216 protein-coding genes, 5 tRNA genes and 1 riboswitch (2 of these 222 cut by a window edge) are annotated in these 224633 nt (G+C 67.0%); of the genes, 91 read left to right on the top strand and 130 right to left on the bottom strand.

Features of this window, described 5'->3' with window-relative positions; translation table 11 throughout:
- The 8 genes from V5F68_RS05780 to ccmI form a co-directional block, all read right to left on the bottom strand.
- On the bottom strand, positions 1-2182 hold the 5' portion of the coding sequence (locus V5F68_RS05780; protein ID WP_394013680.1) for a bifunctional [glutamine synthetase] adenylyltransferase/[glutamine synthetase]-adenylyl-L-tyrosine phosphorylase. 791 nt of this gene lie to the left of the window's left edge; 2182 of the gene's 2973 nt are visible here — the first part of the coding sequence; it begins with the start codon at positions 2180-2182; its stop codon lies beyond the left edge, outside the window.
- A 43-nt stretch (positions 2183-2225) separates the two neighbouring features.
- Entirely contained in the window at positions 2226-3614 is a 1389-nt protein-coding gene (locus V5F68_RS05775) for an ATP-binding protein (protein WP_394013679.1), read from the bottom strand.
- 48 nt (positions 3615-3662) lie between these two features.
- The gene (locus V5F68_RS05770) at positions 3663-4379 is read right to left on the bottom strand and encodes a response regulator transcription factor (protein WP_348846118.1); all 717 of its coding nucleotides are present in this window, start codon (positions 4377-4379) and stop codon (positions 3663-3665) included.
- 199 nt (positions 4380-4578) lie between these two features.
- Positions 4579-6141 (bottom strand): Do family serine endopeptidase, encoded by a 1563-nt coding sequence (locus V5F68_RS05765; protein ID WP_394013678.1) that lies wholly within the window; start codon positions 6139-6141, stop codon positions 4579-4581.
- A gap of 166 nt (positions 6142-6307) precedes the next feature.
- Positions 6308-6802, bottom strand: coding sequence for a cytochrome c-type biogenesis protein (locus V5F68_RS05760; protein ID WP_394013991.1), 495 nt, complete (start codon positions 6800-6802; stop codon positions 6308-6310).
- A 7-nt stretch (positions 6803-6809) separates the two neighbouring features.
- Positions 6810-8801 carry a heme lyase CcmF/NrfE family subunit gene (locus V5F68_RS05755; protein ID WP_394013677.1) on the bottom strand — a complete coding sequence of 664 codons (1992 nt, stop codon included), beginning with the start codon at positions 8799-8801 and terminating at the stop codon, positions 6810-6812.
- Positions 8798-9277 carry a cytochrome c maturation protein CcmE gene (gene ccmE / locus V5F68_RS05750; RefSeq protein ID WP_394013676.1) on the bottom strand — a complete coding sequence of 160 codons (480 nt, stop codon included), beginning with the start codon at positions 9275-9277 and terminating at the stop codon, positions 8798-8800. The genes V5F68_RS05755 and ccmE overlap by 4 nt, the downstream gene beginning before the upstream one ends.
- 81 nt (positions 9278-9358) lie before the next feature.
- On the bottom strand, positions 9359-10573 hold the full coding sequence (gene ccmI, locus V5F68_RS05745) for a c-type cytochrome biogenesis protein CcmI (RefSeq protein WP_394100477.1): 1215 nt from the start codon (positions 10571-10573) through the stop codon (positions 9359-9361).
- 182 nt (positions 10574-10755) lie between these two features.
- Here ccmI and V5F68_RS05740 point away from each other — a divergent pair, with 182 nt between their 5' ends.
- The gene (locus V5F68_RS05740) at positions 10756-11154 is read left to right on the top strand and encodes a YidB family protein (RefSeq protein WP_509274669.1); all 399 of its coding nucleotides are present in this window, start codon (positions 10756-10758) and stop codon (positions 11152-11154) included.
- A 10-nt stretch (positions 11155-11164) separates the two neighbouring features.
- Here the strand turns inward: V5F68_RS05740 and V5F68_RS05735 are convergent, their stop codons facing one another.
- The 5 genes from V5F68_RS05735 to V5F68_RS05715 form a co-directional block, all read right to left on the bottom strand.
- Positions 11165-11617, bottom strand: coding sequence for a hypothetical protein (locus V5F68_RS05735; RefSeq protein WP_394013673.1), 453 nt, complete (start codon positions 11615-11617; stop codon positions 11165-11167).
- Positions 11618-11763: 146 nt separating this feature from the next.
- Positions 11764-13179, bottom strand: coding sequence for a sensor histidine kinase (locus tag V5F68_RS05730; RefSeq protein ID WP_394013672.1), 1416 nt, complete (start codon positions 13177-13179; stop codon positions 11764-11766).
- An 18-nt stretch (positions 13180-13197) separates the two neighbouring features.
- Entirely contained in the window at positions 13198-13869 is a 672-nt protein-coding gene (locus V5F68_RS05725; protein WP_394013990.1) for a response regulator transcription factor, read from the bottom strand.
- 191 nt (positions 13870-14060) lie between these two features.
- Positions 14061-14369, bottom strand: a complete 309-nt coding sequence (locus V5F68_RS05720) for a hypothetical protein (protein ID WP_394013671.1) — start codon at positions 14367-14369, stop codon at positions 14061-14063.
- Positions 14366-15247: a glycosyl hydrolase 108 family protein gene (locus V5F68_RS05715; protein ID WP_394013670.1), complete on the bottom strand. Its 882-nt coding sequence runs from the start codon at positions 15245-15247 to the stop codon at positions 14366-14368. Before V5F68_RS05715 ends, V5F68_RS05720 begins: the two co-directional genes overlap by 4 nt.
- A 98-nt stretch (positions 15248-15345) precedes the next feature.
- On the opposite strand from V5F68_RS05715, the gene V5F68_RS05710 reads away from it, so the two are divergent.
- Entirely contained in the window at positions 15346-15558 is a 213-nt protein-coding gene (locus tag V5F68_RS05710) for a hypothetical protein (RefSeq protein WP_394013669.1), read from the top strand.
- A gap of 4 nt (positions 15559-15562) precedes the next feature.
- Here the strand turns inward: V5F68_RS05710 and V5F68_RS05705 are convergent, their stop codons facing one another.
- The 8 genes from V5F68_RS05705 to V5F68_RS05670 form a co-directional block, all read right to left on the bottom strand.
- Positions 15563-15799, bottom strand: a complete 237-nt coding sequence (locus tag V5F68_RS05705; RefSeq protein WP_394013668.1) for a hypothetical protein — start codon at positions 15797-15799, stop codon at positions 15563-15565.
- Entirely contained in the window at positions 15796-17148 is a 1353-nt protein-coding gene (locus V5F68_RS05700; RefSeq protein WP_394013667.1) for a hypothetical protein, read from the bottom strand. The genes V5F68_RS05705 and V5F68_RS05700 overlap by 4 nt, the downstream gene beginning before the upstream one ends.
- On the bottom strand, positions 17148-17471 hold the full coding sequence (locus tag V5F68_RS05695; protein WP_394013666.1) for a spike base protein, RCAP_Rcc01079 family: 324 nt from the start codon (positions 17469-17471) through the stop codon (positions 17148-17150). The genes V5F68_RS05700 and V5F68_RS05695 overlap by 1 nt, the downstream gene beginning before the upstream one ends.
- A gap of 39 nt (positions 17472-17510) precedes the next feature.
- Positions 17511-18233 (bottom strand): DUF2793 domain-containing protein, encoded by a 723-nt coding sequence (locus V5F68_RS05690; RefSeq protein WP_394013665.1) that lies wholly within the window; start codon positions 18231-18233, stop codon positions 17511-17513.
- Between the two features lie 272 nt (positions 18234-18505).
- Positions 18506-22420, bottom strand: a complete 3915-nt coding sequence (locus V5F68_RS05685) for a baseplate multidomain protein megatron (RefSeq protein WP_394013664.1) — start codon at positions 22418-22420, stop codon at positions 18506-18508.
- A gap of 74 nt (positions 22421-22494) precedes the next feature.
- The gene (locus tag V5F68_RS05680; protein ID WP_394013663.1) at positions 22495-22938 is read right to left on the bottom strand and encodes an NlpC/P60 family protein; all 444 of its coding nucleotides are present in this window, start codon (positions 22936-22938) and stop codon (positions 22495-22497) included.
- On the bottom strand, positions 22935-23825 hold the full coding sequence (locus V5F68_RS05675) for a phage/gene transfer agent baseplate hub protein (protein WP_394013662.1): 891 nt from the start codon (positions 23823-23825) through the stop codon (positions 22935-22937). The genes V5F68_RS05680 and V5F68_RS05675 overlap by 4 nt, the downstream gene beginning before the upstream one ends.
- An 11-nt stretch (positions 23826-23836) precedes the next feature.
- Positions 23837-24475: a phage distal tail protein, Rcc01695 family gene (locus V5F68_RS05670; protein ID WP_394013661.1), complete on the bottom strand. Its 639-nt coding sequence runs from the start codon at positions 24473-24475 to the stop codon at positions 23837-23839.
- Positions 24476-24583: 108 nt separating this feature from the next.
- Here V5F68_RS05670 and V5F68_RS05665 point away from each other — a divergent pair, with 108 nt between their 5' ends.
- Both V5F68_RS05665 and V5F68_RS05660 read left to right on the top strand, forming a co-directional pair.
- A complete protein-coding gene (locus tag V5F68_RS05665) occupies positions 24584-25324 on the top strand; it encodes a hypothetical protein (RefSeq protein WP_394013660.1) in 741 nt (246 codons plus the stop codon).
- A gap of 497 nt (positions 25325-25821) precedes the next feature.
- The gene (locus V5F68_RS05660) at positions 25822-26163 is read left to right on the top strand and encodes a porin (protein ID WP_394013659.1); all 342 of its coding nucleotides are present in this window, start codon (positions 25822-25824) and stop codon (positions 26161-26163) included.
- Between the two features lie 28 nt (positions 26164-26191).
- On the opposite strand, the gene V5F68_RS05655 is transcribed toward V5F68_RS05660, so the two are convergent.
- Genes V5F68_RS05655 through V5F68_RS05620 form a run of 8 tightly spaced genes read right to left on the bottom strand, consistent with a single transcriptional unit; the run spans position 26192 to position 29367 of the window.
- Positions 26192-26767 (bottom strand): phage tail tape measure protein, encoded by a 576-nt coding sequence (locus tag V5F68_RS05655; protein WP_394013658.1) that lies wholly within the window; start codon positions 26765-26767, stop codon positions 26192-26194.
- Between the two features lie 13 nt (positions 26768-26780).
- Positions 26781-26945, bottom strand: coding sequence for a rcc01693 family protein (locus V5F68_RS05650; RefSeq protein ID WP_509274668.1), 165 nt, complete (start codon positions 26943-26945; stop codon positions 26781-26783).
- Positions 26946-26980: 35 nt separating this feature from the next.
- Positions 26981-27325 (bottom strand): gene transfer agent family protein, encoded by a 345-nt coding sequence (locus V5F68_RS05645; protein WP_394013657.1) that lies wholly within the window; start codon positions 27323-27325, stop codon positions 26981-26983.
- A 43-nt stretch (positions 27326-27368) separates the two neighbouring features.
- Complete coding sequence (locus V5F68_RS05640) at positions 27369-27776, bottom strand: phage major tail protein, TP901-1 family (RefSeq protein ID WP_394013656.1); 408 nt, start codon at positions 27774-27776, stop codon at positions 27369-27371.
- A gap of 10 nt (positions 27777-27786) precedes the next feature.
- Positions 27787-28206 (bottom strand): DUF3168 domain-containing protein, encoded by a 420-nt coding sequence (locus V5F68_RS05635; protein WP_394013655.1) that lies wholly within the window; start codon positions 28204-28206, stop codon positions 27787-27789.
- Positions 28203-28487 carry a hypothetical protein gene (locus V5F68_RS05630; protein WP_394013654.1) on the bottom strand — a complete coding sequence of 95 codons (285 nt, stop codon included), beginning with the start codon at positions 28485-28487 and terminating at the stop codon, positions 28203-28205. Before V5F68_RS05630 ends, V5F68_RS05635 begins: the two co-directional genes overlap by 4 nt.
- Entirely contained in the window at positions 28484-28807 is a 324-nt protein-coding gene (locus V5F68_RS05625) for a phage head closure protein (RefSeq protein ID WP_394013653.1), read from the bottom strand. The genes V5F68_RS05630 and V5F68_RS05625 overlap by 4 nt, the downstream gene beginning before the upstream one ends.
- A complete protein-coding gene (locus V5F68_RS05620) occupies positions 28804-29367 on the bottom strand; it encodes a head-tail connector protein (protein WP_394013652.1) in 564 nt (187 codons plus the stop codon). The genes V5F68_RS05625 and V5F68_RS05620 overlap by 4 nt, the downstream gene beginning before the upstream one ends.
- A 79-nt stretch (positions 29368-29446) precedes the next feature.
- On the opposite strand from V5F68_RS05620, the gene V5F68_RS05615 reads away from it, so the two are divergent.
- Both V5F68_RS05615 and V5F68_RS05610 read left to right on the top strand, forming a co-directional pair.
- Positions 29447-30244, top strand: a complete 798-nt coding sequence (locus V5F68_RS05615; RefSeq protein WP_394013651.1) for a S1 family peptidase — start codon at positions 29447-29449, stop codon at positions 30242-30244.
- 1 nt (position 30245) lies between these two features.
- On the top strand, positions 30246-31121 hold the full coding sequence (locus V5F68_RS05610; RefSeq protein ID WP_394013650.1) for a lytic transglycosylase domain-containing protein: 876 nt from the start codon (positions 30246-30248) through the stop codon (positions 31119-31121).
- A 347-nt stretch (positions 31122-31468) separates the two neighbouring features.
- Here the strand turns inward: V5F68_RS05610 and V5F68_RS05605 are convergent, their stop codons facing one another.
- From V5F68_RS05605 to V5F68_RS05585, 5 genes are all read right to left on the bottom strand, one after another.
- A complete protein-coding gene (locus V5F68_RS05605; RefSeq protein WP_394013649.1) occupies positions 31469-32716 on the bottom strand; it encodes a phage major capsid protein in 1248 nt (415 codons plus the stop codon).
- Positions 32717-32789: 73 nt separating this feature from the next.
- On the bottom strand, positions 32790-33299 hold the full coding sequence (locus V5F68_RS05600) for an HK97 family phage prohead protease (RefSeq protein ID WP_394013648.1): 510 nt from the start codon (positions 33297-33299) through the stop codon (positions 32790-32792).
- Positions 33296-33484 (bottom strand): hypothetical protein, encoded by a 189-nt coding sequence (locus V5F68_RS05595; protein WP_394013647.1) that lies wholly within the window; start codon positions 33482-33484, stop codon positions 33296-33298. Before V5F68_RS05595 ends, V5F68_RS05600 begins: the two co-directional genes overlap by 4 nt.
- A 223-nt stretch (positions 33485-33707) precedes the next feature.
- Positions 33708-33893, bottom strand: a complete 186-nt coding sequence (locus V5F68_RS05590) for a hypothetical protein (protein ID WP_394013646.1) — start codon at positions 33891-33893, stop codon at positions 33708-33710.
- 8 nt (positions 33894-33901) lie between these two features.
- Complete coding sequence (locus V5F68_RS05585; protein WP_394013645.1) at positions 33902-35077, bottom strand: phage portal protein; 1176 nt, start codon at positions 35075-35077, stop codon at positions 33902-33904.
- 190 nt (positions 35078-35267) lie between these two features.
- On the opposite strand from V5F68_RS05585, the gene V5F68_RS05580 reads away from it, so the two are divergent.
- Positions 35268-35894: a hypothetical protein gene (locus V5F68_RS05580; RefSeq protein ID WP_394013644.1), complete on the top strand. Its 627-nt coding sequence runs from the start codon at positions 35268-35270 to the stop codon at positions 35892-35894.
- A 265-nt stretch (positions 35895-36159) separates the two neighbouring features.
- Here V5F68_RS05580 and V5F68_RS05575 read toward each other — a convergent pair whose 3' ends face one another.
- The 3 genes from V5F68_RS05575 to V5F68_RS05565 form a co-directional block, all read right to left on the bottom strand.
- A complete protein-coding gene (locus V5F68_RS05575) occupies positions 36160-37389 on the bottom strand; it encodes a DNA-packaging protein (RefSeq protein ID WP_394013989.1) in 1230 nt (409 codons plus the stop codon).
- Between the two features lie 43 nt (positions 37390-37432).
- Positions 37433-37996, bottom strand: a complete 564-nt coding sequence (locus V5F68_RS05570; protein WP_394013643.1) for a helix-turn-helix domain-containing protein — start codon at positions 37994-37996, stop codon at positions 37433-37435.
- Positions 37997-38153: 157 nt separating this feature from the next.
- Positions 38154-38381: a hypothetical protein gene (locus V5F68_RS05565; RefSeq protein ID WP_394013642.1), complete on the bottom strand. Its 228-nt coding sequence runs from the start codon at positions 38379-38381 to the stop codon at positions 38154-38156.
- Between the two features lie 316 nt (positions 38382-38697).
- Between V5F68_RS05565 and V5F68_RS05560 the strand changes: the two genes are divergently transcribed.
- Complete coding sequence (locus V5F68_RS05560; RefSeq protein ID WP_394013641.1) at positions 38698-39414, top strand: MgtC/SapB family protein; 717 nt, start codon at positions 38698-38700, stop codon at positions 39412-39414.
- 34 nt (positions 39415-39448) lie between these two features.
- Here the strand turns inward: V5F68_RS05560 and V5F68_RS05555 are convergent, their stop codons facing one another.
- The 3 genes from V5F68_RS05555 to V5F68_RS05545 form a co-directional block, all read right to left on the bottom strand.
- Complete coding sequence (locus V5F68_RS05555) at positions 39449-39988, bottom strand: hypothetical protein (protein WP_394013640.1); 540 nt, start codon at positions 39986-39988, stop codon at positions 39449-39451.
- Positions 39989-40135: 147 nt separating this feature from the next.
- Entirely contained in the window at positions 40136-40564 is a 429-nt protein-coding gene (locus V5F68_RS05550) for a Rieske (2Fe-2S) protein (RefSeq protein ID WP_394013639.1), read from the bottom strand.
- A gap of 126 nt (positions 40565-40690) precedes the next feature.
- Positions 40691-41440, bottom strand: coding sequence for a hypothetical protein (locus V5F68_RS05545; protein WP_394013638.1), 750 nt, complete (start codon positions 41438-41440; stop codon positions 40691-40693).
- A 358-nt stretch (positions 41441-41798) separates the two neighbouring features.
- Between V5F68_RS05545 and V5F68_RS05540 the strand changes: the two genes are divergently transcribed.
- The 6 genes from V5F68_RS05540 to V5F68_RS05515 are packed head-to-tail and all read left to right on the top strand — an operon-like array spanning position 41799 to position 49224.
- Complete coding sequence (locus V5F68_RS05540) at positions 41799-42719, top strand: AAA family ATPase (protein WP_348846523.1); 921 nt, start codon at positions 41799-41801, stop codon at positions 42717-42719.
- A 19-nt stretch (positions 42720-42738) separates the two neighbouring features.
- The gene (locus V5F68_RS05535) at positions 42739-43734 is read left to right on the top strand and encodes a DUF58 domain-containing protein (protein WP_394013637.1); all 996 of its coding nucleotides are present in this window, start codon (positions 42739-42741) and stop codon (positions 43732-43734) included.
- A complete protein-coding gene (locus V5F68_RS05530) occupies positions 43731-44261 on the top strand; it encodes a DUF4381 domain-containing protein (RefSeq protein WP_394013636.1) in 531 nt (176 codons plus the stop codon). Before V5F68_RS05535 ends, V5F68_RS05530 begins: the two co-directional genes overlap by 4 nt.
- The gene (locus V5F68_RS05525) at positions 44258-45304 is read left to right on the top strand and encodes a vWA domain-containing protein (RefSeq protein ID WP_394013635.1); all 1047 of its coding nucleotides are present in this window, start codon (positions 44258-44260) and stop codon (positions 45302-45304) included. Before V5F68_RS05530 ends, V5F68_RS05525 begins: the two co-directional genes overlap by 4 nt.
- On the top strand, positions 45301-47403 hold the full coding sequence (locus V5F68_RS05520) for a VWA domain-containing protein (protein ID WP_394013634.1): 2103 nt from the start codon (positions 45301-45303) through the stop codon (positions 47401-47403). Before V5F68_RS05525 ends, V5F68_RS05520 begins: the two co-directional genes overlap by 4 nt.
- 3 nt (positions 47404-47406) lie before the next feature.
- Entirely contained in the window at positions 47407-49224 is a 1818-nt protein-coding gene (locus V5F68_RS05515; RefSeq protein ID WP_394013633.1) for a BatD family protein, read from the top strand.
- Positions 49225-49261: 37 nt separating this feature from the next.
- Here V5F68_RS05515 and ugpB read toward each other — a convergent pair whose 3' ends face one another.
- Both ugpB and V5F68_RS05505 read right to left on the bottom strand, forming a co-directional pair.
- Entirely contained in the window at positions 49262-50575 is a 1314-nt protein-coding gene (gene ugpB, locus V5F68_RS05510) for a sn-glycerol-3-phosphate ABC transporter substrate-binding protein UgpB (RefSeq protein ID WP_394013632.1), read from the bottom strand.
- Between the two features lie 112 nt (positions 50576-50687).
- Positions 50688-51764, bottom strand: a complete 1077-nt coding sequence (locus V5F68_RS05505) for a helix-turn-helix domain-containing protein (RefSeq protein WP_394013631.1) — start codon at positions 51762-51764, stop codon at positions 50688-50690.
- A 340-nt stretch (positions 51765-52104) separates the two neighbouring features.
- Between V5F68_RS05505 and V5F68_RS05500 the strand changes: the two genes are divergently transcribed.
- Complete coding sequence (locus tag V5F68_RS05500; protein WP_394013630.1) at positions 52105-52452, top strand: twin-arginine translocation signal domain-containing protein; 348 nt, start codon at positions 52105-52107, stop codon at positions 52450-52452.
- 222 nt (positions 52453-52674) lie between these two features.
- Here V5F68_RS05500 and V5F68_RS05495 read toward each other — a convergent pair whose 3' ends face one another.
- From V5F68_RS05495 to V5F68_RS05485, 3 genes are all read right to left on the bottom strand, one after another.
- Positions 52675-54345: an MFS transporter gene (locus V5F68_RS05495; protein ID WP_394013629.1), complete on the bottom strand. Its 1671-nt coding sequence runs from the start codon at positions 54343-54345 to the stop codon at positions 52675-52677.
- Positions 54346-54409: 64 nt separating this feature from the next.
- Positions 54410-55414 (bottom strand): glutaminase A, encoded by a 1005-nt coding sequence (gene glsA / locus V5F68_RS05490; RefSeq protein WP_394013628.1) that lies wholly within the window; start codon positions 55412-55414, stop codon positions 54410-54412.
- A gap of 81 nt (positions 55415-55495) precedes the next feature.
- On the bottom strand, positions 55496-56008 hold the full coding sequence (locus tag V5F68_RS05485) for a DUF1269 domain-containing protein (RefSeq protein ID WP_394013627.1): 513 nt from the start codon (positions 56006-56008) through the stop codon (positions 55496-55498).
- A gap of 618 nt (positions 56009-56626) precedes the next feature.
- Here V5F68_RS05485 and V5F68_RS05480 point away from each other — a divergent pair.
- The 11 genes from V5F68_RS05480 (at position 56627) to V5F68_RS05430 (ending at position 69200) form a co-directional block, all read left to right on the top strand.
- Entirely contained in the window at positions 56627-57178 is a 552-nt protein-coding gene (locus V5F68_RS05480) for a Na+/H+ antiporter subunit E (RefSeq protein ID WP_394013626.1), read from the top strand.
- On the top strand, positions 57171-57458 hold the full coding sequence (locus tag V5F68_RS05475; protein WP_394013625.1) for a monovalent cation/H+ antiporter complex subunit F: 288 nt from the start codon (positions 57171-57173) through the stop codon (positions 57456-57458). Before V5F68_RS05480 ends, V5F68_RS05475 begins: the two co-directional genes overlap by 8 nt.
- Entirely contained in the window at positions 57455-57799 is a 345-nt protein-coding gene (locus tag V5F68_RS05470; protein WP_394013624.1) for a cation:proton antiporter, read from the top strand. Before V5F68_RS05475 ends, V5F68_RS05470 begins: the two co-directional genes overlap by 4 nt.
- Positions 57796-58737 carry an MnhB domain-containing protein gene (locus V5F68_RS05465; protein ID WP_394013623.1) on the top strand — a complete coding sequence of 314 codons (942 nt, stop codon included), beginning with the start codon at positions 57796-57798 and terminating at the stop codon, positions 58735-58737. Before V5F68_RS05470 ends, V5F68_RS05465 begins: the two co-directional genes overlap by 4 nt.
- A complete protein-coding gene (locus tag V5F68_RS05460; protein WP_394013622.1) occupies positions 58734-59090 on the top strand; it encodes an NADH-quinone oxidoreductase subunit K in 357 nt (118 codons plus the stop codon). Before V5F68_RS05465 ends, V5F68_RS05460 begins: the two co-directional genes overlap by 4 nt.
- A complete protein-coding gene (locus tag V5F68_RS05455; protein ID WP_394013621.1) occupies positions 59087-60595 on the top strand; it encodes a complex I subunit 5 family protein in 1509 nt (502 codons plus the stop codon). Before V5F68_RS05460 ends, V5F68_RS05455 begins: the two co-directional genes overlap by 4 nt.
- Positions 60592-62229, top strand: coding sequence for a complex I subunit 5 family protein (locus V5F68_RS05450; protein WP_394013620.1), 1638 nt, complete (start codon positions 60592-60594; stop codon positions 62227-62229). The genes V5F68_RS05455 and V5F68_RS05450 overlap by 4 nt, the downstream gene beginning before the upstream one ends.
- Positions 62230-62448: 219 nt before the next feature.
- Positions 62449-63570: an efflux RND transporter periplasmic adaptor subunit gene (locus V5F68_RS05445; protein ID WP_394013619.1), complete on the top strand. Its 1122-nt coding sequence runs from the start codon at positions 62449-62451 to the stop codon at positions 63568-63570.
- Positions 63571-63626: 56 nt separating this feature from the next.
- On the top strand, positions 63627-66641 hold the full coding sequence (locus V5F68_RS05440; protein ID WP_509274703.1) for an efflux RND transporter permease subunit: 3015 nt from the start codon (positions 63627-63629) through the stop codon (positions 66639-66641).
- A gap of 67 nt (positions 66642-66708) precedes the next feature.
- Positions 66709-67746 (top strand): patatin-like phospholipase family protein, encoded by a 1038-nt coding sequence (locus V5F68_RS05435; RefSeq protein ID WP_394013617.1) that lies wholly within the window; start codon positions 66709-66711, stop codon positions 67744-67746.
- Between the two features lie 2 nt (positions 67747-67748).
- The gene (locus tag V5F68_RS05430; RefSeq protein ID WP_394013988.1) at positions 67749-69200 is read left to right on the top strand and encodes a GntP family permease; all 1452 of its coding nucleotides are present in this window, start codon (positions 67749-67751) and stop codon (positions 69198-69200) included.
- 54 nt (positions 69201-69254) lie between these two features.
- On the opposite strand, the gene V5F68_RS05425 is transcribed toward V5F68_RS05430, so the two are convergent.
- Positions 69255-70379, bottom strand: coding sequence for an alpha/beta hydrolase (locus V5F68_RS05425; RefSeq protein WP_394013616.1), 1125 nt, complete (start codon positions 70377-70379; stop codon positions 69255-69257).
- 312 nt (positions 70380-70691) lie between these two features.
- On the opposite strand from V5F68_RS05425, the gene V5F68_RS05420 reads away from it, so the two are divergent.
- The 4 genes from V5F68_RS05420 to budA all read left to right on the top strand — a co-directional run bounded on the left by V5F68_RS05420 (position 70692) and on the right by budA (position 75005).
- A complete protein-coding gene (locus V5F68_RS05420) occupies positions 70692-71255 on the top strand; it encodes a hypothetical protein (RefSeq protein ID WP_394013615.1) in 564 nt (187 codons plus the stop codon).
- Between the two features lie 76 nt (positions 71256-71331).
- On the top strand, positions 71332-72375 hold the full coding sequence (locus V5F68_RS05415; protein WP_394013614.1) for an AI-2E family transporter: 1044 nt from the start codon (positions 71332-71334) through the stop codon (positions 72373-72375).
- A gap of 112 nt (positions 72376-72487) precedes the next feature.
- Complete coding sequence (gene alsS / locus V5F68_RS05410) at positions 72488-74143, top strand: acetolactate synthase AlsS (protein ID WP_394013613.1); 1656 nt, start codon at positions 72488-72490, stop codon at positions 74141-74143.
- Between the two features lie 13 nt (positions 74144-74156).
- Entirely contained in the window at positions 74157-75005 is an 849-nt protein-coding gene (gene budA / locus V5F68_RS05405; protein WP_394013612.1) for an acetolactate decarboxylase, read from the top strand.
- A 28-nt stretch (positions 75006-75033) separates the two neighbouring features.
- Here the strand turns inward: budA and V5F68_RS05400 are convergent, their stop codons facing one another.
- Positions 75034-75420, bottom strand: a complete 387-nt coding sequence (locus V5F68_RS05400) for a DUF427 domain-containing protein (RefSeq protein ID WP_394013611.1) — start codon at positions 75418-75420, stop codon at positions 75034-75036.
- A gap of 136 nt (positions 75421-75556) precedes the next feature.
- On the opposite strand from V5F68_RS05400, the gene V5F68_RS05395 reads away from it, so the two are divergent.
- From V5F68_RS05395 to V5F68_RS05340, 12 genes are all read left to right on the top strand, one after another.
- Entirely contained in the window at positions 75557-75706 is a 150-nt protein-coding gene (locus V5F68_RS05395) for a hypothetical protein (RefSeq protein ID WP_394013610.1), read from the top strand.
- Positions 75707-75858: 152 nt separating this feature from the next.
- Positions 75859-77322 carry an alpha/beta hydrolase gene (locus V5F68_RS05390; protein WP_394013609.1) on the top strand — a complete coding sequence of 488 codons (1464 nt, stop codon included), beginning with the start codon at positions 75859-75861 and terminating at the stop codon, positions 77320-77322.
- Positions 77323-77487: 165 nt separating this feature from the next.
- Positions 77488-78636 carry a trans-sulfuration enzyme family protein gene (locus V5F68_RS05385; RefSeq protein WP_394013608.1) on the top strand — a complete coding sequence of 383 codons (1149 nt, stop codon included), beginning with the start codon at positions 77488-77490 and terminating at the stop codon, positions 78634-78636.
- A 1-nt stretch (position 78637) separates the two neighbouring features.
- Positions 78638-79372 (top strand): TIGR04282 family arsenosugar biosynthesis glycosyltransferase, encoded by a 735-nt coding sequence (locus V5F68_RS05380; protein ID WP_394013607.1) that lies wholly within the window; start codon positions 78638-78640, stop codon positions 79370-79372.
- Positions 79369-80127: a glycosyltransferase family 2 protein gene (locus V5F68_RS05375; RefSeq protein WP_394013606.1), complete on the top strand. Its 759-nt coding sequence runs from the start codon at positions 79369-79371 to the stop codon at positions 80125-80127. The genes V5F68_RS05380 and V5F68_RS05375 overlap by 4 nt, the downstream gene beginning before the upstream one ends.
- A 1-nt stretch (position 80128) precedes the next feature.
- Complete coding sequence (locus V5F68_RS05370) at positions 80129-81157, top strand: NAD-dependent epimerase/dehydratase family protein (RefSeq protein ID WP_394013605.1); 1029 nt, start codon at positions 80129-80131, stop codon at positions 81155-81157.
- 6 nt (positions 81158-81163) lie between these two features.
- Entirely contained in the window at positions 81164-81532 is a 369-nt protein-coding gene (locus V5F68_RS05365; protein ID WP_394013604.1) for an EamA family transporter, read from the top strand.
- 127 nt (positions 81533-81659) lie between these two features.
- The gene (mtnK, locus tag V5F68_RS05360; RefSeq protein ID WP_394013603.1) at positions 81660-82919 is read left to right on the top strand and encodes an S-methyl-5-thioribose kinase; all 1260 of its coding nucleotides are present in this window, start codon (positions 81660-81662) and stop codon (positions 82917-82919) included.
- 1 nt (position 82920) lies between these two features.
- Positions 82921-83388: a PRC-barrel domain-containing protein gene (locus V5F68_RS05355; protein ID WP_394013602.1), complete on the top strand. Its 468-nt coding sequence runs from the start codon at positions 82921-82923 to the stop codon at positions 83386-83388.
- A gap of 35 nt (positions 83389-83423) precedes the next feature.
- Complete coding sequence (locus tag V5F68_RS05350) at positions 83424-84050, top strand: cytochrome b/b6 domain-containing protein (RefSeq protein WP_394013601.1); 627 nt, start codon at positions 83424-83426, stop codon at positions 84048-84050.
- Positions 84051-84065: 15 nt separating this feature from the next.
- Positions 84066-84854, top strand: a complete 789-nt coding sequence (locus V5F68_RS05345; protein ID WP_394013600.1) for a molybdopterin-dependent oxidoreductase — start codon at positions 84066-84068, stop codon at positions 84852-84854.
- Positions 84855-84897: 43 nt separating this feature from the next.
- On the top strand, positions 84898-86901 hold the full coding sequence (locus V5F68_RS05340) for a hypothetical protein (RefSeq protein WP_394013599.1): 2004 nt from the start codon (positions 84898-84900) through the stop codon (positions 86899-86901).
- On the opposite strand, the gene V5F68_RS05335 is transcribed toward V5F68_RS05340, so the two are convergent.
- The 7 genes from V5F68_RS05335 to V5F68_RS05305 form a co-directional block, all read right to left on the bottom strand.
- Positions 86873-87508: an NrsF family protein gene (locus tag V5F68_RS05335; protein ID WP_394013598.1), complete on the bottom strand. Its 636-nt coding sequence runs from the start codon at positions 87506-87508 to the stop codon at positions 86873-86875. The genes V5F68_RS05340 and V5F68_RS05335 overlap by 29 nt on opposite strands.
- Positions 87505-88059 carry a sigma-70 family RNA polymerase sigma factor gene (locus V5F68_RS05330; RefSeq protein ID WP_394013597.1) on the bottom strand — a complete coding sequence of 185 codons (555 nt, stop codon included), beginning with the start codon at positions 88057-88059 and terminating at the stop codon, positions 87505-87507. Before V5F68_RS05330 ends, V5F68_RS05335 begins: the two co-directional genes overlap by 4 nt.
- Positions 88056-88580 (bottom strand): TetR family transcriptional regulator C-terminal domain-containing protein, encoded by a 525-nt coding sequence (locus V5F68_RS05325; protein WP_509274667.1) that lies wholly within the window; start codon positions 88578-88580, stop codon positions 88056-88058. Before V5F68_RS05325 ends, V5F68_RS05330 begins: the two co-directional genes overlap by 4 nt.
- A gap of 295 nt (positions 88581-88875) precedes the next feature.
- A complete protein-coding gene (locus V5F68_RS05320) occupies positions 88876-89598 on the bottom strand; it encodes an ABC transporter ATP-binding protein (RefSeq protein ID WP_348846034.1) in 723 nt (240 codons plus the stop codon).
- 7 nt (positions 89599-89605) lie between these two features.
- Positions 89606-91588, bottom strand: a complete 1983-nt coding sequence (locus V5F68_RS05315) for a branched-chain amino acid ABC transporter ATP-binding protein/permease (protein WP_394013595.1) — start codon at positions 91586-91588, stop codon at positions 89606-89608.
- 4 nt (positions 91589-91592) lie between these two features.
- The gene (locus V5F68_RS05310; RefSeq protein ID WP_348846032.1) at positions 91593-92492 is read right to left on the bottom strand and encodes a branched-chain amino acid ABC transporter permease; all 900 of its coding nucleotides are present in this window, start codon (positions 92490-92492) and stop codon (positions 91593-91595) included.
- A 67-nt stretch (positions 92493-92559) separates the two neighbouring features.
- Complete coding sequence (locus V5F68_RS05305) at positions 92560-93768, bottom strand: ABC transporter substrate-binding protein (protein ID WP_394013594.1); 1209 nt, start codon at positions 93766-93768, stop codon at positions 92560-92562.
- Between the two features lie 668 nt (positions 93769-94436).
- Between V5F68_RS05305 and V5F68_RS05300 the strand changes: the two genes are divergently transcribed.
- On the top strand, positions 94437-95147 hold the full coding sequence (locus V5F68_RS05300) for a L,D-transpeptidase family protein (protein ID WP_394013593.1): 711 nt from the start codon (positions 94437-94439) through the stop codon (positions 95145-95147).
- Positions 95148-95252: 105 nt separating this feature from the next.
- Here V5F68_RS05300 and V5F68_RS05295 read toward each other — a convergent pair whose 3' ends face one another.
- Both V5F68_RS05295 and V5F68_RS05290 read right to left on the bottom strand, forming a co-directional pair.
- Complete coding sequence (locus tag V5F68_RS05295) at positions 95253-96212, bottom strand: MDR family oxidoreductase (protein WP_394013987.1); 960 nt, start codon at positions 96210-96212, stop codon at positions 95253-95255.
- 114 nt (positions 96213-96326) lie between these two features.
- On the bottom strand, positions 96327-97067 hold the full coding sequence (locus V5F68_RS05290) for a FadR/GntR family transcriptional regulator (RefSeq protein WP_394013592.1): 741 nt from the start codon (positions 97065-97067) through the stop codon (positions 96327-96329).
- Positions 97068-97224: 157 nt separating this feature from the next.
- On the opposite strand from V5F68_RS05290, the gene V5F68_RS05285 reads away from it, so the two are divergent.
- The 4 genes from V5F68_RS05285 to V5F68_RS05270 are packed head-to-tail and all read left to right on the top strand — an operon-like array spanning position 97225 to position 101962.
- Complete coding sequence (locus V5F68_RS05285; RefSeq protein ID WP_394013591.1) at positions 97225-98436, top strand: ABC transporter substrate-binding protein; 1212 nt, start codon at positions 97225-97227, stop codon at positions 98434-98436.
- A gap of 1 nt (position 98437) precedes the next feature.
- On the top strand, positions 98438-99670 hold the full coding sequence (locus V5F68_RS05280; RefSeq protein WP_394013590.1) for an MFS transporter: 1233 nt from the start codon (positions 98438-98440) through the stop codon (positions 99668-99670).
- A 19-nt stretch (positions 99671-99689) separates the two neighbouring features.
- Entirely contained in the window at positions 99690-100529 is an 840-nt protein-coding gene (locus V5F68_RS05275) for an enoyl-CoA hydratase/isomerase family protein (protein WP_394013589.1), read from the top strand.
- Complete coding sequence (locus tag V5F68_RS05270; RefSeq protein ID WP_394013588.1) at positions 100526-101962, top strand: class I adenylate-forming enzyme family protein; 1437 nt, start codon at positions 100526-100528, stop codon at positions 101960-101962. Before V5F68_RS05275 ends, V5F68_RS05270 begins: the two co-directional genes overlap by 4 nt.
- Positions 101963-102049: 87 nt before the next feature.
- Here the strand turns inward: V5F68_RS05270 and V5F68_RS05265 are convergent, their stop codons facing one another.
- The 10 genes from V5F68_RS05265 to V5F68_RS05220 form a co-directional block, all read right to left on the bottom strand.
- Positions 102050-102889 (bottom strand): ABC transporter permease, encoded by an 840-nt coding sequence (locus V5F68_RS05265; RefSeq protein WP_394013587.1) that lies wholly within the window; start codon positions 102887-102889, stop codon positions 102050-102052.
- 193 nt (positions 102890-103082) lie between these two features.
- Positions 103083-104273, bottom strand: coding sequence for an ABC transporter substrate-binding protein (locus tag V5F68_RS05260; RefSeq protein WP_394013586.1), 1191 nt, complete (start codon positions 104271-104273; stop codon positions 103083-103085).
- On the bottom strand, positions 104260-105060 hold the full coding sequence (locus tag V5F68_RS05255) for an ABC transporter ATP-binding protein (protein ID WP_394013585.1): 801 nt from the start codon (positions 105058-105060) through the stop codon (positions 104260-104262). The genes V5F68_RS05260 and V5F68_RS05255 overlap by 14 nt, the downstream gene beginning before the upstream one ends.
- Positions 105057-106166: an acyl-CoA dehydrogenase family protein gene (locus tag V5F68_RS05250; protein WP_394013584.1), complete on the bottom strand. Its 1110-nt coding sequence runs from the start codon at positions 106164-106166 to the stop codon at positions 105057-105059. The genes V5F68_RS05255 and V5F68_RS05250 overlap by 4 nt, the downstream gene beginning before the upstream one ends.
- A 285-nt stretch (positions 106167-106451) precedes the next feature.
- Positions 106452-106733 (bottom strand): con-10 family general stress protein, encoded by a 282-nt coding sequence (locus tag V5F68_RS05245; protein ID WP_394013583.1) that lies wholly within the window; start codon positions 106731-106733, stop codon positions 106452-106454.
- A gap of 131 nt (positions 106734-106864) precedes the next feature.
- Positions 106865-108112: an FtsX-like permease family protein gene (locus V5F68_RS05240; RefSeq protein WP_394013582.1), complete on the bottom strand. Its 1248-nt coding sequence runs from the start codon at positions 108110-108112 to the stop codon at positions 106865-106867.
- The gene (locus tag V5F68_RS05235) at positions 108109-108819 is read right to left on the bottom strand and encodes an ABC transporter ATP-binding protein (RefSeq protein WP_394013581.1); all 711 of its coding nucleotides are present in this window, start codon (positions 108817-108819) and stop codon (positions 108109-108111) included. Before V5F68_RS05235 ends, V5F68_RS05240 begins: the two co-directional genes overlap by 4 nt.
- A gap of 2 nt (positions 108820-108821) precedes the next feature.
- Positions 108822-109217, bottom strand: coding sequence for a hypothetical protein (locus V5F68_RS05230; protein ID WP_394013986.1), 396 nt, complete (start codon positions 109215-109217; stop codon positions 108822-108824).
- 215 nt (positions 109218-109432) lie between these two features.
- Positions 109433-111259, bottom strand: coding sequence for an alkaline phosphatase (locus V5F68_RS05225; protein ID WP_394013580.1), 1827 nt, complete (start codon positions 111257-111259; stop codon positions 109433-109435).
- Between the two features lie 180 nt (positions 111260-111439).
- Positions 111440-112480 carry an AraC family transcriptional regulator gene (locus V5F68_RS05220; protein WP_394013579.1) on the bottom strand — a complete coding sequence of 347 codons (1041 nt, stop codon included), beginning with the start codon at positions 112478-112480 and terminating at the stop codon, positions 111440-111442.
- A 212-nt stretch (positions 112481-112692) separates the two neighbouring features.
- Between V5F68_RS05220 and V5F68_RS05215 the strand changes: the two genes are divergently transcribed.
- Positions 112693-113460 (top strand): 3-hydroxyacyl-CoA dehydrogenase, encoded by a 768-nt coding sequence (locus V5F68_RS05215; RefSeq protein WP_394013578.1) that lies wholly within the window; start codon positions 112693-112695, stop codon positions 113458-113460.
- Positions 113461-113474: 14 nt separating this feature from the next.
- Positions 113475-114665, top strand: a complete 1191-nt coding sequence (locus V5F68_RS05210; RefSeq protein ID WP_394013577.1) for an acetyl-CoA C-acetyltransferase — start codon at positions 113475-113477, stop codon at positions 114663-114665.
- Between the two features lie 312 nt (positions 114666-114977).
- Here the strand turns inward: V5F68_RS05210 and V5F68_RS05205 are convergent, their stop codons facing one another.
- The 4 genes from V5F68_RS05205 to V5F68_RS05190 all read right to left on the bottom strand — a co-directional run bounded on the left by V5F68_RS05205 (position 114978) and on the right by V5F68_RS05190 (position 118521).
- Positions 114978-115766, bottom strand: coding sequence for a DUF1217 domain-containing protein (locus tag V5F68_RS05205; protein ID WP_394013576.1), 789 nt, complete (start codon positions 115764-115766; stop codon positions 114978-114980).
- 50 nt (positions 115767-115816) lie between these two features.
- On the bottom strand, positions 115817-116098 hold the full coding sequence (locus V5F68_RS05200; protein WP_394013575.1) for a hypothetical protein: 282 nt from the start codon (positions 116096-116098) through the stop codon (positions 115817-115819).
- Between the two features lie 132 nt (positions 116099-116230).
- Entirely contained in the window at positions 116231-117523 is a 1293-nt protein-coding gene (locus V5F68_RS05195; protein WP_394013574.1) for an ATP-dependent DNA helicase, read from the bottom strand.
- Positions 117520-118521: an adenosine kinase gene (locus tag V5F68_RS05190; RefSeq protein ID WP_394013573.1), complete on the bottom strand. Its 1002-nt coding sequence runs from the start codon at positions 118519-118521 to the stop codon at positions 117520-117522. Before V5F68_RS05190 ends, V5F68_RS05195 begins: the two co-directional genes overlap by 4 nt.
- A gap of 301 nt (positions 118522-118822) precedes the next feature.
- On the opposite strand from V5F68_RS05190, the gene glmM reads away from it, so the two are divergent.
- Entirely contained in the window at positions 118823-120166 is a 1344-nt protein-coding gene (gene glmM / locus V5F68_RS05185; protein WP_394013572.1) for a phosphoglucosamine mutase, read from the top strand.
- Positions 120167-120302: 136 nt separating this feature from the next.
- Entirely contained in the window at positions 120303-121016 is a 714-nt protein-coding gene (locus V5F68_RS05180; protein ID WP_394013571.1) for an outer membrane protein, read from the top strand.
- A 43-nt stretch (positions 121017-121059) separates the two neighbouring features.
- Here the strand turns inward: V5F68_RS05180 and V5F68_RS05175 are convergent, their stop codons facing one another.
- From V5F68_RS05175 to V5F68_RS05110, 14 genes are all read right to left on the bottom strand, one after another.
- Positions 121060-121470, bottom strand: a complete 411-nt coding sequence (locus V5F68_RS05175; protein WP_348846005.1) for a response regulator — start codon at positions 121468-121470, stop codon at positions 121060-121062.
- Positions 121467-121838 (bottom strand): response regulator, encoded by a 372-nt coding sequence (locus V5F68_RS05170; RefSeq protein WP_394013985.1) that lies wholly within the window; start codon positions 121836-121838, stop codon positions 121467-121469. The genes V5F68_RS05175 and V5F68_RS05170 overlap by 4 nt, the downstream gene beginning before the upstream one ends.
- 133 nt (positions 121839-121971) lie before the next feature.
- The gene (locus V5F68_RS05165; RefSeq protein WP_394013570.1) at positions 121972-122346 is read right to left on the bottom strand and encodes a hypothetical protein; all 375 of its coding nucleotides are present in this window, start codon (positions 122344-122346) and stop codon (positions 121972-121974) included.
- Positions 122347-122425: 79 nt separating this feature from the next.
- Positions 122426-123265 (bottom strand): MipA/OmpV family protein, encoded by an 840-nt coding sequence (locus tag V5F68_RS05160; protein WP_394013569.1) that lies wholly within the window; start codon positions 123263-123265, stop codon positions 122426-122428.
- Positions 123243-124625 (bottom strand): sigma-54-dependent transcriptional regulator, encoded by a 1383-nt coding sequence (locus tag V5F68_RS05155; RefSeq protein WP_394013568.1) that lies wholly within the window; start codon positions 124623-124625, stop codon positions 123243-123245. Before V5F68_RS05155 ends, V5F68_RS05160 begins: the two co-directional genes overlap by 23 nt.
- A gap of 12 nt (positions 124626-124637) precedes the next feature.
- Positions 124638-126386: a sensor histidine kinase gene (locus V5F68_RS05150; RefSeq protein WP_394013567.1), complete on the bottom strand. Its 1749-nt coding sequence runs from the start codon at positions 126384-126386 to the stop codon at positions 124638-124640.
- 7 nt (positions 126387-126393) lie between these two features.
- A complete protein-coding gene (locus V5F68_RS05145) occupies positions 126394-126864 on the bottom strand; it encodes a DUF2147 domain-containing protein (protein ID WP_394013566.1) in 471 nt (156 codons plus the stop codon).
- Positions 126852-127289, bottom strand: coding sequence for a DMT family transporter (locus V5F68_RS05140; RefSeq protein WP_394013565.1), 438 nt, complete (start codon positions 127287-127289; stop codon positions 126852-126854). Before V5F68_RS05140 ends, V5F68_RS05145 begins: the two co-directional genes overlap by 13 nt.
- Positions 127286-128494, bottom strand: coding sequence for a GNAT family N-acetyltransferase (locus V5F68_RS05135; protein ID WP_394013564.1), 1209 nt, complete (start codon positions 128492-128494; stop codon positions 127286-127288). The genes V5F68_RS05140 and V5F68_RS05135 overlap by 4 nt, the downstream gene beginning before the upstream one ends.
- Complete coding sequence (locus tag V5F68_RS05130) at positions 128484-129368, bottom strand: alpha/beta hydrolase (RefSeq protein ID WP_394013563.1); 885 nt, start codon at positions 129366-129368, stop codon at positions 128484-128486. The genes V5F68_RS05135 and V5F68_RS05130 overlap by 11 nt, the downstream gene beginning before the upstream one ends.
- Positions 129369-129377: 9 nt before the next feature.
- Positions 129378-129746 (bottom strand): EamA family transporter, encoded by a 369-nt coding sequence (locus V5F68_RS05125; protein WP_394013562.1) that lies wholly within the window; start codon positions 129744-129746, stop codon positions 129378-129380.
- Complete coding sequence (locus V5F68_RS05120) at positions 129743-130666, bottom strand: arginase family protein (protein ID WP_394013561.1); 924 nt, start codon at positions 130664-130666, stop codon at positions 129743-129745. Before V5F68_RS05120 ends, V5F68_RS05125 begins: the two co-directional genes overlap by 4 nt.
- A 5-nt stretch (positions 130667-130671) precedes the next feature.
- Positions 130672-132087 (bottom strand): aspartate aminotransferase family protein, encoded by a 1416-nt coding sequence (locus V5F68_RS05115; protein WP_394013560.1) that lies wholly within the window; start codon positions 132085-132087, stop codon positions 130672-130674.
- Positions 132080-132763 carry an HAD-IB family phosphatase gene (locus V5F68_RS05110; protein ID WP_394013559.1) on the bottom strand — a complete coding sequence of 228 codons (684 nt, stop codon included), beginning with the start codon at positions 132761-132763 and terminating at the stop codon, positions 132080-132082. The genes V5F68_RS05115 and V5F68_RS05110 overlap by 8 nt, the downstream gene beginning before the upstream one ends.
- A 342-nt stretch (positions 132764-133105) precedes the next feature.
- Between V5F68_RS05110 and V5F68_RS05105 the strand changes: the two genes are divergently transcribed.
- On the top strand, positions 133106-133324 hold the full coding sequence (locus tag V5F68_RS05105) for a hypothetical protein (protein WP_348845992.1): 219 nt from the start codon (positions 133106-133108) through the stop codon (positions 133322-133324).
- Positions 133325-133341: 17 nt separating this feature from the next.
- Here the strand turns inward: V5F68_RS05105 and V5F68_RS05100 are convergent, their stop codons facing one another.
- The gene (locus V5F68_RS05100) at positions 133342-134130 is read right to left on the bottom strand and encodes an IclR family transcriptional regulator (RefSeq protein ID WP_394013558.1); all 789 of its coding nucleotides are present in this window, start codon (positions 134128-134130) and stop codon (positions 133342-133344) included.
- Between the two features lie 209 nt (positions 134131-134339).
- Here V5F68_RS05100 and V5F68_RS05095 point away from each other — a divergent pair, with 209 nt between their 5' ends.
- The 4 genes from V5F68_RS05095 to pta all read left to right on the top strand — a co-directional run bounded on the left by V5F68_RS05095 (position 134340) and on the right by pta (position 140473).
- Entirely contained in the window at positions 134340-136046 is a 1707-nt protein-coding gene (locus tag V5F68_RS05095) for a GMC family oxidoreductase (protein WP_394013557.1), read from the top strand.
- Positions 136010-137338 carry an MFS transporter gene (locus tag V5F68_RS05090; RefSeq protein WP_394013556.1) on the top strand — a complete coding sequence of 443 codons (1329 nt, stop codon included), beginning with the start codon at positions 136010-136012 and terminating at the stop codon, positions 137336-137338. Before V5F68_RS05095 ends, V5F68_RS05090 begins: the two co-directional genes overlap by 37 nt.
- Positions 137339-137419: 81 nt before the next feature.
- A complete protein-coding gene (xsc, locus tag V5F68_RS05085; protein WP_394013555.1) occupies positions 137420-139195 on the top strand; it encodes a sulfoacetaldehyde acetyltransferase in 1776 nt (591 codons plus the stop codon).
- Between the two features lie 207 nt (positions 139196-139402).
- The gene (pta, locus tag V5F68_RS05080) at positions 139403-140473 is read left to right on the top strand and encodes a phosphate acetyltransferase (protein WP_394013554.1); all 1071 of its coding nucleotides are present in this window, start codon (positions 139403-139405) and stop codon (positions 140471-140473) included.
- A 176-nt stretch (positions 140474-140649) separates the two neighbouring features.
- On the opposite strand, the gene V5F68_RS05075 is transcribed toward pta, so the two are convergent.
- Positions 140650-140723 (bottom strand) — tRNA-Gln (locus V5F68_RS05075).
- A gap of 249 nt (positions 140724-140972) precedes the next feature.
- Between V5F68_RS05075 and V5F68_RS05070 the strand changes: the two genes are divergently transcribed.
- Positions 140973-141179, top strand: a complete 207-nt coding sequence (locus V5F68_RS05070; protein ID WP_394013553.1) for a DUF1127 domain-containing protein — start codon at positions 140973-140975, stop codon at positions 141177-141179.
- A gap of 39 nt (positions 141180-141218) precedes the next feature.
- On the opposite strand, the gene V5F68_RS05065 is transcribed toward V5F68_RS05070, so the two are convergent.
- On the bottom strand, positions 141219-141824 hold the full coding sequence (locus V5F68_RS05065; protein ID WP_394013552.1) for a glycosyltransferase: 606 nt from the start codon (positions 141822-141824) through the stop codon (positions 141219-141221).
- A 263-nt stretch (positions 141825-142087) separates the two neighbouring features.
- On the opposite strand from V5F68_RS05065, the gene V5F68_RS05060 reads away from it, so the two are divergent.
- Both V5F68_RS05060 and V5F68_RS05055 read left to right on the top strand, forming a co-directional pair.
- The gene (locus tag V5F68_RS05060; RefSeq protein WP_348845983.1) at positions 142088-142333 is read left to right on the top strand and encodes a hypothetical protein; all 246 of its coding nucleotides are present in this window, start codon (positions 142088-142090) and stop codon (positions 142331-142333) included.
- 24 nt (positions 142334-142357) lie between these two features.
- Entirely contained in the window at positions 142358-142864 is a 507-nt protein-coding gene (locus V5F68_RS05055; protein ID WP_394013551.1) for a UCP034077 family protein, read from the top strand.
- A 6-nt stretch (positions 142865-142870) separates the two neighbouring features.
- Here the strand turns inward: V5F68_RS05055 and V5F68_RS05050 are convergent, their stop codons facing one another.
- Positions 142871-143128 (bottom strand): hypothetical protein, encoded by a 258-nt coding sequence (locus V5F68_RS05050; RefSeq protein WP_394013550.1) that lies wholly within the window; start codon positions 143126-143128, stop codon positions 142871-142873.
- Positions 143129-143359: 231 nt separating this feature from the next.
- On the opposite strand from V5F68_RS05050, the gene V5F68_RS05045 reads away from it, so the two are divergent.
- The 3 genes from V5F68_RS05045 (at position 143360) to V5F68_RS05035 (ending at position 145541) form a co-directional block, all read left to right on the top strand.
- Positions 143360-144520 carry a glycosyltransferase family protein gene (locus V5F68_RS05045; protein WP_394013549.1) on the top strand — a complete coding sequence of 387 codons (1161 nt, stop codon included), beginning with the start codon at positions 143360-143362 and terminating at the stop codon, positions 144518-144520.
- Between the two features lie 103 nt (positions 144521-144623).
- Positions 144624-145316 (top strand): nucleotide-binding protein, encoded by a 693-nt coding sequence (locus V5F68_RS05040; RefSeq protein ID WP_394013548.1) that lies wholly within the window; start codon positions 144624-144626, stop codon positions 145314-145316.
- 149 nt (positions 145317-145465) lie between these two features.
- Positions 145466-145541 (top strand) — tRNA-Ala (locus V5F68_RS05035).
- A 160-nt stretch (positions 145542-145701) separates the two neighbouring features.
- Here the strand turns inward: V5F68_RS05035 and V5F68_RS05030 are convergent.
- The 8 genes from V5F68_RS05030 to V5F68_RS04995 form a co-directional block, all read right to left on the bottom strand.
- Entirely contained in the window at positions 145702-147537 is a 1836-nt protein-coding gene (locus V5F68_RS05030; RefSeq protein ID WP_394013547.1) for a putative bifunctional diguanylate cyclase/phosphodiesterase, read from the bottom strand.
- A 432-nt stretch (positions 147538-147969) separates the two neighbouring features.
- Positions 147970-148677, bottom strand: a complete 708-nt coding sequence (cuyB, locus tag V5F68_RS05025; protein ID WP_394013546.1) for a cysteate racemase — start codon at positions 148675-148677, stop codon at positions 147970-147972.
- Positions 148678-148679: 2 nt separating this feature from the next.
- A complete protein-coding gene (gene cuyA, locus V5F68_RS05020; protein WP_394013545.1) occupies positions 148680-149702 on the bottom strand; it encodes a D-cysteate sulfo-lyase in 1023 nt (340 codons plus the stop codon).
- A gap of 86 nt (positions 149703-149788) precedes the next feature.
- Positions 149789-150562 (bottom strand): alpha/beta fold hydrolase, encoded by a 774-nt coding sequence (locus V5F68_RS05015; RefSeq protein ID WP_394013544.1) that lies wholly within the window; start codon positions 150560-150562, stop codon positions 149789-149791.
- Between the two features lie 32 nt (positions 150563-150594).
- Entirely contained in the window at positions 150595-151671 is a 1077-nt protein-coding gene (locus V5F68_RS05010; RefSeq protein WP_394013543.1) for an ABC transporter substrate-binding protein, read from the bottom strand.
- 20 nt (positions 151672-151691) lie between these two features.
- Complete coding sequence (locus tag V5F68_RS05005; protein ID WP_394013542.1) at positions 151692-152519, bottom strand: ABC transporter permease; 828 nt, start codon at positions 152517-152519, stop codon at positions 151692-151694.
- A 23-nt stretch (positions 152520-152542) separates the two neighbouring features.
- The gene (locus V5F68_RS05000; RefSeq protein WP_394013541.1) at positions 152543-153328 is read right to left on the bottom strand and encodes an ABC transporter ATP-binding protein; all 786 of its coding nucleotides are present in this window, start codon (positions 153326-153328) and stop codon (positions 152543-152545) included.
- A 23-nt stretch (positions 153329-153351) separates the two neighbouring features.
- Positions 153352-154542, bottom strand: coding sequence for a mandelate racemase/muconate lactonizing enzyme family protein (locus tag V5F68_RS04995; protein WP_394013540.1), 1191 nt, complete (start codon positions 154540-154542; stop codon positions 153352-153354).
- A gap of 154 nt (positions 154543-154696) precedes the next feature.
- On the opposite strand from V5F68_RS04995, the gene V5F68_RS04990 reads away from it, so the two are divergent.
- The 3 genes from V5F68_RS04990 (at position 154697) to V5F68_RS04980 (ending at position 156374) form a co-directional block, all read left to right on the top strand.
- A complete protein-coding gene (locus tag V5F68_RS04990; protein ID WP_394013539.1) occupies positions 154697-155413 on the top strand; it encodes a GntR family transcriptional regulator in 717 nt (238 codons plus the stop codon).
- Positions 155414-155802: 389 nt separating this feature from the next.
- Complete coding sequence (locus V5F68_RS04985) at positions 155803-156069, top strand: hypothetical protein (protein WP_394013538.1); 267 nt, start codon at positions 155803-155805, stop codon at positions 156067-156069.
- 41 nt (positions 156070-156110) lie between these two features.
- A complete protein-coding gene (locus V5F68_RS04980) occupies positions 156111-156374 on the top strand; it encodes a DUF1488 family protein (protein ID WP_394013537.1) in 264 nt (87 codons plus the stop codon).
- A 19-nt stretch (positions 156375-156393) separates the two neighbouring features.
- Here the strand turns inward: V5F68_RS04980 and V5F68_RS04975 are convergent, their stop codons facing one another.
- The 11 genes from V5F68_RS04975 to V5F68_RS04925 all read right to left on the bottom strand — a co-directional run bounded on the left by V5F68_RS04975 (position 156394) and on the right by V5F68_RS04925 (position 169951).
- On the bottom strand, positions 156394-157692 hold the full coding sequence (locus V5F68_RS04975; RefSeq protein WP_394013536.1) for a glycoside hydrolase family 130 protein: 1299 nt from the start codon (positions 157690-157692) through the stop codon (positions 156394-156396).
- A 37-nt stretch (positions 157693-157729) separates the two neighbouring features.
- Positions 157730-160015 (bottom strand): glycosyltransferase family 4 protein, encoded by a 2286-nt coding sequence (locus V5F68_RS04970; protein WP_394013535.1) that lies wholly within the window; start codon positions 160013-160015, stop codon positions 157730-157732.
- The gene (locus V5F68_RS04965) at positions 160012-160971 is read right to left on the bottom strand and encodes a class I mannose-6-phosphate isomerase (protein WP_394013534.1); all 960 of its coding nucleotides are present in this window, start codon (positions 160969-160971) and stop codon (positions 160012-160014) included. Before V5F68_RS04965 ends, V5F68_RS04970 begins: the two co-directional genes overlap by 4 nt.
- A gap of 88 nt (positions 160972-161059) precedes the next feature.
- The gene (locus tag V5F68_RS04960) at positions 161060-161365 is read right to left on the bottom strand and encodes a hypothetical protein (protein ID WP_394013533.1); all 306 of its coding nucleotides are present in this window, start codon (positions 161363-161365) and stop codon (positions 161060-161062) included.
- A 554-nt stretch (positions 161366-161919) separates the two neighbouring features.
- Positions 161920-162597: an energy-coupling factor ABC transporter permease gene (locus V5F68_RS04955; protein ID WP_394013532.1), complete on the bottom strand. Its 678-nt coding sequence runs from the start codon at positions 162595-162597 to the stop codon at positions 161920-161922.
- Positions 162598-162631: 34 nt separating this feature from the next.
- Positions 162632-162855, bottom strand: a riboswitch (cobalamin riboswitch).
- Between the two features lie 183 nt (positions 162856-163038).
- Positions 163039-163224: a hemin uptake protein HemP gene (locus V5F68_RS04950; protein ID WP_394013531.1), complete on the bottom strand. Its 186-nt coding sequence runs from the start codon at positions 163222-163224 to the stop codon at positions 163039-163041.
- A gap of 112 nt (positions 163225-163336) precedes the next feature.
- Entirely contained in the window at positions 163337-163906 is a 570-nt protein-coding gene (locus tag V5F68_RS04945) for a copper chaperone PCu(A)C (protein WP_394013530.1), read from the bottom strand.
- A 622-nt stretch (positions 163907-164528) separates the two neighbouring features.
- Positions 164529-166760, bottom strand: a complete 2232-nt coding sequence (locus tag V5F68_RS04940; RefSeq protein WP_394013529.1) for a TonB-dependent receptor — start codon at positions 166758-166760, stop codon at positions 164529-164531.
- Between the two features lie 125 nt (positions 166761-166885).
- On the bottom strand, positions 166886-167272 hold the full coding sequence (locus V5F68_RS04935; RefSeq protein ID WP_394013528.1) for a DUF2946 domain-containing protein: 387 nt from the start codon (positions 167270-167272) through the stop codon (positions 166886-166888).
- Positions 167273-167417: 145 nt separating this feature from the next.
- Positions 167418-168431 (bottom strand): GntR family transcriptional regulator, encoded by a 1014-nt coding sequence (locus tag V5F68_RS04930; protein ID WP_394013527.1) that lies wholly within the window; start codon positions 168429-168431, stop codon positions 167418-167420.
- The gene (locus V5F68_RS04925) at positions 168407-169951 is read right to left on the bottom strand and encodes a D-arabinonate dehydratase (protein ID WP_394013526.1); all 1545 of its coding nucleotides are present in this window, start codon (positions 169949-169951) and stop codon (positions 168407-168409) included. Before V5F68_RS04925 ends, V5F68_RS04930 begins: the two co-directional genes overlap by 25 nt.
- A gap of 237 nt (positions 169952-170188) precedes the next feature.
- On the opposite strand from V5F68_RS04925, the gene V5F68_RS04920 reads away from it, so the two are divergent.
- The 7 genes from V5F68_RS04920 to V5F68_RS04890 all read left to right on the top strand — a co-directional run bounded on the left by V5F68_RS04920 (position 170189) and on the right by V5F68_RS04890 (position 176647).
- Entirely contained in the window at positions 170189-170872 is a 684-nt protein-coding gene (locus tag V5F68_RS04920; RefSeq protein WP_394013525.1) for an amino acid ABC transporter permease, read from the top strand.
- Positions 170873-170879: 7 nt separating this feature from the next.
- A complete protein-coding gene (locus V5F68_RS04915; protein WP_394013524.1) occupies positions 170880-171524 on the top strand; it encodes an amino acid ABC transporter permease in 645 nt (214 codons plus the stop codon).
- A 66-nt stretch (positions 171525-171590) separates the two neighbouring features.
- The gene (locus V5F68_RS04910) at positions 171591-172331 is read left to right on the top strand and encodes an amino acid ABC transporter ATP-binding protein (RefSeq protein ID WP_348846889.1); all 741 of its coding nucleotides are present in this window, start codon (positions 171591-171593) and stop codon (positions 172329-172331) included.
- A 50-nt stretch (positions 172332-172381) separates the two neighbouring features.
- Positions 172382-173185: a transporter substrate-binding domain-containing protein gene (locus V5F68_RS04905; RefSeq protein WP_348846890.1), complete on the top strand. Its 804-nt coding sequence runs from the start codon at positions 172382-172384 to the stop codon at positions 173183-173185.
- Between the two features lie 73 nt (positions 173186-173258).
- On the top strand, positions 173259-174185 hold the full coding sequence (locus tag V5F68_RS04900) for a dihydrodipicolinate synthase family protein (RefSeq protein ID WP_394013523.1): 927 nt from the start codon (positions 173259-173261) through the stop codon (positions 174183-174185).
- Positions 174186-174269: 84 nt separating this feature from the next.
- Complete coding sequence (locus V5F68_RS04895; protein ID WP_394013522.1) at positions 174270-175844, top strand: aldehyde dehydrogenase (NADP(+)); 1575 nt, start codon at positions 174270-174272, stop codon at positions 175842-175844.
- Positions 175841-176647 (top strand): shikimate dehydrogenase family protein, encoded by an 807-nt coding sequence (locus tag V5F68_RS04890; protein ID WP_394013521.1) that lies wholly within the window; start codon positions 175841-175843, stop codon positions 176645-176647. The genes V5F68_RS04895 and V5F68_RS04890 overlap by 4 nt, the downstream gene beginning before the upstream one ends.
- A gap of 123 nt (positions 176648-176770) precedes the next feature.
- On the opposite strand, the gene V5F68_RS04885 is transcribed toward V5F68_RS04890, so the two are convergent.
- Positions 176771-177664, bottom strand: coding sequence for an amidohydrolase family protein (locus V5F68_RS04885; RefSeq protein WP_394013520.1), 894 nt, complete (start codon positions 177662-177664; stop codon positions 176771-176773).
- On the bottom strand, positions 177657-178949 hold the full coding sequence (locus tag V5F68_RS04880) for an MFS transporter (RefSeq protein ID WP_394013519.1): 1293 nt from the start codon (positions 178947-178949) through the stop codon (positions 177657-177659). The genes V5F68_RS04885 and V5F68_RS04880 overlap by 8 nt, the downstream gene beginning before the upstream one ends.
- Before the next feature lie 261 nt (positions 178950-179210).
- Here V5F68_RS04880 and V5F68_RS04875 point away from each other — a divergent pair, with 261 nt between their 5' ends.
- The 7 genes from V5F68_RS04875 to V5F68_RS04845 all read left to right on the top strand — a co-directional run bounded on the left by V5F68_RS04875 (position 179211) and on the right by V5F68_RS04845 (position 186921).
- Complete coding sequence (locus V5F68_RS04875; RefSeq protein WP_394013518.1) at positions 179211-179930, top strand: GntR family transcriptional regulator; 720 nt, start codon at positions 179211-179213, stop codon at positions 179928-179930.
- 17 nt (positions 179931-179947) lie between these two features.
- Positions 179948-181663 carry a dihydroxy-acid dehydratase gene (locus tag V5F68_RS04870; RefSeq protein WP_394013984.1) on the top strand — a complete coding sequence of 572 codons (1716 nt, stop codon included), beginning with the start codon at positions 179948-179950 and terminating at the stop codon, positions 181661-181663.
- 268 nt (positions 181664-181931) lie between these two features.
- On the top strand, positions 181932-182714 hold the full coding sequence (locus V5F68_RS04865) for a DeoR/GlpR family DNA-binding transcription regulator (RefSeq protein WP_394013517.1): 783 nt from the start codon (positions 181932-181934) through the stop codon (positions 182712-182714).
- The gene (locus V5F68_RS04860) at positions 182711-183784 is read left to right on the top strand and encodes an ABC transporter ATP-binding protein (RefSeq protein ID WP_394013516.1); all 1074 of its coding nucleotides are present in this window, start codon (positions 182711-182713) and stop codon (positions 183782-183784) included. The genes V5F68_RS04865 and V5F68_RS04860 overlap by 4 nt, the downstream gene beginning before the upstream one ends.
- A gap of 53 nt (positions 183785-183837) precedes the next feature.
- On the top strand, positions 183838-185106 hold the full coding sequence (locus V5F68_RS04855) for an ABC transporter substrate-binding protein (RefSeq protein WP_394013515.1): 1269 nt from the start codon (positions 183838-183840) through the stop codon (positions 185104-185106).
- Positions 185107-185167: 61 nt separating this feature from the next.
- Entirely contained in the window at positions 185168-186091 is a 924-nt protein-coding gene (locus V5F68_RS04850) for a carbohydrate ABC transporter permease (protein WP_394013514.1), read from the top strand.
- Positions 186088-186921, top strand: coding sequence for a carbohydrate ABC transporter permease (locus V5F68_RS04845; protein WP_394013513.1), 834 nt, complete (start codon positions 186088-186090; stop codon positions 186919-186921). Before V5F68_RS04850 ends, V5F68_RS04845 begins: the two co-directional genes overlap by 4 nt.
- A 28-nt stretch (positions 186922-186949) precedes the next feature.
- Here the strand turns inward: V5F68_RS04845 and V5F68_RS04840 are convergent, their stop codons facing one another.
- Both V5F68_RS04840 and V5F68_RS04835 read right to left on the bottom strand, forming a co-directional pair.
- Positions 186950-188737, bottom strand: coding sequence for a gamma-glutamyltransferase family protein (locus tag V5F68_RS04840; protein WP_394013512.1), 1788 nt, complete (start codon positions 188735-188737; stop codon positions 186950-186952).
- Between the two features lie 51 nt (positions 188738-188788).
- A complete protein-coding gene (locus tag V5F68_RS04835) occupies positions 188789-189655 on the bottom strand; it encodes an IclR family transcriptional regulator (protein ID WP_394013511.1) in 867 nt (288 codons plus the stop codon).
- Between the two features lie 288 nt (positions 189656-189943).
- Between V5F68_RS04835 and V5F68_RS04830 the strand changes: the two genes are divergently transcribed.
- The 4 genes from V5F68_RS04830 to V5F68_RS04815 are packed head-to-tail and all read left to right on the top strand — an operon-like array spanning position 189944 to position 193833.
- Positions 189944-191023: an ABC transporter substrate-binding protein gene (locus V5F68_RS04830; RefSeq protein ID WP_394013510.1), complete on the top strand. Its 1080-nt coding sequence runs from the start codon at positions 189944-189946 to the stop codon at positions 191021-191023.
- An 11-nt stretch (positions 191024-191034) separates the two neighbouring features.
- Positions 191035-192105, top strand: coding sequence for an ABC transporter ATP-binding protein (locus tag V5F68_RS04825; protein WP_394013509.1), 1071 nt, complete (start codon positions 191035-191037; stop codon positions 192103-192105).
- A complete protein-coding gene (locus V5F68_RS04820; RefSeq protein WP_394013508.1) occupies positions 192092-192997 on the top strand; it encodes an ABC transporter permease in 906 nt (301 codons plus the stop codon). The genes V5F68_RS04825 and V5F68_RS04820 overlap by 14 nt, the downstream gene beginning before the upstream one ends.
- Positions 192994-193833 (top strand): ABC transporter permease, encoded by an 840-nt coding sequence (locus tag V5F68_RS04815; RefSeq protein ID WP_394013507.1) that lies wholly within the window; start codon positions 192994-192996, stop codon positions 193831-193833. Before V5F68_RS04820 ends, V5F68_RS04815 begins: the two co-directional genes overlap by 4 nt.
- Before the next feature lie 83 nt (positions 193834-193916).
- On the opposite strand, the gene V5F68_RS04810 is transcribed toward V5F68_RS04815, so the two are convergent.
- Together V5F68_RS04810 and V5F68_RS04805 are read right to left on the bottom strand one after the other, a co-directional pair.
- Complete coding sequence (locus tag V5F68_RS04810) at positions 193917-195212, bottom strand: dicarboxylate/amino acid:cation symporter (protein WP_394013506.1); 1296 nt, start codon at positions 195210-195212, stop codon at positions 193917-193919.
- Between the two features lie 145 nt (positions 195213-195357).
- On the bottom strand, positions 195358-196248 hold the full coding sequence (locus tag V5F68_RS04805; RefSeq protein WP_348846912.1) for a branched-chain amino acid aminotransferase: 891 nt from the start codon (positions 196246-196248) through the stop codon (positions 195358-195360).
- Between the two features lie 213 nt (positions 196249-196461).
- Between V5F68_RS04805 and V5F68_RS04800 the strand changes: the two genes are divergently transcribed.
- The 4 genes from V5F68_RS04800 (at position 196462) to V5F68_RS04785 (ending at position 201430) form a co-directional block, all read left to right on the top strand.
- The gene (locus V5F68_RS04800) at positions 196462-197013 is read left to right on the top strand and encodes a MarR family winged helix-turn-helix transcriptional regulator (protein WP_394013505.1); all 552 of its coding nucleotides are present in this window, start codon (positions 196462-196464) and stop codon (positions 197011-197013) included.
- A gap of 11 nt (positions 197014-197024) precedes the next feature.
- Positions 197025-197747 carry a response regulator gene (locus tag V5F68_RS04795; protein WP_394013504.1) on the top strand — a complete coding sequence of 241 codons (723 nt, stop codon included), beginning with the start codon at positions 197025-197027 and terminating at the stop codon, positions 197745-197747.
- A 41-nt stretch (positions 197748-197788) separates the two neighbouring features.
- On the top strand, positions 197789-199168 hold the full coding sequence (locus tag V5F68_RS04790) for an ATP-binding protein (protein WP_394013983.1): 1380 nt from the start codon (positions 197789-197791) through the stop codon (positions 199166-199168).
- Positions 199169-199306: 138 nt separating this feature from the next.
- Positions 199307-201430: a DUF4114 domain-containing protein gene (locus V5F68_RS04785; RefSeq protein WP_394013503.1), complete on the top strand. Its 2124-nt coding sequence runs from the start codon at positions 199307-199309 to the stop codon at positions 201428-201430.
- A 234-nt stretch (positions 201431-201664) separates the two neighbouring features.
- Here the strand turns inward: V5F68_RS04785 and rpoC are convergent, their stop codons facing one another.
- The 12 genes from rpoC to V5F68_RS04725 form a co-directional block, all read right to left on the bottom strand.
- Positions 201665-205846, bottom strand: coding sequence for a DNA-directed RNA polymerase subunit beta' (rpoC, locus tag V5F68_RS04780; protein ID WP_394013502.1), 4182 nt, complete (start codon positions 205844-205846; stop codon positions 201665-201667).
- A 127-nt stretch (positions 205847-205973) separates the two neighbouring features.
- Complete coding sequence (gene rpoB, locus V5F68_RS04775) at positions 205974-210104, bottom strand: DNA-directed RNA polymerase subunit beta (RefSeq protein ID WP_394013501.1); 4131 nt, start codon at positions 210102-210104, stop codon at positions 205974-205976.
- 260 nt (positions 210105-210364) lie between these two features.
- Entirely contained in the window at positions 210365-210742 is a 378-nt protein-coding gene (gene rplL, locus V5F68_RS04770; RefSeq protein WP_394013500.1) for a 50S ribosomal protein L7/L12, read from the bottom strand.
- 54 nt (positions 210743-210796) lie between these two features.
- Positions 210797-211315, bottom strand: coding sequence for a 50S ribosomal protein L10 (gene rplJ / locus V5F68_RS04765; RefSeq protein WP_394013499.1), 519 nt, complete (start codon positions 211313-211315; stop codon positions 210797-210799).
- Between the two features lie 668 nt (positions 211316-211983).
- Positions 211984-212682 (bottom strand): 50S ribosomal protein L1, encoded by a 699-nt coding sequence (gene rplA / locus V5F68_RS04760; protein ID WP_394013498.1) that lies wholly within the window; start codon positions 212680-212682, stop codon positions 211984-211986.
- A 5-nt stretch (positions 212683-212687) separates the two neighbouring features.
- A complete protein-coding gene (gene rplK, locus V5F68_RS04755) occupies positions 212688-213137 on the bottom strand; it encodes a 50S ribosomal protein L11 (RefSeq protein ID WP_348846923.1) in 450 nt (149 codons plus the stop codon).
- Between the two features lie 243 nt (positions 213138-213380).
- A complete protein-coding gene (gene nusG, locus V5F68_RS04750; protein WP_348846924.1) occupies positions 213381-213911 on the bottom strand; it encodes a transcription termination/antitermination protein NusG in 531 nt (176 codons plus the stop codon).
- An 8-nt stretch (positions 213912-213919) separates the two neighbouring features.
- Positions 213920-214117 carry a preprotein translocase subunit SecE gene (gene secE, locus V5F68_RS04745; RefSeq protein ID WP_348846925.1) on the bottom strand — a complete coding sequence of 66 codons (198 nt, stop codon included), beginning with the start codon at positions 214115-214117 and terminating at the stop codon, positions 213920-213922.
- Positions 214118-214439: 322 nt separating this feature from the next.
- Positions 214440-214516 (bottom strand) — tRNA-Trp (locus V5F68_RS04740).
- 222 nt (positions 214517-214738) lie between these two features.
- Positions 214739-215929, bottom strand: a complete 1191-nt coding sequence (gene tuf, locus V5F68_RS04735; protein WP_509274666.1) for an elongation factor Tu — start codon at positions 215927-215929, stop codon at positions 214739-214741.
- Positions 215930-216198: 269 nt separating this feature from the next.
- Positions 216199-216272, bottom strand: a tRNA-Gly gene (locus V5F68_RS04730).
- A gap of 305 nt (positions 216273-216577) precedes the next feature.
- A tRNA-Tyr gene (locus tag V5F68_RS04725) sits at positions 216578-216662 on the bottom strand.
- A gap of 298 nt (positions 216663-216960) precedes the next feature.
- Between V5F68_RS04725 and V5F68_RS04720 the strand changes: the two genes are divergently transcribed.
- The 4 genes from V5F68_RS04720 (at position 216961) to V5F68_RS04705 (ending at position 222211) form a co-directional block, all read left to right on the top strand.
- Complete coding sequence (locus V5F68_RS04720) at positions 216961-217749, top strand: molybdate ABC transporter substrate-binding protein (protein ID WP_394016032.1); 789 nt, start codon at positions 216961-216963, stop codon at positions 217747-217749.
- An 89-nt stretch (positions 217750-217838) separates the two neighbouring features.
- Positions 217839-218687: a 23S rRNA (guanosine(2251)-2'-O)-methyltransferase RlmB gene (gene rlmB, locus V5F68_RS04715; RefSeq protein WP_394016033.1), complete on the top strand. Its 849-nt coding sequence runs from the start codon at positions 217839-217841 to the stop codon at positions 218685-218687.
- A 306-nt stretch (positions 218688-218993) separates the two neighbouring features.
- Complete coding sequence (locus tag V5F68_RS04710; protein WP_394016034.1) at positions 218994-220664, top strand: MFS transporter; 1671 nt, start codon at positions 218994-218996, stop codon at positions 220662-220664.
- An 809-nt stretch (positions 220665-221473) separates the two neighbouring features.
- Complete coding sequence (locus V5F68_RS04705) at positions 221474-222211, top strand: SOS response-associated peptidase (RefSeq protein ID WP_394016035.1); 738 nt, start codon at positions 221474-221476, stop codon at positions 222209-222211.
- Between the two features lie 224 nt (positions 222212-222435).
- On the opposite strand, the gene V5F68_RS04700 is transcribed toward V5F68_RS04705, so the two are convergent.
- The 5 genes from V5F68_RS04700 to V5F68_RS04680 all read right to left on the bottom strand — a co-directional run.
- Positions 222436-222819 carry a nucleoside/nucleotide kinase family protein gene (locus V5F68_RS04700; protein WP_394016036.1) on the bottom strand — a complete coding sequence of 128 codons (384 nt, stop codon included), beginning with the start codon at positions 222817-222819 and terminating at the stop codon, positions 222436-222438.
- A 314-nt stretch (positions 222820-223133) separates the two neighbouring features.
- Entirely contained in the window at positions 223134-223436 is a 303-nt protein-coding gene (locus V5F68_RS04695) for a DUF6378 domain-containing protein (RefSeq protein ID WP_394016037.1), read from the bottom strand.
- Positions 223433-223795 (bottom strand): DUF1937 family protein, encoded by a 363-nt coding sequence (locus V5F68_RS04690; protein WP_394016038.1) that lies wholly within the window; start codon positions 223793-223795, stop codon positions 223433-223435. Before V5F68_RS04690 ends, V5F68_RS04695 begins: the two co-directional genes overlap by 4 nt.
- The gene (locus V5F68_RS04685; RefSeq protein ID WP_394016039.1) at positions 223792-224007 is read right to left on the bottom strand and encodes a hypothetical protein; all 216 of its coding nucleotides are present in this window, start codon (positions 224005-224007) and stop codon (positions 223792-223794) included. The genes V5F68_RS04690 and V5F68_RS04685 overlap by 4 nt, the downstream gene beginning before the upstream one ends.
- A protein-coding gene (locus V5F68_RS04680) for a helix-turn-helix domain-containing protein (protein WP_394016040.1) crosses the window boundary here: on the bottom strand, positions 224004-224633 show its 3' portion. Its footprint extends 621 nt past the window's final position; 630 of the gene's 1251 nt are visible here — the last part of the coding sequence; the start codon falls outside the window, past its right edge — the gene reads right to left on this strand; the stop codon is at positions 224004-224006. The genes V5F68_RS04685 and V5F68_RS04680 overlap by 4 nt, the downstream gene beginning before the upstream one ends.

Below are 224633 nucleotides of genomic sequence, written 5' to 3'. Positions count from 1 at the left end.
AGAGCACGATGAGGTCGAGATCGGAGCCGGCGGTCATCTCCCGGCTGCCGAGCTTGCCCATGGAAAGCACAGCCGTCTCCGCCCCGGCGATGGTGCCGTGGGCCTCCTGGAACCGTGCCCAGACGCGCGCATGCAAGGCGCGGATGATGACTTCGGCAAGGCGCGCATAGGCCTCGCCCGCGCGCGCGGCCGGCAGCGTGCCGGAGGCGATGCGCACGCCGATGAGCACATGCTGTTCCTGGCGGAAACGGCGCGCGCGGTCGAGTTGCTCCTCGTCGCTGTGCGCCGTGTCGAGCAGGGTTTCCAGATGCTGCTCCAGGCTCGCTTGATCGGGCAGCTTGTTGAAGAAGGCCGGGTCCAGCAGAGCGTCGAGCAGCGAGGGCCGCCGCGCCAGCGTCTCGCCGAGGCGCGGCGCCACCGTGAGGATGGTGGCCAGCAGCCGCACCAGATCGGGATGGCGCTGCAAGGCGTGCATCAGGTGGCCGCCGGAGAGTTCGGCAAAGAAATTGTCGGCCGCGATCAGCGCCCCGTCGGGATCGCCGCCGCGCGACAATTGCTCCAGGAGCAGCGGCGCGATGCTGGCGAGCTGCCCGCGCGCCACGTCGGTGCGCAGCACGCGATGGCGCCCCGCCATCCAGCCGCGCACCACGGTGCTGGCGGCGGGCGGATCGCGGAAGCCGAGGCGGGCGAGCACCGCCAGGGTCTGGCGGTCGTCATGATCCACCGGGAACAGCAATTGCCCGTCCAGCACCGCCGGAGGCGGGCTGTCCTCGAACAATTGGGCGTAATGGTGCTGCACGCGCTTCAGGCGATCCACCAGTGCGGCGGCGAAGGCGTCGCGGGTCTGATAGCCCATGAAGCGCGCGAAGGCGCCGAGCGCATCGGTATGTTCCGGCAAGGTGTGTGTCTGGGCATCCGCCACCATCTGGATGCGGTGCTCCACCCGGCGCAGGAAGATGTAGGCCTCGGCCAGCTCGTCGCGCACGGCACCGGCGATCCAGAAATCGCGCACCAGCGCGTCGAGCGCCTCCAGCGTGCGGGAGGACCGCAGATTCGGATCGCGGCCGCCGGCGATGAGCTGCTGGGTCTGGACGAAGAATTCCACCTCGCGGATGCCACCGCGGCCGAGCTTCACATTGTGGCCTTCCACCGCCACCACGTCGTGCCCGCGAAACGCATGGATCTCGCGCTTCATGGCGTGCACGTCGGCGATGGCGCGATAGTCCAGCACGCGGCGCCAGACGAAGGGGGCAAGATCGGAGAGGAATTCGCGGCCCACCGCGAGGTCGCCCGCCACCGGGCGCGCCTTGATATAAGCGGCGCGCTCCCAGGTCGCGCCCTCGCGCTCGTAATAGGCGAGCGCGGCGGCGGTGGAGAGCGCCACCTGCGTGGAACCGGGGTCCGGCCGCAGGCGCAGGTCCACCCGCAGCACATAGCCGTCGCCGGTGCGCTCCTGGAGCATGCGCACCAGCGCGCGGGTGATTTTCACGAAGAAGGGGGAAGGCTCCACGCCCTCGGCGAGGGGCGCCACGTCGCGGTCGTAGACCACGATCAGGTCCACGTCGGAGGAATAGTTCAGCTCGCGTGCGCCGTGCTTGCCCATGGCGATCACGGCGAGGCCGCAGCCAATGGCCGGATGCGCAGGTTCGGGAGGCAGGAGCTTGCCGGCCGCAACCGCTTCCGCGAGCAGGAAATCCAGCGCCGCGCCGAGCGCCGTATCCGCCACGTCGGTGAGCGCACGCGTCACCTGCACCAGGTCCATGGCCCCGCCGATATCGGCCAAGGCGATGGTGAGCGCGGCTTCCGCCCGCATCTGGCGCAGCGCGGTCATCGCCTGCGCTTCGTCGGCGGCGTGCGTAACCGCCTGCCGGCAGGCTTCGGTCAGGGCGGCGATATGCGCGGCCGGCGCGCGCTCCAGCGCCCGCAGCAGCCGCCGGGGATCGGCGCGAATGAGGTCGTGCAGAAAGGGAGAGGATTCCGCGACGCCCAGCAGCACGTCACGCGCCCGCGGATAGTCCGCGAGGATCTGCGCGACCCGCGCGCGGCCGGCCGGGTCAAGGCCCTCCAGCGCATAGCCAAGCTTGATCTTTGCCGCCTCAGCATCGCAAAGCACAGGGCCTTCCCACATCGAGGCGGCAAGTGAGGCGGCGGCAATAGGGGGCGAAGCGGAGGAAGCGGACATTTGCCTCACTTAAAGGCATGAGGCTGTGCTTAAGCGCAAGCCCTTATGGCGTTTTCGCGGGCAAACGAAGCGTCGCGCGCAGCCCGGGTCCATTGTCGGAGAAGGCGAGACTGCCTCCATGCAGCCGCGCCACCGCCGAGACCAGGGAGAGGCCGAGACCGGAGCCGGGGCGCGAGCGGCTGGCATCCAACCGCACGAAACGCTCCACAACCCGTTCGCGATCCTGCGGCGCAATGCCCGGCCCGCGATCTCCAACCTCCAGCACCGCCTCTTCGCCCTCGCGCCGCAGGCTGACGCGGATTTCCCCCCGCGCACCGTCGGCGCCGCGGCCATATTTCAGCGCGTTGTCCACCAGATTGGCGAGCGCCTGGGCGAGCAGCTCGCGCATGCCGTGAACCTCCACCGGCTGCGCCTCCACCAGCAGGTCCATGCCCTGTTCGTCCGCCAGCGGCTCGTAAAGCTCGGCGACATTCTCGGCGATGGCGCCGAGGTCGAGGTCCACCATATTGTCCCGCGCCTGCCCGGCCTCGGCGCGCGCGATCATCAGCAGCGCGTCGAAGGTGCGCATGAGGGAATCGCTTTCCTCGATGGTGGCCTCAAGCGCCGCGCGCCATTCTTCTTCCGAATGGGCCCCGCGCAACGCCTCTTCCGCGCGGTTGCGCAAGCGCGTGAGCGGCGTCTTGAGATCGTGGGCGATGTTGTCGGAGACCTCCTTGAGGCCGACCATGAGCCCCTCGATGCGATCCAGCATGGTGTTGAGGCTCTGGGCGAGCCGGTCAAACTCGTCGCCGGTGCCGTCCACGGCCAGCCGGCCGGAAAGATCGCCGGCCATGATGGTCTCGGAGGTGGCGGTCATCGATTCGATGCGCTTGAGCACGCGCCGCGTCACGAAGATGCCGCCGGCAAGCCCCAGCACCAGGATCAGCACCAGCGCGCCCTGGGCCGGACGGACTACCAGCTGGCGCAGCGTGTCCCGCTCCTCGATGTCGCGTCCCACCAGCAGGCGGTAGCCGCCGGGCAGCTGGAACACCTGCACGAAGGCGAGAAATTCCTTCGCTCCCGGCTCATCGGAGCGGCGATAGGGCGTGATGCGCGTGCCCGGCTTGTCCAGCAGGCCGATGGGCAGGTCGGAGACGTTGGAAGCCATCACCTCGCCGGTGAAATTGGTCAGCAGATAGATCGAGGATCCCGGCCGGCGGGTGCGGCGGTCGATGACAATCACCAAGCGCTGGATGCCGCCCTGGCGATATTGCTCGGCGAGGAAGCGCACCTCGCCTTCCACATTCTCCGCGACTTGGCTCTCGATCAGTGCGCGCGTGTGCCACGCCACATAGGCGATCATGGCCACCGAGAAGAGCGCGAACACGACGAGATAAGCGGCCAGCAGCTTGAACGCCGTGGTGCGCACCAATTGCAGCATGTTGCGGGGCATCCGCATCGCGTCAGGCCGGCTGGAGGAAAGGGCGATGGCGCTCGGCCATCACCGCAGCCCGACCCGGATCATGTAGCCGGCGCCCCGCACCGTGTGCAGAAGCGGCACGTCGAAGCCCTTGTCGATCTTGGAGCGCAGGCGCGAGACATGCACGTCGATCACATTGGTTTGCGGATCGAAATGATAATCCCACACGTTTTCCAGCAGCATGGTGCGCGTCACCACCTGCCCGGCGTGGCGCATGAGATATTCCAGCAGGCGGAATTCGCGCGGCTGGAGGGGGATGTCCTTGCCGCCCCGGCTGACGCGATGGGCGAGCCGGTCCAGTTCCAGATCGCCGACCCGGTAGATGGTTTCCGCGGCCTGCGGCGCGCCGCGCCGGGAGAGGGCTTCCACGCGCGCCAGCAATTCGGTGAAGGCATAGGGCTTGGGCAGATAATCGTCGCCCCCGGCGCGCAGGCCCACCACCCGGTCGTCCACCTGCCCGAGGGCGGAGAGAATCAGCGCCGGGGTGGTGTCGCCGCGCCGCCGCAGGTCAGAGACGATGCTGAGGCCGTCCTTGAGCGGCAGCATGCGGTCCACCACCAGCACGTCGTATTTGCCGTCGAGGGCGAGGGCGAGCCCCTCCTCCCCGTCGCCGGCATGGTCCACCACATGACCGGCCTCGCGGAAAGCCTTGCGCAGATAGTCCGCCGCGTCGCGGTCGTCCTCGATGAGGAGCAGGCGCATGGAGAAGGTCAGACCTTGTTCGAGATTCGCGTCCATCTCATCCTAGCGCCGAAAGCGAGCCGGGGAACGGCCTGAAGGGGCCGCGCGAAGAGTGCCGAATAAAAACGCGGTGCGGGAAGCGCTGCAGCTTCCCGCACCGCGGGGACGGGAACGGCACTGGGTGACGGAAGGAACTACTCCGGTGCCGCCCCGAGGCGGCGGGCAGAGCCCGCCGTGAGGGTTGGGGAAGAGACGGTCAGCCCTTCGCCTTCGCGTCGATGGCGATGGCGACGAAGCGCACGCCCTGCTCGCTCTTCACCCGCATGAGCACCGCCTTGCGGTTCTCGGCCTTGGCGGCGGCGAGGCCGTCGCGCACGTCCTTGGGGTTGGAGACAGTCTTACCGCCCACGTCCAGGATCACGTCGCCGGACCGGATGCCGCGCTGGGCGGCCGGGCCGTTCGGCTCCACATCGGTAACGACCACGCCGTCCGAGCCAGCGCCCTTCACCGACTTGGCCGGGGCCAGCTGGAGGCCGAGGCGCGGCAGGCCGGTGCCGGCAGCCTCATCCCCGTCGTCCTGCTTGAGGCTCGCCTGCTGCTCGTTCGGGATCTGCTCCAGCGTGACGGCGACGTTGATCGGCTTGTTGTCGCGGATCACCGACAGGTCGACATTGGCGCCCGGCTTCATCATACCGATCTTCCGGGTCAGGTCGCGGGCGTCCTTGATGGTATCGCCGTTCACCTTCGCCACCACGTCGCCGCTCTTCAGGCCGGCCTTGGCGCCGGGGGTGCCGGGCTGAACCTGCGCCACCAGCGCGCCTTCCGACGTGCTCAGGCCGAGGCCCGAGGCGAGGTCGTCGGTCACCGGCTGGATCTGCACGCCGATATAGCCGCGCGCAACCTTGCCGCTGTCGCGGAGCTGGTTCACCACCGTCTTGACGGTCTCGGAGGGAATGGCGAAGGCGATGCCCACGTTGCCGCCCGAGGGAGAGACGATGGCGGTGTTCATGCCGATGACTTCGCCGTTGAGGCTGAAGGTCGGGCCACCCGAATTGCCGCGATTGATCGGCGCGTCGATCTGGATGAAGTCGTCATAGGGGCCGGAGCCGATATCGCGGCCGCGCGCCGAGACGATGCCCGCCGTCACCGTTCCGCCGAGGCCGAAGGGATTGCCGACCGCGATCACCCAATCGCCGACGCGGGGCGCGCCATCGGCGAGCTTCACCCACGGCAGGTCGGTCTTGCCTTCGATCTTCAGCAGAGCGACGTCGGTGCGGGAATCCGCGCCAATCACCTTGGCGGTATATTCCTTGCCGTCGGTGGTGGTCACGTCCACCTCGCTGGCGCCGTCCACCACGTGGTTGTTGGTCACCACATAGCCGTCGGCGGAGATGATGAAGCCCGAGCCCTGGCCGACCACGCGGCGCTCGCCCTTCTCGCCGCGATCGGCGCGCGGACGCATCGGCATCTGGCCCTGCGGGCCGCCCTGGCCTTCAAGGCCGAAGCGCTTCAGGAAACGCTCGATCTGCGGGGGCACGTCGCCGCCGAAGGGGCCTTCCTCGCCCATGGCCATTTCCTGGGCGTTGACGTCCTTCTTGACCTTCACCGAGACCACGGCGGGCGAAACCTTCTCGACCGTGTCGGCGAAGGAGAACGTGCCGGCGGGCTGGCTGGTGGTGATCTGCGCATTGGCCGGCATGGAATAGGGCGGGATGAACTGGCCGACCACGATGCCGGTGACGGCGAGGCCGAAGACGCCTCCGAGCAGAGCGGAGCGACGGCGACGGATGAGGGAGGACTTGCGCGGGAAGCCGGTCATGGGATCATTCGTCTCTCTTTTGTCTGCCCCCCGTGGGGCAAGGTCGAGAGCGAACATAAGGCGGGGAAACTTACAGCCGGCTGGCGGCTGGATTACCGATCCGTAAGGCGCGTCACGGCTGCGTGAGCTTCGTTAAGGAGCCGGTGCGCCGCGACGGGGCCGCCGATCAGCCTCCGGCCGGCGGCGCGGGAGGCGTCTGGGCGATGATGCGGCGCACCCGCTCTTCCTCGTCGGGCGTGAGCGGCACAAGGGCGGGCGTCGCCCGGCGGCGGCGCTGGATCGCCAGATAAGCGGCAAGCCCCCCTGCCCCCAGCACCAGCAGCGGCGCGCCCCACAGCAGGGCGTTGCGCCAGGAGAGCGCGGGGCGCATCAGCACGAACTCGCCATAGCGCGCCACCAGGAAATCGAGCACCTGCCGGTCGCTGTCGCCGGCTTTCAGCCGGTCGCGCACGAGGATGCGCAGATCCTTCGCGAGCGGCGCGTCGCTGTCGTCGATGGACTGGTTCTGGCAGACCATGCAGCGCAGTTCCTTGGAGAGCTCGCGCGCCCGCGCCTCCAAAGCCGGATCGCCCAGCACCTCGTCCGGCTGCACGGCGAATGCCGGAGGGGCGCCAAGCGATAGGGCCAGCGTGAGGAGGAGAAGGGCGGACAGGCGGCGCAGCATGGCGTTATTCCGCCGCCGCCGGCAACGCGCCACGCCGCATGCGCGCGGGCCTCGGCGCTCCGACGCGCAGCCGCCGGTCAGCCAGCGAGAGCAGCCCGCCAAACGCCATCACGATGGCGCCGAGCCAGATCAGGGTCACGAATGGCTTCCAGGTTGCGCGCATGGAGAGGCTGCCGTCCGGGTGCTCCTCGCCGATGGAAACGTAGAGCTGGCTGAAGCCGAAGGTGCGGATGCCGGATTCGGTGGTCGCCATCTGCCGGGCGGCGAACTGACGCTTTGCGGCCTCCACGGTGCCCTGGGAAACGCCGCCGTTGCGGATTTCGAACACCGCGACGCGGGCGGAATAGTTCGGCCCGGCGCGATTGTCGACACGGGCCAAGGTGAGGTCCCGGCTGCCGATGGTCACGGTTTCACCCACCTTGACCGCGGCGATCTTCTCCAGGCTCCAGGCGCTCTCGCACACGATGCCGAGCAGGCAGACGCCGACGCCGAGATGGGCGATGGCGGTGCCGAAGGTGGAGCGCGGCAGGCCAGTGAGGCGGCGCACCGCAAGGCGCGCGGACACCCGCCCGATGCCGGCGCGCTCGGCAATGTCCGTCAGCGCCCCGGCGATGATGAACACGGCAAGGCCGATGGCCACCGGCGCGAGCACGGGCCCGCGCGTCTCGCTCGCCGCCGCCGTCACCACCGCCGCGACCACGGCAAAGCCGGCCGCCAGCATGAGCCGCTGGGCGACCCCGAGCAGGTCGCCCCGCTTCCAGGCCAGCAGCGGGCCGAACGGCATGGCGAACACCAGCGGCAGCATCAGCCCGCCGAACGTGAGGTTGAAGAAGGGCGGCCCCACCGTGATCTTGGCCCCGGTCAGCGCCTCGAGCGCGAGCGGATAGAGCGTGCCGACGAACACCGAGGCGGTGGCGGCGGTGAGGAAGAGGTTGTTGAACACCAGCGCGCCTTCGCGCGAGATCGGCGCGAACAGGCCGCCCTGGCGCAACTCCCCCGCCCGCAGCGCGAACAAGGCGAGGCTGCCGCCGATGAAGACCACCAGGATCGCGAGGATGAACACGCCGCGCAGCGGATCGGTGGCGAAGGCATGCACCGAGGTCAGCACGCCGGACCGCACCAGGAAGGTGCCGATGAGAGAGAGGGAAAAGGCGAGGATGGCGAGAAGGATGGTCCACACCTTCAGGGCGTCGCGCTTCTCCATCACCACGGCGGAGTGCAGCAGCGCGGTGGCGGCGAGCCACGGCATCAGGGAGGCGTTCTCCACCGGATCCCAGAACCACCAGCCGCCCCAGCCCAGCTCGTAATAGGCCCAGTAGGAGCCCATGGCGATGCCGAGGGTGAGGAAGATCCAGGCCGTGAGCGTCCAGGGCCGCACCCAGCGCGCCCAGGCGGCGTCGATGCGCCCCTCGATCAGGGCAGCGATGGCGAAGGCGAAGGCGATGGAGAGGCCGACATAGCCGAGATAGAGCAGCGGCGGATGGATCGCGAGGCCGGGATCCTGTAGCACGGGATTGAGATCGCGCCCCTCGCCCGGCGGCGAGAGCACCCGCAGGAAGGGGTTGGAGGTGAGAAGGATGAACAGCAGGAAGGCGGTGGCGATGGACGCCTGCACGGCCAGCACGTTCGCCTTCAGCCGGTCCGGAAGATTGTCGCCGAACAGCGCCACCAGAGCGCCGAACACGGCGAGCACCAGGGCCCACAGCAGCATGGAGCCCTCGTGATTGCCCCAGGTGCTGGTGATCTTGTAGACGAGCGGCATCTGCGAGTGGGAATTCTCCACCACATTGGCCACGGAGAAATCCGAGGTCACGTAGAGCGCGACGAGGCAGGCGAAGGCGCCGCCCACGAACACGAGCATGGCCAGGGCAACCGGCGCGGCAACGCCCATGAGCACCGGATCGCCCTTCGCCGCGCCCCAGGCGGGCACCACCATCTGCACCAGCGCCAAGGCGAGCGCGAGGATCAGGGCGTATTGGCCAAGCTCTGCGATCATTGCACGGCGCTCCGCGCGGGTGCTGGCGCGGGCGGCCCGCCGGGCTCGCCCTCCTTCCAGTGCCCCTGCTTCTTCAAGGCGTCGGCGACTTCGCGCGGCATATAGCGCTCGTCATGCTTGGCGAGCACGGTGTCGGCCTTGAAGGAACCGTCGGTCTGCACCACGCCCTCGGCCACCACACCCTGCCCCTCGCGGAACAGGTCCGGCAGGATGCCGGTATAGTTCACCAGCACGTGGGCATTGCCGTCGGTGACGGAGAAGCGCACCGCCGTGCCCTGCTTGTCCACGCTGCCCGCCTCCACGAGGCCCCCCAGGCGAAGCCGGGTGCCGGGCCCCACCTGGTGTTCGGCGATCTCGCTCGGCGAGCGGAAGAATACGATGGTGTCGTTGAGCGCGGTCAGGATCAGGCCCGCGGCGAGCGCCAGCACGGCCAAGGCGGACCCGATGAGGATGAGGCGGCGACCTTTACGCGTCACGGCGATCTGCTCCCGGAGCGCACGGCCTGAGGCGGCGGCTCCCGCATGTGTCGATTAAGATGGTGCGGAACGCGTGCATTCTCAATTGCCCGCCTCCGGCCCGATCTTCAATTCATCGGCAAGGGCGGCGAGGCGCGCCTGCGCAGGCGCATCGTCCGCAAACGCCGCGCGGGCGGAGGTGAGCGCCGCCGCCGCCTTGTCGCGCTCGCCCAGCACCATTCGGGCGCGGACGAGGCGCAGCCAGCCGTCGAGATCCTTCGGATCGGCGTCAAGGCGCTGCTGCAGCCGGTCCACCATGCCCTGGATCATCTGCGCGCGGCCCGCCGCGTCGAGCTGGGCCGCCGCTTGCACGTCCTGCGCCGTCGGGCCGGGCGGCACGCCGACGACCGGCGGCACCGGCGCCGTGTCCCGCCGCATCACCGAGCCGGAGGAGCCGGCCACCGAGGGTGGCGGCGGCACGGGTGCGCCGATCCGTTCGAGCGCCGTGCGCACCAGCCCCAGCCAGGGCGCATTCGGCGGAGAATCCTGCACCAACTTGGTCCAGATCGCTGCGGCTTCCGCCTTGCGGCCGTCCTGCTCGGCGGCAAGGCCGAGGAAATAGCGCGCACGGGGCGAGGTCGGGTCGAGTGCGAGCGCGGCCTGGAAGGTCGCGGCGGCATCCTTCGTCACGACGCCGTTGGCCTGCACCACCAGCGCCTCCCCCAGCGCCGCGCGGCGTTCCGAGGTGTCGCCGAGATATTGGATCGCCTGGGCATAGGCGCGCACCGCATCGTCCACGCGGCCGAGCCGCAGATAGACCGGTGCGAGGATCTCATAGCCCTGCCCGTCCCGGGGGTTGGCGGCGAGATGGTCCTCCACCTTGCGCACCAGGATGGCGACGTCGGTGCGGTCCGGCGGCGCGGCGAGGCGCGCGGCGAGCGGCGCACCGGGCAGGCCCGGCGTGCCGAGCAAGGCATAAAGGACCACGGCGGCCAGCGGCACGCCCACCAGAGCGAGGCACGCGGCCATCCGCCTGCGGGACCGGGCACGGACCGGATCCTGCGCCGGCTCGGGCGGGGCATCGGCTGCGGCGAGCATGCGGCGCGACACCTCGATGCGCGCGGCCTCGGCCTGCGCGGCGGGAAGCCGGCCGGACGCCTGGTCGCGCTCCAGCTCGTTCAATTGATCGCGATAAACGGCAAGGTCCGCCGCCGTCTCGTCTTTCAGCGGCCGGCGGCGGGCCAGCGGCCACAGCACCGCCATCACCGCCACGGCGGTCATCAGGGCGAAGGCTGCGAACAGGGAGGCTGGCATCATCGTGCCCAGGCGTTAGCGGAGTAACGCGACGCTGCAAAGGATGCTTTCCGTCGCGGCGGCGCCGCGCCGCAGGGCGCTGGCGCACGGCTTTGCGCGCGCGGCGGTCGCGGCGCCGGCGGGTATCTGGTAAGGGAAGGGCACTCAGCCTTCGTGCCCGCATGGGCCGCACACAGGGGAATACCATGGGACTGTTCGATTCGCTCGGGGCGCTCGGCCAAGGCGGCGGCCTGTTCGGCGGCCTGTTGAATTCCGTCCTCAGCGGCGGCCTGGGCCAGAATCTGCCCGCGATGCTCAACAGCGCGCTCGCCGGAACGCCTTACGGCAATCTCGACGGCCTTCTGGAGCAGCTCAAGTCCGCCGGCCTCGGTGAGCAGGTGACGTCCTGGCTGTCCAATGGCGAAAACCTGCCCATCAGCGCCACCGACCTGACCAATGCGTTGGACATGCCGGTGCTGGCGGAAGTGGCCGGCCGGCTCGGCCTGCCCGCAGACATGCTGCCCAATCTGATGGCCCAATATCTTCCCGGCCTGATCGACAAGCTGAGCCCGAACGGCGCGCTGGAAACCCCGCCGCCGGTCTGAGCTGAAGGCGCTACGGCGCAACGGAGGTCCAGCTGCCTTCGCGGGCGACGCAGGCAATGCCGCGCGCCGCCTGCGGTTTCCCCTGTACATAAATGGTATGAGAGTAATCGCGGCATTTGAGATAGCCCGGCCGCGAATAGGCCGGGCCGGCGATGACCGTGCCATAGGCGCCGCTCTCGCCGCGCCAGCCCACCGGCGATCCGGGGCCGCCATTGTCCAGCGCGTTCAATTCTGCGGCATAGGCGCGTGCACGGTCCTGCTCGTCGAGGCCGCGTCCCAGCGGCCCGCCAACGAGGCCGCCCGGCCCGCCCGTATCGGCCGCACCGGTATCCAGAGACGGCAAAGCGAGCGCATTGGCCGCTGGCCCACCCGTCCCGCCGCTGCTGGCGCAGGCAGAGAGCCATAGGGCGGCTCCCAGGACGGCACTCAGCCTGGCGACCGCCACCCCCATTCGCACGCCCATGAACGCCTCATTTCTCCGCCCAAGGCCCGGCGTTGCCGCAGCGGGACGGGCATGACGAACCCATGCCAAGGATTTAGGCGAATGGAAAACTTTGGCAAGCGCGGGCGGTGCCGCACCCAGGCGCCGCCATGCCATACGGATCGCACCTAGATGGCTGGCAGGATCAATTCCACCCGCAATCCGCCGATGGGCGCGGTGCCGAGGTCCAGCCGCCCCCCATAGAGCGCGGCCAATTCCTGCACGATGGAAAGCCCGAGGCCCGAGCCGGGCTTGCTTTCGTCGAGGCGCCGGCCGCGCCGCCCCACTTCGGCGCGCTTCGCCGGGCTGAGGCCCGGGCCGTCGTCATCGATGACGAAGCGCACATAGGCGCGATCGGCCGGCGAGCGGGGCAGCTCGGCGAACATCTCCACCTCCACCCGGCTCGCCGCCCATTTGCAGGCATTGTCCACCAGATTGCCGAGCATCTCTTCCAGATCCTGCCGCTCACCACGGAAGCGCAGGTCGTCCGTGATCCGCAGATCGATGGAGAGATCCCGATCGCGGTGGATCTTCTCCATGGTGCGCGCGAGCGAGACCAGGATCGGCCGCAGATCGCAGGCCGTGGTCGGAAGCGACACGCGCGCGGCCATGCGGGCGCGCTGGAGATGGTGGGAAATCTGGTCGCTCATGGTGCCGGCCTGATCGCGCACGCGCGCGGCCAGCGGATCGTCGCGGCCGCCGGCCTCGTTCATCAGCACCGAAAGCGGCGTCTTCAGCGCATGGGCGAGGTTGCCCACATGGGTGCGCGCGCGCTCGACGACCTCCTTGTTGGCGTCGATGAGGGCGTTCACCTCCCGCACCAGCGGCGCCACCTCCTCGGGATAGCTGCCCTCCAGCCGCTCGGTGGCGCCGGACCGCACCGCCGCCAGCGCCACCGAGAGCCGTCCCAGCGGCCGCAGGCCGAAGCGCACCTGGAACGCCACGATCAGGAGGAACGCCAGCCCGAGCACACCGAAGGTGCCGAACAGCGCCAGGTTGAAGCTGGAACTTTCCTCGTCGATCTCTGAGGCATCCCCCGCCACGGAGATGATGAAGCGCCCCTCTTCGCCAAGATCGAGCACCCGCTCCACCACCCGCAGGCGCTGCCCCTCGGGACCTGGCAGATAGCCTTCCTGAAGCCCCTCGCGCGCAGCGGAAAGGTCGGTGCCGCCGAGGGAGGGCAGCACGGTTTCCACCAGCGAGCGCGAGGTCAGCAGCCGCTGCCCCCCACGGTCCACCCGCGCCACCTGCCAATACCAGCCAGACAGCGGGAACAGGAACAAGGGGTCACCCAGCACCTGTGGCGGCGGAAGCTCGGTGCCGACCGAGGCCGGTCCGCCGGCGATCTCGGCGACGATGGTCTTGAGATAAATATCGAGCCGGCGGTCGAAGGCGCGCTCGGTGCTGCCGCGATAGAGCGAGGACAGCACGAAGCCGACGATCAGCAGCACCGCCGCCGTCACCACCACCGCGGACAGGAACAGGCGGAACGCGAGCGACCCGCTGGCGCGGTTCGGGCCCGTCGGATCAGTCAGGGTTTCCACCACCGGGGACGCTCCGCCTCATCGCGGCGCGTCCGGCGCCACGAGCAGATAGCCGAGGCCGCGCACGGTCTGGATGAGATCGCAGTCGATCTTCTTGCGCAGGCGGCCGACGAACACCTCGATGGTATTTGAATCCCGGTCGAAATCCTGGTCGTACAAATGCTCCACCAACTCCGCGCGCGACACGACGCGGCCGGTGTGGTGCATCAGATAGGACAGCAGGCGATATTCGTGGCTGGTGAGCTTTATGGCATTGCCTGCCACCGTCACCCGCCCGGAGCGCGTGTCGAGCCGCACCGTGCCGCACACCAATTCGCTCGTGGCGTGGCCCGTGGCCCGGCGCAGCAGCGCGCGGATGCGGGCGAGCACCTCTTCCATGTGAAACGGCTTGGCGACGTAATCGTCGGCGCCGGCATCGAAGCCCTGCACCTTGTCGCTCCAGCGGTCACGCGCCGTGAGGATCAGCACTGGCATGATGCGCTGGGCCCGGCGCCAGGCTTCCAGCACCGAAATACCGTCCAGCTTGGGCAGGCCGATATCCAGCACCACGGCGTCGTAGGGCTCGGTCTCTCCCAGATGCCGCCCCTCCTCCCCATCGAATGCGGTGTCCACCGCATAGCCGGCGTCGCCAAGGGCCGTCACCAATTGGCGATTGAGATCCGGATCATCCTCGACCACCAGCAGCCGCACGCCATTCCCCATTTTCCCGTGACGCCCCACCATGCCAGAGCGCGGCCGTGATGTCAGGCGCATCAATGTGGCCGAATCAATGCCAGCCACACAGGGCCATGCCCACCGCATTGTGCGCCTTCGCCTGCCGGATGGTGGCATCGGTATCCGCGCGCGACCAAGTGATGGGCGCGGCACTGGCGCAGAACACCTTAGTCTCGGCGCCACCCGTCGTCGTCGCGCAGCCGCCCAGAATCGCGGTCACGCCGCTCAGCATCAGCGCGCGTGTCGCGCGCCGTATCGATCGCCCGTTGCGCATCGCGTTCTCCCTTGGCTTCGCGATCGGTCCAACCCTGCTGGGCGCCCCTGCGCCCAGCGATGAAGACGAGCGCGGCGAGCCCCGCCGCGAGGGTCGCCCGGAGCCCCAGGAACCAGCCGGCCGCGAGTGCCCCCGCAAGACCGAGGAGCGCCAGCAGCCACCAGGGCACCTGATAGACCAGCCATTCCCCGAGCATGCTCATGGCCGCGCCCCCACGCCGGCGGTGGCGCCTGCCGCCTCGGTGAGGTCGAGAGCGCCCGCCTGCCGCGCCCGAGCGTGTTCCGCCCACCACACGGCGCCGATCCCGACACAGGTGAGCACGAGCCCGGCGAGGGTGAGGCCGGTGAACACCAGGGAGAGCGAGGGCGACCCGCTTGCCAGCGGCGCCACCTGCCGCGCTGCTTCCGCGAGCGCCGACGCCATCAGCCCGCCAGCCGCAGCGCCCGCACCGGCCTGTGGGCCGGGCAGCGGCGCGGCGCTCGACGCCGGCGCCTTGGCCGCCGCCAGCCCTGCATCCGGCGGCAGTACCGGAACCAGCCCTGCGTCGCCGGTGGCACCCTGCTGGACCCAGGCGCGGCCCGCCTGCCGCACGTCGGCCACGCGACGGCTCCAGCCGGCACCGAACACCTTGAACGTGGCGAGGCTCTTCAGCATGGCCATCCGGCGGTCGCAGATCGCGTCCACCAGGCCGGCACGATCGACGCAGGCGGCCGCCGCCGCGAGCGTCACCGCCCCCACCGCCCCGTCCGCCGCAACGCCAAGCGCGCGCTGGAGCCATTTCAGCGATTGGGCGGGGCCGGAATTCACCGCGCCGTCGAACACCACATAATCGATGCCGGGCGGCAATTCGTCGGCGCGCACCGCATCCCAATACTGGCGGCGGTAGATCTCCACGAGCTCGGCGCGCTCCAGCAGCCGCACCGAGCGGCGCGGGGCGCCCTTGGCGGTGCGATAGGCGTCATACACCCGCTGGATCACACCCTGCATCGTGGGGCCGCCGGGATCGGCGGGGTGATCGCTATAGCCGCCCTCATGGACGAGCACGCGCGCCAGGGCCGCGTCGAAGCTGGACGCTACCATGCACACCTCCTATAATTTTTCGTTAAGACCGGGGATTGATTGGCGCGGCACGACCATTTCGGTCACGGACACCGCTTCGCCAGTAATGGGGACGTCACTTGGAACACACGCTTGGCCGCATGTTTTTGATTTTCACGCTTATGTTCGTGAGCTTTTCTTTTTATCTTGAAGTCAACTCTGTCGGACTGGTCTATAGCTACCTGTCGCGCGAAAATGAGTTGGATTGTTATTATTTTACTGGTACGTCGGTCTATAAAACCACCCAGTACAATGGCAATCCTTATTGCAGCGTCTGGCAGGACGTGTACTGAGCCGCTAGTCCGCAAGCGTCGAATCGGCCCCGCCCCATTCCTGCTGCAAGACGATTCGCGCCGCGCAGGCGGCAAGCTGCGGCCGGCGCACGGCGTGGGCGGGATCGTCGAGCACGCAAACCGGCAGCACCCATGTGACGCCATCGGCAAGCGGCACTGGCGCCAGCGCGGCGCCGGGCGCGGTCGGGCCCCGCACCTCCTCCGCCTGATCCGCGCTGAGCTGGAGATAGATGTCACTCATGATGCGGCTCCCACGGCCATGAGGTAGATCCGCAGCGCGGAATGCAGCGCGAGGTGTTCGCCCCCGCTCAGGGAAGCACCGGCGAATACCACCGCGATCTGGCCCGGATAATAGGTGCCCACGTTGCGCCCCACCCACAGCTCCGTCGGCATGGCGGAGGAGGCTGCGGCGCTCGCCGCGATGGACATGCCGTTTCGATAGAGCTGGATGGCGTTGGCGGCGCTGCGGTTGCCCGCCGTCAACCCGATGGAGGTCGTAACCCCGGTCGCCACCAGCGAGCTGGTGGTGTGCACTCGGCAATAGGCCGTATCCGCGTCGGATCGCGACACAACGGGGACGAGGGATACCGTCGCGCCGATGGTGGAGTTGGCGCTGGTGGTGGCGCTGGCGACCCAGACACCATAGGCCGCGCTGTTCAGCGCCACTTTGCTAAAATCGAACGATGGATTGGCGTTCGTGTCGAGATAACTCGTTGTGCCGTTGCCGGTGAATCCGCGATCGGTCGTGAACAGGGGCGAGTTGACCGCGCTGAGGTCGAAACGGCTCAGCGTCTGCACCTGCGCGGCCGTCCCGGTGCTGGTGGGGATATAGGCGCCCGGCACGTCCATCTGCACGAGCTGGGGCATGCCGATGCGCAACACCACGTCATAGGATACGGGCGTCGTCGCTGCGTTTGGCGTGCTGAACCGCAGCACGATGTTGCTGCCCGTGGACGCGACGGTCGCGACGCGGGTGTTGCTATATTGGGCGAGCGCCCCCGGGGTGAAGTTGGCTCCCCCACTCTCCCCGTTCAGCCGCAGCGTCACGGCGGAGAGGCCGGAGACCCAGGTGCCGGATACCAGCTCCACGCTCGCGCTGGACGTCCAGCGCTGGCCGACCTCCACGTTGGTGTCGGATCGCAGGCTGATCGTGATGGGGTTGACCACCACCGACGTGCCGTAGAGTCTCAGCCTGAGGTACCGCCGGCCATTGACGATATCGACGCCCTGGATCTCGTAATTGCTGCCGCTGCCCGCCGCGAAGCCGGCGAGCGACAGGCCCGCCGGAACAGCCCCGGCGGCCGCCCCTGCGAACTCGCTGTTCACCAGCGTGTTGGTCACCGGGCCGCTCCAGGGCACGAGGTTCAGCCGGGCCGCCTGCGCGTCGTGGGCGGCGAGCAGGTAGAGAGCATCGAGCTTGGTCCAGATGCCGGCGGCGAGCAGGCTCTTCACCAGCGTATCGATCTGGGTCCGCCGGCCCGCCGCAGGCTGGACGCTCATGCGTGCCAGCAGGCTCGTGGTCTCCGGCGCGAGGGGCTGGCCGCGCTGGCGATAGAGCGCGGCGCTCGGAAGGGAAAGGCCGAGGCGCATCAGCGGTCCGCCAGGGCGTAGAGGGTGACGCCCGCCGTGGTGCCGGTGCTCCACACGCGGCGGATCTGAACCGGGGGCAACGGCTGGAGGCCGCTCAGCGCGCGGACGTCCACGGTGTCGGTATCGCTCGCCGCGCCGACCGGCGTGACGCGCACGCTGGCGACGCCTCCCGCCACGTCGGGCGGCACATAAAGCCACAGGCTCTTGGCGTAGGGATCGAGGTCGAGGGTATCGGACGGCACCAGCACGCGCACCAGCCGGGCCGGCGAGGAGGCGGAGGCGGCAAGGCCGCGCACGGGATCGCGGGTGGGATCATAAGCCATGGTCGGGATCTTTCCATTTGAGGGAGCGCGGTCGGGCGATCAGGCGGAAGGGCCGGGACACAGCAGCACATGCAGGGCCAGGCGCACGCTGCCGCCGGTGAAGGCCCCGCCATTGGCGCTGATGCGCAGGGCGGTGGGGGCATAGAAAGCTGTCGGGCCGATGACCCCGCCGTTGGTGGCGCCGGCGCCGACGCCGAGCGAGCCACCGAACTTCGCACGCTCGGCGGAGATGCCGACATCGTAGGACGTGGCCCCGGTGATGCTGGTCAGCGTGCGGCTGGTGACGCCGAGCACGATGGCGCGGTCCGGGATCACCATGCTGGTCTCGACGCTGGACCCGGAAAGGAAGCAATCCTCCTCCAGCACCCGCGCCTGGATGCCGGCGCCGTGCAGGCTTCCCGCGAGCATGCCGCCGCTGGTCGAAGGCGCCGCCCACGCGCTGCCACCGAACATCAGGAGCGCGCCCTGGTCAGCCACATAGGCGAGAAAGCCGGCGCGACAGGGCAGATAGTCCCACGCGCCGGTGTCGTAGGTGGCAATGGCGCCCGCCTTGCCGCTCCAGAGGCCGGTGGCGCCCGCCGGCACAAACCAGCATTGCCCGTCGGAGGGTGCGCCGGGCGGGCTCGTCTGGGTCACGCTCTGCAGCACCAGTTGTACCAGCGCGTCCAGCGCCCGCACGGCGGCATTGTGGGTGACATGCTTCTGCGCCTGCGCCGCCGCGAGATAGGGCAGCGCGAGGCGCGCGGACTGGTCGGACGACATGAAGCCTCCTTGGGGTGGGAAGGAATGGGGGTGCGGGGGCGCAAGCCGGGCGTCTGGGCGCGCGAGGTGGAAGCCCCCTCACCCGCCCGCTCCGCGGTCGACCTCTCCCCGCCGGGGAGAGGTGAAGCTCTAAGGAGGGGAAGCTAAGGTGCCGCGTGAAGCCCGCAGGCGAGAGCCCCACGCGTTGCCCGGCCTCCCTCGCCCCCGCCGGGGAGAGGGTTGGGGTGAGGGGTGGTCGCGCCACCAAGCGTCCGAGCGCGGATTTCAACGCCTCACACTGCGCGCGTCGCCTGGGCGAACGCGCCCGCGCCGAGCACCGCCGAGAGCTGGGCGACGCGGAAGGTCAGCGCGCCTTGCGGCCCGCCGAAATCCGCAATCTCGTCGGCGGCGGCATAGGTGAAGGCGGGCGTGCCCACCTCCACCGCGCGAACCACCGCCGCGCCGGAGAAAATCTCCAGCCGATAGGCTTCCACAGCCTCGCCGAGCGGCACGTCGACGCCATCCCATCCATCGCCGTCGGTGCGCGTGCGGCGGACCCAGGAAAGCGCGATGTCGCCGCCCTGCCGGCGGGCGGAAAGGTGCACCGGCGCGTAGGGCTTCAAGGCCGCGCCGCCCACCTGCGCGCTCACCTCGGTGATGAAGGCATCCCCATGGTCGCGGTCCGCGCGGCCCACGCGATAGACATAGGCGCGGCCGAAAGCGGAAACCCCGTTCGCCACGCTGGCGATATTCCCGTCCAGCAGCACGATGCCTGTGCCCGCAGGCCATGCCGCGTCGCCCGCCGCCTCGGTGCCCGCCTGCCCGCGCAGCAGGCCGGAGAGCGCGAACAGGCCGCCCTCCACCAGCTCCGCCTGGGTGAATTGCAGGATCTCCGGCGCGCGGCCCTCGGCGAGCAGAACCAGCGCGTTCGCACCCTCCAGAACCTGCCCCTCGCTCGCGCCGAGCAGCAGCCCGCCATCCAGCCGCACCCGCAGATGGGTGGAGCGATCAAACCGCCAGAGCGGACCCGGCGCGAGATCGTCCAGCGTCTCGCCCATGGTGCAAGAGGCGCTGAAGGCGGCCACCGCCTCGAAGCTCGCCCCGTCGGCGGAACGCCACACGGCGAGCGTGCCGGGCCAGGGCGCCGCGGCGGCGGCGAGCGACTGCAGCGGCACCGGATCGCCCGCCGCCAGCAGCGGCAGGTCCAGCACTTGCACGGCCGGCGGACCATAGGCCGGCGGCAACGCCACGCTGCCCGCAGCCATGCCCTGAAGCGGGGTGTCGAACACCTCCGGCTCGATGGAGCGGGCGGTGATGGCGCGCGCCTCCGCATCCTCGATGCGGGTGATTTCCAGCAGCCGCGTTTGCGTGCCGTCGAGGATCTCCACCACGTCGCCGGGCGTGAGCGCGAGGCACGAAGGCGGCAGGGCGAAGGTGGCGCTCTCGCGCCCGGCCCACAGGTCCTGAAGCCAGATGTCGGCGGCGCGCACCATGACAGCGTCGGAGGCGACGACCGGAATTTCGGTCTGCGCCACGTGCCGGCTCGCCCCCACCAGGCGCCGCGAGCCGACGCTGGCGGTGCGATAATCGGCGCCGGCATCGATGAAGCTGAGATCCACCTCCAGCGGCAGTTCGCTCTCCTGCGCACGTACGAGAGATAAGGCCGCGCCATCCTCGCCCGCCACCAGGTCCGCCGCATCGAAGCGCGCTGCGACTGCCCCGCCGCGCGGGCGGAAGGCGAGGATGCCGCCCTCCTCGCCGGCATCGAAGGCGAAGGCGCGCGCCAGCGGCTCCAGCGCGCTGCGGGCCGACATGGGCCGGTCCACGATGAAGCCGCTCACCACCCCCAGCACGCCGGTGGCGGAAATATTCTCCACCCCATGATCGGCGCACACCGTCTCGATGACGGCGGAGAGCGGCGCCGCGCCGAGCCGGCCGGTGAGCCAGTGGCCAGTCTCCCAATTGGCGCCGTCCGCCCACACGTCGCGGGCGAGCGGGAATTGCGGATAGGGCCGCGCATCCCAGGTCCACAGGAAGATGCCGCCCTCCTCCACCATGCGCCCGCCATAGGCCGGCGCGGGCGGATTGTCGGCATCGCTCGCGCCCGCGTCGGGATCGAAGGCGCCGAGCACGGCTTCCAGAGTGCGGCGCTGCATGAGATCGTCGCGCGCGCCGTTGGAGAAGGGCGGCAGGCCGCCCTCCGCCGATTTGGCGTCGGGAAACGTGCTCGGCCGGTTGGCGCCCTTGTCCACGGCCGGGCACCCCGCCTCGGTCAGGCGGAACGGCTTGGAGCCGGGCGTCCAGGCGGTCGGCACAGCGGCGCGCACGCCCGCCGTGCGTTCGTGGTGAGCGTTGCTCCAGAACGACCAGAGGTCCTTCTGGCGATAGATCCAGGGCTCGCCATAGACGCCGTCGGTGATGGGCGTGCGCGCCTGCGCGGCGCGGGCGGCGTCATCCGCGTAATACCAGTCGAAGGCTTCGCCGCGCCGGGTGTTGGCGGTGAGATAATCGAGGTCGTAGGGGCCTTCCGCCAAGGCCGCGTCGAGATGGGCGCGGCCGTCGCGCCAGTCGGCGAGCGGGGGGTAATAATCCACGCCGATGAAGTCCACCGCGGACGAGGCCCACAGAGTGTCCAGCGGAAAGCGCAGGTCGCCGTTCGGGAAGCTCTGCGCGCCATATTCCGTCCAGTCGGCGCCGTAGGACACCTTGGTGCCGGGCCCCAGCATGGCCTTCACATCCTGCGCCAACGCGCGCAGCGCTTGGGCCGCCGGAAAGGAGCCACCGGCGCCGCGCACGCGGGTGAGCGCGGCGAATTCCGAGCCGATGAGGAAGGTTTCCACGCCCCCCGCCATCTGCGCCAGGAAGGCGTAATGCAGCACCATGCGGCGCAGGCTCCATTCGGCCGGACCCATGTAGAGGATGCCGCCGAAATAATTGGAGAAATGCGCCGGCTGCGCGGTGCCGAAGAGCGCCGCCACCTGCGCATCCGCACCTACCCCGCCATCGGGCGAACCGGGGCGCCCCGGCGCGGGATCGCAGGTGACGCGCCCGCGCCAGGGATAGGCCGGCTGGGAGGCTTGCCCGCTCCAGGGATCGCCCCGGCCGTTGCCGGGCGCGATGTCCATCATCACGAACGGGTTCAACGTCACCTTCAGCCCGCGCGCGTTGAGATTCTGAATCGCCGCGATGACGCTGGCATCGCTCGGCGTACCGCCATAGGCCGGGCGGCCGTCATGGTCGCTGACGACGGGCGCCAGCAGGCGCGGCATCCAGCCCACCGTCCATCCATAGGGGATGGTGTCCTTCACCGCGCGCTCCACCTTGGGCCGCACGGTGCACACGCCGGCGCGCAGATCGTCCCCGAACCAGGAGACCACCAGCGACACCCGCTGCAGGTTGGGACACGCCGCCTGGAGCTGGTCGAGCGAAGCTTCGAAATCGCTCTCGGCCCCGGTCACGTGGCGGTTCTCCGCGCCGTAGGAGCCGCGACCCAGCACGCGCTGCACCTGCCCCGGCTCATAGCCGAATTCGGTGGCGCCGGGGATCAAGGTCACCGCCTTCACCAAGGGTTCGAGGCGCCCCACCGTGCGCTCCACCTCCACCGTGATCTGCGGCACGCGATTGCCGAATTTCGCCAGCGGCAGGCGCTCGAACACGAGATAGGCGAGGCCCCGATAGGCCGGCGCATTGCCCGCCCCCTGCTTCGCCTCGATCCAGGGATCGGGCGGCTGGTCCTTGCTGCCGAGATAGGCGCGCACCGTGAGGCCGGAGGTGTCGAGCGGCTTGCCGTCGGCCCAGATGCGGCCGATGCGGGTCACCTCGCCCTCGCACAAGCCGAGGGCGAAGCTGGCGAAATAGGAATAGGAGATGGTGGTGGTCGTCACTTTCTGCGCGCGGCTGGATTTGCCGCCGCTGGACTGCACCTGGGTGGAGACCACCTCCTCCAGCCGCGTCGCCCATATCACCTGCCCGGCGAGGCGCACGCGGCCATAGATGCGCGGCACCGGCGCGCCGGCGCTGGAGGTCATCACATCGAGGTCGGACAGGCGCGATCCCTGCACCACGTTGGAGCGGCTGCCGCCGAGCAGCGCGCCGTCCACCACCGATCCGCCGAGCGCCCCGAGCGCGCGCCCGGCCACCGCGCCCAGCGGCCCGAAGAACGCGCCGCCCACGAGCGAGCCAGCCGCGCCGAGAAGCAGCGTCGCCATTGAGGATCTCCGATTGGGTTGGGGATGAAGAAAGAGGGGCGCGGTGGGGCAATGTTGGCGGGCGTGAAAGCCGCCTATTCCACGCCCGGAAACGCGAAGGCATAGGCCAGGTGCCGCCGCCACCAGGGCGTGACATGGCCCTCGCACACGGCGACGCCGTCATAGGCGTGGATCATGAATCCGGGGGCGGAGAGGATGGCCGCGTGCTTGGCGGGAAGATGGGCGCGGAAGCGAAACAGCAGCACGTCGCCGGGCTGCGCGGCCGCGAGCGGAACCGCCCGCAGATGGCGCGCGGCGGTGCGCGCGAGGGTCTCGCTGCGGGACGCCTCCGCCCAGTCCGGCGCATAGGGCGCGAGCGGCTCCGGCTCGGTGCCATAGAGGCCGCGCCAAACCCCGCGCACGAGCCCGAGGCAGTCGGCCCCCGCGCCTCGCACGGAGGCGCGATGCAGATATGGCGTGCCGAGCCAGGTCCGCGCCTCCTCTGCCACGCGCGCGCGTGTCGGCGCGTGCGGGCTCATGCGAGCGCTCCGCCGTCGTATCCGCCCTCGCCCGGCACGGCGATGGTGATGACGAAATCATTGCCCGGCATGTGCGGGCAGCCGCGGAAATTGAGCGCGTTGGCGAAGCGATCGCGGCAGGTGGAAAAGCGCTTGTCGCAGCCGGCCGTGAGCTGCACGCCATCGCCGGGCGCGACGCCTTCCGGCGGCCGCTGCCAGAGCTGGAACAGCGGCGTCTCGCCCTGCGCCTCATGCTGCTTCACCTCGGTGGAGAAGCCCGCGCTGGCGCCCGACGTGAAGATGAGCCGCCCGGCCAGGAAGGCTTGCGAGACGAGGCTTCCAAGACCGGAAAGCCGCAGCCTCAGAGCGCCCTCCACGCTGGCCACGACGCCGGTGCGCAGATGGGGCGCGCGGGTGAGATCCACCCCGCAGCGCACATCGCCGAGATCGGCATCGCACAGGGCCGAAAACAGGCGCCCGCGGGTCTGGTTCAGCGCATCGGAGGGGGAGCGGATTTCGGCCGTGAAGGCGGCCCCCTCGCGCCGCACTTCACCGAGCGTTCCACGCCGCAGCAGCAGGTGGTTTTCCGGCGCGCTCCAATCGATCAGCAGATGATCGATGCGCGCCCCGTCGAAGCGGCCTGCAGCAAGGTCCGCCTCGCTCAGGGTCTCGGCACTCAGCGCCCCGGAGACCTCCGCGCCGGTGACGCCGAGCCCTTGTCCGACAACGCTTTCGCTGCCCGCGATACCGCCCGCCGCGCGGAACGCGAGGCCCTCCACCGGGAGGTCGCGATCATGGTCTGTAAAGCCGAGCGTGACACCGTCGCGGCGGGTGATGCGCCAGCCGTGGCAGAGCGTGGTCGCGCCGCTGTCGAGCGCGGCCTGAAGGGCGGTTGGCACGGGGCGCATGGCAGCTCCTCTCAGCGGATTTCGATCACCGGAATGCGGGGGATCTCCCCGGCGGCGAAGGCGGTCAGATTGACCTCGAGAAAATCGGTGTCGAAGCGCACCGGCACGTCGAACTGGAAGCCCGCGCTGACCCGTGCGCCGGCCGGGGGAACATGCCCCGGCAGAAAGGTCACGAGGCCGCTCGCGGGGTCGCAGCCAAAGGCCATTCCCTCCGCCTGCTCGATGCCGCCGACGGCGACCCGCACGGTCCCCGAAACCGGCTTCGCGATGGCCCGCGCATAGGGGGCGTGGAGCGCGCCGTAGGTCTTGGTCAGCGCGAACACCGCGCGCACCCCGTCGCCGGTACCGAGGGTCTGGTCGAGGGGCGAAATCGCGTTGCCCGGAGGGCAGGAGGAATGGTCCAGCCGGTCGCGCCAGCGAAAGCCGTAAAGACGTCCGCGCCGCTCTTCGAAAAAGGCCAGAACATCGTGCAGGGCGGCGAGGGTTTTGACGCCGTAGCCGGCATCGAAACGGCGTCGCGAATCAGCGGAACGGGCGTTGCGCTCTTCGCGTCCCGAGGCGGTGGTGACCACCTGCGTGACCCGCTCGGGACCGCCGGAGGCACCCAAGGCGACGTCCAGCGGGAACAAAACCTCATGAAAGGATGCCATATTGTTTCAAAACCTCCCAATTCTGAGGTGTTTTCAGTATCCAGCGTCTTGACATAGATTAGTGGGAAGCTTTGACTTCCAACTCCTCGTTGAGGATGGAGCCGAAGCATGGCCACGAAGACCGCGAAAAAGCCCGCCGCCGCCGCCCCGGCGAAAGCGCCGGAACCCGCCGCAGCGAAGCCCGCGGCAGCACCGAAGTCCCCTGCTGTGAAGTCCGCCGCTGCGAAGCCCGCAGCCCCGAAAACAGCAGCTCCGAAAACCGCCGCGGCAAAGCCCGCCGCGAAGCCGGCGCCTGCGAAGGCCGCAGCCCCGAAGGCTGCTGCCAAACCGGCGGCGAAGCCTGCGGCAGAAGCGGCGCCCGCCAAGAAGCCGGCTGCCAAGGCTGCCGCGCCGAAGGCCGCTGCACCGAAGGCTGCTGCACCCAAGGCCGCAGCGAAGGCGCCGGAGACCAAGTCCAAGCCGGCGGCGAAGCCTGCGGCCAAGCCCGCCGCAAAGGCGAAAGCCGCCCCGGCTCCCGCCGTCGAGGCCCCTGCCGAAAAGCCTGCGGCCAAGAAGCCCGCGGCGAAGAAGCCGGCAGCCAAGCCCGCGGCCGCAAAGGCCGCCGCGCCCAAGGCTGCTGCGCCCAAGGCCGCCGCCGTGAAGGCGGAAGCCGCTCCGGCCCCGGCGCCCAAGGCGGCCACGGCGAAAGCCCCGGCCAAGGCCAGCGCGGTCAGCAAGGTCGCCGCGATCAAGGCTGCCGCGGACAAGTCCGCCGCCGCGAAGAAGGCCGCCGCACCCGCGCCCAAGGCGTCGGCCAAGGCTCCCGCCAAAGCCGCTCCCAAGGCAAAGGCGCCCGCCAAGAAGAGCTGAGGCCACACGGCCGAAGCGCACCGGCCTCCGCTGCGGCGGAGGCACGAAGATATCCGGCCGGATCGCCCGGCCGGTCGCATTCGCGATCGCCGCACACAGCGGCCGACCGCATCTCTCGCCGAGAGATCCCGTCGCAGAGAGATTCCGTGGCCGTGAGATCCCGGTCCGCCGGCAAGCACGCGTTCCGGGATGTTTTGCGCGCGGAAGGCGCGGGATTTTAGCCGCTGCGCTCGAACGGCGATGCACGCACATGATGCGCGAACGTTTCGCTTTGGCGGCCGCTCGCCCACACCTCTAACGACAGGGCAAATCTCGTCCTGTGCTTTTCCGTGGCCACCTATCGCACGTCACGCAGGGGCGCGCGCCTTTGGGCGGAACCGCTTTGGATGCCCGTGACCCGACGCCGGCGTTGCCTTGGACGCGCCACGATCTATGGGTCTAAACTGCGCGCGGGGACGTTCCCCTATCGCCTTTCCGGGCCGCGTCACGAGGATGCCATGGGTGTTCTTTTCGCCATTCCCTCCCCTGCGCGCCGCGCCGGCGCGGCCTCTCGCACGCTGCGCGGCCGGTTGGCCCTGGCGGCGCTGATCGGCCTGTCCGGTGCCGGTGGCGCCTTGGCCGGCGACACGGTGAAGGCCGGCGCCAATCCGTGCGCGCAATTTGGCGCGGGGTTCCAGCGGGCGCCGGGCTCCGACACCTGCATCAAGGTGGGCGGCGCGGTGCGCATGGATGCCGGTTCTGGCAACACGGCGGGAAATGCGCCCAATCCCGGCAGCAGCAGCACCACCACGACCGGCAATTCCGGCCCCGCCGTCGACCCATGGAAGCCGGCGCGGTGAGCCCCGCCAGCTAGGCCGAATCCGGAGGTCAGGCGCCGCGCTGCGCCCGCGCCACCGCCCGCGCCACCAGGCCGGAAAGATAGGCGTCCGAGCGGCGGAAACTCGCCACGTCGGGCGTGCTCACGTTCACCGTCACGGAAGGGCGCGCCGTGCCATCCTGCGTGCGCACGCCGAGCGAACCGTCGGCACCGCGCGCCAGCGGCAGGATGGCTTCTGCACCGCGCTCGCCCATCAGGCCCGCACCAGCGCCCAGGGGAAAATAGGTCGGCGCCGCCACTACGCCGCCCTTGGCGAAGGGCCGCACCGCGCCGTCGGCGATCACGCCGCCGCTGGCGAACGCGTTGCCGCTCAATATGCCGGAGAACAGGCTCGCGACCCCCTGCTCCACCGGCTTCAGGGCGAGGTTCAGCGCCAGGCTGGAGAGCCGCGCGCCGATGGTCTCCACCACGTCGCCCACATCCTTGCCCTTCACCGCAATGCCGGTGAAGGCGCCGGTCAAGGTGGAGGCGAAGCCGCGCGCGAGGCGCTCGCTGTCGGCCAAAGCATCGCGGAACGGACGCGTGTCGGCATCGACCTTGACCGAAATGCCATCGACGGGGGTCATGGGGTTCTCCTGCTTAAGGCATATCGGGAAAGCGGCGCATGAGATCGGCGAGATCCGCGCGGCCGAGGCCGGCGCGCGGCCCCGGCCCGAAGGCGGAAAGCGCGGCGGCAAGCTCGCGCGGCGTCATGCGCCAGAACTGGTCTGGGGGCAGCCGCAGAAGCCCGAGCCCGGCCCGCATGGCCTCCTCCCAGGGAAAAGGCCGCGCGGGCGCGCTTAGGCCGTCTGCGGCGGCTGAGGGCGGGTATCGGCGGCGCCTCCGAACGTGGCGGAGAGCAGGCGCGCGACGATGCGGGCATAGCCGATCGCCCCCTCCTCCGCCCGCAGGAGCGCCACCTCCGCGTCGCTCACGTTTTCGCCCGCGCCGCGCAGGCCGGCGGCGATGATGCGGGCCGCATCGCGCGCCGTCAGGCGGCCGGTCTCGAACCGCTCGGCGAGCGCGACGAGGTCGCCGGCGCCGAACGCCTGTTCGAGCTCCGCGAGCGCGCCGAGCGTCAGCACCAGGGTGCGCGGCCGGCCGTCGAGCAGCGCCTCGATCTCGCCGCGATGGGCGTTGGGCATCAGGATCTCCTCAGGGATTGGGTGGGCAATAAGGTCCCTCCCCTCACAGGGCGGCGAAGGTGATTTCCCCCGCGCTCTCCAGCGTCAGGTCGAAGGTCACTTCGCGGTCGTGTTCGGCTGCCACCTCCAGCGCGGTCACCTGGAACGGCCCGGAGACGGTACCGAAATCGGGGATCAGCACCTGGCAGTCGCGCAGCGCCCCGTCGAAGAAGGCGGCGCGCACCAAAGCGTCGGAGGCGGCGTCCTTGAATACGCCGCTGCCGGCGATGCTGGCGCGCTTCACGCCGGCGCCCGCCAGGAGTTCGCGCCAGCGCCCCGCGGAATCGGAATGGGTGACATCGACGCTCTGCGCATTGAAGGCGAGCGTGCGCGAGCGCAGCCCCGCCACGGTGGCGTAGCTGGTGCCGTCGTGCATCTTCAGCAGCAGGTCCTTGCCCTTCTGCGCGGCCATGGGGATCTCCTCAAACAGGTTCGGTGACGGCGCGAAAGCGCACCAAAGCGTGGAAGGTCCGCCCGTCCTCGTCGCGCCGCACTTCGGCGGTGGTGGCGCGCAGATTGGCGAGGCGGTGGCCGGCGAGCGCAAGCGGCACGTCGTGCAGCGCCGATTGCACGGCGGCGGCGAGCGCGAAGGCTTCCGCCCGCCCGCTCTCGCGCGACCAGGCGTGCAAGGTCAGGCTCTGCTCGGTGCCGGCCTCGGTGGCGGTGGACCAATCGGCCACCACCGCTTCCCCGAGCGTGAGGAAGGGAAAGGCGGCGTCCGGCGGTGGCAGGTCATAGACTCGCGGGCCGCCCAGCAAGGCGAGCAGCGGGCCGTCGGCCGCAAGGCACGCGCGGATGGCGGTGCGCAGGGCCAAAGCGGGGCTGGTGAGGGGTGGGCTCATGGGGTCGCGCTCCGGCGCAGTTCGGCAAGGACGGGCGCGAGCCAGGGGGCCGCCGGCCGCGCCAGCGTGCCGGTCTCGCGCGCCACGGCGGCAGGATCGTCCGTGCCGACGAGGCGCGCTGGCCCTTGCGCACGGATGTCGGCCGGTCGGCCGAGCGCGGGGGCAAGGCGGGCGGCGAGATCGCGCGCGGCCCCGTCCACGGCCTGTTCGGCGAGGCGTGGGGCGAATTCAGCGGCGAGCCGGCGGGCGAGGCCTTCGAGACCGGATACGGGCGTGCTCATGTCTGCTCCTCCCGGCAGAGGCATCGCGTGAAGCGTCCGCGCCCGTCGGGATCGCTCAGCGCCTCGACGGCAAAGACGCGCGCGCCCAACGTCAGCCGGTCGCCGCGCGACAGCGTGTTGGGCGCCCGCACGGTGATGCGATGGATCAGCGTCGCCATGCGCCGCTCGGCGCTCAGCGCGGGATCGCCCGCCGGGCTCTCGATGCGCGCCCAGAGCTGGTCCACGGCGAGGAAGGTGGTGCTCGCCCCGCCCGCCCCGTCGGGCAGGCTCACCGCCGTCTCATGGACGAGGCGGTGGCGCAGGTCGCCCGCGCCGCTCACAGCCGCACCGAACGATAGGGGCGCAGCAGCGCCAGGAGGCTATCCGGCATGCGGCTCTGGTCGCCCGGCGCGTCGCGATGCTCGTGCAGGAACGCAACCAGCTGGCGCACCGCCTGGAGCAGATCCGCCGGTACCTCCTCGGGTGTCGCGCCGTGGCCCATCTGAAGCTCCAGCACGATGCCGCCAAGCCGCCGCGTCGGTACCGGGGCGCGGGCGAGGTCCACCGCGATCAGCGGCGGCACGCGCGCGCCGCCAAGGGTGAACAGATCGAGCGGCAGATCGTGCGTGGTGCCATCCTCGGCGACCATCCGGGCCGCCAGCACCGCGCGCACCGGGGCGAGCGGCACCGCGATCAGGCCGCTCGGCGGCCAGGCATCGCTGGTGAGCCGCCAGGTCTGGTGCAGCAGGATGTGGCGGGTCTCGCTCTCCACCCATTGCCGGGCGGCGGCGATCAGCGCGGCCACCACCGCGTCCTCGGCATCACCGTCGATGCGCAGGAAGGCCTTGGCCTCGGCGAGCGCCAGGGGCTCGGCCGATGGCCCGTCGATGCGTTCACACATGGGACTCTCCGCTGAAAGAAACAAAGCGGCGCGCCGCGCCGCATTGACGAACCGCCCGCCGGGCCGGCAGAAACGGGCCATGACCCTTGACACGACCGATCCCTTGCCCGCTCCCGCCCGCCGCAATCGCAGACGGCGCGGGTCTGCGCTGCTCGCCGGCCTGCTCGCGAGCGTGCTGAGCCTCGGCGCGCTGCCGGTGCAGGCCATCGTCGGCGGCGAGGCCGCGCCGGAGGACATCGCCGCGCACACGGTGCTGATCGTCTCGACGCGCGGCGCCTCCTGCACCGGCAGCGTGGTGGCGCAGGATCTGGTGCTCACGGCCGCCCATTGCGTGCAGCCGGCCGGCGACTATGCCGTGGCGCTGATCGGCGAGGGCACGCCGCGGCTGGTGCCGGCGCTGCGCATCGCGGTCCATCCCGCCTTCAACGGCGAGCAATTCCGCACCCGCAGGCCGACGCCGGACCTCGCCTTGGTGAAGCTGTCCGAGCCGCTGCCGGAGCGCTTCAGCCCGGTGCGGATCGCCAGCGGCGGGCTGCCGGCGCGCGGCTCGTTCTTCCTCATCGCCGGCTTCGGCGTCACCGCCGACGGGGCGGAGAAGAGCGCGGGCAAGCTGCGCACCGCGCTGCTGCCGTCCATCGGCACTACCGGCGGTATCATGGCGCGCCTGTCGCCGCAGAGCGGGCTCGCGGGCGGCTGTGTGGGCGACAGCGGCGGCCCCGCCTTCCAGGAGGGCGAGGTGGCCGGCGTCATCGGCTGGGCCACGGGCCCCAATGGCGCGCGCGGCTGCGGCGGCGTCACGGGCGTAACCCTGGTGGGCTTGCATCGCGACTGGATCACCTCCACCGCGCGCGCCCTCGGCAGCCCGGTGAAGGGCTGAGATGGCCCGCGCCCGCGCCGTCTTCCGCGCGGCGCGATGCTTATTTTTCGCCTGCCTCGTGGCTGCGCTCTGGGCGCAATCGGCTGAGGCGGCGGGTGGCGAAAGCGTGGACCAGGCCCTCTGCCGCCTGATCGAGGATGCGGCGCGCAGGGAATCCCTGCCCGCCCCGTTCCTCACCCGGCTGATCTGGCGCGAAAGCTCGTTCCGCAGCCATGTGGTCAGCTCCAAGGGCGCGCAGGGCATCGCCCAATTCATGCCCGGCACGGCCGCCGAGCGCGGGTTGAAGAATCCGTTCGATCCCGAGGCCGCGCTGCCGGCGGCGGCAAGCCTGCTGGCCGATCTTCAGCGCCGGTTCGGCAATCTCGGCCTTGCGGCGGCGGCCTATAATGCCGGCCCCGCTCGGGTGGACGCTTTCCTCGCCGGCCGCTCGGGCCTGCCATCGGAAACGCGCCTGTATGTGCGCCTCATCACCGGCCGCAGCGCCGAGGATTGGGCGGCGGCGAAGCGCGGCGAACAGCCGGCGGCGGACGGGGTGTCCGACGACGGCAAGACCTGCCTCATGGTGGTGGCCTCGCTGCGCCAGGGCGAACCGGCACTCGCCGCGGTGAACGAAAGCCCGGATTTCGCGCCCTGGGGCGTGCAGGTGGCCGGGGCCTTCTCGAAGAGCGTGGCGCTCGCCGCCTACAGCCGCGCCGCGACGCGCTTCGCGGCGCAGATCGGCGACAAGGCACCCATGGTCATCGGCACCCGCGTGCCGGGGCGCGGGCGCGGCCCGTTCTATCGCGTGCGCCTTCCCGCCCAGACGCGGGCCGAGGCGAACGCCCTCTGCGCCAGCCTGCATAAGGCCGGCGGGGCGTGCATCGTGCTTGCGAACTGAGCGCGGAGCGCCACCCGCGTCCCGGACCAGCGACGGCGCAGCCGGAGCCCAGAGCCGGGACGCGAGGGAAAATGCGCATCAGGTCGAGCTGCGGGCTGCCGTTCACCCCGACGGGAAGAGAGGGAAGCGCCCTGCTCCTGATGCCGGCGCCGCGCGCCGCCCCCTCCCTGCCCTCCCCCGCAAGCGGGAGAGGGTTTTTCTGTTTGGGAGGCGATAACGCTCTTCCGCCGGAGTTTCGGCTTTCCTCCCCCCGCCGGAACCATAGGCCCCTCTCCCGCGTGCGGGGGAGGGTTGGGGAGAGGGAACAGCCCCAGAGAGAGCCGCAGGCCGCCACTCCCCGCCCGCCCTCAGCTCGCGGCGAACTTCAGCAGCTTGGCGGCGTCGAAATCCTGGATGCCGCCGCCCACCCGCTTGGTGGTGTAGAACAGCACATAGGGCTTGGCGGAATACGGATCGCGCAGCACCCGCACGCCGGCGCGGTCCACCACCAGATAGAAGCGGCGGAAATCGCCGAAGGCGATGGAAAAGGCATCGGCCGCGATGTCCGGCATGTCCTCGCTCTCGGCCACCGGGAAGCCCATCAGGCTCGCGCTTTGGCCCGCGACGGCGGGCGGCGCCCACAGATAATCGCCGCTCTCGTCCTTCAGCTTGCGCACCGCCGCCTGGGTGCGGCGGTTCAGCACGAAGCTGGCGTTCTGGCGATAGCCGCCCTTCAGCGCATAAACCAAATCCACCAGCGGATCGGACGGATTGGTGGCGGGAAAGCCGCCGGACACCCCGCTCGCCACATAGCCCACCTTGTCCCAGGTCCAGGCGCTCTCGGCCACCTTCGTGTAGGCGAGGAACCCCTTGGGCTTGGCGATGCCGTCGCCGTTCACGAAGGCCGCGCCCTCCTGGTCGGCGAAGGCGCTGTCCACCTCACCGGCGATCCATTCCTCCAGATTCACCTGGGCATCGTCCAGCAGCGCCTGGGTCGCCGCCGGCATGGCGTAAAGCTCCATCGCGGGGAAGGCGAGCTCGGCCAGCACCGGGCTGTCGGTCTGGGGACGGGCGGCGGTCTCGGCCGCCCAGCCGGCGACCGGGCCGCTCTTCATGAACGGCTTCTTGTAGGTGCCCGAACCGATGGTGCGCACGCTGGCAAGCGCGCGGATCGGGGACAGCTGGGTGAGGCGGCGGCCGATCTCGTGCTCGGTCTCCGCCGGCACGAGATAGCCGCCATCGGCGCCGCTGCCGACCGAGAGCGCCTTCGCCTCCAGCGCTTTCAGGCCGCCGCTCTCGCCGGTGCGCACATAGCTCGCAAAAGCGTCGCCATGCTCCAGCGCCGCGCCCGAGCGCTGCTCCGGAGCGCCGCCGAGCGCGGGGCGCCGGCTCTTGGTGACATGAGCGTCGAGGCGGGCCTTCTGGCTGTCGAGGGCGGCATCGAGGCGGGCCAGCTTCTCCTGGGTCAGCGGATCGGCGGCGCGCCGCTCGATCTCGCCGAGGCGCTGCTCGTTGGTGGCCTTATAGGCCTCGAACGCGAGCATGAGGTCGAAATGGGCCTCGTTCGCCTCGGGGGCGGTCACCTTGGTCTCGGGGGCGCTCAGGGGATGAGTCATGGATCTGTCCTGTGGGAGAGAGAAGGAAAAGCGGATGCCGAAGGCTCCGCCCGGATCGGGGCGCCGGCCGTGGTCAGGCGGGCGCGCGGTGGGCCGAGAGGCGGCCGCGCACGTCTTCCGCGCCAGGCGCCGCGATCACGCGGGCATCGGGCTGCATGGGGAAGGTGACGATGGAAATCTCCCACAGATCGATGCGGGAGATGCGGCGCACGCGGGTGCGCGGATCAGTGCGGGCGGCGGCGGCCTTGAAGCCGATGGAGAGCCCGTCGAGCGCGCCGAGGCGGATCAGGCTCGCCACCTCGCGCGCCCGCTCCACGTCGCCGGCAAGGCGCCCGCGCACATAGAGCCCGCGTGCATCCTCGACGATATGGGTCCACACGCCGATGGGCTCGGCGGGATCGTGCTGGTAGAGCATGCGCACCGCCCCCGGCCCGCGCGCGGCGAGACAGGCGGCGAACGCGCCGCGCTCGATGATGTCGCGGCCGAGATCGAGCATCTCGAAGCGGCAGGCATAGCCGGCGATGTCGGCGCCCGCTTCCCCCGCGCCGGGCGGGAAAAGCGCGGTGCGCGCCAGGGTGCTCATGCGCCCTTCGGATCGGCGCCGCGCGGCTTGCGGCGCTTGGCGCGCTCCAGCTTTTCCAGTGCCGCGACGAATTCGCGAAACACCCCGCCCGGGGCGGGCGCGCCGGGCGGCGGACTGGCGCGATGGAAGGTCGGGCCGAACGCACGGATGCGCGGCATGGACGCCTTGCGGCCGGGAGCACGCATGGAGGATCTCCGGTTGGCAATGGATGGACGGTGGGAGAGAGGATGGGCGAGCGGCCTGCCCCCTCCCCGGCCCGCACGCGGGAGAGGGCGCAGGGCGGGACCTTTGGCGGGACATCGCTCCCCAACAGCAGGTGCCCTCTCCCGCGTGCGGGGGAGGATTAGGGAGCGGTTGGTGAAATAATCAGGGCGGGAGAAAGGAGGCAAAGCGCGCGATGGCCGCCCCTCACTCGCCCCCGTGGCGGGCGTTGAAGCGGGCCAGCTCGCGCACGAAATCATCCAGCCGCTCGGTGGCCCGCGCGAGCCCCGCGAGCGCGCGGAACGCCACCGCCGAGGCGCTCGCCGCCCACAGCAGCAGCGCGAGATGCGCCAGGTCGCCGCGCTCGGCGAAGATGCGGATCAGGGCATCCATCGGGATGCCTAGGCGCCGGGTCCGCGGGTGCCGTAGCCCACGGCCGCGCGCTTTTCCGCATCGGTGAGGAAATCCGCCGCGCCCACCCGCGCCCACAGGTCCGAGCGCTCGGAGGAGAGCGCTTCCACCTGGTCGAGATCCGGTACCAAGGCGAGCCCCTGCCCATAGGCCGGCGCCAGCCAGGCGGAGAGCGAGGCCGCGAGCCGCTTCACCAGCGGCAGCACGGTGAGCCGCCACAAGGCGCGATGGGCCTCGGCATAATTGGCATAGGTGTTGTCGCCGGGAATGCCGAGCAGCATGGGCGGCACGCCGAGCGCCAGCGCGATCTCGCGCGCCGCCCCGTTGCGCGCGGCCTCGAAATCCATGTCCTTGGGGCTCATGGCCAGCGGCTTCCAATCGAGCCCGCCTTCCAGCAGCAGCGGGCGGCCGGCATTGGTCGGGCCCTGGAAGCTCGCCTCCAGTTCGCCCTTCAGCCGCTCGAACTGCTCGTCGCTGAGCGAGCCCGCGCCGCCATAGACCAGTGCGCCGGAGGGGCGCGCCGCATTGTCCAGCAGCGCCTTGTTCCAGGCGGTGGCGGCATTGTGCAGGTCGAGCGCCTGGGCGGCCGCCTCCAGCGGCGCGAAGCCGTAATGATCGTCCAGCGGATTGAAGAAGGTGAGATGCAGGATCGGCGGCACGCCGGCGGTCTCCGCGCCATCCTGGTGGATGCGCAGGGTGCGCCCGCCGAGCGTGTAGTCAAACGCCTCCGGCCAGCCCTCGGGGCCGGGCACCACGCGCACCCGGTCGGGGCGCAGCACATGGAGCTCGCGCACCACCCCCTCCACCGCCACAGCTTCCAGATAGGCGTTGCCGGCGACCATCAGATGCCCGCACAGGGCCTCCAGCAGGTCGGCGCCCTGGGCGCGCGGATTGGGCCGGGCGAGCAGATCGAGCAGCGGGTGGCGATCGAGCTCGCGCGGCCCCTGCATGAGCAGCAGCGGCACGCTGGCGGCGGCCTCGCTCACCATGCGCACTGCGCGATAGGCGATGGCGTTGCGCAGAAACCCCTCGCGCGCCAGCGAGCCATAGTCGCGCGGCGACCAGCGCGGCCGCCCCTGGCCGAAGAACGCGACCAACGCCGCGGCGCGACTGGCCTTGGCCTCGGCAGGGCGGGCGCGCAGCGGGGCGAGGAAGGAAGAGAGCATGCGGAAGGCTCCTTGCAGGGCAAGCCGGGGAACGCGGCAGCGGTAAAGACGTTGAAAGGCGAGCATCCGGGCGCGGGATCGCACGCCGCCAGATTTCGCAAACCGGATTTGGCAGGCAAGATCACCTGAAGCGATCCCGCGACGGAGATGCCGTCGAGGACCCTGCCATGCGAGCGAGGAACCGAGCACAATGACGACCACCGTGACCGCCCTCTACGACAGCCACGACGATGCCGCCGCGGCGGTGCGCGCGCTGCAGATGGCGGGTATTCCCCGCGACGCCATCTCGATCGTCGCCAAGAGCGCGGAGGCCGCGCCGCAGGACGAGCGGGACAAGGCACACGAGGACCACGTTGCGGAAGTGATTCACGATGCCGGCGCGGGCGCGGGCATCGGCGCCGGCCTCGGCGGGGCGGGCGGGCTTCTGGCCGGGCTCGGCATTATCGCCATTCCCGGCATCGGCCCGGTCCTCGCCGGCGGCTGGCTCATGTCGACGGCGGCCGGCGCGCTCGCCGGCGCGGCGGTGGGCGGGGCTGCAGGCGGCATCATCGGCGCGCTGATGGATGGCGGCCTTGCCGAGGACGATGCCCATGCCTGCGCGGAAAGCGTCCGGCGCGGCGGCGCGCTGGTGGTGGCGAAGGTGGACGCCGTGCGGCTGGACGCCGCCCGCACCATCCTGCGCGCGCCACCGGCCATCGATCCCGCGACGCGCGCGAACGAATACCGCAAGGACGGCTGGACGAGGTTCAATCCCGATGCGCCGGCCCATGCCGCCGAAACCGCACCGCGCCGGGAGCGGCCCGACCGGTTGGCGTGAGATCGGAGCGCTGCCTCGTCCCCTCACCCCGCCCCTCTCCCCGTCGGGGAGAGGGAGATTGGCGCACCGGCGGCGACTTGAGCTCACACGGCTCTAGCGCCGGAGGCCGGCGCACGCACCCACGCCAGGGGTGCCCCCACTCTGCCCTTCTCCCCGTGGGTGGGAGGGAGAAAGGGCTGGGAGGCGGGGCCGGGTCTCGATCATTTCCACCGCACGCATCCTGCCCCTCCCCGACCGGGGAGAGGGCCGGGGTGACGGGCGATCGCTAAAGCCCGCGCACACGCGGCGGCGCGGTTTTCGCGCCCAAGGCCAGGGCGGTGACGGCCCAGACCAACGCATCCAGCCGATCCGGCGAACGGCCGCTGGAGAGCCCGTCCAAGGCGAAATCGCACATCTCATCCTCCAGGGCCGGAAAGGCGCCGGCGTGGCGCACGCGGCCCTGCTCGTAGAGCGCGGCCACCGGCTCTGCGCGCAGGAATTTGCCGCGCGTCGCCCGCACCTGCTCCACCGGCACGCTCGGATCCACCTCGGCGAGCACGGCGCTGACCATCTCGCCGCCCTGGTTCACCTCGGCGACGATGCGGTCGGCGTCGAAGCGGCGGAACAGCGCCACCGCGCGCGCCGCCCAGAGCGCCGGGCGCAGGCCGCTTTCGCTCGCGTCCGCCAGCACATGGACCATGCCGGAGGCATCGATGCCGGCGCACACCAGGCCGCAGGCATCCGCCCCGGCGCGGGAGGAAGCCGGCGGGTCCACGCCAACCACGATCCGCACCAGCGGCGGCGCCTCTTCTTCGCGCGCCGCCTCAAGCGCCGCGCGGGACCAGAGCGCATCGGTCCGGTCCTCGATCAATTCGCCGTCCAGCTCCTGCCGGCCGAGGCGCGTGCCGCCGTAGCGGGCCAGCACCGCGTCGAGGAAGCCGGGGGCAAGATGCAGCGCATTCTGCGCCGTGCGGGCGCGGCTGATGGCGCTCGAAGGATCCGCCAGCAGGCGCCGCAGCAGCGCGGAGGGGCGCGGCGTGGTGGTGATCATCTGGCGCGGCCGGTCACCCAGTCGCAGGCCGAATTGCAGCATGTCGAAGGTTGAATCCCCGCGGCGCCATTTCGCCAGCTCGTCCAGCCAGGCGGCCTCGAACTGCGGGCCGCGCAGGCTTTCCGGGTCCTCGGCGGAAAAGCCCTGGGCCACCGCGCCGTTGTGCCACACGAGCCGCCGGCGCGTGGGCTCCCAGGCCGGGCGCTCGCCATCGGCATGGACGGACAGCAGGCCGGAGACGCCTTCCACCATCACCTCGCGCACGTCGGACATGGTCTCCGCCACCAAGGCGATGCGCCCCACCGGGCGCTGGGCGAACGGGGGGCGGCCGAGCGCGAGGCCGCGCACCCATTCCGCGCCCGCGCGGGTCTTGCCGGCGCCCCGCCCGCCCAGCACCAGCCAGGTGGACCAGGGGCCGCCGCCCTGAGCGGCATCGGGGGGCAATTGGTCCGGCCGCGCCCACATTTCCCAATCGGCGAGCAGAAGGCGGGCATCGGCCTCGGGCAGTTCAGCCAGGAGGCTCGGCGCCGTCCCCGCTTTCGCGCAGGCGATCAAGGCGGCGCGCAAGCTCGCGGCGGAAGGTGTCGAGGTTTCGTCCACGCAGGCCCTCCTCCGATTGCGCGGCCGCGCCGCCTTTGCCCGCTGCCGGGGATTTTTCGGCCGCGCCCGCGCTATCGAGGGCGCCGAGTTCGCGCACCACCCGCGCCAGCACCGCGAGGGCCTTCGCGTCCTTCTCGCTATCGCGGGCGCCGGGGCGCGACGGGGCCGCCTCCGCCCCATCCAGGGCGGCGACGCGGGCGTCGATTTCGTCCATCTGCCGCTCGGCGGCGTGCCACAGGCGGGCCAGAAAGGCGCGCCGGCGGCTGCGGCTCGGCGGCTTCGTGGCGCGCCCGACATAGCGGCGCGGCGCGGGCGCGTGATGCACCGTGCCGTCCGGCTCGACGATGCGATCGGCCCAGAAATAGACGGAGGCGAGGGACAGGCCGGTTTCGGCGGCAATCTGGCGGATCGGCGTGCCGGCCTCATAGAGGGCGCGCGCCAGAGCCGCCGCCTTCGGCGGGGTGCGGGGCATCTGGATCTCGCGATTGGGATCGGTGGTCCGAGGCGGGATGCGCCACGCGCCGGCGGACCGAACCGCCGCCGTCAGGCGCAAATCTCGAACATGGACTGAACATAGTCCTACAGCGCACCGCTGTCAAGGACTAATTTCCTAGTACCCCTAAACCCGCTCACCGCCGAACGGGCGTGGCCTTGCCTGCGAGCGCTTCGCGCATCCGGGCGCGCGCCCGCAGATGGGACATGGCCACCACATTCGACGCCTCGATGCAGACGCGCTCGAACCGCAGCACCATGTTGCGATGGCAGCCGCAGCGCAGGCAGAAGGCCGTGCCGGGGTCGAAATCGTGGCTCTCCATGGGAGAGGGAGCAAGGGAGCGGGGTCCAGCGGGCGAAAACATGGGCGGCCCTCCTCGGGGGCACGGACACGAAACCGAAACGGTCCAGCGGCAAGGCGCAGAGTGTCCCCGCAGCCTTGCCTCAAGCTGAGCAAGTGTACGGCAGGGCTGAAGGTTCCAAGGCTGCGTTTCGCCGTTCGCGACGACCGCGGCGAGGGTAGGGTCTTGCCCGCCGCGGTCGTCGCCGCCCGCCCAGCCCCCAGAATGGCACCGCATCGAGCGGTCTTCCGAGCTCGCGTTTTTCCGCCCCGGTAGCGGTGGAAATTTCCGCACGGACTGCTAAGGCTGGGGTGGCTGGAGCGTGCGGGGCCGCGGAATCATGAAATTCGCTGAAACTTTTGATTTATTGCAGTTTTTTGACACCTTCATCAGCTTCTCAGCGGCGTTCGTCTTCGGCCTGCTGATCGGCGCGGAACGCCAGTATCGCCAGCGCACTGCTGGCCTGCGCACCAACGTGCTGGTGGCCATCGGCGCCGCCGCATTCGTGGACCTGGCCCAGCGCATCGCCGGAACGACCGAGGCGGTGCGGGTGATCTCCTATGTGGTGTCCGGCATTGGCTTTTTGGGCGCCGGCGTGATCATGAAGGAAGGCATGAACGTGCGCGGTCTCAACACCGCCGCCACCTTGTGGTGCTCGGCAGCGGTGGGCGCCTGCGCCGGCACCGACATGCTCGCCGAAGCCGCCCTCCTCACCGCTTTCGTGTTGGCTGGCAACACTTTGCTGCGGCCGGTGGTGAATCTCATCAACCGCATTCCCATCAACGACAAGAGCGCGGAACAGACCTACGAGGTGCTCGTCATTACCACCAGCTCCGCCCTTGACGAGGTGCGCGATTTGCTGGTGGAACGCCTGGAAGCGGCCCACTATCCGGTCGGCGATGTGGAGGTGATCGAGCGCAGCAACGACAAGGTGGAGATTCTCGCCACGCTGGTCAGCACTGCGGTGGACGCTAGCGAAATCGATGCGGTGATCGCCGAGATCGAAAAGCATCCCGGCGTCCTGCATACCACCTGGAGCAGCAGTACGCAGGACTGACCGGTCTATTCTCGCACCAAGGAGGCCCGCATCCTCAGGCCGCGTTCTTGATCTTCAAACCATCCTCGAACGAGATTTGTTTATAGTCCGACAGGCTCGAGTACTTCAGCCCCACATCGGCCAGCGCATCCAGTTTGGCGGAGGTGTCGAACTTTTTCAGCTTGATCTTGTCGACATAGAAGGTATCGATCAGTTCGTTATAGACGCTGGTCTCGTCGATATAGATGGCGAACACCTTCACATCGCCGAAGCGAATATAGAAGCGGTTGCCCTGCGGCAGATCGGCGATATAGATGAAGTAGTTTCCAGCCGCGTCGAAGGCGTCGCCGAAGGTCTCGATGAGCTTGGGCAGGCTTTGATACTCCTTGATGGTGCCGGCCAGGAAGCCGATCGCCGGCTTGCCGCTTTCGGATACGGAGAACACTTCCTTCAACACGGTTTCCGGTCCGTCGAAAGAAATGTCGCCGCGATAGCCGAAACGGCCGGCCACATGGGTATCGGCGCTCAATAGAGGTTTTAACAGCCGCCCCTCGGTTTCGAGCTTGGCGAAAGGCGTATCGGAAACGGCGGTCATAGGGGTCGTCCTTCGATGTGATCGACGGGGCTCGTCGAGGCGTGGCCGTCGTTCGCATCGGCGGATCAGAGCCGGGGCGACCCGCGACGTCGGGAGAAAACGCGCCTGTCGCGGGGCGCAAAAGCAAGAGGAATGGCGCCGGGCGCCTCAGTCGCTTGTGATCATCACCTCGGGAAAGGTGTCGGGTTCCTCGATGTCGAGCCCGTCCTCCTCGGCCAGCTCGATGCCGACCAGACACACGTCGCCATCGTCAATGACGAGCTCCACCGGGGTAAGCGCCTGGCCCTGGCACGGGCCGATGAAGCAATGGCCGGTATCGAGGTCGAACTGGGCGCGGTGCTTGCCGCAGGTGATGAAATTGCCGTCCTCGTCCAGGAACTCGCCGGGAATGGTGTCGAGCCGCGTGCCCTGGTGCGGGCAGGCATTCTCGAAGCCGAAGAAGGCGTTGGACTTGCGCGTGACGATGATCGGCCAGGGCTTGCTGGCGCCGGTCTCGTCCAGCCGCGCGAGCACGAAGCCGCGCGCGCCGCCGTCGTCGATCTCATAGGTGGAGCAAATGGCGAACAGCTCGTTCATGGGACCCTGCCTTTCGAAACGGTCGGATGCGGGCGGCGTGTGCGAAAGCGGACATTGTGCGACCCGGCGCCGGGCGCCTGTCGGGTTTGGATCGCGCAACGCCCTGCGCGCGGCGCCGCAGCCCCGCTAGCGGCGCGCCAGCGAGCGCAGAAAGCCTTGGTATTCCTCGGTCAATTCCATATCGACCGCCGGCGCTGCCTTCATCAGCAGGTTGGCGATGAAGGGCTGGTCGTTGCGCGGGTCTTCCAGGGCCTCGCGCAGCACCGGAAGATTGTCCTCGATATGATGCAGGAAGGCGGCTTCCTTCTCCGCGATCAGGCTCCAGCGGGCGCGCATCCAACGGGCCAGGGGGTAGAGCACCTCCTGGATGAAATTGGATTGCCGGGCCTTCTCGAAGAAGCGCAGGCCGGTGTTCCAATCCTCCCGCGCCCGCATGGGCGGCGGCGGCCTGTCGCCTTCCAGCCATTTGCGCCCGGCCACACCGACGAAATCCTCCAGCAGGATCGGGTTTTCGTTGTGCGCGCGGAAATAGCCGACCGCGAGCGCGCCGGGATAATCCTCACCCATGCTGGCTTTCAGCGCCGCGTCCACGGTGTCCACCGCCGCCTTGTCGCCCTTCAGCGCCGCCGTCATGCAGAAGGCGAACAGCGCATCGTTTCCGACATTGCGGACACTGGTGCTCTTCAGATCCTCGGGCGTGAGGGCGGGCGTCACCCCGTCGACGGGAACGGCGGCCGTGCCGGCGCGCTGGGCGCTGATGAAGGCCGTGATCTCCAGCCAGCCCATGAAACTCGCCAGAAAGGCGTCCGGGTCCACGTGAACCACGGCCAGATTGATCGGCTGCTTGCGCTTTTGCAGTTCGACCATATCGGTCATGTCGTCGTCCCCGATCTCGCCGCGGATTGGCGTATTTGCGCCAATTCCCTCGCTCGAAAGGGGTCGATGCAAGCCCCATGCCGCAGGCTTTTCCGGAGCCGGGACGGCCGCGCCGGGGCGGCGACGAAGTCACGCACCGAGACGAAACCACCGCGGGCTACCGCCCACAGCCCTTCACATTACATAAAAATCATCTCCACAAAGGTGCGGTGCGGCGCAGCACTGGCTATAGAGTCGCAAACCCAGACCGGATTGACCCTTGATGAACCCGACCCGCGACGCCGCACACGCCCATCTTGCCCCAACGGCGGCCGCTCCCGAGGACCTGCATCTCGTGTTCGAGCGCCTCGCGGCCTATATGAACACCTGCATCCTCGGGCAGCCCGCGTTTGTGGAACTGCTGCTGGTGGCGGTGCTGGCGGATGGGCACCTTTTGGTGGAAGGCGCGCCGGGCCTCGCCAAGACCAAGGCCATCAAGGCGCTCGCCAAAGCCATCGACTGCGACGACCAGCGCATCCAGTTCACGCCGGACCTGCTGCCCTCCGATCTCACCGGCACGGACATCTACCGGCCGGAGGATGGCTCCTTCCGCTTCCAGCCCGGCCCGGTGTTTCACAATTTCATCCTGGCGGACGAGATCAACCGCGCGCCCGCCAAGGTGCAGGCGGCGCTTCTGGAGGCGATGGCCGAGCGGCAGGTGACGGTGGGCGGCAAGACCTATGTGCTGCCCAAGCTGTTCCTCGTCATGGCAACGCAGAACCCCATCGAGCAGGAAGGCACCTATCCCCTGCCCGAGGCCCAGCTCGACCGCTTCCTGCTGCACGTGAAGCTGGATTATCCGGACCTCTCCGCCGAGCGGCAGATCCTGCGGCTGGTGCGCGGCGAGGCGCAGGGCGAGGTGATCGATTTCGGCGAACGGGTATCGCAGACCGCCATCTTCGCCGCCCGGCGCGATGCGCTCGCCACCTATATGTCCGAGGCGGTGGAGGAATATCTGCTGCAGTTCGTGTTCGCCACCCGCACGCCGCAACGCTACGGCAAGGACCTTGCCGGCGTCATCGCGTTCGGCGCCAGCCCGCGCGGCACCATCGCGCTCGACCGCTGCGCGCGCGCCTTCGCCTGGCTGCGCGGACGCGACTATGTGGTGCCCGAGGACGTGCAGGCGATCGCGAAATCAGCGCTGCGGCATCGCATCCTGCTGACCTTCGAGGCGCAGGCCGACGGCATGAATGCGGACGACTTCCTCGACACGCTGATCGCCCGCGTGCCGGTGAAGTGAGCCCGCGCGAGGACCACAGATGAGCGACGCCCCGGCCGACGCCGCCTATGGCCTCATCGCCCGCCTCGACGAACTGATCGCGGCGCGGCCGGAGGGCGGGAAAAGCGCGTTCGCGCCGCGCGGCAAGGTGCGCAGCCAGCAGTTCGGCGGCTATCGCTCCGCGTTTCGCGGGCGCGGCATGGAGTTCGACGAGGTGCGCCTCTATCAGGCCGGCGACGACATCCGCACCATCGACTGGCGGGTGACGGCGCGCACCGGGCGCACCCACACCAAGCTGTTCCAGGAGGAGCGCGAGCGCCCGGTCCTGATCCTGCTGGATTGCCGCTCCTTCATGCGGTTCGGCACGCGCGACACGTTCAAATCGGTGCTCGCCGCGAAGGCGGCGGCGGTGCTGACCTGGATCTCCATCGAGGCCGGCGACCGGGTGGGCGGGGTGATCGTAACCCCATCGGGATTTCATTCTTATAGCCCCCAGCGCAGCCGCGGCCGCATCCTCGGCTTCGTCAAGGCCATGGCCGACGGCACCCAGGAGGGGTTCGAGCTTTCGCCCTCGGCCAAGGGCGCCCGGAGCGCAACGGCGCAGCCTGGGCCCGAGCCTTCGCTCGCCGATGCCGTGGCGCGCCTGCGTCGCACCGCGCGGCCCGGCACGCTGGTGTTTCTCATCAGTGATTTCCACGATTTCACCGAAGCCGCCGCGCGCGAGCTGAGCCGGCTAGCGCTACAGGCGCAGGTGACGAACATCTTCGTCTACGACGCGCTGGAAGAGGCGATGCCGGCGCGCGGCGCCTATCCGGTCAGCGACGGCGCCGCGGTGCGCGTGCTGGACGGCGACAACCGGGCCGCGCGCGAGACCTATGCCGCCCGCTTCGCCGCCCGCCGCGCGGCGCTGGATGCGCTCTCCCGCCTGCGCGGCATGGCCTTCGTTCAGCTCCAGACCGGAGACGACCCAGCCGCCCAATTGCACCCCGAGCGGCTGCGCAATGCGCGGCGGCAGGCCAGGAAGGCCGCCGCATGAAGCTGGCGCAGGCTTTCTCCCTTCCCGATACGCCGGCAACCCTGCCCGGCGCGCCCGCCGAGGATCCCTTGGCCGGGCTGCGCGACATCCACCTGCCGGGGCAGGTCTCGTTCTGGCCGCTGGCGCCCGGCTGGTGGATGCTGGCGGGGCTGGTGGTTCTACTGGCCTTGATCGGCGCGTTCCTGGAATGGCGCCGGCGCCAGACGCTGGCGTACCGGGTGGACCAGGAATTGAAGGCCATCGCCCGCGACACCGCGCGCCATCGCGACTCCCGCGCGGTGGCGGCTGCCGGCGCGGTGCTGATCCGCCGCATCCTGGTGACGCGCGCGGGCGATCCGGCGGCGGCGGCGCTCACCGGGGCCGAATGGCAGCGCGTGCTCGCCGAGGGCAAGGCGGGCCTTGCCCCGCCGTTTGCCGCCTTCGTCGCCAACGCGCCCTATCTGCCGGTCCATGCGCCCGGTGGCGACGGCGTGCCGCGCGACGCGCTGGTGGCGGCGCTGCGGCGCTGGGTGCGGAGCAACGCATGATCCAGTTCCAATGGCTCTGGGCGGCCGCGCTCCTGCCTCTTCCCCTGCTGGCCCGCTATCTGCTGCCCGCCGCCCGGCGCAGCCGCGCCGGGGCGCTGCGGGTGCCGTTCTTCGCGCAGATCGCGCCGGGAACGGGCGCGGGCGCGAAGGTGCGGCGCGGCGTGAAGCTCGCCTTGCTCACGCTGATCTGGCTCGCTTTGGTGCTCGCCGCCATGCGCCCGAGCTATGTGGGCAGGCCCGTGCCGATCCCGGTCGAGGGGCGCGACCTGATGATGGCGGTGGATCTCTCCGGCTCCATGGCGCGGCAGGATCTGACGCAGGACGGGCTGCCCACGGACCGGCTTTCGGTGGTGAAGGCGGTGGCCGACGATTTCATCGCCCGCCGCTCCGGCGACCGGGTGGGGCTGATCCTGTTCTCCAGCCGGGCCTATATCCAGACCCCGCTTACATTCGACCGCAATGTGACGCGCGACCTCCTGTCGGAGGCCACCATCGGCATGACCGGGCAGGAAACCGCCATCGGCGATGCCATCGGCCTTGCGGTGAAGACCTTGCAGGAGCGGCCCGAGGACAAGCGCGTGCTGGTGCTGCTCACCGACGGCGCCAACAATTCCGGCGTGCTCGATCCGATCCACGCCGCCGAGCTGGCGCGCCAGGAGCACGTGAAGATCTATGCCATCGGGGTGGGCGCCGACCGCCTCGCCATCGGCCAGCAGATCGTGAACCCGTCCGCCGACCTCGACGAGGCGGCGCTGGCGCAGATCGCGGCCATGACGGGCGGCCGCTACTTCCGCGCCCGCGACAGCGCCGGCCTCGCGGCGATCTACAACGACATCAATCTCATGGAGCCGGCGGCGGGCGAGCCGCTCTATCTCGCGCCCACGGTCGCGCTGTTCCAATGGCCGCTGGGCTTTGCCCTGGCGCTGAGCCTGATCCTCGCGACGTTCCTTCTCGCGCCGGCCCTCGCCCGTGGCCGCGCCGCCGGCGCGCCGCGCCCGGCGGCATCGGGCGATGCGGCCCCTGGCGTCGGGGGGCGGCCATGAACCTGTCGTCGCTCGCCCTGCCCCATCTGTTTACCGGCCTCCTGCCGGCGGCCTTCCATTTCCTGCGGCCGGGCTGGCTGTGGGCGATCGTGCCCGCGCTGCTGCTGGCCGCGCTCGCGTTCCGGCGGATCGGCGCGGGCGGCAGCCAGTGGCGCACTCTGGTGGATGCCCATCTGCTGCGCCATCTTTCGGTGCAGGAAACCGCGCGGGCGCGCCGCTGGCCGGTGCTGGCGCTGCTGCTCGGCTGGGTGCTCGCCGCGCTCGCCATGGCCGGCCCCACCTGGCAGAAGCTGCCGACCCCGGCGCTCGACCGGCTCGATCCCACGGTGATCGTGCTGAGCCTCGGCCAGAGCATGAATGCCACGGACCAGAGCCCCTCGCGGCTCGGTGCGGCCCGGCACAAGGTGGACGACATCCTCGCCCGCATGCGCGGCGGACAGGTGGGGCTGGTGATCTATGCCGACGCCCCCTTTGTCGCCTCCCCCTTGACCGAGGACGCGCGGATCATCGCGCAGATGCTGCCCGAACTCTCCACCGAGCTGATGCCGGTGCTCACGGACCGCGCCGACCTCGCGCTCGCCCGCGCCACCGCGCTGCTGCACGATGCCGGTGCGCCGGCGGGCCGCATCGTGCTCATCAGCGACGGGGCGGGGGATGATCCGGCGGCCACGGTGGCCGCCGCCAAAGCCGCCGCGCAGGCGGGATACCGGGTGAATGTCATCGGCGTCGGGACGCTGGCGGGAAGCCCGCTTCTGTCCTTCGACGGCGGCGTGCTGCGCGGACGCGACGGCACGGTGTTCACCACCCGCATGGACGAAGCGCGCCTGCGCGAGGTGGCGGCCGCCGGACGCGGCAGCTTCTCCGCCATGACGATCGACGAAGGCGACCTCGACACGGTTCTCGCCAAAGCCTCCGGCTCAGCCGTGCCACTGGACACCGTGCTGCAGGACAGCGGCCTTTCCGCCGACCAATGGCTGGACATGGGCCCCTGGCTGCTGCTGGGCGTGCTCGCGCTGGCGCCGCTGGCCTTCCGGCGCGGCTGGATCGCGGTGCTGCTGGTGGTGGCGCTCGCTGGCGCGCTGGCTCCGCGCGATGCCCAGGCCCAAGGCGTGAGCCCGCAAGGCGCGCCCCCGCAGAACCTGGATCTGCGGGCGCTGGATGGGCAGGGTGCGCAGGACGCGCAGGCCTCCTCCACCGGCGCCGGTGCGGGCGGATCGCGCGGCTGGACCGGATTGTGGCGCACCCCCGACCAGCAGGGCGCCGACGCGTTCGCCCGCTCCGATTACGGCGCCGCCGCGCGCAGCTTTGAGAATCCGCAATGGCAGGCGAGCGCGCTCTATAAGGCCGGCGCCTTCGAGGAGGCGGCCGCCGCTTATGCCGGGGTCCCGGACAGCGACTACAATCGCGGCAACGCGCTCGCCCGCGCCGGCAAGCTGGAAGACGCGATCAAGGCCTATGACGCCGCGATCGCCGCCCATCCCGGCCAGGACGACCCGGTCCGCGCCGATGCGGTGTTCAACCGCGAACTGGTCCAAAAGCTGCTGGACCAGCAAAAGAAGGACCAGCAGAAAAAGGATCAGGACAAGAAGGACCAGGACAAGAAGGATCAGAAGTCCGACGACCAGAAGCCGAAGGACGAGCCCGGCAAGGACGGCAAGCCGAAGGACGACAAGAAGGACCAGCCGCAGAAGCCGGGCGACGACAAGAAGCCCGATCAGCCGCCGCCCGCCCCGGACCCGAAGGCCCCCCCGCAGAAGCCCGAGCCGCCCAAGGCCCCGCCCAAGCCTGATCCCCAAAAGCCCGATCCCCAAAAACCGGATCCGCAAAAGCCTGAACCGCCGAAGCCTCCGGAGCAGAAGCCGCCCGAGCAGAAGCCACCCGCGCCGCCCCCCGCGCCGCCAAAGCCGCCGGAGACGCCGCCCCCGCAGCCGCCGCAGCAGCAGCCGCAACAGCCGGGAGCGCCCAAGCCACTGACCGAGGAGGACCAGAATCGCGAGCAGACCTTGCGCCTGGTGCCCGACGATCCGACCGGCCTTTTGCGCGCCCGCATCCGCAGCCATTATGGCGGCGCGGGCGTCGTTGACCCGCCGCAGAACTGAGTGATGACAGCGCACCGCTCCCTGTTCCGCTTCCTGCCGATGCTGGCCCTCATGCTGGCAGCGCTCGCGTGCGCCGGCTTCGCCGCCCCGGCCTTTGCAGCCGGGCCGACCGCCAGCGTCGATCGCACAACGCTGTCGGTGGGGGAAAGCTTCGAGCTGGTCATCACCCTGGTGGGCGGCGACGGCACCCAGCCGCCCGATCTCGCGCCCCTGGCGCGCGATTTCGACATTCTCGACCGCAACCGGGCGAGCCGGGTGGAATTGGTCAACGGCCGACGCACCCAGGTCAATGAATGGATCCTGACGCTGGCGCCGAAGCGGTCTGGCGCGATCAGCGTTCCCGCCCTCACCCTCGCCGGCCAGAGCACCCCGCCGATCCGCCTGTCGGTGGATGCCGCCACCGCTGTGGACCCGGCCGAGGCGCGCCCGCTGTTCGTGCAGGTGGAGCCCTTGGGCCCCGCGCCCTACGTGCAGGGGGAAATGCCGGTTGCGGTGCGCATCTATACCAGCGGACCCCTGCTGGGCGGGCGTCTGACCCCGCCGGAGGCGGTGGGAGCGACCTTCACCAAGATCGGCGACCAGCGGGTGTTCAGCAAGGTGGTGGGCCGCCAGCGCTACCGGGTGATCGAACAGGGCTACATCATGCGCCCGCAGCGCAGCGGGTCGATCGAGATCGGGCCGATCACGCTGGAGGCGCAATTGCCCGGCTACCGGGCCGGTCCGCTGCCCTCGGATATGGCGCGCCTGCTCGGGCGCAGCACCTCGGTGCCCATGGCCGGGCCGGATCCCGCGCTCGGGCGCGAGGTCACGCTGCATTCCGAACCCGTGAGCGTCGAGGTGAAGGCCCGTCCGGCGGAGGCCACGGGCTGGTTCCTGCCGGCGCAGGGTGTCACCGTCTCCAGCACCTGGAACCCGCCGCTCGCCCAGGCCAAGGTCGGCGAGACGTTGACGCGGACCCTCACGCTCGAAGCCGTCGGCGCCACGCCCAACCAATTGCCGCCCCTGCCCATCGCCGATGCGGACGGCGTGCGCCAATATGAGGAATCCAGCCGCTCGGACCAGGCCCTCATCAATGGAAAGCCTGGCGCGGTGTTGACCAAGACCATTTCGGTGGTGCCGACGCGCGACGGCACCGTCACCCTGCCGGGGCTGGAGGTGGGCTGGTGGAACACCGACACCAAGAAACAGGAGACCGCCCGGCTCCCGCCGGAGACCTTTACCGTGGCGGCCTCCGCACAGGCACGCCCCGCGCCGCCGCCGCCCCAGGCGCTGCAAGCGGCCCCGGTCGTGCTCCCGCAGGCGCCGGCGGAAGCGCCGGAGGCGAAGCTCGTTCTGCCGCGCTGGCTGGCGGAGCGGCTGGATTTGCGCACCGGCGCCGCCCTGGCCGCAACCCTGCTGGTGCTCGGCTTCACCGCGCTGCTGCTGCGGGGCCGCAGGGCCCGTTCGGCGCGCGCCGCCGCTCCCGCGCGCCCCATGCGGGGCCGGGTCACCGCCAGCGCCGCCTCCGCGCTTGAGGATCTGCGCGCCGCCTGCAAGGCGGACGATGCCGTCGCAGCCCACGCCGCCCTGCTCGCCTGGACACGCGCGGAAGGCGCTCCGGCTTCCGTCGCCGCCAACCGGATCCAGGATCATGCCTTCCGCACCCCGGCCATGGCCAAGGCGGCGGAGGATCTGCGCCAACATCTCTACGGCGGCGGCCGCGTGCGCTGGAGCGGCGCCGCCTGCCTCTCCGCTTTGCGCGATGAATGCGCCGCGCGGGCCCGCGCCACCCCAAAGCGGCAGCGCGGCCGTCTGGCGCCGCTCTATCCCCAGGCCGGCTAAGACCCGTCAAGCCAACGGGCGAAGACCGGGAAGAGACCTATTGGTTGGCCTTCTCGAACGCCCGCAGCATCTCGTTGCCGCGCGCCTGGGCGGCGGCGAGCGCCTCCTTCGGGGTCTTCTTGCCCGCCAGCGTCGCTTCCAATTCCTCCTCGATCACGTCGCGGATCTGCACGAACGAGCCGAAGCGCAGCCCCTTCGAATTCTGCGTCGGCGGGTTCAGCGTCATCTGGAGGATGGAGATATCGGTACCGGGATTCTTCTCGTAGAAGCCCTGGCTTTTCGAGAGGTCGTAGGCCGCCTGGGTGATGGGCAGATAGCCGGTCTGCTGGTGCCACCAGGCCTGCACGTCGGCGCGCGAAAGATAGGTGAAGAATTTCGCGACCCCGCGATACTCCTCCTTCGGGCGCCCGTTCAGCACCCAGAGCGAGGCGCCGCCGATGATGGAATTCTGCGGCGCGCCTTTGACGTCGGGCCAATAGGGCAGCATGCCATAGCCGAGATCGAACTTGGCATTGGCAAGGATCCCCGCGCGCGCCGCGGACGAGCCGACGGACATGGCGCATTCGCCGGAGAAGAACTTCGGATCGGCCTTGGACTGGCGGCCGCCATAATCATAGATCTTGGATTTCTGCCATTCAGCCAGCGTGGTCCAATGGCGTTCCACCAGCGGATTGGCGATCTCCAGCGCGGTGTCGAGGCCCCCCATGCCGTTCTGCTTCGTGCCGATGGGAATATTGTGCCAGGCCGAGAGGTTTTCCACATTCACCCAGGATGGCCACTGGGTGGTGAAGCCGCACGTCACCCCGGCCGCCTGAAGCTTCTTCGCGTCGGCTTCCACCTCCGGCCAGGTCTTGGGCGGGGCGCTGGGGTCGAGCCCGGCCTTGGTGAAGAGATCCTTGTTGTAATAGAGGATCACGGTGGAGGAATTGAACGGCATGGAGAGCATGTTGCCCGCCGTGTCGGAATAATAGCCGGTGACCGACGGCAGATAGGCCTTCGTATCAAACGGCTCGTTCGCGTCGGCCATCAGCTTGTAGACCGGATAGACCGCGCCCTTCGCCGCCATCAGCGTGGCGGTTCCCACCTCGAACACCTGCACGATGGCGGGATGCTGCTTGGCGCGGAAGGCAGCGATCGCGCCCGTCATGGTCTCCGGATAGGAGCCCTTGTACACCGGGACGATCTTGTATTCGCTCTGGGCGGCGTTGAAATCGCCGGCGATCTTCTCCAGCTTTTCCCCGAGCGCGCCCGACATGGCATGCCACCATTGGATCTCGGTTTGCGCGGAAGCCGGGCCGGCGAAGGCCAGGGCGGCGGCAACCAGCGCCGACGGCAGGATGGGGGATGCCATATGTGCCTCCTCGGGTGCGCCATGCACCAATCAGGCTGAACGCTTGATCGGTTAGCGTTACGTTTCCATGACAACACGGGACGAAATCTGCGGCACCCGCCTTGTCGGCGCCTCAGGCCTGGAGCCCACGCAGGATGGTTTCAAGATCGCGCGTCTCCGCGCCCTCGATCCGCCGCGCCGGCGCGGGCGCGCGCGGCAGGCCGGCGAGCGCGGCGCTGCGGGCATCGCTCGGGCTGAAGCCGAACTCGCCCCGGAAGGCGCGGCTGAAACCGGAGGCATCGGCAAAGCCGAAGGCTTCGGCGATCTGCCCGATCGCCCGCGCATCCGCGGCATCGGAGAGCGCGCTCAGGGCTGCCAGCAGCCGCTGGCGCTGGATATAGCGCGTGACGCCGCCCAGATCCTCGAACAGGCGGTAGAGGCGCGAGCGGGAGATGCCGAGCACGCGGCACAGGCTGGCGGGCGTCAGGGTGGGGGAATTCAGATTGGCTTGGATCATCCGCCGCGCCCGCTCCAGCGTGGTGCGCAGCAGCGGCGCCTGGGCCTGGGCCAGCGAATCTGGGCTCGGCGCGATGCAGGCCGCGAGCAGGGTGCGCGTGGCCTCCGCGACAGCCGGCACATCGGCGCTGGTCAGGCGGGGCAGCTGCCGTTCCAGGCTCAGCAGATAATCGGCCAGAAGTCCGCCGAGCCCGGTATCGGGGATGTCCGGCGGGGCGGCATCGAAAGCGGCGGACGTTCCGGCGAACAGATCGCGCGGGATGAACAGCGTCAGCACCCGCCGGTCCGAGCCGGCACCGACGAACGGCCGCGCCAGCGAGCGAAATCCCAGCGGCGCGCGGCGGCCGGGGATCTCGCTTTCGTAGAGCACCAGGCACCAATGGTCGATCGGGTCCTTGCCGAGGTGGCGCCAGCTGCGCTGGTAGCCGGCACCGGGCATGCGGGCGGAGGTCAGAGCAAAACGGCCGAGATCCCACACCGTCTTGTCGGCCTCGAACCCGACGGCCGGCGCGCTCACGAGCGAAAGATCCACGGTGGAGGCGATGAAATCATGCCAGCCGTCGAACTGCTCCGCCTTGGGCAGAGCAGAGGTGCTGAAATGCAGCGGGGCAAGCGGCGAGGAGGCCGCGCCGTCATCCGGCGCGCCCGCAACCGACGCTCCGGCCTGTTTCTGCTTCATCGCCACGAAAGACACGTCGTTTCCGCCTGCCCCCGCAGGAGCCCCCACGCACCATGTTAGCGCAGGAACGGCCAAGGTTGAACCTTTGCCGTTGCGATTCCTGCGCCGGCGAAGGATTGCGCCGTGCACCAGCTGATTGGGATTTGTCGCACACAGGCGGGACGGCACGCTCATCGCAAAGGCGACAGACCGCGCTAGTTTTGCTCAGCCCCTCACCGGCGTCCCCCCCGACCCGGCCGGAGGCGGTCCTCGGAGCCCCCCTGCTCCGATAGCGCTTCCCGGAAAGAGGCCCATCCTTTCCGGGAAGCCGGCATTTCACGCGCCGCTCCGGCGGCGGGCGCTTGAGGGTGAATGCATGCTGTCGCGTCGACGCTTCCTCGGATCCCTGCTGACGGCGGTGGCCGCCGCCCCGCTCGCGAGCCTCGCGCTGCCGCAGGACGCGCAGGCCCAGCAATGGCAGATCCCCAATCGCCGCTCGCCCAATTTCAACGGCCCGCCGGCACCCCGACGCGAGGCGCGCCCGCTGGCGCGGCCCGGCTATGTCTGGGTGCCCGGCTATTGGATGTGGAGTTCGCGCAGCCGCCGCTATGTCTGGGTGTCCGGCCGCTGGGAGCGCAACCGCCCCGGCTTCCGCCATGTGGGCCCGCAATGGGTGCATCGCGGCGGCGAATGGGTGTTCATTCCCGGACGCTGGGTCCGCTGACGTCGCGTTCGGGTGCCCCGGCGGGCGGATGCTGCATCACCGCCCGCCCGGACAGGGTCCGGTCAGGGCAGAATGGGACACCTCCAAGGGAGCGCCCGAAAGGGGGCCCGTCCTCCGCGGCGACGCGGGAGCACGGGCCCCTGACTTTTTTCACCGCCGTTCCGGCGATCTGACCTGTTGGGGAAGGGCCCTGCCCTTCCCCTTTTTTGCCGTATGGCCCGTTCAGCGCCGCGCGGCGGCGGGGCGGGGTTTCTCGTCCAGCCCCTCGGCTGGGATGGTGCCGGGAATATAATTCGGCAGCCGCCCCGCCGGGATGATGGTGACAAGCGCCAAGCCCGCCATCAGCAGCAGACCCATCTTCAGCGCCGCGAGCCGCGCGTCGGTATTGATGCGCACGGCTTCCGCCACCTGCGCCGGGCTTGCCGTCGTGCGCTCCAACACCCCCTTGAGGCGATCGTTGCTGACGAAGGTGATGGCATCGAGATCCACCTGGCTCTGGATTTCGGGCGGCAAAGTGGGATTGTCCGCGAGCCCGCGCATGATGCTCGCGGAGAGCAGGCCCACCAGCAGCGCGCCGGCCACCGCCGTGCCGATGGCGGCGGCGAGATTGTTGGCGGTGCCGCGCAGCGAACCCACGTCGCCGGCCAGTTCCTTTGGCGACGAGGTGACGAGCACGTTGAACACCAGCGTCACCAGCGAGCCCTGGCCGATGCCGAACAGCACGAGGCCGATGAGCACCGGGCCGGAACTCCAGTCGTTATGGACCACGAACGCCAGCCAGAGCAGGGCAACCGTGCACAATAGGAAGCCGGCACGGCCGATCTGGCGCGGGGTGAGCCGCTTATAGAAGCGCACGATCAGCATCGCCGAGAAGAAGACCGAGAGATTGAACGGCATCATGGCGATGGCGGTCGCGAGCGGCGAGCGGCCCTGGACGATCTGGATATAGAGCGGCACCGAGAAGTTCAGCGCCGCCTCCAGCGCCACTACCGAGAACATGGCGAACACGGCGGCGCGCTCCTGCGGCGAGGCGATGACCTCCAGCGCCAACAGCGGCGTCTTGCCGGCCGCCTGCCGGCGGCGCGTCCACACCAGGAAGGCCTGGCCGAGCACGATGCCGATGATGATCATCACCGGCGCGGGCGAAAGGCCGAACACATCGAACGGCGCCCCCGGCCGCGCGAGGCCGAGGCCCCAACGGTTGAGATTATTGAAGCCGAACGAGAGAATGATGATGGAGGCCGCCGCCAGCACCACGCCGACGAAATCGATCTTCACCTCCGGCCGGCCATGGTCCGGCTTCAGACGGAAGCTGAGCACGAACACCACAGCCGACAGCACGATCAGGATGCCGAACGCCGGGCGCCAGCCGATGAAGGTGCCGAGGATGCCGCCCACCAGGAAGGCGGTGACGCCCGCCGCCGCGCGGGCCGAGCCCAGCGCGCCGAGCGCGGTCGCCTGCTGGGTGCCGGTGTAATTCTCGGCGATCAGCGCCACCAGCGCGGGCACCAAAGCGGCACCCGCCGCGCCGCACAGGCCCTGGGCAAGGATCATCAAGGTGGCGTTGGGGCTGAAGGTCATCAGCACTTGGGCGCAGCCGAACAGCACCACCACGATGCGGAACACCCGCAGCGCGCCGAACCGCTGGTTGAGCTTGGCGCCCAGCATGACGAAGCCGGCGACCGAGAGCGAATACATGACGATGGCTGTCGCGACCGTCGTGGGCGGCACGTTGAAGCTCGCCACCATGCCGCCGAGCGCGACCGGGAGCGAGGCGACATTGAACGACATGATCACCTGCCCCAGCGCAATGGCGATCATCGGCACCCAGGATTGCGCGGAAGAGGATTGCGCGGAAGAGGCGTCCGCGCGCGCGGCGGCTTGGGCCGACATGGCGTTTCTCCGATTTTTTGCGTTTGGTCCGGCGATGGTCCGGCGCGCGCGGCGCCGGCGAAAATCAGGTCGCGGGCTGGGAGAGGAACAGGTCCATGCCGAGCTTCTGGGACAGGAACTGCGCCACGAGCTGGCCCTTCACGCTGTTGCCGGCGGCATCGAGGGGCGGGGCAAAGGTGCCGAGGCCGCCCTTGCCCGGAGACACCGTGACGATGCCGCCGCCGATGCCGCTCTTGCCCGGCAGGCCGATCTCGTAGAGCCAGTCGCCCGAGGTCTCGTAGAGCCCGGCAGTCGCCATCACCGCCAGCGCGTAATGGCAGACCATGGGGTCCACGACGCGCTCCTTGGTGATGGGATTGACCCCGCCGTCGGCCAGCGTCGCGCCCATCACGGCGAGATCGTGGGCCGTGACGTTGAGCGAGCATTGGCGCGTGTAAAGGTCGGTCGCCTCCTTCGGGTCGCAATAGATCCGCGACAGGCTCTGGAGCAGGCGGGCGATGGAGCGGTTACGGAAATTGGTGTCGGAGGCGCACCCATAAACCTCCTCGTTCAGCGGCAGCGTGCGCCCCGCGAACCGGGAGAGGCCCTCGTGGATGAAGCGCCATTTAGCTTCCGCCGAATCGCCCGGCACCAGCGAAGTGGTGGCGATGGCGCCGGAATTGACCATGGGATTGGTCAGCCCGTCTGGGCTGCGCTCCACAGCGGAGAGCGCGTTGAACGGCAGGCCGGTGGCGTTGGCACCTATCTTCTCGCGCGCCAGCCGCGGGCCGATGGCCTGGCAGACCAGGGCAAACACGAACGGCTTCGACACGCTCATGATGGTGAAGCCGACGTCGGTGTCGCCGACCTCATGGACGACGCCGTCGGTGCCGACCACGCAGATGCCGAACAGATCGCGCGGCACCTGGGCGAGCGCCGGATAGACCGTGGAATTGGCGCCCTCTCCGTTGTCCTTGAAGCGGGCGTGCGCGTCGATCACCAATTGGTCGATGCGTTCGCCCGAGGGCAGGTGGCCGGTGGAGACATAATGCGGCCCGGCATCGCCGAACGGCCCGGTGTGCTCCGTCATGTGATCCTCCCTTGCTGCGCATTGCGGCAGCTTTTCTGTCGGCGTCCGCGCGGGACGGGCGCCGGATCGTGACGCCGGTGCTCAGGCCGCCTTGATGAGGGCGTTGCGCAGGCGCTCTTCCGCCTCGTTGGAGAGCGAGGTCTTCAGGATGCGGGGCTTGTAGGGCTCGACCTCGGGCAGGACCTTGTCCTCCGTCACCGAGCGGACCAGCACGAACAGCGCCGAGGAATTGGCCGGAATGGTGCCGCCCAATTCCTTGATGAAGCTGTCGTTGATGCCGAAATCCACCAGCGAGCCGGAAAGCGCGCCCGTGCCGGCGCCGGCCACCGCGCCGATCGCCATGCCGGCCAGCGGGTTGAGGAACAGGATGCCCACCAGCGTACCCCACAGCGCGCCCGACATGCCGCCGCGCGCCGCGCCGATGGCGGTGAGGTTGACGGCCTGCTTGATATGAACCTTGCCCTCCGCATCGCGCTCGACCACGCAGGCGTCCTCAAGATCAATCAGGTGTTCGACATGGAGGGAGCGCAGCTTGTTCAGGACTTCGTCCGCGGCATGGATGCCATCGAACCCAAACACGACCAGATTGCTCATAACTTTATATTCCGCGACAAGGGAGGTTTCATAAAACCGCCAAATGGAAACCTGGCCGGTGAGCAAAACAGACAGGCGATTGATGTCGATGTCCATAGCGGTTCAATGTTGCATTGCCGCTGAGGAGATATCGCGCCGACCGCCCAGTATTTATGCGCCGGCCATCGAGTTATGCCGCATTCGAGCGGCCCGGCAATTGGCGCAGAATCCCGCGCCTGTTCCGCCCATCCCAATTTTCGCGACCGGCTTTTGCGCCCGCCGGCGCCCCTGGAACGCAAACCGCCCCCGCAGGGCAGATCTCGATCGCTCTAACAATTTGATCGGACTTATCTTTTTTGAGCAGACCAAACAGCCTTACAGATCCGCTCTAAAACGTGACGCTAAGGCATGGCCTGGGTCCCACCTACACTTTGCGTGCGATGCGGGAGGGCGAGCGTTGCAACGCCCAAGGCCCAGCGATACAAGTTCCCAAGGATTTTCTCGCGGCTTCTGCGGTATTGGACCAATGACGTAGCGCCCAGACGAGAATTTTCGACCCGCACCGGACGCTCTGAACTTGGGCTGACCGTCACGAGGGCATGTGCCGCGATGGCAGGAACCGCGATGGCAGGAACCGGAATGGCGGGAACCGGAATGGCGGGAACCGGAGAGGCGCACCCCCCAATGGCGGAGCAGACGAAACAGGTCGTTTCCGGCCCCGCCTTCGCCCGCCGCTGGCTCTGTTTTTTCCTGTTCTGGATCATGCTCGGCCGTGTCTCGGCGCTGGATCTTGGCGCGGGCGCCGTGATCTGCGCGCTGGCGGCATGGGCGAGCCTTCATCTGCTGGCGCCCGGCACCGGCCGCGCGAAGCCGGCTGCGCTGCTCGCCTTTGGCACGCGCTTTGCCCGCCGTTCCGTCAGCGCCGGGTGGGATGTGGGGCTGCGGGCGTTCCAGACCCCGGTGCGCATCCGGCCCGGCTTCATCACCTTCGCGTCGCGCTGCCCGCGCGGGCTGGAACGCCAATCCTTCTGCGCCGTCACCTCGCTCCAGCCGGGCACGCTGCCGCTCGGCGATTCGGACGCGGGGCTGCTGCTGCATTGCCTGGACACCGGCAGCGCGGTGCGCGACGATCTCACCCGGGACGAGGCGGCCTTCCGCGCCGCGATCGGGGACGGCGCCCGTGATGGCTGAAACCTTCCTCGGATTTGCCGCCTGCCTGCTGGCCTTCGCCGCCGCCGCCTTGGTGCGCCTGTGGCGCAGCCGGGGCGCGGCCGACCAGATGATGGCGGTGCAATTGCTCGGCTCCGTCGGCATCGCCGTGCTGCTGCTCATCTTCGCCGGCACCGGCGCACCAGCGGTTCTGGACGTGGCGCTGCTGCTGGCCCTGCTCGCCGCTTTCGCAGCTGCCGCCTTCCACAGCGTGCGCGCCGCCCCACAGGCCGAGGCGCCGCAGCGGAGCACCACCCCATGAGCGTGGCCCGCGACGTCTTCACCCTCCTGTGCCTCCTGGCCGGCGCCGGCTTCTTCCTGGCCGGAACCCTCGGCCTCCTGCGCTTTCCCGATTCCCTCTCCCGCCTCCACGCCCTGACCAAGGCCGACAATGTGGGGCTGGCGCTGATCGTGCTCGGCCTCTTGCCCCAGGCCGGCAGCGTGCTGGATGGCGCGAAGATGCTGGCGGTCTGGGCGCTGGTGCAGATCGCCTCCGGCACCGTGGCGCAACTGCTCGCGCAGGTCGCCCACGGCGAGAGCGGTGCGCAGGCCGGGGCCCTCGCCGATTCGCCGGACGCATCGCGCGGAGGCAGGCCGACATGAGCCTCGTCCTCGACAGTTTTCTCGGCGTGCTGGCCCTGGCGCTGGCGCTGCGCGTGCTGCTGGCGCGCGAGGCGCTCACCGGCGCCATCGGCTTTGTCGGGCTCGGGCTGGTGCTGGCGCTGGCCTGGGTGCGGCTCGATGCGGTGGACGTGGCGCTCACGGAGGCCGCCATCGGCAGCGGCGTCACCGGGCTGGTGCTGCTGCGCACCGCCTCCGCCGCGAAACCCGTCGCGCCGCAAGGCGTGGCGGTGCGCGGCCTTGCCGCCCTCATCGCCTTCGCCGTCTTTTGCGGCCTCGCGGCGCTGGTGCTGACCTTGCCGGAACCGGCGCCCTCGCTGGCCGAGGAAGCGGCCACCCATCTGGAGGCGACCGGGCTCGGCAATCCCGTCACCGCCGTGCTGCTGGTCTATCGCGCGCTCGATACGCTGCTGGAAACCGTGGTGCTGCTGCTGGCGCTGATCGGCGTGTGGTCGCTCTCCGCCGACCGCGACTGGGCCGGCGCGCCGCCGCCTTTGTGGCGGTTCGCGCCCACGCCGCCGCTGGTGTTCCTGGCGCGGCTCCTGCCGCCGCTCGGCCTTCTCATGGGGCTCTATCTGTTCTGGACCGGCGCGGACAAGCCCGGCGGCGCGTTCCAGGGCGGCGCCGTGCTCGCCGCTTCCTGGCTGCTGGTGCTGCTCGCCGGCCTGCGCGCCCCGCCGGCCGCCGGAAGCCGCAAGCTGCGGGCCTTGCTACTGCTCGGCCCGTTCTCCTTCCTCGCCGTCGGCGCGCTCGGCGCGGTGTTTGCCGGCGCGTTTCTCGCCTATCCCGAGGGCCTTGCGAAACCCATTATCGTCATCGTGGAAATCGCCATCACCGTGTCCATCGCCGTGACGCTCGGCCTACTGGTGCTGGATCCGCCGCAGGCGCTCGACGTTCAGGAAGGGCGGAGCGCCCCATGAGCGCGCTGCTCTCCACCCCCACTTTGTTCGGCCTCGCCGGCGCGGCGCTGGTGGCCATCGGCCTCTATGGGCTGATCGTGCAGGGCGACGCGGTGCGCCGCATCCTGGCGTTCAACATCCTCGGCGGCGGCATCTTCCTGCTGTTCGGGGTGATCGCGCGGCGCGGCGCGGGCGCCGGCTTCGGCGGCGATCCGGTGCCGCAAGCCATGGTCATCACCGGCATCGTGGTCGCCTTCTCCGCCACCGCACTCGCGGTCGCGCTGGTGCGGCGGCTCCAGGCCCTGCCCCCGGAACCGGAGGACGAGGCCGAGGCGACCGACGGTGCATCGACCGAGGGCGAGGCGGCGTCATGAGCCTGATCGCCTCCGCGCACGCCTCCCCGCTCGGCCTGCTGCTGGTGCTGGCCGTCATCGCGCCGCTGTGCGGCCTCGCGCCCCTGCTGCTGCTGAAGAGCCGCGCGGCGGAGCGCTCGGCCCTGGTGTTCCTCGCGGCCGGGCTCGCCATCGTGTGCGCCCTCTGTTTCGAAGTGGCCCGCAGCGGCGCGCCGCTGGCCTATTTCCTTGGCGGCTTCCGGCCGCCGCTCGGGGTCGGCCTGCGGGCGGATGGGTTTTCCGCCTTCATGCTGGGCGTGACGGCGGTGGTGATCGTCGCCGCCGGCCTGTTCGCCATGACCGCGCCCGGGGCGGACACGCCGCGCATGCCGCTCGCCTTCTGGATGCTGCTGCTGGGCGTGTGGAGCGCGCTCAACCTCGTCTATGTGGCGGATGATCTGTTCGCGCTCTATGTGGCGCTGGAGCTGCTCACCTTCGCCGCCGTGCCTTTGGTGTGCCTCGACGGGCGCGCGAAGACGCTCGCGGCGGCGCTGCAATATCTGCTGTTCGCTCTGTTCGGCTCGGTGCTCTATCTGCTGGGCACGGCGCTGCTCTATGGCACCTACGGCACGCTCGACATCATCCTGCTGGCGCAGCGCGCCCATGGCGAACCGGCGCTGTTCGCCGCCCTGGCGCTGATGACCGCCGGCATGCTGGCGAAGGCCGCGCTGTTTCCGCTCTATCTGTGGCTCCCGGCGGCCCATGCGGGCGCGCCCGCCGCCGCCAGCGCCATTCTTTCCGCCGTGGTCATCAAGGCGCCGATCTTCCTCGTGGTGCGTTTCTGGTACGATATCGCGGCCCCGGCGCAGACCGCCGCCGTCGCACCGATCCTCGCGGCCCTCGGTGCCGGGGCGGTGGTGCTGTGCGGCGTGTTCGCGCTGCGCCAGGCGCGGCTGAAGCTGCTGATCGCCTATTCGACGGCAGCGCAGATCGGCTATCTGTTCCTCATGTTCCCGCTGGCCGCCAGCGCGGGCGCGGGCCTGTGGGGCGCCATCGCCTGGACCGGCGGGGCGCTTCACCTCGTCTCCCATGCCCTGTCGAAGGCGGCCATGTTCATGGCGGCGGGCGTGATCGCCGAAACCCTCGGGCATGACCGCATCGCCAAGCTCTCCGGCATTGGCCGCATCGTGCCGATCAGCGTGTTCGCCTTCGCCCTCGGTGGCCTCTCGCTGATGGGCTTGCCGCCGAGCGGCGGCTTCGTCGCCAAGGTCATGCTGCTCACCTCGGCCGTGCAGCAGGGCGCATGGTGGATCGCCATCGTCATCCTCGTCGGCGGGCTGCTCGCGGCCGGCTATGTGCTGCGGGTGCTGCTGCCGGCGCTGCAGCGGCCCGTGGCCGAGGTGCTGCCGGTGCCGGCCGCGCGCTGGCGTGAGATGGTGGCCCTGATGCTGGCGCTCGGCGCGGTAGCGCTCGGCTTCGTGCCGCTCCAGCCGGCGGCGTTTCTCGCCATCGGCCGGCCGGCGAGCTGGGAGGGAGCGGTCCCATGACCCTCGCGGCCATCCTGCTCGTCGCGGCCCCGGCGGTCCCGTTCCTGCTGGCGCTCGCCTGCGCGCTCAAGCCGGTGCGCCGCGTCGCCCCGCTGCTCCTGGCGCCGGCGGCCGTGCCGGGATTGCTGGCAGCGCTGTTGGTGCCGCGCGACATCTTCGTGCTGGTGGCGCCCGCGCCGTTCCGCATCAGCTTCTTTCTCGACGTGCCCGGCGCGATCCTTCTGGGCGGCGCGGCGCTGCTGTGGATCGCCGCCGGCACCTATGCCGCGACCTATCTCGCCAAGGACCCGCGCCGGGGCGGCTTCTGCGTGTGGTGGCTGCTCACGCTCTCGGGCAGCTTCGGCGTGTTCATCGTGGCGGATGTGGCGAGCTTCTATCTCGCCTTCGCGCTGGTGAGCCTCGCCGCGTTCGGCCTCTCCGCCCATGACGATACCGCGGAGGCGCGCCGCGCCGGCATCGTCTATCTCGCACTCACCCTGTTCGGCGAGGCACTGCTGATCGCCGCCTTCGTCATGCTCGCCTCCGGTAGCCCGCAGGCCAATCCGCTGATCCGCGACGCGGTGGCCCAATTGCCGCTCTCGCCCTGGCGGGACGCGATCCTGCTGCTTCTGATGGTGGGGTTCGCCCTGAAGATGGGGCTGGTGCCGCTGCATGTGTGGATGCCGCTCGCCCATTCGGTGGCGCCGGTGCCGGCCTCGGCGGTGCTGAGCGGCATCGTGGTGAAGGCCGGCGTCATCGGCCTGCTGCGCTTCCTGCCGCTCGGGGTCGCGACGCCCCATTGGGGCCTCGCGCTGAGCGTCGCCGGCATCTTCACCGCCTATTACGGCATCGCCCTCGGCCTCACACAGAAGCATCCCAAGCGCGTGCTGGCCTATTCAACCGTGAGCCAGATGGGTGTTGTCGCGACCGTCATCGGCGGCGCGCTCGTGCAGGGCGATAGCGCCGCCGCCGCCATCGCCGCCTTCTATGCCGCCAATCATATCCTGCTGAAGGGCGCGCTGTTCCTGGCCGTGGGCATCGCGGCGGCGACCGCGCCGGGCGCGGTGATGCCGGTGCTGGGCCTTGCCGGCCTTCTCGGCCTCAGCCTCGCGGGCCTGCCCTTCACCGGCGGGGCGCTGGCGAAGCTCGCCATCAAGGGGCCCATGGGCGATGGCGCGGCCGGCTTCCTGCTCGCCCTCTCGGCGGCGGGCACCACATTGCTGATGGCGAAGTTCGTGCTGCTGTTGCGCGACAGTGCGAAGGGCCGCGCCGCCTTCCCCCTGCCCTCCCAGGGCCTGCTTGCGCCTTGGATCGTGCTGAGCGTGCTCGCCCTCGCTTTGCCCTTCACGCTCTATCCGCTCGTCACCGGGGAGCGGATCGTCGCCGCCTTCGCTTTGGTGAATGTGGAGAAGACGGCGGTGCCGGTGCTGCTGGGCCTCGCGCTCGCATTCGCGCTGCACCAGCGCGGCCCGGCGCTTCCCGACGTGCCGGCGGGCGACGTCCTGGTGCTCGCCGAGCGCCTCGGGCCGCTGCTCGCGCGCACCCTGGCGGGCGTCGGCCGGCTCGACGACGTGCTGCGGCGCTTCGCCGTGGCGGGCCTGCTGCTGGCCGGCCTCGTGATCGCGCTCGCGGTCGCCGTGAGGGCCACGCCATGACGATTTCGCCCGAAATGCCGCGCGGCGGCGGGCAAAGCCCAAGTCCATTTCGCCCCGGCCCGGAGCCGCGTGCCGCGATCTCCAATAATCGGAATGTAAACCGCCGTGCGCGGGCCTGTATTCCGCTTCCCGCATCCCCGTCACCCCAATGCCAAGTTGGTGCTTTATGCGTGATGCCTCGGCGCGTCCCGGCATGCACTGGCCCGAAAGGAGCGTTCCGTGTCCGCTAGCAAACTGAAGACGCGCGCCAAGGCGCACAGCACCGGACGGCGGCTCGCGCTCGCGGCGGTGCTGCTCTCCCCCCTGGCCCTGACCGCCTGTGGCGGCGAGCAGACCGCCGCCGCCCCCGAGGTTCGGCCGGTCCGCGCCATCAAGGTCTCGACCCGCAACACGCCGGACGACCTCACCTTCACCGGCCATGTGGAGGCGATGAACGAGGTCACCTACGCCTTCCGCATCGGCGGGCGGATCATCGAGCGGCTGGTGAATGTGGGCGACCATGTGGACGCCGGGCAGGTCATCGCCCGCCTCGACCCGCAGAACGAGGTCAACGCCTTGCGCTCCGCCCAGGCGGCGCTGAGCGCGGCGCAGGGACAGCTCGGCGTCTCGCGCAACACCTATGAGCGCCAGCGCGCCCTGCTGGCTCGCGGCTTCACCCCGCGCGCCCAATATGAGCAGGCCGAGCAGGCCTATCTCACCGCCCGCTCGCGGGTGGAGGATGCCGAGGCGCAGGTGAAGATCGCCACCGACCGGCTGGATTTCACCGAATTGAAGGCCGATGCGCCCGGCACCGTCACCGCCCGCCGCGCCGAGCAGGGCGAGGTGGTGCAGCCCGGCCAGGCCATCGTCCAGGTGGCTCGCAAGGATGGCCGCGACGCGGTGTTCGACGTCTCCGCCCAAGTGCTGCGCGACATGCCCGCCGATCCCGAGGTGCAGGTGACCCTGGCGGACGGCAGCGGCGTGACGGCCAAGGGCCGGGTGCGCGAGGTCGCGCCCCAGGCCGATCCCGTCACGCGCACGTTCCAGATCCGCGTGGGCCTGATCAATCCGCCGGAGGCCATGCGCCTCGGCTCGACGGTCAATGGCTCGGTCGCGGTGGACACCGGGCCGGTGATCGAGATTCCGGCAAGCGCCCTGACCCGCATCGACAGCAAGCCGGCGGTCTGGATCTTCGATCCCTCGACCAAGACGGTGGCGCTTCGGCAGGTGGATGTGGCCCGCTTCTCGCCAGCCACCGTCACCGTGGCGGACGGCCTCAAGAATGCGGAAATCGTGGTCACGGCCGGCGTCCAGGCGCTCCATCCGGGCCAGAAGGTCCGCCTGCTGGGGGCGAACCTGTGAGCGGCCTCAATCTCTCCGAATGGGCGCTGAAGCACCGCTCCATCGTCATCTATTTCATGGCGGTCGCCGTGCTCGCGGGGCTGCTCTCCTATGAACGGCTGGGCCGGGGCGAGGACCCGACCTTCATCATCAAGACCATGGTGGTGCAGGCCTCCTGGCCCGGCGCCTCGGTCGAGGATACGCTGAAGCAGGTCACCGAGCGGCTAGAGCGCACGCTCCAGGAAACGCCAAAGCTCGACTTCCTGCGCAGCTATACCAGCGCCGGCGTGACCACCATCTTCGTCAACCTCAAGGGCAGCGCGACCGCCCAGGAGGTGCCGGACATCTGGTACCATGTGCGCAAGAGCATCGGCGACATGCGCCACACCCTGCCGCAGGGCGTGCAGGGACCGGGCTTCAACGACGAGTTCGGCGATACCTTCGGCATCATCTACGGCTTCACCGCCGACGGTTTCAGCCAGCGCGAATTGCGCGATTATGTGGAAGAGGTGCGCTCCAAGCTGCTCCAGGTGCCCGATGTCTCGAAGATCGAGATCCTGGGCGCGCAGGACGAGCGGATCTTCGTCGAGTTCAACATGCAGGAGCTGGCGAGCCTCGGCATCGACCGCTCGGCGGTGCTGGCCGCGCTGCAGAGCCAGAACATCGTCAGCCCCGCCGGCAGCGTGCAGACCGGGGAAGAGGCGATCTCGCTGCGCGTCTCCGGCGCGTTCGATTCCGAGCAGGACATCGCCAACGTCAATTTCGTCGTCAACGGCCGCGTGCTGCGGCTTTCCGATATCGCGACCGTGCGCCGGGCCTATGCCGACCCGCCGCAGCCGCTGTTCCGCGTGAACGGCCAGCCGGCCATCGGCCTTGCCATCGCCATGCGCGACGGCGGCGACATCCTCGCGCTGGGGTCGCGGCTCAAGAGCGCCATGGCCGGCATCACCGCCGATTTGCCCATCGGCATCGAGCCGCATCTGGTGGCGGACCAGGCGGTGACGGTGGACACCGCCATCGGCGAGTTCATGTCCTCGCTCTGGCAGGCGGTGGGCATCATCCTGGTGGTGAGCTTCATCAGCCTCGGCGTGCGCGCCGGCATGGTGGTGGCGCTCTCCATTCCGCTGACGCTCGCCGTGGTGTTCTCGGTGATGGAACTCGCCGGCATCGACATGCAGCGCATCTCGCTTGGCGCGCTCATCATCGCGCTCGCGCTCATGGTGGACGACGCCATGACCACCACCGACGCCATGATGAACCGCCTCGCGGCCGGCGACGACAAGGCGAGCGCGGCCACCTTCGCCTTCCGCACCTATGCGTTCGCCATGCTGGCGGGCACGTTCGTCACGGTGGCCGGCTTCGTGCCGGTGGGATTTGCGGCCAGTTCCGCGGGCGAATACACCTTCTCCTTGTTCGCGGTGGTCTCCATCGCGCTCATCGTTTCCTGGTTCGTGGCCGTGCTGTTCGCGCCGCTGCTGGGCGTGGCGATCCTGAAAGCACCGGACAAGACCAAGAAGAGCGAGCCGGAAAAGCCCAGCAAAGTGCTCGGCATGTATCGCTCCCTGCTCACGCTGGCGCTGAAGGCACGCTGGATCACGGTGGCCATCACGGTCGGCCTGTTCGTGCTCTCCGTGCTGGCGATCCCGCTGATCCCGCAACAATTCTTCCCGTCCTCGGACCGGCCGGAGCTGCTGGTGGATCTGCGCCTGCCGCAGAACGCCTCGATCTACCACAGCGAGGATATCACCCAGCGCTTCGACGCCATCGTGCGCGCCGATCCCGACGCGGAGCGCTTCAGCTCCTATGTGGGGCGCGGGGCGATCCGCTTTTACCTGCCGCTCAACGTGCAGCTTCCCAACGATTTCTTCGCCCAGTCGGTGATCGTCGCCAAGGATGTGGCGGCGCGCGAGCGCCTGCGGGTGAAGCTGGAGAAGGTGCTGGCGGAGCAATTCCCTGAGGTGGTGGGCCGCATCTATCCGCTGGAACTCGGCCCGCCGGTCGGCTGGCCGGTGCAATATCGCGTCAGCGGGCCGGATATCGAGAAGGTGCGCCAGATCGCGTTCCAGCTTGCCGGCGTTATGGCCTCCGACGCCAAGGTGGAGAAGGTCAATTTTGACTGGATCGAGCCCGGGCGGCAGGTGCGCATCCGCGTCGACCAGGACCAGGCCCGCCTGCTCGGCCTCAGCACGCAGGCGCTGGCCGGCGTGCTCAACACGGTGATGACCGGAACGCCGGTGACCCAGGTGCGCGACGACATCTATCTGGTGAACGTCGTCGCCCGCGCCACCGACGAGCAGCGCGTCTCGCTGGCCAATCTCGCCAGCCTGCAGGTGCCCCTGCCCAGCGGCCGCACCGTGCCGCTGAGCCAGCTCGCCAGCTTCGAATATGTGCAGGACTATCCCGTGGTGTGGCGGCGCGACCGGGTTGCCACCCTGACCGTCCAGGCGGATGTGATCGCCGGCGCCTTGCCCGAGACGGTGGTCGGTGCGCTGGCGCCGAAGATCCAGGAGCTGGCGAAGACCTTGCCGCGCTCCTACCACATCGTCACCGGCGGCACGGTGGAGGAGAGCGCAAAGTCGCGCGCCTCGGTGCTGGCGGTGGTGCCGGTGATGCTGCTGATCATGCTCACGGTGCTGATGTTCCAGCTTCAGAGCTTCTCGCGGCTGGTGCTGGTGCTCTCGGTGGCGCCCCTGGGGCTGATCGGCGTCTCCGCCGCGCTGCTCGCCTCCGGGCGGCCGCTGGGCTTCGTCGCCATCCTCGGCATTCTCGCTTTGATCGGCATGATCACCAAGAATGCGGTGATCCTGATCGGCCAGATTGAGGCCGAGCGGGCGCGCGGGGCGAAGGTTCAGGATGCGGTGATCGCCGCCTCCTGCACTCGCTTCCGTCCCATCATGCTCACCGCCATTTCCACGGTGCTCGGCATGATCCCGATCGCGCCGACCGTGTTCTGGGGGCCCATGGCCTTCGCCATCATGGGCGGCCTGCTGGTGGGCACGATGCTGACCCTGATCTTCCTGCCGGCGCTCTATGTCGGCTGGTTCGGACCCGACGCCCCGCCGGAGCACGTCTCCGAAGCGGTAACGGCATAGCCAAGCCGGCCGGGCCGCAGCCTGCGGTCCGGCCGGGCACGACACGTGCGGGACATTGGAGAGCATCATGAGCGAACCCACCGCCAGCGGGCGCACCCCGGTATTGATCGACTTCGCCCTCCAGGGCGGCGGCTCGCACGGCGCCTTCACCTGGGGCGTGCTCGACCGCCTGCTGGAGGAAGACTGGCTGCGCATCGACGGCATTTCCGGCACCTCGGCCGGTGCCATGAATGCGGCGGTGCTGGCGGACGGCTTCGCGGCCGGCGGCGCGCCGGGCGCGCGCGAGGCGCTGGCCACCTATTGGAAGCGCGTGGCGGAGGCAGCCCGCTTCAGCCCGTTCCAGCGCGGCCCCATCGACAAGATGCTGGGGCGCTGGACGCTCGACAATTCTCCGCTGTTCGTCGGCCTCGACCTGATGTCGCGCCTCTATTCGCCCTACGATCTCAACCCAGGCAATTCCCACCCGCTGCGCAGCATCCTGGAAGACCTGATCAATTTCGAGCGGCTGAAAACCTCGCCGATCCGCCTGTTCATCACCGCCACCAATGTGCGCACCGGGCGCGGGCGGGTGTTCCGCAATGCCGAGATCACGCCCGACGTGCTGCTCGCCTCCGCCTGCCTGCCCACCATGTTCCAGGCCATCGAGATCGACGGCGAGAGCTATTGGGACGGCGGCTATTCCGGCAATCCCACCATGACGCCGCTGGTGCGCGAGCTGGATTCGGACGACACCATCCTCATCCCCATCAATCCGGTCGAGCGCGCCGGCACGCCCAATTCGGCGCGGGAAATCCTCAACCGCCTCAACGAGGTGTCCTTCAACGCGGTGCTGCTGAAGGAATTGCGCATGATCGCTTTGCTGCGCCAGGTCGCGGACCCCGGCCACAGCGAGGGCGCGCAATGGGCGAAGATGCGCATCCACATGGTGCCGAACGCGCTCATGTCCACGCTCGGCTATTCCTCCAAGCTGAATGCGGAATGGGAGTTCCTCTCCATGCTGCGCGACGAGGGCCGCAAATCCGCCGAGGCGTTCCTGGCGCGGGACGCCGACAATCTCGGCAAGCGCTCCTCCATTGATCTCGACGTGCTGCTGGAAGGCGTGTGAGCATGGGACTTCTCGGCATCCTCCTCGGCCTCGGGCTGCTCTTGTTCCTGGCCTTCCGGGGCTGGTCCATCCTGCTGCTGGCGCCCATCGCGGCGCTGGTGGCGGCGGCGTTCTCGGGCGAGCCGCTGCTCGCCCATTGGACGCAGACCTTCATGAGCAATGCCGCCACCTTCGTGGCGCAGTTCTTCCCGCTGTTCCTGCTCGGCGCCCTGTTCGGCAAGCTGATGGACGACAGCGGCTCGGTGACCGTGATCGCCGACACCATGACCGAGAAACTCGGTGAAAAGCGCGCCATCCTCGCGGTGGTGCTGGCGGGCGCCATCGTGACCTATGGCGGGGTGAGCCTGTTCGTCGCCTTCTTCGTGCTCGCGCCCATGGCGATCGCGCTGTTCCGCTCGGCGGGCATTCCGCGCCGGCTGATGCCGGCGGCGATCGCGCTCGGCACCTCCACCTTCACCATGTCGGCCCTGCCGGGCACCCCTGCGATCCAGAACGCCATCCCCATGCCGTTCTTCGGCACCACGCCATTCGCGGCGCCCGGGCTGGGCGTGATCGCCTCGCTCATCATGCTGGGCTTCGGCATGTGGTGGCTGATGCGGGCGGAGCGCGTGGCGCGCGCCAAAGGCGAGGGCTTCGGCGACGAGACCCCGCTCGATGCGGGGGTGGCCGACGACCAGTTTATCCGCGAGCGCGCCACCGCCTCCCATGAATTCGACACGGCGGAACTCTCCCACGGCGCCCACAGCACAAGCCGCCCCTCCTTCCTCGTGGCGGCGACGCCCCTGGTGGTCGTGGTGCTGGTGAACCTGCTGATGTCCATGGTGATCTTGCCCCGGCTGGACGTGAGCTTCCTCGCCGAGGAACGCTGGGGCTCGACAACGCTCTCCGCCGTGGGCGGCGTGTGGGCGGTGGCGACCGCGCTGACGGCGGCGATCCTGGTGCTGCTGGCGTTCAATTTCCGCCGCCTGCCGGACCTGCGGGCCACCATGGACGCGGGTGCCAATGCCTCGGTGCTGCCGGCCTTCAGCGTCGCGAGCCTGGTGGGCTTCGGTGCGGTGGTGGCGGCCATGCCGGCGTTCGAGCTGGTGCGCACCTGGGTGCTGGATATCCAGGGCGGACCGCTGGTGTCGCTCGCCATCGCCACCAACATATTGGCGGCGCTCACCGGCTCGGCCTCCGGCGGCCTCACCATCGCGCTCGATGCGCTGGGCGCGTCCTATATGAAGCTGGCGGCGGAAACCGGGCTCGATCCCGCGCTGATGCACCGCGTGGCGGTGATCGGCGCCGGCACGCTCGACAGCCTGCCGCACAACGGCGCGGTGGTGACGCTACTCGCGGTGTGCGGCTCGACCCACGCGAAGAGCTATTTCGACATCGTCATGGTGGCGGTGGTCGGCGCGATCCTGGCGCTGGTGGCGGTGATCGTGCTGGGCAGCACACTCGGCTCGTTCTGAGCCGGCTCGTTCTGACGCCATCCGACACCGGGGCCGGCGAAAGTCGGCCCCGCTTCAGTTCCGCAGGCCGCCGGTGAACACCGTGATGGGCGCGGTCACCACCCCGCCCACGGCGGCGCCGAGCACCTGCACGGCTTCCGCGCCGCCCCCGCCTTCCCGGTCCCCGAGATCCTGCCCGGACGACAGGCGCGTGCCGAGCAATTGCACCACTTCGGGGCTGGTGGCGAACTTGGAATGATTGAGCGCGTCACCATTCTCAAGGCCCGACAGGTCCAGCACCACGATGCCGGTGGCCTGCTCCAGCTGGGCTGCCTTGTCGGGCTGCGTGAGATCGATCGCGCCCACCCGCGTGACGCCGCCGGCGATCAACTGGGAGAGGCCGAGCGCGCGGTCGTTGCGCGACACGAAGATGGTGATGCGCGGGCGGTCCTTGCCCATCTCGGCGACCTGCCGGCGGAACACGTCGATATCGAGATCGGGCGAGGCCAGCACCACGTTGGAGATCTTCGCCGGGATGCGCCCGTCCTGGAGCGCGAGCTGGCGCAGGGATTCCACTGCGAGCCAGGCACCCATGGAATGGGCCATCACCACCACGTCGTCCACATAAGGCGAGCGCGCCGCCGCCCGCATCACATAGGCGAGGTCGTTGCGGGAGAAGTTCGTGCTCTCGCGGTCATAGACATAGTCCAGCACCCGCCCGCGCGAGGGCCAGGAGAACAGCACCGGCGCCACGTCGGCATTCATGTCATGGACGATCTGGGCGAAGCGGAACACGGCGGAATCAAACCGCGTGTTGAAGCCGTGCACGAAGATCAGCACCCGCCGCTTCCTGCCCTTGGCGCCCTTGAACCAATCCAGCACGCCCGCGCGCGGCACGGTGGAGACATCCGAGATCGCGAAATCGCGCGCCGGGTCCGCGGCGCCGGGCTGCGGCCACTGGATCGAGCCCACTTCCCGATTGGGTGGAATGGACACCACGATATTGGTGAGCGAGAGCCCATCCCCGCGCTCGCCGGTAAACAGGACGCCCGGCTGGTCCGTGGGCGCGCGGGTGGTGGCCGCGAGAATGTCCACCTGGGAGGCGCCCGGCGCGGCCTGGGCGAGGGGCACCAGCACGCCCTCGGGATGGGGGGCGCAGCCGTTCAGAGCCAGGAGCGCGGCAACGGCGAGCAAGGCCACGCGCCGGCCCGCCGTCCCGATGCCGGCGGCCCGCACTCCGCGTGCCGCGCGCCGGCGCCCTGCCCTGATCGATGGCGACACGCGATACCCCCGGCTCGTCCCCTGACGCTTCCGCCTTCTTGCAAAGCGGAAATCGGCAGCGGTTTCAAGCAAAACCGCGCGCCCGTCCGGCGGCGCCACGCGCCCGCACGGTGAATTTCCGCCGCCCGCGAAATGGTGTAAGCCCCAGCTTGACCATGGCGCGCGGCCCCGCCGCGCCGCTTCCCGAAAGCCGCCGCCCGTTTCCCGGCCCATCCATCCAGGCAAGACCCGATGACCGCGACGCCCGGCGAAATCCACCTGCAGCTCAGCAACATCAAGAATTTCTTCCGCGTGCCCGAGGTCGACCCGTTCGAGGGCGAGGTGATCGACCTGTCGGGCATCGACCAGGTGATGGACGCGCTGCGGGCGCAGAAGGACTGGCGCACCAGCCGGACCAAGGCGGTGATCTGGCTGCCGGAAGGCTCCGCGGACGACGCGCTCGTGGGGCAATTGCCCCGCGCGCTCGCCGCCTATTGCGCGTCCCAGATCCAATTTTGCCGCCGCAAGATGCTGGAGGTGCGTCTGGAAGGGCGCCGCGCGCTACGGGTCGGCGCAATCTTCCTCGCGGCCTGCCTCGCGCTGTCCACAGCGCTCGACCAATGGCTCGGCTCGGACAGCCTGCTCGGCTATCTGTTCGGCGAGGGCCTGCTGATCGCCGGCTGGGTGGGGCTGTGGCACCCGCTGGAATTGCTGTTGTATTCCTGGTGGCCCTATTCCAGCGACATCAAGCTTTACGAGAAGATCAAAGGCATGGAAATGTCGGTGCGGCACGGCACCATGCCGCCGCAGGCGTGAGTCGCGGCTTCGTCGCGCTTTCAGGGATATCGCCGCCAGGCCCACCGGCCGGCCGGCTCGGGGGACAGGGGCGGGAATGATCAAGGATCGCGCGGTCAGGATATTGGTGGGAATCGTCGCGGCGGTCCTTGTGTGCGCGGCCCTCTCCGAGGCCCAGTCGATCATCGCCCCGGTGGTGTTCGCCCTGTTCGTGATCGCCATCGTCTGGCCGCTCCAGAAGGGCCTTCAGCGCTTTCTGCCGGGCGTGATCGCCGCGCTCGCGACCCTGCTCGTGACGCTCGCGGTGGTGGGCACCATCATCAGCCTCGTGGTGTGGGGTTTCGCCCATGTCGGCCAATGGGTGTTCGCCAATGCCGCGCGCTTCCAGGCGCTGTACGGGCAGGCGCACGACTGGCTGGAAGGCCACGGCTTCGTCATGGCCTCCATCATCACCGAGCATTTCGATGTGCGCTGGCTGCTGCTGGTGTTCCAGGATCTGTCGAGCCGCATGCAGAGCCTCGCGAGCTTCCTGGTGGTCACCTTCGTGTTCGTCATCCTCGGTCTGCTGGAGGTGGACATCGTGAAGCGCCAGCTGGCCGGCCTGCGCGGCGGCACGTTCGGGCCCTTCATGCTCTCGGCCGGCGCCGATATCGGCACCAAGATGCAGCGCTACATGATGGTGCGCACGCTCATGAGCCTGGCCACCGGCGTCGTGGTGTGGGCGTTCACCCTGGCCTCGGGCATGGAGCTGGCGACCGCCTGGGGCGTGATCGCCTTCTCGATGAATTATATTCCCTTCATCGGCCCGTTCGTTGCCACCCTGCTGCCCACCCTGTTCGCGCTGGTGCAGTTCGAATCCTGGCAGAGCGCGGTGTTCGTGTTCGTCTGCCTCAACGTGATCCAGTTCCTCTCGGGCAGCTATCTGGAGCCGCGCATCGCCGGCAAGGCGCTGGCCGCCTCGCCCTTCATGGTGCTGTTCGCGGTGTTCTTCTGGAGTTTCCTGTGGGGCGTGCCCGGCGCGTTCATCGGCGTGCCGCTGCTGATCGCCGCCCTCACCTTGTGCGCGCACCATCCCGCCAGCCGGCCGGTGGCGGACCTGTTCTCCGGCCGCGCACCACCGGAAGAGACCCCCGCGCACTGAGCGGCGGCGCTCGGTTCATTTTCCCCATTGGCGCGGTGCTGCGTTAGTGCGAAGCCTGTACGGTCCGATCCAATGATGGACACGTCGGCAACGACCGAACGAGGGAAGCGCCATGGACGAAATGTGCGGAGCCGAAGTGCTGGTGCGCAATCTCAAGGCGCAGGGCGTGCGGCATGTGTTCGGCATTCCCGGCGCGAAGGTGGACCGGGTCTATGATTGCCTGAACGGCTCGGGCATCGAGACGGTGGTCTGCCGGCACGAGCAGAACGCCGCCTTCATCGCCGCCGGCGTGGGCAAGATGACCGGCAAGGCCGGCGTGTGCCTCGTCACCTCCGGCCCCGGCTGCACCAATCTCGTCACGGGCTTTGCCACCGCCAATTCCGAGGGCATGCCGCTGGTGGGCCTCGGCGGCTCGGTGCCGCGCGCGGAGATCATGAAGCAGACCCACCAGAGCCTCGACACGGTCAATCTGTTCCGCCCGGTCACGCGCTATGCGGCCGAGATCGAGGCCGGCGAGTCCATCGGCGAGATCCTCGCCAACGCCTTCCGCGCGGCGGAATCCGGTCGGCGGGGCGCGGCCTATGTCTCGCTGCCCAACGATGTGATGAACGAGCCGGCGCCGGACCTTGTGCTCACCCCCGCCCGCGTGCCCCGCCTCGGCGCCGCGCCGGAGGAGGAGATCGCCGAAGCGGTCCGCCTGATCGAGGCCGCCAGCCTGCCGGTGCTGCTGCTGGGCATGGATGCGAGCCGCCCCGCCAATGCGGCCGCCGTGCGCGCGCTGCTCTCAGCCCATCCGCTCGCCACCGTATGCACCTATCAGGGGGCCGGCGTGGTGCCGCGCGCGGCGCTGGATTGCTTCGGCGGGCGGGTCGGGCTGTTCCACAACCAGCCCTCGGACCGCCTGCTGGATGCCGCCGACCTGGTGATCGCCGTCGGCTATAATCCCATCGAATATGACGCGGCCCTCTGGAACGCCGGCAAGACCCGCCCGGTGATCCATATCGACCATGTGATCGCCGCCGTGGATCTGGATTACCGCCCGGCGGTGGAATTGTACGGCGACATCGCCGCGACGCTCGCGCGGATTACCGCCGCTTTGCCGCGCCGCCCGCGCCTCGTGCCCCATGCGGCGCTGGATGCGGCCCGGCGCGAGCTGGAGGAGGTGCGCGCGGCCGGCGCGCGGGAAGCCGGCATGCCGATGCATCCCTTGCGCATCATCGCCGACCTGCAGCCCTTCATCACCGAGGATGTGACCCTCGCGCTCGACATCGGCTCCTTTTACATCTGGCATTCGCGCTATCTCTACAGCTTCCGCCCGGAGCAATTGCTGATCTCCAACGGCCAGCAGACCCTGGGCGTGGCGCTGCCCTGGGCGATCGCCGCCTGCCTCGCCCGACCGAACGACAAGGTGCTCTCGGTCTCCGGCGACGGCGGCTTCCTGTTCTCCGCCCAGGAGCTGGAGACGGCGGTGCGCCTCAAGTGCAATTTCGTGCACATGATCTGGCGCGACGGCACTTACAACATGGTCGCGTTCCAGGAGATGATGAAATACCAGCGCCATTCGGGCACCGATTTCGGCCCGATCGACACTGTGAAATATGCCGAGGCGTTCGGCGCCACGGGCTTTCGCGTGGAGCATGCGGACCAGTTCGTGCCGATCCTGCGCAAGGCCATGGAAACGCCGGGGCCGGTGCTGATCGACATTCCGGTGGATTATCGCCACAACATCGCGCTTGGCGCCGCCATGCACGACAACGTCGTCTCGTAAGCGAGGGCCCGCCATGCCGACCTTAAATTGCGAGATTTCCCAATCGCTGTGGACCGCCCTCCAGGCGGCCACCGCAGAGAGTGGGGAGACACTCTCCCACATCGTTTCGCGCGCCCTCGCCGATACGCTCCAGGTGGACCATGGCACGCTGTTCCAGGTGTCCACCTCCGGGGCACTGGTGGAAGGGCTGTTCCAGGGCGTGGTCTCGGTCGGCACTTTGCGCGAGCACGGGGATTTCGGGCTCGGCACCTTCGTCGATCTGGACGGCGAGATGATCGCTCTCGACGGCGCCTTCTTCCAGATGCGGGGCGACGGCACCATCCGCCGCGCGGAAGATTCCCAGCAGGTGCCGTTCGCCATCGTCACGCATTTTTCCCCCGAGGCGCCGGTGACGCTGGCGCCGTTCGCCTCCATCCAGGAGCTTGTCGCGCAGCTCGACGCGCTGCGGCACACCGACAATGTATTCTTCGCCGTGCGCCTCTCCGGCCATTTCGCGCGGGTGCACAATCGCGTGGCCTGCAAGGCCGGCGCCCATGAAACCCTGGTTCAGGCCACCTCACACCAGGCCGAGTTCGAGTGCCGCGACGTGGACGGCACGATGATCGGCTTCTGGACGCCCTCTTATGCCAAGGGCCTCGGCGTGCCCGGCTGGCATGTGCATTTCCTCAGCGATGACCATCGCTTCGGCGGCCATGTGCTGGATTGCGCGGGCGACGCCATCACGCTCGCCCTGGAGCGGATCGAGGATTTCCGCATCGCCATTCCCGAGAGCGCGGATTTCCTCGCCGCCGACCTTTCCGGCGACACCACGCAGGCGCTCGACACGGCGGAGCGGGTGCAGAAGCCCGCCCCGACCGCCTGAAGCATCCCCCGGTCGGGACGTGAGCCGCTCAGGGTGTGAGCGGCTTGTCCTCGATGGAATCCACCCGGTCGGGGTAGAAGGCGAGATGGCCGGCGATCTCGGCCACCGCCGGGAACGGCGCCTCGTAGGTCCACACCGCATTGTCCGCCCGCGCGCCGCCGCCGGGAATACTGAAATAGCCGCAATCGCCCTTATAGGGGCAATAGGTGGCGTGATCGGTGCGCGCGAGCGCCGCCATGTCCACGTCCTTGCGGGGGATATAGGCCACGCCGGGATAGGACGCCTCGCGCAACATGAGCGCCTCGCGCGTATCGGCGATCACCCGCCCGCCGGCGGTAACGACAATCCGCCCCGGATGGCGCGACACGGTGATGGGGTGGTCGGGACCGGGCTGCTTCACGGGACGTTCTGCCATGGGATGGGCTCCCTCGTTTCGCGCCCACCCTAGGGCCTGATGCGATCGGGCTCTAAACACGAGTTGGAGACCGCGCGCTCCGATCCGTCGTCTCATGCAAGCCGATCGGCGCGGGCGCCGGGGCCGATCGGCATGCATGGCTGACGCCCGTGCGGGAGACATCGGTGAAAAAAAGGTGATCGCCCTGGGCGGATTCATTCATGGCGCAGAATTCGCCCGAAAAGCGGGTTCGGTGTGCCGGAAAGCGGCGGAGAAGCGTCACGAAACCCCTATTCGTCCGCGCTAAGCCCTTGTTTCACGTGAAACATTTTTCAGATACACCCGCCATCGCAAGCTTTGGCGGGACAGAAAATCACGCAGGCGCGCCTTCTCCCGGTGCCCGGTCCATAATGCCGGCGGCCCGCCGATTCGACCGGGCCAGCCGGGAGAGAAAAGACCATGCGCCCGTGGGTGATGAAGGCGGTTCGCCGGCTGGTGATCGTGCTCGGCGTGCTGGCATTGGTGCTGTTCGTGGGGCGGGCGGTGGATTCCCTGCGCGGCCCGCCGCTGGAGCCGTGGCACACCTTCGTGCCGAAGGAATTGAGCATCGCCGAGCTCGACCGCGCCGACTGGCCGGCCTATCTCGCCACCGAGCAGCGCCTGTTCGACAGCGTGCGCACCGAGGTGACGGACAAGCTGCCGCCCCGCGACCGCGTCGCCTCCGATCGCTATTTCGCGCAAAGCCCCATCTATCCCGGCCGCTTCGCGCAGGATTTCAACCGCTCCTTCGTGCTGGAGCCGGACGGACCGGTGCGGGGCGTCGCGGTGCTGCTGCATGGCCTCACCGATTCCCCTTACAGCCTGCGCCATGTGGCGCGGCGCTATGCGGCCTCGGGGTTCGTGGCGATCTCGATCCGCCTGCCCGGCCACGGCACCGTGCCGGGCGGGCTGACGGTTGCGGAATGGCCGGACTGGCTCGCGGCGACCCGCCTCGTCATGCGCGAGGCCAAGCGCCGGGCCGGGCCGAACCTGCCGATCCACTTGGTGGGCTATTCCAACGGCGCCGCGCTCGCGCTGAAATATTCGCTCGATGCCCTGGACGCCCCGGAGATGCCGCGGGCGGACAAGATCGTGCTGGTGTCGCCCATGGTGGGGATCACGCCCTTCGCCCGCTTCGCCGGCCTCGCGGCGATCCCGGCGGTGCTGCCGCCGTTCGCCAGGGCCGCATGGCTGAACCTGTTGCCGGAGTTCAACCCGTTCAAATACAACTCCTTTCCGGTCAAGGCGGCGCAGGAATCCTTCCGCCTGACCCAGGTGCTCCAGGATTCGATCCGCACCCATCTGCGCGGCGGCCGGCTGGAGGGCCTCGCGCCCGTGCTCGCCTTCCAGTCGATCCTCGACCACACCGTGAGCACGAAGGCGGTGATCGACCTGCTGTTCGCCACTTTGCCCGCCAACGGCAGCGAGCTGGTGCTGTTCGACGTGAACCGCAATTCCACCTTCGCGCCGTTCCTGAGCGAAGAGTCCGATACCGCCGTGAGCCGCCTGCTGCCGCAGGCCCCGCGCACCTTCCGCACAGCGGTGATCGCCAACATCTCCCCAGCCACCGGCGAGGCGGAAGAGCGGCTGAGCGATGCGGGTGCCAGCCGCGAAACACACCGCCCGCTCGGCCTGTCCTATCCGCGCGAGGTCTATTCGCTCTCCCACATCGCCTTGCCCTTCCCGCTCGAGGATGGGCTCTATGGCCTGAGGCCGGACCCGGCGGACGATTTCGGCATCCAGCTCGGCACCATGGCGCCGCACGGCGAATATGGCGCGCTGGACGTGGGCGTGGACATGCTTCTGCGCGTCTCCTCCAACCCCTTCGTTCCCTACATGCTGGAGCGCATCGGCGCCGACCTCCCCGCACCCGCCCCGCGCTGAGGTCGCGCGGTACCGCTGCGTGCAACTGTCGCGCACGCGCGCAGAGCGCGGCAGCCCGGACCCTCCCGACACCTGACGATCACACGCGTGTGAGCGTGTAACGAACCGCCGCGTCCTGGCGAATACCAATCGATAGCTGCGCAATCGATTGAGAAATAAACCTGGATGGACGACCGGCACGTTCCTTCTCTGACGCGACGCACGCTCGCCGCCAGCGCTCTGGGTGCAGGCGATCCGGCGACACGGGGGCTCACACCGCCGATCCATGTCGCGACCACCTTCATCCGCGACGCGGACAATGGCTACAGCACCGGCTTCGTCTATGGCCGGTCGGACAACAAATCGATCCATCAGGCCGAAGCGCTGATCGCCGAGCTGGAGCACGCCAGCGAGGCGATGATGTTCAGCTCCGGCATGGCGGCGGCAACGGCGGTGTTCCTGTCACTGGCGCCGACCCACGTGGTCGCTCCGAAGGTCATGTACTGGGGCCTTCGCCAATGGCTCCAGGACCTTCCGCGCTACGGCCACGCGGTCACCTTCGTCGACATGTCGGACCTCGAAGCGGTGCGCGCCGCGATCATTCCCGGAAAGACCGGGCTGGTGTGGATCGAGACGCCCAGCAACCCGCTATGGACCATCACAGACATCCGCGCGGTCTGCGCCATCGCGCACCTCGCCGGTGCCATCGTATGTGCGGATTCCACCGTTTCCACCCCGATCCTGAGCCAGCCGCTCGATTGCGGATGCGATCTCGTGGTGCATTCGGCGACTAAATATCTGAACGGCCATTCGGACGTGGTGGCCGGCGTGGTGGCGACGGCGCGCGTGGATGCGGCCTGGTCACGGATCGCGGACATCCGGCGGCATCACGGTGCCTTCCTCAGTCCGTTCGACGCGTTCCTGCTGCTGCGGGGATTGCGGACGCTCGACCTGCGCGTCCTGGCGCAAAGCCAAACCGCGAGCCTGCTGGCCGGACGCCTCGCGGTTCATCCCGCGATCCGGGCCGTGCTCTACCCCGGCCTTGCCGATCATCCAGGCCACGCCACCGCCGCCCGCCAGATGAGCGGCGGGTTCGGCGGCATGCTGTCGATCCGCCTGGACGATCGCGCCCAGGCCATCGCGGTGGCGGCCCATGTGCGGCTGTGGCGCCGCGCCACCTCGTTCGGCGGGGTGGAAAGCCTGATCGAACACCGGGCCTCCATCGAGGGCGAGGATTCGCCCTGTCCCGAGGATCTGCTGCGCCTCTCGGTGGGACTGGAGGATCCGGAGGATCTCTATCGCGATCTTCTCCAGGCGCTCACGGTGGTGCTCTGACATGACACAAGGTTCCAAGACCACCCCTGCCGTCGCCGTCGCCATAATCTGCAAGACGCCAAGCCCCGGCCGCTCGAAGACGCGGCTGTCCCCGCCCTTGCGGCCGGAGGAGTGCGCCGGCATTTCCGCCTGCTTCATCCAGGATCTCTCGGCGACCATCGCAAGCCTGACCGGCACCGGGCGGGCGGAAGGCTATGCCGTCTACACGCCGGCCGGATCGGAAACCCAGTTGTGCGCCCTGCTCCCGGATGGGTTCGGCCTGGTGTTGCAGGCCGAGGGTGATTTCGGCGTGCGCCTGGAGAGCGGGATCAACGATCTGCTGGCGGCGGGACACGCCGGAGCGATCGTGATCAATTCCGACAGCCCCACCTTGCCGCGCGCGATCCTCGACGCTGCGGTGGAGGCGGTTCTGCGCGGCGACAATCTTGTCCTCAGCCCGGCGCTCGACGGCGGCTATACCCTCATCGGCCTGTCGCGGCCGCACCCCCATCTATTCGCCGACATCCCCTGGAGTACACCGGAGGTCTATGCGCGCACGCTTGAACGCGCCCGCGAAATCGACCTGCCGGTGATCGCGCTCGATCCCTGGTACGACGTGGACGATGCGGACTCCTATGCGCTGCTGGAGCGCGAATTGGAGGGCGCCCGCCCGCCCTTCGCCACCGCCCCCCTCCAGCGCGCGCCCCGGACGGAAGCCTTCGTGCGGCAGCGCCGCGACGCGCTGGTGACGGCATGACCATGCCCCTCTCCCACCGCCCCAAGACTGCGATCATCATCCCTTGCCTGAACGAGGAAGAGCCGATCGCCGATGTGGTCCGCGAGGTGCGCGCGCAGGGCGTAGGCGAGGTGATCGTGGTCGACAACGGCTCGACCGACCGCACCGCCGCGCGGGCTGAGGAAGCCGGCGCACGGGTGGTGCGCGCCCCGGTGCGCGGCTACGGCCGGGCCTGCGCGGCGGGCCTTGCCGCCATCGCGCCGGGCACGGAAATCGTCTGCTTCCTCGATGGCGACGGCAGCGACGTGCCGGCCTTCATTGGCTCGGTCATCGGGCCGATCGCACGCGGCGAAGCGGACTTCGTGATGGGTTCCCGCCTCAGGGGACAGCGCGAGGCCGGCAGCATGACGCCGCAGCAAATCGCGGCCGGCTGGCTTGCAGGCTTGCTGCTGCGGTGGACCTACGGCGTGCAATTCACCGACATGTCGCCGCTGCGGGCGCTGCGGGTGGACACCCTCGGCACGCTCGGCATGGCGGAAATGACCTATGGCTGGAACCTGGAAATGCAGATGCGCGTCGCCGCCGCCGGCCTGCGCATCCGGGAGGTGCCGGTCGACCATCGGTGCCGCCGAGGTGGGGAATCCAAGGTCTCCGGCAACCTGGTCGCGGGTGTGAAGGCGGCCTGGAAGATCACCGCCACCTTCGCGCGCCTGGCCTGGACCCTGCGCCGGGCTGACGCCGGCGCGCCGCTCACCTCGCTTTCGGGAGGGCAATGACATGCATGTGCTTCTGACCGGCGGAGCGGGTTTCATCGGCCAGCACGTCCTGGCCCGCCTGAGGGCGCGCGGCCACGAGGTGCGGGTGCTCGATTCCCTGCGGGCCGACGTGCATCGCGGCAAGCCCTGGACGCCGCCGCCCGGCGTGGAATTTCAGCTCGGCGACGTGCGGGACGCGGCAGCGGTCGACACGGCGCTCCAAGGAATGGATGCGGTGGTGCATCTCGCGGCCAAGGTCGGGCTCGGCGTGGATGTGGGCGACCTGCCGGACTATGCCTCCTCCAACGATGTGGGAACGGCGGTTCTGCTCGCGGCCATGGCCCGCGCCGGTGTGCCGCGCCTGACCCTGGCAAGCTCCATGGTGGTCTATGGGGAGGGCGTGGGCCTGTGCCCCGAGCATGGCGTGGTGCAGCCGGCACCGCGCTTCGAAGCGGCCCTGGCGGCGGGCGATTACGAACCGCCCTGCCCCCTTTGCGGACGACGGCTCGGCACACAGCTCGTGAGCGAGGCCACCCCGTTCGATCCGCGCAACGCCTATGCCAGCAGCAAAGTGGCGCAGGAATTCTACGCTTCCAACTGGGCGCGCGTCACCGGCGGCGCGGCGGCGATGCTGCGCTATCACAATGTCTACGGGCCGGGCATGCCGCGCGATACGCCTTATGCCGGCGTCGCCGCGATTTTCACGTCCGCGCTGCGCAATGGTGTAGCGCCCCAGGTGTTCGAGGACGGCGGCCAAAGGCGCGACTTCGTCCATGTGCGCGACATCGCGGCAGCTACCGTCCAGGCGTGCGAAATGCACGCGCAGGGCGTCGCGGCCTTCAACGTCGGCTCCGGCACCCCGCGCACGGTGGGACAGATGGCCGAGGCGCTCGCCCGCTCGCTGCAGGGCCCTACGCCTGTCGTGACGGGCCGCTACCGGCTCGGCGACGTGCGCCACATCACAGCGGATTCCTCGCGCCTGCGCGCGCAACTCGGCTGGCAGCCGACCATCGCGTTCGAAGACGGGATGGCCGAACTTGCCCAGGCATAAAACACCATGAGCCGCCTGTTTCTGATCGCCGTCATCCTGCTCAGCGTGGCGCTGAATGCCTCCGCGCAGATCCTGTTGCGCTGGGGTGCGCGCTCGGGCCTTGGCGCCTCGGACGGCTGGACCCTCGCAAGCCTGCTCCAGGTGCTGCTGCGCCCGGGCATTCTCGGCGGCCTTGCCTGCTACGCCGTCAGCGTCGCGGTGTGGGTCTACGTGCTGAGCCGCGTCGAAGCCTCCTTCGCCTATCCCTTCCTCGGCCTCGGTTTCGTGTTCGTGGCGCTGGCCTCCTGGCAATTGCTGGGCGAGCCGCTCACGCCGCAGCGCCTCGGCGGCACGTTGCTGGTGGGCCTCGGCGTGGTCGTGCTCGCGGCGAGTTGAACCCCGCCGGCCGAGAAAAGGCGGGCGCGGTGTAACGAACCCGGCGCGGCCCGCGAAGTCCTTTTCAAAGCGTCATCTGTGCCAGCCCGCGCGGCGCGCAGGATGCCACAATCCGATGGAGGTCCGCGTGCTGGACAAACGCCCCTATGAGCCCCTGGATGTGGGCACCCTGCCCCGCCGGCTCGCCGCGGCGCCGGGCCTCGCAGATCGGCTCGGGCCGGCCGAACGCTGGCGCGTGCGCGAGGTGGGGGACGGCAATCTCAATCTCGTCTTCATCATCGAAGGGCCGCTGGGTTCTGCGATCGCAAAGCAAGCGCTGCCCTATGCCCGCTGCGTCGGCGACAGCTGGCCCATGTCGCTGGAGCGGAGCTATTTCGAGTATCACGCGCTCGTCCGCCTGGGGCAGCGCGATCCCGGCCGGCTGCCGCAGATCCATGCCTTCGATCAGGAACAGGCCCTGATCGTCATGGACTATCTCACGCCCCACGTCATCCTGCGCAAAAGCCTGATGGCCGCAGACGTGCTTGCGCACCTCGACCGGCAGATGGGCCAGTATCTCGCGCGCACGCTGTTTCGCGGCTCGGATTTCGCCATGGAGACGGCCCACCGCAAGCGCGACCTCGCGCTGTTCGCGGGAAATGTGGAACTGTGTGGCATCAGCGAGGATCTGATCTTCACAGATCCGTTCTGCGTGTCGCCACGAAACCGGATCACGCCCGGGCTGGAAGAAGATGCCGCCGCCGTGCGTGGCGACCGGGATCTCAAGCTCGCGACGGCGGCGCTGAAGCGCAAATTCTCCACCCGCGCCGAAACCCTTCTGCACGGCGATTTCCATTCCGGCTCGGTCATGGTGACCGCGCAGGACAGCCGCGTCATCGATCCGGAATTCGCCTTCTACGGCCCCATGGGCTTCGACATCGGGGCGTTCGTGGGCAATCTGCTGATGGCCTATTTCGCCCAGGCCGGGCTTGGCGCGGATGAACACGCGCGCGACGCATACGAAGACTGGATTCTCCAGCTCATGGAGGGCGTCTGGGCGAGCTTCGAGGAGGAGTTCGCGCAGCTTTGGCGCACTGAGCGAACCGGCATGCTCGGCCTTGCCGAACTGTTCGAGGATACCGGCGATGCCCAGGGCGCCGAAGCCGCCCTCGCCGCCCTGCTGCAGGACGTTTGGCGCGATACGCTCGGGTTTGCCGGCATCGAGATGCATCGCCGCATCCTCGGCCTCGCCCATATCCCGGAATTCGAGTCCATCGAGGATGAAGTCCTGCGCGCCGCCTGCGAGCGCCGCGCCCTCGCCATGGGGCGGCGCCTCATGCTTGAGGCCGACACCCTTGCCGATCCCCGGCAGGTCAGCCGGCTCGCCCGTTCCGTGAGGATCGCTTGATATGCGCCGAATCGCCTTGCCCCTGCTCCTCGCCTTGCTTCTGGCCCCGCTTCCCGCGCGCGCCGGCGGCCTGCCCGGCGGCGCCCACACCCAGGGCCAGCAGGCCGTGAGCGACGATGACCAGACGCCGGAAGAGCGGATGAATGCCCGGTTCCCGCAGAAGGTCCGCGTCGGCGACCTGATCGGAATTCCGGTCCAGGATTTCGACGACCGCATCCTCGGCTATGTGACCGAAGTCGCCAGAAAGCCGGACGGCGCGATCGTTCTCGTCATGCCGGAAGGCGGATGGTTCGGTCGCGGCGGGCGGCCTGTGCCGATCCCCATCGAAACGGTCGCGATCCTCGCACGGCACATCAACCTGCTCGATATCCCCCGCGAGGATGTGCCGAAACTGGCCACATGGGACCCCGCCCAGGGCACGCCCATCGAGAAGAACGACATCATTCGGATCGCAATCAGCCGCCGCTGACGCCTGGCGCTCAAGGATTGAACGGACCCACAGCGATGAAGATGCATCCCCTTCTCATCCGCATCGTCCATTGGACCAATGCGATCGCGATGATCATCATGATAGGCAGCGGCTGGAAGATCTATAACGACGAAGTTCTGTTTGGATTTCTGCATTTCCCCGACTGGATGGTGCTCGGCATCTGGGCGCAGCATGCCTTGCAATGGCACTTCTTCGGCATGTGGATCCTGATGATAAACGGCCTCGTTTACCTCGCCTATGGCCTGCTCTCCGGCCGCTTCCGGCGCATGCTGCTGCCCATCCGCCCGCGCGAGGTGATTACGGAAGCAATCGCGGCGCTGACCTTCCGCCTCAAGCACACGGACCTCACGCACTACAATGCCGTGCAGAAGGTGCTCTATGTGGGCGTGATACTGGTCATCATCGTGCAGGTCGTATCCGGCCTGGCGATCTGGAAGCCGGTTCAATTCTCTTTCCTGGTCGCGTTGTTTTCCGATTTCCAGGGCGCCCGTCTCGCCCATTTCATCGGCATGACCGCGATCTGCCTGTTTATGGTGGTGCATGTGATGCTCGCGCTGCTCGTGCCGCGAACCATCCTGGCCATGCTCACTGGCGGCCCGCAGGTGGCCGCAGGTCCCGCCCCCACCTCCCCGACGCATTGAGCCGAAGGCCCGACGATGATCCGCCCCCGTACCGCCTCCCGTTTTCGTCCGAAAATCCAGCCGGACCAGTCGCTTCTGGTGGAGAACCGCAAGCTGGTCGCGGAGATCGACCGGCGCAAGCTGCTGCGTGGGGCGATGAGCCTCGGTGCGCTCAGCTTTCTCACGGGATGTGACATCTCCGATCGCCAATCGGTGCAGGGCGCGCTGCGGACGGTGTCGTCCTTCAACGATCGCGTGCAGGCCCTGCTGTTCAATCCCACCAAGCTCGCCCCGACCTATTCCGTAGATCAGGTGGTCAAGCCGCCCCGCTTCAACGCTTATTATGAGATCGAGGACGTCAAGCCCATCGACCTGGCCACATGGAAACTGGAGCTCGCGGGCCTGATTTCCGACAAGCGGCCGTGGACGCTGGATCAGGTCTATGCGCTTCCCGAGCAGGAGGTCATCATCAAGCACATTTGCGTGGAAGGCTGGGACTATATCGGCCAATGGTCCGGGCCGAATCTGCGCAGTTTCCTCACGCGCATCGGTGCGGATCTGAGCGCCAAATATGTCGCCTTCCATGGCAATGACGATTACATGGAATGCATAGACATGGCCTCGGCCCTGCATCCACAAACCATCCTCGCCACCAAATATGCCGGCGAGCCGATTACCGACCCGTACGGCGCGCCCTTGCGCCTGCGCACCGCCGTCAAGCTCGGCTTCAAGAATCCCAAATGGATCCGGGCTATCGAAGTGACCAACACCTATCCCGGCGGGTTCTGGGAAGATCAGGGTTTCAACTGGTTCGCCGGCCTCTGACCAGACATCCTCGCCGCGAGGCAGGATCAACGCACGGAGCATCATGGCCACGCCGTCCGCCGCGATACTCTGTGCCCTGCTGGCGTTCCTGCTTTGGGTGCCGGTCGGCTGGCTGATCGCCCGCCGACTGCCCGTGGGACGCGATCTTGCCCTGGCTATGGCGCCCACGCTCGGATGGGCGGTCCAGGGCATCATCGCCCTGCACGCCGCGACGGCGGCCGGCTTCACGGTGATCGTCATCCTCGCGGCAACCCTCGCGATCGGTGGAGCCGCGCTCCTCCTGCCGGCAGCAAAAGACGGCGAACCCGCCCCGCGCGTTCTGCCGGTCTGGATTTTCGCCGCGGCGGGGCTGGTGGCGGTGGGGCCGGCGCTCGCCATCCTGCCCAAGCTCATGCCGGAGGGCGTCGCACTGGCGAGCCCGATCTACGACCATGCGAAGATCGCTCTGGTGGATGAGATCGTGCGCACCGGCGTGCCGCCGGCTAACCCCTTTCTCGGCACGGCGCAGGGGCCGGGCAGCACGGCCTATTATTATTTCTGGCTGTTCGGCGCGGCCCAGCTTGCACGCCTCTCGAGCGCAACCGGATGGGAGGCGGATATCGCCGCCACCTGGTTCGCGGGCTTTGCCTCCCTCGCATTGATCTGCGGCCTCGCCTTCCGCCTCTCGGACAGCCGGCGAGCCAGCGCGCTGTTTGTTCTCATCACCGCGCTTGGCGGATCGCTCCGCCCGGTGCTTTCGGCGCTGTTCGGCGCGGACGCGGTGGATGCCGCGCTGGAGCCTGCCACGGGCCTTGCTGGGTGGCTGTTCCAGACCAGCTGGAGCCCGCACCATGTCGCCTCGGCCGCAACCGTTGTCCTGTCTCTGCTCTTGATGGAGCGGTTGGCGCGCACACGTTCTTTCCGGCCTCGTGCCCAGACGCTCGCCCTTGTGCTGGTGCTGGCACTGCTGATCGCCGCCGGGTTCGAAAGCTCTTTGTGGGTGGGCGGCGTCACCTTCCTGCTTTGCGCCGGTGCGACGGCGCTTGTGCTGCTATGGAGCGCGCCGGCCGGAGAGCGACTTCCTTTCGTGATTGCGGTCGTGATTGCCGGCGCGCTTGCACTTGCGCTCGTCTTTCCGTTGCTGAGCCTGCAGCTCGGCGCCGCATCCGCCCGGGGCGGCGGCGCGCCCGTCCTGATCTCCCCGTTCGCCGTGCTCGGACCGGCCGTCCCCGAGGATTGGCGCCGTCTGCTCGACCTTCCGGCCTATTGGCTGGTTCTGCTCGCGATCGAGTTTCCCGCCGTCTGGATCATCGGCGCGATCGCCGTATTCCGCCTGAAGCAGCCGATGGTTCCGGCCCTGTCCGCGGCGACGTTCGCGAGCCTGTGCGGCGGCTGGCTGCTGGTGAGCACGGTGGGCGAGAACAATGATCTTGGATGGCGCGCCGTCCTGCCCGGCCTGCTGATCCTCACCGCTTTTGCCGGCGCCTGGTTCGCGCGATGCCTCGCACGGCGCCGAATGATCGCGCTTGGTGGCGCTCTGGTCCTTGCCTGGCTCGCGGTGCCGGATGGCCTCGTTCTGCTCCGCAACAACAGGGTCGGCGAACTCTCACCCGACGGCGCCCGCTTCCGCGACGCGCCCGAGATGTGGGCGGCGGTGCGCCGCCACACCGCGCCGAACGAAAGGATCGCGAGCAATCCGGCGATGATGAGCACTCTTGTGCCCTGGCCCATCAACTTGTCCTGGGCATTACTCGCCGACCGTCGCTCCTGCTTTGCCGGTACCGAACTGGTCCTGGCTTTTGCCACCTTGCCCGCTGACGCGCGGGCCAATGCGGCAAACCTGTTCGAGCGGGTTTTTGCCGGGTCCGCCAACTCGGACGAGCTTGCGGCGCTGGTGCGGGATTTCGGTTGCACCGTTGTGCTGCTCACGCCACAAGACCGCGCATGGAGCCATGATCCGTTCGCCCATTCGGCGCTTTTCACACCCGTGGAGGAAGTCGCCGGACGATGGCGGATCTACCGCGCCGACAGGCCGGGCGTCACCAGCGCAGGAACCGCGCGCCCATGAGATAGCCGGCTGCTACCACCATGGCGATGGCCGATGAATACCAGACCGCCACGAACAGCGGGCTGTCGTCGGGGCAGTGGGAGGCGTAGAGCGTGGCGGCGATGCCGCTGGCGGCAAGGCCCGCGACAGCGCCGGCAAGGCCCGGCCGCGACGGCGCACTATCCCGCAGCGCGACGATCAGGCACGCCAAGGGCGCCAAGGCCAAAATGGGAATGACGGTGAGGCAGAAAGCGGCATTCCGCCCGACCAGGCGCGTGGCCCAAAGCGCTTCCGGCGTCACGACCATTTCCACCATAACAGCGAAGGCCAGCGCGATCGGAAGCGCGACGAGCAGGAACGCCCAGGGGCCAATCTCCACCCCCGGACGGCCGATCCGCGTCACTGCACCGGCGGCGCCCAGCAATAAGGCGAGCGCAAACAGGAATTTAAACAGGAAGCGGGCGCTCCCCCCGACCGCCAAGAGATCCGGACGCACACCGACCGCAAGCGCGAACAGGGTCGTTGCAATCAGCGCGCCCAGGCTGAAGGCCAGCGCCAGACGGCTCGACAGCCTCCATGCGACGGGGGCATCCTGCGCTAGCACTCCGATCAGATCCTCAGTCTTCACACATTGCCTCGATATGCCGCCGCGAGTGTTCGCAATGCCCGATGCAATGCGACCCGCACCGCACCTTCGCTCATGTTCAAGCGACCCGCTGTTTCCCGGACGCTGGTGCCGTCAACCGATATGGAACGAACGATATCACGTTGTGGGCCCTTCAAGGTACTCAGGATCCTGTCAATATCGTATGCCTGCGTTGCATCGGCGGGCTCGTCGGCTTGCAGGACGTCGGACAAATCCTCGATGGGAATGTCGACATGCCGCCCCCGCCGCCGCAAGGTGTCGACCATCTTGTTGCGGACGATGGCGGAAAGCCAGGGACCGATCGGGCGGTCCTGATCCCAGGTGCCGCGTTTCAGATGGATCGCCAGCAGAACCTCCTGCACCACGTCCTCCGCGTCGCTGTGCGGCGATCCATAGCTATTGCAGCGCCGGCGGGCCATGGCGCGCAGATGCGGGGTCAGCGCTTGCAGGAACCCGCGATAGGCTGCGGCATCGCCCGCGATCGCAGCGCGCATCAGCTCCGCCCATTCCTGTTCGCGCGATGCCAGCGTCATGCAAGCGGATCCCGCGCGCCAACCGTGGCGTCATCGAGCAAGGCCAGTGCCGGCCGCACCAGTCCCTCCAGCAAGGCGCGCTCCGGTCGGTGGCGCGCGAGCACACGAAGCCCGAGCAGAACGCCGAGCAGGAGGCGCCCGATATCCTCGGCGGACTGCCGGCGGGCGATGGTCCCCTCCTCCTGTCCAACCATGGCGCATTGACGAAAAAACGCTTCCACCTGAACCAGGACCTTCGTGACCACGTCCTGGAATTCCGGATCATAGGGTGCGATTTCGAGTGCTGAATTTACCAGCATGCAGCCACGCCGCCCGGTATCCGCCACGGATCGATCGACGATTTCCTTGAAAAAGGCGTCGATCGCCTCACGCGGAGGCAACGCCTGGAACCGGCCCACACGATCGGAAAAGCTGAGCTCCACATAGCGCTCGAGTGCCCGACGATAGAGCGAGCGCTTGTCTCCGAACGCGTTGTACAGGCTTGCGTTGGTGATCCCCATGCGCGTGGCGAGATCGCGCACCGAGGTTGCTTCGTAGCCACGTTCCCAGAAGCACTCGACAGCGGCGCGAAGCGCGACCTCCTCATCAAATTCTCTGGGCCTGGCCATGGTGAAAGCCGCTCGCGCGCTGTTCCACTTGGTTTTAGAGCGCGCAATCTAAAATGCAACATGCTCCCGCTCGGCACCATGTCAAACGAGCGTGCACATGAACGACCGGCACCGGCCCGACGCCTGCGCCCCGCCTCCTTTCGGGGAATCTGACACCAAGCACCAGCATCCGGCCGGACCCAGCTTGGCCGGCGCCTTTAGGAAGCCTTCAATGGGCGTGCCCGAGATAGGCCGCGCGCACGGCGGGGTCGCTGCGCAGCGCTGTCGCGGGACCGGAAGCGGTGAGCCGGCCGTTTTCCATCACATAGCCGAAATCCGCCACTTCCAGCGCTGCCGCCGCAAACTGCTCCACCAGCAGCATGGTGATCTTTTCCGCTTTCAGCCGAGCGATGGTGGCGAAAACCTCCGCCACAAGCCGCGGCGCCAGCCCCATCGAGGGTTCGTCCAGCAACAGCACCTGCGGGCGCAGCATCAGGGCGCGCGCCATGGCGAGCATCTGCTGCTCGCCCCCGGACAGCGTGCCCGCCATCTGGTCTCGCCGCTCCCTCAGGCGGGGGAACAGCTCGAACATCCGCTGCAGATCAGCCTCCACATCGCCCTTGGGACGTGAGCCGGTGAGGCGCGGAAAGGCGCCCAGGATCAGGTTGTCCTTGACGCTCAAGGTCGAAAACACGCGCCGTCCCTCCGGCGAATGCGCCATGCCCTTGCGTGTGATGCCGAACGAGGGCAAGCCCCCGATCTCCTCACCGCCGAGGCGAATGGAGCCGGACTGCGGCGCGATCATGCCCGATAGCGCCCGTAGCGTCGTGGTCTTGCCGGCGCCGTTGGAGCCGATGAGGGTGACGAGTTGGCCGCTTTCGACCTTCAGGCTCAGCCCATGCAGCACTTGTACCTTGCCATAACCGGCGACGAGATCGGTGACCTCAAGCATGGCATCCTTACTCCGCAGGGACGGCTGCGCCGCCGAGATAAGCCTCGATCACCCGTTCGTTGTTCTGCACTTCGGCCGGCCGGCCTTCGGCAATCTTCTGGCCGAAGTCGAGCACGCTCACCGTGTCGCACACGCTCATCACCACATCCATATGATGCTCGATCAGCACGATGGTGATGCCGGCATCGCGCACCTTGCGGATGATCTCCATGAGGGCCTTGATGTCCGGTGCGGTGAGGCCGGCCGCCGGCTCGTCCAGCAGCAAAAGCTGCGGGTCGAGAGCCAGCGCCCGGGCAATCTCCAGGAGACGCTGCTTGCCGTAGGGCAGGTTGCGGGATTCCTCATTGGCGAGGTCCTCCAGGCCGACGAAGGCCAGCAGGCTCATGGCCCGCTCCCGCGCCGCCCGCTCCTCGCGGCGGATGCGCGGCAAGGCGAGCGCCACGTCCAGGAAGGTCGCCTGATAGCTGTGCTGCAGGCCGACCAGCACATTTTCGATCAAGGTGAGCTCACCGAACAACTGCACGTTCTGGAAGGTGCGGGCGATGCCGCTCTTGGCGATGGCGGAGGACGTGTGCCCGGCGATGTCCTGGCCGCGGAAGCGGATGGAGCCGCCAGTCGGCACGTAGATGCCGGTCAGCACATTCATCATGGTGCTTTTGCCGGAACCGTTGGGGCCGATCAGCCCGTGGATCGTCCCCGGCTTCACCGCGATGGACACCCGGTCTAACGCCTTCAGGCCGCCGAACTGCATCACCACCGAGCCCACTTCCAGCAGCACTCCTTCGGACGCCGCGTGGCTCGTGGCCGTCACGGCCTTGCGTGCCGCTTCGGCATTGATGATGGCGTGGGCATGGAACAGGCGCGGCCACAGATGGATGGCGAGCCGCTTGAGGAAACCGACGATGCCATCCGGCAGATAATAGACCACGAACAGGATCATCACGCCGAAGACGGCAAGCTTGTAGTCGGTGATCTTCTCCAGCATCAGCGAGAAGACGAAGAAGCCGATGCACAGCGCCACCGGAATGGCGTTCTGCGCCCGCCGCTCCGGCTGAGTGATGAAGCTGCGCACACCCGCAATGACCGCGATGACGGCGATGATGCCGGCGATGTAACGGAACAATTGGATGTCGGACAGCAAGTTCGGCAGGAACACGATGATGACGGCACCGAGAATCGGGCCCAGCCGCGATTTGCGCCCGCCCACAGTGACCGCGAGCAGGAATTGCACCGACAGTTCGAAGCCGAAATTGTTCGGCGCGATATATTGCTCGGAATAAGCGAACAGCACGCCCGCGAAACCGGCAAAACCCGCGCTGATCACGAAAGCCAGCACCTTGTGCTTGTAGACGCTGACGCCCATGCAGTCCGAGGCGATGGGGCTGTCACGCAGCGCCTCGAAGGCGCGGCCGAGGTGCGAAGCGAGGATGCGGTTGATCACCACCAGCGTCAGCACCAGGCCAATGGCGCAGATATAATAATATTCCACTTCCTTCATGCGCTTCAGCGACATGTCGAGGAGCGGAATGGTGTCCCCCAGCCAGCGCAGATCGAGGAACAGCGGGGTGTTGAGCTTGATGCCCAGCGGCCCGTTGGTGACATCGCTCATCTCGTTGATGAGGATCTGCACGATCGTGCCGAAGGCGAGCGTCACCATGGCGAGGTAAGGCCCGGTCACCCGCAGTGCCGGGAACGCCAGCACCACGCCGAACAGCGCCGCGACGATGATGCCGAGCGGGATGGCGGGCCAGAAGCCGATGCCGAAATGCATGGCCATCACGCCGGCCGTATAGGCGCCGATGCCGAACAGGGCCGCATGGCCGATGGAGACTTCGCCGGTGTAGCCGAACACCACGTCGAGCCCCAGAAGAAGGATCGAATAGATGGCGATGGTGACGGCCAGATGGAGATAATAGGGACTCGCCACCGCGAACGGCAGCACGATGAGCGCGGCAAGGCCCAGCAGGGACCCAAGGAGCTTCAGCTGCATCGGCTCAGACCTTCTTGATCGTCGCGCGGCCGAACAGGCCCGAGGGCTTCAGCGACAGCACCAGCAGAAGGAGCACGAGGCCCGGAACATCCTTGTAGCCGGTGGAAATATAGAAGCCGGTCAGTGTTTCGGTGATCCCGAGGATCAGCCCACCGACGATAACGCCCATGCCGCTCGACAGCCCACCGATGATGGCCACTGCGAACGCCTTCAGGCCCAGCACCGCGCCCATGGTGGCGCCGGTGAGTGTAACCGGGGCGATCAGCACGCCGGCCAGCGCCGCCGTCATGGAGGAAAGAGCATAGGAGAAAGTGATGACCCGGTTGGTATTGATGCCCATCAGGTCGGCGGCGTCCTTGTCATTGGAGGTGGCAACCACCGCCTTGCCGAAGATCGAGCGGCGGTTGAAGATCTCCACGGCAAGCATCACGGCCAGCGCACCAAGCACGATGGCGATTTCCATGGGCTGGATGCGCACGGGCCCGATGGTGATCGCCGCCTCGGGCAGAGGCGAGGGAAACCGCAGCGCATCGCGGCCCCAGATGTTCTCCGCCAGATTGCGGAAGATGATGCCGAGCGCGATGGTCGCCATGATCCAGCCGGCTTCGGACTTCGCCTGGACCGCACGGCGCACGCCGAGCCACTCGACCACGACGCCCTGGCACAGGCCGAACACGAACACGACGGGCAGCATCAGCAGATAGGCAAAGCCCGTGCCGATGGCCTGACCGATCAGGAAGTTGATCGTCGTGAGCCCGACCAGAGCCCCCAGCATGAGCGCCTCTCCCTGGCCGAAATTCAGGGTCTTCGAGGTCGCGAACGTAAGCTGATAGCTAAAGGCGATCACGCCGTAGATCATGCCGACGGATATTCCGCTGACAATGAGCTGCGATAGGATGTTCATGGGTCTTCCCGAAGCATTGAGGAGCCCCCTCGCGTGCTCGCGAGGGGGTATGTTCCGGATCGACGGCTCAGTTGGTGGCGGGCTTGACCCGGACCGCCTTGTCGCCGGCGATGTCTTCGGGATGCGCGACAACGACGCGGCCACCCTTGACCACGCCGAACACCGGGATGTTGGGGGTGATCGCCTCGTGATCCGTGGCGCTGAAGGGCTTGTCATAGACCGTGACGACGCCCTCGACCTTCGTCTTCAGGTTTTCCAGCGCCTCGCGGACCTTTTTGCCGTCCGTGGAGCCCGCCTGGGTGATGGCGGCGGCCAGCAGATAGACCGAATCGTAGCCCTGGGCGGCGGAAACCGGCGAGGGAATGCGATCCACCTTGTAGGCGGCCTGGTAAGCGTCGATGAAGGCCTTGCGCTTCGGCGTGTCGGGGGTCTGGATGAAGGTCTGGGGCATCATCGCGCCCTCGCCGTTCGCGCCGGCCGTATCGATGAAGCTGGCCATGGACAGGGTCCAGGAGCCAATCATCGGCACCTTCCAGCCGAGCTTGGCCATGCCATTGGCGATCTGAGCCAGCTCGGGACCGATGGCATAGGTGAGGATCACGTCGGCGCCGGCTTCCTTGGCGCGCAGAAGCTGCGCGGTCATGTCGGTGTCGCCGATGTTGAACTTCTCTTCCGCGACAGGCTTAACACCCAGCGCACCAAGAGCCTTTTCCAGATCCTGCCGACCCAGCTGACCGTAATTCGTGCTGTCGGCGAGGATCGCCGGCTTCTTGAAGCCTTGCCGCTTGACCGCCTCGCTGGCGATCATCGCGCTCTGGATGATGTCGTTGGCAGCGGTGCGGAAGACGTAGTTATTTTTGTCCTTCGGCGGGATAAACTGCTGGGTGATGAGCGTGCCGGTGGCAACATTGTTCAGCACCGGAATTTCAGCTTCCTGATAAAAGCGCTGAGAAGCCAGGGCGACACCGGTATTGATGAAGCCAAGCGTGGCGATGACTTCTTCTTTATTGATCAGTTCCTGGGCGATCTGGACGCTGACTTCGTTCTTGGCTTCGTCGTCGCGCTCGACGACCACAAGCTGCCGTCCGAGCACGCCGCCGGCCTTGTTGATTTCCGCCACCGCCAGCTTCACGCCGTCGCGCATACTGACGCCCATGGAGGAGGAGCCACCAGTGAACGGTCCTGTGAGCCCGATCTTGATGGGGTCCGCCGCCAGTGCAGTTCCAGCCATGGCGATGCTGACCGCGGCTGCGGTCATTAGTCTGCTCAATCGCATGTCTCACTCCCCAAAATGCCGCTTTTTGCGGCACATATTATCGTGGATGGTGAATTCGACCGTCCCACTTCAATCGTTTAGAGCAACCGGCTTGAATAGGCCAGTGCAACTATAAGGTAATGTCAGGCTGCTGAGCGAGGCAATCGCAGAGTCATGACAAAGCTGAGAGGTGGGATGGCTTGAAGCCGTATTGTTGCAGTGCAGTGTAGGTTTCGGCTGGAAAAGCATCCGCCGATCTCACCCGTACATTACGTTACGTAACGTTGAAAATCACAACAAGCGCGTGATCAAACCTTCCAGCGTCTCCATAGACTTGGCTGAAGCCGCCGGCCCGTTCGCGTGTATTTGGGAATATTCCGCCTTGCCGAGCTCGAGCTAGATTAGGCCCTACGAATGAGCCGCCTCGGCCTCCACCGCCCCATGCGGAAGGTGACGAGCCGACCCAAGTGGGCTGATCCGATGAAGCATCGAACTGAGGCCCGCATGCGCCGCCCCTGTTGGGCCTCGGACCCTGCCACAAAGCCTTAATCCGCGCGCGGCATGATGCGCCCTCGTTCAATCAAGCTTGCCAGTCGGGCCGGAGGACGGCAATGTCCGCCCGGAAAGAGGCCCAGCGCGTGGGTGCTGCAGCATTCCCTTGGGCAACAGGACAGAGGAAGTCCAAAACCATGATGATGGACGGGCATAATGTCGATGCCGGCAAGATGGATGAGATCGCTCGGTTCGGACGCCGGGCGGGACTTCTCAACCGCCGGTCGTTTCTCGCGGGTTCGGCCGCCAGTTTCGGCGCGCTAGCGCTGGCCGGTTGCTCGACAACGGACTACATGAGCCTTGCTGAGGCGCAGAAGGTCTATGGGCCGGTGCCGACCGAGAAGTTCCCGATCCCTGCGGTCGATGTCAACAAGGTCAACCCGAAATATTTCCGCAAGACCATTCCCTACGAGACTAAGGAAGCCGTCGGCACCATCGTCGTAGATCCCAGCAATTACTACGTTTATCGCGTTGAGGAGGATGGCAAGGCGACGCGCTATGGCGCCAATGTCGGCCGCGCTGGCTTCCTGTGGAGCGGCGATGCCTATGTCGGACGCAAGAGCGAATGGGCCACCTGGACGCCGCCCAAGGAAATGATCAAGCGCCAGCCGGAGGCGGCCAAATGGGCCAACGGCATGCCCGGTGGGCTCGACAACCCGCTCGGCGCCCGCACTCTTCATCTCTATCAGAACGGCACCTACACGCTCTACACGATCTATGCCACAAGCGACCCGGAATCGATCGGCTCAGGTGTGACGAGCGGCTGCGTCGGCTTGCTCAGCCAGGACATGATCGAGCTGTACGACCGCACGCCCGTCAAAACGAAAGTGGTCGTTCTGCCGGCATAAACGGCCGCTTCCAGCCCGCGTTGGGCGGCTGAAATTTCGATGCTGGCCTCCGCGGCGGCCTGTGCCGCGGAGGTTGATACGCAAGGGTTTTTCAGGCCATGCCCCTCAGAGGGCAACCACCGTGCGGCCGCGGATCTGGCCCTTGAGGATCGCATCCGCCACGTTCGGCAGGTCCTCAAGCCGAACCTCCTGCGTCATGCGGGCGAAATCCTCTTCGTTCAGCAGATCGGCAATGCGAGTCCAGGCGGCGGTGCGGCGATCGGTCGGGCAATTGACCGAATCGACCCCCAGCAGAGCCACATTGCGCAGGATGAACGGGAATACCGAGGTGGGAAGGTCGGTCCCGCCGGCCAGCCCGCAGGCGGCCACAGCACCGCCATAACGGGTGGACGCCAGCACGTTTGCGAGCAGCGTGCCGCCCACGGTGTCCACCGCCCCATGCCACTTCTCGGCTTGCAGGGGTTTGCCCGCTGCCTGATAGGCTTCGCGGTCGACGATCTCCACGGCCCCGAGCGACTTCAGGAATTCCTCCTCGCTGCGCCGGCCGGTGAGCGCATAGACGCGATAGCCGAGGCGGGAGAGCAGGCGCACGGCGACACTGCCCACCCCGCCGGCCGCTCCCGTCACCAGCACATCGCCGCCCGCGGTGATGCCGTAGCGCTCCAAGGCATCCACGCACAGCATGCCCGTGAGGCCGGCGGTGCCGATGGCCATGGCCTGGCGGGTGGAAAGGCCCTGCGGTAGTTTCACGAGCCATTCGCTCTTGACGCGGGCGCGCTCGGCGAACCCGCCGGACCAGGTCTCGCCCACACCCCAGCCGGTGAGAACCACCTTGTCGCCCACCGCGAAACGAGGGCTGGCGCTGGCGCGTACGGTGCCGGCAAAGTCGATGCCGGGCACCATGGGCAGGGTGCGCAGAATGCGGCTGAGCCCCTTGAGCGCAAGGCCGTCCTTATAATTAAAGGAAGAATACTCGACATCGACCGTCACATCGGCCTCGGGCAGGTCGCCCTCGGTGATGGCCTCGATGGCGATGGCTTGCCCGCCTTCGGTCTTCCTCGCCATGATCGCGCGAAACGTCTCGCTCACGTCATCTCCTCCTTCATTGGCTGTTGCGGCGCCATCGGGCCCCGGCACGGGTTCGCCCAGAGCGTCCCGTCGGCACGCGGAAACTCTGCCTCAGCGGCGATGGGCGGCGCGCGCCTCCGCTGCCTTGGCATATTGGTCACGAATGTAATGCACGAGCCCTTCCAGGGCCGCCACCGCGCCATTCCCATCGCGCGCTTCAAGGGCGGCGAGCATGCGCTCGTGATGGGCCACGATCTCCATGCGATCACGCACCCGAACGATGATCATGTTGCTCACGGGCATGAGCGCTTCCACCAGGGCATTCATGAGAAAGCGCAGCAGCGCGTTGCCCGCCGCGTCCACGATTAGGCGGTGAAACCGCACGTCGGAGGCGCAAAAGTCCTGGTCGGAAATGGTCTTGTCCCATTGCAGGGCGATTTCCTCCCGCAGCCCGGCAAGGTGCGCTTCCGTGCGGCCCTGGGCGGCAAGGCGACAGCAGACGGCCTCCATCTCCAGCCGCGCTGTGGCCATTTCGTCCAGCGTCACGCCGTCGGTGGCCACCAGCAGGGTCACGGAAGTGCCCAGGCTGTGGGCAAGCTCCTCGGGCGAGGGGCCGGTGATGAAGGTGCCCCCCGTGGGCCCGCGGCGCGAGCGAATGAGATGGCGCGCGGCCAGCCGCTTCAATGCCTCCCGCACGGTGGGACGGGACACGCCGTATTGCGCGGCCAGCTCCTCTTCAGTGGGCAGGCGGTCGTCCACCTTCAAGCGGCCATCCATGATCGCCTGCTGGATCTGGTCGGCAATCTGGCTCGCGGCGCTGGACGTGATGATCTGGCCGTAGGTTCCGTTCATGTCCCTGTTCACTGGCAGCTGTCCTGTCCCTTGGTGTCAGAAGCGCAGTCCCAAATCAACTTTAAATATTTGTTTGACAAATAGCAGGTTCGGCATTCTGGTTTCGGGTGACCGTGGCCGTCAGACGCCCGGCAGGAAACCACAGGGAGACAGGGATATGCGCGCCCCACTTGTCGCCGCCGTCTTGATTTCGGGCTTGGCCGCCGCCCATGCGGCGGACCTTCCCGTGTTCCGCATCGGTGTGCTGAACGATCAATCGAGCCTCTATTCCGACATCGCCGGCCCCGGCTCCGTGACCGCCGCGCAGATGGCGGTGGAGGATTTTAAGCCCGAGACCCATGGCTTCAAGGTCGAAGTCATCTCCGCCGATCACCAGAACAAGCCTGACGTCGGCTCCTCCATCGTGCGACGCTGGTACGACACGGAAAAAGTCGACGCGGTGGTCGATCTGCCGACCTCCTCGGTGGCCCTCGCTGTCGCCGATATCTCGCGCGACAAGAACAAGGTCCTCCTCGTCGCCAGCGCCGGCACGTCCGATCTGACCGGCAAGGCTTGCACCCCGAATACAGTGCACTGGACCTACGACACCTGGGCGCTCGCCAACGGCACCGCCCGCGCCATGATCAAGCAGGGCGGCGACACTTGGTTCTTCCTCACGGCCGATTATGCCTTCGGCCATGCGCTGGAACGTGACGCAAGCGAGGTGGTCGCGGCCAATGGCGGCAAGGTGCTGGGCCATGTGCTGGCGCCGTTCCAGAGCGCAGATTTCTCCTCTTTCATCGTCCAGGCGCAGTCCAGCGGGGCGAAGGTGGTGGCGCTGGCTAATTCCGGCGGCGACACCATCAATTCGGTGAAGCAGTCGGCCGAATTTGGCCTCTCGCAGAAACAGAAGCTCGTCAGCCTGCTCATCTTCCTGTCCGACGTGCATTCGCTCGGCCTCCAGACCGCGCAAGGACTGATGCTGACCAACGCCTTCTACTGGGACATGAACGACGGCACCCGCGCCTTCGGCAAGGCCTTCGGAGCCCGCAACAGCGGCCGCATGCCCACCATGAACCAGGCTGGAACCTATGCCTCGACGCTGCACTGGATGAAGGCGATCGCCGCCATGGACAAGACCAAGGCGCGGGACGGCGCCGCGGTTGTCGCCAAGATGAAGGAATTGCCCACCGATGATCCGCTGTTCGGCAAGGGCAAGATCCGCGCGGACGGGCGCACCATCCATGACATGTATCTCTGGCAGGTGAAATCGCCGGCCGAATCCAAAGGGCCATACGATTATCTCAAGCTCGTCGCCACCATTCCCGGAGACGAAGCATTCCGCCCCATGTCACCGGACCTGTGCCCGATGCTGAAGAAGGCCCAATGAGGTGAGCGCGCCGCTGCCGACCGTGTCCCTGACAGCCGGCAAGGCGCGCTCCCTGGCGATCCTGGTCGTCGCCGAGGTGGCCGCCATGGCCACCTGGTTTGCCACGACGGCCTCGCTCGGGGCGATCCGGGCGCATTGGCCGCTCTCGCCGTTCCAGGAAGCGCTCCTCACCAGTTCGGTGCAGGCAGGCTTCGTGGCGGGAACCCTGGTCAGCGCGCTGCTCTCGCTCGCCGACCGGGCCGATCTGCGCACGCTGTTCTCCCTGTCCGCGTTGGCGGCGGCTCTGGCCAATGGGGCCATCCTGCTGTGCGAACCCACCGACCCCATGGTGGCCGTACTGCGGTTCATAACGGGCATGTGCATGGCAGGGGTCTATCCGGTGGGCATGAAGCTCGCCGCCACATGGGCGAAGGGGGATCTCGGGCTGCTGATCGGTATGCTCGTGGCCGCGCTCACCCTCGGCTCTGCCTCGCCCCATGCCATGGCCGCCATCGGCGGTCTCGACTGGCGCGCCCCCGTGGCGGGTGCGGCGGCGAGCGCACTGCTGGCGGCGCTGCTGATCCGCTTCGCGCAGGTCGGCCCCAACCATGCGAAGGCGCCGCCGCTGCGACTTGCAAATGCCCTGGACGGGTTTCGCCGGCCGGCGCTGCGCCTCGCGAACTTCGGCTATTTCGGCCATATGTGGGAGCTCTACGCCATGTGGGCCTGGATCGGGGCGTTCATGGCCGCGAGCTTTGCCGCTCGTTATGGCGAGCGCCCGCCGTTCGACCCGCGCATCGCCACCTTCTCGGTGGTCGGCATCGGCGCGGCCGGCGCCTTGTTTGGCGGCTATGCCGCCGATCGGCTGGGCCGTACGCTGGTGACCGCCGTATCCATGGCGGTGAGCGGCCTTTGCGCCGCCGGCATCGGCTTCCTGTATGGCGGCTCGCCTTGGCTGCTGCTGCCCGTAGCTCTCGTGTGGGGGGTGAGCGTGATCTCCGATTCCGCGCAATTCTCCGCCGCCGTAACGGAACTGTCGGACCGCACGCTGGTCGGCACGATGCTCACGGTACAGACCTGCGTGGGCTTTCTCGTCACCCTGGCGAGTATTCACCTGCTACCCTATGCGGTGGACTTCCTGGGGTGGCGCTACGCCTTTTGCCTGCTGGCTGTCGGCCCCTTTCTCGGCGTGCTCGCCATGATGCGCCTGCGGCAACGGCCGGAGGCGGCCGCCATGGCCGGCGGGCGCCGTTGACCACTTCGCGAGGAGAAAAATGAAAGCCACGAAAGCCGCCGCGTTCGGCAAGATCATTTACGAAGTCCTGGACGGCGTGGCCCGCCTGACCCTCAACCGGCCGGCACGCACCAACGCCCTCGACCAGGACATGCTCGACGAGATCAACATCGCCATGGACATGGCCGAGGCCGACGCGGCGGTGCGCGCGGTGATCGTGCGCGGTGCCGGAACCGCTTTCTCCTCCGGCTTCGACCTGAAGGCTCAGATGGAAGCACAGCCAACGGGCGTCACGCAGTGGCGCCCGCTGCTGCGCAACGATTTCGATACGGTCATGCGGTTCTGGCACTGCCCGAAGCCGACGATTGCGGCGGTGCGTGGGCCATGCCTCGCGGGGGCCTGCGAATTGGCGCTCGCTTGCGACATGACCATCGCCACCGAAGATGCCTTCTTCGGCGAGCCGGAACTGAAGTTCGGCGCCGGCATCGTGGTGATGCTGCTGCCCTGGATCGTCGGCCCCAAGATCGCCAAAGAGATTATCCTCATGGGAGAGGACAGGGTGTCGGCAAGGCGCGCGGTCGAAATTGGAATGGTAAACCGGCTGGTCGCCGCCGATGCGCTGGATGAGGAGGCCCTGAGGATCGGGCGCCACATGGGCGCCATTGAGCCGGGTCTGGTGAAGGACACGAAGCGCGCGCTTAATCTCGCCCTGGAGCGACAAGGCATGCTCGATGCCCTGGAAAGCGCGCTCGCCATCGACTTGGCCATCGAGGGCGCCGGCTCGCCAGACAAGATCGCATTCATGGACATCGCCCGGCGGGAGGGATTAAAGGCAGCCCTGACCTGGCGCGATGCGCGCTTTCCGAAGGCATCGTCATGACTGGAGCTCTCGCCCATCTCCTCGAGCAGCCCGCTGCGGCGACCGCGCGTGTGGTCGGCGACGCGAACCCCGGATTTGCCGATGGGGCGGCGCTGGCCTCCGCCGCCGATGCGGTGGCCGCGCGGCTCGGTGCCGCCGGAATTGACCCCCGCGAACCCATTTTGGTCTCGGTCGCCAACCGGCCGGCCGACCTTGCCGCCCTCTTCGGCGTCTGGCGCGCCGGAGGCGTGGTGGTTCCGATCCATGCCGCCGCCGCGGAAGCCACCCGCGCCGAGGTCCGCAGCCAGACCGGCGCCCGGTTCCTGCTGGATGGTGCGGAGCTGATCCGCGTCGCTGATGCGCCGCCGCCGCCCCGCCCGCTGCTGGAGAAAGCGGCGCTCATTATCTTCACCTCCGGCTCCACCGGGCGCCCCAAGGGCGTGGTGGTCGGCCATGATGGCCTGGCGGCGAAGCTCGACGTGCTTGCGCGGCTGCTGGAGATCGGCCCGGACGACGAGGTGATCCTGCCGCTCCAGCTCATCTTCATCTTCGGCGTGTGGGTGGGCCTGCTGTCCGTCAGCCGGGGCGCCAGGCTGCGGCTGGTCACCAAATTCACCCCGCAGGGCATGCGCGAAGCGCTGCCCTCCGGCACGGTGTTCGCTGGCGTGCCTTCCATGCTGCGCGCGATGTTCGGCGATGGAACCGTCGTCGCGCCCGGCCTGCGCGCCATCCTCACCGGCGGCGAGGCGCTCGGGCCCCTGCTGTCCGCTCAGCTCGATCTCCATCTGCCGCAGACGGACGTCTTCGATTTGTACGGCCTGACGGAAACAGGCTCGTGCGATTTCTGCCTGCTGCCGTCCGATCGGATGGGCGGCGCGAATTCCGTTGGCCGGCCCACGGAAGGCGTCACCTACCGCATTCTCGATGCGGCGGGCGAAGAGGTTGAGCCGGACGCCTCCGGCGAACTCTCTATCCGCACGCCATTTGGAATGCTCGGCTATCTGGACAATCCCACGCTCACACAGGACTCCTTCCGCGACGGCCATTTCCGCACGGGCGACCTCGCGCGTCTGCGCAGCGACGGCTTCGTGGAGATTGTCGGGCGAATCAAGGAAATCATTTCGCGCGGCGGCAACAAGATCGCGCCCGCCGAAATTGAACTGATGCTGCTCCAGCACCCGGATGTCGCCCATGCCCTGTGCGCCGGCGTGCCGGACCCGCGCCTCGGCGAGGCGGTACACGCCGCCGTGGTGCCGAGAGCTGGATCCGCCCTGGAGGGGCAGGCGCTGAAGGCATGGTGCGCCGAGCGCATCGAGCGCTTCAAGGTGCCGGACACCATTCATCTGGTGGATGCCCTGCCGACCGGCCCCACGGGCAAGGCGTGGCGTGGTGGCATAAAGCTCCTCGCCGAGGCCACGCCTAACGCTGGCGTACCGGGAGGAGGCAAAAGCTAAGATGCTGCTGGCGCTCTTCGGCCAGCGCACCACCGGCACGGTGAACGGGCCGGCTCGTCGCATGACGATCCTGCTCTGTTTGCGGAGCTAGCCCTCCGGTGCCCATACGCGGTAGAGGGCGCGCGCCAAGCTGTCCAGCGCGAAGCCAAGAATGCCGATGAGCAGCACGGTAGCCATCAGTTCGGAATAAGCGAGGCGGTCGCGCGTATCGAGAATGAAATAGCCGAGCCCCGCCGACACACCGAGCATCTCGCAGGGCACCAGCACGATCCACAAGATGCCGATGGCGAGCCGCACGCCCGTCAGCACATGGCCGAGCACGCCCGGCACCACCACGCGCCACAAGGTCTCCAGCGGCGTCGCCGCAAGGCTGCGGGAGAGCTGAAGCCAACGGGGATCGAGTGCCCGCACGCCGGCCGCCGTGTTCAGCAGGATCGGCCAGACCGCGGCGAAGGTGAGCAGGAAATAGATTGGCTTGTCGCCCACCCCGAACACCATCACGGCGATCGGCATCCATGACAGCGGCGAGATCATGCGCAGGAATTGAAAGGCCGGGCTGGTCGCCGCCTCCATCACCTGGAAGCTGCCGACCGCGAGGCCCAGCGGTACGCCGATCAGGAGCGCGAAGGCGAGGCCGATGAAGATGCGCTGCAGGCTCATCATCACATGCAACGGCAGATCGGAATGCAGCAGCAGATCGAACAGCGCCGGCACGGCGGTGAGCGGCGAGAAGCGGGCGAGAAAAGAGCCCTTCTGCGCCAACACGTCCGTGCCGATCCACCACAAGACGAACACCAGCGCCAGCCCGCCAAGACCGAGCGACAGGCGCGCGGCGAACGAGCCAACGCCCTTCGCCCGCACGCGCGCCGCCTGCGCCGTGACCGGCGCCGGAAGAGCGGAGGGGGAAATCTCAGGGTGGCTCGTCATGGGCGAAGTCTACTCAAGGAACAAGTCTTTGCCGTGAAGCTTCCGTTCGGCGGGAGCGCCGATTTCCCCTCGCCCTCTGCCCCGCAAGCGGAAGAGGACGCAGGAGGCGTGTGCGGAGCGGCAGGGTCCGCAGCCGACGGAGGAAAGCAGAAGAGCGTGCCCGAAAAGCGGAAAGCGGCGCGCCCGTCCTGCCTCACACCACGATCGTTTCCTGCCGCTCGAAGCTGTCCGGCACGCCGAAGGTCTTCAGCCCGCCAGATGCCAGAACCGCCTTCTTCACGAACCGGTCGTCCACCAGATCCTTGGCCGCGAAGGCCGGGTCCAGCGTGTCGAGGAAGGCATGGTCGCCCTCGATCAGCGTGCCCTTCAAGCGGCGCACCAGTTCCTCGGTGTAGCTAGCATAAGGATAGGGCTGGAAATCGATGCGGTTCTCTCGCCATTCCGGGTGGCGGATGGCGCCTGAGGCGATATAGGCCGCTTCGTCGCCCGGCGCGGGGGCCAGCACCTTGTTCAGCACAGCCTGGGTGTGCGGGGTATATTTGTTCGGCCCATCTTTGGAAAGCAGGAAGGCGGTCTCCGCGCGGTGCTCGCGGGTCCAAACCTGCGCCTTCACCATGGCGTTCACCACCTTCTGCGACCATTCGGGCCGCTCGTTCAGGTCGCGCTCATGCATGAACACGACGCAGCACGCATGGTCCTTCCAAACATCGCCGGTGAACCGCAACACCTTGCCGATGCCCTGCACCTCGGCCGCCGCGTTGAACGGCTCGGCGACGATGTAGCCGGCGACCTGCTTGGTGGCGAGTGCCGGCACCATGTCGGACGGCGCCATGATGACGAGATTCACCTCATTGGCCTCGGGCGCGCCAGTGCGCTTGGTCACCGGCGTCAGGCCATTTTCCTTCAGCAGCGCCTGGAGGACCACGTTGTGGATCGAATACCAGAACGGGATGGCCACCGTCTTGCCGCCGAGATCCTTCACCGAATTGATCTCGGGCAGCACCGTGAGGCCGGAGCCGGCCATGTGGTTCCATGCGACCACCTTGGCCGGCGCCTTGGAGCCGAAGCGCGCCCACACCGTGATGGGCGAGAGCAGGTGCACCACGTTCACCTGGCCGGAGATGAAGGCCTCCACGATCTGCGCCCAGGAGCGCAGCAGCACCGGCTTTTCCGCCTTGACGCCCTCGGCTTCGAAATAGCCGTTCGCGTGGGCCACCAGCAGCGGGGTGGCATCCGTGATCGGCAGATAGCCAATGCGCACGGGGGCGTCCGCTTCCTGGGCGCGCGCCTGATAGGCGTTCAGAAGCGGCAGCGCGCCCGAGGCCGTGAGCAGCGCCGAGAGCTTCATGATGTCGCGACGGGAGAAGAAATCATGCGTGGGCATGGCTGACGTCCGTGTGCTGGCGGCGAACCGCATTGCGAAGAGTCGTGAGGATTTCGATGCGCAAGGTGCCGAGTTCCTCTACCGCATCATCGCGGGGGAACGGCAGGGACAGCGTCCATTGGCCGATCTGCCGCGCCGGCGCGCCGCCGAGCAGCACGATGCGGTCCGAGAGCAGCAAAGCTTCGTCGATGTCGTGGGTAATGAGGATAGCGGCAGTGCCGGTGTCGACCACCACCTTGCGCAGCAGGATCTGCATCTCCGCGCGGGTCACTTCGTCGAGCGCGCCGAATGGCTCGTCGAGCAGCAGCACCTTGGGCTTGCGGGCGAGGCAGCGGGCGAGCGCCGCACGCTGCGCCATGCCGCCCGAGAGCGCGGCGGGATGCTGGCGGCGGGCATGGGAGAGCCCCACTTCGGCAATGGCGTCGTCCACCCGCGCCTCCCTCTCGGCCCGGGACAATTGCGGCTGGTGCTTGAAATCGAGCCCGAAGGCGACGTTCTTCTCGAGCGTCAGCCAAGGCAGCAGGCTCGGGTCCTGGAACGCCACGGCGACGCGCGGATGCACGCCGCGCAGCGGCGCCTCGTCCATCAGGACGGTGCCGGAGGTGGGCACCTGGAGCCCGCCGAGCACACGCAGCAGGCTGGATTTGCCGACCCCGCTCGGGCCGAGGATGGTCACCACCTCGCCCGGCGCGAGCGAAAGATCGAAGCCCGACAGCACATTCTGCGCGGCGCCGGGATAGCGCAGCGCGATGCCGTATGCCTCGAGGACCGGCGCGGGATTGCTCATGCCGCCTGCCCGCTCCCAGCCGAAGCCTTCGCCGCATGGTCGGCAAGCGCTGCCTTGAGCTGCACGAGGCTCGGCGTGATGACCGGCAGGAAGGCGGATTCACGCCAGCGGCGGGCGAAATCGCGGCCCGGCCCGGCAAGATAGGCGCGCCCGCCGGAAGCCTGCAGCTCCAACCCAATGGCGGCATCCGCCAGTTCCGCGAGGGCGATGCGGATCTTGAAGAGCGGTGCCGCCTTCTCGGCGAAGGCGCCGCTGGCAAGCCCTGCGAACAGGGCATTTTCCTGCGCATCGATGGCGCCCGAAAGCTCGGCGATGGGTCCGCTCAGCACATGGCGCCCGGCATCGGCGATATGGCCAGCGGCCTCGGTCAGCGCCCGCCGGGCAAGGCCGATGGACATGCCGATCTGCAGCCCGAGGAAAGCCGGGCGCACCTGCGGCAGCCAGGCGCGGGCGTCGGGGTGAAGAATGTCACCCTCGGTAATGGCGACGTTCGTCAGCGCCACCGCCGCGGTATTGGTGCCGCGCAGCGCGATCAGTTCAAGATCGGCGGAGCGCACCAGGCCCTGGGCATCCGACGCGAGGGTGGCAACGAACGGCGCACCGCCGTCGTCGGACGCAACGGCAGCGGCCACATGAAATCCCTCGGGCCGCAGATTGGTAACCCAGGGCAGTTTGCCGTCGAGCGAAAATCCGGACCCGGCCACGCGGCCGTTCACCTGGAGGCCCTCCAGGCCGGCGAGGAATTTCATGGCATTGGAGAGGCCCGTGGCGCCGGCCACCTGGCCCGCCAGCAGCGGGCCGATCAGCCGCTCACGCAAGGCCGCGTTGGGGCTCTGCAGCAAATATTCGATATAAGTGCGGTGTCCCCACAGCACAAAGCCCGCGGCGAGCGAACGAGCCGAAACCTCGGCGACCGCGCGCACGCCATCCACCACGGATCCACCCGCCCCGCCCAGATCATCCGGCACGCCGGTGCCGAACACGCCGGACGCGGCGAGCGCGGGAAGCAGCGCCGCCTTGTCCGCATACCCGGTATCCAGGTCCTCAGCTACTTCATCCAACCAGGGGAAAAGAGCGCCCGCCCGCGCGCCTGTACCGTGTGACATGGGAGACGTCTTCCCGCTTCGTTCAACCTGTCCGCGCTCCATCCTGCCGGATCCGGAGCAGCCTGCGAAGCTCCGGATCACCCTGGGGAATTGGGACGGGCGTCATGACAGGGATAAGACGGAAGCCAGTATCACGCAAGATGACTGGATTGATGTATATTTCACGAGTATAAATTGTTTTAATAAAACCTTAACTTTTCCTGATAAGCCATGGAATTCGCTACTGAAAATGCACAAGGCCCACCCCAGAAGGGGCGGGCCTCGCATGCTGTCTTAAGGGATCGGTCAGCGCTGGCCGCCTTTGCGGCCCGCCTCCGAGGCGCGCTGGGGATCATCCGCGAAATTGCCGCTGCGGTGATGATCGCCCTGCTGCTGGCGACCGTCCGAACCGCCGCCGGACTGGCTCTGCTGGCGGTGCTCGCCGCCCTTCTGTCCCGCTTCGGCCGCACGCTGCGGGTTGTTGGCGAAGTTGCCGGGACTGGTCTGCCCGCCCTTCTTGCCCGCTTCCGAAGCCTTCTGAGGATCATTGGCGAAGTTTCCCGAACCGCCACGCATATCGTTGGCCATGGTTCTCTCCTGTTTCTATGCCAATTTTCAGCCCCCTGGGTTTTTAACGCCCTCCCCGGCCCCGTGTTCCGGCTAAAATTCACCCTGGCCCGGAAGCACCTGCCTCGGTCCGGCGCCGCGACAGCCGTGCTTCAGGCCGAAAGTCCAAGGGTTGCAGGCTGGCGATAGGCCATCACCGCCGGCACCAAAGCCGCCAGAGCCGCGACCACCAGCATCATGGCGACAAAGCCCAGATCGTCGGCTGCAAACTCGACCGGCAGGACGATTCCGCTCTGGCGCGTGAGCTGGGCCGCCACCATCCTCGCGGCGAGGAAACCCAGGCCCATTCCAAGCATCGCGCCCACTCCCACCAGCGCCATCACCTCGCTCCAGACCAGGGTAAAAATAGCTCGGCGCGGCGCCCCAAGTGCCCGCAACGCTGCGATCTGCCCACGCCGCTGGGCAAGATGGACCGCACTGACGAGCATCACCGCGACGATCACCAGCGCCTGCGCGCCGAGCGCGATGCCGCCGAGCAGCAGGCGTGCGTCTCCGAGGGTTCCGTAGAGCCGCACCAGCACTTCGGCGGGGAAGACGGCGAGCGTGGGCGGCTTGCGATATTGCGCGCGCAGCCGATAGGCATCGGCGATGGTCCGCGCCTTCACGATCACCGCCGGCACCCCGGGCGTCGCCTGCGGCCAAGGTGAACCGAGATGATCGGAACCGCCCTCAAGGCCATGGGCGTGCTCAGCTTCTCCTTCCACGCGGCGTGGCCAGGCATGCGCGTCCCCCAGGCCGTGCAGGCGCCACACCGCTTCGATCGGAACGAGGATCGCGCGATCCCAGGGCGTGCCCGTCGGTGCCATCCGGCCGACCACGTGATAGGCGATTTCCGAATGGGTATGCCCACCCTCCCCCGGCAGGCCGTGCATCGGCTTCACGATGCCGCCGAGGCGCAGCGGCACAAGAGCGCCGACCACCGCTTCGTCCAGTGCATCGAAAACCTGCCCTTCGGCCAGAGCACCACCGCCGGCTTCCAGGGCGAAAGCGGCAATGGTGCCGACGATCGGCAGGCCCTCGAAACTGTCGCCGAACCCGACCGGGGCGGCATAGGCGACGCGCGGGTCCTCGGCGAGCGCCCTCAGCACGCTTCCGTCCATCAGCGGCAGCGGCGCGGCCTGGAGGAACACCGAAGACAGAACCAGCTGCGTCTCGCTGCCCGCCGCGCCGACCACGAGATCGAACCGGTCGGCAGCCCGCGCCGAACCGAGGCGCAGTGCGCGCTCCTGCAATTGCACGGCGATGCCCAAAGCGGTCGCGAGCGCGATCAGCAATACGATGGCGACCGCGCCGAGCCATAAACGTCGCAGGTCGGCGAGGATGAAGCCGAGCGGGATCATGCCGCCGCCTCCGAGCGACCATCGCCGGGAACGATCGCCACGTCGGCGACGATGCAGCCTTCCACCAAGGTGAGATGCCGCGCCATGCGCGCCACCAGACGGGCATCGTGCGTCACCACGATCAAGGTCGCGTTCTGCTCCTGCGCGAGTTCGCAGAGCAGCCCCGCGACCGCATCTCCCGCTTCCGCATCGAGGCTGGCCGTGGGTTCATCCGCCACCAGCACGTCGGGGCTCATGAGCGCCGCCCGCGCCACCGCCACGCGCTGCATCTCGCCCCGCGAGAGCGTCTCCACCTTCTGCCGCGGCCGCCGCACGCCCACCCGCTCCAATAAGGCGAGCGCACGCGTCTTCAGCGCCGGGTCGAGCCGCAGGCGCCAGAACCGCGCCGGCAGCAGCACGTTTTCCAGCGCGCTGAGGCCCGGAAATAAATGGAAATTCTGCATCACGAGGCCAACATGGGCGGCACGGAAGCGGTCGCGGCGGCCCTCGCTCAGGGTAGCCAGATCGATCTCGCCCCACGAGATGCGGCCGCTGTCGGGGCGCGTGAGGCCCACCATGAGGTTGATCAGCGTGGTCTTGCCAGCGCCCGACGGCCCAGTCACCGCAACGCGCGTGCCGGCGGCCACATGCAGGGCCGGGATATCCAGCGCGGGCGCCGCAAGGCCGGGAAAGGAGACGCGGACCGCCTCCAGCGAAAGGTCCGGCATCGTCAGACCGGCCGGAAGCGCGCGTCGTTGAGGCGCAACTGGCTGACGAATCCGGTTTCGGGATCGATCCAGGACCCGACGTCCAGCGTGCCGGAAACCTCGATCGGCGCGTTATATTGAACGAACGTCTGCCGGTCCCGCAGATACACGACGACGATATCGTCCGGCCAGTCGGAATCCGACGAACAGAAGGGGCAGATGGACATGGGGATCTTGGTGAGGACGAAGAATTTCGCCTCGGCTTTCAGCGGCGGCGCCATGTAGCCTCGCACGGTCATCGCCTTGCCCTTGGCCTGCTTCACTTTTTCGGAAAATTCCAGGCCCAGCACCGTGACCTTCGCATAAAGCTCATCGAAATCCAGAACCTCGCCGGCCTGCGCCATCGCGCCACTGAGCATCGCGCCGGTGAGAGCGCCGCCCCATGGCACCGCACAACCCACGACCCCTGCCAGTACGCGCAGCAGGCGGCGCCGGGCGAGCGATGGGGGCGAAATGAGCTTGGTCATGCCACTACGTCCTGCGATGCCGAAGGCCGGAAGGGGCGATCCCTCCCGGCCCCGGCCCGAACGGCGATAGCGCCGCGTTCACCGGTCTGCCTGTTTTATCTGCACGCTTATTTGGCGGCGTCGGCGCGCTGCTGCGCTTCGCCGAGCGCCATGGCCTCCGCGATCACGCGGAAGATCTCGGTATTCTCCATGTAGCCATGGATGTTTTCCGAGCCCGGCCCCTGCGCCTGAAGCACCACGTCGTCCACCGCGTGCACGGCGGTGTCTTCGCTCTTGGGAATATTGCCGATGCGCAACACGGCGCCGGGCACATTCTTATAGGCTTCGTTGGCGACATACTCGCCCTTCTCGTTCTTCACCGCCGGCACGTTCTGGCCGTCGAGCTTGGGACGGAAGGTCTCGTAATAGTCCGGGAAATTGTTGGCGAAGATGGCGAGGCGGCGAGACACGTCGATCCGGTCGGGATAGCCGTCCCCGTCCTTGTCTTCATAATTGGGGAAGCCGGCGTCGCGATAGGTGCCGACCTTCTCGCGCATCTCGGTGCCCGGCTTGTCGTCGTCGATGGTGCCGATCAGCGAAGCGCCGTGGGTGTGGTCGGCGGTCACGACGATCAGCGTGTCGGGATGGGTCTTGGCGAACTCCATCGCGATCCCCACCGCCTTGTCGAAGGTGATGGTCTCGAACACGGCGCGCTCCCAATCGAGCGGGTGCTCGTTCTTGTCGATCTCGGCGCCTTCCACCATGAGGAAGAAGCCCTCGGGATTCTTGGAGAGGATGTCCAGCGCGGCGACCATCATGTCCGGCACGTCGGGCTGGTTGGGGAACTTGTCCACGGTGCCCTTCTTGAGGAACTTCTGGTCCAGCGTGCCGTCCATGTTGCCGGTATGGAACAGGCCCAACAGCTTGCCGGAATTGTTGCCCGCGGCGGCTGCCGCCAGTTCGCCCTTGGTGGAGGCGAAGCCGTAGCCGGCGTCGCGGAACTTGGCGATATAGTCGATATCGTCCTTGCGCTTGGAACCCGGCGTCGTCTTCGGCAGGAAATAGGCCGAGCCGCCGCCCAGGATCACTTCCGGCTTCACGTCGAAGAACATGCCGACGATCTCGGCCTTGTCGGCGCGGCGACGGGTGTGGGAGACGACGGCGGCCGGGGTGGCATCCTCGATCTCGGCATTGGAAACGACGCCGATCACCTTGCCGGGCGCCTTGCGGCGGATCACCTCAGCGATGGTTTCCTGGCGCGGCTGATCGAGCGAGCCCTTGGCGCGGCTCGCATAGACGCCGAGCGCATTCACGGCGCTCTTCTGGCCGGTCATGAAGGCCGACATGGTATTGGCGCTGTCGGCGGCGATGGAATCGGTGGACGAGGTGCCGATGAAGGCCATGGCCGGCAGATGGTCCATGTTCAGCTTGCCGTTGGCCTTGCCCTGGGTGTTACCGAGCGACATGATCCGCGCCGCGGTGCGCATGGAAACGGCCATGCCGTCGCCCAGCAGGAAGATGACGTTCTTCGCCTTGGCGGTGGCGGGGGTGCCGAACACCTCCCAGGTGACGCTCTCGCGGAAATCGCCGACAGAGGCCTCGACCTTATAGACGCCGGGGGTCTTCAGCGACGCGCCCTTGATGACGACCGAGGACGGGCCGTCGCCGTTTTCCTTCTCGATGAAGGTCGGCGCCTTGCCGAACGCGCTCTTATAATCCTCGCCATTCACGAGGATCTTCACGTCCTCGAGCTTGGTTACCATCGGCAGTTCGACCTTGAAGTCGAACACGCTGCCGGAGAGCAGCGCCGCGCGATCAATGGGATAGATCTGCGCATTGTCCTTGCCGACGTCCTTGTAACGGGTTTCGCCGCTCTGCGCCCAGGCGGCGGCGGGCAGCAGGGCGACGCTCGGAGCGATCGCCACTGCAAGAATTGCGAGCCAATTCGGTTTCATGTGATGGGTCGTCCCCGCCGTTTGGGTGCGCAAAAATGATACTTGGTATCATGCGCAAAATTCCGATGCCGATGTCGGCGGGGGATTATTGACGCCGCAGCATGTCACCCAGATGAAGGTGGGGTGAAGACTTGCTCGGTCTCTTCGTCAGCCCATAGCAATGGAAATTATACTGGAAGATCAGGGACCAGCGGCGACGGACCGACTTCTGCGGAAAGCCGCCGGGCTCATTGCCGCCCATTTGCGGAAGGCGCGGTGAAACGCACTCGGCTCAGCAAAGCCCAGGGCCTCGGCGATCTCCGCCACCGGGCGTGACCCTTCGGCAAGCAGCGCCATGGCGCGATCGCGGCGGATCTCGTCCTTGATGGATTGATAGCTCTGCCCCTCCTCCCGCAGGCGGCGGCGCAGGGTGGAGGACGGCAGCCGCATCTGCCGGGCCAAGTCCTCGAAGCGCGGCCATTGAACGGGGGCGACATCGCGCAGGCGGCGGCGCACCCCGGCGGTCAGACCCGCATCGTGGCGATAGCGCACCAGGATATTGGCCGGCGCGCGCTGGAGAAATTCCTTCAGAGCCTTCTCCTGGCGGATCACCGGCAGGCGCAGGAATTCCGCGTCGAAGGCGAGCCGGCTGACGCTTTGGCCGAACGAAACCGGTGCGCCGAAAAACTGACGGTATTCCGCGCCCCGGTCCGGCTCGCCGCAGCGAAAATCCACCAGCCTCAAGGAAATCCGCCGCCCCACCAGCCAACAGGCGATGCCGTGGAGGATGATCCAATAGGTGCGATAGGCAAAGGCCGTGCGCGCCGGCCCCCGCTCGCGCAGGACGATCTCCGCGACCCCATCGGTCACGGTCAATTCTCCCGCGGGTTCCTCCAGCATCACGTTGAGGAAGCGCAGCGCCCGCCGCAAGGCCTGCTCAAGGCTGACGCAATGGAGCACGCATTGGCAGAGCAAGGTGAAACTGCCCGGCCGCATGGGGCGCAGGCCGAGGGTGAGGAACTCGTCGTCAAGCGCCAGCGCGATCTCGCGCCAGAGCACACCATATTGCTCGGCGGAGACCGGCTCGCGCACAGCGCTCGGCAGCCCGGCGGTGGCGAGCAATGAGCCGGCGTCGAGACCGCGGGCGCGCACGCACGCCAGCGCGTCCTCCACAAAGCCCGGCGAAATCATGCGCCGGCCCGCGTCATTCTGGGAAACCGCCGCCGGCACAGGCACCCTCATTGCAAAACCGATCATCATTTTATGCGCAGCTGGGCATGGATTGCCATATCATCCCGGCGTTAAGTCGCACCGTTGAAACGCCGTGCAGGACAACAAGAACGCGGCGCAGGGAGAAAGCCACGGAGCAACCGACTTCGCCTCTGCGCGGATGTGGGCGCCGGTTTCCCCTGCGTTTTCAGTCAACAGGCGCGCAGCCGGGCGGAAGCTGAACCATGCAGATCAAGGACAAAGTCTTTCTCGTCACCGGCGCCGGCTCCGGCCTCGGTGCCGCCGTGGCGCGCCATCTGGTCGCTGCCGGGGCGAAGGTTGTCATCGCCGATATCAATGCCGCGGGGGGCGAGGCGGTGGCGCAGGAGCTGGGCGAAAGCGCCCGCTTCGCCCGCACCGACGTGACCCAGGAGGCCGACGGACAGGCGGCGGTAGCGCTCGCGCTGGAGGCGTTCGGCCATCTCCACGGCCTCGTGAACTGCGCCGGCATCGCGCCGGGCGAGAAGGTGGTGGGCCGCGAGGGTCCGCACCGCCTGGAGAGCTTCGCCCGCGCGGTGAACATCAACCTCATCGGCACGTTCAACATGATCCGCCTCGCGGCGGATGCTATCGCCAAGGAAGCGCCGCAGGCCGATGGCGAGCGCGGCGTGATCGTCAACACCGCCTCCATCGCCGCCTATGACGGGCAGATCGGCCAGGCAGCCTACGCCGCCTCCAAGGCCGGCGTGATCGGCCTCACCCTGCCCGTCGCCCGTGAACTGGCGCGGATCGGTATCCGGGTCGTGACCATCGCACCGGGCATTTTCGAGACGCCGATGATGGCGGGGATGTCGCAGGAGATCCAGGATGCGCTTGGCAAGAGCGTGCCCTTCCCCTCCCGCCTCGGCCGGCCGCCGGAATATGCGGCCCTGGTCCAGCACATTTGCGAAAACACCATGCTGAACGGCGAAGTCATTCGCCTGGACGGCGCCTTGCGGATGCCTCCGCGCTGAGGGAGCACGAAACCATGAGCACCCACGATCCCATCGTCATCGTTTCCGCCGCCCGCACGCCCATGGGCGGTTTCCAGGGCGATTTGAAGGACATGACCGCGCCGCAGCTGGGCGCGGCCGCCATCGCCGCCGCCCTGGAGCGCGCGGGCCTTGCGCCCGAGGCGGTGCAGGAAGTGGTGTTCGGCTGCGTCCTTCCCGCCGGCCAGGGCCAGGCGCCAGCGCGCCAGGCCTCCATCGGCGCCGGGCTGCCGCTCTCGGCAGGCGCCACCACCGTCAACAAGATGTGCGGCTCCGGCATGAAGGCCGCCATGTTCGCCCATGATCTGCTTCACGCGGGCAGCGCCGACGTGGCGGTGGCCGGCGGCATGGAGAGCATGACCAACGCCCCCTATCTGCTGGATCGCGCCCGTTCCGGCTATCGCATGGGCCATGGCAAGGTGCTGGACCATATGTTCCTCGACGGGCTGGAGGACGCCTATGACAAGGGCCGCCTCATGGGCACTTTCGCCGAGGATTGCGCGGAGGCCTACCAGTTCACCCGCAAGGCGCAGGACGATTTCGCCATCGCCTCGCTGGAGCGGGCGCAGAAGGCGATGAGCGAGGGCAGCTTCACCAAGGAGATCGTTCCCGTCACCGTCAAGTCGGGGAAGACCGAGCGGGTGGTGAGCACGGACGAGCAGCCCCCCAAGGCGAAGCTGGAGAAGATCCCGACCCTGAAGCCCGCCTTCCGCGAAGGCGGCACGGTGACGGCGGCGAACTCCTCCTCCATCTCGGACGGCGCCGCCGCTTTGGTGATGATGCGCCTGTCGCATGCGGAAAAGCACGGCCTCACGCCGCTTGCGGCCATTCGCGGGCATGCCACCCACGCCCAGGCGCCGAACCTGTTCGCCACCGCTCCCATCGGCGCCATCCGGACTTTAAGCGCGCGCACCGGCTGGGACCTGGAGGATGTGGATCTGTTCGAGGTGAACGAGGCGTTCGCGGTGGTGGCCATGGCGGCCATGCACGACCTCGGCCTGCCCCATGAGAAGGTGAACGTCCACGGCGGCGCCTGCGCGCTCGGCCATCCCATCGGCGCGTCCGGCGCGCGGGTGCTGGTGACCTTGCTGGCGGCGCTGGAAAAATACGATCTCAAGCGCGGCATCGCCTCGCTGTGCATCGGCGGCGGGGAAGCCACCGCCATGGCGGTCGAGCGCCTCTCCTAAGCGGAAAGGCAGGGTCGCGGCCTTGCGGGGGCGCGCCCCGACACGAAAACGGACCCGCCGGCATTTTGCGCCCGGCGGCGCCCACACACCGATTCGGCGTCAAAATGTTTCACGTGAAACAATGGCTTAGCAAAGACGAACAGGGGTTTCGTGGAGCTTCTCCGCCCCTTTTCGGCGGACGAAACCGCCATTTCGGGCGAACGTTCGGCAATGATTTCGGCAAGCGGCGCGAAACGACCGTGCACGCCGCGCCGGCCACAACGGACCCCCTCAAGCCCACCTCCGCACCATCCAGGAGGGGCGGCGAGCGCCCTAGCCGCCGTAGCGCAGGTTCAGCAGGCCCGCGCTGGTGCCGCTGCTGACCGATTGGGAATACCCGGAATCAAACAGCGGCAGCACCGGGCTCGACGTGGCGTTGTTGGTCACGTCCCAGGTCACGGCGAAGCGCTGGAGCATCTTGTCCACCTTCGCGGGGTCCTGCAGGTCGGCGATGTTGAGGCGGGATTTGACCACCGTCGCCTGCTTGGTGATGTCCGCATTGGCCATCGCATCCGGGAAGCCGAACACGGTCTTGCAGACCTTCCACAAGGCGGCGTCGCCCAGCAGCCCGTAGGCCGAGGTCACGGTCGGCGCCATGCGCTTGAAATAGAGCGCCAGCTGAACCCCCTGGTCGCTCTGCCCGGCGGTGTCCTCCAGGGATTGCTGGGCATATTTCGCCGAAACCGTCTGCTGCAACGCCTGGGTGGAGGTGGTCTTGTCGCCATAGGTCTTGAAGGCGAACATCTTGGCGAATTGGGTGAAGCGCTGGTCGTTCAGCCGGCTGGCGAAGCTGTTCTTGTCGGAAAGGTCGCTGGCCAGCACCTTGCGCATGAACCCCTTGGCATAGGTCATGTCGGAGAGGCCATAGGCGGTCATGGCATAGCTGAACAGGCGATAATTGTTGATCAGATCGTCGGCGGTTTTCATCTTGCCGATATTGGCCTGGAAATACGCCGTTTCGCGCGCCACCTGCGGGTCCTTCGCCTGCGCCTTCAGCGTGCTGGCCATGTCCTTCGACAGATAGCGATAGGTCGCGTAGGTGGAACCGAGGTCGATGGTCATGGCGAGATCCTGACGGGCGGCGATGGCGGACGCGGCGGGAAGCCGAACGGCTATTTTTCGCCCTTGGAATGGGCGGCCGCGCCGACCTCGGAGAGATCCGCCTTCATCACCGGCCGATAGGGATTGGCCTCGGCCGGGGACGCTGCGGCGGGCGCTGCGACCGGCGCGCTGGAGGCGGCGCGCATGTCGTCGGCCATCCGGGCCAGGATGCGCTGGGCATCGGGGATGTTGCCAGCGATGACGGACGCCTCGACGGCCTGAAGCGCGACGCGACGCACTTTCGCGACATCGTGGCCGCCGTGTTCGGATCCCAGGCTGGAAATCGTGGTCATGGCATTACCTCGCCGCTGCAGGCCGGTGCCACGCTTTTCGATCGAACGGGCACTCCGGATTTGGAACGGTAAGCCGAGCCTTGCGCAGGAAGCTTGCGCGGGGCTTGCGCGGTCTCGTGCGCGGGTGAGCCGCTACATTTCCCCCGCTTCGAACGCCGCCATGAAGGCGGCGACGCGCCGGTCCACCCGGATATCGGAGGGGCGGATCTCGCGCACCAGCGACATGCCTTCCAGCGAGCGGGCGCGCGAGAGCGCCACATAGGCCTGGCCGGCGGCGAACGCACCATTGTCGAAATCGATGCGCACGTCTTCCAGCGTCAGGCCCTGCGCCTTGTGCATGGTCATGGCCCAGGCGGGCACGAGCGGAAGCTGCGTATAGGCGCCCACCACCTGCACGTCGATGCGGCCGGAGGGCTCGTCCCAGCCATAGCGGATGCGCTCCCAGGTGAAGCTCTCGATCTCCACTGTGGACCCGCTGTCGAGCCGCACCATGGCGCTATGGGCGCCGATGCCGACCACAGTGCCCACCGAGCCGTTGACCCAGCGCCGCGCGGGATCGTTGCGCAAGGTCATGACGCGCGCACCGGGCTTGAGGGCAAGGCGTTCCGGCACCGGCAGGCGGTCGCCCTCCAGCCCGAACTCGCCCTTCAACACGCCCGCGAACTCACGCGCCTCCCCCGCCAGATTGGCGAGGCCGCGCTGGTTATAGGCATCCGCGCGCGCATTGGTGGGGGTGAGCAGAACCGGCTGCACGCCCGGCCGGTGCGGCCGCACGCAGGCGGCGTTGATCGCCTCCAGCGTCTCGCGCATGCGCTCACCCCGGCGCAGATTGGCAAGATGGGCGATGAACGCACGGTCGCTCTGCCGGTGCACGGTGAGGAACGGCGCGCGCGCCAGTTCCTGCTCCGCCAGCGCCTTGGCATGGAACGCGAACGGGCCCTCGTAGCCCATGCGGGAAAGCATGTCCTGCTCGGCCAGCGGCACCACGGGCGGCAATTGCAGGAAATCGCCCACCAGCACCATCTGCACGCCGCCGAACGGCTCGGAATTGTCGCGCGAGATGCGCAGCGCCCGATCCACCGTGTCCAGCAGGTCGGCCCGCACCATGGAGATTTCGTCGATGATGACGCGGTCCAGCTTCTTCAGCAGGCGGCGCACCTGCACGCGCGGCTTCACCTCGTCGGGATTGAGGATGCGCGGGGGAATGCCGAAGAAGGAATGGATGGTCTGCCCGCCCAATTGCAGGGCGGCGACCCCGGTGGGGGCCAGGAACACCTGGCGCCCCCGGGGCATCTTGCGCAATTCGTGCAGGAAAGTGGTCTTGCCCGTGCCGGCGCCGCCGAGCACCAGCAAGGTGCGCGCCCCGCCGTCGATCTGGCGCAGCGCGCGGGTGGCGCCGTCTTCCTGCGCGACAAGTTCGCTCACTTCAGCAGGCCGCCCTCTTGCGCCAAAGCGATCAGATCCTTCTGCGGCCGCGCGCCGAGATGGGAGATGACCTCGCTCGCCGCCAGCGCGCCGAGGCGCAGCGCGGTCGCCGGGTCGCGGCCGGTGGCATGGCCGAACAGGAAGCCGGCCGCGAACAGGTCGCCCGCCCCGGTGGTGTCCACCACCTCGGCCACGGGATGGGCGGGAACCGTGACGGTCGCCTCGGCGGTGAGGAACACCGCGCCCTTCTCGCTGCGCGTCACCACCGACTGGCGGGCGTCGCGGCGCAATTGCACCAGCGCGGCATCCACCTCGGCGGTCTCATAAAGCGACTTCACCTCGGCCTCGTTGCAGAACACGAGGTCCACCACGCCAGTGCGCAGCAGATCGAGGAATTCGGCGCGGTAGCGATCGACGCAGAAGGCGTCCGACAGGCTGAGCGCGACCTGCCGGCCCGCCCCGTGGGCGATCTCGGCGGCCTTCAGGAACGCCTGCTTGGCCGGCGGCGGGTCCCACAGATAGCCTTCCAGATAGGTGATGCCGGCGCTCGCCACCACGGCCGCGTCGATCTGCGCGGGGGTGAGGTTCTGCGCCGCGCCGAGATAGGTGTTCATGGTGCGCTCGCCGTCGGGCGTCACCAGGATCAGGCAGCGCGCGGTGGCCGGGCCCTCGCCGGCGGCGGGGGTGGCATAGGCGACGCCGGCGGCGCGGATGTCGTGGGCGAACACGGTGCCGAGCCCATCCTGCCGCACCAGCCCGACGAACCCGGCGCGCGCGCCGAAGGAGGCGACGCCCGCCGCCGTATTGGCCGCCGAGCCGCCGGATACCTCGACCCCCGGCCCCATCGCGCCATAGAGCGATTCGGCGCGCGCCTCGTCGATCAGCGTCATGGAGCCCTTGGGCATCGCCTGGGCCAGGAGAAAATCCTCCTCGGCGCGGGCGATGACGTCGACGATCGCATTGCCGATGGTGAGCACATCGAGGTCGATGGAAGGCACGGGCGGGACACTCCTGGCGAAGACAACAGCTGCAGCGGTAGCACCCACGTGCCGGATCGGGCAATCGCAACGCGCGAATTCCGCGCGCGCGGCGCCCGTTCGCGCCATTGAGCCGGGGATTGTCACCTGCGCTCACAAAAATTGACCCGCCATGCCGCCGCGCCATGTTACATGGCGGCAATCGCTGCGCGAATTTGGTTTGGCGCCTGGCTTGGAACGGACGAAGCGCGACCCCCCGCCGCTTCTCCGCCGCCTCCAGGCGGTAAACCGTCACAGAACCAGGGTGCGGGGGTCCCAAAGTATGGCACGCAAGTATTTCGGCACGGACGGCGTGCGTGGTCGCGCCAATGCCACCCTGACGGCGGATCTCGCCTTGCGGGTGGGCATGGCGGCCGGGCTGACCTTCCGCCGCGGCGAGCATCGCCACCGGGTCGTGATCGGCAAGGACACGCGCCTGTCCGGCTACATGATCGAGAATGCACTGGTGGCGGGCTTCACTTCGGTGGGGCTCGATGTGCTGCTGCTGGGCCCCATGCCGACGCCTGCGGTGGGCATGCTCACGCGCTCCATGCGCGCCGACCTCGGGGTGATGATCTCGGCCTCGCACAATCTGTTCGATGACAACGGCATCAAGCTGTTCGGGCCGGACGGATTCAAGCTCTCCGACGCCATCGAGCTGGACATCGAGGACCTGATCGACGGCGACATGTCGCGCAAGCTCGCCAAGCCCACCGAGATCGGCCGCGCCAAGCGGCTCGAAGGCGTGCATGCGCGCTATATCGAATATGCCAAGCGCACCCTGCCGCGCGGCCAGTCGTTCGAGGGCCTGCGCGTGGTGGTGGACTGCGCCCATGGCGCCGCCTATCGCGTGGCGCCGGAGGCCTTGTGGGAGTTGGGCGCGGACGTGATCGCCATCGGCGCCGAGCCGGATGGCATGAACATCAACCGCGACGTGGGGTCCACCTCCCCCGCCGCCCTTTCCGCCAAGGTGCGCGAAGTGCGCGCCGACATCGGCATCGCCCTCGACGGGGATGCGGATCGCGTGCTGATGGTGGACGAGAAGGGCCATATCATCGACGGCGACCAGATCATGGCCGTGGTGGCCGAGAGCTTCAAGGCCGACGGCCGCCTCTCGCGCAACGGCATCGTGGCGACGGTGATGTCCAACCTCGGCCTGGAACGTTATCTCGCCGACGTGGGCTTGACCCTTGCCCGCACCGCGGTGGGAGATCGCTACGTGCTCGAGCGCATGCTGGCCGACGGCTACAATGTGGGCGGCGAGCAGTCGGGCCACATCATCCTGTCGGATTATTCCACCACCGGCGACGGCCTGGTCGCCGCGCTCCAGGTGCTGGCGGTGGTCGCCGGCACGGAACGCCCGGTCTCGGAAGTGTGCCACCGCTTCGAGCCGCTGCCGCAGATCCTCAAGAATGTGCGCTACCAGTCCGGCGCGCCGCTGGAGAACGAGAACGTCCAGGTCGCCATCGCCGATGCGGAGCGGCGCCTCGCCAATCACGGCCGGCTGCTGATTCGCCCCTCGGGCACCGAGCCGGTGATCCGCGTCATGGGCGAAGGCGATGACCGGGACCTCGTGGAGACGGTGGTCGACGAGGTGATCGACGCCCTGAAACGGGTCGCCGCCTGAGGCCGCACGCGGTCCGCATCTGCGGCCCGGCCGGGGCGTGAAAGAGATTTGTTAGGGTTAACGGGCATTTAAGCATCTGCTGACAAGGTCTGACGGCGCGGGGCGGAAACCTCCCGCCCCCGTTCGGATCCTCGCCATGATGACCCTGCCCTCGCCCCGCCCCGCCCTTCTCGCCCTCGCGATGCTGCTGCTCGCCTCCGCGAGCCAGACCTCCGCGAGCCTGGCGGCCGACCTGCCGCCCGGTTTTCTCGGCAAGGCCGGCGATTTCACGCTGAACGCGCCCGAGGTGGAGGACGATACCCCCTCCGGCTGGTACTTCCGCGCCGACACGGGCTATGCCGCCGCTTCCGCCGCCACGCGGGCCGGCGCCCTGGCGTTTCCCGTCAGCAGCGACGGCGATACCTGGACCCTCGGCGGCGGCATCGGCTATCGCCTGCTGCCGTGGCTCCGCACCGATTTCACTATGGATTACATGGCCCCGTTCAATGCGGCGGCCAGCGGCGGCGGCGTGCAGATCTCCGCCACCACCGCGCTCGCCAGCGCTTATTGGGACATTGCCACCTGGAACGGCCTGACCCCCTATGTGGGCGGCGGCCTGGGCTTCGGCATCGTGTCGCTGGAGCGCGATCCGTTCCTGGCGGTGGGCGGCATCCATACGCAGGATTGGCGGTTCACCTGGGAATTGGCGGCCGGCGTCAGCTGGGCGATCACGCCGGGCCTCAGCCTCGATGTCGGTTATCGCTATCTCTCCATCGAGATGCCGGGCGTCTCCGCCCTGGCCAGCACGCCCGTGGTGCAGGATATCGACGCCCATCAGTTCCGCATCGGCGTGCGCTACGCACTGAAATGAGACCGGCGCCTCTGCGGCGCTTTTCGCCCGATGTAGAAGACCCTCAGCGGTTGCGGGCGCGCGCCGCCATGAGCTGCTTGATGCGCTCGACCACCGATTGCGGCTCATAGGGGCGGGACAGGTGCGGGCCCTGGTCGCACAGCTCGGCCGCTTCGTTCGCCGCCTTGGCCGGCGTGCCGGCGAGAATGACCTCGATCGCCGGATGGTTCTCCCGCACGAACGCGGCCAGGGCGAAGCCCGCGAGCCGGCCCGGGGCGGCCACATCGGCCAGCATCACATCGAAGGGTTGCTCGGCATTGGTCAGCAGGTCGAGCGCTTCGTCCGCGCTCGCAGCCTCAGCCACCTGATAGCCGCACGTGCGCAGATATTCGGCCAGCACATGGCGCACCACGATATCCGCGTCCAGGACCAGCACGCGCGGCCGCTCCTCCACAAGGGTTTCAGCTTCGCTCATATGTTCTCCTTCGAAGCGGGATCCAGCATCGCCGAAATGCGCGCGACCGCGTCGCCCAGCACATAAGGCTTGGAGATGAAGGCGGTTGCGTCTCCGCTCTCCAACTGATCGAGATGCCCGGATGTGATCAGCACCGGCAGGTCCGGCCGCTCCCGGTTCAGCCGGCGCGCAAACGCGATGCCATCGAGCGCACCCGGCATGCGGACGTCCGTGAACACGAGATCCACCGCGATGCCCGAGGCGAGCGCCAGGATCGCCTCTTCCGCGGAGGCCGCTTCCACCACACGAAACCCCTGGTCGCGCAGAGCTTCCGCGATCACCAGCCGGACCAGGGGTTCGTCCTCGACGACGAGAATTGTGCGGGGCACGTCATCCAAATGCGGTAGGTGCTCCTTCATAGCGCCCAATGGCCGGTTCCCCCTCAGACCTGTTCGGGAAAAACGGCGGCGCCCATCTATGGTTCCGCTCCAGGTGCAAAAATCCGGCGGGGGTCGCGCGCGGCTAATTAGCCCCGTCCGAGGGGTGCGCCGGGCCCTCTTCGCGGAACTTGCGTACCGCTGCGGCACGGCGCACGTGCTCGGCGAGATCCGCCAGGAAGGCGCGGGCGATGGCGGCGTCGAACCCCTCGATGAAGCTCATGGCCGAAATGTTTTCAAACGGCGGGGAGATCACCTCCGCCCGCTTGCCGTCCGCATCGAGGAAGGTGGCGCCGAACCAGATGGTGGAGCCCTCTTCGCCCCCCTGCCCGGTCTCATGGGCACCGAACACGCGAAACTTATCCGCGCCGAGATCCTTCGCGGCACGCTCCACCTGGTCCCAGCGCATCACCCGGTGCCCGGCGCCGTCCTGCCTCTGGTCCGTCCGATGGTCGATCATCACGCACTCCCTGCCCGGAGGGTCGGCGGACGGGCGCAAATGTCAAGGCGCCCCTCGCGCCGGAACCATTCTCTCCCGCTCAGGGAAACTGGAAGGCCCGCTCGAAACCGACGCCGACGGTGATCTGGTTGGTCCCGTCCAGGCGCTTGGTGATCGGGCTCGCCGCCGCCGAGCCGACCAGCCGATCGTATCCGCCGAACATGGTGGCGGTCCATTCGGGCGACACCTCATAGCTGACCGAGCCCGCAAGCCCCGCCGATTTCGCGCCCGCGGCCGCCTCGTAGACCGGCAGCGTGGGATTGAGCGCCGCCGTCACCGCGCCGACGCCGAACTCGGTCTGCATGGCATTGGCGTCCGCCAGATTGAGACGCGGGCCGATGGCGAAGGTGAACTTGTCCATCGTATGCACGAAGTCCATCGCCAGCGTGCCGGTGAGCCCGTCGCCGCCGTTCACGCCCTGGCGCAGCTCGACGCGGGTGCGGATGACATGGTCGATGGGCCAGAACTCGGCGAACCCGCCGAGTTCGATGGCAGAGGAATAGCCCGGCAGCCCCCGCAGGGCGCCGCTCGGCCGGGAATCGCGCAAGGAGGCGAGCGGGCCGAGCGACAGGCCCCCGAAGCTCAGCATAGACACGGAAAAATCGTCGTCCGGCGCGCTGAAGGTCGCGGGTTCGTCGGCGCGGCGAATGTCGAAACTCGGCATGAAGGTGGGCCCCACCTTGGACGTGCCGGGAAAGCTCGGGGCGCTCGCCAGCGTACCGCCGATGGACACGATCCAGCCGGCACCAGCCGCTTCCCCATCGCCCGCGTGGGCCTCGGGTGGCCGGCCCACGGCGACCGCGAGGGCAAGGAGCACGAGCAGCAGCGCGGTCGGCCGCAGCCGCCGCGCGGGCCCGTTATTCTGGGCTTTCAGCGACACGGGACACCTTGATCGCGAATTTCTTGATGCGATGCCAAAGGCTCCGCTCGGTGATGCCCAGCCGTTCGGCGGCGCGCGCCTGGACCCCGCCCGCCTCCTTCAGGGCTTCAAGAACAAAATCCCGCTCGATCCGCGCCAATTCCGCATCGAGATCGGACGGGAGGGCGCGCGCCTCCCCGCCGGGACCGCCGTCGAGGCCGAACAGCAGCAGGTCCTTCTCCCCCACTTCGCTGCCGCGCGCGACGATGGCGGCACGCTCCATGCTGTTCTGCAATTCGCGGATGTTGCCGGGCCAGGGATATTGGGTCATGGCGGCGATCGCGCCCGGGGTGAGCCCGGTGATGCGCTTGCCCATGTCCTGCGCCGCCTGCTGGAGGAAATGGGCCGCGAGAAGGCCGATGTCCTCCCGCCGCTCCCGCAGCGGCGGCAGCGTGATGGGGAAGACCGCGAGGCGGTAATACAGATCCATGCGAAACCCGCCGCTGGCGATTTCCTTATGCAGATCCTTGTGGGTGGCGGCGATGATGCGCACGTCCACCTTCACGCTCTTGCTGCTTCCCAAAGGCTCGAAGCATTGCTCCTGGATCGCGCGCAGCACCTTGGCCTGCACCGCCAGCGGCATGTCGGCGATCTCGTCGAGAAACAGAGTGCCCCGGTCGGCGGCGGTGAAGCGGCCGTCGCGGCTTCCGGTCGCCCCCGTGAAGGCGCCCTTGATATGGCCGAACAATTCGCTCTCGATCAGCGTCTCGGGGATCGCCGCGCAATTGACGGCGACGAACGGCAGGTCGCGGCGCGGGCTGTTGTAGTGGATGGCGCGGGCGACCAATTCCTTGCCGGTGCCGCTTTCCCCCTGAAGCAAAACGGTCGCCCGGCTCTGCGCCACCTCGCTGACCTGCCGCAGCACCTCGGCGAACGGCGGGCTGCGGCCCACCAGATTGTCGAACTTGTAGCGCCCTTCCAGCTCGGTCCGCAGCCGGGCATTCTCGCTGACCACGGCGCGGATCTTGAGCGCGCGCTCGATGGTGGCGACCACCTCGTCCAGCTCGAACGGCTTGGCCACATAGTCGAACGCGCCGTCCTTCACCAGATCGACCGCGCCGCGCACCGTCGCATAGGCGGTCATGATGATGACGGGCAGTTCGGGGCGCCCTTCCTTCAGCGCGTGGAGCAGGTCCCGCCCGGTTCGCCCGGGCATCCGCAAATCGCTGAGCACCACGTCCACCGCATGGGTCTTGCAATAGGCGAGCGCGGCATCGACGGTGTTCACCGAAGCGGCGTCGAACCCGCGTTCCACAAGCGCGGCTTCCAGCACTTCGCCCAGGCGAAGCTCGTCATCGACGACAAGGATATTGGGTGCCATTCGGCCTTCTCATCATGCGTGCAGGGGCAGATGGATGGTGAAGATCGTCCCGCCGGTGGGCGCGTCGCGATACTCCACGGTTCCCTCGTGCGCCTGCACTGTCGCCTGAACCTTGGCCAGTCCAAGGCCGGTGCCGTTCACTTTGCTGGTGACGAACGGCTCGAAGATGCGGTCGCGCATCTCGGGTGCCACGCCCGGACCATTGTCCTCGATCTCGATGCGGATGCCGCCGGCCTCCGGGACCACCCGCGCGATGATGTGGCCGCCCTGCGGCGCGGCGTCCGCCGCGTTCAGCAGCAGGTTCAGCAGCGCCTGATGCAGCCGGTCGGCATCGCCCATGACGCGGACCGGATCGTCGGGCAAACGCACGGCCAGCGTCACCTGGCGCCGCTGCAGTTCCGGGGCCGCGAAATCCAGCACCGGGCGAACCACATCCGATACCAGTTCGATGAGGACGTGCTGGCATTGCGCCGGCCGTGCGTAATCGAGCAATTCTTGCACTAGGCGCTCGATGCGGTTCACCTCGTCCAACACGAACGTCATCAGCCGATCCTCGCCCGGCGCCATCTGGGTCTTGCGGCGCACCAGCTCGGTCGAGGTCTTGATGATGCCCAGCGGATTGCGAATTTCGTGCGCGATCACCGCCGCCGCCTCGCCCAATGTGGCGAGCTGGGCGCGATGGCGCATCTCCGCCTCCAGGTTGCGCAAGGTCTCGAGCTGGGCGGTCATGGCATTGAAGCCGCTGGCGAGTTCCTCGATCTCGCGCCCGCCCTCCTCGCGCACGCGGGTGTGGTAATCCCCCTCCGCGACGGCGCGCACGCCGCGCGTCAGCGCGCGCAACGGGTCGCTGAGCCGGCGCGACATCGCCATGCCCACGAGCAACGAGAGCAGGCCCGCGGTGCCGGCCAGCGCGATGAACAGCCAGAGGGTTCCAAGACGTTCGAAGGCCGCGGGCACGCCGGTGAGGCGACAGGCGATGATGCCGACGAGCCGCTGGCGATCATCGCGAAGCGCGGCGAAGGCCACCGCCGAGCCGTTGTTGACCCGATGGGGCAGCAACGCGCTGTCCGCCCCGGAGCGCAGCTCGGCCAGGACATTGGGCGGCACCTCGAACGCCGGACCGCCGCCGCGCGCGAGATCCCGCAACTGCCCTTTCTCGGACACCTCGATCAGGTGCAAGTCCAGGGAGCGGATGCTTTGCGGTGCATTGAAGAATTGCTCGTCGAGCACATTGGCGACGAACAGGAAGGCATCCACCCCGCCGATCCGCAGCGCCTGCACCGCGCCGACCATCATGGCCGGCTGTCCTTGCTCCTTGACGAAGAAGATCGATGCGACGGGTTCGCGCGGCAGCGGCTGGAGCAGCTCGATGTCTCCGGCCGAGAACAGCACCTTGCCGTCCTCGGTATAGAGACGCACGAAATCATAGCCCACGGAGGCCAGCAGATCGGCGAACGGGCCGATGGGGTCCGCCCCGCCGGCATAGACACCCGTGCTCTGGCGCGACAGGGCAGCGGCGACGATGGCGGTTGCGTGCTGGGCTTCCTCCTTGCCCTCGGCGGCCTCGTTGACCAGGAAATGCGCGATCTCGCCGATCCATTGCTCCACATTGCGCTCGAACGCGGCGGAGATGACCTGCGCCGCGATGAAGCTCGCGATCAGGACCGGGGGAACGCTCACCAGCAGGAACGACAGGGTGAGACGCAGCCGCAGCGGCAGCCGGGACCACCAGACGAATGCGGTTTGCCGGCATTGGGTCATGGCGGGTTCAATGCTCGCCCTTGCCCGCAGCGCCGTCGCAGCGCGGCAGGACCGCGGGCGCGCGGCTCCAGACCAGGGTTCGCCCGAGCGCCTTCACGCCCACGAATCCGGTAACGGCAAGGGAATCCTTGCCGTTCTGCTGGATCGCCGCGCTATAGCGCGCGCCGCGTTCGGGATCATAGATCCAGCCGCCCTCCCAGCCGTCTCCCTGTGGCGCAAGGCCGGCGATCACCTCGACGCCGCACAGCGGCCGGCCGCGCAGGGTTTCATCGGCATTGTCTTCGTCGCGCACGGGCAGGCCCGCCTCGTCCCGGGGTGTCTTCAGCCACACAATATGCCCGCACAGCGTGGTGCCGCACAGATGCAGATCAACGGCAGCCTCGCCATCGTCGGTGAGCCAGACCCCGGAGATGTCGGGCGCGGCGGCGACCCCGGAGACCGAGGCGAGAAGAAGGGCGGCGGCGATCAGTCGACGCATGAAGGATGCTCCAGAACGCGGGCGGGGCGATGCGCCTGTTCGGCCTCGTCCTCGGCGCCGATGAGGCCGACGCCGAACAGGATCAGCACGATGCCGGCGCACGCGCGCGCATCGATGGTTTCGCCGAAGGCCATCCACGCCACCAGCGGCACCGTCACGTAGCTCAGCGCGGTCAGCGGAAACGCCCGGCTCAGGGTGCTCCCCTGGAGCACCATCATCCAGAGCACATAGGTCACGATATAGAGCGCGACCGCGATCCAGGCCGCCGGCGTGGCGCAGGCCGCTGCGAGGAAGGCGCCTCCGAGGGGGATATCGCCGATTGCCTGGGCGCTCGCCTTGAACGCGATCTGGGTCGCCGTGTCGGCGGCGAGGAAGGTCGCGAACAGCAGGACGGCGGAGGGGCTGAAGCTTGCCAGGCGCTTCATGGGCTGCGCCTTCCCTTTTCGTGCCGCAGGTCCGGGTCCCAGCGCGGAAACGACAAGAGCGGCGCCGCGAGGCGGATCGCCCGGTGGATCACGCGATTGCGGTGCTTCACCAGATGCACCCGCGGCTCCAGCGCGCTGCCGAACCGCAGCTTGGAGGCATAGGCGGTCTGTCCGGTCTGGAGATAGCGGCGGCCGATGCGCTGGCAGAAACGCACGTTCTCCATCCAGCTCAGGGCATAGAGGTCGTGGTCGGGGCCGAGCGGGTAGGCCATGCCGAGGAATTTGTCGATGACGCGATCGCCCTCCACGAGCAGCAGGTTGAAGGCCGCGAGCACCCCGTCCACGCGATAGCAGGCGAACACCGCCTGTCCGCCGAGGGCCGCCGCGATGCGAGGAAAGTAATCGCCGGGCAATTCCTCGAAATCGCCGTAGCGCACCTGGCTGCGGGTGCGGGTGGACTCGTAGAGGGCGGCAATCTCGCGCTCGATTCCGGCAATCGAGGTGCGCCATTCCACATCGACCTTGCCGGCCCGTCGCAGCTTGCGGCGCAGATCCTTGCGGGTCGCCGACGACAGGTGCGCAAGATACCCATCGAGATCGCGGCAACCGGCGAGATCAAGCACCGCGACCGGCAGGCTTTCGATGGGCACATAGCCGGCGGCGGACAGGGCCGGCGCGAGACGCTCCAGGTCCGGCGCGGCGAGATCCTTGAAGGCGATCAGCGACGCGCCCTGCCGCCGCGCCTGCGCCTCCACGGCTTGGCACAGGGCAGTGGCCACCGGCTGGCGTGCGCCCGGCGCAACACGCGGGTGCAGGGAGATGGGGCAGCGCTCGGTGAAGGGCGAGCCGACGCCGAGCATGTGCCATTCCATGAGGCCCGGCGCCCGCGCTGCGATGGCCGCGCAGACGCGGCCCAGGCCCCCGTCCTGAAACGGGGTGTCCAGGCGATACTTCAGGGTGAAAAGGCACGCTCCTGCGGCAAAGCCACGCCCATCGTTCACCGCTACCGCCGCAAGCTCCATCGCCTGCGGCGGATCGATTTCGCAGGTCCGCAGATACGCCCAGCCTTCGCTCTCGCCCGGCCGGTCCGCGTCCCAGTCCGCCTTCTCGATGGTGCCGATCCCCGGCATCGTGCCGCCAATGAAGGTGGAGGCTGCTAGGGGCACGGATGCTGGCCAGGGGGAAAGAAGCGCCTCATGCGACATGGGCAACCTCCGCCTTCTCGCCCAGCTCCGGGGTCTGCCGGCGCGAACCGGACGGACGGGCGGCCGGCGACACCCGCGCCGCGTCGATGGCCTGCGCGAAGGCCACCACCTTTTCGGTGACGAGGCGATGCTGCCGGTCCAGCGTCACCAGATGATAGCTGTCCTCCAGCACCAGGGATTCCACCGGCCCGCCCAGCCGGCGCTGGAGGAAGAAGGCGTTGTCGAGGCTGGCGACATCGTCCTGGCGGGCATGGACGATGAGGGCCGGCTGGCGGATCTGGGGCAAAAGCGGCTTCAGCGCCGCCACGAGCCGCCAGAGCTGGCGCAGCGCCTGGGCGGGTGTCGCCAAGATGCCGGCATCCCCGTTTCCCTGCCGCAGGGCGCGGGCGACGATGCCGCGCGTGCGCTCGTCCTTCAGGCCATAGGGCTCGCGCTCGACGAACCGATAGCGCCGGCCGAGGGGCGTATTGATGAGCAGACGCAGCAGGAAACTGTAGCGCGGGATCGACCAGCCGTCGTACCGCAAGGTCGGGGCGAGCATGATGAGCGCCCGCACCCGCTGCGGCTCGCGCGCCGCCAGAAGCGCGGCCAGCAGCGCGCCCATGGAAAGGCCGCCGACCAGCACATGGGCGCACCGCGCCTCCAGCGTGGCGAGGGCCGCCTCGGCGCTGGCATACCAATCCTCGAACGAGGTCGCGGCCAGTTCGTCCTCGCTGCCGCCATGGCCGGCGAGCTGGCAGCACAGCACGGTCATGCCGGCGGCGGCGAGCCGGCGCGCCACCTGGCGCATCTCCACCGGCGTGCCGCCGAGGCCGTGGATGAGCAGGACGCCGGCCGGGCCGCCTTCCAGCAGCAGGCTACGATCAATGGACATGCGCATTCCTCAGAGGCTGGTGGCGACAAGGGCGACGCCGGCGGTGACGAGGACGGCGCCGGCATATTGGCGCCGCCCGATGCGCTCGTTCAGCCACAAATGGCTCGCGAGCGTGATGCCGAGGATGTTGAGGCTGGCGAGCGGGAAAGCGATGGCCAGCGGCACGAGCGCGAGAATCCGCGTCCACACCAGAAACTCCAAGGCATAGATCGCAAGCCCCGCCAGCAGCCAGGGTTCGCTGACGAGCGACAGCGCGAACAGGCCCGCGCCCACCGCGCGCGCCGCCGGGAGCCGGTTCGCGCCGAGCTTGAACGCGAGCTGGCCGGACACGTCGCAGGCGACGGAAACCGCGAACAAGGCGATGATGGATGTCTTCATTGAAGAATAGACTCCATGGTCCGCAGTATCCGAAGGTTCGTCGCCGCGTTGATCGGGTTCGGATCCCGCGCGGGCACCGAGCGCTGCGTGCGGTCGCCATAGGCGAGCAGCGCCCGCACCAGCCCGCTGCCGCGGTCCGGCGAGTAATCGCCGCACACATCCATGCCGAGGATGCGCCGGCGATGGCCGATGAGCGCGACGGCATCTTGCACCTGATCGAGCGTCAACCGGCCCTGATCCCAATTGGTGATCGCCTCGTCGGCGCCGAGCGCGTCCTTGTCGAGCGTGATCCAGACCGGGGCGTCCGGCAGGCTGCGCGCGATGGCATCGATGCGGCCCAGCCAGTCCCCCTCCCCCACCCCGCGCCAATGCATGCCCTGCCGTGACGTGCCGGCGGTGGCGAAGGCGCCGGGGCTCTCGAACGCGGGGCCGGCATAGAAGGTGCGCGCCGAGGCGAGCGGGTGCACTTCCAGCCGGCCCGCGCGCAAGGCCGCAAGATCGGCGCCCTTGACCTGCGGCGAGAGCAGATCGGCGCTGCACGGGCCGATGGTGACGACCCGCGCCACCTGCGGCAGATCCAGCGCGCGGCACACCCAGGAGCCGCAATTGATGCTGCGCGGCCAGCGCGTCCAGTCCGGGTGATTGTCGAAATGGACGATGCTGACCGGCCGGTCGAGCCGGGCGATCAAAAGCAGGCTCAGATGGTGGAAATCGCCCGAGCCGAAGAAATAGAGCTCGTTCGGCTCGGCGGGGCCGAGCCGCTCGCCCAGCGCCCGAAGCGCGGCGCGGTTCGCCAGCAGGCGAAGCCGGGGCGCAAGATCGCGGGCGAAGATCAGATCGCCGCCCACGCTATCCAGCCAGCCCTGGACCGGCGCCTGCGCGGCCACCGCGCCATCGAGATCGATCACCCGCATCCGCATGGAGGTCACCGGGGCGTGACGCGGGTGAAGAGCTGGTCCAGCAGCGCCAGGGCAAGATCGATCTCGCCGTAGGACATGGTGAGCGCGGGCGCGAGGGTGATGACGTTCTTGTGGTAGCCGCCCACGTCGAGCACCAGGCCATAGCGCTCGCCACCATGGACGAGATCGCCCTTCAGCCCTTCGTCCGCAATGCGGTCCATCAGCGCCTTGGAGGGCGTATAGCTGTCGTGCGGCTCGCAGATTTCCATCCGCAGCGCCATGCCGAGGCCGTCCACATCGCCGACCATGGGATGCTTGGCCTTCAGCTCCTGAAGGCCGGCGAGGAAATAGGCGCCCTTCTCCCTGACGCTGGTGGCGAAATCCTCCTCGCGCATCATCTTCATGGCTTCCAGTGCCACCGCCGTGCCGAGCGGGTTGGCATTGAAGGTGGAATGGGTGGACCCGGCGGGGAAAACCTGCGGGTTGATGAGTTCCTCGCGCGCCCAGATGCCGGACAGGGGATTGAGGCCGTTGGTGAGCGCCTTGCCGAACACCAGCACGTCCGGCTGCACGCCGAAATGCTCGATCGACCACAGTTTTCCGGTGCGGTAGAAACCCATCTGGATTTCATCCACCACCAGCAGAATGCCGTGCTTGTCGAGCACGCGCTTCAGTTCAGGGAAGAAATTCGCGGGCGGAATAACGTATCCGCCTGTCCCCTGGATCGGCTCGACATAGAAAGCCGCGTATTCGCACTTGCCGGCCTTGGGGTCCCACACCCCATTATATTCGCTCTCGAACAGGCGTTCGAATTGCTGGACGCAGAGATGGCCGTATTCTTCCTTGCTCATGCCGCGCGGGCCGCGAAAATGATAGGGGAAGGGAATAAACTGCGCGCGCTCGCCGAAATGCCCGAAGCGGCGGCGGTAGCGATAGGACGAGGTGATGGCGGAGGCGCCGAGCGTGCGGCCGTGATAACCGCCCTCGAACGCGAACATCAGGCTCTTCCCCTCGCACGCATTGCGCACCAGCTTCAGGGAATCCTCGACGGCCTGCGCGCCGCCGACGTTGAAATGCACCCGCCCCTTGCGTCCGAAGCGCTCCTGCGCGCCGATGGCGATCTCGGCCGCAAGCTCGATCTTCTCGCGATGCAGATACTGGCTCGCGACCTGCGGCAGGCGGTCGAGTTGCCGGCGCATGGCCTCGTTCAGGCGCGGGTTCGCATAGCCGAAATTGACCGCCGAATACCACATCTGAAGATCGAGATAGGCGCGGTCCTCATCATCATAAATGAAGGATCCCTCGCACCGCTCGAAGATCTTCGGCGTCTCGCTGTAGTGCACCGTATCGCCATGGGAACAATAGGCCGCTTCGAGCGCATGAAGCCGCGCCCGCTCTTCTGCGAGGGTATCGGCGGTGGTGGCGAGCGTACGATCAAGCATGAAGATCCTCGAACTGCGGGCGGGTGAAGGAAGGAAGGGCGGGCATGACCGGCCGGTCGCGGGAGGTGATGAAGCGCAGGGCATCGGCGAACCCGGCGATCTTCTGGTGCGGAATGCCCTGCGCCGCGCAGAAGGCGGCCAGCTCCCCCTTGGCGAGGACGAAATCGGCCTTGCGGGCGAGGCAGAAGTCGGAGCGGCCGTCGCCGATCAGGATCACGCGCCGGTTCGCCGGCACGGCGGCGCATTTGCACGTGCCGCTGCCGCACCGCTCGCCCTGGGTGGAAAATTCCGCGCGCCAGCCGTCCGCGCCCACCTGGATCATCCGATTGCTGACCACCGGAAGATCGATGCCGTTCGCATGCAGCAGATGCACGATGGCAAGATCGAACCCGTCGGAGACAACGGAGAGCGTGGCGCGACGCAGCCAGGCGGCGGTCGCGAAGCGGATGAAGTCGGGATCGAGCGTCACGCCCGCCAGCACCGCATGAAGGTCCTGCGGCCGGGCGCGGATCAACGCGACCTGGCGGGCGAGGCATTCCCGCGAGCCGATGCGGCCGGCGCGCCATTCCGCTTCGATATCCTCCCAGCTGGGATCGGCGAACGCCGCGAGCAGCAGATCGGTGGTGTCGACGGGGCTGATGGTGCCGTCGAAATCCAGGGCAAAGTGCGTGTGCATGAAACCTCGCGCTCATCTGCGGAGGACTTCGCAAACCCCATGCCAGACTAAAATTCCATATATTTCAATTAATTATGGAAATCCGGCGTGCCGCACCGGCTCCAAAACCTGTAGCCGCCACCGATCTTTGGAGGTGCGGGCATCGCACCCGGCGGTTTCCAGGCACCAGTCTGGATGCCGCGCCGGTCCGCTGGCCCCAATCGGACGGGAGGCCCGGCCGGTTTTCTAAGCCCTAGCAACATTGCTGCTATGCAGCATTCACGACACTGGGATTTTGCAGTGCGAGATAGGCTGTGTTAATTTTAGGCAACTTGCTCTGCCGCGAACCGTTTCCGATCTGCCATGAACCATCTTCAACAGCTTCAGACCGCCGTGCTCCTGGCGGCCTCCCTGTGCTTCGTCGCAGGGGTGGCGCAGACCCAGGCGGCCCTGTCCGCGTCCCGCTCCGCCCCTCAGCTTGAACTCGCCGTCGCGCGCGCGGCCAGCAATATCGTCTGGCATCTGGAGCAGGCGTCCCGCATGGAAAGCGCGGACCCGCTGGCGGCCGTCTTCGTCAATTGATCGGCTGAGCGGCCCGGTCACTCCGGCAGGGTCGCGGCCAGTTGGGCGGCCGCGCGCATCAGGTGCGGCAGGAGCGCTTCGGCCTTTTCGAGGGAGAAGCGCGGCACCGGGCCGTGGCACGCCACCGCGCCCACGATCTCGCCGCGCCCATCCTTCACCGGCACCGCGATGGCGCACAGGCCCTCCAGGAATTCCTGGTCGTCGGTGCTGTAGCCGCGCTGCGCGATGCGCTCCAGCTCCGCTTCCAGCGCAGTGACGCTGGTGAAGGTATTGGGGGTGTGCGCTTTCAGGTGGAGCGTCTGCAAAATCCGCCGCCGCTGGCTGGGGCGCATGGCCGAGAGGAACAGCTTGCCGCTGGCCGTGCAATGCATGGGCACGCGCGAGCCCACCTCCAGATGCATGCGCAGCGGCCAGCTGGCCTCCACGCGATCGAGATAGACCGCTTCATTGCCGACCCGCGTCACGAAATTGCAGGTCTCGCCCGCCACTTCCACCAATTGTTCGAGAATGCCGCGCCGCTCGGAGCTGACGGAATTGCGCAGCATGTCGAAGCCCATGCGCAGAAAGCGCGGGCCGGCGGCGAAGCGGCGCCCGTCCGGGTCGCGCAGCAGATAGGATTCGGCCTCGAGCTTCTGGCACAGGCGGTGAACCGTGGGCTTGGGCAGGGCCAGGCGGACACACAATTCCGGAACGCCCAGGGGCACCGGGGAGCGGGCGACCTCGCCGAGCAGATGAAGCGCCCGCAGCATGGCCGAGGCGCCGTCGCGTTCGTCCGCTTTTTCCGGCTTTCTGCTGACGTCCGCCATTCCACTGTCTCGCCCGCTGCACTGCGGAGCAACCCTTAAAGGCTTGCGCGGCCAAATCAAAGAGGCGCGCGCGGTGGTGCTGCGGATGCACACGACCTTCCGCAACGCACAACAAAAATCTCATTCAATGAGACGTTTCGTTTCATTTATTGGATTGACTCCTCTCCGACCTTCGTCGCATCGTAGGTTCCGCAGAGAGGAAACTGCCAATGCAAGCCGAGGAATACTTCGACTTCGTCGTCATCGGCGCGGGGTCGTCAGGATGTGTGCTGGCCAATCGCCTCAGCGAAGACGGCAAAAGCCGCGTGGCGCTGGTAGAAGCTGGCCCGAGAGACACGAACCCTTGGATTCATGTCCCCATCGGCTATGGGAAGACCATGTGGAATGATCGCCTCAACTGGCGTTTTCACACAGAACCTGAGCCAACCATGGGCGGGCGCAGCATTTACTGGCCGCGCGGCCGCGTGCTGGGCGGGTGCTCGTCCATCAACGGTCTGGTGGTGGTGCGCGGACAACGCGAGGATTACGACGGCTGGGCCGCGCGCGGGGCGGAAGGCTGGGGCTGGCAGGATGTGCTGCCCTATTTCAAGAAGCTCGAAGACAACCAGCCGTTCGCCGCCGATCCGCTGCACGGCACGGGCGGCCCCGTCACTATCAGCTCCATTCCGCGCAAGCACGAATTGATCGAGGCGGTGAAGGCCGCCGGGCGCGCCCTCGGCGTGCCGGAGACGGACGATTTCAACGGCGCCAGCCAGGAGGGCGTCGGCTATTTCCAGCTCACCACCCGCAACGGCATGCGCGTGAGCGCGGCGAAAGCCTATCTCGCCCCGGCGCGGGGCCGCGCCAACCTCACCATCTTCACCGAGGCGCAGGCGCGCCGCGTGCTGTTCGAGGGCATGCGGGCGAGCGGCGTCGAACTGAGCACCGCCGATGGCATCCGCACGCTGAAGGCACGGCGCGGGGTCATTCTTTCAGCGGGCGCGGTCCAGTCGCCGCAAGTGCTGATGCTCTCCGGCATTGGGCCGGCGGCGCACCTGCAGGAAAACGGGATCGCGGTGAAGCTGGATAGCCCCGGCGTCGGCGGCAATTTGCAGGATCATCTGCAATTGCGCCTGCTCTATCGTTGCACCAAGCCCATCACCACCAATGATGCGCTGAATTCGCTCACAGGGCGGTTGCGCATGGGGCTGGAATATCTGCTGTTCCGTGGCGGGCCCTTGGCCATCGGCATCAACCAGGGCGGCTTGTTCACCCGCGTCCTGCCGGAATCCAAGACCCCGGACATTCAGTTTCACATCGGCACGCTCTCCGCCGACATGGCCGGGGGCAAGGTGCACGACCATTCCGGCTTCACGCTTTCGGTGTGCCAGCTGCGCCCTGAAAGCACCGGCACCGTGCGCCTCGGCTCGGCGGATCCGCTCGCGGCGCCCAAGATCACCGCGAATTACCTCGCCACGGAGACCGACCGGCGCTGCGCCGTCGCGAGCCTGAAATTCGCCCGCGCGCTCGCCGCCACCGAGCCGCTGCGCAGCTATGTCGCCGAGGAAAAGCTCCCCGGCCCCGGTGTCACCGACGACGACGGCCTGCTCGCCTTCGCCCGCGAATATGGCGCCACCATCTTCCACCCCGCCGGCACTTGCCGCATGGGCGCCGACGATGACCGCGCGGCGGTGCTCGATGCACGCCTGCGGGTGCGCGGCGTCGATGGGCTTTGGGTGGTGGACTGTTCCGTGATGCCGGCGGTCACCTCCGGCAACACCAATATTCCCGCGATCATGATCGGAGAAAAAGCCGCCGACATGATCCGCGAGGACAGCCTGAATAACAGTACAGGGCGAGACAACGCCCAAAAACAAACCAAGGACGGGAGGAAAACACCATGGCAGGACACGCAGGAGCTTCAAGCCGCGAGTTAAGGCGGGTTGTCGGCGCCAGCCTTATCGGCGCAACCATCGAATGGTATGACTTCTTTCTCTACGGCATCGCCGCGGGCATCGTCTTCAACAAGCTGTTCTTCCCCGGCGACGACCCGGTGGTGTCGATCCTGCTGGCCTATACCACGTTCGCCGTCGGCTTCGTGGCGCGGCCCATCGGTGGCCTGATCTTCGGCCATTTCGGCGACAAGCTGGGCCGCAAGACCATGCTCATCATGACCTTGATGATCATGGGCGTCGCCACGGTGGCGATCGGCCTTCTGCCCACCTATGCGCAGATCGGCGTCGCCGCGCCCATCCTGCTGCTGCTCCTGCGGGTCGCGCAGGGCATCGGCATCGGCGGCGAATGGGGCGGCGCGGTTCTGATGGCGTATGAATACGCGCCGGAGAACAAGCGCGGCCTCTATGCCTCGATCCCGCAGATCGGGCTGGCGCTCGGCCTGTGCCTCGCCTCGGGCGTCACGGCGCTCATGTCCATGCTGCCGGACGAGCAATTCATGTCCTGGGGCTGGCGCATCGGCTTCGTCGGCTCCGTCGCGCTCATCGTGGTCGGCATGTATATCCGCCTCAAGGTACACGAGACGCCGGAATTCGAGCAGGTGAAGGCCAACAATCAGGAAGCCTCGATCCCGTTCTTCACCTTGCTGCGCGAGTATCCCCGCAACGTGCTGCTGGGCATGGGCGTGCGCTATATCGACGGCGTGTTCTTCAACGTCTTCGCCGTGTTCTCCATCGTCTATCTGGCGAACTATGTGAAGGTGCCGCGCACGTCCACCCTATGGCTGGTCACGGTGGCCGCGTTCGTCATGGTGTTCACCATTCCGATGTTCGGCCGCCTCTCCGATCGCTGGGGGCGCCCGCGCACCTATGCCATCGGCTCGCTGCTCCTGGCGCTCTCGGTTTATCCCGCCTTCTGGCTGATGTCCTCGGGCTCCATGCCGCTGATCGCGCTCGGCATCATCTTCCCGTTCGGGGTGCTCTACGCCATGTGCTACGGGCCGGAAGCCGCCTTGTTCTCGGATCTGTTCGACGCCCGGGTGCGCTATACTGGCATCTCGTTCGTCTACCAGTTCTCCGGCATCGTCGCGAGCGGCATCACCCCGATCATCGCCACCTATCTGCTCGCCCAGGGCAACGGCCTGCCGTGGCACGTGTGTGCCTATGTGGTCTTCGCCGCCCTCGTCAGCATGGTCTCCGCCATGGCGATCCGCGTGCCGGTTCCCGGGGCGCAGTCATCCACAATCGCGCAGCGTTCGCCCCAAGCCGCGCGCTGAAGGGCGCGCACTGACCGACCCGGACCCGAAGGCGGCGGGGCGCCGCCTTCCTTCCCTTCCCATCAGAGGATTGATGTTCCCATGAAGATGACCACCGAAGAGGCGTTCATCAAGGTCGTGCAGGCGCACGGGATCGACGAAGCCTTCGGCATCATCGGTTCGGCCATGATGCCGGTGTCCGATCTGTTCCCCGCGGCGGGCATCCGCTTCTGGGATTGCGCCCACGAAACCAACGCCGGGCTGATCTGCGACGGCTACACCCGCGCCACCGGCCGCATGGCCATGGCCATCGCCCAGAACGGGCCGGGCGTGACCGGCTTCGTCACCGCCATGAAGACCGCCTATTGGAACCATACCCCCATGCTGCTGGTGACGCCGCAGGCGGCCAACCGCACCATCGGCCAGGGCGGATTCCAGGAAGTCTCACAGATGGCCATGTTCTCCGACATGGTCTGCTACCAGGAAGAAGTGCGCGACCCCATGCGCGTCGCCGAGGTCCTGAACCGCGTGATCGAGAAGGCGTGGCGCGCCTCCGCGCCGGCGCAGATCAACATCCCGCGCGATTTCTGGACCCAGGTGGTCGATATCGAGCTGCCGCAGATCGTGCGCCTCGAACGCCCGACCGGCGGCAAGAACGCCATCGCCGAGGCCGCCAAGCTCCTGTCGGAGGCCAAGTTCCCGGTGGTGCTCAACGGCGCCGGCGTGGTCATCGGAAATGCCATTTCCGAGGCCATGGCGCTCGCCGAGGCGCTCGGCGCGCCGGTGTGCGCCGGCTATCAGCACAATGATGCCGCCCCAGGCAGCCACCCCCTCGCCGTCGGCCCGCTCGGCTACAACGGCTCGAAGGCGGCCATGGAGCTGATCGCGAAGGCCGATGTGGTGCTGGCGCTCGGCACGCGGCTCAATCCCTTCTCCACCTTGCCCGGCTACGGCATGGATTACTGGCCGCGCGAGGCCAAGATCATCCAGGTGGACATCAATCCGGACCGCATCGGCCTCACCAAGAAGATCTCGGTCGGCATCTGCGGCGATGCGCGCGAGGTCGCGAGCCAATTGCTCGCCCAGCTCCTGCCCGGCGCCGGCGATGCCGGCCGGAAGGAGCGCGCCGCGCTGATCCATCAGACCCGGTCGCGCTGGCTGCAGCAGCTCGCCTCCATGGACCATGAGGACGACGACCCCGGCACGTCCTGGAACGAGGAAGCCCGGATCCGCGACAAGGACCGCATGTCGCCGCGCCAGGCCTGGCGGGCGATCCAGGCCGCGCTGCCGAAGGAGGTGATCATTTCCACCGACATCGGCAACAATTGCGCCATCGGCAATGCCTATCCCTCGTTCGAGGCCGGCCGCAAATATCTCGCGCCCGGCATGTTCGGGCCCTGCGGCTATGCCTTCCCCGCAATCATCGGCGCGAAGATCGGCTGCCCCGATATGCCGGTGTTCGGCTTCGCCGGCGACGGCGCATTCGGCATCTCGATCAATGAGATGACCTCCATCGGCCGCGAGGAATGGCCGGCGGTGACCATGGTGGTGTTCCGCAATTTCCAGTGGGGCGCGGAGAAGCGCAACACCACGCTCTGGTACGCCAATAATTTCGTCGGCACCGAGCTGGACCCCAAGCTCTCCTACGCCAAGATCGCGGAAGGCTGCGGCTTCAAGGGCGTGCGCGTGGACAATCCGGCCGCGCTCACCGAGGCCATCTCGACCGCGGCCGCCGAGCAGAAGGCCGGCATCACCACCTTCATCGAGGTGGTGCTGAACCAGGAGCTGGGCGAGCCATTCCGCCGCGACGCCATGAAGAAGCCCGTCAAGGTCGCCGGCATCGCGCGGGATGACATGCGCGCACAGATGGCCCGCTAACGACAGCGCGATCCGCCTCCATGGCCCACCTGGTGGCTCCATGCGGGCAGGAAATCGCCCTCTAACTTATTGAAAAGAGACGGCTTCACCGCTGGTAATGGATCGCCTCCGCGATTCCCTACGATCGGATCCGGCTCTTGCGGCGGGAGGCGTTCCCTGACCCGCCTCCCGCCGTTTTTCCCATCGCCCCCTGCCATGAGGCCCGACATGCTCGCCCTCGACCGCATCATCGACGCCGCGCGCGCATCGCCCCGCAGGATCGTGCTGCCGGAGGGCGCCGATCCGCGCGTCGCGGCCGCCGCCCGCAGGGCGGTGCGCGAAGGCATTGCCCGTCCGATCCTCCTCGGCGCGCCGCCGGAGGTTCTGGCCGCCCTCGATGGGGATGCGCGGGGCATCCTCATCGAGGATCCGGCCGCCTCGGCCTATGGCGCGGCCTATGCCGGGGAATTACACGCGCTGCGCCGCGCCAAGGGCATGGACCTTGCCGCCGCGCACCGCCGCATGCTGGAGCCGCTCGCCTTCGCCGCCATGATGGTGCGCATGGGGGAGGCCGACGGCACGGTGGGCGGGGCGGTCGCCACCACCGCCGAGACGGTGCGCGCCGCGCTTCAGATCATCGGCCTCGCGCCGGGCGCGAAGCTGGTGTCGAGCTTCTTCCTGATGATCCTGTGCGAGGAGTACCACGCCCAGAAGGGCGCCTATGTGTTCGCCGATTGCGGGCTGGTGATCGACCCGGACGCGGCGGAACTGGCCGACATCGCCATCGCCTCCGCGCGCTCCTACACCGCCATGACCGGCGAACCGGCGAAGGTGGCCATGCTCTCCTTCTCCACCGCCGGCAGCGCGCGGCACGAGCGGGTGGACAAGGTGGTGGAGGCCGTGCGCATCGCCCGCGCCCTGGAGCCGAGCCTCATCATCGAAGGCGAGTTGCAATTCGACGCGGCGTTCGTTGCCGCCGTGGGTGCAGCCAAGGCGCCCGGCGGAGCCATCTGCGGCGATGCCAATGTGTTCGTCTTCCCCAATCTCGACGCCGCCAACATCGGCTACAAGATCGCCCAGCGCATCGGCGGGGCAAAGGCGATCGGCCCGGTATTGCAAGGACTTGCGCGACCGGCCAACGATCTGTCGCGCGGCTGTTCGGAGGACGACGTGTTCCACATGATCGCCCTCACCTGCGCGCAGGCAGGGGCGGAAGCGGAGCGCCCGCGCCTGCCCACCGTGGCGCCGGCGTGGCGCGACTCGGCCGCACACAGCGTCGGCGTTTCTCAGGCACGATAGAAGCGTTCGGCTGCCGGCAAGCGATAGCGTCCGGTTCTCGGGCCGATGGCGCAGCCACGCGCGATTTCCCGCCCGTCCGGCGAAAGCACACAGCAGCAACGCACCCAATAAAACGCAGCGCCGCCGCACACGATGGCATGGCGCCGTTCATCCTGTCAGATCATGTATTTGGAAGATGGCTGGGGGACTAGGATTCGAACCTAGATTGACGGAGTCAGAGTCCGCAGTTCTACCGTTGAACTATCCCCCAATCGCCGCGCCGGTGACAGGGTCGACCAGCGGAGATTGACGCCGCCGAACCATCGGCGTTCGAGCGAGCGGTGAGCCCGTCGGGCGAGGGCGCTCTATACGCAATTCGCTCGCCGGGGTCCAGAGCCTTGCCGGCGAAAATCACTTCTCCACAGGCTGGCATACATCATGCGCAATGGTGCCATGCACAAAACTCTATGTTGCAATGCGAGATCTTCCCCTATGTAAGGATCATTGATGGAGAACGATCATGAGCACGATCACTGCCCACCCGTTTCGCGAGACCTCCCTGTTCGGCCGTTTCGCCGCCCAGGTCTCGGAATTCTTCGCGGCCGTGCGTGATGCCCGCGTGATGGCGGATCGCTACGAGCGTCTCAGCCGCATGTCCGACAGCGAGCTAGCCCAGCGCGGCCTGAGCCGCGATGCCATTCCCCAGGCGGTCGCCAAGGGCTTCTGAGGCATAAACCTCAGGCGCCTCTCGCGCCCGGACTTTCGATTATTCCGAGACGCCGCGCTGCGCCTTCTCCGGCAGCAGAACATGGGCGCGCAGCACATGGATGCGGCGCCGCCCGATGCGGGAGAACAGGCGCCTCTGCGGCGCCACGCCCGACGGGTGACCGCCGAGCCGCTCATAGTGTTTGCGCGAAATCAGCAGCCCCTGCCCGGCCTGCGGCAGGCCGAGCAGCGCCAGCCGTGCCGCCGCCACCGCCTCGCCGAAGCGCGGCTTGAAACCGTAGCCATCCACCGAGAGGCGGAACGTCGCCACCGTCCGGTCGCCGAGCCCGCGCCGCTCGACGGTCTCCAGGAAGGTCGAGACCTCGCGCGGCCAGCCTTCCTCCAGAATCGAATTGGGCTGCAGGAACAGCAGCCAGCGCCCGCGCGCCATTGCCGCGCCCTGCCGCAGCCGCAGACCCATGTCATGCATCGAGGTGAACAGCGTACAGCCGGCGGCATCCGCGATGGCCGCTGTATCGTCCGTTGAATCGGCGTCCGCGAGGATCACGTCGCGCAAGACACCGGCCGTCACGCCCTGAACCAGCGCCGCAAGCACAAGCACAAGCTGGCGTTCGGAATTCTTGGTGGGAATGATAACGGAAATCAATCTGGCGCGGCTCCCGTTCCCTCAGCACAGCTATACCGTCGCCATTCAATCCAGTCGATGGCGCTCCTTGCTTAAACTAAGTGCACCAGAGGTTGAAGACGTCGCCGTGCACCGGCCGCCGCCCGGTTGGCGGCCGAGAGTTCACCTCCCGCGCGCCATGCTCTAGAACGAGGGCGGTCCATCGCTTCAGGCGGTGCGCGTGAAACCCGCTTGGCCGCCGTCCGCAGCCAGCCGCATGAGCGAAAAACGCAATGAATTCCGTCATGACATTCGACGACTGGGACAAGGACGCCGCCGGACGGCTGAAGGTGTGGCCCCTGCAAGCCTTCACCACGGCGATCTTCGACGGCCGGGCCGGCGGCCTGCGGCTGGAGGTGGGCGTGCCCCGCGCCCCGGACCAGCCCCTGCCGGCGGTCCAGATCTCGCTTGATGCGGCGCAATTGCGCGCGCTTGCCGAGGCCTTGCTCGAAGTGGCGAGCCATATCGAAAACAAGACGCGGCCTGACTGACCCAACAGAGGCAAGGCATCGGCGATGAGCACCCGCCTGGCACATGACGTTCCCACCCGGCCGCACTCGCGGGCCATACCCGCGCGCCGCATCGCGAGCCTGTCGCGCGGATGTGCGGGGCGGCGGGGCGCGGCGCTGCTCGTCCTGGTGTGCCTCGTGGCGTGCCTCACCCTGGCCCCCGGCGCCAGCCGGGCTGAAGAGCGGGACCGGCAGCCGGTGAATGCGGTGCCGGTTGAAACCGTGGCCGAGCTGTCCAAAGCGCTTTACGCCTGCTGGGCGCCGCCTCCCGGCACGGCGGGGTCGGAAATCACCTTGCGCTTCGGCCTCACCGCCAAGGGTGAATTGCGCGGCAAGCCGCTCGCGACCTATTCCGTGCTCACCGGAGATCTTGAGACGCAGCGCGCCTTCGTCGCCGCCGCGATCCTCGCGCTCAGCCGATGCACGCCCATCCGCATGAGCGAACAACTGGCCCGGGTAGTGGCATCACGCGTATGGACCATGCGGTTCGCCTCCGGAGAGGCGCGCACCTGAAGGCGCTTACTCCTCCTCCGCCGCTTCCTTTTCCACCGGCACCCGGATCGGCGCGCCCTTCTGCGGCGCGCCGGATTTCTGGGCGCGCTGGAGACTTGCCATCCGGATCAACGCCAGCTCGGTGCGGATGATGGACGTTTCATCGGCAAGAACCTCGAGGGCGGTCGCGATCCGCTCAACAGCATTTTGATCCTGCCGCGCGGCTTTGCGCTTTTCCAGCACCTCGCGGATGCCTTCGAACACGTCCTTCACGCCAGTGGCCATGGTTTGTGCCTCCCGATTCGATGCGCGGCGCCCGCGCCACCACCTTGCTGCCGGCCATCATAGGGGGCTTCGTGCACCGCACAAAGCGCCGTTGCCTCTTGCTCCCCGCAGCTCTAGAGACCGCAGCGAAAGGCGCATGCCCGCGCCGTTCTGGCTTTTTCGCGCTTTCGACACAAGACCTGCCGCCGCTTCTCCCGTATGGAGGGGCAGCATCAATACGGGGAAGACGGAATGGGCCGGGTGCTATTCGCTTGGGAACTCGGGGAAGGCCTCGGTCACGTCTCACGCTTGCTGCCGGTCGCCCAGGAACTCGTAAAGCGCGGGCATGAGTGCGTGTTCGCGGTCCGCGACCTCGGCCTTGCGGCCACGCGCCTGGCGGATCACGGGTTCACGCTGATGCAGGCGCCCTATGCCGTGCTGCCGCAGGGCCGGCTGCCCTTCAGCGTGGGGGCCTATGGCGACATCCTGGGCCTCATCGGCTTTAACGAGCCGACGCGGCTGGAAGCGCTGCTGCGCGGTTGGGACCAGGTGCTGGAGATGGTTCGTCCCGATCTGGTGATCGGCGATTATTGCCCGCTGCTGTGCCTCGCCATCTCCGGCGCGATGCCGGTTATCGTCCTCGGGGACGGCTTCACCTTGCCGCCGGCGGATGGGCCCACCTTCGATGCGCTCGGCAATCGCCGACCGAGCCTCGACGAACAGGAGCTCCTGGGACACGTGCGCACCGTGCAGCGGCGGCGCGGACGCCCCGCGCCCGAGACGCTGCCCGGCATTCTGCGCCACGCACAGCCCTTCATCATCACCCTGCCCGAACTGGACAACTATGCCGGCCGCCGGGCGCCGGGCGTGTCGGTCGGTCCGCTGCAGCCCCTGCCCGCCCCCGCGCAGGCGCCCTCGACCTGCGGCTGGTTCGCCTATCTCAGCCTCTCGCACCCGAGCACCCCGGCCTTGCTCGCCACCCTCACCCGGCTGGACCCGACCGGCAGCGCGTATTTGCGCGATGCCTCGCCCCAGGAGCGCGCCGCCCTCGCGAGCCAGGGCATCCACATTCACGAGACCCCTCAGGATCTGCCCGCCGCCATCGGCGCAGCCGGGGTTCTGGTGCATCATGGCGGGCTCGGCACGCTCGAGGTCGGCCTTGCGGTGGGGCGACCGCAATTGATCGTGCCCCGCCAATTGGAGCAGCGGCTCAATTGCGCCCTGATCGGCGGATGGGGCGGCGCGGTTTCCATGGCGGTGAGCTTCACGGCGAAGAATGTGCAGGATGCCTTCCTGCGCCTGAAGGAGCCCTCGTTTCCGGCGGCCGCCCGCGAAAAGGCCGCAGAACTCGAGCGCCGCGGCCCCTTCGGGAGCCTTCAGGACATCGTCAGGGCCAGCGAGATTCACCTGTGATCAGCTGTCGCTTGCGTTTGGCTCCCCGGCCCGATACGCGGACAAGGGACGGTCGAGATCCGCGGTCGGGCGGACGCGGCTTTGCGGGATATTCGGGCTCAAGATGCAGATAATTTCGGTCGTCCAGCGCAAGGGCGGCGTCGGCAAGACCACGACGGCGGTGAACCTCGCGGGGGAATTCGTTCGGCTGGGGCGCTCCGTCACGTTGATCGATGCCGATCCACAAGGCTCCGCCTATGCCTGGGCGCTGCCGCGGCGACTGCGCTTCACAGTGCGGAACGACGTGTTGACCAAGGCCAACATGGTGTCCTGGATTAAGGGCGTGTTTCGCAGCGGCGGGGAATTCGCCATCGTCGACTGTCCGGGCGAACTCGGCCTCACCTTCGAAGTGTGCGTGGAACTGTCGGATCTGCTGGTGCTGCCGTGCGGACCTTCGAGCCTGGACATCAGCTCGCTGAAGCAGACCGTCGGTCGCCTCGGCGAAGCGCGGGCCATGCTCCGCGGCCCGGGCCCCAAGGCGCTGGTGGTGCCCACCAAGGTCGACCCCGGCACCCTCGAGGGGCAGCAGATCGGACCCGAGCTTGCGGAATTCGGCCTGCCGGTCAGTTCGCCCCTGTCTTACGACATCAATTTCGTCCGCTCCTTCACCGCCGGCGAAGCGGTTTCCACGTATGCACCGGGTTCAGTGGCGGACCGCGATATGCGCGTGGTGACAGACCAGATCCTGCGGTTGCTGGGCCCGACTCGCATGGCCCGCAACGCCGAACGCCCCCGCTCCCCGCCAGGCGGACGCTGACGGAAACGGCGCGCGGGGCGCCCGGCCAGCACCCGCACGCCTGCCCGGCCCGCGCGCCGCAACGCCATGCACGTTTTCCCCATTGGATTGCCGGGCAAGCTGCTTGACAGGCCATGGCCCCCGACTCTAAATGGCGCCTCCCAACGACCGGGGCCGTAGCTCAGATGGGAGAGCGCTGCAATCGCACTGCAGAGGTCAGGGGTTCGATTCCCCTCGGCTCCACCACCTCGTCGTTTTCTGCCGTCTCAAGGCACACCAAAACTCTGACAATCATCCGCTTATAGCCTGGTGGTCGGGCTCGTCCCGAACGCGTTTGCAGCACGGTCCCAAGCGGCCCTGAACCAGAATGGATTCTGGTTACGATCGAGGATCACCCCGGCAAGGTTCACCGGCCGTAACCGAGAAGCAGGGCCTCGAACTCTTGGGCCGGCATGGGCTTGCCGAACAGATATCCCTGTCCTTCCGGACACGCTCGATCGGCGAGGTAGGAGCGTTCTTCCTCCGTCTCAATGCCCTCGGCAATGACGTCTATTTCGAGAGCCCGCCCGATCTGAAGGATGGAGGAAATGACAGCCGCTTCGCGGGGAGAGCGGAGCATCGCTTGGACGAAGCTGCGATCGATCTTGATGCAATTCACCGGATATCGCGTCAGCAGGCTGAGAGAAGCGAACCCCGTGCCGAAATCGTCGAACGCGATGCCCACCCCCAGCTGCCGCAGCTGCGTCAGAGCATCCAAGGCGGCGACATCGTTCGACAGCACGATGTTCTCGGTGATTTCCAGCTCCAGCGCCTCCGGCGGGAGGTTATGGCGGCTCAAGGCTTCCTCAACCTGCTTCGCCAGGTCGCCGCTGCGAAATTGCGAGCCGAACAGGTTGACGGCCATACGGAAGTCGCCCACGCCACGCCGCCGCCAACGCGCAGCCTGGGCGCAGCCCTCATCGATCACCCAATTCCCCACCACCGATGCGAGCGGGCCGGCCTCCAGCGAAGGCAGAAAGGCGGCGGGTGCAAGCAGCCCACGGCTGGGATGAAACCAGCGGATCAGCGCCTCCGCACCGACCAAGGCACCGTCGTTCAAGCGCACCTGAGGCTGGTAGAACAGCCGAAGCTCGCCGTTGGATACGGCGCGATGGAGGTCCATGCTGGACAGCCGCCGATCCAACGCTTCGTTCCGCAACGAAGGAGAGTAGAGTGCGATGCTTGCGTTGCGACTGATCTTGGCCGCATGAAGCGCCAGGTCGGCATCGCCGATCAATTCGGCGGCTTTCTTCGTGTCGTGCGGTGAAAATGCGATGCCGCAGCTGGCGCTGATGGTGACATCCTCGCCGACCAGAGGACGCAAATTCGCGATTTTGGAGAGGAGCTGGCGAGCGAAGGACACGGCCATCTCTTCGGAGAGACCTCCGAGGAGCATTGCAAATTCATCGCCGCCAACACGGGCGACAGTTGCGCCATCCCTGGCCTCCGCCGACAGAAGTCCGGCGATCGCTCTGAGAACCTCGTCCGCAGCCTCCGGCCCCAAGATGTTGTTGATGTCCTTGAAACCGTCGATGTCGAGCATCACGACAGCGCACGTATGGCCGCAGAGCAGCATCGCCTCCACCGCCCTGTAGAATTGTCGCCGATTTGCCAGACCCGTTAGGGCATCTATGTTGGCGAGGAATAAAAGTTGTTCTGGATCGACAGCGCGAACATAGATATGATTTCCGTTCTTTGAAGCAATGCCGCCAATTCGCCGGATCTCAAGCCGGTCCATGACCATATGCGCCAATTGGCTTAGACGTTCGCATTCTTCTGAAGCGAATCCACTGCGCGGACGTGTGTCGAGAATGCAGAGGGCGCCGATGGCATGACCATCTCCAGACAATAAGGGCGCCCCGGCATAAAAACGAATTCTGGCTGCCCCGGTAACAAGCGGGTTGTCATGGAATCGCCCGTCCCGCTCCGCATTCGGCACAACCATCACCTTGCCTTGCAGGATGGTGTGGGCGCAGAAAGAAACCTCCCTGCGATTATCAACCTTGCCGAAGCCTGCGCTGGCAGCGAAGAAGACATGATCGGAGCCGATCATGTTGACCGCTGCCATGGGGACCTTGAAGACGTGCAGCGCCATCTCGACCAGCGGCGAAAGGTCGGCAACCGGCGCCTCATCTGCGAGGCAATAGCTATCAAGAGCGGCGAGCCGCTCCTTTTCGTGTGGAGGCACCGGGGGGCACTTCATACCCTTTCCCCCTTCACCAACGGAAATGGCAAACGAAATCGGGCTTATTCCCCTTAAAGTAGCATAACAAATAATTGAACGCGACGCTTTCATGGAGGGGTGATATTCTACAAAGATACCTCTTTCCTCTCAGGAGGCGCCAAGGCACGCGGCGTGCGATTCCACCTCAAGCATGCGTTATCGGCCGATCAGCCTGCTTGCGTTGCTTGGCTAATGGCAGAAAGAGGGAGCGCACGCGCAAGAAGCACAGACGCGCACAAGGTTAGAATGCGCGTGTCGCTCCAGTTTGAAGACTTGCGTTAAGTCCAGCCTTACCGGCGTTGCCGAAAGCAAATCTGCAGCGGCAGGCCAGCCCAGAATAGCCGTTTAGAGATCGTGGTCGAGCGACGACCTGCGCGGCGACGCGTTCGCGCGTGGGCGCACGAGGGTCGGTCATTCCCGCAAAGCAAAAGCCTTGATCGCGTCCACGAGCGCATCGAGCGTATCAAAGGCGTTGCTCCCGGCAACGCATTCGGACGCGACGAGCGACAGCTCCGTGCAGGCGACCATCTGCACCTGAACGCCGTCCGCCAGTAGCTGGGCAGATGTGCGGCGCATGGCGCTGCGGGCCTCATCGTCCACGCCCGACGCCTTGATGCGCCGGATGGCGTCGAGCACAGCGGCCTCGTCGGCGGGATACACGGGCGTCAGGCCGAGGGAGCTCAGCGGCGCGTCGAACAGCCCGGTCATGCGCACCGCGGGCGAGGCGATGATGCCGATTCGGCCGTCGCTTTCCGCGGACAAGGCCCGCGCCCGCTCGACCGAGACCTCCACGAGGCTCAACATGGGAATGCCGACGGAAGCGGCGATGGCCCCCGCATAATGGTGGGTGGTGTTGCACGGCATGGCGAGCGCCTCGGCCCCGGCCTGTTCCAGGCGGCGGGCCATCTCCACCAGCACCGGCTCCGGGTCGTCGCCGGTGCCCTCGATCAACCGCCGGATGCGCGAGGGCACCTGCGTGTTCTGGTCGACGATGAGCGGAATGTGGTCGCTGTCGTCGGCGGCGGGCACGGCGGCAATGAGCTTGTCCATGAGCAGCACGGTCGCTTGCGGCCCCATGCCGCCCAATATGCCGATGCGCCGCGGCGTCACGATGGGCATGGTCAAATCCTCTCGTACCTGGCGGCGCGCCGATCGAAGCACGCAGCATAGCCGAACAGCGCCGCCGAGCCGCCGGTATGGAGGAAGCAAACCGCCTCGCCCTTGCCGAAGCGGCCCTTGCGCACGTGGTCGATGAGGCCCGCCGCCGCCTTGCCGGTATAGACGGGGTCGAGCAGCACGCCCTCCAGGGCGGCAAACATTCTGATGGCGGCGATGGCCTGCGGCGTCGGGATACCGTAGGCCTCGCCCACCTGGCCGGCATCCACCGCCACGTCGGCATGTGGAACGAGGCGTGGGCAGCCGATCCGGGTGGCCGTCTCTGCGGCGAGGGCCTGCACCTTCTGCTCCTGCTCGGCCTGCCCGGCCTTTACGCTGAAGCCGAGCACGCGCGTGCCCACCTCGGCCGCGCGCAGGCCCACCAGAAGGCCCGCCTGGGTGCCGGCGCTGCCGGTTGCGGTGACGATATGGTCGAAGGCGATCCTCGCCGCGCCTGCCTGCGCCGCAAGCTCCACCGCGCAGGTCACGTAGCCCAGCGCGCCGGTGGTGTCGGAGCCGCCAATCGGGATCAGGTGAACTCTGCGGCCCTCGGCCCGCAGCCGCTCGGCGCACACGGCAAGTTCGCGCGCCATGTCGGCGCCGTGCGGGTGCAATTCCAGGCTGGCACCGTGCAGGCGATCGAGCAACACGTTGCCGTTGTCGGCATAAGCGGGATCGGAGCGGAAGGCGGCTGCCTCCAGGAGCAGGTGGCACGAGAGCCCGAGCCGGGCCGCCGCCGCCGCGGTCTGGCGCGCGTGGTTGGATTGAACGGCGCCCGCCGTGACCACCGTGTCGGCGCCGGCCGCGCAGGCCTCGGCCATGATGTATTCGAGCTTGCGGGCCTTGTTGCCGCCAGTGGCAAGGCCCGTGCAGTCATCGCGCTTGATCCAGATTTCCGGTCCGCCGAGGGCGCGGGTCAGCCGGTCGAGCCGTTCCAGCGGGGTCGGCAGATGGGCGAGGCGCAGGCGGGGATGGCAGGCGAGGTCCATGCGGGGGCCTCCGGAACGCGGCGGGGCAACGGTCATCGCCGGCGGGAAGGCCCCGCCGGCGATGCATGATCAAGCACGCGGTGGGTTCAGGCCGCGTGCTTGTTCATGAACTCCTCACACAGGGTGGTGAGGTAGATGGGGGTTTCCTGCATGGGGCAGTGGCCGCAATTCTCAATGACCGCCATCTCCGCATTGGGATGCCAGGCAAGGAAGGTCGCGGCCAGTTCCTCAGGCAGGAAGCCGGCCTGGTCCCACACGCCGGCCACCACGAGCAGCGGCGGCGTCGGGCGGGCGGCCTTCACCTCATCGGAGAAGTCCTCCACGGTCCACATGTCCAGATAGCGCCGCACCGCCACGTTGTTGCGGGTATTGCGGGCAAGCCAGAGCTTGTGTTCGGACCATTGCTTGGTGAGCTTGTGGTTGGTGATGCGCGCCGCAAGCTCGCGCACCGCGTCGTCGTCCACCAGCGTGCGCTCGAAGAAGGCCCGACGCTCCGGGTCCATCTTGATCGCCGCGGCGGAGACCGGCCCCACCGCGACCTCACTCTTGATGCGCTCCGGGTGCATCAGCACCATGCGCTCCACCACCATGCCGGTCATCGAGAAGCCGATGATGTGGAAGCGATCCCAGCCGAGGCTGTCGGCGGTGTCGAAGGCGTCCGCCGCCGCTTCCTTGGCGCTGTATTCCCCCTCCAGCTTGATCGACCGCCCGTAGCCGCGGATATCCACGAACGCATAGGTGAAGCGTTCCGTATCCAAGTAGAGATGCATCGGCTTCCAGCTGGTGCAGTCCGCGAGCCAGTCGTTGAAGACGATCACGCCTTCCTTGCCTGTGCCGACAAGTTCGTATCCGAGAACCATCTTAAGTCTCCGTAGCCGTTCACGGCGTGCTTTCAGGGGGTGGTGACCTTGATGTCGGTCACAGCGGGAAGCTTGCCCGCAACGATCTCGCCGTGGGCCTGCTTGAGGGGCTCCATGTCGTAGAAGGGCTTCACGTCGAGCTTGGTGTTGAGGAGCTTGTTGTCGAACAGGAAGTCCATCACCGCCTGGGCGCCGTCGATGTCGGCCTGCGACACCATCAGGTCCACGTCGGCCGGGCTCTTGATGGGGTTGGCAAGATTGCGGTCGAAGTCGGTGGCGATCTTCAGCAGCCGCGGGTCGAGGCGCGAGGTCTTGGCGAACCATCCGCGTGCCTGCTCAAGATTGTTGGAGGCCCACCAGGTGGCCATGATCCAGGCCTTGATGAACTTCACTTCGCCTTCGCGGCCATTGGCCTCGATCCACTTGCCGGAAAGGCCCTGGAGGCCGATGTTCTCGCCCCTCGGAGCCATCCAGAGAGGCTTGGCGATCTTGGCCTCGATCAGGCGCTCCATGGTCGGATCCCAGGTGATGACGGCGTCCACGAGGCCGCCCTGCATCGCCGCGGTCTGCTCGGCGATGTCCTGGTTGACGATGGTCATCTCCTTGAAGGGATCCTTGACGCCGGCCGCCACGATGGCCTTCACCGAGCGTGGGAAGGTGGTGGTCGCGAAGGGTGCGCTCACCTTCTTGCCGCGGAGGTCGGCGAGGCCGCCCTGGAAGTCGGGGCGCACCAGGATGCCGAAGCGGGCATCATGGGTGCGCATCAGCACCTTGGAGCCGGGCATGCGGGCCATGGCGCGCAGCACCGGAGCATCGGCGGCGAACACGTTGTCGATGTCGCCGGCCACCGCCGCCTCGGCCAGCGGGCCGCCGAAGGTGAAGGTCTTGAAGTCGGCCTTGATGCCGTTGAGCTCGAAGATATTGGTGTGGCGGAGCACCTCCACCACCTCGCCGCCGGCGGCCCAGAGCGACTGGTAGCCGACCGTGACCTTGATCGGATCGGCGGCCCGCGCCTGCCCCGAGAGGCCGAAGGCGAGGGCTGTGGCGACAAGTACGCTAGCCACCGTGCCGCGGCGCCGAAGGGGCCGGGCTCCCGTTGTATCGGACATGTTGTTTTCTCCTCTGGTTATCAGTTGGGTGCCTTCCAGCCGACGAGCGCGTGCTCGAGCCAGAGCATCAGGCTGTTCATGAGGAAGCCGACCGCGCCGATCACGATCATCCCGGACATGACCTTCTCGGTCTCGACCATGGAGCGGGCGAGCTGGATCATGTAGCCAAGGCCCGACGTGGCGGCGATCAGCTCGGCGGCGATCACGCAGGTCCAGGCGACGCCGAGCCCCACGCGCAGGCCGGTGACGATGTAAGGCACAGCCGTCGGCAGCATGACCCGCGTCAGGAACAGCCAGCGCCCTGCCCCGAAGCATTGCGACACCTGCACATGGATCGGCGCCACCGAGCAGGCACCGGTGTAGGCATTGGTGAAGATCGGGAAGAAGCCACCGATGAAGATGATGAACCAGGCGGAGTGATCGCCGAGCCCAAACCACAGGATGGCCAGTGGAATCCAGGCGATGACCGAGATCGGACGCAGGATTTCCACCAGCGGCAGCATATAGGCCGCGACCTTGCGGTTCATGGCCAGCAGCAGGCCGAGCGAGATGCCCGTCACCGCGGCGAGGCCGAAGCCCACGGCGACGCGCAGCACGCTGGCGCGGATGTCTGCCCACAGCAGCCCCGCCTCGGCGAGGTCCACCGTCGCCTTGAACACCGCCGTCGGCGGCGGGAAGATGTTCGGGTTCGCGAGCCCGCTACGCACGGCGCCTTCCCAAAGCAGCAGCAGGATCGGGATGAGCACCAGGTGGCGCAGTCGCGCGGCCGCGCCCTTCAGGAAGCGGAACGCGCGGGTGCGCGCCTGGGCCCCGGTGGAGCGGACGGCTCTGGTGTCGGGTGCGGCCATGGCGCCGTCTCCTTGCGTCGCCATCACGCGGCCGCCGCACGCACCACTTCGGCGCGCAGAAGATGGGACAGCTCGTTCTTGATCTCCAGGAAGCGCAGATCGTGCGCCCGGATGGAGGGATCGCGCGGACGCGGCAGGTCGACATCCACCACCGCCTTCACCCGGCCGGGGCGCGCCGTCATCACCATCACCCGGTCGCCGAGGAACACCGCCTCCTCGATGTTGTGGGTGATGAGCACGAAGGTTTTTCCGGTGCGTTCCCAGATCCTCAATATCTCCTCCTGCAGCAGGTCACGGGTGAGGGAATCGAGCGCGGCGAACGGCTCGTCCATGAGCACCACGTCGGGGTCGGGGGCGAGGGCGCGGGCGATGCTCACCCGCTGCTTCATTCCGCCGGAAATCTCGTGCGGGTAGCGGCTCGCGAAGCGGGTCAAGCTCACGAGATCGATGAAGCCATCGACGATCTCCTTGCGCTCGGCCTTGCCGACCCCTTTCGCCTGGAGGCCGAACTCCACGTTCTGGTGCACGGTCATCCAGGGAAACAGGCCGTATTCCTGGAAGATCACGGTGCGGTCCGGGCCGGGGCCGGTGATGGGGGTACCGTTGCGCAGCGCCGCGCCCATGGTGGGCTTGGAGAAGCCGGCGATGGTGTGCAGCAGGGTGCTCTTGCCGCAGCCGGACGGGCCGATGATGCAGAAGAACTCGCCCGCCTTGATCTCGCACGACACATCATCAAGGGCGATCACCGCCTCCGCCTCGTCGGGCGTGCTGAAGGACTTGGTGATGTTCCGGATACTGATGGGGCCCATGTTCGGTTCCTCCGGCTGAGGCATCACGCGACGCGATAGCGCTCGATCACATTGAGGTCGGGGTCGAGGCCGAGGCCGGGCGCTGTCGGCACCGGCAGATATCCGTCGACGGGCAGCGTGGCGCCGCCGTAGATCTCGGCCTCGAAATCGCAGAACAGGCGCTCCAGCAGCGGCGTCGCGCGCTGGGCGGCGTTGATGTGGAGCGTCGCCACTTGGCCGGGGCCGAACAGCGCGCAATGGGGCACGAATTCCACGCCTTCCGCCTCGCAGAGAGCGGCGATCTTCATCAGCTCGGTGACCCCGCCGGTCTTGGCCACGTCCGGCTGGGCGATGTCGATGGCGCCGGCGTCGATCATGGCGACGAAGTCGTGCAGGGAGCCGGCATTCTCGCCCGCGGCGATGCGATGGCGTCCGGTAGCGCGCACGATGGCAAGGCCGCGGAAGTCCTCCGGTGGCCAGATGGGTTCTTCGAGCCACATCAGGTCGAGAGGGGCAAGCTCGCGGTCATAGCGCAGCGCCTCGGTCACCGACCACGGGCAGTTGGTGTCGAGCATCACCAGCGCATCCGTGCCCGCCGCCTCAACCGCAGCGCGGATCTCGGGGACGGTGACCTCGTGGAGCTTCACATGGCGGTAGCCGAGATCCACCGCGCGGCGCGTCGCCTTCTCCACGTCGGGGCAATTGCCGTAGCGCATCAGGCTTGCGTAAACGCCGATGCGGTCGGTGAAGGGGCCGCCCAGCAGGTCCACCAGCGGCCGGCCGGCAGACTTCGCGGCGATGTCCCACAAGGCGAGATCGACGGCGGAAATGCCGTACATGATCGGGCCCACGCGGCCGAAATTCTGGAGCTGGAATTCAAGATCGAACTTGGTTTTCGCGATCTCGCACGCGCGGCGGCCCATCACCAGCGGCAGCACCCGCGTCTCGATCAGCATCTTCAGCCCGCGATCCTCGCCGCGGGAGAAGGCCTCCCCCCACCCGACGACGCCGGCATCGGTCTCGAGGCGCACGAACAGGGTATCGAATTGGGTACGCGGCGCGCCGCCGAAGCTCCACGGCGGGACGCCGCCGGACTCGAACGGAACGGAAATGAGGATGGCCTCCGCCTTGACGATGCGCTGGTCGGGCATCGACACGGGACGCACGCCGCCGGTTTCGCCGGCGGAAATGGTGGAAATCGCGGATTGGCTGGGCGTCACAACCGAGACTGGCATTTTGTACCTTTTTTCGTCTTCCGCTCGGCCCTATGGTGGGCTGGCGTCTTTCGCTGATTGTTGACAATTATCTGATAACGTCCGATTTAGTTGGTCAATGGATAAATTGACTAAAATTCGAGTTCGAAACGATTAAAGAGGAGGCAAGTAACCGATGGCTGCTCTGAAAATGGTCTCGGCGGTCGCCAAGCGCAGCCTGGATAGGGCGGCGGCGGACGCGCTTCGGCAGGCAATAGTCTCCGGCGAGGTTCAGCCGGGTACGCGCCTCACGGAGATGGAGATCGCCGCGCAATTCGAGCTGTCGCGCGGCACCATCCGCGCCGCGCTCCAGCGCCTCATGGGCGAAGGGTTGATCGTGCAGCGCCCCTATTCGGGGTGGGAGGTCGCGACCCTCACGTCCCACGACGTTTGGGAGCTTTATACGTTGCGCGCCAGCCTGGAGGGGCTTGCCGCCCGCCTCGCCGCCCGCCACCCGGACCGGCGCGCGCGCATGGAGATCGCGTTCGATGCGCTGAAGTCGGCGGCCGATTCCGGCGACGGCCGCGAGATCACCGAGGCCGACCTATCCCTGCACAAGACGATCGTGAGCCTCGCCGGCCATAGCCGCCTCGCCAGCCAGTATGATGTGGTGGAGCAGCAGGTGCGGATGTTCATGGCCTCGTCCAACGCCATCCTGCCCCGCTCGACGATGCTGATCGAGAATCACGTGCCTCTGGTGACGGCGGTGTCCGAAGGCGATCCGGATCTCGCGGAGCGCTGCGCCAGCGTCCACAGCACCAGCTCAGGCGAGATCCTGGTGCGCCATTTGGAGGCGCAGCAGCACACGCACGCCGGGGAGGCATCCGAGCCGCCCAAGTCCGGCTGGCGCTGAGCCGCAGCGGCGCGCCCCCGGCCGCCCGATGCCCGGCGCCCTTTGGGCGGAACCGCAGCGCAGCGCGGACCAGATGGACCGCGCTCAACGACGCTCTGCGGGCCGCGCACCCCCGCCCCCACATCTTCGACCTCTCGGCCTGATCGAGACCGGCGACTCGAGGCTGCGTGCCGAAATATCATCGGCTTGCAACGCAAAACGACTCCCATAAGACGATTGGGCGCAAGAGCACACCCATCGAAATATCCAGATTGCCCGAATCCGAATTCATTTTTTAGGGAAAAACAATTCCGATCCGAATTCAAAGTTCAATGTTATTTTTACAGCATCTTATTTTTATCGATTTTCATCCCATTTTAGTTTAAATTCATTCTTTCGGGAAACATCCGATGACCTCATTTCTGCAGCAGAAGACGATCTCATTTTCTCAGCCGTTCGAACTGCGCGGCATTGACGGCGCTCAGGCCGCCGGGGATTACATCGTCGAAACTGAGAACGAACAGATTTCGGACGTATCCCATCCCGCCTATCGCCTCGTGGCGACCAGCCTGCATCTGCCCCTCGACATGGGCTTAGACACGCGGGGCCAGATCGTTTCGGTCAGCCAGAACGATCTCGACGCGGCGCTGATGAAGGACCGTGACCAAACGGTGTGATGCCGCACGCCGGCAAGCTCGGACCATGAGTGGAAGCAACAATGGCGCTTAATTTCCCAAACGTGAGCCGCAGCCTCGACATGGTGCGGAACTGTGTCTGCTTCTGGGGCTATGACGGCGCCTTCGAAGTCGCCTTCCAGGTGGAAACAGGCGCTCTTCGCCGGATCAAATCCGACGTGCAGGAGGATGAAGACTCCCTGCTGCGGGTATTCGACGGCAATCGCGTGCGCATCCAGAAGGTCGCCAGCAGCGCCTATTCCAAGCGCCGCCAGAGCCATTACCGTCTGTCGGCAGCGGACTTCTAAGGGTCCGCCGCCCTGACCCCTACCCTTCCATCACACGCATCAGATCCGCGATCCTGATGGTCGCGAAATTCGAGAAGGTGTCGGAAACCGCATAGGGCAGGATGATCTGATCCTTGTGCCGCATCGCCCCGCACGTATAGACCACGTTGGGCACATAGCCCTCCCGCTCGGAAGGCTCGGGCCGCACCAGGGGCTCGCGCGAGCGGGCCAGCACCCGTGTGGGATCGGTTTTGTCGAGCAACACCGCGCCGATGGCATATTTGCGAACCGGGCCGACCCCATGGGTCAACAGCAGCCAGCCCTCGTCCAGCTCGATCGGCGATCCGCAATTCCCGATCTGGACGAATTCCCAGGGAAACTTCGGCTTCAAGATCAATTGGCCGCCATCCCAGGTGCACAGATCATCGGACTTGATGAGATAGAGGTTCTCATTGTCCTGCCGTCCGATCATGGCGTACTGGCCGTCGATCTTGCGCGGGAAGAGCGCCATGCCCTTGTTGAATGACGCGCTCCCCCGCAGCGGGGTGAGGTGGAACGAGGCGAAATCCGTGGTTTTCAGCAGCTCCGAACGGATCGCCTTGCCGCTGTAGGCCGTGTAGGTCGCATAGAAAGTGCGCTGCCCCTGGTCCTCGAACTCGACGAAGCGCGCATCCTCGATCCCGTTGGACTGGGACTCCGTCACGGGAAAGATCACCCGCTCGCTGATGTCCTCCTCCGGGCCGAAGACCACTTCCACATGCTCCCCATCGGGGCCGGGCATCCGCGCGCGGATGGTTGGGGTCGAGGCAAGGCGCCCGGTCGGATCGATGCTGACGCTGCCGTCGGCTGCGATGGTTCCCGATCGGAAGGTAAGGGAGGAAATGTGCCCTTCTCCAACCGCACGTAAGCTGAGGATGAAGCGTCGCCCGCCTTCCGGCGCCCCCGATTGGTCGGGGTGGGCAACGATGCTCGGATTGAACAAGGCCGAGGCTTCGAAGGAATATTCGTGGAGAAAATAGGCGCCCACCAGCCGCCGCTGGCTGGCTGTGAAGAGGTCGTGCGCCGCGAGTGCCTCTTCCATTTCGTCGGCGCGGGCCTCGAAAGTCGCCAGCAGGTTGCGGTGCCGCCCCTGGAAGTTCTCCAGCACATCGGCGAGCTGGCTCTCCGCGGTCTCCGGATCGAGGGCGAGTACCCGGTCGACGATATGATTGGCGCGCGTCTTGTCGGTGGGGTTGAAGTCGCGCGGCTCGGTCGCCGGCTTGAAGGGGCGTACGACCACGCGCGCTGGGTCCGGCCGCAGGTAGAGCGCCTGCCGGTTCAAAAACATGGGGTGGGACACGGCGGCCTCGGTTCTGTTGATGGTTCGCTTTGGGCGATCAGGCGCTCAGGGCGCGAAACGAGGCTGCCTGTGTTTGCTCGCCGCGCAGCTGGGCAAGCTGGCGCATCTCTATCACGCTCAGCGCAAACGACACGACGGATTCTCCGCCCCGGTTCTCATTCGGCCGGTCACGATGCAGGCCGTCGCGGCAACTGCCCGTTTCGATATCGACGAGCGACGCGGAAAGATCGTTGCTGCCGAAGAACCATGCGAAGGCCCGCTCGGCCTCATCCCGCCATGTCTGGTCGCCATCCGCATCCCATGCCGTGAGGCACGCGGAGATGGCTGCGGCGGCCTCGACCGGCTGCTGGTCGAAGGCTTCCGGCAGCGCCCGCACATTCGCGAACCCCTCGGTTCCCACGGGGCGGAACACGCCGGTCGTTGCGGTCTGGAGCGTTACCAGCCAGCGAAGCGCCCGCAAGCCCGCCTCCACATAGTCCGGCGTGCCGCTGGACACGCCCGTGAGGATCAGAGCTTGCGGCAAGCGGGCGTTGTCGTAGGAAAGCCCTTCCTCGAACCACACCCAGTCCGTGGTTTCCACCGCTGCCATCAACGCCATCAGCCTGTCGGCCAGCAGCAGCCGCATGCGTCGGGCCTTCGCATCGTCCTCATACGCCGCGCAATACGCATCCAGGCCCAGCAGCGTGAACGCCCAGGCGCGCGGGGATGAAAAGCCTTCGACGGTACCGAGCGCCACAGCGAACAGATCGGCCGCCCAGCGCCGGCGGGAGGCATTGTCGTCCAGGCGCGCGCAGGTGCCGAGCGCCCATAGGGTCCGCCCGTGGCTATCTTCGGAGCCTCGGTCTTCCAGCCAGCGGCGGTCGAAGCTCATGAAATTGCGAAAGCGCGCCACATCCGGATTCCAGGCGTGCTGCACGAATGCGGCAAAGCGGCTCGTCAGCACCTCCGGCAAGGGCGCTTCGCCCGGCGCATTGAGGGCGCAGGCCAGCAGGAGCGCGCGCGCGTTATCGTCCACGCAGTAGCCGTGGGACCTGTCGGGCACCGAATGCACGGCGTGTTGGTAAAGGCCGGTATCGTCGCACATGGACAGGAAATGGCTGAGCTGAAGATTGGGAAGGGGTGGGCGCACGCGCGCCGGCGCACCATGCGTACGACGGGCGATAACGCCGAGGCGATATCCGCGCCGGGCACCCTCGAAGGTGGCGATGTAGCGTTCGGCAGTGCGCTCCCAGGTCATGGAACGGCTGCTCGCATAGGCGCGCTGGCGCATGGCCTCACGCCGCCCGTCATCGGTCAGAAGATCGGCAATTTCCGCACCGATGGCAGTGGAATCGCCGAACGGCACGAGTGCACCCCGCCCTGCCGCCAGAAGCTCGCGCGCATGCCAATAGGGTGTGGAGACCACCGCCCGGCCGAGGCCGAAGCTGTAGGCCAAGGTGCCCGAGGTCATCTGCGCCTCGTTCAGGTACGGCGTCACATAGACATCGCACATGGAGATGAAGTCGAGCAGGGTCGGCTGGTCCACGAACTGATCGAGAAACACCACGTGCCCCTCGACTCCGAGGGCCTGCGCCCGCGCCACCAGGCTTTCGCGATAGGCTTCGCCTTGCGTGCGAACCAGATTGGGATGGGTCGCGCCAAGCACCACATAAACCGCATCCGGCCGCTGCTTGAGAACCGCCGGCATGGCATCGATCATCACCTCGATCCCCTTATTGGGGGACAGGAGGCCGAAGGTGAGGATGACTGAATGGCCCGTGAAGCCGCGTCTCGCCTTTGCCGCGGCGGGCATGATGAAGGGAAAGTCGGGAATGCCATGGGGGATGACTTCGATCTTCTCCGCCGGCACGCGATAGACGGTGAGCAGAAGCTCGCGCCCCTTCTCGGCCATGACGACGAGCTTCGATGAGACGTTGACGATCCGTTCCATCACCCGACGCTGCGCGGCGTTGGGTTCCGCAAGCACCGTATGAAGCGTGGTCACGATGGGCATGTTCAGGCGCGACAGCAATGCCACGATATAGGCGCCCGCTTCCCCTCCGAAGATGCCGAATTCGTGCTGCAAACTGACAACATCGATCTTGGCGCGGTTCAACGTCTCCGCCGCACGGATATAGTCTTCAATGCGGTCGTCACTGATCTGCACCATCACGCTGGACGGATAATCATAAGCTTGGCCATGATCGTTCATGGCGACAATGGACGTGGTGATCTGCGCGGGCGCGGCGGCGATGGCGTGCTGAAGATCGGTGGTGAAGGTGGCGATGCCACAACGGCGCGGCAGGGAATTGCCGATGAAGGCAACGTGTTTGACTTGGGTCACGGTCGCATCTCCGAAGCGCGGAAGGATGAGTCCGCTCGTGAGGGGAAAAGTTGGGTCGGGGCGGCGAAACCGGCCGCCCGCGTAGGCACGGCCGGCAGCTCGCCCGCAGCCAGCAGGTCGGGATGCGGCACATCGGCGGCATAAGCCACCAGCGCTTTCGCACCACGCCCGCCGGCCCGGACGGGTGCGCATTCCCCCTGCAGGAAGAGCGCACCGCCGACCGTCACATCGAGGCCGGCCACGCAGGCACTGCCTTCGAGCATCAGCATCCAGGTTTCGTGCGGCGCGTCGAGCGACCAATCCACGCTGGGGGCGAGATCAAGCCGTTCGATGACGAAATGAGGTGTGACGGCGAGCAGGGTCCGGCCGTTGCCCAGCGCGCGCGGCGCGGCTTGCGGGCCAAGGGGCGCCATGTGGGTCGCGGCGACGGCCTGCTCCGCATGCAGCTCCCGTGAGCGGCCGTAGTCGAAAAGGCGAAAGGTCACATCGCTGCGCTGCTGGATTTCGGCGATGACGAGGCCGGCTCCGATCGCATGGATGGTGCCGGCGGGGACGCAGACCACGTCGCCCTTGAGCACGTCGCGCCATTGGACGCGCGCGGCGATGGAGCGATCTTCGATCGCGGTGCGCAATTGCGACGGCGTCAGCGGACCGTTCAGGCCGACCGCCACCTGCGCGCCCGGCTGGGCGGACAGTATGTACCAGGCTTCGCTCTTGCCGTGCTCCTGGCCGAGAGTGCGCGCGAACGCATCATCGGGATGCACCTGGATCGACAAGGGCTGCGTGGTGAACAGCAGTTTCAGAAGCAGCGCGGTCTCCGGCGCCGAGGGATCGGCACGCTCGAACCAGAGTTCGCCGACAGCCCCATCGAGGGGGGCGATGGTGCGCCACGGCAGCAGGTCGGTGCTGCCCCATGGCTTGCGAACCACGCGCACGCAGGCCTGTTCGATTGCCATGCTCGTCTCCTTGACCGTTCCGCTGAGATCGGGACGATCTGAGACCGGACATGCTCGTTCGTTTGGCGCGATGCGCGAGCTGCAGTGCTTAGTGACGCCGGCTTGACGCGACGGAGGGGACATCCGTGACGTCCACATGGGCCGCATCGCTTTCCAGACGCAGCTCCTTGTCGGAGAAGGTCAGCTGCAACAGGCGCCCGTCGTCAGTCAGCAATTGAACCACGCGGCGACCGAACACCCCACGCAGGGCTGCCGCCGAAAGCCGGATTTCGCCGGAACTGGTGATGCCGACAGGTGCATTGAAGAAGCTGTCGAAATCATAGGTCGCCCGACCTATTTCCTGCCCATCGCACCTCAGCATGCCTTCGCCTGCAACTCCACCGATATAACGCATGGTCAATCCTCAAATAAACATGGAATGCTCTTGCCACATCTGAATGAGGCATCGAATTTCCGTTTAAGATCCAAGCAGAACCGCTCCGCAGCATCTCCAAATTCTGAAGACGGCGATAGAAGCAGGACAACGGCACCGATGTGCGCACGCGCACGTGCTTTCAGATCGCAGATAGAATTCGGTCTATCCGCCAGCGACGCCCACGCTCAGAAATTCCGATATCTGTATTGAGATAATCTCGAATATCGGAATTACAATCCTTCGCCTAATAAAACCAATTTTTGGCGTAAAATTAATTGAAATCACAAAGATATTTAAAATCTCAGATTTCGGATTTTTCTTTTGCCGCTCTGCATGATGCAACATTTATGTAAGGCAAAAGTTCCATTCATGAGCAAACGCAACCGTTGGACGCGAACACGGGCGAGCCCTGGTACACGGATCGCCGCATGTAAGCCCACAGGCGCGGTGGACACGGGCACCATCAGGCGCCCGCCCTTTAGCACCGCGCTCGCAGGCCGATCCCAAGACGACGGGGACTCGCGAGACGCGTCTCAGACGGCGTCGTAGAGGCGGCTCTCCAGCAGCAGGGAGCCCCGCAGGCGGCTCAGCGCCTTGGCGGCGCCGAGCACGGCGAGGTCGGCCAAAGGCTCGATGATGATGACCAGCATATAGGCACCGCCGAAGGTGGAAATCGCCGCCACATTGTCCGCCGCAAAGCCCTGGCCATACAGCGCCCAGAAGGCAACCCAGGCGACAATGCCCGCCTGATAGGTCGTGGAGAGCGCGAGGGCCTGGCGGTAGCGCAAGTCCACATAAGGCGTGTTGGGGGCGATGATTTTCTGGGCCACCACCTGCAAGGCGAACAGCGGCACCAGGAGCGTCGTCACGTTCATGCCGAACTGCGGCAGGTCGAACGGAGCGAAGAAGATGCCCTGCACCAGTAGGCCGGTGGCGAGGCCGATGGCCGCCGGCGCCATGCCGAAGATCAGGAACAGGGTCGAGCCGAGGATCAGATGAACCTCCGAGACGCCGACGGGATAATGCGGGAGCACCTCGAAGAAAGAAAACACGAGGGCGCTCGCCGCCGCGCTGCGCGACACAAGGGAGAGGATGCCGCGCTCGCGGACGGCCTCATAGGCCAGCTTCACGGCATAGCCGCCGGCGCCCGCCGCAGTGACGTAGCTGAGCCAGATTTTCCCGCTATCCACGAGACCAGGTTCGATATGCATGACTGCTCCTCCGCCGTCTCACCCGACGGCCTGTGTTAGATCCAAGCGCCTGGCCGGTCTCCTGACTCGCGGGTCGCCGCATGCCTTCCGTCTTCCCGAAGCGCCTTGGGGGATCGCTTCAGTGACATCGTGGAAGGCCGCTCGCCGCTCACAGTCGCGGGGGCGGTCGGGGCTCAGGGCGTCATCGCCCCTCCCCCGTTCCCATTTCACTTCCGGCACGTACGTCATGCCGGAAGAACCATGCGCGTTCAGGAGCGGCCAACCTCCGCTTTCTGTCAAGACGTCCGCGCGGCCACGCGCACCGAACTGCGGATTCTTTGTCGCCTGAAGACAGGCGCGCGGGGATCCGGCCGGCATGCGCGGCCCATGCCTCGCCCGGAATAAGCATGCACGCCCCGCCACAAGCCTCCCGCCCCAGACCGCCCCCCCCCGCGCAAACGATTACTTGGTGAGGATCAGCTTGTTCTTGGAGGTCAGCGTCAGGGTATAGACTTGGTCGCCATGGACGATCCGCACCGTGCGCGCCGCGCGAAAGAGATCGGTGCTGTCCAGACGTCCGTCCGCCATCGCGATGGTGCGCACCGCCGTTTCGGGAGACGGCACGGGTCTCAGCTTGATGATGCCCATGGAAGGCGGCTCCTCTGCCGGAGTTCGGGCGAAGGGCGGGCGAAACGCGCCGCGCCGCCCCGGCGTGATTAGGCGGCCGGATCACCGGCGGCGGACGCGAACGACCGGCAGCTCACTTGCCGGATGGCATCGTCATGTGGTCGTGCCCGCCGCCGTCGCTGCTGCCTTGGGCGGCGATCGACTCCACCTTGAACTGAACCGACACCGTGCCCGCCTTCTCGAAGGTCAGCGTGCCGTTGACCAGGGCTCCTTGCTTCAGGGGCTGCTTCAGCCCCATGAGCATGAGGTGATAGGAACCCGGCTTCAGCGCGACGGAACCGTGCGCCGGCACGACGAGGCCGCCCGGCACCGGCCGCGTGGTCATCACCCCGTCGGTCATGGCCATCTCGTGGATTTCCACCTTCTGCGCGGCCTCGGCGGTGGCGGAGACGAGGCGGTCGGGCGTCGCGCCGTCGTTCTTCAGCACCAGATAGCCGGCACCCACGCTGGCGCCGTCCGGCGTCGCACGGGTCCAGGGGTGCTCGATCTCGATGGCGCCGGCCTTGAATTCGTGGGCCATCAGGGCCTGGGCGGAGAGGGTCAGCAGGAACATGGCGAAGGCCAGGGCGGCCAGCGCCTCTTCCAGATACATGCGGCGGCAGAGGCGCGAGAACGCGCCGGGAATGCGGATGATATTCGACATGGCTTGGCTCCACGATGCGGCCTCCTATGGGGGACCGGATGTCACGATCGCTGGATAGAACCTGCGCAAGCGCAGGCGTCAGGCGATCGCGGGTGGAGCTCTGGCAAGGCTGGGAGAATGGCGTTCAGCCGGCACGGCGGAAAGGTGCGTGCCACCGATCCGCATCGACGCCGCTTGGCGGACCGGCGGGACGAATCCCTCCGCCGCCGGGGGCGGTGCGGCGGCCGGCCCGAACATGGGACAACCCATGACGCAGCAGTCCAACCCGTCATGATGGGAGGGAGCCCCGCCCCCGCTCGGGGCGCCATCCTCGGCCGGGGAACTGGAGCAGAGAATGCCGAACGCATCCGGTCCGTGGGCCGCTGTCTGGGCCGCCTGGGCTCCCGCGGCAAGCCCCACCACAAGCATCTGAAGCACGAGCAGATAGGCCGCGGCGATGGCGGTCCAGGCTCTCCAGCTAGTGCGCGGCTTGACCAAGATCAGATGTCTCAAAGGTTCGTGCGGTGGCAGTATGACAGTGCGACGCTGACAATCGTAGACCAAATCGTGCGACAGGTCTTCGCCGGAGCGCGCGCGACGGCGATGACCACTTCGCCCCGCCGTCGCTTGCTTTGACGAAGCCTCAGAACGATACGGTCACCCGTGTATTGATCGAGCGTCCATACCCGGCAACCGGGTAGCCCCAGGCCGCCGAAGTCCCCATCATGCTGGAGACCTGGTAATTGACCAGGTTCGCGCCGCCAAGCGGCAGGTCGTATTGCGTATCGAGGATGTTATCGATGCCGAAATCGACCTTGAGCTGGCCCGCCGTATAGCTGGTCCGGTAATTCAGCAGGGCATAGGCTGAAGTCTCCAGCTCGTTGTGCACCTGGCTGACCTGCGTCTTCGCCCCCACCAGCTGAACCTCGACGCTGGAGGTCCAATTGCCGAGGGTGTGGTCCAGCGCCAGCGTCGCGTTGACCGGCATGATGTGGTAGAGATTGACCCCGTCGGTGCGTTGTCCGCGCACGAAGTTCAGGCTGCCGCGAAAGGCACCCTGGCCGTAGGTGCGATCCTCCCACAGCGCCAGCTTGCCGTCGATGTTCACGCCATAAAGCCAGGCGTCGTAATTGGCGAACTGCAGATAGACGAAGGTGTTGTCGGCGGTGAGGTTGTTCGGCAGGTTCGCGAGGCATCCCGGCAGGGCACAGCGCTGCACGTCGATATAGTCCTGCACATAGCTGTAATAGGGCGAAACCCGCACCTGCCAAACCTTCTGGGCCTGATCGTGCCAATCCGCCGTGAAGCTCACGGTGTGCGCCTTTTCCGGTACCAGATCGAGATTGCCCACATAGCCGTTGCCGTCGCCGAACCAGCCGATCATCTGCATGGCCATGCCGTTGGTGGACCACGCGTAGCGCTCGTAAAGGTTCGGCGAGCGCGTCTTGCGGGACAGGCCGAGCTCGTAAAGGCTGAAGGCGTTGGCCTCGTAGCGCAGGATGGCCGAGCCATCGATGTTGAAGTCGGTCCGCGCGTGGCTCTGGGAATTGAAGGCGGCGGCGTTCGCGCCGTACATCATCTCATTATAGCCCTGGACGTCGCCGGTGTTCATCCAGACGATATCATTGCGCAGGCCGATGATGGTGGTCCATTGTGCGTCGAGATGACGTTCCCATTCGCCGAAATAGCCGAAGCGCAGGCGCTGGCCGTTATTGATGTTCTCGAACGTATTCGGCCCCATCATCATGGAATCTGCCACCGGCGGCCACCAATCGTCGAGGTTGTTGTAATAAAGCTCGTTGCCGACACGCACGATATCGATGGCCGACGTGCCGATGGTTCCCTTCACCTTATAGCCGAGATCCGTGCTGCGGGTGTCCATGGGCATCTCGCCGGTTTTGTCCGGCTGGATGAAGCCCATGGTGTGGCGCACACGGTTGGCGAAGATCGAGGCTTCGAGCTTGCCCCAGTCGAACAGGCCCTCGTAATTGCCGTTGGCATAGATGCTCTTATTGTCGACCATGTCCATATATTGGTTCACATAGCCTTGGTACGGGATGAACTGACCGCCGATCTGAAAGGTGAACAGGCTTTGGTTGACCTGCTTGGCGATGGTCAAGGAATGGTTCTGGGTCTCATACATGGTCGACTTGATGACCGTTCCGTTGCCGGATGTGTAATCGCTCGCCCGCGCCCAGCCGCCGGTATAGGTGACGCTGGTGTCTTGGTTCGAAACGGTGCCGTTAAAGTCAGTGCCGTAGGAATTGCCGTTGCTGCGATAGAATCCGGACAGGCTGCCGGACACATTGAGCGCCTGGCCGGGGGTGAATTTCGGCGGGGCGACGGTCACGTCCGCCTTCGCGCCCGTATAGTCGCCGCCGACGCTCACCGGCGCCGTACCCGTATAGACCTTCACCGAAGAGATCATGGCCGGGTTCACATAGGACATCGGCGGGTTCATCTCGTTCGGACAGGCCGGGCTGAATATCATGTTGTTGATGGCGACCTGCACCCGGTCGGCCCCCATGCCGTTCACGACCGGCAGGCTCGACACGCCGCCCGCGCCCCAGGTCGCGCCCCCCGGAATGCGGGAGATGAGCGAACCGGAATCGCTGGTCCACAGCGTCGCATTCTGGGCTTCGGGGGCGGAAATGAAGGCGGTGTCGGCGGGCGTATAGGGGCCGAAGCCTTGTCCTCCGGCGAGGGCGGCGGGGGTCGAGGGCCGGACCATGATGGTCGGCAGATCCTGCACCGCTTGCGCCATCGCGGCGCCGAGCGCGAACGGGGTGAGGCACAGAGCTGCGAGGGAGGGCCGAACCAAGGCCGTGGTTCGGCGCAGGGCGCGGTGAAATGGGTTGATGGATTGGGGTGTCATGGCGTTTCCAAATTTCGATAGCCGCGAGCCACGGCACGGCACGCGCAGAGGCGCGCTGCCGCTCGGGAGCTCGGCGATTTGGGCAAAACAGGAGAGGACGACCGTGCGGACGCGACGGCGGCAGGTCAGCCTAGGATCGGCGGTCCTCGAGGCCGGTGCGCCACACGCACACCGGACAATGTCGGGTCTGCACCCTCGTAAAGGTGGAACTGGAATACGACTGCCAGGCGCGCGATGACGGGCGTCGCCGGCGCGGATGGAAGGATCGCAAGATCCACGCGCGACAGGCAAAGGGGGCAATGGACGAACGCCTTCGAGCGCTCGTCGCTGTCCCCCTTCGGCTTTGGCGCGGAGGGATCGTTGAGGCAGATCTGGAACGCGTCGGAGGATGGACCGAGGGAACGGCTGGCGAGGAACGCGCTCGTGAGGACGATTTGCAGCACGAGCGCATAGACGACCGTCCACGCCACAGCGCGCGCGCCACCCCACCCGTGCCTCAGGCGTTCGATCATCCCCGACTCCCCGCACCTATCCTGCGGCCTGCCGGTGCGGAAATACAGAGCCGATGGGCGGCCAAAATGTCCCATCCCGCTCAACGTCAGGTCTTGGAGCCGTGGATCCCAATCCGCGCGGCGGGCACGGCGCGCGCCGATGGCCTCAGGCGATATAAGGCAGGTGGGGCACGCTTTGAGAGGCACGGAAGGCGGCGAGACGTTCGGCGGCCTTCTGGCTGGAGGCGCGCAGATGGGCCACCAGCGCCTTCTTCGCCACAGCCCCGCTGCCGCGCCGCACCGCCCGCACGATATCCAGGTGCTCGTCCATGAACGGGTCCACCAAGGTCGGGCGCTTCAGCGCCACCTGGATGTGCTTGCCCGACACCAGAATGCAGCGCGTGCGCCGCAGTGCCTCGATGATTTCCGGATTCCCGCCATGGCTCACGCAATCGATGTGCAGATCCGCCTCAAGGACGTCCAGGTCGGAAATGTCCACCTGCGGGAAGCGCGCGATCACGTCCTTCAGACGGGCTTCGACCATGTCGAGCTGCGCCGTCGGAATCCGGCCGATGGCGCTTTCCAGCGCAACCGGCTCCAGCAGGATGCGCAACTCATAGAGATCATGGAAGCGGGCCTCGTCCAGCGGCACGATCCACCAGTGGGATTTCTCGCCCTTGGAGACGATCCCCACCTCGCGCGCATGGATGAGCAGGTCGCGCGCCACCGTGCGCCCCACGTCGAAATGGCGCGCCAAAGCCAGCTCGTTCACACGGAAGCGGCCGAATACCGAACGCAGGATGATCTCGCGCTCGAAATCATAATAGAGCGATTGCCACGCGAAGGACTTGGCGGCGGCCGGGGGCTCGGCGTGCATCTGGAGCATGGCCGAGGTGATCTTGACGCGCTGCGGGGTCTCCGTGCGCCCGACCAACAGGCCGCGCCCCTCGAACCGGCTCAACAGCCCTTCGCTTTCAAGCTCGGACAAAGCCTGCTTCACCGGCGAGCGGCTGGAGCCGAACAGGGCCGCGAGTGGCCCCTCCAGCAACACCGCGCCCTCCGGCAGGGAGCCGCCGGAGATGGAGCGGCGCAATTGCTCCGCGATCAGCGCATAGGCGGGCGTCCGGTCGACGACCGGCGCCTCCTTGCCGCCGGTCAGGTGACCGCGCCGATTTGCCATGGCACGAATTCGTTGTCGCCGAAGCCAAAATCCTCGCTCAGCGTATGGGCGCCCGAAGCGATGGCGATGATCTTCTCGAAAATCCGCTCTCCGGCCGCCTCGATGGAGTCCTCGCCGGTGACGATGCCACCGCAATTGACGTCCATGTCCTCCTGCATGTGTTCGTACATCTCGTTGTTGGTCGCGACCTTGATGCAGGGGGCAGGCTTGAAGCCCGAGACGGAGCCCCGGCCCGTGGTGAAGACGATCACGTTGCAGCCCCCCGCCACCTGGCCGGTAACGGCGACCGGATCGTAGCCGGGCGTATCCATGAACACAAAGCCCGTGCGATCGATGATCTCGGCATATTCATAGACCGCCTCAAGCGGCATGGTGCCGCCCTTGGCCACCGCGCCCAGCGACTTTTCCAGGATGGTCGTGAGGCCGCCGGCCTTGTTGCCGTGGGAGGGATTGTTGTTCAGTTCCGCCTCGTTGCGCTCGGTGTAGCGGCGCCACCATTCGATGCGGTCCACGAGCTTCTGCGCCACCGCCGGCGTCACCGCCCGGCGGGTGAGCAGGTGCTCGGCGCCATAGATTTCGGGGGTCTCGCTCAGCACCGCGGTGCCGCCGTGCTGCACCACGAGGTCTGCCGCATGGCCCAGCGCCGGATTGGCGGAAATCCCCGAATAGCCGTCCGATCCGCCGCACTGCAGGGCCACCTTAAGGCCGGAGAGCGGCACGGTGGTGCGCTTTGCGGCGTTCACGACGGGCAGCATCTCGCGGATGATGCCAGAGGCGACCTCCACGGTCTTGCGGGTGCCGCCAAGGTGCTGGATGGTCATGGTGCGCAGGAACGGACCTTCCTCAAGCCCGAACTTTTTCACGATGGGGTCGATCTGGTTGGTCTCGCAGCCGAGGCCAATCATGAGGATGCCTGCGAAATTGGGGTTCTTCGCATAGCCGCTCAGCACGCGGGTGAGATAGGCGTAGCCCTCGGTCTTGGTGTTGATGGCGCAGCCGGTGCCATGCGTAAGCGCCACCACGCCGTCAACGTTCTCGAAACCGTCGAGGCCCCCGCCCCGATTGAACCCGTCGGCAATGGCGCGCGCCACCGTCGCCGAGCAATTCACCGACGTGATGATGCCGATGTAATTGCGCGTGCCCACCTGCCCGTCGGCGCGCACATAGCCTTCGAAGGTGCGGCGCTCGCCCTCGGGCAGCAGCGGGGTGGGGCGGGCGTCCTCGGCAAAATGGTGATCGACGCCGCTCTCCTGCATGGCGAGATTCTGCAGGTGCACGTGCGTGCCGGGGGCGATGTCGGCGGATGCGATGCCGATGACCTGACCGTATTTCAGCACCGGCTCACCTGCCGCGATCGCGCGGATCGCCATCTTGTGCCCGCTCGGAATCTCGGACTGCGTGAGGATGACGCCCCCCTCCGCCTGCACCGGCGTCCCAGCGGGAATGGGAGAGCGGGCCACAGCCACATTGTCCCGCGCGTTCAGTTGGATCACCGGGGAGGCCATGGGCGTCGTCAGCATGGAATTGTCCGTTAAAATGATTATTGCGTGCATCAATCAATCATGTTAGATGTCCTCCAGTCAATAGAAAAATGATAATAAATTAGGCAGGAAAGAACGCCTATGCCCCTGAAATAACACCACAAAAATCCAGACCCCGAGCACTGCTTGGAGATGGAAGCGTTACGTATCGTCATGACGAGCCGGTATACTTATCGAACGCGATGAATTTCGCTTCCAAAGACGCGGGTCTTTGCCTTGTCCTACGAATTTGATTTCTCCTTTCTAGATGAATATTTACCAGACCTATGGCACGGCATCTGGCTGACCCTGGGAATGACCACCGCGTCCATCCTGCCGGGGTTCGCGCTCGGCACGCTCTGCGCCGTCGGCCGCCTTTATGGCCCGCCCTGGGTGCGGCGGGCGGTGGTGATCTATGTGGAAGGCATCCGCAACACGCCGCTCATCATCCAGGTGTTCTGGCTGTTCTTCGGCCTCGCCGTGCTGCAGGTGCGGATCGGCCCGTTTCCGGCGGCGGTAATCGCCCTCGTCATCAATGTCGGCGCCTATACCGCCGAGATCATGCGTGCCGGTTTCATGAGCATTCCCAAGGGCCAGATCGAGGCCGCCTCCTGCCTCGCGCTGAAGCCGAGCCAGGCCTTGTGGTCGGTGCAGCTCCCGCAGGCGGTGGAGCGCGTCTATCCCGCGCTCGTCAGCCAGTTCGTGTTGATGATGCTGGCCACCTCGATCATGTCGCAGATCTCGGCGGAAGAGCTGACTGGCGTCGCCTACATGATCCAGTCCTTCACCTTCCGCGGGTTCGAGGTCTACCTCGTCATCGCCGTCATCTACCTTGCCATGGCCTCGCTCCTGCGCCTCACGCTGCTCGGCGTGGCCCAGGTCTCCTTCCCCCGCCGCCGCCGGCTCGGCACCCCGCTGTGAGGCTCTGATGCTGGGACTAACCATCGAGCAGATCGCCTATCTCTTCCGTGGTGCGGGGTGGACCATCGTCCTCTCGCTCCTCGGCTTCGTCGGCGGCACGCTGCTCGGCCTGCCCGTCGCGCTGGCGCGTTCCGCCCACAGCAAGCTCGCCCGCGCCTTGTCCGGCGCGCTGGTGCAGCTCGTGCAGGGCATTCCGCTGCCGGTCATCATGTTCGTGGTCTATTTCGGCATCAGCATCGGCGGCTTCGACGTGCCGGCGCTGGTGGCGGCGGGCGTCGCCATGACGCTCTATGCGGGCGCCTATCTCGGCGAGATCTGGAAGGGCTGCATCCTCGCCGTGCCGAGAACTCAGTGGGAAGCGGGCGAGTGCCTCGCGCTCACCTCCACCCAGCGCTTCATATTCGTGATCCTGCCCCAGGCGCTGCGCATCGCGGTGCCGCCCACGGTGGGGTTCCTGGTGCAGATCGTGAAGAACACCTCCTATTCGGTGGTCATCAATTTCTTCGACCTGACCTATTCGGCCAAGGTGATCAACAATTCCACCTTCAAGCCGTTCACCGTGTTCACCATCGCGGCGCTGATCTATTTCGCCATCTGCTTTCCCATGTCGCTGCTGGCGAGCCGGTTCGAGCGGCGGCTGCACCGCGGCTGAGGAGACGGCATGACCCTTCAGATGAGAGCCCCCGCCCCTTCCGTCGCTTTGCATGAGAGCCCTTCCATGACCAGCCCCGCCGCACCCCTCGTGCGCTTCCGCGACGTGCGCAAGAACTTTGGCTCGCTTGCCGTGCTGAAGGGCATCGACCTCGACGTGGCGCCCGGGCAAGTGGTGGCGCTGATCGGCCGCAGCGGCTCCGGCAAGAGCACGGCGCTGCGCTGCGTCAACGGCCTGGAGAAGGTGGACGGCGGCGAGTTGACCGTCTGCGGGCGGGCGCTGCACAGCGGCACCGTCGACCTGCGCGAGTTGCGCCAGGACGTGGGCATCGTGTTCCAGAGCTACAATCTGTTTCCCCATCTGACGGTCGAGCAGAACGTGACGCTGGCGCCCCGCAAGGTGAAGCGCATCAGCAAAGCCGAGGCGCGCGACCTCGCCGTTGAGGTGCTGGCGCAGGTCGGGCTCGCGGACAAGGCGCAGAGCTATCCCGAGCAACTTTCCGGCGGCCAGCAACAGCGTGTCGCCATCGCCCGCTCGCTGGCCATGCACCCCAAGCTGATCCTGTTCGACGAGGTCACCTCGGCGCTTGACCCCGAGCTGACCGGTGAGGTGCTGAAAGTGATCGAGCGGCTCGCCAAAGGCGGCATGACCATGATGCTGGTCACCCACGAAATGGCCTTTGCCCGCTCGGTGGCCCACACCGTGGTGTTCATGCACCAGGGCAAGATCTGGGAGAGCGGCAAAGGCGAGATGCTGGCCAATCCCCAGACCGTCGAGCTGCGCCAGTTCGTCGGCAACGGGCTCTGACACCCACCCGTAACGCCATCAGAAAACAAGATTTCGGAGGAGGTTCAACCATGACCATGACACGCATTGCCGGCACTCTTGCACTCGCGGCTGCCCTGATCGCCGGCCCGCTGGCCGCCAGCGCCGAGACGCCCGCCGGCATCAAGCAGCGCGGCAAGCTGCTGGTGGCCATCGACGTCAGCCATCCGCCCTACGGCATGCTGGACGCGCAGGCCAAGGAAACCGGCTCGGACGTGGAGACCGCCAAGCTTCTGGCGCAAGACCTCGGCGTGCCGCTTGAGGTGGTGCCGGTCTCGGGCGCGAACCGCGTGCCGTCGCTGCTGGCCGGCAAGGTGGATCTGGTGATCGCCTCCTTCTCCATCACCCCGGAGCGCAAGAAGGTGGTGGATTATTCCATCCCCTACGGCGTGATCCCGGTGGTGGTCTCGGCGCCCAAGTCCATGGCCATCAAGAGCGCGGCCGACCTGGCTGGCAAGTCCATCGCCGTCGCGCGCGGCACCACCGCCGATATCGAACTGACGCGGACCATCAAGGACGCCAAGGTCGCCGCCAACATCGTGCGCTACGAGGACGAGGCCACCGCCAACACCGCGGTCGCCACCGGGCAGCAGGATATCCTAGCCGCCGCGCTTTCCACCGCCAATGCGGTCGCCGAGCAGAACCCGGGCAAGCAGCTTGAAGTGAAGATCGAGATGGCCGCCTATCCCATGGCCATCGGCCTGCGCAAGACCGATCCCGAGCTGAAGGCGGCCGTGAACGAATGGGTTGCGGCGAACCTGAAAAATGGCAAGCTGAACGATATCTACAAGAAGTATTTTGGCCAGTCCCTGCCCGAGAACCTCCCGGCCGAGTGATCCTTCTCCCGTCACCCGGCCGGTCCGGAGGGGCCCTGTCCCCTCCGGCTGCCCCCGCCTTACAGGAGCCGCCATGACCGCCGCCACCCAGCCCTATCGCGGGCTGTTTCCCGTCGCGCCCACCCCGTTCCTTGCCAATGGCGACCTCGATCTGGAGGGCCAGCGCCGCGTGCTGGACTGCATGATCGACCAGGGCGTGGACGGCATCTGCATCCTCGCCAATTATTCCGAACAATTCCTGCTGACCGACGAAGAGCGCCGCATCCTTACCGAGCTTTCGCTGACCCACGTTGCGGGGCGCGTGCCGGTGATGGTGACGTGCTCGCATTTCTCCACCCGTATCGCCGCCGAGCGCGCCGCCCATGCGCGTGCAGCGGGCGCCAGCCTCGTCATGCTCATGCCGCCCTATCATGGCGCCGGCATCCGCCTCGACGAGCAGGCCATCTTCGATCATTTCGCCCGCGTGGCGGACGCCGCCGGCATCCCGGTGATGCTCCAGGACGCACCGCTGAGCGGGGTATCGCTCTCCGTTCCGTTCATGGTGCGGCTCGCCCGCGAGCTGCCGCTGGTGCGCTATTTCAAGATCGAGGTGCCCGGCACTGCCGCCAAGCTGCGCGCGCTCATCGCCGCCGGCGGCGAGGCCATCGAGGGGCCGTTCGACGGCGAGGAAGCCATCACGCTGATGGCGGATCTCGATGCGGGGGCGACGGGCGTCATGTCGAGCGCGCTTCTGTCCGACCTGCTGCTCCCGGTACTCGCGCACCACGCGGCTGGCCGGCGTGCGGAGGCCGCCCAGGCCTACGCCCGCGTGCTGCCGCTGATCAATTACGAGAACCGCCAGTGCGGGCTCCGCGCGGCGAAGATCGCGATGATGGAGGGCGGCGTGATCTCCTCCGACGCGGTGCGCCATCCGCTGGAGCCGGTGCATCCCGCGACCCGCGAAGGATTGCTGGAAATTGCCCGGGAACTTGATCCCCTGGTGCTGCGCTGGGGTAAGTGACCCTCGGAATTCGCTTTCCATATCGATCCGGCCCAGGCTGAACTGCGGGCGAACACGCCCGGACCTCGACGAAGGATGACCGACATGACCATCACCACGGATCTGCTGATTGGCGCCGACTCTCGGCCCGGCACGCTCGGCGAGGTCCGGGCGGTGGAAGCAGCGAGCGGCGCGCCGCTCGCACCCGCTTTCGGGGGCGCGACACTGGACGACCTCGAACGCGCCTGCGCGCTCGCGGACGCCGCGTTCGACGCCTATCGCGCCGTGTCGCTGGAAGAGCGGGCTCTGTTCCTCGAAGCCATCGCGCAGAACATCCTGGATGTGGGCGATGTGCTGATCGAGCGGGCGATGCTGGAAACGGGCCTGCCCCGCCCGCGGCTGGAAGGCGAGCGTGGCCGCACGGTCGGCCAGCTTCGGCTGTTCGCTCAGGTGGTGCGCGACGGCGGCTTCCTCGACCTGCGCATCGATCCCGCCCTGCCCGAGCGCAAGCCCCTGCCCCGCCCCGACTTGCGCCTGCGCAACGTGCCGCTCGGCCCGGTCGCGGTGTTCGGCGCGAGCAATTTTCCGCTCGCCTTCTCGGTCGCCGGCGGCGACACCGCCTCCGCCCTTGCGGCCGGCTGCCCGGTGATCGTGAAGGCCCATTCCGCCCATCCCGGCACCTCCCAGCTCGTGGGCAAAGCGGTGCAGAAGGCGGTGGCGGATCGCGGCCTGCCGCAGGGCGTTTTCTCCCTGCTGTACGACAGCGGCCGCAAGGTCGGCCAAGGGCTGGTGGCGGACCACCGGGTGAAGGCGGTCGGCTTCACCGGCTCGCGCGCCGGCGGCACCGCCTTCATGAAGATCGCGGCAGAGCGCGCCGAGCCCATCCCGGTCTATGCGGAGATGAGCAGCATCAATCCCGTCATCCTGTTTCCGGCGGCGCTCGCCGCGCGCGGCGCGCAGATCGGCACGGCATTTGCTGCGGCCCTGAGCCTGGGCGCCGGGCAGTTCTGCACCAATCCCGGACTGGTTCTGGCGCTTGAAGGGCCAGGGCTCGAAGACTTCCTCGCCGCTGCCGCGACCGCAATCACCGGCCAGCCTTCCGCCACCATGCTCACGCCTGGCATCCTCGCCGCCTACAATTCCGGCGTGGAAATCCTGGCCTGCCACAGCGCGGTGAAAGAGGTGGCACGCGGACAGGCCGACGGCGCGCTGAAGGGTCGGGCCGCCTTGTTCACCACCACCGCGGCGGACTTCCTCGCCCATCACGACCTTCAGGCGGAAGTCTTCGGCGCCGCCTCTCTCGTGGTGCGCTGCGCGACGGTCGAGGACCTGACCCGCGTGCTGGAGAGCCTGGAAGGCCAGCTCACGGCCGCCCTGCACATCGACGAGGCGGATTATCCCACCGCGCGGCAGTTCGTGCCCATGCTGGAGCGCAAGGTGGGGCGCATCCTCGTGAACGGCTTCGGCACCGGCGTCGAGGTATGCCATGCCATGGTCCACGGCGGCCCGTTCCCGGCCACCGCCGACGGGCGGTCCACCTCGGTCGGAACGCTCGCCATCGCCCGCTTCCTGCGTCCGGTCAGCTACCAGGACCTGCCCGACGCGCTGCTGCCGCCGGAACTGAAGGGCGCGGGCGCTGCAGGCCTGCCGAAGCGGCTGGATGGAAAGCTCCAGGCATGAGCGCACGCAGCATCACGCAGATCACGGGCCACACGCGGGTGCTCGGCATTCTTGCCGACCCCATCGCCCATGTGAAGGCGCCGCCCGGCATCAATGCGATCTGCGAGCGGCGCGGCCGCGATGCGGTGATGGTGCCATTCCAGGTGGCGCCCGAGCGCCTCGCCGCCTTCGCGGACAGCCTGCGCACGCTCAAGAGCTTCGACGGCGCCATCATCACGGTGCCCCACAAGGCGGCGATGGTGGCCCATTGCGACGAGGTGAGCGCGCGGGCACAGGCCATGGGCGCGGTGAACGTCATCCGCCGCACTTCAGACAACCGCCTCCAGGGCGACATGCTGGACGGGGCGGGCTTCGTCGCCGGTGTTCTCGGCGCGGGCGTGGCGTTGAAAGGCCGGCGGATCTATCTCGCCGGCGCGGGCGGCGCGGCGAGCGCCATCGGCTTCGCTCTGGCGGCAGAGGGCGTCTCCCATCTGACCATCGCTAACCGCACCCGCGCCAAGGCACAGGATCTGTGCGATCGGATCGCCGCCGTGCATCCCGGCGTGTCGATCACCCCGGGCAGCGAAGATCCGTCCGGCCACGACATCGTCGTGAACGGCACCTCGCTCGGCATGAAGCCGGATGATCCGCTTCCACTCGACGCCGCGCGCCTGTCCGCGTCCATGGTGGTCGCGGAGATCATCATGCAACCGGAGATCACGCCGCTACTGGCGCGTGCGCGCGAAGCCGGCTGCCGCATCCATTTGGGCCGGCCCATGCTGGAGCACCAGCTCGAACTGATGGCCGACTTCTTCGGCATCTAGGCCCCTCGCGCCCGCCGCCGGCCATCTCGCTGCCGGCAGGATCGGGGCGCGGCCGCGGCCCATCAACAAGCCGACGTCGCAAGTGCCGGGAGCGGGACCCAAGGGTCCCGCCAAACGCACGTTTCAGGATTTGAAGCCATAGAGGCGGTGTGCGTTTTCCGTGAGGATGCGATTGCGCGTGGCTTCGTCGGGAACCCAGTCGGCAAGCAGGTCGAGCAGGTCGCCGACATTGGGCATGGGCGTCCATGTTGAGACATGCGGCCAGTCCGAACCCCAGACGCATCGCTCGGGCGCCACCTCGACCAGCGCGCGCGCCAGCGGGATCGTGTCCCGAAAGGGCGCCCCCTCGACGGAAAGGCGGTAGGCGCCGGAAAGCTTGACCCAAGCACCCTCCGCCACCAGCCTCAGGAGCTCCTGGAACCCAGGGTGCTCCATGCCTTCCGATGCCGGAAAATGGCCCATGTGGTCCACCACCGCCGGCGCGCGCAGCTTGCGGATGCGTGGCCCGAGTTCGCCCAAGTCCCGCGCATCCAGGAGGAACTGGAGATGCCAGCCCATCTCGGCGCACAAGTCCCCGTAGCGCTCCATGAGGTCGAGACTGACGCCGCCGCCGAACAGCGCGTTGATGCGCAACCCCGCGACTCCCGCCGCCTTCAGCTCCGCATAAACGGCGTCCGGCAGGCCGAGGTCCGCCACGGCCACGCCCCGCAGGCGGGCCGGGTTGGCCCGCAACGTCTCCAGCATCAGCCGGTTGTCGGTGCCGTGGACGCTGACCTGGACCAGCACGCCATAGGTCATGCCGGTGGCGTCCAGCATGCCGAGATAATCGGCGGCCGTGGCGACCGGAGCGGTGTAGCTCCGGTTCGGCATCAAGGGATAGTCCGGTGGCGCACCGATGACATGGGCGTGCGTGTCCACCGCCCCCGCCGGCACCTTGAAGCGGCTCGCTCCTCGCGGATGGGGATCCGGCCCAAGACAGGCCGGCGGCTCTCCCTTTTGGATTATGGGATCACTCATCGGGATGCAGCACCTTTCCACGGGTCTCTGGCAGAGCCAGCGCCCCCAGAAGCAGCAGTCCGTAAGCGAACACAGCGAAGATCGCAATGGCACTGGAAAGCGCCATCTTGGACGAGAGAAAACCCACCAATGCCGGGAACAGAGCCCCGATGCCGCGCCCGAAATTGTACGCGAATCCCTGGCCGGACCCCCGCAGACGGGTCGGGAAAAGCTCGGTGAGGAAGGCGCCGAGGCCGGAGAAATAGCCCGAGGCGCAGATGCCAAGCGGAAAGCCCAGATACAGCATGACCTGATTGGACAGGGGCAACTGCGTATAGGCGACCACGAGAATGGAGGCGAGGATCGAGAACAGGATGAACAGGCGGCGCCGGCCGATGCGATCCGCGAGATAGGCGCCCCAGACATAGCCGATGAAGCTGCCGACGATGAGCAGCGCCAGATAGCCGGTGGAGCCGACAACCGTCAGCCCGCGCTCCACGCGCAAATAAGTGGGCAGCCAGGTGGTCACGGCGTAGTAGCCGCCCTGCGCGCCCGTGCAGAGCAGGGCCGTCAGCAGCGTGATCTTCAGGACGCCGGGAGAGAAGATCTCCCACAAGGAGGGGCGATCCCTGGTCTTGCCTTCCAGCTGGCGGGTGACTGCAGATACCTCCGGCTCTTCCACATAGCGGCGCAGGAAGAAGATCAGCAAAGCGGGAATCGCGCCGAGCCCGAACATCCAGCGCCACGCCACCTCGGGCGGCAGCAAGGTGTAGCAGACCGCCTGCAGCAGCACCGCCGCGCCCCAGCCCACGGCCCAACCCGACTGGACCGTTCCCACCGCACGGCCGCGATACTGCGCCCGAATGGTCTCCCCGATCAGCACGGCACCAGCGGCCCATTCGCCGCCGAAACCAAGGCCCAGCAGGGCGCGGATGATCATCAGCTGCTCAAAATTCTGGGCGAAGGCGCACAGCAGGGTGAAGACTGAGAACCACAGGATGGTGATCTGAAGGGTCCGCACCCGCCCGATGCGGTCGGAGAGGAAGCCCGCAAGCCAGCCGCCGAGCGCGGAGACGATGAGGGTGCCGGTGACAGCGAGGCCCGCCATGCCGCGATCCACCTGCCACATCGCGATGATCGTTCCGATCACCAGCGGGTAGATCATGAAATCCATCGCATCAAGGGCCCAGCCCATGAAGCAGGCCCAGAATGTGCGCCGCTCCGGCGCAGTCATGTTTCGGAAAAATCCGCTCAGGCTCAGATCTTCTGCTGGCACAGACCCGTCAGTCGCAGGCGTAATACTCATTTTAGTCTCCCTCAGACGCATCTGGATCGCCTTCGGCGAATCTCAGGATTGCGCACCCCTATTTTTATTTTGGTTCGAATGAAGCGCCCTTCGGAGGAACTGGCGCAGCATCGCGATGGGACGACACCGTAGGAGACGCAAAATTTCGCGTCAATTAGATTGTCAATAATCTCGGCGATAAATATCTTGACGGTCGGGGTGCCTTGACGTTGGTGTATGAGAGAGAGCTGAGAGCGTTCCAGCGACAGGAGCTTTGGGTTGATGAGAACCGTTCGCGCTGCGCCCGCCGGCCTTGCCGGCAATGATGGCCGCACCGCAGGAAGGCCGGAGCCGGCCACCCTCGAGGCGATGGTCGCCGCATTGGAGGAAGATATCGTTCTGGGCCGCCTGCACCCCCGTGAGCGCCTGATCGAAGAGGATCTGATCACGCGCTTCGGGGCGACGCGGCATCTCGCCAGGCAGGCGCTGATCGAACTCGATCGGATGGGCCTGATCGAGCGTATCCCGAACCGCGGCGCCCAGGTGCGCAGCTACACCGTCGACGAGGTCGAACAACTCTACGTTTTGCGCGGGTTGCTGGAGGCCGAGGCGGCGCGCTTGATCGCGCTTCCCATGCCTGCGGACGACCTCGCGGAACTGAAGGACCTCCAGGCGGCTCATGACATGGCGATCGCCGCCGGCGATGTCGCCGCCATCTTCCGCGCCAATCTCGCCTTCCACCGCAAGCTGTTCAGCTGCTGCCGCAATGTCTTCCTCTCGGAAGCCATCACGGCCGCAGCCCAGCGCGCCCACGGCATCCGTTTCCTGGTGCTCACCGCCCCGCATGAACGCGAAGCCGCGCGCCAGGAACACCATGCCATGATCGCGGCGATCGAAGCGCTGGACAGCGATCTCCTGGTGGACCTGTGCCGCAACCACCTCCCCGCCTCCAAAGCGGCGTATCTGCGCGCATTCGGCCAGGTTCCCCGCGACTCCCTCTAGATTCGAGCTTGATCGAGATGAGCGAAGACCATTCCCCCGCCGGCCTGGCCCGCGGGCTCACAAATTACGGCGATCGGGATTTCGCCCGCTACCTCAGGCTCTCCATGGCGAGGTCGATGGGCTATTCCGAGGCGTTGCTGAATAAGCCCGTGGTGGGCATCGCCTCGACTTACAGTGAGTTCAACAATTGCCACCGCAACGTGCCTGAACTGGTGGCGGCGGTGAAGCGCGGCGTCCTCGCGGCCGGCGGCCTGCCCCTGGAATTCCCCACCATCTCGCTGGGCGAGGTGTTCCTCAATCCCACCAGCCTGTTCTTCCGCAACCTCATGTCGATGGACACCGAGGAGATGATCCGTGGCCAGCCCATGGATGCCGTGGTGCTGGTGGGAGGCTGCGACAAGACCGTGCCGGCGCAGCTGATGGGCGCGGTCTCGGCGGGCCTGCCGACGGTGCAATTGGTGACCGGCCCCATGATGACCGGCCGGTGGCGCGGTGAGCGGCTCGGTGCCTGCACGGACTGCCGGCGGTTCTGGGCGAAGTACCGCTCCGGCGAAATCGATAACGCGACCATCGGGGAGGTGGAAGGCAATCTCGCCACCACCACCGGCACCTGCGCGGTGATGGGCACCGCCAGCACGATGGCTTCGATCGCCGAGGCCCTGGGCATCATGCTGCCGGGCACCGCCGCAATTCCCGCGGTGCATGCGGACCGCCTCCGCGCCGCCGAGGCGTCTGGCGCCGCCGCGCTGGCCCTGGCGCGGGCCGGCATCACCATCCGCGATATCATCACCGAGAAGTCGATCGAGAATGCGATCCGGGTGCTGCTCGCCATCGGCGGGTCCACCAACGGCATCGTCCACCTCACGGCCATCGCCGGGCGCGCCGGCGTGGACATCGACCTCAAGCGCCTCAACGAACTCTCCGACACCACCCCGGTCCTGGTGGATCTGAAGCCCACCGGCCCGTATTACATGGAGGATCTGCATGCTGCCGGAGGCATCGGCGCGGTATTGCGCGAACTGAAGCCGCTCCTGCACCTCGATTGCATGACTGTGGCGGGCGAGACCCTCGGCGAACGCCTTGCTCCCGCGCCCGCGTTTGTCGACCGCACCGTGGTCAAGCCCCTGGATGCGCCGCTCCAGCCCCAGGGCGGGCTGGTGGCGCTATTCGGAAGCCTCGCCCCGCGCGGCGCGATCCTCAAGCGCGCCGCCGCCGATCCGGCGCTGTTCGAACGGGAGGGACGCGCGGTGGTGTTCACCTCGCTGGAGGATCTCGCCGCACGGATCGACGACCCGGACCTCGACGTCGCACCCGACGATTTCCTGGTGCTGCAGAATGCCGGGCCGCGCAGCGCATCGGGCATGCCCGAATCCGGTTATCTTCCGATCCCGCAAAAGCTCGCACGGCAGGGGGTCAAGGACATGGTGCGCATTTCGGATGCGCGCATGAGCGGCACCGCCTACGGCACCATCGTGCTGCATGTGGCCCCGGACGCTGCGTCAGGCGGCCCGCTCGGCCTGGTGCGCAACGGCGACCGCATCCGCCTATCGGTCAAAGCCGGCACCATCGACCTGCTGGTGGGCGAGGATGAACTGGCGCACCGCAGGCGCGATCAGCCACCCGCACGCCTCGCGCCCCAGCGTGGCTATGCGCGGCTTTACTACCGCGAGGTGCTCCAGGCCGACCAGGGCTGCGACTTCGACTTTCTGCGTCCGGTCCCCGTGGGGGATTAGCACGGTGTCCGCTATAGCACTGCGCGGCCGAACCTCGTAGAGTCACCGCTCCAGGCGTCCGTTTTCGCCCTGGGCCATGCAACGGCATCGGCCCGGGCAGGATGCCGATCCCCCAGCCCGTTGCACGCGAGCGAGGCCGCGATGGCCGCGGTCTCGCTCGCGCTTCGACACCGCTCGTTCATTTGAACGTCATGCAACCGACACCGTGCGTTCAACGAACCTGATTACGGTCCGCCCAATGTTCAAATGAACATGCAGACGGGCGGGCATGAACATCACGTTGCGACAGCAGGATATCGTCGAACTCGCCCGCCAGGGGGGCTTCCTGAGCGTGGAGACGCTCGCGGAGCATTTCTGTGTCACACCGCAGACCATCAGGCGGGACATTAACTCCCTGTGCGATGCCAATCTGCTGCGCCGGCGGCGCGGCGGGGCGGAATATGTGGAAGCGCCCCGCCTCAACCTCGCCTACGACTCGCGCCGCATCGTCCATCCCACGGCCAAGCAGACCATCGGCGCCCTCGTCGCGAGCCTCATTCCCAACGGCGCCTCGCTGTCGTTCGGCATCGGCACGACGCCGGAATTCGTCGCCCTCGCCATGCAAAGCCACGAAGACCTGATCGTCATCACCAACAATCTCAACGTCGCCATGGCGCTGAGCGTCACCCCCTCCAACCGCATCATCATTCCCGGCGGCGCCATGCGCCTGCCCGACCGTGATGTGCTTGGCCCGCAGGTGGAGGAGATGTACCGCAATTACCGGGTCGATTTCGGCGTCTTCGGCGTCGGCGGCATCGAGCCCGACGGCACATTGGTCGATTTCGATCGCGCCGAAGTCCTCGCCCGGTCCGCCATGCTCGAAAGCTGCCGCCGCTCGATCCTGGTGGCCGACGTCAGCAAGTTCGGGCGGCCGGCACCGGCACGCGGCGGGCATCTTTCCGGCATCGACCTGCTGGTGCTCGACGCACCGCCGCCGCCCCCGTTCGATGCCTTGTTCGGCAAGGACGGCCTCGGCGCGCGGGTCCGCGTCGCCACCGAGGAAGCGGCATGAGCATGCGAGCGGCCTCTGGGAATTTCGTGCGCCTTCACGGCGTGACCCGGCTGTTCGAGGGCGGCGGCGGCGTCGACGATGTCTCCCTCGCCATCCCGCGCGGCGGGTTCACGGTGCTGCTCGGCCCCTCCGGCTGCGGCAAGTCCACCACCTTGCGCCTCATCGCCGGCCTCGAGACGCCGGACCTTGGGCGCGTTGAGATCGACGGCCGCGATGTCACCGGGCTGGTGCCGTCCGCGCGCGGCTTGTCCATCGTGTTCCAATCCTATGCGCTGTTTCCCCATCTCACGGTGGCGGAGAACATCGTGTTCGGCCTCAGGGTGCGCCATGTGCCGCGCGCGGAACGAGAGCGCAAGCTGAAGGACGCACTCGCGCTCACCGGCCTTGAGGGCCTGGACGCACGCAAGCCCGCGCAGTTGTCCGGCGGCCAGCGCCAGCGCGTGGCGCTCGCCCGCGCCATCGTCGCCGACCATCCCCTGTGCCTGATGGACGAGCCACTTTCCAACCTCGACGCCAAGCTGCGCCATTCGGTCCGCCAGGAGATCCGCGCGCTGCAGCGGCGGCTCGGCATGACCGTGGTCTATGTCACCCACGACCAGACCGAGGCGATGGGCATGGCGGACCATGTCATTCTCATGCGCGAGGGCCGGATCGAGCAGCAGGGCACGCCCGCCGCGCTTTATGAGGCGCCGGCCTCAGCATTCGCCGCGAGTTTCATCGGCTCGCCGCCGATGACGCTGATCCCGGCGGACCTGGCGGGCATGCCCGAGCCCCCGCCGGGCCATGCCCGCGCGCAGCTCATGGCCGGCGTGCGCGCGGAGACGCTACGCCTCCAGCCTGCGGGCATCGGATGGCTGCCGGCCATCGCGGTGGCGAGCGAATTCCTCGGCGCGGAGACCTTCGTCTATCTGAGGATCGAAGGCGGGCCCGAGATTATCGCCCGCGTTCCCGGCCGGATCGAGCCGGCCCCCGGCACGGCGCTTTCGTTGTCCTGGGCCGACAGCGCCACCCATTGGTTCGATCGCGATAGCGGCCGCAGCATCCGCGCCGCCGCGCCCCCGGCGCCCTGACCCATCCCGTTCACCTTTGTATGCGTTCCCCCAAGGCCAGAAGGACACTGACCATGAGACGTTTCTTCACCGCTGCCGCCACGGCGGCGAGCCTGTTTGCCGCCGCCACGATGCCGGCCTTCGCGAAGACCGAGCTGACGATGTATTACCCGATCGCCGTCGGCGGGCCGCTGACGAAGGTGATCGACGACATGATCTCAGGGTTCGAGAAGGAGAACCCGGAGGTCCACGTCAACGCGGTCTATGCCGGCAATTATGACGACACCCGTGTGCGCGCCTTGGCAGCGCTCAAGAGCGGCCAACCGGCCCAGCTCTCCGTGCTGTTCTCCATCGATGCCTATGATCTCGTGGAGCAGGACCTCATCGTTCCGTTCGAGGACGTGGTGAAGACCGACGAAGAGAAAGCCTGGCTCGCCGGCTTCTATCCCGCGCTGATGGCCAACAGCCGCGTCGAGGGCAAGACCTGGGGCATCCCCTTCCAGCGCTCCACCATCGTCATGTTCTACAACAAGGACATGTTCCGCGAGGCGGGGCTGGACCCCGAGAAGCCGCCGCGGACCTGGGACGAGATGGTCGCGGCGGGCAAGAAGCTCACCAAGGACGGCCGCTACGGGCTGATGGTGCCGGGCACCGGCTATGCCTATTGGATGTTCCAGTGCTTCGCCATCCAGAACGGCAAGGAACTGATGAGCAAGGACGGCGCGAGCGTCTATTTCGACGATCCGGCCGTCATCGAGGCGCTCTCCTTCTGGCGGTCGCTCACCACCGACGCCAAGATCTCGCCCGCCGGCCTCGTGGAATGGGGCACGCTGCGCCAGGCCTTCGTGCAGGGCCAGACGGCCATGATGTGGCACACCACCGGCAACCTCACCGCCGTGAAGAAAGAGGCGAAGTTCGATTTCGGCGTCGCCGAGCTTCCGGCTCACAAGCAGCCCGGCTCACCCACCGGCGGCGGCAATTTCTACCTGTTCAAGAATGCCTCCGAGGCGGAGCGCGCCGCCTCCCTCAAGCTGATCCGCTACATGACCGCGCCCGAGCGCGCCGCCGACTGGTCCATCGCCACCGGCTATGTGGGCGTGAGCCCGGCCGCCTATGAGACCGAGAAGCTGAAAGCCTATGGCAAGGACTTCCCGCAGGCCCTCGTCGCCCGTGACCAGCTCAAGGTCGCCATCGCCGAATTCTCCACGTGGGAGACCGCCCGGGTGCGAGAGGCGCTGAACAACGCCGTGCAGGCGGCGCTCACCGGCACCAAGAGCCCGGCCGAGGCGCTCAAGGCCGCCCAGGCCACCGCCGATCAGCTGCTCAAGCCCTACAAGCACTGATTTATCCGCGAAACGCGCCGGGGGGCGAAAGATCGCCCCCCGCATGATGAAAAAGCCACCCATGCCCCAGACAGGTGCCCCGACACGCGTGCTGGATACGATCGCGCGGCAACAGCGCCGCCGCCATGCCCTCTATGGCTGGATGCTGCTCGCGCCCGCGCTGACGCTCCTGACTCTGTTCGCTTTCCTGCCCACCGCCACGACCTTCTGGGCGAGCCTCTTCTCGCGCGGCACCGCGCGCCGGCCGGCGGTGTTCAACGGCCTGGAGAATTATACCGACCTCTTCCACGATCCCGCCTTCTGGACCGTGGTGGGCAACAATCTTCTCTATGCCGCGGTGACGATCCCCGTCTCCATCGCATTGGCGCTGGTGATGGCCCTGTGGGCGGACGCCCGTCTGCCGCTGCGCGGCTTCGTGCGCGGCGCTTATTTCACCCCGACCATTCTGCCCATGATCGCGGCCGCGAACCTGTGGCTGTTCTTCTACACGCCGGGGCTCGGGGTGATCGACAGCTTCACCGGCCTGTTCGGCCTGCCGCCGGTCAACTGGCTCGGCCAGCCGCAGACCGCGCTCTTTGCCATCATCGTCGTGACGGTGTGGAAGGAGGCGGGCTTCTTCATGATTTTCTATCTGGCCGCGCTGCAGACCATTCCGCCCGACCTCAAGGAGGCGGCGCTGGTGGAGGGCGCGGGGCGCCTCACCTATCTGCGCCGCGTGCTGCTGCCGCTCCTGATGCCCACCACGGCGTTCATCTTCATCAATGCGCTCATCAATTCGGTGAAGCTCATCGACCATCTGTTCATCCTGACCAAGGGCGGCCCGGACAATGCGACGAAGCTCGTCCTCTACTGGATTTGGGAAATGGCTTTTTCCTATTTCGACGCGGCGCATGCGACCGCTTTGACCGTGCTGGTGCTGGCGATTTTAGGGGCCGTCGCCGTCTTCCAGTTCACCATCCTTGAAAAGCGGATCCACTATCGATGACCGCGCCCGCCTCTCGCCATCCGATCCGCTGGAGCGACGCGCTGGACGCCGTGGGTGCGTGGCTGCTCGCGCTGGTGTGGATCGCGCCGCTGCTGTTCGCCGCCTGGGCCTCGCTTCACCCGCCGGGGCAGGCGCTCGACTTCTCGCTCTCCTCCCCTTTCACCCTCGAGAATTACCGCGCCACCTGGGCCGCCGCGCCCTGGCTGACCTATGCGCTCAACACGCTGCTGCTGGTGACCTTCACGCTCGTGGGTCAGCTGATCCTGTGCACGCTGGCCGGCTATGCCTTCGCCCGCTTCCGCTTTCCCGGACGCGAGGCGCTGTTCGTGCTGGTCCTACTTCAGCTGTTCATCCTGCCGGAGGTTCTGATCGTCGAGAATTACGCCATGGTCTCGCGCCTCGCCCTGCTCGATTCCATCGCCGGCATGGGCCTGCCTTATGTCGCAAGCGCCTTTGGCATCTTCCTCTTGCGGCAGGCGTTCAAGTCCGTGCCGCTGGAGCTGGAAGAAGCGGCGCGCGTGGAAGGCTGTTCCTGGCTGGGCGTGCTCTGGCGGGTCTATGTGCCGGCCACCCGGCCGGTCTATCTCGCCTATGCGCTGGTCTCTGTCGCCACCCACTGGAACAACTTCCTGTGGCCGCTGGTGGTGACCAATTCAGCCGCGACCCGGCCGCTCACCGTGGGCCTCTCGCTGTTCGGCGCGCCGGAAAGCGGGGTCAACATTTCCATTATCAGCGCCGCGACGCTCATGGTCGTGGCGCCGCTGATGATTGCCTTCCTCATCTTCCAGCGTCAGTTCATCCAGGCCTTCCTGCGCGTCGGCATCCGCTAGGCCAAGGCCTTCTCGCCTGGCCCCGCGCTCAGATGGCCAGCGCATAGGCCGGGAAGACCTCGGCTTTCGTGCCGCGCGGGTCGGAACCGGCTTCCATGATGCCGGTTTCGAGGTTGCGTTCGGCCGCGCACAGGAAGCCCTCGGTCCACGGCGGCGCCACATCGAGATCGTGCCCGCGCTCCTCAAGCCCCTCCAGCGTCGCCTCGCCCACGCTCTCCTCGATCCGCAGGCGGTTGAGGAAGAAGTCGTGGGGATGGAACAAAGCGGGGAAATGATCGCTGGAGAATTTCGGCGCCTCAATCGCCGCTTGAAGCGGCATGTCGAACACCACGCGATTGAGGAAGAACTGGATCTGCCACTGGTCCTGCTGGTCTCCCCCCATGCTGCCGAACGCCATCCAGGGCTTGCCGTCCTTCATGGCGAGGCTCGGGCTGATGGTGGTGCGCGGCCGCTTGAACGGCGCGATCACGTTTGGATGGTGGGAGGGCGTGAGGCGGCAGTTGGACAGACGCGCGCCGAGCGGAAAGCCGAGAGCCGGGACAACTTCATGCGCTTTCAGATAGGCCCCGCTCGGCGTGAACGCCGCCGTATAGCCTTCCTGGTCCATGGCATCGACATGAACCGTGCCCGGGCCCCACAGCGAACCGCCGATGCGGTCCTCGACCGGCAGGAGCGCGGCCCCTTCCCAGGCATCGCCGGGCCGCACCTCCTGATCCGCCCGCGGGCCGACCAGCGCGGCGCGCAGGGCGCCATAGGCATCGGAGAGGAGCATATCCATCGGCACGTCGACGAAGGCCGGATCGCCGTAATATTGCTCACGGTCGGCGAAGGCGAGCTTGATGGCCTCGACCACCACGTGGATGTAGTCCGCGGAATTGTGTCCCAGCGCCTTCAGGTCGAAATTCTTGAGGATCGACAATGTCTGGAGCAGTGCGGGCCCCTGGTTCCAGGGCCCGCATTTATAGACATCGACGCCGCCGAACCGCACCGTCACCGGCTCCTCGATCCGCACCTCGAACTGGTCGAAATCGGAGCGCCGCAGCAGGCCGCCACGCGCGGTGACGAAGGCCACCATCTCGCGCGCAACATCGCCCCGGTAGAAGGCATTGAAGGCCGCGCGCACGCCCGCCTCACGGTTTCCGCCGGCGGCCTTCTCCTCGCGAGAGAGATAGTCGAACATGTCGGCAATGGCCGGATTGCGCAGCGTCGTGCCCTCGTCGGGCACGGAACCATCTTCCAACAGATAAAGCGCCGCGGACCCATGCCACTCACTGCGAAACAGATCCGCGAGATCCGACACCCCGAAATTATACTGGCGCTGGAGGCCGGCATGCATGGCGAAGCCGTTGCGGGCCAGGTCCATAGCGGGCGCGCAGACGTCGGCGAAGGTGAGACGTCCATAACGCTTCAGCGCTTCCAGAATGGCGCCCATGGCACCGGGCACACCGGCCGCAAACACGCCGGCCGGAGGAATTTTCTCGAACCCGAGATCGAGGTACGCTTCCGGCGTCGCCGCCTCCGGCGCCACCATATTGCCGTTGATGCAGACCACCTGCGGATGATCCGGCGACGACACGAGGATCGGCAGTTCGCCGCCGATGGTGTGCATGTGCGGATTGACCACGCCTTCCACCAGGGTCGCCGCAATGGCGGCGTCGATGGCGGTGCCGCCTTGCTTCAGCATGTCGATGCCGGCCATGGATGCGAGATAATGCTCCGAGGCCACGGCACCGCGATGCCCGAATACGCGGGGATGCGTGGTGGTGGAGGCGGTCTCCTTCAAGCGGAAGGAGCGGTTGCTGGGGATCTTGTTCATCTAACCCTCGAAACCATTGCGATATTACGGTTTGGCGCGACGGTGGGCGCCCTATGCTGCGGCAAGCTTGCGGCGCTTCTTGAGGCCGGCGAGGACATCGGAAGCATCGGAAGCCGGCGCGCCCGAGCGGCTCGAGCTCGCCCCCAGCTCGGCGGAAAAGCGCTGCGCCTGGGCCTGGATGGCGGTGGCGAGATAGGCCAGCATCTTCGCCCCCAGCCGCAGGCGCGGACCGGCAATGCCGATGGCGCCCACCACCTGGTCGTCATGCGAGAAAATGGGAACCGCCACGGCGGAAACGTCGCTCGCCGATTCCCCGATGTTGGTGGCATAGCCGCGCTCGCGCACGCGCTCGAAATCGGTGAGCAGATCTTCTGACGACGTCATGGTTTCCGGCGTCAGGGATTTCAGGCCCCGGCTGAGAAATTCGATCACCTTGTCGCGCGGTGAATAGGCGAGGATCGCCTTGCCCGAGGCAACGCTATGGGCCGGCAAGCGGTCGCCGCGGCCGACCACCGCACGGATCAGCTGCGAGCCTTCGGACACATCCACATAAACGATGTCCGGCCCGTCCAGGATCGCGAGATGGCTGGTTTCGCCCGTGACGCGCGAGAGTTCGCGCGTGTGGGCCGAGCCGATGGAAAGGAAATGGTCCTTCTCCGAGAAGCGCCGCGCCAGATCCAGCACCTTCACGCCGAGGGAATAGGTACCGTCGCGCGGGCTCTTCACCACATAGCCGCACTGCTCCAGGGCGTTGAGATTGCGGAACACCGAAGCCTTGGCGATGCCGAGCTTGCGGCTCAGCTCAGAGAGGGAGAGCGCGGGCGTCTTCTCATCGAAGGATTCCAGGATTGCGAGCGCATTAATAATCGCCGGGGTTGCCGCGCCATTACTCGCCTCGCTCTTTCCATTGTTTCGCATTTGAAACACATCTCCCTGATATGAAACATACTATCCCTCGCCCTCCGGCTGTCAATCTACAGCCATTTCCCAATTTGAAATATAACGGCACGATATCTCCAGACTTTTACGTCTTCGCCAGAACGCACAAAATAACGTCACGCATGACTAAAATCGCGCCTTGACTTAAGGGTCGGGCGAGCATGAACTCATATAGGAAATGGTTGTTTCTTATATGGAACATACTTCCGGCGAGCTTGGTGAGCGGCCGGGAGGTTCGAACGATCCCCGTTGCCGTTGGAGCTTGCGATGACGAAAGATCTCGACCGCCGCCAGATGCTCACGCTTTCCGCCGCAACCTTGGCCGCCGGGGCAGCCTCCGTGGTTCTGCCGGGTGCGGTGCGCTCCGCCTCGGCCCAGTCTCAGCAACTCGTGGTGAGCGATTTCGGCGGCGACTGGGCCACATGGAACAAGCAGAATATCGATGCGCAATTCACCGAGAAGACCAAGATTCCGGTGCTCCACGATACGGGATCCGACAATGCGGCGCGCATCGCCAAAGCAAAGCTCGGCATCCCGCGCAGCGAATATGACCTGATCTGCCTCGCGGATTCGTTTTTCGCCCGCGCCGAAGCCGAGGGCATCCTGGCGGACATGAACTACAAGTCACCGCGCCTCACTAACCTGAAGGATGTCGACCCGCGCTTCGTGACGCCGCACTACACCTCGTTTCTCTTCAATGGCCTCGGGCTCGGCTACAATCCCAAGATGGTCAAGAAGGTGCCAACATCCTGGGCCGACATGTGGAACCCAGAGTACAAGGGCAAGATCGTCCTGCCGGCGGTCACCCATTCCTTCGGTCTCCACGTCATCCTCCTGAGCGCCCTCGCTGCGGGGAAGGACTACAAGGACACCCAGGCCGGCCTCGACAATCTCAAGCGCCTCGCTGACCTCGAACCCATCTGGACCGTGGATTCCCAGGCCAATGCGCGCAGCCTGTTCCAGGAGGACGCCGCCATCGGCTGGCTCGGCCGCGCGGAATGGATCCAGGTGCAGAATTGGGGTGGCGCCACGAAATTCGTGATGCCGAGCGAAGGCGGCTTCTTCACCTCGTGGGGATTTGGCCCGATCAAGAACACCAAAAACGCGGACCTCATCGAAGACTATGTGAACATCACGCTCGATCCGAAGCTGCAGGCCGCCAATGCCAAGAAGCTCGGCTTCCATCCCACCAATACGCGGTGGAAAGAGTTCATCGACGAAGAGACCGCCCGCAAGATCTCCTGGACCCCGGAAGAAGAGAAGCGCTTCGTTGCCATCGATTATGTCTGGCTGAACTCGAAACGCGCCGATCTGACGGAAGCATGGAACCGCGTGGTTGGCCGATAGGAGGCGGACCGATGGCGATCGTCGAAGTCTCCAACATCTCCAAGCAATACAACAAAAGCTGGGCCGTTGACCGGACCAGCCTGACCATCGCCGACGGCAGCTTCTTCTCCCTCCTTGGTCCGAGCGGGAGCGGCAAGACGACCCTGTTGCGGCTCATCGCGGGGTTCCTGCGGCCGGACACCGGGGAAATCCGCATCGGCGGGCAGGTAGTCAACGACGTTCCGCCCCACAAGCGCAACATCGGCATGGTGTTCCAGCAATATGCCCTATTCCCCCACCGCACCGTGCTCGACAACGTCGCATTCGGCCTCGAGATGCGCGGCAGCGGGCGTGCGGAGCGCGAGCGGCTCGCACGCGAGGCGCTTGAAATGGTGCGCATGTCGGGACGCGAGGCCGCCTTTCCCCGCGAGCTGAGCGGCGGCCAGCAGCAGCGCATCGCCATCGCCCGCTCCATTGCCGCCCGCCCGGCGGTGTGGCTCCTGGACGAGCCGTTAAGCGCGCTGGATCGCAAGCTGAGGGTGGAAATGCAGAGCGAACTGCGTTCCCTTCAGCAATTGCTCGGCATCACCACGATCTACGTGACGCACGACCAGGAGGAGGCGCTCGCCATGTCCGACGGCATCGCGATCTTCCGCGATGGCCGCATCGCGCAGCAGGGAACGCCGCTGGAACTCTACGAGCGGCCCGTGGATACGTTCGTCGCGGATTTCCTTGGCAGCGCCAATCTGCTGGACGGCACCGCCGCCCGCGCACCGCAGGGGTGGTGCGTGGATATCGAAGGCATGCGCTTTCCACTCGCCCGCGACGCGAATGTGTCCGATCGCGAGAAGGTCCGGCTCGCCATCCGGCCCGAGCGGCTCGACCTGCTGCGGTGGGACGGGCACGCCGCCGGCGCGGGCCTTCCCGCGAGCGTTGAGAGCCTCGTCTATCTTGGCAGCGATCTGCGGGTCCAGCTGCGCACCCGTGGCGGTAGCCGGCTGATCGCCCGCGCGCCGAGCCGCAGCGATCTCGCGAGCCTTGAAGTGGGTCACGAAATCCTCGCCGTCTGGCGCCCGGAGGAGGCTGTCGTTGTCGCACATTAGCCTTGAAACGGCAGCCGCGCCGGTGAGCCGAGCCCGTACCTGGATCCGCGGCAGCCGCGCCGAATTCCTGTTGGCGCCGAGCATGCTTTATTACCTCGGCTTGCTCGTCCTCCCGTCCCTGGCGTTCTGTGTCGTCAGTTTCTACGGCAAGTCGGACACCGGCTTCTTCGACGGCGTCTTCACAACGCGCAATTACGTCCGCGCGCTGGGTGACAAATTCTATCTCGCGAGCCTGTGGCTCACCTTGCGGATCAGCATCGAAACCACGGCGGCCTGCCTGCTGCTGGGTTATCCGGCCGCCTATTTCCTCTCCAAGATCGGCCCCGCGGCGCGCAAGAAGCTGATCGTCCTGCTGCTGTTTCCGCTGCTGCTGAGCACGGTCATCCGCGTCTATGGCTGGATCGCGCTGCTGGGCCGGCGGGGGATCGTCAACCAGCTCCTGATCTCCACCGGCGCCACGGACCAGCCCATCGCCCTGCTCTACACCGAGGGCGCTGTGCTGGTGGGGCTGATCTCGATCCTGCTGCCCTACATGATCATCAACATCACCAATACGCTCATCACCATCGACCCGAGCCTGAAGGAAGCCGCCGCGATCCACGGCGCGAGCCCGCTGCGGGTGTTCCTGAAGGTCACGCTGCCGCTCAGCCGCGCCGGCATGGTCTCGGGCGCGGTCACGGTCTTCACCATTGCGATGAGCACTTACATCATCTCCTTCCTGCTCGGCGGCCCGCGCGTGAAGCTGATGGGCAATCTCATCTTCGATGCCACCGCCAGCTTCAACTGGCCCATGGGCGCCGCGCTTTCGGTGGTCCTGGTGCTGTCGACCACCGCGAGCTGCGCCGTGCTCATGCAGTTTCTCGGCAAGAATTCCTACGGAGCTGCGCGATGAGCCTGTCGGATCATCTTTTTCCGGTGAGAACCGGCGGGCCACGCATCTCCCTGCAGATGGTGGCATTGGGCACGGCGACCGTGTTCGCCTACGGGATCATTCTGCTGCCCATCGCGGTCATCATCATCTGTTCCTTCAACCCCTCCTCCGCGCTGATCTTTCCGCCCGAAAAGCTCTCCCTGCGCTGGTATTGGGAGTTCCTCGCCACCGACGACATGATCAACGGCCTCATGTGGAGCATCCTCATCGCGGTGGTTTCCGCAATTGCGGCGGTGCTGCTGGGGACGATGGCCGCGGTGGCCTTGGTGCGCGGGCGCTTTCCGCTCAAGGGCCTGATCAACGCTTTGCTTCTGACGCCGCTGATCTTCCCCGGCCTGATCCTGGGCGTGGCGCTGCTGCTCTATTTCCAGATGCTGAACGCGCCGCTGCTGGCGCGCGTAACCGCAGCGCACATTCTGCTCGGCATCCCGTTCGTAGTGCGCTCGGTGATCTCAAGCCTGGACCTGTTCGACATCCGCATCGAGGAAGCCGCCATCATCCATGGCGCATCCCCCGTGCGCGCCTTCTTCAAGGTCACTCTGCCCAGCATCCAGCCGGGCATCGTCGCGGGCGCGATCTTCGCCTTTGTGGTCTCGTTCGGCGAGATCAACGCGACCCTGTTTCTGACCGGGCCGGGGCTCTCGACGCTGCCGATCCAGATCTACAGCCAGATCCAATACGGGTCCGAGCAGGTCATCGTCGCCGCCGCCTCCACGGTCCAGATGGGCCTCGTGGTGGTGCTCATCGTGATTCTGGAGCGCCTGTTCGGCTTGTCCGTCACCACCGCGTCCCGCTAGCCGGGCAGCGGCGACCGCGAGCGGCGATGCGGGGCGGCCTTGGCATCCCCGCATCTTGTCGGCAGGCGGCCGGGTCCGCGCCTTCAGGCGCGGGCGGCTTCCACCTGGGTGACGAGCGGCGGGACATCCTTGCCGTCGAGCACCGCGTGCAGGCGATCCATGTCCAGTTCGCCTTCCCAGCGCGCCACCACGAGGGTTGCCACCGCATTGCCGGTGATGTTGGTCAATGCGCGGCATTCGCTCATGAAGCGGTCGATGCCGAGGATCAACGCCATGCCGGCCACCGGAATTTCCGGCACCGCCGCAAGGGTGGCGGCGAGCGTGATGAAGCCCGCCCCGGTCACGCCGCTCGCGCCCTTCGAGGTGAGCATGGCGACCGCCAGCACGATCAGTTCATGCTCCAGCGTCAACGGTGTGTTGGTGGCCTGGGCGATGAACAGGGTCGCCAACGTCATGTAGATGTTGGTGCCGTCGAGATTGAAGGAATAGCCGGTGGGGATCACCAGCCCGACCACGGACTTGGACGCCCCGGCATTCTCCAGCTTGCGCATGAGCGGCGGCAGCGCGCTTTCCGAGGAGGAGGTGCCGAGCACGATCAGCAATTCCTCGCGGATGTAGCGCACCAGCTTCAGCACATTGAAGCCGACCATCTTGGCGATGAAGCCGAGCACCAGCACGACGAACAGGATCGCGGTCAGATAGAAGGTGGCGATCAGTTCAAGCAGGTTGCCGAGCGCCGAAAGACCATAGGCACCGATGGTGAAGGCCATGGCGCCGAACGCACCGATGGGTGCCACGTAAAGAATGATCTTCACGATGGCGAAAACCACCCGCTCGATCGACTGGACCGCCTTGAGCACCGGTTCGCCGTGGTCCCCAAGGCTGCCGATGGCGAAGCCGGTCACGATCGAGACCATCAGCACCTGGAGGATCGACCCTGCGGTGAAGGCGCTGACGAAAGTGCTCGGGATGACATTCAGGAGGAAATCAACGGTCGAGGTGTGCGCCGCCTGGGTGGTGTAGTTGGCAATCGCCTTGGTATCGAGCGTGGACACATCGACATTGAAGCCGTCGCCGGGCCGCACCACCTTGCCGACGATCAGGCCGAGCACCAGGGCGAAGGTGGACACCACCTCGAAATACAGCAGAGCCTTGCCGCCGACCCGCCCGACCTTCTTCACGTCGCGCATGCTGGCGATGCCGACGACGACGGTGCAGAAGATCACCGGGGCGATGATCATGGTGATCAGCTTGATGAAGCCGTCACCCAGCGGCTTCATGGCCGCGCCGGTATGCGGAAAGAACGCACCGAGCAGAAGGCCGCAAAACACGGCGAACAGAACCTGGACGTAGAGCACCTTGTACAATGGACGGCGCATGGCGTTTCCCCTCGCAATTCCCGCGTTGTCTGAGGCAGTGAACACCCAAAAACGAAGGGGCGGCCGATGCCGCCCCTCGTCTTCGCTTATGCGCTGCCCCTCCGCGAAGGGCAATGTTGGCCTAACGTAAGTATAACGCTTTTATTTACGCGGCCGCCTGCTTCGGCCGCACCGCTGCGCTATAGGCATCCATCAGCTGATGGGTGATGCCGCTCGGCGCAAAACGCCAGTCCGCGATCTCGCCCACCGGGGTCACTTCGGCGGCCGTGCCGGTGATGAAACATTCGCTGAAATCTGCGAGTTCTTCCGGCTTGATCGCACGTTCCACCACTTCGATCCCGTGGTTCTTCGCCAGCCCGATCACCGTGCGGCGGGTGATGCCGTCCAGGAAGCAGTCGGGCTTGGGCGTGTGGATGACGCCATCCTTCACGAAGAAGATGTTGGCGCCGGTGCATTCCGCCACGAGGCCGCGATAATCCAGCATCAGCGCATCGGCAAAGCCCCGCCGCTCCGCCTTGTGCTTGGAGATGGTGCAGATCATGTACAGGCCGGACGCCTTGGCGCGGCAAGGGATGGTGGCGGGATCGGGGCGGCGGAACTCCGCCAGATCCAGCCTCAGCCCCTTCTGGCGCTGCTCAGGATCGAAATAGCTCGGCCATTCCCAGCAGGCGATCGCAAGATGAATGGTGTTCGACTGCGCCGAAACACCCATCATCTCGCTGCCGCGCCACGCGACCGGGCGCACGTAAGCGTCCACGAGGCCGTTCTTTTCCAGCGTCAGGCGCTTGGCGGCATCGATCTCGCCGATCGAATAGGGAATGGTGAAATCCAGCATTTCCGCCGAGAGGCGCAGGCGCTCGGAATGCTCCGCGCTCTTGAAGATGGTGCCACCATAGGCGCGCTCGCCTTCGAACACACAGCTGGCATAATGCAGACCATGGGAGAGTACGTGAATCTTCGCGTCGGCCCAGGGCACCAGGACGCCGTCGAACCAGATCCAACCGTCGCGTTTATCGAAAGGCTCTCCACCACTCATGGTCTTAACTCCTGATCCGGCCGCGTCTTTAAGACGGCCTTCGCCTCCCATGACGGCTGCCCTTTGCAGCCGTGCCCGGTACGGATATTTTCACATCTGACATATGGTGCAGACTGTGAAAGGCGCAATGATCGAACTCCAGATGGGTTATTGGAGACCGATCCTTTCGCGACCGCAAGCCTGTGAGTAATGATCGGACCGAAAAAAGTCAACATGGCTGACATAAATCCCTTTCCCACCGTTCCCGACACGTCGGAGCACGCCGCGCCCTCGGCCACCCCGCAGGCCGAGCCGCTGGTGGAGCTAATCGAGCTTTTCTTCTTTGCCTATCGGGACTTCGTGGGCGATCCGGATGCCATTCTCGCGCCCCTCGGTTTCGGGCGGGCGCATCATCGTGTGCTGCACTTCGTCAATCGCCACCCTGGTATGCGCGTGACGGACCTCCTGGACATCCTGCGCATCACCAAGCAGAGCCTGGGCCGGGTTCTGCGCGAACTGGTGGACGAGGGGTTCGTAGAAAGCCGTGCAGGCGCGTCCGACCGGCGCCAGCGCCTGCTTTATCCCACCGCGAAGGGCCAGGCGCTGGCCCGCGAGTTCGTGGCCCTGCAGAGCCAGCGCATCGCGCTCGCGCTGGAAGAATGCGGGCCAGGGGCACGCGAGGCGGCCCAGCGCTTTCTTGTGGCCATGATCGACCCCGAAGATCGCACCGAGGTGGAGCGACTGACCCAGCGAGCCGCCCCCCCTGCCCGCGTGCGGCCGGCCTGAAAGCACAAGACATGACCGAACTGACGACCCCTCACCCCGCCCCGCCGGCGCCCGCGGACGACGCGCCTCATCTGCTGGTGGTGGACGACGACAACCGGATCCGCACCCTGCTGTCCCGCTTCCTCAGCGAGCACGGCTACCGTGTCACCACGGCTGCCTCTGCGCTGGAGGCGCGCGGGCGCCTGGAGGGGCTGGAATTCGACCTGCTGGTGCTGGATGTGATGATGCCGGGGGAATCGGGGCTGGATCTGGCCCGCTCCCTGCGCACCACCTCCACCGTGCCGATCCTCATGCTCACCGCGCGCTCGGAGACCCAGGACCGCATCGCCGGCCTGGAGGCGGGCGTGGACGATTATCTCGGCAAGCCGTTCGAGCCGCGCGAACTGCTGCTGCGGGTCGGCTCGATCCTCAAGCGCGCGACCCCCGCGCCGCAGAAGGCGATCGAAGAGGTGCGCTTCGGCGAGTTCTCCTTCCACCTCGGGCGCGGCGAGCTGAGCCGTGGCGGCGAGATCCTGCGCATCACCGAGCGCGAGCGAGACATGCTGCGCGCCCTTTCCGAGATTCCCGGCGAAACCGTGCCGCGCATGGCCCTGGCGGGCAACGGGGCGGCGAGCGAGCGGGCCGTGGACGTGCAGGTGAACCGGCTGCGCCGCAAGGTGGAGCGCGATCCGGCGAACCCCATCTATGTGCAGACCGTCCGCGGCATCGGCTATCGGCTGGTCGTGACCCCATGAGCCTGCGGCAGGAGATCAAGCCGGTGGGCGAGCGCAGCGCGATGGAGGCCACGCGCGCCGCCGTGCGCAGCGCCATCGGCCGGCTCGCCTATGCCAATGCCAAGTTCGGCGCGTGGTTCAACCGGGTGACGCCGAAGGGGCTGTACCCCCGCTCGCTGCTGATCATCGTCATCCCCATGGTGATCTTGCAATCGGTGGTGGCCTTCGTGTTCATGGAGCGCCATTACAACACCGTGACGCGCCGCCTCTCCGCCGCCGTCAGCCAGGATATCGCCGCCGTGGTGGCGTTGTACGGCGCATTTCCGCACGATAAGGACGCGACCGTCCTGCGCCGCATCGCCTGGCAGAATCTGGAGCTGACCCTCGACATCCTGCCGCCGGATCCCCTGCCCGAGCCGGGACCGCAGCCCTTCTTCTCGATTCTCGACAGCGCCCTCTCGCGCGAGATCGGCCGCCGCATCTCCGAGCCCTATTGGATCGACACCGTCGGCCGCTCCAATCTCATCGAGGTCAGGGTGAAGATGCCGGATGCGGTGCTGCGCATCTTCGCCCGGCGCGGCTCGGCTTATGCCTCCAATTCCCATATCTTCCTGCTGTGGATGGTGGGCACGTCGCTGGTGCTGCTGGCGGTCGCCATCTTGTTCCTGCGCAATCAGATCCGCCCCATCGAGAACCTCGCAGACGCGGCGGAGGCGTTCGGCAAGGGGCGTGACGTGGAAAACTTCCGTCCACGCGGCGCGCGTGAGGTGCGGCGGGCGGCCGTCGCGTTCCTCGAAATGAAACGCCGCATCGAGCGGCAGATCGAGCAGCGCACCACCATGCTGGCGGGCGTCTCCCACGACATGCGCACCATCCTCACCCGTTTCCGGCTGGAGCTTGCCTTCCTCGGCGAGGGGCCGGAGGTGGAGGCACTGCGCAAGGATGTGGACGAGCTCCAGGGCATGCTGGAAGCCTATCTCGCCTTCGCGCGCGGCGATCCGGGCGAGCAGGCCGCGCTCACCGACATGGGACAGATCATCGAGGACCTGCGTTCCAATGCGGAGCGCCACGGGGCCATCGCCCGCTCCAGTTTCATGGGGCCGCCCCTGGTTCAGGTGAAGGCCGATTCGCTCAAGCGCTGCATCGGCAATCTCGTGGGGAATGCGGTGCGCTACGCCCGAACGGTGGAGATTACCGCCACCCGCGATGCCCGCTGGCTGAGCGTGAACGTGGACGACGACGGCTCCGGCATCCCGCCCGAGAAGCGCGACGAGGTGTTCCGGCCGTTCCTGCGGCTTGATGATGCGCGCAACCAGGATGCGGGCGGCTCCGGCCTCGGCCTGTCCATCGCCCGCGACATCGCCCGGGCCCATGGCGGCGACATCATCCTCGGCGACAGCCCGCTCGGCGGCCTGCGGGCCACCGTGCGCCTGCCAGTGTGAGTTATCGCACGAGACTACCATTGTACCTAATATCTCAGTAAAAATCTGCATATCATCAAGGCGGGGGTCCTGAACGTGGCCGGTGCGCCAAAGCGCCCGGCAGCCTGCGCCGGCTCCTCTCTTTTCGTGGAGCCTGCGATGGACCCGACGATCCCTCCCGATACCGAACCGGATACCGGGCCGGGTAATGTCTTCGACACGCCGAAGGGTGGCCTTTACGGCGGTGCCTTCGATCCCTCTGCGCTCGACCCCAATGTGCGCGCGGTGCTGATGGGCTACCGCTGGACCACCGCCTTCGAGGGTCAGGTGCCCGCCACCACCCTCACCTATTTCTTTCCCACCTCGACGAACGATTATCTGAGCGCGCCCGGCGGCTATCCGGACGATGGGGACCTCGCGACCTTCCAGCCGCTGACGGCCGCGCAGCGCACGGCGGCCCTCACCGCGTTCGGCCTGGTTTCGTCCTATACCGGCTTGACCTTCGTCGAGGCGGCGACCGGCAGCGGGGCCGACGCCACGTTCCGCTTTGCGCGCTTCGATGACGGAGAAGGCGGGTCCTATTCGAACTTCCCGCCCAATTCCGGCCCCTATTCCCCCTCGGACAGCCGGGCCGGCGGGGACACCTTCCTGGGCGATAACGGGAATACGCCGACCAACTTCTTCGGCACGGACGAGTTCAACACGGTCATTCACGAGCTGGGCCATGCCTTCGGACTGAAGCACGGCCACGACGCCAGCTATAACGGCGCCCTCGCGCCGGAGGTGAACGACAACGAATTCTCGGTCATGACCTATGCGAGCTACCTGGGCTCGCCGGCCGGCCGGGTGACCGTCGCCATCAACGGCTCTTCGCCGCAAAGCTACATGATGTACGACATCGCGGCCCTGCAGGCGCTCTATGGCGCCAATTTCAGCAAGGTCGGGACGCAGGCCGTCTATCAGTGGGATGCATCGACCGGCCAGGAATATATCAATGGCGAAGCTGCCCCCTTCACCGGCGTCAGCGTCACCCAGAAGATCTTCTCGACCGTGTGGACCCAGGGCGCCACAACGACCTACGATCTCAGCAATTTCAACGAGGATCAGGTCGACGACCTGCGCCCCGGCCATTGGCTGACCTTCTCGCGCGCGCAGATCGCCGACCTCAACTGGCAGGCCGCACCGGGCACGCCGCAATACCAAGCCCAGGGCAACATCTACAACGCCTTGCTTTATAACGGCGATACGCGTTCGCTGATCAGCAATCTCATCACCGGCAACGGCAACGATATCGTCACCGGCAACGATGCCGACAACACCATCACGACGAACGGCGGCACCGACACGATATCCGTCGGTAGCGGAAACAATATCGTCAGCGCGGGCGCCGGGGCGGACCTGATCCATTTCGGCAGCGGCCAGGATATGCTGCACGATCTGCTTGCGGACCTGAACGGCGATCTGGTGACGGGCTTCACACGCTCCAGCATGGTCGAGATCGAGGGTGCGTTGGTCGATCGCGGCGCCCTGCACGTGACAATGGGCACCGGGGTGGCAACCCTTGGCGCCGGCGGTTTCTCGTTCCAGCTTCAGGGTGATTTCACCGGCGGCGACTTCATGGCCTCGGCGCGTGGGGTTGGCTCTGCGGCGCATACCAGCCTGAGCTTTGTGAACCTCCTGCCGTCCCTCGCCGAGGGCGTGAGCGTTGCGCCGGCGGAGGTGAACGGGATCGCCAATGCGCCGTTCCTCACCGGAGATGGGGCGACCAGCTTCTCGGTCGAGATCAAGTCTGCCGTATCATCCTACAGCAACATGCTCGGCTATTATAAGGTGCAGGTGAACGGCACGATCTCCGACGTGCACCTGCTGGCGGAGGATACGCTGGCCCCTTCGCTCACCGGTCACACCATCGCGCTCGACACGCCGGGGGACGGGGAACATCTGGGCTTCTTCCTGGTGCAGAACGGTTTTTCGCTTTACGGCGACCTGCCGGACGACCTCTCTTTCCTCACGTCGGATACCCATTCGGTCGGCAGCCTGGACGCCGGCGGCAGCCTTTTGCTCTACAGCGCATCGCGCGGATCGCTTTCGGCGGCGCAGGTTTTCCATTCCTTCGCCAACCTCAATCCCGACCATGCGACACAGGTGCTTTCCGGCACCGGCCTTGGTGGCGGGGAATTGCAAATCGGGTTCGAGGATCTCACCGGCCCCGGCAGCGACAATGATTTCCAGGACGTGATCATCGGCGTGCTGACGAGCTCCCACGATTTCCTCCTGGCCTGAGACACGCCAGACGAACCGCGCGGAGAAGGCCTTTCCGCCGCGATCTCCGCACCTTTTCGGGTGATTTCGCCGGGTTTCCGCGCGATGAATCGGAAAACTCTTCGGCGAGCGCACCGAAAGCCCGCTCAAACGCAAAAGGCCGCCCCAAGGGGCGGCCTTTCGTGTCTTGAACCATCAGCGCCAGGCACCTCGCCTCGCGCAACCCGTCTCGGACCTGGGCCCGAAGACGCCGCCTCACTCGGCGGCGTCGGCGGGGCCTTCCACCAGCGGCTGACCGTCGGTCTGCTCGCGGGTGGCGACGATGAGGTCGTCGCGGGAGTTCGCGACCGCCCGCAGCTTCGCCATCTGCGCGCCCGTGCCCGCCGGGATGAGCCGGCCGACGATGACGTTTTCCTTCAGGCCGTCCAGCGGATCGACCTTGCCGTTGACCGCCGCTTCCGTGAGGACGCGGGTGGTTTCCTGGAACGAGGCCGCCGAGAAGAACGAGCGGGTCTGCAGGCTCGCCTTGGTGATGCCGAGCAGCACCGGATGCCCCGTCGCCGGCTTCTTGCCTTCGGCAACGGCCCGCTCGTTGGCTTCCGCGAAGTCGATCCGGTCAACCTGCTCGTTATCGAGGAACTCGGTCTCGCCGGAATCGTCCACTTCGACCTTCTGGAGCATGTTGCGGACGATGACTTCGATGTGCTTGTCGTTGATGTTCACGCCCTGGAGCCGGTAGACCTCCTGGATCTCGTTGACGAGGAAGGCTGCGAGCTCTTCCACGCCCTTGATCGCCAGAATGTCGTGCGGCGCCGGGTTGCCGTCCACCAGGAAGTCGCCCTTCTCCACCACGTCGCCGTCCTGGAGATGGATGTGCTTGCCCTTCGGGATCAGGTACTCGACCGGATCCCCACCGTCCTGCGGCTCGATGATGAGGCGGCGCTTGTTCTTGTAGTCGCGGCCGAAGCGGATGGTGCCGCTGACTTCCGCGATGATCGCCGCATCCTTGGGACGCCGCGCCTCGAACAGTTCCGCCACGCGCGGCAGACCGCCCGTGATGTCGCGGGTCTTGGCGCTCTCCATCGGCACGCGGGCGACGACGTCGCCGGCGCGAATGGTGTTGCCCGGATCCACCGAGATGATGGCTTCCACCGGCAGCGAATAGCGCGCCTCGCCGCCACGGGCGAGCTTGAGGATCTTGCCGTCCTTCCCCTTGATGAGGATGGCCGGGCGAAGCTCCGAGCCGCGGCCGACACGGCTGTCGGTCACGACGCGCTTGGCGATGCCGGTCGCCTCGTCGATCGCCTCGTTCATGGAGGCGCCTTCGACCAGGTCCTCGAACGCCACCGTGCCCTCGACCTCGGTCAGGATGGGACGGGTATAGGGGTCCCATTCCGCGATGCGCTGGCCGCGCTTGATGGTGTCGCCCTCGTCCACCTTCAGGCGCGATCCGTACTGGATGCGGTGAACCGCGCGCTCCGAGCCGTCCTGATCGACGATCACCACGGCCAGGTTACGCACCATGACGATGAGGTCGCCTTCCGAGTTCCGCGCCACGTTGCGGTTGCGGATCTTGACGGTGCCCTCGAAGTTGCTTTCCACGAAGGAGGAGTCCGCGAGCTGCGCGGCGCCGCCGATGTGGAAGGTACGCATGGTGAGCTGGGTGCCCGGCTCGCCGATGGACTGCGCGGCGATAACGCCCACCGCCTCGCCCATGTTGACCGGCGTGCCGCGGGCGAGATCACGCCCGTAGCAGGTGCCGCACACGCCGTTGCGGGTCTCGCAGGTCAGCACCGAGCGGATCTTGATTTCCTGGATGCCGGACTTGTTGATCCGCTCGATGTGCCATTCCTGGATCATCTCGCCCTTGGGCACGATGATGGCGCCGGTCGCCGGCTCCACCACGTCTTCCACGGCGGTACGGCCGAGCACACGCGAGGAGAGCGAGGCCACGACCTGGCCGCTGTCCACGATGGCCCGCATGTGGATGCCGTTGTCGCTGTGGCAATCCACTTCCGTGATGATCGAATCCTGCGCCACGTCCACGAGGCGGCGGGTGAGGTAACCCGAGTTCGCCGTCTTGAGCGCGGTGTCGGCCAGGCCCTTACGCGCACCGTGGGTGGAGTTGAAGTACTCCATCACGGTCAGGCCTTCCTTGAAGTTCGAGATGATCGGGCTCTCGATGATCTCGCCCGACGGCTTGGCCATGAGGCCACGCATGCCGGCAAGCTGCTTCATCTGCGCTGGCGACCCACGCGCCCCGGAGTGGGACATCATGTAGATCGAGTTGATCTGGCGGTCGCGCCCGGTCTTGGGATCCTTACGGACCGCCGAGATTTCCTTCATCATCTCGTCGGCGATGCGATCGGTGCACTTGCCCCACGCATCGACGACCTTGTTGTACTTCTCGCCCTGGGTGATCAGGCCGTCATTGTACTGCTGCTCATATTCCTTGGTGAGGGTGCGGGTCTCCTCGACCAGCTCCCACTTCTTCTTCGGCACGACCATGTCGTCCTTGCCGAAGGAGATGCCCGCACGGAACGCATTGTAGAAGCCGAGCGACATGATCTTGTCGCAGAAGATCACGCTCTCCTTCTGCCCACAGTGACGGTACACCGTGTCGATCATGTTGGAGATTTCCTTCTTCGTCATACCCTTGTTGACGACGTCGAAGGGAACCTTGGGATGCTTCGGCAGCAGTTCGCCGAGCTTCATGCGCCCGGGCGTGGTGTCATAGATCTTGGACATGCGCTTGCCGTCGGCATCCACGCCCACATACCGGCCCTTGACCTTGGTATGCAGGGTGATCGCCTTGGCGGCGAGCGCATGGTCGATCTCGCCCATGTCCGCGAACATCATGCCCTCGCCGGGCTCGTTGTCGCGCATGATCGAGAGATAATAGAGGCCGAGCACGATGTCCTGCGACGGCACGATGATCGGCTGACCATTGGCCGGATGCAGGATGTTGTTGGTCGACATCATGAGCACGCGGGCCTCGAGCTGGGCTTCCAGCGAGAGGGGAACGTGCACCGCCATCTGGTCGCCGTCGAAGTCCGCATTGAAGGCCGAGCAGACCAGCGGGTGCAGCTGGATCGCCTTGCCTTCGATCAGCACCGGCTCGAACGCCTGGATGCCGAGGCGGTGGAGCGTCGGGGCGCGGTTGAGCATCACGGGATGCTCGCGGATCACCTCGTCGAGGATATCCCAAACCTCGGGACGCTCCTTCTCCACCAGCTTCTTCGCCTGCTTGACGGTGGCCGAATGGCCCTTGGCGTCGAGACGGGCGTAGATGAAGGGCTTGAACAGCTCCAGCGCCATCTTCTTGGGCAGGCCGCACTGGTGCAGCTTCAGCTCCGGGCCCACCACGATGACCGAGCGGCCGGAATAGTCCACGCGCTTGCCGAGCAGGTTCTGGCGGAACCGGCCCTGCTTGCCCTTCAGCATATCGGCGAGCGACTTCAGCGGGCGCTTGTTGGCGCCCGTGATGACGCGGCCACGACGGCCGTTGTCGAACAGCGCATCCACCGCTTCCTGAAGCATGCGCTTCTCGTTGCGGATGATGATGTCCGGCGCGCGCAGCTCGATCAGGCGCTTCAGGCGGTTGTTGCGGTTGATGACGCGGCGATAGAGATCGTTCAGGTCCGAGGTCGCGAACCGGCCGCCGTCCAGCGGGACGAGCGGGCGCAGGTCCGGCGGGATCACCGGCACATGGGTGAGGATCATCCATTCCGGCTTGTTGCCGGAGAGCTGGAAGGCCTCGACGATCTTCAGGCGCTTGGCGAGCTTCTTGGGCTTCAGCTCGGTGGTGCTCTCGGCGATCTCGACGCGCAAATCGGCGGCGATCTTGTCGAGGTCCATGGAGCGCAGCAGCTCGCGGATGGCTTCCGCGCCGATCATGGCGGTGAAGCTGTCATCCCCGTACTCGTCCTGGGCGCGCAGATAATCGTCCTCCGAGAGGAGCTGACGATACTTCAGCGGCGTCAGGCCGGGCTCCAGCACGACGAAATATTCGAAGTACAGGATGCGCTCGAGGTCCTTCAGCGTCATGTCGAGCAGCAGGCCGATGCGGCTCGGGAGCGACTTCAGGAACCAGATGTGCGCCACCGGAGCGGCGAGCTCGATATGGCCCATGCGCTCGCGCCGCACCCGCGAGAGCGTGACTTCCACGCCGCACTTCTCGCAGATGATGCCCTTATACTTCATGCGCTTGTACTTGCCGCACAGGCACTCGTAGTCCTTGATGGGACCGAAGATGCGCGCGCAGAACAAGCCGTCACGCTCGGGCTTGAACGTGCGGTAGTTGATGGTCTCCGGCTTCTTGATCTCGCCGTAGGACCACGACGCGATCTTGTCCGGGCTCGCGATCGAGATCTTGATCTGATCAAAGGTCGGAGCCGGGGTCGCCGGATTGAAGAGATTCATCACCTCTTGATTCATGACCGTCTCCTTCGGCTCGGTCGCTCGCCCCTCATGCCGCCTGATGGGGTTTCGACCGGAAAATGCAGGATCTTATCGGCAGGAGAGCGAAGGCGCGCCGCGCCCCCGCCTTCCGACAGGCGCGGCCTCATTCGGCCGCGGGCAGATTTTCGCGGGTTCCGGGGCTGACGTTGCGCCCGGTCTTGGAATTCACCAGCTCGACGTTGAGGCCCAGCGAGCGCATTTCCTTCACGAGAACGTTGAAGCTCTCGGGGATGCCGCTCTCGAAGGAATCCTCGCCGCGCACGATGGATTCGTAGACCTTGGTGCGGCCGGCGACGTCGTCCGACTTCACCGTCAGCATCTCCTGGAGCGTGTAGGCCGCGCCATAGGCTTCGAGCGCCCACACCTCCATTTCGCCGAAGCGCTGGCCGCCGAACTGCGCCTTGCCACCCAGCGGCTGCTGGGTCACGAGCGAGTAGGGGCCGATGGAGCGCGCGTGGATCTTGTCGTCCACGAGATGGTGCAGCTTCAGCATGTAGATGTAGCCGACCGTGACCTTACGATCGAACGGCTCGCCGGTGCGCCCGTCGAACAGCGTGGACTGGCCGGAGCGGTCGAGGCCCGCCTTCTCCAGCTGGATCTCGATGTCCGCTTCGTGGGCGCCGTCGAACACCGGGGTCGCCATCGGCACGCCCTTGCGGAGGTTCTCGCCCAGCTCCAGCACCTGGCCCTCGTCCAGCACGGTGATGTCCTCGGGACCATAGATGGTCTCGAGCGTCTCACGCACCGGCGCCAGGTCCTTCTTGCCGTAATAGGCATCCATGGCGGCGGCCACCTGCCGGCCGAGGCCCGCGCAGGCCCAGCCCAGATGCGTCTCCAGGATCTGGCCGACGTTCATGCGGCTCGGCACGCCCAGCGGGTTCAGCACGATGTCCACATTGGTCCCGTCTTCCAGGAACGGCATGTCCTCCACCGGCACGATGCGCGAGACCACGCCCTTGTTGCCGTGGCGTCCGGCCATCTTGTCGCCGGGCTGGATCTTGCGCTTCACCGCGACGAAGACCTTGACCATCTTCATCACGCCGGGGGGCAGCTCGTCGCCGCGCTGGAGCTTCTCCACCTTGTCGAGGAAGCGCTGCTCGAGGCGCTTCTTCGATTCGTCGTACTGCGCGCGAATGGCTTCGATCTCGGCCATCAGCGCGTCGTCGGCGATGGCGAACAACCACCATTGCGAGCGCGGATACTCGGTGAGCGCGGCCCGCGTCACCTCGGTGTCCTTCTTGAAGCCCTTCGGGCCGGCGATCGCCACCTTGCCGTCCAGCAGCTCGGTCAAGCGGCCGTAGACGTTGCGATCCAGGATCGCCTGCTCGTCGTCGCGGTCCTTGGCGAGACGCTCGATCTCTTCCCGCTCGATGGCAAGCGCGCGCTCGTCCTTATCCACGCCGTGGCGGTTGAACACGCGCACTTCCACGATCGTCCCGGTGGTGCCGGGGGGCAGCCGCAGGGAGGTGTCGCGGACGTCCGCGGCCTTTTCGCCGAAGATGGCGCGCAGGAGCTTTTCTTCCGGCGTCATCGGGCTTTCGCCCTTGGGGGTGATCTTGCCCACCAGGATGTCGCCGGCGCGCACTTCCGCGCCGATATAGACGATGCCGGCCTCGTCGAGATTCTTCAGCGCTTCTTCCGAAACGTTGGGAATATCGCGGGTGATTTCCTCAGGGCCGAGCTTCGTGTCGCGGGCCATCGCCTCGAATTCCTCGATGTGGATCGAGGTGAACACGTCTTCCTTGACGATGTTCTCCGAGAGCAGGATGGAATCTTCGAAGTTGTAGCCGTTCCACGGCATGAACGCGACGAGCACGTTCCGGCCAAGGGCCAGTTCGCCGAGCTCGGTCGAGGGACCGTCGGCGATGATGTCGCCCTTGTTCACCTGGTCGCCGACACGCACCAGCGGACGCTGGTTGATGCAGGTGGACTGGTTGGAACGCTGGAACTTCATCAGGCGATAGATATCGACGCCCGACTTGGAGGGATCAGCCTCCTCGGTGGCGCGGATAACGATACGGGTGGCGTCCACCTGATCGATCACACCGGTACGGCGCGCTGCGATGGCAGCACCCGAGTCCCGCGCCACGACCGCTTCCATGCCCGTGCCGACCAGCGGCGCCTGGGAGCGCACAAGCGGCACCGCCTGGCGCTGCATGTTCGAGCCCATCAGCGCGCGGTTCGCGTCGTCGTTCTCAAGGAACGGGATCAGCGCAGCCGCGACCGACACCAATTGCTTGGGCGACACGTCCATGAAGTCCACACGGTCCGGCGGGACCAGCAGCACGTCGCCGGCATGACGGCAGACGATCAGGTCTTCCTCGAACCGGCCGTCCTTATCGAGCGGGATATTGGCCTGCGCGACGTGGTACTTCCCCTCCTCCATGGCGGAGAGATAGACCACTTCGTCGGTCACGCGGCTGTCGTGGACGCGGCGATAGGGCGCCTCGATGAAGCCGTACTTGTTGACGCGCGCGAAGGTCGCCAGCGAGTTGATCAGGCCGATGTTCGGGCCTTCCGGCGTCTCGATCGGGCAGATGCGGCCGTAATGGGTCGGATGCACGTCGCGGACTTCGAAGCCGGCGCGCTCACGCGTCAGACCGCCCGGGCCAAGCGCCGAGAGGCGGCGCTTGTGGGTGATCTCGGAGAGCGGGTTGGTCTGGTCCATGAACTGCGAGAGCTGGGACGAGCCGAAGAACTCGCGCACCGCCGCCGCCACCGGCTTCGCATTGATCAGGTCCTGCGGCATCACGGTGTCGATGTCGACCGACGACATGCGCTCCTTGATGGCGCGCTCCATGCGCAGCAGGCCGACGCGATACTGATTCTCCATCAGCTCGCCGACCGAGCGCACGCGGCGATTGCCGAGATGGTCGATATCGTCGATCTCGCCCTTGCCGTCGCGCAATTCCACGAGCGTGCGGATGACCGCGAGAATGTCCTCGCGGCGCAGGATGCGCACCGTGTCCTCGGCGTCGAGGTCCAGGCGCATGTTCATCTTCACGCGGCCCACGGCCGAGAGGTCGTAGCGCTCGGAATCGAAGAACAGCGAATGGAACATCGCCTGCGCGCTGTCGAGCGTCGGCGGCTCGCCGGGGCGCATGACGCGATAGATGTCGAACAGCGCGTCCTCGCGCGTGACGTTCTTGTCCACCGCCAGGGTGTTGCGGATGTAGGCGCCGGTGTTGACGTGGTCGATGTCGAGGATCGGGATCTCGTTATACCCGGCCTCTTCGAGCGCCTTCAGCAGCTTTTCGGTGATCTCCTCGCCGGCCTCGGCGTGGATTTCGCCGGTGGAGGCGTTCACGAGATCTTCCGCGATGAACTGGCCGACCATTTCCTCGTCGGAGATCTTCAGGGCCTTCAGGCCCTTCTCGGCGAGCTGGCGGGCGGCGCGCACGGTCAGCTTCTTGCCGGCTTCGACCACGACTTCGCCGGTGTCGGCGTCGACCAGGTCGGAGACCGCCTTGTAGCCCTTCATGCGCTTGGGATCGAACGGCATGCGCCATCCGTCCTTCGCACGGGAATAGAGGATCTTCTCGTAGAAGGTGTCGAGGATCTCTTCGGAATCGAGGCCGAGCGCATACAGCAGGCTCGTCACCGGGATCTTGCGGCGACGGTCGATGCGCGCGTGCACGATGTCCTTGGCGTCGAACTCGATGTCGAGCCAGGAGCCGCGATAGGGAATGATGCGGGCGGCGAACAGAAGCTTGCCCGAGGAATGGGTCTTGCCCTTGTCATGGTCGAAGAAGACGCCCGGCGAACGGTGCATCTGCGAGACGATGACGCGCTCCGTGCCGTTGACGATGAACGTGCCGTTCATGGTCATCAGCGGGATGTCGCCAGTGTAGACGTCCTGCTCCTTGATGTCCTTCACGGACTTCGCGCCAGTGTCGGGATCGACATCGAACACGATCAGACGCAGCGTCACCTTCAAGGGGGCAGCGAACGTCATGCCGCGCTGGCGGCACTCGTCCACGTCGTACTTGGGCTGCTCGAACTCATACTTGACGAATTCCAGCATGGCCGCGCCGGAAAAGTCAGAGATGGGGAATACCGACTTGAACACCGCCTGGAGACCGTCGTCCACGCGCCCGCCCTTCGGCTCCTCGATCTGGAGGAATTGGTCGTAGGATGCCTTCTGAACCTCGATGAGGTTCGGCATCTGCGCGACTTCCTTGATCTTTCCGAAGAATTTGCGGATCCGCTTGCGACCGGTGAACGTTTGCGCCATCTCGATCCTCGTCCGTCCTGGCCCTTGCACGGAACGCGCCCCGACGAGGCACTCGCTCCGGCCCATAAGACCGCCATTGCTCCCGCGACGCAGAGGTTGGGGGCCCGAGAGCCATTCCCCTGCGCCTGCAACGGCTCGCCGGGTCGTCGCCTGCGCGGCGACCGGGAGAACCGTCCTGTACCTTCCCCGCCCCGGCCAGACCCCCGCCGGGACAGATGAAGCGGCCCCGGAAGATCCGGGGCCGCCTCGCTTTCAAAAGCTCACTTGAGCTCGACCTTGGCGCCAGCCTTCTCGAGCTGGGCCTTGAGCTTCTCGGCCTCGTCCTTGGCGATCCCTTCCTTGACGGCTTTGGGAGCGGCCTCGACGAGGTCCTTGGCTTCCTTGAGGCCCAGGCCGGTGATGGCGCGGACTTCCTTGATGACTTCGATCTTCTTGTCGCCGGCAGCGGCGAGCATGACCGTGAACTCGGTCTGCTCTTCGACCGGGGCCGCAGCGGCGCCGGCGCCGGGAGCAGCCGCAACCGCAACGGCGGCAGCGGCGGAAACGCCCCACTTCTCTTCGAGGAGCTTCGCCAGCTCGGCGGCCTCGAGGACGGTGAGGGAGGACAGCTCGTCAACGAGCTTGGTCAGGTCAGCCATTGTCGTGTCTTCCTAAGATAGGTTCGAAATTCAGGTTTGCGAGATCCAACCGCCTCACGCGGCCTCGTCCTGCTTGGCATAGGCCCCGAACACGCGGGCAAGCTTTGCTGCCGGCGCGGTGGTGAGCTGGGCGATCTTGGTGGCCGGGGCCTGGATAAGGCCGACCAGCTTCGCACGCAGCTCATCCAGGGAGGGCATGGTGGCCAGAGCCTTCACACCATCCGGATTCAGGGCCGTTTTGCCCATCGCGCCGCCGAGGATAACGAACTTGTCGTTGCCCTTGGCAAACTCGACGGCAACCTTCGGCGCTGCCACGGGATCGCTGGAATAAGCGATCAGCGTGGGACCCTTGAGCAGGGTCGCCACGTGGGCAACGTCGGAGCCTTCCAGAGCGATTTTGGCGAGGCGGTTCTTCGCCACCTTCACGGTCGCACCGTTCTGCTTCATCTGCCGACGAAGTTTCGACAGCTGAGCTACGGTGAGGCCGGAATAGTGGGCCACCACGACGACCGAAGTGTTCTGAAACACTTCAGTGAGCGTCGTGACGAGCTGTTGTTTTTCCGCTCGATCCACGTCTGGCTCTCTTTAAGCCTGTGGTGGAACCGAAAGCCGGCTCCACCGGTTGCGCCTTGCCGCTCGTCCGCTTCCCGGAAACGTCAACACGAGGATATATCCACGGGGAATACATCCGCATCAGACATGCCGGCCGCGCACGCGCGACGCTCACATGCCCTGTCCCCTCGGGAACCGGGTCACCGGCCACAAGGCACTGGTTCGAACCGATCTTGTTGCGACACGCGGGTGCGCATCGCGCGAAATCCGGTTTTCCCCGTCTATGCTGGCCCTCCAGAGGACAGCCTCGGGCGAGGTTGTCTGGCGAGGATTAAGCCATGCGAGCATGGCGCCTGCAGTCTCGGACAGGACTCTTGCCTCTCCGATATCCCGGTTCGAGAACCGGCAGATCAGACAGGCAATGAGGCCGGGCGGGCGAACCCTCCCAGCCCCTCCACCCGTTTCCGGGTGGAAGCTCGATCTATTCACGCGGGTGCGTTTCCACACCAGCGAAACATGCCATATAGAGGCTCGGGCGCGACTTGTCACGCCCTTTTCGCATTTTTTGCTTGACCAGCCGAAAATCCTGACACAGCCGGCTGCGACGCAGGCCCCGCCAGAACCCTCTCCCCGCTCAAGAAAAAAGGCCGGGCGCTGGCCCGGCCTCTTCATTCCTGCGTGCGGGACGCTCAGGCGCTGAGCACGGTGGAGGGCTCCACCTTGATGCCCGGGCCCATGGTCGAAGACACGGCGACGCGCTGCACATAAGTGCCCTTGGCGCCGGTCGGACGGGCCTTCACCACCGCGTCCACGAAGGCGCGGATGTTTTCGGCCAGCTTGTCGGCCGGGAACGAGGCCTTGCCGATGCCGCCATGGATGATGCCGGCCTTCTCGACGCGGAACTCCACCGCGCCGCCCTTGGCAGCGGCGACGGCGCCCTTCACGTCCATGGTCACGGTGCCGACCTTGGGGTTCGGCATCAGGCCGCGCGGGCCGAGGATCTTGCCGAGACGGCCGACCAGCGGCATCAGGTCCGGGGTCGCGATGCAGCGATCGAAATCGATCGTGCCGCCCTGGATGGTCTCCAGCAGGTCTTCCGCGCCGACGATATCGGCGCCCGCCGCCTTGGCTTCGTCAGCCTTGGCGCCGCGGGCGAACACCGCCACGCGCACGGTACGGCCCGAGCCGTTCGGCAGGTTGCACACGCCGCGGACCATCTGGTCCGCATGTCGCGGGTCCACGCCCAGGTTCAGCGCGACCTCGATGGTCTCGTCGAACTTGGCGGTGGTGCGCTCCTTGAGGAGCGTCAGGGCCTCGTCGAGGCCATAGAGCTTGAGGCGGTCGATGCCTTCGTGAGCTGCGCGGATGCGCTTGCCTTGGTTCGCCATCGTGCTCACCCCTGAACCTGGAGGCCCATGGAGCGGGCCGAGCCTTCGATCATCTGAACGGCCGCTTCCACGGAATCGCAGTTCAGATCCTTCATCTTCTTCTCGGCGATCTCCGCGAGCTGGGCGCGCGTGACCTTGCCGACGAAGGCGCCCTTGCCGGGCGTCTTCGAGCCCGAGCCGGGCTTCTTCTTCGTCTCGAGGCCGGCGGCCTTCTTGAGGAAGTAGGAGATCGGCGGGGTCTTCAGCTCGAACGTGAAGGAGCGATCCTGATAGACGGTGATGACGACGGGGATGGGCATCCCCTTCTCTTCCTTCGCCGTCTGGGCGTTGAACGCCTTGCAGAATTCCATGATGTTCAGACCGCGCTGGCCGAGCGCGGGTCCGATCGGGGGCGCCGGGTTGGCGCTGCCAGCCGCAACCTGCAGCTTGACGTAACCGGTGATTTTCTTCGCCATTTCAAAACTCCCGTAACATGGCCGAAGCCGCGCGCGGCGGTTCGGACCGGGGTGCGTGGTGCGGGTCGCAGGAGCGTTTGGCGAGACGCTCCGTCACCTCCCACGCTGGCCGCTCCCTAAGAAGGAGAGACCGAAAAACCTGTCCGGCCCCGGATCGGAAATCCGGGGCCGGGCAGGGAGCGGGTCACATAATGGAATTGTCGCGCCGGCGCAAGGGTGGCCGGCCGCGAGCCCGGATCGGGCTCAGACCTTCTCGACCTGGCCGAACTCCAGTTCCACCGGCGTGGCGCGGCCGAAGATGGAGACCGCCACCTTGAGGCGCGAGCGCCCCTCGTCCACTTCCTCGACGATGCCGTTGAAGGAGGCGAACGGGCCGTCGGAGACCTTCACGGTCTCGCCGACCTCGTAGCTGATGGACGGCTTCGGCCGCTCGATGCCTTCCTGGACCTGCTGAAGGATGCGCATGGCCTCCTTCTCGGAGATCGGCATCGGCTTGTTGTCGGCGCCGAGGAAGCCGGTCACCTTGGGCGTGTTCTTGATGAGGTGGAACGCCTCGTCGGTGAGGTCCATCTTCACCAGCACGTAGCCGGGGAAGAACTTGCGCTCGGCATCGACCTTCCGGCCGCGGCGCACTTCCACCACCTTCTCGGTGGGCACCAGGATCTGCTCGAACAGGTCGGTCAGCCCGCGTTGCTCCGCCTGCTCGCGGATCGAATCGGCGACCTTCTTCTCGAAGTTCGAATAGGCGTGAACGATGTACCACCGGTAGGACATGGGCGCTCTCAGTGGCCGATATTCAGGAGCAGGCTGATGCCGAAGCGCATCACCTGATCGGCGATAAGGAAGAATACGGACGCGATCAGCACCATCAGGAACACCATGGCGGTGGTGATGAGGGTTTCGCGCCGGGTCGGCCAGGTCACCTTCCGGGTTTCGGTGCGAACCTGCTGAAAGAACTCGGTGGGGCTGATCTTCGCCATGTCGCCTCGGCATCTCCGCGAACCTGCGCCCGCGCGATACCTTCTCCTCGCTGGCGGCGCCCGGAGCAGAAGCCCTGGGTCGGCCGTTCCAAAACCATCTCCGCCCGGAGCCGGAGCGCCTTCGCGGAATACGGACCGGGCTTTCCCGGCTTCGTGGCGCCGGCATTCGCCGGTGCGCCACGGGTCATTCCCTTTGTGGATCAGGAAATGCGCCGGCTGGCAAATCAAGCCGCGGTGTCTTCCCGGTCCGTCCGGCCGCCCGCTTTCGCCGCGCCGGATGTCTGCCTGCCTTGCCCTCGACTGCCTAAACCTTCGCCGCGCCTGGCAGGAGTGGAGGGACTCGAACCCCCAACCCCCGGTTTTGGAGACCGGTGCTCTAACCAGTTGAGCTACACTCCTAGGCCCGCGCACGCGAGGGGTAAGCACCCCCGCGCCGGGAAAACGACCCAGCGCATCGGGGCCTTGTGTCTAGTCAGCGAAACAGCATCTGTAAAGAGGGGTCGCAGGGGAGCCTGCGGGCTATCCCCAACCGCCGCGGGCGGAAAAGGAAATGGGTGCCGGAACGAAAACGGGCCGGCTTTGCAGCCGGCCCGTCCCGTCCAAACGCCTTGCGGCGCCAGATCACTCGATGATTGAAGCGACGACGCCAGCGCCGACGGTCCGGCCACCTTCACGGATGGCGAAGCGCAGCTTCTCCTCCATGGCGATGGGAACGATCAGGGCCACGTCCATCGAAACATTGTCCCCGGGCATCACCATTTCGGTGCCCTCGGGAAGCGTGCAGATGCCCGTCACGTCCGTCGTGCGGAAGTAGAACTGCGGGCGGTAGTTGGTGAAGAACGGCGTATGACGGCCGCCTTCTTCCTTCGTCAGGATGTAGGCTTCGGCCTTGAACTTCGTGTGCGGCTTCACCGAACCCGGCTTGCACACCACCTGGCCGCGCTCCACGTCCTCGCGCTTGGTGCCACGCACCAGGATGCCCACGTTGTCGCCCGCCTGGCCCTGGTCCAGCAGCTTGCGGAACATTTCGACGCCGGTCACCGTGGTCTTGGTGGTCGGGCGGATGCCGACGATCTCGACTTCCTCGCCCACCTTGATGATCCCGCGCTCCACGCGACCCGTCACAACCGTGCCGCGGCCAGAGATCGAGAACACGTCCTCGATCGGCATCAGGAACGGCAGGTCAACCGGACGCTCCGGCTGCGGGATGTAGCTGTCCACCGCCGCCATCAGCTTGAGAACCGCCTCATGGCCCAGCTCGGGGGACTTGCCCTCGAGCGCCATCAGCGCCGAGCCGTGGATGATCGGGATGTCGTCGCCCGGGAAGTCGTACTTCGACAGAAGCTCGCGCACTTCCATCTCCACGAGCTCGAGCAGCTCGGGATCGTCCACCATGTCGCACTTGTTCAGGAACACCACCAGCGCAGGCACGCCCACCTGGCGCGCAAGCAGGATGTGCTCGCGGGTCTGCGGCATCGGGCCGTCGGCAGCCGACACCACCAGGATCGCGCCGTCCATCTGCGCCGCACCCGTGATCATGTTCTTCACATAGTCGGCGTGGCCGGGGCAGTCCACGTGCGCATAGTGGCGGTTCGCGGTCTCGTATTCCACGTGCGCCGTCGAAATCGTGATGCCGCGCGCCTTCTCTTCAGGCGCCTTGTCGATCTGGTCGTACGCCGTGAACGTCGCGCCACCCGCTTCCGCAAGCACCTTCGTGATCGCGGCCGTCAGGGACGTCTTGCCATGATCAACGTGACCAATGGTGCCGATGTTGCAGTGCGGCTTGTTGCGTTCAAATTTTGCTTTGGCCATCTTCTCTCTCAGTCCTTCGGTGGCGCCGTATCAGGCTGCAAAAAGGCCGCCGTGGGATAGGGGGTTTCGGGAAAGTTCGCAAGACCCGGCCTGCGCCCGAAGCGCGCAGGTGGCATGCGGAACACCATGTCGGACGCCAAATGCGGCAGGCATCGACACATCTTCCGCCCCGATTCGCGCCACGCGCCCTGGCCCTCCCTGCGGCCGTGCGCCCGTCAAAAAACGCGGAACGCTCGGCTTGGCGCATGGGCCGGCGACGGCACATGATCTGGAGCGGGTGAAGGGAATCGAACCCTCGTCATCAGCTTGGAAGGCTGTTGCTCTACCATTGAGCTACACCCGCGTACCGCGCGAAGCGGGCGGACCATGCCGGGCGAAGCGAACGTTTCCGGCCTTTCGGCCCAGGATCCGCCGCCCCGATGCCGGGACCGAACCCGGCTTTTCTCGCCGCCATCCGCTCCCGCATGCCCCATCATGGCGCGCGGCAGCCATAACACAGGAGATTCCGTCGCAAAAGCCCCACCGGGATCCATGCACAGGCGCCCGCGGTGGGCACGCGCTCGAACAAGCATGCGCGGCGAATGCGCTGTGCCAGCACCCACGATCCTCGGATTCTGGAAATGCGCGGCCCCAGCGCACGACGACGGGTGGTGGAGGGGGTTGGATTTGAACCAACGTAGGCAGAGCCAACGGATTTACAGTCCGTCCCCTTTAACCACTCGGGCACCCCTCCACATCGACGCCCGTCGTCTTGTCCCTCACCTGCCGATTTCCGGCCGAGGGTTCAAGCGCTGACCCAGAACCGGAAGCCGGCTCAGGTCCTTTTCCGCGCCCCCGAAGCGGCGCTCCGGGGTCACAAGGATCGGCTTTATGTGAGGGGCTCCCGCACAAGTCAACCGGAAATGAGGCCTCGTCCACCACGCGTGACGATGATGCGCGCCGCGCGGCGCGGAGCGCGCGCCTGCTCCATAGATAAGGCATGCTGGGGGAGATAGGCAGGCTGCGCCCAGCCGCCCCCAGCCGAGGCATTCATGATCGCATCCCGGATCTTCAAGAGCGCCCGCCTGCAGTTCGCCTTGCTGGGCCTCGCCCTTGCCTGCGCCTCCCCGCCCGCCTCGGCGGCAACCATCACCGTGCTGACGGCCGGCGCGTTCAAGCCCGTGCTCATGGCGCTGAAAGCCGATTTCGAATCGGCCGGCGGCCACAGCCTGCTTGTGGATAACGACACCGCCGGCGCGCTGGTGAAGCGGATCGCGGGCGGAGAACGGTTCGATCTCGTGATCCTGCCGCCGTCGGCGCTCGACGCCCTCGCCAAGAGCGGCCGCATCGCCGCCGGGCCGTCGGTGGAGGTGGCGCGGGTCGGCATCGGCGTCGCGGTTGCGGCGGGCGCACCGAAGCCGGACATTTCCACGGTTCCCGCGTTCCGTCAGGCGCTGCTCGACGCTCGCAAGGTCGCGTTCATCGATCCGGCCTCCGGCGGATCGAGCGGACCCTATCTGATCCGCCTGTTCGAGCAGCTCGGCATCGCGCAGGAGATGAAGGCCAAAAGTGTGCCGGTGGCCGGCGGGCTGGTGGCGAACCGCCTTCTCTCGGGGGAAGCGGATCTCGCCCTGCACCAGATCAGCGAGATTCTCGCGGTGAAGGGCGTGGTGCTGGTGGGGCCGCTACCGGCGGAAATCCAGAACGAGACCGTCTATGCCGCCGCCATCGCCGCCGACACCCAGCATCGCGCGGCCGCGCAGGCGCTCATCGGCGCGCTCACCGGCCCGAAGGCGGCCAAGGTGCTGTTGGAAATGGGCATGATGCCGCCCCGTCCCTGAGCCGGCGCGCCCGCGCGGCCTCATCTTTGAGGCCGTTCGGCGTCCTTTGGCCCTTGCGCGCAAAGGCCGGCTCTGACATCGCTGTGGCCATGTCTGATCGGCCAAGCCGCCCCCCGTCCCGTCCCGGCTCCCGCCCCGCCTTCGGCGACAAGGCGGGCAAGCGCCCGTTTCCGCCCCGCCGCCCCCGCGGCGGCGGCCCGCCGCCCAAATGGGAGGGCGAGGACGATGTCGCTTTGCTCTACGGCTGGCACACGGTGACCGAGGCGCTCGCCAACCCCAAGCGGCGGTTCCGCAAGATCCTCGCGACCGAGAACGCCATCAACCGCCTCGCCGAGGAAGGCTTCAAGCTGCCCATGGCGCCGGAAATGGTGCGGCCGGGGGACATCGACAAATTGCTGGGCCCGGATGCGGTCCACCAGGGGCTGCTGGTGCACAGCGATCACCTGCCCTCCCCCTCCCTGCGGCAGGCGGCCAAGCACGACCTCGTGCTGGTGCTCGACCAGATCACCGACCCGCACAATGTGGGCGCGATCGTGCGCTCGGCGGCGGCATTCGCCGTGGGCGCCATCATCACCACCGCCCGCCACAGCCCGCCGGCCACCGGCGTGCTGGCGAAAAGCGCCTCCGGCGGGCTGGAGCACGTGCCGTTCTGCCTCGTCACCAATCTGTCCCGTGCGCTCACCGAGCTGAAGGAGAACGGCATGCTGGTGGTGGGCCTCGACAGCGAAGGCGAGGCCGACCTCGAGGACACCAAGCTGCGGGCGCCGCTTGCGCTTGTGCTCGGCGCCGAGGGCAAGGGCCTGCGCCAGCTCACCCGCGAGACCTGCGACGTGCTGGCCCGGATCGACCTGCCCGGCGCCATCAAGAGCCTGAATGTCTCCAATGCCGCCGCGCTCTCGCTTGGTATCGCCCGGCGCGCCTTGAAGAAAGCCGGCTGACTTTTTCTGTCGACCGGCAGCCCATATTGCGTGCAGCGCACCATATTTCGCCCTGCACCTAAGACCATTTGCCAATCGCACGGGCGATCAAGCTCAGTCATCTTTCTCCCATGGCGCAAAAGCGTCGGTTCGATTCAATCCGCGCACGAATGACGCGGAAGGGCGAGACTTGGGAGGAAATGCCACTCCGGCTCCACGCCGGAGCCATGGCCGGTTCCCGCAGGATTGCCCAGTCGCGCCGCGTTCGCGCCGCCAGATCCACCTCCCCGAGGGGAGGACAGGCGATCCTTGAGGGAGGAAAACTTCATGACTGTGACGACTGCGGGGCCCGTCGCCAAGGGCGTGCCGATGACCCGGGAGGAGAAGAAGGTCATCTTCGCCTCGTCCCTGGGCACGGTTTTCGAATGGTATGACTTCTATCTCTACGGTTCTCTCGCGGCCATCATCGGCGCGCAATTCTTCAGCGCCTATCCCCCTGCGACCCGCGACATCTTCGCGTTGCTGGCGTTCGCCGCCGGCTTCCTTGTGCGCCCCTTCGGTGCGCTGGTGTTCGGCCGTCTCGGCGATCTCGTCGGGCGCAAATATACCTTTCTCGTCACCATCCTGATCATGGGCCTGTCGACCTTCATCGTCGGCATCCTGCCCAATGCGGCGACCATCGGCTTTGCCGCTCCCGTGATCCTGATCGCGCTGCGCCTGCTGCAGGGCCTCGCGCTCGGCGGCGAATACGGCGGCGCGGCGACCTATGTGGCGGAACATGCGCCGCAGGGCCGTCGCGGCTTCTACACCTCCTGGATCCAGACCACGGCCACGCTCGGCCTGTTCCTGTCGCTGATCGTCATCCTCGTCACCCGTTCCGTGGTGGGCGAAGCCGACTTCGCGGCCTGGGGCTGGCGCGTGCCGTTCCTGATCTCCATCGCTCTGCTCGGCGTGTCGGTGTGGATCCGTCTGACCCTGAACGAATCCCCCACCTTCAAGCGCATGAAGGAAGAAGGCACGGGCTCCAAGGCCCCGCTCTCGGAAGCCTTCGGCGAGTGGCGGAACCTGAAGTTCGTCATCATCGCGCTGCTCGGCCTCACCGCCGGCCAGGGCGTGGTGTGGTACACGGGCCAGTTCTATGCCCTGTTCTTCCTGCAATCGATCCTGAAGGTCGACGGCTACACCGCCAACCTGCTGATCGCCTGGTCGCTCGTGCTCGGCACCGGCTTCTTCGTGTTCTTCGGCTGGCTGTCGGACAAGATCGGCCGCAAGCCGATCATCCTCGCGGGCTGCCTGATCGCCGCCTCCTGCTACTTCCCGCTGTTCAACATGATCACCACCGCGGCCAACCCGGCCCTGGAAAAGGCGATCACGTCGGTGAAGGTGGCGGTGGTCGCCGATCCCGCGACCTGCGGCAGCCTGTTCAACCCGGTGGGCACCCGCGTCTATACCGCCCCGTGCGATCTGGCGCGTGACTTCCTCGCCAAATCCTCGGTGCGCTACTCCACCGAAGCGGCGCCCGCGGGCACCCCCACCACGATCCGCATCAACGACACGGTGGTGCCGTTCGGTCCGGACTTCGGCAAGGCCACCACGGCCGCGCTGCAGGCTGCGGGCTATCCCAAGGCGGGCGATACGAACATCGTGAAGATGTCGCATCCCTTCGACATCTTCCGTCCGCAGCCGGCCGCGGTCATCGGCATCCTGTTCGTGCTCGTGATCTTCGTGACCATGGTGTACGGGCCGATCGCGGCGGCGCTGGTGGAATTGTTCCCCACCCGTATCCGCTACACCTCCATGTCGCTGCCCTACCACATCGGCAACGGCTGGTTCGGCGGCCTGCTGCCGGCCACCGCCTTCGCCATGGTGGCCGCCACCGGCGACATCTACTACGGCCTCTGGTATCCGATCGTCATCGCTTTGATGACCTTCGTCATCGGCCTGCTGTTTGTGCCGGAGACCAAGAACCGGAACCTCGACGACTGGCACTCGCACTGAGTGGAGCGCTCCGGCGGTCGGCCCTCACGGGCCGGCCCAGGGCGGATGGCCGGCTGCCCCGGCCCTTCGCCTGCGACGGCCCCGCCTCGGCGGGGCCGTCTGCGTTTGCAGGCCCCGTTCGAGGCCGCTCAGCTGGGGAGCGGGACGAGGACATCTTGTTCCCGGCGCCGTGCGCTGGTAGGCATGCCGCAGATGGCCACGGCGCCGAAAGGGCCCGCTGGCTCGAAGCCGGTTTAGCTCAGCGGTAGAGCAGCGGTTTTGTAAACCAGCTTGGTGAGCGCCGGCTAGCGCCTGTTTGTCAGAAAAACATCTTATACTACAATGACATAGAACGCTCGCTGATGCCGTGTGTTCCGTCGCGATCGTATCGGTAATCGGTTTTTCACGGCACGGCACACGGCACAGCCCAATTTCCGAGGTTCTCGACCCGTTCTCAGGATCACTCCGGCATCATTGCCGCATAGAACGGCAGCCTCTCGCCCTGTCCTGTCTCTCTTAAATATCGCACCCAATCCCTAGGGATGGGATGCAGGGAGATCCCACCCAGGCGGCTGCACCCGGTGCACCGCATCCGGCTGGATATTTTGGAGAGAGGGGTGGCGTCAGCTTGGCGGAACGAAGCAGAGGGCAGGTGCACCTTGTGCCGGCAGATCGGGCATTCCGCGATGATGACAGGGCTTGCCGCTTTTGCTTCGCCCAATAGGATCGGTGGAACCTGAGATCCCTTTCGTCGCATCTGGACTCACCCCCTACATTCGGGGCAAGCTCACATGAGAACGAAATGAGAACAACCGCGACCGGGTACCGCAATGTGCAACCTGTACAGCCAGACGTCGACGCTCCAGGCAATGCGGGATTTCACGCGCTACATCCGCGAGCACTCCAGCATCGGAAATCTCCAGCCGCAGCGCGGCATATTTCCAGATCAGCTGGCACCGATCGTGCGCAATGCCACAGACGGGGCGCGTGAGCTTGCAATGGTCCGCTGGGGCATGCCCAGCTCAAAGAAAGCCCTCTTCGACGCCGCAACCCGCCGCGCCGACAAGCTGCGCGCCAAGGGCGCGCTGGTCGATTTTGATGAGCTGTTGAGGATGGAGCCCGACAGCGGCACGACCAATGTGCGCAACGTCACCAGCAAGCATTGGAAGCCCTGGCTCGGCGTCGAGAGCCGATGCGTCGTCCCGTTCACGAGCTTTAGCGAGTTCAATCGGGACGCCGGAGGGGACGTCTGGTTCGCGCGCGATGAGACGCGCCCCCTCGCGTTTTTCGCCGGCATCTGGACGCCGCAGTGGACATCGGTCCGCAAGATCAAGACCGGCCTGGAGACGATCGACCTGTTCGCATTCCTGACAACCGATCCGAATGCCGTGGTCGGACCGATCCACCCCAAGGCGATGCCGGCGATCCTCACAGATCCGGAAGAGGTTGAGGCGTGGCTGACTGCGCCATGGGAAGAGGCTTGCCGCCTGCAACGACCGCTGCCCGATAACGCCCTCATGGTGGTCGCGCGCGGATCGAAGAACGACGGACCGGCGGATGTCCTCTGACAGCCCCACCATGGATCTCGCCAACATGCGAGAGAATGGCGTTCGGGACCTCTTGGTGTCCTGCCTGGATTGCAATCACTCCGCCGAGGTCAACGTGGATCGCTTTCCCGGCTACCTGTTCGTGCCGACGATGGCGCGGCGGTTTTGGTGCTCTCGCTGCGGCTCCCGTAAGATCGAGAGCCGGCCGGCATGGCACTCAGGCAAGCGAGCATAACCCGCATTGTCTAGCTCGCCGCAGCATCCCGAGCATGCCAATCGAGCCAAGAGTAAAGGTCGTCCAATCGCCGGTAGAGACCCGGTCCGAGTGGATTCACAACCCTCAAGTCCGGCTCTATCGGCATCGCCTCGCTGATGTGATCGGCCCCGGTGACGTCGCCGCTGCCCGGCCGGTGGATCTCCACGATGATCCCGCCCCGCGCGCGAATTGCGTCGGCCTCATTGGTGAACCTGACGTCATCCGCGACGACCCGAGGTGCTGCCACCGGCGCACTCCAGGCCTGAGTCCGCAGATCCGATGCAATCATCCGCACGAAACCATGCTCGCGCTCAAGATACTCGGCCGCAGTCGTTTTGCCGACACCGGCGCGTCCGGTGAGTCCAATGATCAAGGCATGGCCTCCAATATGCCCCGCCTCCTAGAAAGGGAGGCGGGATCACAGGGCATAACGCCGTTAATATTCTGCGATAATAGTCTCAAGTGAGGCCTTCTCAGCGCGCAGCCGCGCCTTCACTGACTCTGTCTTATCAATGAAGTCACGATGCGGGCCAGACCGGTAGCGCTCTTCGCGGCAGTCGATCATGTTTAAGCACGTGTTGATGAAGCTAATACGCGTCAACGTCTGTTGCACAAAGTTCATTTTGCAATCTCTCTATGATAACTGGCCCTCCTTAAACAACATAGCACCGAAGACTTGGGGCTACACTAAAAATCCGGGCATTTTCCGGGGCGTTTCGTGGTGAGATTGACCCCATCGACCACCTCCGCCCCATACGCGCCATATCCAGCGAGGTCCACCCAGGAGTCCGAATGGCTCGGGTCGTTAGCAAGCCGAGCTATTTTTACCGCCGCCATGCATAGGGCGACCTGATACGGCTCCACATCCGCTCCGAGGATCGCCGCCCAAAGCCTTGCAATCAGCGTGGCATTGTCTTCTGGGGACCCATAACTCTCTTGCCGGTGAGTGACGGCGGCGACAGCGGATTCCAGACACTCGAAGCGGTTCAAGGCAGCGCCTCCATCTCGACGATCGGCTTGCCGGCGCGCTGGAAGAACTCCGCTTCCATCGCCATGCCGACGCTTTTCTCCCAGCCGGGCAACCGGACTGCGACAAGAACGCTTGCTGCCCGCATGAACGGTTCGTTCTGCGTCATCCACAGATCATGAGAGAGCGGATCGATCCGCCCGATTTCTGCAACATGGTGCGAGTGGACGATCGGGCTGAAGACCTTGATGCCGCGCTCTACGAGATGCGCGGCATGCCGGGCGGCGTCATAGGCGGCTGATGGGCGGCCGGCGCCATAGAGGCTGTATGGTGTGGCGAGATATACGAAGCTCGGAAGGCCGCGAAGATCGTCTAATGTCATAGGGGTTTCCCCGGTTCCGCGCGCTCAAAGGCCAGCACGGCAGAGCCCTTGACCTCGCGGCGCATGGTCGAGAGCACGACCTCGATCGTTTCTTCTATGAGCGCCCGTACTCTCGGATCACGGGTGCCCTTCATGTCCGCGAGAAGATTCCGAATGGCTTGGCTGCGGACGGCGATGATATCCTCGTCTGCGGGCACGTATTCCTCGCTCATGCCGGCACCCCCACTGCATCCATGATCGCGACGCGGGCGCGCCCGATCTCGCCAAACGACTGGTGATATGTGATCGCCTGGAGGGATCGCCCGGACAGGAAGCCGGAGCCGAAATGCCACGCGTCTTGAGCGACCGGGCTCTGGTGGATCTCGCAGATCACCCCCTCGCCTTCCGTCGCGGTCTTGGAGGAGTGATGGAGGTGGAATCCGTGGACATACCGGAATTGGGTAGCGCCCCAGTCCTCGGCACGACGGTGCGCCATGATGGACGGCATCTTGCCGATCTTGACCATGTGGCCGTGCGTGGCGCCGAAGAGGACGCGGCCGAACCGCATCCACCAGAATAGGGACGGGTCAACGTCCACCGTCACGCGGGGCTCGTTGCGATACCAACCCAAGAGGAAATAGGCGATCGCGACGCTGGCGTGTTCGTCGTGGTTGCCCTTGAGGATGCGGACGGTCACCTGCTGGTGGCGTGCGAGGCAGGCGTCCACAGTGCGCACCAGGAGCCTGGAGGCGACGCCAATCACCTTGTCGTAGCGCCCGTCCACGTCCAGAGAATGGCCCGAGCGCGATGTCCTGTTTTCGCTATTGTCGGCATGTATCAAGTCGCCACCGCCGAGCAC

The organism is Roseixanthobacter pseudopolyaromaticivorans (genome assembly GCF_043195145.2).
Taxonomy (GTDB): Bacteria; Pseudomonadota; Alphaproteobacteria; order Rhizobiales; family Xanthobacteraceae; genus NCEH01.
The sequence above is the reverse complement of the archived record's forward strand: the minus strand, read 5'-3'. Positions and strand labels throughout refer to the sequence as shown.

Coding starts and splice junctions, on each gene's coding strand:
- V5F68_RS05775 (WP_394013679.1), bottom strand. CDS start 3,614: ATGCCCCGCAACATGCTGCAATTGGTGCGCACCACGGCGTTCAAGCTG.
- V5F68_RS05770 (WP_348846118.1), bottom strand. CDS start 4,379: ATGGACGCGAATCTCGAACAAGGTCTGACCTTCTCCATGCGCCTGCTC.
- V5F68_RS05765 (WP_394013678.1), bottom strand. CDS start 6,141: ATGACCGGCTTCCCGCGCAAGTCCTCCCTCATCCGTCGCCGTCGCTCC.
- V5F68_RS05755 (WP_394013677.1), bottom strand. CDS start 8,801: ATGATCGCAGAGCTTGGCCAATACGCCCTGATCCTCGCGCTCGCCTTG.
- ccmI (WP_394100477.1), bottom strand. CDS start 10,573: ATGATGCCAGCCTCCCTGTTCGCAGCCTTCGCCCTGATGACCGCCGTG.
- V5F68_RS05740 (WP_509274669.1), top strand. CDS start 10,756: ATGGGACTGTTCGATTCGCTCGGGGCGCTCGGCCAAGGCGGCGGCCTG.
- V5F68_RS05735 (WP_394013673.1), bottom strand. CDS start 11,617: ATGGGCGTGCGAATGGGGGTGGCGGTCGCCAGGCTGAGTGCCGTCCTG.
- V5F68_RS05720 (WP_394013671.1), bottom strand. CDS start 14,369: ATGAGCATGCTCGGGGAATGGCTGGTCTATCAGGTGCCCTGGTGGCTG.
- V5F68_RS05715 (WP_394013670.1), bottom strand. CDS start 15,247: ATGGTAGCGTCCAGCTTCGACGCGGCCCTGGCGCGCGTGCTCGTCCAT.
- V5F68_RS05705 (WP_394013668.1), bottom strand. CDS start 15,799: ATGAGTGACATCTATCTCCAGCTCAGCGCGGATCAGGCGGAGGAGGTG.
- V5F68_RS05700 (WP_394013667.1), bottom strand. CDS start 17,148: ATGCGCCTCGGCCTTTCCCTTCCGAGCGCCGCGCTCTATCGCCAGCGC.
- V5F68_RS05695 (WP_394013666.1), bottom strand. CDS start 17,471: ATGGCTTATGATCCCACCCGCGATCCCGTGCGCGGCCTTGCCGCCTCC.
- V5F68_RS05690 (WP_394013665.1), bottom strand. CDS start 18,233: ATGTCGTCCGACCAGTCCGCGCGCCTCGCGCTGCCCTATCTCGCGGCG.
- V5F68_RS05685 (WP_394013664.1), bottom strand. CDS start 22,420: ATGGCGACGCTGCTTCTCGGCGCGGCTGGCTCGCTCGTGGGCGGCGCG.
- V5F68_RS05680 (WP_394013663.1), bottom strand. CDS start 22,938: ATGAGCCCGCACGCGCCGACACGCGCGCGCGTGGCAGAGGAGGCGCGG.
- V5F68_RS05675 (WP_394013662.1), bottom strand. CDS start 23,825: ATGCGCCCCGTGCCAACCGCCCTTCAGGCCGCGCTCGACAGCGGCGCG.
- V5F68_RS05670 (WP_394013661.1), bottom strand. CDS start 24,475: ATGGCATCCTTTCATGAGGTTTTGTTCCCGCTGGACGTCGCCTTGGGT.
- V5F68_RS05665 (WP_394013660.1), top strand. CDS start 24,584: ATGGCCACGAAGACCGCGAAAAAGCCCGCCGCCGCCGCCCCGGCGAAA.
- V5F68_RS05660 (WP_394013659.1), top strand. CDS start 25,822: ATGGGTGTTCTTTTCGCCATTCCCTCCCCTGCGCGCCGCGCCGGCGCG.
- V5F68_RS05655 (WP_394013658.1), bottom strand. CDS start 26,767: ATGACCCCCGTCGATGGCATTTCGGTCAAGGTCGATGCCGACACGCGT.
- V5F68_RS05650 (WP_509274668.1), bottom strand. CDS start 26,945: ATGCGGGCCGGGCTCGGGCTTCTGCGGCTGCCCCCAGACCAGTTCTGG.
- V5F68_RS05645 (WP_394013657.1), bottom strand. CDS start 27,325: ATGCCCAACGCCCATCGCGGCGAGATCGAGGCGCTGCTCGACGGCCGG.
- V5F68_RS05640 (WP_394013656.1), bottom strand. CDS start 27,776: ATGGCCGCGCAGAAGGGCAAGGACCTGCTGCTGAAGATGCACGACGGC.
- V5F68_RS05635 (WP_394013655.1), bottom strand. CDS start 28,206: ATGAGCCCACCCCTCACCAGCCCCGCTTTGGCCCTGCGCACCGCCATC.
- V5F68_RS05630 (WP_394013654.1), bottom strand. CDS start 28,487: ATGAGCACGCCCGTATCCGGTCTCGAAGGCCTCGCCCGCCGGCTCGCC.
- V5F68_RS05620 (WP_394013652.1), bottom strand. CDS start 29,367: ATGTGTGAACGCATCGACGGGCCATCGGCCGAGCCCCTGGCGCTCGCC.
- V5F68_RS05615 (WP_394013651.1), top strand. CDS start 29,447: ATGACCCTTGACACGACCGATCCCTTGCCCGCTCCCGCCCGCCGCAAT.
- V5F68_RS05610 (WP_394013650.1), top strand. CDS start 30,246: ATGGCCCGCGCCCGCGCCGTCTTCCGCGCGGCGCGATGCTTATTTTTC.
- V5F68_RS05605 (WP_394013649.1), bottom strand. CDS start 32,716: ATGACTCATCCCCTGAGCGCCCCCGAGACCAAGGTGACCGCCCCCGAG.
- V5F68_RS05600 (WP_394013648.1), bottom strand. CDS start 33,299: ATGAGCACCCTGGCGCGCACCGCGCTTTTCCCGCCCGGCGCGGGGGAA.
- V5F68_RS05595 (WP_394013647.1), bottom strand. CDS start 33,484: ATGCGTGCTCCCGGCCGCAAGGCGTCCATGCCGCGCATCCGTGCGTTC.
- V5F68_RS05590 (WP_394013646.1), bottom strand. CDS start 33,893: ATGGATGCCCTGATCCGCATCTTCGCCGAGCGCGGCGACCTGGCGCAT.
- V5F68_RS05585 (WP_394013645.1), bottom strand. CDS start 35,077: ATGCTCTCTTCCTTCCTCGCCCCGCTGCGCGCCCGCCCTGCCGAGGCC.
- V5F68_RS05580 (WP_394013644.1), top strand. CDS start 35,268: ATGACGACCACCGTGACCGCCCTCTACGACAGCCACGACGATGCCGCC.
- V5F68_RS05575 (WP_394013989.1), bottom strand. CDS start 37,389: ATGTGGGCGCGGCCGGACCAATTGCCCCCCGATGCCGCTCAGGGCGGC.
- V5F68_RS05570 (WP_394013643.1), bottom strand. CDS start 37,996: ATGCCCCGCACCCCGCCGAAGGCGGCGGCTCTGGCGCGCGCCCTCTAT.
- V5F68_RS05565 (WP_394013642.1), bottom strand. CDS start 38,381: ATGTTTTCGCCCGCTGGACCCCGCTCCCTTGCTCCCTCTCCCATGGAG.
- V5F68_RS05560 (WP_394013641.1), top strand. CDS start 38,698: ATGAAATTCGCTGAAACTTTTGATTTATTGCAGTTTTTTGACACCTTC.
- V5F68_RS05555 (WP_394013640.1), bottom strand. CDS start 39,988: ATGACCGCCGTTTCCGATACGCCTTTCGCCAAGCTCGAAACCGAGGGG.
- V5F68_RS05550 (WP_394013639.1), bottom strand. CDS start 40,564: ATGAACGAGCTGTTCGCCATTTGCTCCACCTATGAGATCGACGACGGC.
- V5F68_RS05545 (WP_394013638.1), bottom strand. CDS start 41,440: ATGACCGATATGGTCGAACTGCAAAAGCGCAAGCAGCCGATCAATCTG.
- V5F68_RS05540 (WP_348846523.1), top strand. CDS start 41,799: ATGAACACCTGCATCCTCGGGCAGCCCGCGTTTGTGGAACTGCTGCTG.
- V5F68_RS05535 (WP_394013637.1), top strand. CDS start 42,739: ATGAGCGACGCCCCGGCCGACGCCGCCTATGGCCTCATCGCCCGCCTC.
- V5F68_RS05530 (WP_394013636.1), top strand. CDS start 43,731: ATGAAGCTGGCGCAGGCTTTCTCCCTTCCCGATACGCCGGCAACCCTG.
- V5F68_RS05525 (WP_394013635.1), top strand. CDS start 44,258: ATGATCCAGTTCCAATGGCTCTGGGCGGCCGCGCTCCTGCCTCTTCCC.
- V5F68_RS05520 (WP_394013634.1), top strand. CDS start 45,301: ATGAACCTGTCGTCGCTCGCCCTGCCCCATCTGTTTACCGGCCTCCTG.
- V5F68_RS05515 (WP_394013633.1), top strand. CDS start 47,407: ATGACAGCGCACCGCTCCCTGTTCCGCTTCCTGCCGATGCTGGCCCTC.
- ugpB (WP_394013632.1), bottom strand. CDS start 50,575: ATGGCATCCCCCATCCTGCCGTCGGCGCTGGTTGCCGCCGCCCTGGCC.
- V5F68_RS05500 (WP_394013630.1), top strand. CDS start 52,105: ATGCTGTCGCGTCGACGCTTCCTCGGATCCCTGCTGACGGCGGTGGCC.
- V5F68_RS05495 (WP_394013629.1), bottom strand. CDS start 54,345: ATGTCGGCCCAAGCCGCCGCGCGCGCGGACGCCTCTTCCGCGCAATCC.
- glsA (WP_394013628.1), bottom strand. CDS start 55,414: ATGACGGAGCACACCGGGCCGTTCGGCGATGCCGGGCCGCATTATGTC.
- V5F68_RS05485 (WP_394013627.1), bottom strand. CDS start 56,008: ATGAGCAATCTGGTCGTGTTTGGGTTCGATGGCATCCATGCCGCGGAC.
- V5F68_RS05480 (WP_394013626.1), top strand. CDS start 56,627: ATGGCGGGAACCGGAATGGCGGGAACCGGAGAGGCGCACCCCCCAATG.
- V5F68_RS05475 (WP_394013625.1), top strand. CDS start 57,171: ATGGCTGAAACCTTCCTCGGATTTGCCGCCTGCCTGCTGGCCTTCGCC.
- V5F68_RS05470 (WP_394013624.1), top strand. CDS start 57,455: ATGAGCGTGGCCCGCGACGTCTTCACCCTCCTGTGCCTCCTGGCCGGC.
- V5F68_RS05465 (WP_394013623.1), top strand. CDS start 57,796: ATGAGCCTCGTCCTCGACAGTTTTCTCGGCGTGCTGGCCCTGGCGCTG.
- V5F68_RS05460 (WP_394013622.1), top strand. CDS start 58,734: ATGAGCGCGCTGCTCTCCACCCCCACTTTGTTCGGCCTCGCCGGCGCG.
- V5F68_RS05455 (WP_394013621.1), top strand. CDS start 59,087: ATGAGCCTGATCGCCTCCGCGCACGCCTCCCCGCTCGGCCTGCTGCTG.
- V5F68_RS05450 (WP_394013620.1), top strand. CDS start 60,592: ATGACCCTCGCGGCCATCCTGCTCGTCGCGGCCCCGGCGGTCCCGTTC.
- V5F68_RS05440 (WP_509274703.1), top strand. CDS start 63,627: ATGGCGGTCGCCGTGCTCGCGGGGCTGCTCTCCTATGAACGGCTGGGC.
- V5F68_RS05435 (WP_394013617.1), top strand. CDS start 66,709: ATGAGCGAACCCACCGCCAGCGGGCGCACCCCGGTATTGATCGACTTC.
- V5F68_RS05430 (WP_394013988.1), top strand. CDS start 67,749: ATGGGACTTCTCGGCATCCTCCTCGGCCTCGGGCTGCTCTTGTTCCTG.
- V5F68_RS05420 (WP_394013615.1), top strand. CDS start 70,692: ATGACCGCGACGCCCGGCGAAATCCACCTGCAGCTCAGCAACATCAAG.
- V5F68_RS05415 (WP_394013614.1), top strand. CDS start 71,332: ATGATCAAGGATCGCGCGGTCAGGATATTGGTGGGAATCGTCGCGGCG.
- alsS (WP_394013613.1), top strand. CDS start 72,488: ATGGACGAAATGTGCGGAGCCGAAGTGCTGGTGCGCAATCTCAAGGCG.
- budA (WP_394013612.1), top strand. CDS start 74,157: ATGCCGACCTTAAATTGCGAGATTTCCCAATCGCTGTGGACCGCCCTC.
- V5F68_RS05400 (WP_394013611.1), bottom strand. CDS start 75,420: ATGGCAGAACGTCCCGTGAAGCAGCCCGGTCCCGACCACCCCATCACC.
- V5F68_RS05395 (WP_394013610.1), top strand. CDS start 75,557: ATGGCTGACGCCCGTGCGGGAGACATCGGTGAAAAAAAGGTGATCGCC.
- V5F68_RS05390 (WP_394013609.1), top strand. CDS start 75,859: ATGCGCCCGTGGGTGATGAAGGCGGTTCGCCGGCTGGTGATCGTGCTC.
- V5F68_RS05385 (WP_394013608.1), top strand. CDS start 77,488: ATGGACGACCGGCACGTTCCTTCTCTGACGCGACGCACGCTCGCCGCC.
- V5F68_RS05380 (WP_394013607.1), top strand. CDS start 78,638: ATGACACAAGGTTCCAAGACCACCCCTGCCGTCGCCGTCGCCATAATC.
- V5F68_RS05375 (WP_394013606.1), top strand. CDS start 79,369: ATGACCATGCCCCTCTCCCACCGCCCCAAGACTGCGATCATCATCCCT.
- V5F68_RS05370 (WP_394013605.1), top strand. CDS start 80,129: ATGCATGTGCTTCTGACCGGCGGAGCGGGTTTCATCGGCCAGCACGTC.
- V5F68_RS05365 (WP_394013604.1), top strand. CDS start 81,164: ATGAGCCGCCTGTTTCTGATCGCCGTCATCCTGCTCAGCGTGGCGCTG.
- V5F68_RS05355 (WP_394013602.1), top strand. CDS start 82,921: ATGCGCCGAATCGCCTTGCCCCTGCTCCTCGCCTTGCTTCTGGCCCCG.
- V5F68_RS05350 (WP_394013601.1), top strand. CDS start 83,424: ATGAAGATGCATCCCCTTCTCATCCGCATCGTCCATTGGACCAATGCG.
- V5F68_RS05345 (WP_394013600.1), top strand. CDS start 84,066: ATGATCCGCCCCCGTACCGCCTCCCGTTTTCGTCCGAAAATCCAGCCG.
- V5F68_RS05340 (WP_394013599.1), top strand. CDS start 84,898: ATGGCCACGCCGTCCGCCGCGATACTCTGTGCCCTGCTGGCGTTCCTG.
- V5F68_RS05330 (WP_394013597.1), bottom strand. CDS start 88,059: ATGACGCTGGCATCGCGCGAACAGGAATGGGCGGAGCTGATGCGCGCT.
- V5F68_RS05320 (WP_348846034.1), bottom strand. CDS start 89,598: ATGCTTGAGGTCACCGATCTCGTCGCCGGTTATGGCAAGGTACAAGTG.
- V5F68_RS05315 (WP_394013595.1), bottom strand. CDS start 91,588: ATGCAGCTGAAGCTCCTTGGGTCCCTGCTGGGCCTTGCCGCGCTCATC.
- V5F68_RS05310 (WP_348846032.1), bottom strand. CDS start 92,492: ATGAACATCCTATCGCAGCTCATTGTCAGCGGAATATCCGTCGGCATG.
- V5F68_RS05305 (WP_394013594.1), bottom strand. CDS start 93,768: ATGCGATTGAGCAGACTAATGACCGCAGCCGCGGTCAGCATCGCCATG.
- V5F68_RS05300 (WP_394013593.1), top strand. CDS start 94,437: ATGATGATGGACGGGCATAATGTCGATGCCGGCAAGATGGATGAGATC.
- V5F68_RS05295 (WP_394013987.1), bottom strand. CDS start 96,212: ATGGCGAGGAAGACCGAAGGCGGGCAAGCCATCGCCATCGAGGCCATC.
- V5F68_RS05290 (WP_394013592.1), bottom strand. CDS start 97,067: ATGAACGGAACCTACGGCCAGATCATCACGTCCAGCGCCGCGAGCCAG.
- V5F68_RS05285 (WP_394013591.1), top strand. CDS start 97,225: ATGCGCGCCCCACTTGTCGCCGCCGTCTTGATTTCGGGCTTGGCCGCC.
- V5F68_RS05275 (WP_394013589.1), top strand. CDS start 99,690: ATGAAAGCCACGAAAGCCGCCGCGTTCGGCAAGATCATTTACGAAGTC.
- V5F68_RS05270 (WP_394013588.1), top strand. CDS start 100,526: ATGACTGGAGCTCTCGCCCATCTCCTCGAGCAGCCCGCTGCGGCGACC.
- V5F68_RS05265 (WP_394013587.1), bottom strand. CDS start 102,889: ATGACGAGCCACCCTGAGATTTCCCCCTCCGCTCTTCCGGCGCCGGTC.
- V5F68_RS05260 (WP_394013586.1), bottom strand. CDS start 104,273: ATGCCCACGCATGATTTCTTCTCCCGTCGCGACATCATGAAGCTCTCG.
- V5F68_RS05255 (WP_394013585.1), bottom strand. CDS start 105,060: ATGAGCAATCCCGCGCCGGTCCTCGAGGCATACGGCATCGCGCTGCGC.
- V5F68_RS05250 (WP_394013584.1), bottom strand. CDS start 106,166: ATGTCACACGGTACAGGCGCGCGGGCGGGCGCTCTTTTCCCCTGGTTG.
- V5F68_RS05245 (WP_394013583.1), bottom strand. CDS start 106,733: ATGGCCAACGATATGCGTGGCGGTTCGGGAAACTTCGCCAATGATCCT.
- V5F68_RS05240 (WP_394013582.1), bottom strand. CDS start 108,112: ATGATCCCGCTCGGCTTCATCCTCGCCGACCTGCGACGTTTATGGCTC.
- V5F68_RS05235 (WP_394013581.1), bottom strand. CDS start 108,819: ATGCCGGACCTTTCGCTGGAGGCGGTCCGCGTCTCCTTTCCCGGCCTT.
- V5F68_RS05230 (WP_394013986.1), bottom strand. CDS start 109,217: ATGCTCAGTGGCGCGATGGCGCAGGCCGGCGAGGTTCTGGATTTCGAT.
- V5F68_RS05225 (WP_394013580.1), bottom strand. CDS start 111,259: ATGAAACCGAATTGGCTCGCAATTCTTGCAGTGGCGATCGCTCCGAGC.
- V5F68_RS05220 (WP_394013579.1), bottom strand. CDS start 112,480: ATGAGGGTGCCTGTGCCGGCGGCGGTTTCCCAGAATGACGCGGGCCGG.
- V5F68_RS05215 (WP_394013578.1), top strand. CDS start 112,693: ATGCAGATCAAGGACAAAGTCTTTCTCGTCACCGGCGCCGGCTCCGGC.
- V5F68_RS05210 (WP_394013577.1), top strand. CDS start 113,475: ATGAGCACCCACGATCCCATCGTCATCGTTTCCGCCGCCCGCACGCCC.
- V5F68_RS05205 (WP_394013576.1), bottom strand. CDS start 115,766: ATGACCATCGACCTCGGTTCCACCTACGCGACCTATCGCTATCTGTCG.
- V5F68_RS05200 (WP_394013575.1), bottom strand. CDS start 116,098: ATGACCACGATTTCCAGCCTGGGATCCGAACACGGCGGCCACGATGTC.
- glmM (WP_394013572.1), top strand. CDS start 118,823: ATGGCACGCAAGTATTTCGGCACGGACGGCGTGCGTGGTCGCGCCAAT.
- V5F68_RS05180 (WP_394013571.1), top strand. CDS start 120,303: ATGATGACCCTGCCCTCGCCCCGCCCCGCCCTTCTCGCCCTCGCGATG.
- V5F68_RS05175 (WP_348846005.1), bottom strand. CDS start 121,470: ATGAGCGAAGCTGAAACCCTTGTGGAGGAGCGGCCGCGCGTGCTGGTC.
- V5F68_RS05165 (WP_394013570.1), bottom strand. CDS start 122,346: ATGATCGACCATCGGACGGACCAGAGGCAGGACGGCGCCGGGCACCGG.
- V5F68_RS05155 (WP_394013568.1), bottom strand. CDS start 124,625: ATGGCACCCAATATCCTTGTCGTCGATGACGAGCTTCGCCTGGGCGAA.
- V5F68_RS05150 (WP_394013567.1), bottom strand. CDS start 126,386: ATGACCCAATGCCGGCAAACCGCATTCGTCTGGTGGTCCCGGCTGCCG.
- V5F68_RS05145 (WP_394013566.1), bottom strand. CDS start 126,864: ATGCGTCGACTGATCGCCGCCGCCCTTCTTCTCGCCTCGGTCTCCGGG.
- V5F68_RS05140 (WP_394013565.1), bottom strand. CDS start 127,289: ATGAAGCGCCTGGCAAGCTTCAGCCCCTCCGCCGTCCTGCTGTTCGCG.
- V5F68_RS05135 (WP_394013564.1), bottom strand. CDS start 128,494: ATGTCGCATGAGGCGCTTCTTTCCCCCTGGCCAGCATCCGTGCCCCTA.
- V5F68_RS05130 (WP_394013563.1), bottom strand. CDS start 129,368: ATGTCCATTGATCGTAGCCTGCTGCTGGAAGGCGGCCCGGCCGGCGTC.
- V5F68_RS05125 (WP_394013562.1), bottom strand. CDS start 129,746: ATGAAGACATCCATCATCGCCTTGTTCGCGGTTTCCGTCGCCTGCGAC.
- V5F68_RS05120 (WP_394013561.1), bottom strand. CDS start 130,666: ATGCGGATGCGGGTGATCGATCTCGATGGCGCGGTGGCCGCGCAGGCG.
- V5F68_RS05115 (WP_394013560.1), bottom strand. CDS start 132,087: ATGCTTGATCGTACGCTCGCCACCACCGCCGATACCCTCGCAGAAGAG.
- V5F68_RS05110 (WP_394013559.1), bottom strand. CDS start 132,763: ATGCACACGCACTTTGCCCTGGATTTCGACGGCACCATCAGCCCCGTC.
- V5F68_RS05105 (WP_348845992.1), top strand. CDS start 133,106: ATGAACCATCTTCAACAGCTTCAGACCGCCGTGCTCCTGGCGGCCTCC.
- V5F68_RS05100 (WP_394013558.1), bottom strand. CDS start 134,130: ATGGCGGACGTCAGCAGAAAGCCGGAAAAAGCGGACGAACGCGACGGC.
- V5F68_RS05095 (WP_394013557.1), top strand. CDS start 134,340: ATGCAAGCCGAGGAATACTTCGACTTCGTCGTCATCGGCGCGGGGTCG.
- V5F68_RS05090 (WP_394013556.1), top strand. CDS start 136,010: ATGGCAGGACACGCAGGAGCTTCAAGCCGCGAGTTAAGGCGGGTTGTC.
- xsc (WP_394013555.1), top strand. CDS start 137,420: ATGAAGATGACCACCGAAGAGGCGTTCATCAAGGTCGTGCAGGCGCAC.
- pta (WP_394013554.1), top strand. CDS start 139,403: ATGCTCGCCCTCGACCGCATCATCGACGCCGCGCGCGCATCGCCCCGC.
- V5F68_RS05070 (WP_394013553.1), top strand. CDS start 140,973: ATGAGCACGATCACTGCCCACCCGTTTCGCGAGACCTCCCTGTTCGGC.
- V5F68_RS05060 (WP_348845983.1), top strand. CDS start 142,088: ATGACATTCGACGACTGGGACAAGGACGCCGCCGGACGGCTGAAGGTG.
- V5F68_RS05055 (WP_394013551.1), top strand. CDS start 142,358: ATGAGCACCCGCCTGGCACATGACGTTCCCACCCGGCCGCACTCGCGG.
- V5F68_RS05050 (WP_394013550.1), bottom strand. CDS start 143,128: ATGGCCACTGGCGTGAAGGACGTGTTCGAAGGCATCCGCGAGGTGCTG.
- V5F68_RS05045 (WP_394013549.1), top strand. CDS start 143,360: ATGGGCCGGGTGCTATTCGCTTGGGAACTCGGGGAAGGCCTCGGTCAC.
- V5F68_RS05040 (WP_394013548.1), top strand. CDS start 144,624: ATGCAGATAATTTCGGTCGTCCAGCGCAAGGGCGGCGTCGGCAAGACC.
- V5F68_RS05030 (WP_394013547.1), bottom strand. CDS start 147,537: ATGAAGTGCCCCCCGGTGCCTCCACACGAAAAGGAGCGGCTCGCCGCT.
- cuyB (WP_394013546.1), bottom strand. CDS start 148,677: ATGCCCATCGTGACGCCGCGGCGCATCGGCATATTGGGCGGCATGGGG.
- cuyA (WP_394013545.1), bottom strand. CDS start 149,702: ATGGACCTCGCCTGCCATCCCCGCCTGCGCCTCGCCCATCTGCCGACC.
- V5F68_RS05015 (WP_394013544.1), bottom strand. CDS start 150,562: ATGGTTCTCGGATACGAACTTGTCGGCACAGGCAAGGAAGGCGTGATC.
- V5F68_RS05010 (WP_394013543.1), bottom strand. CDS start 151,671: ATGTCCGATACAACGGGAGCCCGGCCCCTTCGGCGCCGCGGCACGGTG.
- V5F68_RS05005 (WP_394013542.1), bottom strand. CDS start 152,519: ATGGCCGCACCCGACACCAGAGCCGTCCGCTCCACCGGGGCCCAGGCG.
- V5F68_RS05000 (WP_394013541.1), bottom strand. CDS start 153,328: ATGGGCCCCATCAGTATCCGGAACATCACCAAGTCCTTCAGCACGCCC.
- V5F68_RS04995 (WP_394013540.1), bottom strand. CDS start 154,542: ATGCCAGTCTCGGTTGTGACGCCCAGCCAATCCGCGATTTCCACCATT.
- V5F68_RS04990 (WP_394013539.1), top strand. CDS start 154,697: ATGGCTGCTCTGAAAATGGTCTCGGCGGTCGCCAAGCGCAGCCTGGAT.
- V5F68_RS04985 (WP_394013538.1), top strand. CDS start 155,803: ATGACCTCATTTCTGCAGCAGAAGACGATCTCATTTTCTCAGCCGTTC.
- V5F68_RS04980 (WP_394013537.1), top strand. CDS start 156,111: ATGGCGCTTAATTTCCCAAACGTGAGCCGCAGCCTCGACATGGTGCGG.
- V5F68_RS04965 (WP_394013534.1), bottom strand. CDS start 160,971: ATGGCAATCGAACAGGCCTGCGTGCGCGTGGTTCGCAAGCCATGGGGC.
- V5F68_RS04960 (WP_394013533.1), bottom strand. CDS start 161,365: ATGCGTTATATCGGTGGAGTTGCAGGCGAAGGCATGCTGAGGTGCGAT.
- V5F68_RS04955 (WP_394013532.1), bottom strand. CDS start 162,597: ATGCATATCGAACCTGGTCTCGTGGATAGCGGGAAAATCTGGCTCAGC.
- V5F68_RS04950 (WP_394013531.1), bottom strand. CDS start 163,224: ATGGGCATCATCAAGCTGAGACCCGTGCCGTCTCCCGAAACGGCGGTG.
- V5F68_RS04945 (WP_394013530.1), bottom strand. CDS start 163,906: ATGTCGAATATCATCCGCATTCCCGGCGCGTTCTCGCGCCTCTGCCGC.
- V5F68_RS04940 (WP_394013529.1), bottom strand. CDS start 166,760: ATGACACCCCAATCCATCAACCCATTTCACCGCGCCCTGCGCCGAACC.
- V5F68_RS04935 (WP_394013528.1), bottom strand. CDS start 167,272: ATGATCGAACGCCTGAGGCACGGGTGGGGTGGCGCGCGCGCTGTGGCG.
- V5F68_RS04930 (WP_394013527.1), bottom strand. CDS start 168,431: ATGGCAAATCGGCGCGGTCACCTGACCGGCGGCAAGGAGGCGCCGGTC.
- V5F68_RS04925 (WP_394013526.1), bottom strand. CDS start 169,951: ATGCTGACGACGCCCATGGCCTCCCCGGTGATCCAACTGAACGCGCGG.
- V5F68_RS04915 (WP_394013524.1), top strand. CDS start 170,880: ATGCTGGGACTAACCATCGAGCAGATCGCCTATCTCTTCCGTGGTGCG.
- V5F68_RS04910 (WP_348846889.1), top strand. CDS start 171,591: ATGACCAGCCCCGCCGCACCCCTCGTGCGCTTCCGCGACGTGCGCAAG.
- V5F68_RS04905 (WP_348846890.1), top strand. CDS start 172,382: ATGACCATGACACGCATTGCCGGCACTCTTGCACTCGCGGCTGCCCTG.
- V5F68_RS04900 (WP_394013523.1), top strand. CDS start 173,259: ATGACCGCCGCCACCCAGCCCTATCGCGGGCTGTTTCCCGTCGCGCCC.
- V5F68_RS04895 (WP_394013522.1), top strand. CDS start 174,270: ATGACCATCACCACGGATCTGCTGATTGGCGCCGACTCTCGGCCCGGC.
- V5F68_RS04890 (WP_394013521.1), top strand. CDS start 175,841: ATGAGCGCACGCAGCATCACGCAGATCACGGGCCACACGCGGGTGCTC.
- V5F68_RS04885 (WP_394013520.1), bottom strand. CDS start 177,664: ATGAGTGATCCCATAATCCAAAAGGGAGAGCCGCCGGCCTGTCTTGGG.
- V5F68_RS04880 (WP_394013519.1), bottom strand. CDS start 178,949: ATGAGTATTACGCCTGCGACTGACGGGTCTGTGCCAGCAGAAGATCTG.
- V5F68_RS04875 (WP_394013518.1), top strand. CDS start 179,211: ATGAGAACCGTTCGCGCTGCGCCCGCCGGCCTTGCCGGCAATGATGGC.
- V5F68_RS04870 (WP_394013984.1), top strand. CDS start 179,948: ATGAGCGAAGACCATTCCCCCGCCGGCCTGGCCCGCGGGCTCACAAAT.
- V5F68_RS04865 (WP_394013517.1), top strand. CDS start 181,932: ATGAACATCACGTTGCGACAGCAGGATATCGTCGAACTCGCCCGCCAG.
- V5F68_RS04860 (WP_394013516.1), top strand. CDS start 182,711: ATGAGCATGCGAGCGGCCTCTGGGAATTTCGTGCGCCTTCACGGCGTG.
- V5F68_RS04855 (WP_394013515.1), top strand. CDS start 183,838: ATGAGACGTTTCTTCACCGCTGCCGCCACGGCGGCGAGCCTGTTTGCC.
- V5F68_RS04850 (WP_394013514.1), top strand. CDS start 185,168: ATGCCCCAGACAGGTGCCCCGACACGCGTGCTGGATACGATCGCGCGG.
- V5F68_RS04845 (WP_394013513.1), top strand. CDS start 186,088: ATGACCGCGCCCGCCTCTCGCCATCCGATCCGCTGGAGCGACGCGCTG.
- V5F68_RS04840 (WP_394013512.1), bottom strand. CDS start 188,737: ATGAACAAGATCCCCAGCAACCGCTCCTTCCGCTTGAAGGAGACCGCC.
- V5F68_RS04835 (WP_394013511.1), bottom strand. CDS start 189,655: ATGCGAAACAATGGAAAGAGCGAGGCGAGTAATGGCGCGGCAACCCCG.
- V5F68_RS04830 (WP_394013510.1), top strand. CDS start 189,944: ATGACGAAAGATCTCGACCGCCGCCAGATGCTCACGCTTTCCGCCGCA.
- V5F68_RS04825 (WP_394013509.1), top strand. CDS start 191,035: ATGGCGATCGTCGAAGTCTCCAACATCTCCAAGCAATACAACAAAAGC.
- V5F68_RS04815 (WP_394013507.1), top strand. CDS start 192,994: ATGAGCCTGTCGGATCATCTTTTTCCGGTGAGAACCGGCGGGCCACGC.
- V5F68_RS04810 (WP_394013506.1), bottom strand. CDS start 195,212: ATGCGCCGTCCATTGTACAAGGTGCTCTACGTCCAGGTTCTGTTCGCC.
- V5F68_RS04805 (WP_348846912.1), bottom strand. CDS start 196,248: ATGAGTGGTGGAGAGCCTTTCGATAAACGCGACGGTTGGATCTGGTTC.
- V5F68_RS04800 (WP_394013505.1), top strand. CDS start 196,462: ATGGCTGACATAAATCCCTTTCCCACCGTTCCCGACACGTCGGAGCAC.
- V5F68_RS04795 (WP_394013504.1), top strand. CDS start 197,025: ATGACCGAACTGACGACCCCTCACCCCGCCCCGCCGGCGCCCGCGGAC.
- V5F68_RS04790 (WP_394013983.1), top strand. CDS start 197,789: ATGGAGGCCACGCGCGCCGCCGTGCGCAGCGCCATCGGCCGGCTCGCC.
- V5F68_RS04785 (WP_394013503.1), top strand. CDS start 199,307: ATGGACCCGACGATCCCTCCCGATACCGAACCGGATACCGGGCCGGGT.
- rpoC (WP_394013502.1), bottom strand. CDS start 205,846: ATGAATCAAGAGGTGATGAATCTCTTCAATCCGGCGACCCCGGCTCCG.
- rpoB (WP_394013501.1), bottom strand. CDS start 210,104: ATGGCGCAAACGTTCACCGGTCGCAAGCGGATCCGCAAATTCTTCGGA.
- rplL (WP_394013500.1), bottom strand. CDS start 210,742: ATGGCTGACCTGACCAAGCTCGTTGACGAGCTGTCCTCCCTCACCGTC.
- rplA (WP_394013498.1), bottom strand. CDS start 212,682: ATGGCGAACCAAGGCAAGCGCATCCGCGCAGCTCACGAAGGCATCGAC.
- rplK (WP_348846923.1), bottom strand. CDS start 213,137: ATGGCGAAGAAAATCACCGGTTACGTCAAGCTGCAGGTTGCGGCTGGC.
- nusG (WP_348846924.1), bottom strand. CDS start 213,911: ATGTCCTACCGGTGGTACATCGTTCACGCCTATTCGAACTTCGAGAAG.
- secE (WP_348846925.1), bottom strand. CDS start 214,117: ATGGCGAAGATCAGCCCCACCGAGTTCTTTCAGCAGGTTCGCACCGAA.
- tuf (WP_509274666.1), bottom strand. CDS start 215,929: ATGGCCAAAGCAAAATTTGAACGCAACAAGCCGCACTGCAACATCGGC.
- V5F68_RS04720 (WP_394016032.1), top strand. CDS start 216,961: ATGATCGCATCCCGGATCTTCAAGAGCGCCCGCCTGCAGTTCGCCTTG.
- rlmB (WP_394016033.1), top strand. CDS start 217,839: ATGTCTGATCGGCCAAGCCGCCCCCCGTCCCGTCCCGGCTCCCGCCCC.
- V5F68_RS04710 (WP_394016034.1), top strand. CDS start 218,994: ATGACTGTGACGACTGCGGGGCCCGTCGCCAAGGGCGTGCCGATGACC.
- V5F68_RS04705 (WP_394016035.1), top strand. CDS start 221,474: ATGTGCAACCTGTACAGCCAGACGTCGACGCTCCAGGCAATGCGGGAT.
- V5F68_RS04690 (WP_394016038.1), bottom strand. CDS start 223,795: ATGACATTAGACGATCTTCGCGGCCTTCCGAGCTTCGTATATCTCGCC.
- V5F68_RS04685 (WP_394016039.1), bottom strand. CDS start 224,007: ATGAGCGAGGAATACGTGCCCGCAGACGAGGATATCATCGCCGTCCGC.